Origin of the sequence: Serratia sp. AKBS12 (assembly GCF_024793895.1) — a bacterium.
Lineage (GTDB): Bacteria > Pseudomonadota > Gammaproteobacteria > Enterobacterales > Enterobacteriaceae > Serratia_F.
This window is the reverse complement of the sequence record NZ_JANUSB010000010.1, coordinates 1-200,927: the sequence shown is the minus strand read 5'-3', so window position 1 is coordinate 200,927 and position 200,927 is coordinate 1. Positions and strand designations below refer to the sequence as shown.

Below are 200,927 nucleotides of genomic sequence, written 5' to 3'. Positions count from 1 at the left end.
TCGCCTGTCAGCTGCTCATACGCGCCCACCGCCAGCTCCACTTCCGAACCGGTGGCAATCAGGATCAGCTCCGGCGTGCCGTCACAGTCTTTCAGCACGTAGGCCCCGCGGTACACGTTGGCCAACTGCTCGGCGTCGCGTGGCTGCTGCGCCAGGTTCTGGCGCGAGAAAATCAGCGTGGTCGGGCCGTCGTTACGCTCGATGCCGTACTGCCAGGCAATCGCCGATTCCACCTGGTCACACGGACGCCAGGTGCTCATGTTCGGGGTCCAGGAAGGTCGCCGAGTACGGCAGGAAACCGCCGTGCAGCGCGATGCCGTTGGTGATGGCGGTCATGCCGAACTCGCGCACGCCGTAGTGGATGTAGTTGCCGGCCAGGTCATCGCCGAGCGATGTGGAGCCGGACCACAGGGTCAGGTTGCTGGGCGCCAGGTCGGCAGAGCCGCCGAGGAACTCCGGCAGCAGTTTGCCGAACGCTTCCAGCGCGTTCTGCGACGCCTTGCGGCTGGCGATGTTGGCCGGGTTGGCCTGCAGCTGCTCAACCACTTTCTTCGCTTCTGCCTGCCAGTTGGCCGGCAGTTCACCGCTCATGCGGCGTTTGAACTCGGCCGCCAGTTCAGGGAAGGCCTTGGCGTAGACGGCGAACCTGTCGTTCCAGGCGGCTTCTTTCGCCTGACCGGCTTCTTTGGCATCCCACTGGGCGTAGATATCCTGCGGGATTTCAAAGGCGGGGTATTTCCAGCCCAGCTGTTCGCGGGTGGCGGCCACTTCGGCCTCGCCCAGCGGTGCGCCGTGGGAGTCGTGGGTACCGGCCTTGTTCGGCGAACCGAAGCCAATCACGGTTTTGCACATCAGCAGCGACGGTTTGTCGGTAACGCGGCGGGCTTCTTCAATCGCCGCCTTGATGGCGTCGCTGTCGTGGCCGTCGACGCCGCGCACCACGTGCCAGCCGTAGGCTTCAAAGCGCTTGGCGGTGTCGTCGGTGAACCAGCCCTCGACGTGGCCGTCGATGGAGATGCCGTTGTCATCGTAGAAGGCGGTCAGCTTGCCGAGCTTCATGGTGCCGGCCAGCGAACAGACTTCGTGGGAGATGCCTTCCATCATGCAGCCGTCGCCCATGAAGGCGTAGGTGTGGTGGTCAACGATGTCATGGCCCGGGCGGTTGAACTGCGCCGCCAGGGTGCGTTCGGCGATGGCGAAGCCGACGGCGTTGGCAATGCCCTGACCGAGCGGGCCGGTGGTGGTTTCGACGCCAGGGGTATAGCCGTATTCAGGGTGACCCGGGGTTTTGGAGTGCAGCTGACGGAAGTTTTCCAGCTCGCTCATCGGCAGGTCATAGCCGGTGAGGTGCAGCAGGCTGTAAATCAACATGGAGCCATGGCCGTTGGACAGCACGAAACGGTCGCGGTCAGCCCAGTGCGGGTTGGTCGGGTTGTGGTTGAGGTAGTCACGCCACAGGACTTCGGCGATATCCGCCATTCCCATGGGGGCGCCCGGGTGGCCGGATTTTGCTTTTTGTACGGCGTCCATGCTGAGTGCGCGGATGGCGTTGGCAAGCTCTTTACGAGAGGACATGTTTTACTCCAGGTCGGATTAAAAAAGCAGTCAAGTTTTCTATTTTCTCAGACTCCGTATTAAAACGGCAATCCCTAATGCCAAATGAGAGCGAGTTCACGACTTATTAGTACCAATCGGCCGATTTTCGGAATATCACTATTTCACACCGCGCTGACGTACACTAGGCTCTTGCAACCCGATTGTTTCAGCTAAAATTGCACGATCCCCTTGTTACTATCACAGGAAGATGGCTTCATGAAAATTCGTACTTCTTTGATTGCATTAAGCATTGCCACCTTGGTAAGCGGCTGTCAAAACCTCGATACCAATACCTTGATGCAGTCTGGCGCGCAGGCGTTTCAAGCGGCAACGCTGAGCAATGACGACGTGAAAACGTTAAGTGTAAAATCCTGCGCCGAGATGGACAGCAAGGCACAAATCGCGCCGGCCGACAGCACCTATGCCAAACGTCTGAATAAAATCGCTGCGGCGCTGGGTGACAATATCGACGGTACGCCGGCCAACTATAAGGTTTACCTGACGAAAGACGTCAACGCCTGGGCAATGGCCAACGGCTGTATTCGCGTTTACAGCGGGCTGATGGACATGATGAACGACAACGAAGTGGAAGGCGTACTGGGCCATGAAATGGGCCACGTGGCGCTGGGCCATACCCGCAAGGCAATGCAGGTTGCCTACGGCACCGTTGCACTGCGCACCGCGGCGGCGTCTACCGGCGGCATTATCGGCTCCCTGTCGCAGTCGCAGTTGGCCGATATCGGCGAAAAGCTGGTCAGCGCCCAGTTCTCGCAAAAGCAGGAAAGCGAAGCGGATGACTATTCCTTCGATCTGCTGAAAAAACGCGGCATTGACCCGAACGGTCTGGCGACCAGCTTCGAAAAACTGGCCAAGATGGAAGCCGGCCGTCAAAGCAGCATGTTTGACGACCACCCGTCCTCGGAAGCGCGCGCTCAGCACATCCGCGAGCGCATTGCGGCAGGCAAATAACCCCTGGGGCGAGGCCAGGCCTCGCCCTGTTTCAATACAGGGTTTTCTGCGGCGGGCCGGCAAAGGTCAATGGTCCGACGCGTTTCATCTCGACCTCCACCACCGACGGTCCCGGGTAGTTGATCGCTTCCGCCAGCACGCCGTTGAACTGCGCCGCATCGTCAACCTTCCAGGCCTTGATCCCCATCGCTTCCGCCACCTGCGCGAACGCCGGCGTATGCAGTTCATTGTAATACTGTCGGCCAGCGAAGTACTTGTCCTGAATACCGCGCATCACGCCATATCCGCCGTCGTTCATGATCAGCAACGTGATGTTGGCCTGTTCCTGTGCCATGGTCGCCAGTTCCCCTAGCCCCAGAGCCAGACCGCCGTCGCCCACCAGGCCGACCACCTTGCGCTGCGGATTGGCGACTGCCGTGCCGATCGCCATCGGCAGCCCCAGGCCAATCGCCCCGGCCAGCGAATGGATGTTGCACAACGGCGCCATGGCGCGGAACAGCCGACTGCCCCACACGCTGCCTGAAACGGTGATATCACGCACCAGCAGGCCGTCATCCGGCAGCGCGGCGGCGATGGCATCGTTCAACCTGACGTATTCGCCGGACTGCTGGCGCAATGCCGTCTCCGCTTGCTGCACCGCCGCGGCGATGTCTGCATCCCATGCGCTATCCACCCGGGCATGCGGTGCATAGCGGGCCGCCAAGGCGCTCAGCAAGGCAGCGCAATCACCGTTGATCTGTTCATCGGCCAGGTAGTTGCGGTTGGCCGCCGCCGGGTCGATATCAATCTGCACCAGCGGGCGCGGCAGCGGCAATGTCCAGGTGCGGGTTTCGTTGCTGCGCAACCGCGATCCGGCCACCAGCGTCAAATCACAGCGGTTGAGTATTTGTTCTATGCTCGGCGAATTATGGAAAGCGCGCAGACTGCGCGGATGGCTGTCCGGCAGAATGCCGCGCCCGTGGGTGCTGGAGATTACCACGACCCCGGCGTCCGCCAGTTGTTTCACCGCTGGCGCACAGGATAACGCGCCGCCCCCCAACCACAGCAGCGGACGTTTGGCCGCACGCAGGCGTTGGTAGAGTCGTTCGACCGCGGCGTCATCCGCCGCCGGCAGCGCTGGCGGCAACCGCGCCGGCGTCAGCACCGCGCTCGACACCAGGCTGCTTTGGATATCGATCGGGATTTCTACCGCCACCGGGCCGCACGGCACGGTCTGCGCCTGTTGGATTGCGCGCTGGATCACCGCCACCGCCTGTTCCGGCGAATTGACGCGATAGGCACCTTTCGAACAGGCGCGCAGGAAGCCCAACTGGTCTTTGGTTTCGTGTATAAACCCGGCGTCGGCATCAAGATAGGCTTTTTCCACCTGACCGGTAATATGCAGCAACGGAGTATTGGCATTCAGCGCTTCAATCATTGCCCCGACCGCATTACCGGCACCCGCACCGGTGCTGGTCAGCGCCACGCCCAGGCCAGAAAATCGACCATGCGCGTCTGCCATGGTTACCGCCCCGGCTTCGCCACGTGCCGGCACAAAGCGGATCGCCCCGCGCTGTCCGACGGCGTCGGCAATCGGCAGATTGTGAATCGAGATGATGCCGTATATCGCCGACACCGCGTAGTGCTCCAGAGTTCGGGCTATCGCCTCGCCTACCGTTATTTTATCGCTCATCATCTGCCTTCTTTTATGAGGGTATGCAAAAGTAATCATCTGTGCCAAGGGACGCCTAGTCGCTCCAGCGGTTGATCTGGTGGTTTAACGCCAGATACACGCTCTTCTGCTGCATATACGCCTTGATGCCGTGCAGCCCTTTTTCACGCCCCAGGCCGCTGTGTTTAAAACCGCCAAACGGCGTCGAGATCGAAAATGTCTTATAGGTGTTGATCCATACGGTGCCGGTTTCCAACTGCGACGCCAGCGCCATCGCCCGCGGAAAATCACGACTCCAGATGCCTGCCGCCAGTCCGTAAACCGAATCATTGGCCATTTCAATCAGCTGCGCTTCATCGTCGAACGGCATCGCCACCAGCACCGGGCCAAAAATTTCTTCCTGACACACCCGCGCTTCGTTATTCAACCCATCAATAATTGTCGGCAGGTAATAACTGCCGTTCGCCAGTTGCGGATCCGCCGGTATCTCACCGCCGATCAGCACTCGCCCGCCTTCCTGCTGCGCCAGCGCGACGTAATCGGCCACGCTTTGCCGATGGCGGGCATTGATCAGCGGGCCAAGGTGCACCCCCGGCTGCAACGGATTGCCGACACGCAGCCCGCTCGCCAGTTCGCACAGCCGTGCCAGCAACGGCTGATATAGCGAACGGTGCACGAACAGCCGCGAACCGGCGATGCACGCCTGCCCGGCGGAACTGAAGATGCCGTAGCAGATGCCGCGTGCCGCCTGCTCCAGATCCGCGTCTGCCAATACGATGGTCGGCGACTTGCCTCCCAGCTCCAGTGAGGTCGGGATCAGCTTTTCTGCCGCCACGTGCGCCAAATGGCGACCGGTGCTGGTACCGCCGGTAAACGAAATCTTTTTCACCAAAGGGTGACGCGCCAGCGCTTCGCCAATCACCGAACCTTTGCCCGGCAACACGCTGAGCAAACCGGCCGGCAATCCGGCCTGTTCAAACAGTTCCGCCAGCTTGAGCGCCATCAGCGGCGTCGCTTCAGCGGGCTTGAGGATCACCGCATTGCCCGCCGCCAGCGCCGGAGCCACTTTCTGCATTTCGCTGGCAATCGGTGAATTCCACGGCGTAATGGCGGCGATCACCCCCAGCGGCTGGTACTGGCTGAGCGTCATCACATCGTGGCTGCGCTGGGTGGGCAGTTCGCCCTCCATTACTTCACAGGCGGCGGCAAAATAACGTGCGGTGGCGGCCGCGCTGGCCACCAGCCCACGGGTTTCCGCCAATGGTTTGCCGTTGTCGCGGGTTTGCAATTGAGCCAACGGCTCCAACTGCTCGCCGATCAGCTCACTGACGCGATGCAGGATCGCCGCCCGCTGGTGCGGTAGTTGCTGCCGCCATTCAGGCGCACGCCAGGCGCGTTCCGCTGCCGCAACCGCATCGTTGACGTCGTCGAGGTTGGCCGCATGCAGTTCGGCATTCAGCGAACCGTCGGCCGGGAATCGCGATTGCATCAGTTCGCCGCGCCCTTCACGCCAGCGCCCGGCCAGGAAAATCTTTAACGTTTCCATGCTATGACTCCTACAGTTCGGCAGCTAGCAGCCGCCGTCGACCAAACGGCGGCAGGCTTGCACCGCGCTTAACGCCGCCAGCGTCGAGGTTTTCGGGTTACTGGCCAACGGATTGCCGCTCAGCAACATCTGGAATTCGCCAAAGCTTCCGCTGACCCGCAATTGATGACTGTTGTGCCGGGTATGCGGATCCACTTGCAAACGAACCCGGGTGGCATCCATCCCCACGCCATGCAGGGCAATGGTGGCGGCAACGTTGGCATTGGCCGGGAACAGCCGCGCCGCTTCGCGCGCCGAACCTTCAAAGAACACCCGCGCTTCGCTGACCGCATCCAGATCGAGGAGTTTTTCCGCCAGGCTGCCACGCCAACTGGCCGGGCTTTTGCTGGCCTGATAGGTCACGCTCTCCAGCCCGCCCTCGCGCGCCGATGCCAACCCGTCCATACCGGCGATGGCACCGGACAACACCCACAGCCGCCCATGGTAGCGTTGGCAGGCCTGCTGAATGCGTAGCTGCAGCGCCGCGTCCGCCAGCGCGCCGGTTGAAATCACCGCCAGCGTCCAGCCGCGCTGCACCACCGCTTCGCCAAATTCCGCCACCGCCTGCTGGCTGGCACACTCCAGCACCAGATCTGGTCGGCCGTCACATTGCGCGGGATCGGTCAGCGCCTGCACCCGGTCGCCATAGGCCTCGGCAATCGCCGCATGATGCGCCCCACGCGCCACGATCCACCCCGGCTCTACCCCTTGGGGCAGACGCGCCAGCACTTCCTTTGCCATCGCACCGTAGCCGATCATCATGATCTTTTTCATTGTCGCTCCTGCTTACAGATGTCGGTTGAAGCCGCCGGATACGTCCAGCGCCGCTCCGGTGGTAAAAGAGGCCATGGGCGACGCCAGGAACAGCAACGCCCGCGCCGGCTCCTGCGGTTTACCCAACCGTTTCATCGGGATGCCGCGCCGCTCGGCGATCGCCGCCGTCCACGCCTCCCAGCTTTGCTGCGGGTCGCTGCGCTCGGCAAAGCGGCGACGCCATTGGCCAGACTCCACCATGCCCAGCAGAATCGAATTCACCCGAATACCTTTGTCGACCAGCTGTTTTGACAACGTCAGCGTCATGTTCAGCAAGGCCGCACGCGCCGCCGAAGTGGCAATCATGTGCTCTTCCGGCTGTAACGCCAGCAGTGAGTTGACGCAGGTGACCGAGGCAATGTCCGAGCGCTCCAGCGCCGGCAGGAACGCCTGCAGCGGATTGATGACGCCAAACAGTTTCAGTTCGGCTTCGTGCAGCCAGGCCTCACGCGGCGTTTGCTCAAAATCGGCGACAAAGCCCTGTCCGGCGTTGTTGATAAGCATGTCGACAGCGCCGAAGCGCTGCATGACCGCGGCGGCAAATTGCGTAACCTGCGCAGCGTCCAGCACGTCGCAACGTGCAGCGACGATCTCCGCCTGTGGAAACGCCTCGCGCAGCTGCGCCAGCGCGGCGTCGAGCTTGTCCTGGTTGCGGCCGCAGAACGCCACCCGCGCGCCTTCCGCCAGCAACAGCCGCAGGGTTTCGAAACCAATGCCCGAGGAGCCGCCGGTCACGACCGCTACCCGTCCCTCTATCTGGAAATTCATGGTTGGATTGCCCTCGTAAATTCCTGCATATAACGGTTAAACTCCAACGGTGCGTCAAGGTAGCTGGCGTGTCCGGCACCGGTTATCAACCGCAGTTCGGCGTCCTGCCGTTGTGCCAGTTCGCGTGCCGCTGCCGGTGGTGTAATCCGGTCAACGTCGCCGCACCACACCTGCAACGGGCCGCGATAATGCATCAAATAAGCGCTTATATCGTCATTGGCCAACATCCAGGCGGCGCTGAGAAAACCGGGCGGATTGAGCTGCCGCATAGCGCTCTGCACCCAGGCAATGTCCTGCGGATGGGCATCTTCACGTAACAACGCCGCCGCCCGCCGTGCGCCGTAACCCTGCGGCCCCAGCGTTGCCATCATCTGCTGGCGCTGCTGATAAACCTGCCGACGTTTTTCCGCCGTTGTGCTGCCATAACCCTGAGCCGGATCCGCCAGCACCAGGCCGTTCAGACCATCCGGATAACCCGCCGCATAGGCGCTGCCAATCAGCGCGCCCAGCGAATGGCCGATCACCAGTGGCTGCGCCAGTTGCAGATGGTCGATCAGCGCTGCCAACGCGCGGGCGTAAGCGGCAGCATCTGGCTGACCGTTGGCCAGCGGCGCACTGCCGCCATAACCTGGCGCATCCCAGGCGATCAGCCGGTGCCCGGCAGTCAGGCGCGCATCGGTCAACTGCTTCACCCATGACGCCGAACCGGAGCTGATACCATGCAGCAGCACCACCGGTCGGCCTTGCCCGGTTTCGCGCCAGCTCAGCAGATGGCCGTTACAGTTCGCCTGTCGGCGTTCCGGCAATCCGTTCATCCGTTGCGCTTCACTTTCGACAGGGGATGGTCCGCCGGATAGGTCGGGATCTCCGGCTTGGCGGTGCCGAGCATCACGCACATCAGCGCTTCTTCTTCACCATGGTTAAACAGGCCACGATAAATGCCTGCCGGTACCGAAATCAGATCGCGCTCCTTCAGCACGGTTTCGTAATACTCCTCGCCGTCCTGAATCATCAGCGTGATGCTGCCTTTCAGCATGAAGAACACTTCTTCCACGTCGTCGTGCAAATGCAGCGGCCCTTCGCATTTTGACGGCAACACCATGGTCGAGAAGGTGAAGTTGCCCGCTGGCACGGTGTTGACGTCGCTGGCGACGCCGGTTGCACCGGTGCCGATGTAGCGCATCTGCGCACGGCGGTATTTGGCATCGAAATCAGCCTGGAACTTCAGCGCGTTCCAGTCATATTTACGACCTTCAAAACGGGCGATGCGTGATTCCACCCAGTTCTCCATGGTCATATCCTGCGGCTTTATCGCGGTTTTTTGCTCAATCTGTGACATGGTTTCACTCCTTAATTACGTGGCTCACTCAGTATTTCTTCAGTAACGGCAGCAGAATGATGCAGCCGACAAAGGCCATCACCACCAGGAACAACAGGCCGTTATCCATGTTGCTGGTAGCGGCGATCAACGCCCCCATCAGCACCGGTGCCAACGCGCCGGCAAAATTGCCCAATCCATTGAAAATGCCGCCGGCGGTGGCGCTCACCTTACTGCTGGTCGCCTTTGCCAGCAGGGCAAAAATGTTCGGCGCGCCGGCGCCCCACATGAAGGTGCTGAACGCCATGGCGGCAATCACGCTGTAGGTGCCGTGCAAATGCAGCACCGCCGCCAGCCCCAGCCCTGCGCCACCCAGCGAGAAAAAGCAGGCCAGCGCGCGGCGATCCAGCTTGTCCGACAGCCACGCCCCCAGCACTTCGCCCAGCAGCATGGCGATAAACGGCAGCGAAGACAGATAGCCGGCGTGTTCCAGATGAATGCCTTTGCCCTTGATCAGATAACTCGGCAGCCAGCCGTTCATCCCCCACAGGTAGGTGAGGAAGGCGATATTGAACAGGCAGATCATCCAGAAATGCGGATTGCGCAGCAGTTCACGGCGATGCTGTCGGCGCTCTGCCGGCAGGGTTTGCTGCATTTTTTCCGCCCGTTGCACCTGCAAATGGCGCAGGCCGAACAGCACCAGCAGCATCACCGGCAGCGTCAGAAACGCCATAAAGAAGAAGGTGGCCTGCCAGTTGAAGGTGTTGAGAATAAACAACGTGACCGGGAAGCCAAGCGCCGCACCGAGCGGCGTCCCCAGCAGCCACAGCATGGTGGCACGTGCCTGCAAACGCTGGGGAAAAGCCTGGCGGATGATGGCGTAGGCCATCGGCAGCAACGGCCCTTCGGCAATGCCGAGCAGGATGCGCAGCGTCATCATGGTGTGATAAGAGCGCGTCAGCCCCATCAGTACCATCAGCACGCCCCAGACGATCATCATGCCGACCAGCACCTTGGTCGGGTTCAGCCGATCGCCGATGCCGCTCAACAGCATCGACGAAAAGCCGTAGGAAAACAGGAAGGCGCTCATCAGCAACCCAAGGCGCGTCGGATCAAAACTGATGCCCAACGCCTGCTGGAATGCGCTGTCGGAAAACAGCGCCGCAATGCTGATCTTGTCAAAAAATGCCAGCAATACGCAGGCAAACAGCGCCATCGGCACCGACCAGCGCACCCGCTGCGGCTGATTTTCGACAACGGTTTCCCCCACCCGACCATCGCGGGCGTCAATGTGTTGCGTAGTCATGAAACGCTCCCGGTGTTCCCAGGCCTGCCCGCGATGCCGTAGTGGACGGGCACCTTCCTCATGGCTTAGCCGAGGAGGCGCGTGGCCGTCTGGACGTTACGCGACAGGCAGCGGGGAATTATTTCAACGCCATCAGAGAAAATTCCGCATCCGCCAATTGCTGCGGCTCCAGTACTCGACCGCTGGCTAACCAGCGTTTGCCGAGCTTGATGGCGCGCGCATCGTTGAATGCCACCATTTGCACCAGTTGCCGATCGGCATTCAGGGTAAAAAACAGCTGAGACTGCGGCGTGCGGCGCACCACCTGATGCACCCCACCGGTTGGCACGCCAAGGATCTGAATATTGGCATCGTATTGATCCGACCACAGCCAGGCCACGTCGTCGTATGGCGCGGTAGCGGCATCCAGCATGGCGCAAGCGGTGCTGATCGCCTGGTTTTGTGCATAGGCCCACGACTGCAGACACAGGCCGAGCGTCGGATGGCGCGCCACGTCGCCGGCGGCGAAAATCGCCGGGTGGCTGGTACGCCCCTGTCCGTCCACCACAATGCCGCCCTCAATCTGCAACCCGGCGCTGCGGGCCAGTTCCAGGTTCAGTTCCACACCAATGCCGACAACCACCAAATCAAACGGCCGTGCCGCACTGACGGCGCTGCCCAGCCACGCCGCGCCGTCGCGCTGTGTCAGCGTTATCTCGCCACAGCCGCAGTGCAGGGTAACGCCCTGCCGCTGATGCAGCTCCAACAGCGCCTGCGATACCTCGACGCCGACGCTGCGCATGCACAGGGCCGGCTGGCGTTCGAACACCGTCACTTCCACGCCGAGCTTGCGCGCCGAGGCGGCAATTTCCAGCCCGATCCAGCCACCGCCGACAATCGCCAACCGGCGGCACCGTTGCAGCGCCTGGCGCAGCCGCGCTGCGTCATCCCACGAACGCAGCGTCATCACCTGTGGCTGTGCGGCCCAGCGGGCATCCGGCAGGCGTGGTCGGCCACCGGTGGCGATCAACAGCTGTGTGAAACGCAGCCGTCGGCCGTCGCTGAGCGTTACCGTCTGTGCCGCCGCGTCAATCTGCTCGGCGCGTAGTGGGCGATACCAGTCGATGTTCAGCGCCGCCACCGCCGATTCACTGAACAAACGGCTGAGCGGCGGGTTACCGTCCAATAGCGCCGCCTTGGACAGTGGCGGACGTTCATAGAAGTCATAGGGTTCGTCACTCACCACCGACAGCCGGCCGGTGTAACCGCGATCGCGCAGCGTTTTCGCCGCCCAGCCGCCAGCCTGTCCGCCGCCGACGATCACTATGCCCGCATCAAGCATCTGGCTCATAATGCATTCACCGGTTTGTGCTGGCGGCGGGTATCATGATCGATCCCCCCTTCTACCGCCCATTCGGTAAATGACACCAGCGAATGCTCCAGTTCACGCGGCTGCCAGTTTTCCGTCAGAAAATCGTCGTTGGTGTAATACTCAAACGCACCGCCGGTCGGGCTATTGACATACCAGAAATAGGCGGAAGAAATCGGGTGTCGGCCGGGGCCGATAAAAGTGCTCCATTGCTGTTTGTTCATCGCCAACCCGCCGCCGATCACTTCGTGAATGTCACGCACGGTGAATGCCACATGGTTGAGGCCACGCGGCCGATTGGGCAATTTCAGCAGGAACAGGTTATGGTGGCCGCCACGCGGTTGTGTACGTAGAAAGACTGCGCGATCGATATAGCGGTCAGACACCTGGAAGCCCAGCAAATCGCAGTAGAAACGCTCGGTGGCCACCAGATCCTCGACAAAGAACACCACGTGGCCGATGTTGATCGGCTGCGCCTGCGCATAGACCGGGCTAGGCTCATCAATGCGCCGCACGTCACCCCACTGGTTGATCGGCGACACCGGCAGCGAGACGTCGCGCTGCTGGCTGACGATAATGCGCAACGTCATGCCGTTTGGATCGCGACACTCCAGCGCGTCATCCAGTTGGCGAAAGCCCGGCTGCTGCGCCAATCTTGACGCCAGCGCCGCCAGCTGCGCCGAGTCGGCCACGCCCCAGGTCATGCGGCGCAGCGTAGAGCCGGTCTCGAACGCCGGCGGCAGTTCGCTGCTCGCCAGTGGGTGCAACGCCACGCGGGCGCCGCTCAGCGTGGTGAACTCTGCGCCATTACCGGCGCTGGCCAGGCCGAAGTCTTGCATGAATTTTGCGCACGCGGACGGATCTTCCACGCCAAATTCCAGTTTTTCGATACCGATTACGCTCATTTTTTCTGCCTCACGTTCTCGCTGAATGCGGTTTTCAGGCACGATCGCCCCCCGGCCCCTGTGCATCAGGAACCTCATCCCTACCTGAGTAAATAAGTGTTATCCGGCGTTGGCCTGCGGCGCGGCGCCGAGGAAACCGGAGATCTTTTCCGCCGCGTCACGAACTTCCATCCGCAGCCGTTCGCGATCCGCCGTCGGGATCTGATCGAACGGCACCATGATGCTCACCACCGCTTCCACCCGCTGTTCACGGTTGAAAATCGGATAAACGATCGACGAAATGCCGTGACGGAAAAACGATTCGCCAATTACGTAGCCTCGCGCTTTATCCTGCTGCACCATCTGCCACAGCGCTTCGCGACTGGTCGGCGCTCCCGGCGCGTTGTACGGCAGGGTTTCATCCGGGTACAGCAGGTCAAATTCGGCGCGCGAGGTGCTGGTCAGCAACATGCGGCCCAGCGAGGTCTGATGCACCGGCAGGCGAGTACCGACGCTGACCTGGTTGATCTGCGAACCGGCGGCGCTGACGCGGGCAATGTAGATCACGTCGCGCTCATCGCGGATCGCCAGATGACTGCTGCACTGGCTACGATCGCGCAACTGTTCGATCACCGGCTGTCCGGCCTGCGCCACGTCCAGCGACGCGATGTATTCAAAACCGAGCCGCAATACCTTGATGCCTAACGCGAAGGTGTTGGTACGCGGGTTACGCTCGAGGAAGCCCAGATGCTCCAGCGTTTGCACCACGCGATAGGCGGTAGCCTTGGGCATGTCGACCAGGCGATGTAATTCTGCAAAAGTCATTTCCTTGTGCTGCTCGCCAAAAGCCAGCAACAGCTGCAAACCGCGATCCAGTCCCGGGATCAGATACTTACACGCTTGTTCGTCTGCCATGCTCGGATCCTTATCTTTCGCCTTGACGCGATTAGTTGAATACAAAGCCGCCGTTGACCGGCAACAGTTGTCCGGTGACAAAGTCCGCCAGCGGTGACAGCAGGTACAGCACGCTGCCGGTGACGTCGTCAGGATGCTGTGCGCCAGGTAGCGCACGGCCCTGCTCGTACAGCTGGTGACGTTCGGCTGGCACATATTCGGTGGCTTCAATCCGCGTCAACCCCGGCGCAATGGCGTTGACGCAGATCCCCTGCTCACCCAGCTCACGCGCCATCGAGCGGGTCATGGAAATGATTGCCCCCTTGCTGGCAACGTAGGCCATCAGGCGTGGTGCGCCCCACAGGGCGGTGTCTGAAGCCACGTTGACGATTTTGGCATGCGGCCGCTGCGCCAACAGCGGCACCGCTGCCTGACTGACCAGCCAGGTACCGCGCACGTTGACTTGCATTACTCGATCCCACAGATCGATATCGTATTCCATCATGGTTTTGCCGCCGACCCCGGTCGCCAGCGCGCCGTTGTTCACCAGCCCATCCAGCGCGCCGCCCTTGGCTATGGCGTTGAATGCGCCGCCAATCGAGGCTGGATCGGCCAGATCGAACGCCTGCACTTCTACCTGCGCGCCTTGTTCACGCAGCTTTGCTGCGCCGGCGTGCAGCTCATCTGCCAGGATGTCGCACATCACCACGCTGGCGCCAGCCTTGGCGATGGCCTCGGAAAAACTGCGCCCCAGCCCGCGCGCGGCACCGGTCACCACAATGCGTTTACCGCTCAGCAGGCCATTCACTGCGCGGCCTCCAGCTCATTGAGTTGCACCAGCTGCTTTTGCGCTTCTTTTTGCATCATGCGGCGCAGGCGAGAAAGCCCAACGTCGTGCTGATACAGATACTCACGGCCGCGCGCGTTCGGCGCCATGTTTTCCAGCACGATGCGATCCTGTTCCAGCACGTCCCAATGCAGCTGCTCCAGCCGGTTGCGGTACATGAAACGCCACAGCGAACGCTGCCAGTCCTGTACCTTGCGGATGCGCCAGAAGAATACCCGGCAATGATCCTTGTCTTCCGGCACCACCATGCCGATGATCCAGAAATGCCCACCCGGCCCGAAACGCTTTTTGTAGGGGATCGACAGACGCATCCAGTACGCGCCGCTGTTGCCAAATTCCACCCAGTCAAAATTGACGCCGATCTGGCCGTTTTTCTTGAAAATAAAGCCGCTGTCGGTGGGTTCCAACGCCATATCGGCCTTGCGATCGCCTTCCGCCATCGAATGCGAGGACGAATGCAGGTAAGTGCCGTGCATCGGATCCATGACGTTTTCCAGCGCGTATTGATAATTGCAGTCCCAGCTGGCGGTACACAGGAAGTTGCTGTACGACTCGTCATCGGCCAGTTCCTGCGGGAACACCAGTTCGCAGGGCTGTTGGTCGGCGGTGACGCCGAAATAGAGAAATATCGCACCGTAGGCCTCTTTGGCCGGATAGGAACGCAGGCATTTTTGCCCGACCAGCGGACAGCGATCCACCGCCGGAACATCCTTCACCGTACCGTCGCCGCCAACTTCCACGCCGTGATACCAGCAGGCAATACGATCGCCGAGATTCCAGCCCATCGAAAGCCGTGCGCCACGGTGCGGGCAGCGATCTTCCAGGGCATGGATTGCACCTTCGCCGTCGCGCCACAGCACGATTTGCTGCTCCAGGCGGGTGATGCCCAGCGGATTATTACCCACTTCCCAGCTCGCCAGCACCGGATACCACATGCCGCGTAACCCCTGGTCAAGATAGTCTTGCACGGTCTGCGCGGAGGATGTTGTGTTTGCTGTCATTGTCTTCTCCCTGTGCTGCTCAGAAACCATTAACCTGAAGGAACTCACGGAACCCTGCTTCACTCCAGGGCTGACCGTTACGATCGAACAACCGGCGCTGGTTGAGCGCGCTGACAATCTGATCCAGCTGTTCCGCACCCGCATCAAAGATCTGTTCCAGCGCCGCAACCAGAGCGGTTTCAAAACCGTCCGGTACCCGGGCGCGGGTTTGCCAGATAACGTTCTGATACTGGCCCGGCTGATGGATCTGGCCGTTGCCGCCCTCCCGCGCCGGGATCACCTGTTGGGTGTCCGGCAGCCAGGGATTGAAATCGGTGATGTGCTGCATGGGTTACTCCTCCTCGATAAAGGTGATCTGGATCCGATCGTCGATCACCCGGGTGGGAAAGGTGTGCAGATCGCGGCCGCCGGGTTCGCGCAGGCACTTGCCGGTGCGCACATCGAATAGCGCCTCGTGCAGCGGACATTCGACCTTGCCGTCATCAACAAACCCCTGACTGAGCAAGGCATAGGCGTGTGGGCAGACATCTTCCAGCGCGTAATATTGGCCGTCGATCAGATAAACGCCGATCTCTTTCCCGTCAACCGTCGCCGAGTAAGGGAAATCTTCTTTTACCTGCGATACTTCGCACACGTTCTTCCAGCTCATTGCTTCGTTCCTCTATCTGATTGTTTCATATATGAAACTCAGTTTATTATTTAATACAGCCACTATAGGTCTGGCGAAACTTTCGTCAAGCGAGCAACGCGGTAAAAGTTAATGGTTGGTTATTTAAAAGTTACAAATGAGGTGGCGATCACGAAAAAATGCACCGGTATGAAAAAACTATCAATAGCCTGTGTTTCATGGCAGAAATATGATTAAAAACGCGTTGATTTGCACCGTAACCTACGCGTAAAAGAGCTATCCCAAGGGGTAATCCCCCATCAATTTAACAATAAACTCACATTTAACGGCCAGCATCTGCCTGTTTTCACCCTACGACGGCGACAGGCTGGTTTTTTGCTGTCTGAAGTCGTGATCTTTTTGCTACAGGAGCCTGTATGGAACGCAGGGTGCAACAACGTCAACGCTGGTTCGGGGTGGTCGCCCTGCTGTTGCTGATCGTTATCGCCTACGCCGATCGGGTCAATATCGCCGTGATGCTGGTCAATCCCGACTTCCTGCATCACTTTCAGCTCGACGGCAGCCGTGTGCATCAAGGGATGTTGATGACGGCGTTTCTGCTCGGCTACGGGGCTTCCGCCATGTTGTTGACGCCGTTTCTGGAAACCTTGATGGGCTATCGCCGTGCATTGACGTTGAGCATTCTGCTATGGGCGTTGCTCACCGCCGCCTCGCCGCTGGCCGGTTCGCTGTTGCTGTTGCTGGCGGTACGCGCGCTGCTTGGCGCCAGCGAAGGGCCGCTGTTTTCGCTGAAAACCATGTACGTCGGCGATCGCTTCGCCGCCGATGAACGCGGCAAGCCCAACGCGGTCAGCGCGCTAGGGGTATCACTGGGGTTGGTGATCGGTTTTCCACTGGTGAGTTTTCTGATGGCGCACTTTGGCTGGGCAATGTCGTTCTATCTGCTGGCGGCGCTCAATCTGTTACTGGGGCTGACGCTGGTACGGTTGTTTATCCGCCCGCCCCTGCGGCGGCAGCCTGCTCCTGCGGCCGCAAGACCTGCGGCGTTGGCGCGCGTCTGGCAGACCTTCGTGCTGGCCTGGCGTACGCCGATGCTCGGCTGGATCATGCTGATCGAGATCGCCACCCTCAGCTATCTGTGGGGCTCCAGCTCCTGGCTACCGGCCTATCTGACCGATGAGAAAGGATTTTCCATCAGACAAATGGGATGGCTGGCATCGCTGCCGTTTGTCGTCAGCATCGCCTCAAAATATCTGGGTGGCGTGCTGCTCGATGCTATCCGCCCCTATCAGGCGCCGTTGATTTTTGCCTTTGGCGGCGCGGCAACCGCGCTGTGCATCTATGGCGTCATGCATAGCCAGCAGCTCGGGTGGATCGCGTTTTTTCTGTTGATGGCCAACGCCTGCTGGGGCGTGCAGGGCGCGGCAATCCCCACGCTGCTGCAATACTATGCCCAACCGCAGGCGGTGGGCAGCGCCTATGGTCTGATTAACGGCATCGGCAACCTGTTCTCGGCATTTGTGCCAATGATCATGGGAATGGTGATGGCCAGTCAGGGCAAGGTTTCTTCGGGGTTTACGGTGCTGATCGCGTCGCAATTGCTGACGCTACTGGCGGGGGGAGTGCTGTTCAGCCGCATGCTGCTGACGCGTGCGGCCTCACGGGCCTGATAGCGCGCCCGCCATGATGGCCGAGCGCCTGTTATCACCGTAGACCGGGATTCAACGGCCCTTTTTCTTACGGCCCGGCTGGGTAAAACGCTTGCGCGCAGCCGGACTGCCGCTCGGCTTGTCGGCAGTTCTCTGCACGTTGCCGCTGCTGGCAGGTTTTTTCACCGCCGGTTTGGCTTTTTTAGTCGGTTTGGCTTCCGAACTGGAATCTTCAATTAGCTTGAACAGCTCAACCAGTTCATCGTCGGTCAGGTCACGCCATTCGCCCAACGGCAGACCGGCCAGCCCGACGTTCATGATGCGGGTGCGCTCCAGCTTGGTCACTTCATAACCGAAGTGTTCGCACATGCGGCGGATCTGGCGGTTCAGCCCCTGTACCAACACGATGCGGAAGACAAACGGCGCGACCTTCTTCACCTTGCATTTCTTGGTCACGGTACCCAGCATCGGCACGCCGGCGCCCAAGCCGTGGATGAACTCATCGGTGACCGGCTTGTTGACGGTAACCAGATATTCCTTTTCGTGATCGTTGCCGGCACGCAGGATCTTGTTCACCAGATCGCCGTGGTTGGTGAGGAAGATAAGCCCCTGGGAGTCCTTATCCAACCGCCCGATCGGGAAGATGCGGGTGCTGTGGTTGACGAAATCGACAATGTTGTCTTTCTCGCCATCTTCCGTGGTGCTGACTACCCCCACCGGTTTGTTCAACGCGATAAAGATCAGGTTGTCTTCATTGCGCGGTTCGATCAGTTGGCCGTTAACCTTGACCACGTCACCGGGGAAGACGCGATCGCCAAGCGCCACGCGCTTGCCGTTGATAAAGACGTTGCCTTGCTCGATATAACGATCGGCATCGCGACGCGAGCAGATGCCGCTTTCGCTGATATATTTGTTAAGACGTATAGATGGTTTGCCCAGCATGCTTTCTCCGTACGGCCCTGACCTGACGGCTCAGGGCCTTGAGCTGATACTGTTTTGGTCGCTTACGGCTGCTTTTTCGCTGCCTGCAGATACAGCATCTCCAGCCCCAGCGTCGCCGCCGCCAGCGCAGTGATTTCAGACTGGTCGTAGGCCGGTGCCACTTCTACCACGTCCATGCCGACAATGTTCAGCGACTGCATGCCACGCACCAGCTTCAGCGCACGATCGGAGGTCAGGCCGCCAATAACCGGCGTACCGGTGCCCGGAGCAAATGCCGGATCCAGACAGTCGATGTCGAAGGTCAGATACACCGGCATGTCGCCGACGATCTGTTTGATCTGGGTCAGCAGATCGTCCACGCCGCGATCGTTCACCTGCGCCGCATCCAGCACGGTAAAGCCGTTGTCGTGATCGAATTCGGTACGAATACCGATCTGCACCGAATGGTGCGGGTCGATCAGACCTTCGTTCGGCGCATGGAAGAACATGGTGCCGTGGTCATATTGGCTGCCATTGGCGTAAGTGTCGGTGTGCGCATCGAAATGCACCAGCGCCATTTTGCCGAAATGCTTGGCGTGCGCGCGCAGCAGCGGCAACGTCACGAAATGGTCACCGCCAAAGGACAGCATGCGCTTGCCGGCCTTCAGCAGTTTTTCCGCATGCGCCTGCAATTTGTCGCTCATGTCCTGCGCATCGCCAAAATTGAATACGATGTCACCACAATCGACGACGTTCAGCCGGTCGCGCAGGTCAAAACTCCACGGCCAGCGGTGACCTTCCCATGCCAGATTGGTCGATACCTGACGGATCGCCGCCGGGCCATGACGGCCGCCGGCACGGCCCGAGGTCGCCATATCGAAAGGAATGCCGGTGATAACCCACTCTGCATCGCTGTCATAAGGCATGAAATTCAGCGGAAAGCGCAGGAAACCAAAGGCGTTGGACACTAAAGAATTATCGGGCTGATGGCCTAGAGTACTCATATTAAACCCTCATAGTTCAACGGATTGCCTGTTGTGAAAGCGCACAGGCCGGAGCAAAAAAAAAATCCCTCCCGCGTCGTTAGCCCGACGAGAAAGGGATCTATTCAAAATCTTTTGGCACTGCTGATGGCGCAGATTATCGCCGTATTTTCGCCAGGCTTCAAGCCTGCTGCGCGCTGAGTTTTTACTCGTCGTTAGCCAGTATAGAAGAGGACGATGACAGCGGGTGTTATTGCGCGTAATTACCTGAATGGTGCTGGCCAGAGAACACCCCATGGCATCGGCGGCGTTTAATATCATTCGTCTGTTAGATGATGACATTGCTGATATCGACTGGCTGGTCGTGTAACAGCAGTCGGTGAACGTGCAACAAATTGCGGGAACAGAGTTTTAACGTTGGCGGATACCGCGTTCGCAGATAATGAAAACACTGATGTTGGCCACTAAACGCCCTGCCCGTCACCGTTAACCGTAAATTACAGGTGAAAACTTGCCAAACCCACACCTGGCTTCTATGCTCAGAAATTAATAGGATTTGGAATACTTGGTCCAGCCTATCTGTAAGCGGAATTACCTGTTAGCCTATAGCATAATCAGCGCAACGGCAGTTGTGTTACCTGTCGTACATTCTGTAAATAGTGTATCTGCTACTTTCTTTGCCGTAATTCCATCAGTTTCTTCGGCGGGATAACGTGAGATACGAACGAATATTATTTGAACAATCGCATGATACCAAACGCAGTGCGTCTGCAATAAACCACAGAATCTGACATCAAAAATAGAATTCATACGGTCTCGAAAAATTGAAATATAAAAAAATACCATCACCTCGCATACACGTTATTTTTAACCTGATGACAGGAAAGCTGACGCCTGGAGAAATATGGAAGCAAACAGGCTACCGGATTAAATTTATGATGCGAACCGCGTATTATTATCGTCCTACTCTCAATATGCTAGGGTACCTTTCTCAACGCGCGGATTTTGAACAATTGCTTAATGCACAAGTTACGTTACCCAGTAAACCTCACCGCCAGTATCTAACTTTAGGATTAACAGCAAATCAACGTGCCGCCGCAATAGTTGATCACTATCGGTATATCGACGAGTTACCTGATCCGCAATTCGCCAGAGCGTTTATTTCCACCGAGGAAGTTATTTTGTTGCGCTTGACGGGGAAAGACATGGCGTGTTTCACGCTTTCAGCCTCCTGCGCGCAAAAAGCCGATCGTGAAGGAGAAACGACGCTGTGGCTGCGTGACAATGAGGGTCTGTTGCTGGCCAGCCTGACATTTAATGTCAATCAGGTAAAGGAAGGAAAACGCCTAATAATCGGCGGACTACAGGGGCCAAGACGACACGTACCGCACGAGGTGATCAAGGATGCAACACGCACCTGCCACGGCCTTTTCCCAAAAAGGATCCTGATGGAGTTTATCTGGCTGCTCGCATCCCGCACTTCTATCAACGCTATTTATGGTGTAAGCAATAACGGACATGTTTTCCGTGCGTTGCGTTACCGCTTGAGCAAGGGCCGTCATTTTCATGCTAGCTATGACGAGTTCTGGGAGTCGCTTGGGGGCGTGAGGGTGAATAAACGGCTCTGGCTTTTGCCCCCCCAGCCGGAACGCAAGCCCTTGGAAAGCATACCGAGTAAGAAACGAGCCGAATATCGCCGCCGCTTTCAACTGCTGGACAGTATGGCTGAACAGATGAAGGTATATTGAGGATTGGAGATTGGGTGACTGATCTGCTGATAGACTGGTGAAAGTACAGTTGCTGTTACGCTACCAGCAGTCAACACACGGGACCAGAACGCAGGGGCCATATAAATATAACAGCGAGCTACCAAGTGGCAGCAAGTCGCTGAAATGATGGCCCATTTTAGTTAGCCGCCACAATCTTTATTATTTTTCATATGTGCCATCAAACGGTACGGTGTGTCCGCATGAGGATCGACACCCTGTCGAAGAAACGTCAATGCGAGAGCCGGTAACGTTCATATTTATCGTACATTTCTCATCCTTCCCTGCGACGACAGGAGCAAAGGTATATTTTGCGGAGGTACCTTTCAGTGGCGCAATGAACGAGATCAAGCAAGAATTATAGGTAGGCACGCTTCCGTCGGTAGATATGCTAACGGCTAGTTTTCCCCGGGGAAGCAACACGCTGTCAATAAACCATGACTTTTTGGAAAAGGTCCCCGTAAGATGTTGTTGATCATATCCTGAACTCAACTCGATATAACGGGCCCGATAGCTCTCGAAAAGGCAGCTCGCCACCTGGCCGCCCGAACCGTGGCATTTATTCCTTTTCGCCAGCCAAGCCTGCTGGCTCTTTTTCAATGCAACAGCATCGACGCCAGGTGATTTACTGACGGCCTTATAAAGCTCGGCCATAGTGTTATCTAACTCCTCCATGCCATAGTCGGTGGCATTACACAGCGCCTCTTCAACAGGCGTCGTTGTTTTTGTACAGTCAATCCCCGGATCTATCGGCACGAAGGCATAGGAAGAAACAGACAGTGAAAATAATGCCAAGCCAAAAACAAGGGAATAATTCATGGTATATAATTTCCTTTTGCCGCCTTCTTTTTGGTGAGTCAGAAGACGGATAGCCAAATAATATATCACTGCTATTGAAGACGGATTGGAACCATTTCCTCCGCGCCGCTTCCCCTTAACCAAATTAAGCCTTAGGGAAGCCTGGCGACGATGAAAGCCGTTTCATATTGATGGTTCGGGTATTGCGTATTCACACGCTGAGAAAAGGCCTGTTTTGTTATTCTGTGCCGATAAGTGTCATGTAATAAAAGCAGGAATTCTTTTGATTGCGCCGTTGTATCAATGGGGATCCGTTTGTAAATAGGGTCTTGTTCTGTTTGTCTGACGAGTTTATCGAACCAGATACTAAAGGGTTTATCTTCAACGGCAGCCACCACACGAGGGTCCTCCTGGCTGACGCAGCCTTGAAGCAGCAAAATACTAAATAAAAAGATAACCAAAGCGGTCACGCCATGTCGTTTGCATTCACTTTTCATATCTTCCTCATGATTTGCAACAGCTACTCTCCAACACAAAGCAGCGTCGTCAGCAAGTTAAACATCTTTCTCACCAGAGCCTGAGACTTACGGGCATAACGCTCTGCGCACAGCCATGCGCCTCTGCCGTCACTAGGCTATTCTGACGAATGGCTGTTTGAGTGCGAAATCGCTTCAGGGAACGACCATCATCAGAATCGCCACTGAACCCCCGCCGTCAGCCCATTATCCTGATAGTTTTTTGATAGCAGGCCAGTATAACTGAGTGATACATCCAGCGTTTTTCCCACATTAACTTGCGCGCCTGCCTTCATTACCATGCCGTCGCGTGAGGCTGCGACCGTGGCGGTATTGAAGGTGGCGTCAGTGCCAGCAAAGCGCAAACCGACTTCGCGGTCAGTATCGTTGTACTGATGCTGCCAGCCCAGTTCGCCCCGCAGCGTAACGGCGCTGTCTTTACCGCTGCTCCAGCGTTTGTCAGCTCGCATACCCAGGGTGGATAGCGTTGCGCTGGTGCTCTGGCTGTCTGCTGACAGCGCAGCTGCGCCGCCACTTTCGGCCATATTATCGCTGCGATAATTCACCCATGCCAGGTTGGCAAATGGCTCCAGATTAAACCAGGAATTATCCAAACGGTAAGCCGCTTCCGCGAATATCTGGCCGGTTCCCGCGTTATAACGCGCTTTGGCGTTATCAGACTGGCCGTAATAGCCGATTCCCCGTGAGGTTTCAATCCGGTGCCAGGTATAGGCACTACCGGCACGCAGATTCAGTTTGTCATAGGCTTTGCCAGCATAGACGGCCAAATGATAGTTATCACTGTCGGCAGAGGCACCGTCTGCGTGCAGTGAGGTGCGGGTGTAACCGGTAGCCAGGCCCAGACGCCAGCGATCGGCCAGTTCATTATCTGCACCGAGCAATACCCCAAAGGTTGAGTCGTGGAAGCCCGTGGCATTCTCATTGCCGCTGGCGTGTTGCCAGTTGCCCAACAAACTGACCCAGGCACCGCCCTCGTCTTGTTTTATCTCGCTGCTGTCCGCTGCCCCCTGAGTCTGGCGTAAACGCCCGTTAAGCGTATCGCGAACATAGCGACTGTTATTCACCAGCGCGGAGGCGATGTCCGCGTGGACCTGTCCGGATAATTGACGATACGCCTGTCGCGCCAGCTCCGCAGAAGGGGCCATCAGCAAGCTTTGATACACCGGGTTAGCAGCCGGCAGGCGTTCAATTGCCGTGGCCAGATTACGTTGATTGGCGGTGGTTGCGACATCCGCAAAACGCGTTGCGCTACGTTGTAAACCCAGGGAGACACTATTGACCTGATAGGTCAGATCGGGGGTTAAAAATGGTCCGGTTTCGGCAGGGCCAAACTGTCCGGTGACGCCTTGTGCGGCAGTGAGCACGGTATAACGCTGCGCCAGGATATTGCCTGAGGGGGATGTTGAAGCCAACAGGTTTTGACCCGTTTGCGGCATCACCGCAATTTCGCCACCGTTCAGGGTAGCCTGGCCATTGACCTGCAGCAGATCGCTACGCCCGGCCTCGACTTCCGCCAGATAACGGGAGCCATTTTCCAACGTTAAATCGTTATCAATCGTCAAGGTACCGATGGAATTGCCGGGTGCAACCGCCCCCCCTTTATTTGCCGTCAACGTGCCGATATGCCCACTACCGCTGACCAGACCACCTTCATTTACCCTCGTAGCGCCGGACGCCTTACCGTTGGCAATAAACACCCCGTCAACCGCGACATCACTGGCTAATGCACCGGTGTTAGCCAGTTGTAATGCGGCAGCCTGGGAAATTTGCGTCTGGCCGGTGTAGTCATTTTGTCCACTCAGCGTCTGCTGGCCGCCGGCGATAGTCAGGCCGCCTTTATGATGCTTCCCGTCAGGATTGCCGAGGGCAACGTCGGTGATACGACCAGAAAAGTTATCCCTGGCCTGGCTCAATACCAGCGTTCTGTCCCCCAGCGTGACCACGCCATTGCCGCTTAAGCTACGTATGGTGGCATTGTTCATGCTATTTGGTACGCCCCACGACGAATTGGCATTGCCGTGCTTGGAAATGTCAAACCAACCGTTATTTTCCAGCGATGCCGAGTAGGCGATGCTGCCGGGGCCGGCGAGATATAACACTGCGCCTCTGCTCACCCGGGTGACGCCGGTATAGGTGTTGATGCCGGTCATGTTGACCACCACGTCCGGCATCAGCGTTAGGTCGCCGGCGCCGGAGATGGAACCCGCCAGCCCCAGATAGCCTTTTCTTCCGTTAGGAGCAGCCGAGGGGTCGCCCTTGGGGGGAACCATCTGATTTCCCATTTGGCTGGTCACGCGGTTAAGGTGCAATCCGCTACCGTTGGCATCGGTTGAAAAATTATCAGCGCTGACGAAGAAGGGAGTAAACCCTGTTAGCTGGTTTTGTAAATCGTACATCACTGAATAGTTACGGAAAAAACCAAGCCCCAAGGTAATGTTCCAAGTCTTGTCATCACTGCCATTCTTGTCGACATCCAGGATTTCCTTGTCATTTTTATTGGTGAGGATGACGCTGGGACCCACATTATTACCATTACTATCAAGTGGTTGTAGTGATATCTCTGTAATGTTACTTACTTTATAACCGTCTTTTGTATTAACAATTTGCATCCCTTTTTCCGTTAAAAGTTTCTCTAGCTTTTGGCTATCTATCGTGACATCTGTGGGATTACCCGTGTCGAATAAAATTGCACTACCGAGCCCCTCAGCGGGAAGTTCAACGGTGTGCGGCTTACCGTTGACATTGAGCGTGAAGGTATATTTAAACCTTCCTTCATACTGTGTTGATGCCGGGGCACCAGAATTGGGGAAGTGGGGTACATAGCCTTCACCCCGCGCTGCTTCCCAGGGGGCCAGGGTGTCGAACTGCGCCCGCAGGCTGGGGGTTAGATGGAGGATACTGCACGGCGCACAACCCGGTGAAAGCGTTGTGCCATCGCTGTGCGAATTGTCATTACCCGCAACGATAAAACCTGTTTTAGTAACAGTGGCAAAGGGACTGCCACCATCGGGTTGTTGGTCAGCGTCCTGAAAAAGAAAATCCCCTACGCCAAAGGTGCCGTAGAAATAACCTTCTTCCGGCGGTTTTCCCTTCTTAAGTTTGTCTTCCTCGGCCAGGTTAAGGTAGTAAGGTACTTTATTCAGGATCTTAAATGGTTGTTGATCGGGCTCTGAGGGCTTATTGCTCAAGATATGTTCAATCTGGCCAATCACGTAGCCTTGATTATTGCTATCAGGCGTGACTACCGGCGTGGGTCTGTCATCTGAGGTGTAATAAGTCAGACTGGTTATCTGCTTACGCTGTAGCCAGTATCCCCCCCATGCGTCTTTTTCGCCGCCATAAAGATAATCGTACGGCTGATATACATTCGGCAAGCGAGAAGTATCCTGTTGGGCAAGCGCAGCGTTGAACTGCTCGGATCCGGTATCAAAGATATATTTCTGCGCAGGCCCGCCATTGACCCCGACATTGATGGTGAGGCGATCGCCGAGATGACCAAGGGGGATGCTCAGCGGGCCAGGTGCAGCGAACGAATAAGCATTAATCTGAACCAATACTACGCTAGTATATAGAGCTAACGAACTTATTTTATGCATCATACCCTTACCCCAAAGGTTCTTTATCTATGATTTAGTTACGCAAAAAACTAGCCAATTAAATCTATTTTTATAACCCCGATCTGGTTATTCGAAACTGTAGACCAGGAATGAGGAAAGTCAATTGGCTAAATTAAAAATATAAAAAAACAGCGTTGTTATTACGCAAAAAACCTGTTTTCTAAGTTCAAAAAACCTGCACAATTAGGGCTGACGGTGTTTTACTTTGGTGACAACCGTCATTTTCTGTTCATATATCGAGATTATTCAACGATCTCAATGAAGGGGACAATAAGATAATAATATGCTCTGGATATAATGGCGTTTCGGCGATACCTTTTCGCAGGACATGGCTCATCCGTTGACGGGGGTCTTTTCTCTTTTTGTTATTTAATTGAACATTGACCAACTTGTAACTATTATCAGTATTGGTAACGAGTGAATTTATTATCGAGCTACGTTAAAGCATTATAAATATAATTTTACTAAGTTCTTTATCAGTACATTTAAAAGCGTCGAGGTTAATTTTAATGACCTTGAAATTAAGGAATATACCTACTTTTCATTAACCCTGCTGTCAGTATTAAACAATCGAGTTTATGTCAATAAAATATGAGTTAGAGAAGCTGAGAACGTCGCGAGTTACTCGAGTTTGGCCAACGGTAAATGTACTGTTTATATTTTCAGAGAGAAGATCAAATCCAACCATTAACCGGTAAAAATGCCAGTCAGCGGAGTGACTGGCATGTTCCCCTGGCAAGCCTATGCAGCGCCTGAACGATTATTCATCTTCAAGATAGGTATAACCGTACAGCCCGGCTTCAAACTCTTCCAGGAACTGCGCTTGCAGCCCGTCGTCCAGATCGGTTTCCTTGACCTGATCGCGGAACTTGGCCAGTAGCGCAATAGGATCCAGCTGCACATATTCCAGCATGTCCGCCACCGTATCGCCTTCGTCAGACAACTCGGTTTCAATGGTGCCGTCCGGGAAGACATAGACGTCAACCGATGCCGTATCACCAAACAGGTTATGCATATTGCCCAGGATTTCCTGATAGGCACCGACCATAAAGAAGCCCAGCACCGGCGGGTTTTCCGGATCGTACGGCGGCATCGGCATGGTGGTCGCGACGCCATCGCCGTCGACGTAATGATCGATGGTACCGTCGGAGTCACAGGTAATATCCAGCAGCACCGCTCGGCCTTCCGGCGGCTTGTCCAGCCCTTCCAGCGGCAGTACCGGGAACAGCTGATCGATCCCCCAGGCGTCTGGCATTGACTGGAACAGCGAGAAGTTGACGTAAAACTTGTCCGCCATGCGTTCTTGCAGTTCATCGATGATCGGGCGATGTGCGCGGTTGCTCGGATCGAGCTGCTGCTGGATCTTGTTGCAGATGTTCAGGTACAGCTGTTCCGCCCAGGCACGCTTGGTCAGATCCAGCATGCCGTGCGCGTACTGGGTATGCACATCGTGCAGATCCATCTGGCTGTCGTGCAGCCATTCACGCAGCGAACGGCGGTTTTCCGGCTCGTTCATTTCCAGCCAGGTTTCCCACATGCTTTCCAGCGCACGCGGCGCGTCTTCTGCCGGCGGATGAGGCTCGCCGAATTCGTTGCGTTCCACGCCGATCACGTTGGATACCAGCACCGTGTGGTGGGCGGTGACCGCACGGCCGGATTCGGTGATCACCGTCGGGTGTGGCAAGCCGTGCTCGTTACAGGCGTCGCCGATACCCCAGATGACGTTGTTGGCGTATTCGTTCAGACCGTAGTTCACCGAACAGTCAGACTGGGAGCGCGTGCCTTCATAATCGACCCCCAGACCGCCGCCCACGTCGAAGCACTGGATGTTGACGCCCAGTTTGTGCAGTTCGACGTAGAAACGCGCTGATTCACGCACGCCGGTCGCGATATCGCGAATGTTGGCCAATTGCGACCCCAGGTGGAAGTGCAGCAATTGCAGGCTGTCGAGGCGACCCGCCTCACGCAGCGTTTCCACCAGTTTCAATACCTGCACCGCCGCCAAACCGAACTTGGACTTTTCGCCACCGCTGGACTGCCATTTGCCGGAGCCCTGCGACGCCAGACGCGCACGCACGCCCAGGCGCGGCACCACGTTCAGCCGCTCGGCCTCTTCCAGCACCAGGTTGATTTCCGACATCTTTTCAATCACCAGGTACACTTTGTGCCCCAGCTTTTCACCGATCAGCGCCAGACGAATATATTCACGGTCTTTATAACCGTTACAGACAATCACCGAGCGAGTCATGCCCGCATGTGCCAGCACCGCCATCAGCTCGGCTTTGGAACCGGCCTCCAGCCCCAGCGGCTCGCCGGAGTTAACCAGCGATTCAATCACCCGGCGGTGTTGGTTCACCTTGATCGGATAAACCAGGAAGTAGCCACCCTCGTAGCCAAACGATTCACGCGCGCGTTTGAACGCCGCGTTAATCGAACGCAGACGGTGCTGCAAAATCTGTGGGAAGCAGAACAGTGCCGGCAGGCGCTGCCCCTCTTTCTGCCGCTCCTTCACCAGTTCGGCAAGATCGACGCGCGCCTGCGGGACGTCCGGATCGGGGCACACGCTGATGTGGCCAAGCTCGTTGACGTCATAATAGTTGTTGCCCCAGTAGGCGACATTATAAGTACGCAGCATCTTGCTGGCATTACGATCATTCATGGCAACCTCCTGCATGGAGCGCAAAGAAATAGATTCGTCCGCAACCGGCGGACGGTGTTTCAGCAGATCATCAGACATTACTCGCCTCACTTCCGGTACTGACGATATAGTCAGCCACTATCGCAGCTACATCCCGCGAGAACAACCCGACAAACCGCCTTTGCGGCAGTGAATTACCCTGCCGTTCGCCGGTAGCGATCGGTTTATTACTCATATAATTGTAAGACACCCTGTTCAAACCTCGTGAATCGGGTCAAGAAACATCCCACAGGAAGGCTGTAGGCTACCCTTGTTCAGTTCGTCAGACGACCGTTAGCCGGCCCGAGAATCCTGAGTAGCGCCCAGATGCGTGTAACATCGGGTTGATGGTGTAGAGACAAAACGGAAGATAGCAGAAGAATTGGCGCCAGAACGGCACTGCTGTTGAGAACCAACAACCGGTAGACAACGGATCATTAATCCAACCACCTCCACGCGCGTCGCTCATGATGAACGACCCAGCCTCTATATATAGTGAACGAACGTGACCGTTCGATGAAGCGGCGGCGTCGCAGCGACGCCTACGGTTGGTCAGGTTGCCACAGCCGGCAGACACGGGAACTGACAACCTCTCCCGCCGCGTACTGTGCACCAAATGAACCGCGCGCGCAGTTTATACCGGTAACCGGGGCAAAATGCAAAATGAAAATTGGCCGACAACTGTTTCAAGCGATGAAAATGGCGTCACCTGGCTTGAGTAAAAGAGCGATGCGGCAAAAAAATACTGGCAATCCGGCTAAAGCATAACCTAAAATAGACGTCCAGATGTTAATCCATCTATACTGGTTAACCGACAAGCTGCTTAACGGCTTTGCCAGAGGGGCGTTGCAGGATGCATCTCGCGCCATCCGCGGAGACCCTTCGCCTGGTGCCCGGATCTCCAGCGCTGTGCAGTAATTTCCAACCCGTCTTATGCAAGGTAAAGAATACAATGGCTAAACACCTTTTCACGTCAGAATCCGTTTCTGAAGGTCATCCTGATAAAATCGCCGACCAGATCTCCGATGCGGTTCTTGACGCTATCCTGGAACAGGATCCAAAAGCTCGCGTAGCCTGCGAAACATACGTAAAAACCGGCATGGTACTGGTCGGTGGCGAAATTACCACCAGCGCTTGGGTCGATATCGAAGAGATCACCCGCAAGACCGTACGTGAGATCGGCTATGTTCATTCAGACATGGGTTTTGACGCCAACTCCTGCGCCGTACTGAGCGCTATCGGCAAGCAGTCGCCAGACATCAACCAGGGCGTTGACCGTACCGATCCGCTGGAACAGGGCGCCGGCGATCAGGGCCTGATGTTTGGTTACGCCACCAACGAAACCGACGTGCTGATGCCCGCCCCCGTGACTTACGCGCACCGTTTGGTACAGCGCCAGTCCGAAGTGCGTAAAAACGGTATCCTGCCGTGGCTGCGCCCGGACGCCAAAAGCCAGGTTACCTTCCAGTATGACGACGGCAAGATCGTCGGCATCGATGCGGTGGTGCTGTCTACCCAGCACGCCGAAGACATCGCGCTGAAAGACCTGCAAGAAGCGGTGATGGAAGAAATCATCAAGCCGGTACTGCCAGCAGAGTGGCTGAGCGCCACCACCAAATTCCACATCAACCCAACCGGCCGTTTCGTCATCGGTGGTCCAATGGGCGACTGCGGCCTGACCGGGCGTAAGATCATCGTTGATACCTACGGCGGCATGGCACGCCACGGCGGCGGTGCGTTCTCCGGTAAGGATCCGTCCAAGGTTGACCGTTCAGCCGCCTATGCGGCGCGTTATGTTGCCAAAAACATCGTGGCCGCCGGCCTGGCCGACCGCTGTGAGATCCAGGTTTCCTACGCGATTGGCGTGGCGGAACCGACCTCCATCATGGTGGAAACCTTTGGTACCGAGAAAGTGCCAACCGAGCAGTTGACGCTGCTGGTGCGCGAATTCTTCGATCTGCGCCCATACGGCCTGATTCAGATGATGGATCTGTTGCAGCCGATCTATCGCGAAACCGCCGCCTACGGCCACTTTGGCCGTGAGCACTTCCCATGGGAAGCGACCGACAAAGCCGCACTGCTGCGGGACGCTGCCGGCCTGAAATAAGCCCCGGCATCAACATGAAAACGGCAAGCCTTGGCTTGCCGTTTTTTTTGAACGGAGGGATGCTCATGGAGCAACGCGTCGACAGCCGGCCAACGGAGGCAATCCCCCCGCCGCCGCCGGATTGCCTTACCGCCCGGATTGGTAAGCCAATGGCGGAGAGTACCGCGGGGGCTCGGCTTACGACGTCTGTTTGCGCAGCAGATACACGAAGTACGGCGCGCCAATAAACGTCGCCAGCAACCCGGCCGGGATCTGATTCGGGAACATCACCATGCGGCCGCACCAATCGGCAAACATCATCAGCAGGCCGCCCAACATTGCTGCGATCAGCATCTGCGGCAGCGCGCGGCGGAATCCCAGCATGCGCGCCATATGCGGCGCCATCAGGCCGACAAAGCTCAGCGGCCCCACGGTCAGCGTCGCCATGGCGGTCAGCGTCGCCGCCAGCAGCAGAATGCTCAGCCGCACCGGCGTCAGCGCAATGCCGACCGAACGTGCGGTGGCGCTCCCCAGCGGCAGAATGGTCAACCAACGACGGCACAGCGGTGCCAAGAGCACCAGCAGTGCCGCAATCACCGCCGTGCGCACCGCCTGCGGCGCCGTCACCGAATAGGTCGAACCGGAAATCCAGGTCAACAGGCCGCCCATACGTGGATCGCCGCTGGCAAGCAGCAGGTAGATGGTGGTGGTGAACGCGGTGCTGAGCGCGATACCCGCCAGCAGCATGCGCTCGGTCGAGAAACCACCACGCCCGGCGGCGATCATGATGATAAGCAGCGTGACCGCCGCGCCGAGGCTGCCCGCCGGTAACAGCCAGACAAAGGCATCGCCCGGCACCAGGAACAGCATCACCACCACGCCAAACGCCGCACCGGAACTGATCCCCAGCACTTCCGGGCTGGCCATCGGGTTACCGGTCAGTTTCTGGATCAGCGTGCCTGCTACCGCCAGCATCATGCCGGCCGCCAGCGCCGACAATACCCGTGGCCAACGCCAGGGCAGCAAAGCCTCGAACTCCGCGCCGTGGCTCCAGTGCCAGCCAGCGGCATTCTGGCCAAACATCAGCGCCACCGCCAGCCCGGCCAGCAACAGTACGCTGCCCAGCAGCAACCACAGCAGCAGATGGCGACGCTCGGCCGGAACACGATCGCCGAGATTCATCGGCGGCGGCGTTGCGGCGCTGCGCAGACGAGGCAACAGCCACAGCAGTAACGGTGCACCGATCAGTGCCGTAGCGGCACCGGTAGGAATTTCACGCCACACCTGAGTCAACCATATCATCGCCTGATCGGTCAGCCACAGCAGCATAGCCCCCAGCAGCGGAGCCAGTAACATACGGTGAGCCAGACGCCGCGCGCCGAGCATCTTCGCCATCAGCGGCGCAAACAGACCGATAAAGCCAATCACACCCACCGCGTTGACCAGCATGGCGCTGAAGACAATCGCCAACGCCAGCGCGCAGAAACGCGACAGCGCCAGACCCAGCCCCAGATTGCGCGCTACACCGTCATCCAGCCCCAGCAGCGTCAGCGGCCGGATCAGCAACGCCGCCAGCAACGCAACCATCAGCAGCCGCGGCCAAATGAACTGCACCGCGCTCCAATCCTGCTGATTGAGAGAACCGGTACTCCACATAAACAGCCCTTGCAGCTGTTCATAATTGAACAGTGCCAGCAGGCTGCTGACCGCGCCGCAGTACAGCCCCAGTACCAACCCGGCCAGAATCAGCGTCACCGGAGACATGCGCTTGCCCCAGGCCACGCCGAACACCAGTCCACCGACCACGATGGCGCCCGCCATCGCCGCCAGTTGCCGGGTCAGTTCGCCGCCCGGCAGCATCCACAGCGTCGCGATGGTCAGGCCCAACTGGGCGCCCGCAGACACCCCGAGCGTCGCCGGTTCAGCCAGCGGGTTACGCAATACCTGTTGGAACAGTACTCCCACCAGCCCCAGCCCTGCCCCCGCCAGCAGCGAAACGACAAGACGCGGTAACAGACTATAATGAAACACCATTTGCCGCACATCGTCGATATCCGGTGCGCTCAGCGCCTGTGGCCACAGCGCCGTCGGCAACTGCTGCATCAGGTTGTAGAGGGTCAGGCCGCCTGCCACTGCCAACAGCAGCAATATCAACGTAACCGGCATCAGACGGAGTCGCGCGCTCATCGCTTGCCCCCCTGCGCCTGTTCCAGCAGACGACAAAAGCGCATCGCCGACAGCGTCGCGCCATAAAACCATACCGCCGGCACCTTGCGCAGCTGCCGCTGGCGTACAAACGGCAACGCCTGCCATAACGGCGTCGCACTAACCTGCTCCAACATCGCCTGATTTCCATGATCGAGATAAATCGCCCGCGCGTTTTTCACCGCGGCCAGCCGTTCAATCCCCACCACCGCCGACCCCCAGAAATTGGTTTCGCCCTGCCAGGCGTTGGCGATGCCGAGTTGGTCCATCACTTCCTGAAACAGGCTTTGCTGACCGATGATCAACGCATGACGGGCATCCACCAGCGAAAACAGCAGCAGCGGCTGCGTGGTATACCCCTGCAACCGCCGACGCGCATCGCCGATAAAGGCATCGAACTGCATCAGGTGCCGTTGCGCACGCGTCTCCAACCCTAGCCGTTGCGCCAACTGCCGCAGCGACTGCCGGGCCACCGTCAGTGGTTTGCCGCTGCCGTCGTTGAAATTGAATGCCATGCCTGGCGCGATCGGTGCCAATTGTTGTGGCGAGGGGCCATAACCTTGTGACAGCAGCAACAGCGACGGTTGCAATTGTTGCAGCAGCTCCAGATTCGGTTCGGTGCGCTGACCCACGTCAATCACCGACGCCGGTAACGCCGGCTCATTGACCCACAGGTTGTAATTGTAAATGTCGGCCACCGCCATAGGCGTAACGCCCAGCGCCATCAGCAGTTCGGTGGGCAGCCATTCCAGCGCGACAATGCGCGACAGGTCCGGCAACGCGGCCGCGCGGCCCGGCAGGGAATACAGCAACGGCGCCGCTGCCATCGCCGCCAGCAGGCGGCGTCGGACAGGATCATGAGGAAAATGACGCATCAGTAGACAAAGCTCACCGGCGCGCCGCCGCTTGGGTGCGGCAGCGTGCCCATTGGAATACCGTAGATTTGCTCCAGCACCGGCCCCTGCATCAACTCCAGCGGAGCGCCCTGCGCAATGACCTCGCCGCTACGCAACGCCACCAGGCTATCGCAATAACGCGCGGCCATATTGATGTCGTGCAGTACCGCAATCACCGTCAGGCCACGCTGCCGGCTCAGGCGCTGGATCAACGCCAATACCTCGACCTGATGCGCGATATCCAGTGCGGAGGTCGGTTCATCCAGCAGCAGGCAGCGGCTATCCTGCGCCACCATCATTGCCAGCCAGGCACGTTGCCGCTCGCCGCCGGACAAACTGTCCACCAGCCGCGCAGCAAAGGGCTTCAGCCCCACCAACGCAATGGCTTCTTCGACATGCTGACGATCGGCGGCAGAAAAACGCCCCAGCGCGCCATGCCATGGATAGCGGCCAATCGCTACCAGCTCGCGCACCGTCATCCCTTCCGCGGCCGGCAATTGCTGCGGCAGATAGGCTACCTGGCGCGCAAACGCCTTGCTGTCCCACTGCGGCAGCGGCTTCTGGTTAAGCAACGCCTGGCCGCCGGTTGGCTGATGATGACGACCAAGGATTTTCAGCAAGGTGGATTTACCGGAGCCATTGTGACCGATCAGTCCGCAGACTTTCCCCTGGGGGAAGGACAGCGACAGCGGTTGCAGCAGTATGCGCCCGGGAACGGCAAAGCTCGCGTTGTCCAACGCGAACGTTGCGTCTTGAAGATGTTGTTTATCCTGCATAGGCCCTGTTTTCACCGCAGGGCAGCCTAGGCCCCCCTGCGGTTGTCCGGTTAGAAGCGGAAGGTTGCGGTAGCGACCACCTGACGTTCTGCGCCCCAGTAGCAACCATAGGTGGCAAAGCAGCTGGAGACGTATTCCTTGTCAAACACATTGTTGATGTTAATGGCGATGGAAGAGCCCGGCAGGTTGAAGCGCGTCAGATCGTACTTCACCGCCGCGTCAAACACCGTGTAGTCTTTCACTTTAAAGCTGTTGGCCTCATCGCCGTAGCTGGAACCGACGTAGCGCACCCCGGACCCCAGGGTCAGGCCGCTGAGCGCCGTTTCGTAGAAGGTGTAATCCGCCCACAGCGACGCCATGTGCTTGGGCATGGCTGCCGGGGCATTACCCTGCAGGGTGGTATCTTTGGTGTATTCGGCATCGGTATAGGTATACGAACCCAGCAGGTTGACATTGGCGGTCAGCGCCGCCTTGGCCTCCAGCTCTACGCCGCGCGAGCGGATTTCGCCCCCCTGCTTGGTAAAGCCGGGGTGATCGGTATCGGCCACCTTGTTGTTGGTTTTGGTCAACTGATAAATCGCCATGCTGGCGGTGATCGGACGATCTGCCGGCGCATACTTCACGCCGGCTTCATACTGCCGGCCTTTGGATGCAGAGAACACGTTGCCAGCAATATCGGCACCGGAGGTCGGCTCGAAGGATTCGCTGTAGCTGAGGTAAGGCGCAACGCCGTTATCAAATACATAATTCAGACCGGCACGTCCGGTGAACTGATTATCCTTTTGTCGGGATACCGAATCGCCGTCCAAACGGTTGGTGCTGTTGGTGTCGCTCCAGTCATAACGGCCGCCCATGGTCAGCACCCAGTTATTCCACTCGGCCTGATCCTGAACATACAGGCCGGTCTGCTCCTGCCGATTAAGCTGGCTGGCGCCGCCGTTAATCGTGTAACTCTGGTTACCGTACTGCGGAGCAATGACGTTCAGACTGGACGCGCTGCCATACTGGTAAATCACGTCGTTACGCATGCGCATATAATCTACGCCCAGCAACAGGGTGTGATCGACGGCGCCGGTAGCGAACCTGGCCTGCGCCTGCGTATCCACCGCAAAGCTGGACAGGTGTTCCTTCGAGTTCATCACCCCGCGCGTCAGCTCGGCAGGGTTGCTGGCGCTGATGCCCGATCCATAGATAGAACGGTAATCGATGTCCATTTTGGAATAGCGCAGGTTTTGCCGCACGGTCCATACGTCGTTGAAGCCGTGCTCAAAGGCATAACCCAGCATCTGCTGCTTGCGCGAGATATTGTTGTAACCTGGCTCGCCGTCGTTGAAGCTGGTTGGCAGCTTGCCGTTGATACCGTTTTCAACCGTGCCTTCTTTTGGCAGCCAGCCGTAATAACCCACGCTCGGATCGTCCTGGAAGCTGCTGAGCAGCGTCAGCGAGGTGCGATCGTCCGGTCGCCAGGTAAAGGAAGGCGCAATGGCGTAGCGTTTACTCTTCTCTCCCACCTGCTGCTGATCTTCGTCGCGCGCCAGGCCGGTCAGGCGATACGAATAAACGCCGGCGTCATCCAGCGCACCGCCAAAGTCAAACCCGGTCTGGAACAGATTGTCGGTGCCCATCTTGAACTGGACTTCGCGCAGTTGCTCGGTAGTCGGGCGTTTGCTGACCAACGCCACCACCCCGCCCGGATTGCTTTTGCCGTACAGCACCGAAGACGGCCCGCGCAGCACTTCGGCACGCTCCAGGAAGTAGGGATCGATCTGAAAAATCGAATAGTTGTCATCCTGTAGCTTCAGGCCGTCCAGATACATATTGGTGCCGACCGAACTGAAGCCGCGAATGTTCACCGCATCATAGGCGGTAGAGGCGCCACGGTTGCCGACCATCACACCTGGCGTATAGGCCAGCGCGCTTTTTACCGTGTCCGGCTGGCGCATGTCCATCTCTTCACGTGTTACCACCGATACCGACTGTGGCGTTTTCACCAGCGGCGTATCGGTTTTGGTGCCGGTGGCGCTGTGCTTGGCGGCGTAGGTGCCTACCGGCCCCCAGGCGCTCTCCTGCGGCGCACTGCTGCTGCCCACCACGGTGAGCGTATCTTCCTTGCCGCTGCTGGCCGCGCTGTCGGCGGCCAAAGACGGCAGGCTGAAGGAGCCTAACGCAGCGGCAATGGCGAGCGCCGCACCGCGCACGGGAAATCGGCTGAACACAGCCTGGGATGAAGAAGGACGCTTGGTCGGCATGGTTTTTTCTCTGATGTCGGTGATAACGAATGTAAACGATAATAATTATTATAAGCGTCGCATTTTATGCAGAAGCGTAATTGAACTGCAAGCTGATTTCCGTTAAGGGAAACCAGTAACGATGCGCATTCGGCCCGATTAACCGGCGCTAAATATCCTGATGCCAAAAACAAAAAAGCCCGCAACCGAAAGCTGCGGGCTGAATAACAAAACAAGCGGATTCTTATAGGCTATTTTACATTTCTGCGGCTGAATTATTGGCCGAACATGTCCTTAATCCAGCCGGCAACGCCGTCGGCACCTTTCTGCTCGTTTTGCGGCTGCTGCTGTTCCTGCTGTTGCTGAATAGCTGCCTGGCTGGCCTGACACAGCCCGTCCGGGTTATCGGTCCATACCGGCAGAGTACGCCCACCGCCACCACAGATAAAGTTGCCGTCGCCGTCAATGTTCATCTGACTGATGCCCTCCGGTGGTTGCAGCATCAACGGCAGTGGTGTCTGGTTTTCCAGATAACGGCGGTACAGCGTCAGCGCGCCGTTGGCGCCGGTCAGCTTGGCCGGGCCGTTGTTGTCGCGCCCCACCCAGGCAATCGCCACCTCTTTACCGTCCACGCCGGCGAACCAGCTGTCACGCAGGTCGTTGGTGGTGCCGGTCTTGGCGGCCAGATGGTAATTCGGGAACTTCACCGACAGCGAGCGCGAAGTACCGCGCGCGACGCCCTGTTGCATCGCATACAGCGTCAGATAGGCCGCCTGTGCCGGCACCACGCGTTCCGCCTGCGGGAAACTCTGGTACAGCACGCTGCCATCTTCGGCGATCACCGAGCGCAGGGCAGACAGCGGCGCACGGTTACCGCCACTGGCGATGGTCTGATATTCCTGTGCCACTTCCATCGGCGTCAGGCCTATCGCCCCCAGCAGCATCGACGGCACCGGGTTGATTTCCGCCTTCGGAATGCCCAGACGTTGCAGCGTGGCGCTGATTTGGTCCAGCCCGACCGCCATCCCCAGATTTACCGTCGGTACGTTCAGCGAGTTGGCCAGCGCATCCACCAGCATCACCTTGCCGCGGAACCGGCGATCGTAGTTGTTTGGCTGCCATACGCTGCCGTTCGGCTGCTTGAGCGACAGTGGCGCATCCGCCAGCCAGGTGTTCAAACGGTACTTGTCCGGTTCAGACAGCGCGGTCAGATAGGTTGGCGGCTTGGCCAGAGAACCCACCAGACGGCGCGCCTGGATCGCACGGTTGAAGCCGGCATATTGCGGATCGGAGCCACCGACCATGGCGCGCACTTCGCCACTGAAGCGATCGACGATCACCATCGCCGCTTCCAGATCCTTGACGTTACGCGCGGCACGCAGCGCCGGCACGCCGGTTTCCACCGCTTTTTCCGCCGCATCCTGCGATACCGGATCGAGGGTGGTGAAGATCTTCACGCCCGACAGGTCGTTGACCTTGTCGCCCAGTTTGGCCTGCAATTCTTGACGCACCAATTGCATAAAGGCCGGTTGCGGGGTGATGACGCCGCCTTTCGGCTGCACGCCCAATGGACGCGCGCTGAGCATATTGTACAGCTCGGCATCGATAACTCCCTGGTTCTGCAGCAGTTTCAACACCAGGTTACGGCGTTCGAGCGCCAGTTTCGGGTTACGCCACGGGTTATACAGCGATGCCCCCTTCACCATGCCGACCAGCAACGCCTGCTGATCGAGGCTCAGCTCGTCGACCGGGCGACCGAAGTAATACAGACTGGCCAGCGGGAAACCACGAATCTGATCGCTGCCGCTCTGGCCGAGATATACCTCGTTCAGGTACAGCTCCAGAATGCGATCCTTGCTGTAACGGTAATCGACCAGCAACGCCATGTAGGCTTCGTTGGCCTTACGCCACAGCGAGCGCTCGTTGGTCAGGAACAGGTTTTTTACCAACTGTTGCGTCAGGGTACTGCCGCCCTGCACCGCACGGCCGGCGGTCAGGTTGGCCACCAGCGCCCGGCCAATGGAGTACGGACTGACGCCGCCATGCTCATAGAAGTGGCGGTCTTCGGTAGCGATTAACGTATCCACCAGCAGATCGGGGAAACCGCTGCGCGGCACAAACAGCCGCTGTTCACCGTTAGGTGATTGCAGCATGGTGATCAGCCGTGGATCCAGGCGGAAGAAACCGAAACTGCGCCGGTTTTCCATGTTTTCGATTTTGGCAAGCCGGTTGTTTTGGAAATCGAGACGCGCATGGATCTGGCCCTCCTTGCCATCCGGGAAGTCAAACGGACGACGCAGCATTTCGATGCTGTTGGCCTGTACGGTAAATTCCCCCGGACGCGTCATGCGACTCACCTGGCGGTACTGCATCCCCTCCAGCAGATCGACCATTTCCTTTTTGCTGTACGGCATGCCCGGTTCAAGGTTGACCATGCGGCCATAGACCGCCGCCGGCAGTTGCCAGACCTTGCCGTCAATGCGGCTGCGGATCTGTGAATCAAGGTATACGCCGTAAACCGCCAGCAATACGGCAAGCACCAGAATGATTTTAACCATCAGGCCAAGCCAACGGCGTTTTTTACGCGGTGGGGCAGCTTTTACCTTACGCGGCATGCGTTGCTCCTGGTCATCATAGTCTTCATCGTCATACTCATCCTGATAGTCATCTGCTTCAAAATCATCATAGTCGTCTCTGCGACGACGCTGCGGCTTGCGCGGCGCGCTGCGTTTCGGTTGCTTGCCTTTGCGCCCAATGGGTTCGCGGTCATCCCCAGCCATTGCCGTTGTTCTCCACGCTGAACGGCCCATGGCCGTAAATGAATCGCTTAATCTGTTCCTGCACCGGACGCCTGAACAGAAGAAACATCTGAATTCTATATCCTAAAACCGCGCCACTGCACCACGACTGGCGTCGAGCGCTGGCTGGATCGCCACCGCGACCATCAACCCGCCTATTGGTATTTCTTGGTACGCCGCGTCGGCGCAGCATTGGCCGGGTCGTCAGGCCATAGGTGCTTCGGGTAGCGCCCTTTCATCTCTTTTTGCACTTCGCGATAGGCGCCTTGCCAAAATGCCGCCAGATCGGCGGTAATTTGCAACGGTCGGTGCGCCGGAGAGAGTAACTCAAGCACCACCGCGATACGACCCTCAGCCAACATCGGGCTGCGTTGTTCGCCAAACATTTCCTGTAAACGCACCGGCAACAGCGGCGGCTTGTCGGCATCATAGCGGATCGGCAGGCGGCTGCCGGTCGGCACAGTGTAATGAGTGGGCAGCGCATTATCCAGCCGCTGCTTTTGCTGCCAGTCGAGCAGCCGCCCAAGAGCCTCGGTGAGATTGACCTGCTTTAGCCCGCGTAAATCCCGCACGCCGCCAAGTGAGGGCAGCAGCCAACGCTCAAGTGAATCCAACAGAGCCTCATCATCCACCGCCGGCCAGCCGGCTTCCGGCAGCCAGCGCTGTGCGCATTGCAAACGCATCCGCAGCTGCTCGGCTGCGGTATCCCAACCCAGCACCGCCAGCCCCTGTGTGCGTACCCACTCGATCAGCGCCTGTTGCAGCGCGTCGTCCGCCGGTTTTGCCAACGGTCGGGCTTTCAGCGTCAGGCGGCCAATCTGCTGGCGCTGCCAGGCACGCAGCGTGCCCTTTTCCTCATCCCACTCGACGGCGGTCTGCTGCTGTATCAACGTCGGCAACTGTGCGGCCAACGCCTCGATATCCACCGGCAGCGCCAACAGGATGCGTGCGTCGGGACTGTTGGCCCCCTGCAATAACGCTGGCGCAATCAGCCACGGCGTGCGCGACAAGGCCTCGTCCTGATCCATTGCAGCACCCATGCCGTTCGCCAACAGGTAGCGACCATCCTGTCCACGCCGTTGAGCAATGCGGTCGGCAAAGGCCTGCGCCAGCAAACGCGGCGCCAGCGCGGCATCCACCTGACCGGCGCGCCCCGGCAACCGCTGGGCAAGCTGGCGCGCGCGCCGTTGCCAATGCGGCTGCGGGCGACTCAGCCAGTAATCGATATCCATTGCACCCCCGCGCGGCGGCTCCTCCAACAGCGCCACCAACAGTGCCGCGGTCGCCAGCCCATCGGCACCTGATTGCGCGCCGGCATGCAGCATCGCCGCCAATCGTGGTTCACATCCCATCATCGCCATTTGCCGGCCTGCCGCAGTCAGTCTGCCGCCGTCGTCGGTAGCGCCAAGAGAATGCAGCAGGCGCCGTGCCGCCGCCAGAGAGGTTGCAGGTGGTGCATCAAGCCAGGTCAGTTGCCCGGGATCCACGCAGCCCCATTGCAGCAGTTCCAGCCAAAAGCCGCACAAATCGCTTTGTACGATTTCCGCCTCGGCATGTTCGGCGGCGCGCTCGCCCTGCTCCCTGGCAAACAGATGCCAGCAGATGCCCGGTTCCAGTCGGCCAGCTCGACCGGCTCGCTGAATCATTGACGCCTGACTGATACGCTGCGTCAGTAACCGTGTCAGACCGCTGCGCGGATCGTAACGCGCAACGCGCTCCAACCCGCAGTCGACCACCAGCCGGATACCTTCGATGGTCAGGCTGGTTTCGGCGATATTGGTCGCCAGTACCACCTTGCGTCGCCCGGCAGCGGCCGGCTGGATCGCCCGCTGTTGCTGTGCGAGCGGCAGTGCGCCGTACAGCGGGCAAAGATCGACATCGCTGGCAACGGCACCGCTGAGTCGCTCCTGTACGCGATTGATTTCCGCCACCCCCGGCAGGAACAGCAGCAGCGAGCCAGGCTGTTCAGCCAGCAGGCGCTTGACCGCTCCCGCTACGCCGTCTTCCAGCCGCTGGTGGCTGGCCAGAGAATGGTAATGGCGCTCCACCGGGAAACTGCGCCCTGCCGACACCACCACCGGAGCGTCCGGCAACAGTAGCGACAGGCGCGCATTGTCCAGCGTCGCCGACATCACCAGCAGCTTAAGATCGTCACGTAGCCCCTGTTGCACGTCGAGCAGCAGCGCCAGCGCCAAATCCGCCTGCAGGCTGCGCTCATGGAATTCATCGAGGATCACCAGCGAAACGCCCTGCAATTCGGCATCCTGCTGCAACATGCGGGTCAACACCCCTTCAGTCACCACCATCAGGCGGGTATCTGGCCCGCTGCGCGTTTCGGCACGCATGCTGTAGCCCACCGTAGCGCCCGGCTCTTCGCCCAGTTGCTGCGCCAGTCGGTAAGCGACGTTCTTTGCCGCCAGCCGGCGGGGCTCAAGCAGGACAATGCGCCCCGGCAATCCCGCTCGTGCCAGGATCTGCAACGGCAGCCAGGTCGATTTACCGGCCCCGGTTGGGGCGTGCAGCAGCACCTGCGGTGCGGTTTGCAATGCAGTGAGCAGTTCATCGACTATCGCGCTGACGGGCAATGAAGACACAGTCTCTCCGTGGTGGTTAACATTCAAAACCGGGCATTGTACAGTATGTTGCCTTCAATCAATGAGATCGTTATGTCCAGTAGCCGCCGCCTGTTCTTTGCCCTGAGCTTGCCCGTCGCCTTGCAACAGCCGGTGATTCGCTGGCGCGCCGAGGCGTTTCAGCCTGAAGACGGCCGCCCGGTGGCCGCCGCCAACCTGCATCTGACGCTGGCGTTTCTCGGCGACGTCAGCGCGCAGAAAGAAGCGGCGTTGAAGCAGCTGGCCGGGCGCATCAGTCAGCCGGGGTTCAGCATTACCCTGGACGATCTCGGCCATTGGCCACGACCTGGCGTAGTATGGCTCGGCTGCAAGCGCGCGCCGCGCGGGTTGCTGCAACTGGCCGATATGCTGCGCTCACAGGCGGCACGCAGCGGCTGTTACCAAAGCCCGCTGCCGTTCCATCCACATATTACGCTATTGCGCGCCGCGACGCGGCCGATAGCGCTGCCGCCATCGACCCCGGGCTGGGTGATGCCGGCCACGCAATTTTCCCTGTATCAATCGGTATTTGAACATGGCCGCACGCGCTATCAGCCGCTGGCGCACTGGCCGCTAAAATAAGCAGGAACATCCATGGAATTTACCCCGCCGCTGCAACCCGCCACGCTGATTAAACGTTACAAGCGCTTTCTGGCCGATGTGGTGACGCCGCAAGGCGATACCTTTACCCTGCACTGCGCCAATACCGGCGCCATGACCGGCTGCGCCACGCCCGGCGACACCGTGTGGTACTCCACCTCGACCAATGCCAAACGCAAGTATGCCCACAGCTGGGAGCTGACGCACACCCAACAGGGCGACTGGATCTGCGTCAATACCCTGCGTGCCAACGCGCTGGTACGCGAAGCCATTGAACGCAATTTAATCAGTGAATTATCCGGTTACAGTAACATGCTCGGCGAAGTAAAATACGGCGGTGAAAACAGTCGTATCGATTTGTTATTACAGGCAGAAAACCGCGTTAACTGCTATATTGAAGTCAAGTCGGTCACATTATTGCAACAGAAACGTGGTTACTTCCCTGATGCCGTCACGCTCAGAGGGCAGAAGCATTTACGCGAGTTGCAGAGCGTGGCTGCAAGCGGGCAGCGGGCGGTATTGTTTTTTGCCGTGTTACACAGCGGTATCGACCATGTCGCCCCCGCTCATCATATAGATGCGCATTATGCGTCACTGTTGGCTCAGGTTCGGCTGCAGGGTGTAGAAGTGGTTTGCTATGGGGCTAAATTATCACCTGACGGTATATATCTTGAAGATAAGTTACCGTTTTTTATCGATTAGCGATTCCGGGAACACCTATTTCGACAACCGGATACTGCGTCGCCAAATACGCCTTCCTTCACACGATTGTCAAGCAGGCGACAGGAATAATTGCCAACCTACTTCCCATCTGTTATTTATAGCGGCCTGTTTTTCCCCCGCATTGGGGATTCGATAGTGCGTGTGTATGTAGGAGAAGCAACATGCAAGAAGGGCAAAACCGTAAAACCTCGTCCTTGAGCATTCTCGCCATCGCTGGGGTGGAGCCGTACCAAGAGAAGCCGGGCGAAGAGTATATGAACGACGCCCAGCTGTCGCATTTTAAGCGCATTCTTGAAGCGTGGCGCAACCAGCTCAGGGACGAAGTAGACCGTACTGTATCGCATATGCAAGACGAAGCTGCCAACTTCCCGGACCCGGTCGACCGTGCCGCGCAGGAAGAAGAGTTCAGCCTTGAACTGCGTAACCGTGACCGTGAACGCAAACTGATCAAAAAGATCGAAAAAACGCTGAAGAAAGTAGAAGACGAAGATTTTGGCTTCTGCGAATCATGCGGCGTGGAGATCGGCATTCGACGCCTGGAAGCGCGCCCGACCGCCGATTTGTGCATCGACTGTAAGACACTGGCAGAAATCCGCGAAAAGCAGATGGCCGGTTAATACCGTTGTCAACGCTGGCGGCGCGTTTCACCACGCGCCGTTTTAAGCAACAGGGAACCCAACTTCCCAGGTTATGCAAGAACGTCATTATGTGGGGCGCTTCGCCCCCTCACCTTCCGGAGATTTGCATTTCGGCTCGCTGATTGCCGCTCTGGGAAGTTTTCTTCAGGCTCGCGCCCAACGCGGGCAGTGGCTGGTACGCATCGAAGATATCGATCCGCCGCGCGAAGTCGCGGGTGCCGCCGATCGTATCCTGGCCACGCTGGAACACTATGGTCTCCACTGGGACGGCCAGGTGGTTTATCAATCCCAACGTCACGACGCTTATCGCGCTACTCTGGACTGGCTACAGCAGCAGGGGCTCAGCTATTACTGCACCTGTACCCGCAGCCGCATCCAGCAGATTGGCGGGCTGTATGACGGCCATTGCCGCGACCGCCAGCTCGGCCCGCAAGGTGCCGCCATTCGCCTGCGGCAAAGCGCACCGGTTTACGCGTTTGACGATCGCCTGCAGGGTCACTTGCAGGCTGACCCCGCGCTGGCGCAGGAGGATTTTATCATCCGCCGACGCGACGGCCTGTTCGCCTATAATCTGGCGGTGGTAGTCGACGACCACTTCCAGGGCGTCAACGAAATCGTGCGCGGCGCGGATCTGATCGAACCTACGGTGCGGCAGATTGCGCTGTATCACCAGTTGCAGGCGCCGGTGCCGCGCTATGTACACCTGCCTTTGGCGCTCGGCGAACAGGGCCTCAAACTGTCCAAACAGAATCACGCGCCGGCGTTGCCGACTGGCGATCCGCGCCCGCTGTTGGTCGCTGCACTGAAATTTCTGCACCAGCCGCTGCCGGAAAACTGGCAAGATCTTGATCTGCCACTATTATTACGCTTTGCGATCGCCCATTGGCGCTTGGAAAACGTACCGCGTCGACAGGCAATAACCCTGGACGAAAACACAACGGCATTCTCAAAAGAGCCATGGTGAGCTATGATTAGCCGCTATTTTTTATATGCCCAATAGATTTCAAGGTGCAGCCAGGCAGCGATCGGCTGGCAAATCTGCCGCGAACAGCAGCAGCCGTGGCATGCCGCGCCTCTCGCAAGGGGAAAGCCCCACCGAGACAGGCCAGCGGGTAGCCGATGACGTTGCAGCTTGAAATATGCAGGGCAGCTCCATTTTTATCAGTCACTATCGAGGTGTACCATTTTTACCCGAGTAGCCAATTTCTGCCGTAAGGTACTAATCCGCGATGACAAGGTGGCTCGCGAAGCAGCGCCGGCCAACGATAAAAACGTAGTTCGCGAAGAAAGCGTTGTGGCAAACGAGTCCCCAGCGCCACAGGCCGACGGCGGCAGAGATCGGCCTGCCCGTCGCCCTGCGCGCAGCAAACGTCCACCCGTGCCCGCCAGCGAGGGAACGCGTCCAATGACGGTGATCCCACGTGAACAGCATTCCATTTCGCGCAAAGACATCAGCGAAAACGCGCTGAAGGTGCTCTACCGTCTGAACAAATCCGGTTATGAAGCCTACCTGGTCGGCGGCGGCGTGCGTGATTTGCTGCTCGGCAAAAAGCCGAAGGATTTTGACATCACCACCAGCGCCACACCGGAACAGGTACGCAAGCTGTTCCGCAACTGCCGTCTGGTGGGGCGCCGCTTCCGTCTGGCGCACGTGATGTTCGGGCCGGAAATCATCGAAGTCGCTACCTTCCGCGGCCATCATGAACCTAACCCGGAGCACGACAAGAACTCGTCCCAGCAGGCGCAAAACGGCATGCTGCTGCGCGACAACATTTTCGGTTCGATCGAAGAAGATGCCCAGCGTCGTGATTTCACCATCAACAGCCTGTATTACGGCGTGGCGGATTTCACCCTGCGTGACTACGTTGGCGGCATGCGCGATCTGCAACAGGGCGTGATTCGCCTGATTGGCGATCCGGAAACCCGCTATCGCGAAGACCCGGTACGCATGCTGCGCGCGGTGCGTTTCGCCGCCAAACTGGATATGTCCATCAGCAACGAAACGGCCGAGCCTATTCCGCGCCTGGCGTCGCTGCTGCATGAAATCCCGCCGGCCCGACTGTTTGAAGAATCCCTCAAGCTGCTGCAATCCGGCTACGGTCTCCCAACCTATCTGAAGCTGTGCGAATACCAGTTGTTCCAGCCACTGTTCCCGCTGATTGCGCGCAACTTTACGCCAAATCACGACACGCCAATGGAGCGTATGCTGGTGCAGGTGCTGAAAAACACCGATCACCGTTTGCAGAATGATATGCGCGTCAACCCGGCGTTCCTGTTTGCTGCTATGCTTTGGTATCCGTTGCTGGAACATGCGCAAAAGCTGGCGCAGGAAAGCGGTCTGGCGTATTACGATGCCTTTGCGCTGGCGATGAATGACGTACTGGACGAACAGTGTCGTTCACTGGCGATCCCAAAACGGATCACCACGCTGGTACGTGATATCTGGCAACTGCAACTGCGCCTGTCACGCCGCCAGGGCAAACGGGCGCATAAACTGATGGAACATCCCAAGTTCCGTGCCGCCTACGATCTGCTGGCACTGCGCGCGCAGGTGGAAAACAACCCGGAAATGCTGCGTCTGGCCGAATGGTGGGACGAATTCCAGGACGCCACCCCGGCACGTCAGAAAGCCATGTTAAGCACGCTGGGCGAAGATCCGGCGCCGCGACGCTCCCGTCAGCGCCGGCCACGCCGCAGAGCGCCACGCAAAGAAGGAGCATAATGATCTGCGTTGCTACTCGTCATACTTCACGCTGCGTCGACAGTGGCGCCTCTCGGGCACCTGGTGAATCAGGCGGTCGGGATTTTATCTGGTAACGCTGATGACGCAGCCTGAATTATTCAGAGTTTATATCGCGTTGGGCAGCAACCTGGCGCAGCCGCTGCAACAGGTGAATGCCGCCCTGGAGGCGTTGGCGCATATTCCTCGCACCCAGTTGATCGTTTGTTCCTCGTTTTACCGTACCAAACCACTGGGGCCGCAGAACCAGCCGGACTTCCTCAATGCGGTGGTGGCCGTTGACACCCGCCTGCCCGCCGAACAGTTGCTTGATCACACCCAGGCGATTGAACGCAATCAGGGACGCGTACGCAAGGACGAACGCTGGGGGCCGCGCACGCTCGATCTCGACATGCTGCTGTATGGCGATCGGATCATCAATACCGACCGCCTGACGGTGCCGCATTACGGTCTGAAAGAGCGTGAGTTCATGTTATATCCGCTGGCGGAAATCGCCCCGGACCTGATTCTGCCCGACGGTGAGCCGCTGGCCGACTGCCTGAAGCGCGTGCCGATGAACGGCATGCGGCTGTGGCATTCGGCATGATGCCGCAGACGTAATACGCCCCGGCACGTCACGCTAGAACAGCACCCTGGCGATAAATCCCCCTTCGCGCCGATTGGCGAAACCGATCCGTAGACCATGCAGATCGGCGATGCGCTGCACGATGGAAACCCCCAGTCCGCTGCCGGTCTGTTCCTGCCCCGGAGGTCGATAAAAGCGTTCCCCCAGACGAGCCAGATGCTGCGCCGTAACGCCGGGGCCATCGTCTTCGACCCGCAGTTCGGTAGCGTTCAATGTCACCGTGACTGCGCCGCCCGCCGGCGTGTAACGTAGCGCATTGTCCAGCAAATTTCTCACCAGCAGCGACAGCAACAATGCATCCCCCGAGCGCGGCGACGGCGCGCCCTGTGTCTGGTAGCGCAGCGTCACGCCCGCCTGGTGGGCATGATGTTCCTGTTCTGCCAGCGTCGCCGGCACCAGTTGTCCCCAGTCCACCGGAGCTTGCGCGTCAAGGTTCGGCAGCGCGTCCAACCGCGAGAGGGTCAGCAACTGATCCACCAGCCGCGTGGCCCGATCGATACTGACGGACAGATTTTCCACCGCCCGTTCACGCATCGCGACATCGTCGCCGGCCAACTGCACCACCTCGGTCTGCACGCGCAGTGCCGCCAGCGGACTGCGCAGCTCGTGCGCCGCGTCGGAGGTAAAGCGCCGTTCACGCAGCAGCATGGTATTGATCCGTGCAAACAGCGCGTTCAGCGCATCCACCAGCGGGCGCACTTCGGTCGGCACCCGCTGCGCGGCGATCGGCGTGGCATCGTCCGGGGCGCGCTGGCGTAAACCGGCAGCGACCGTGCGCAATGGCCGCAGCTCGCGGCCGACCATCAGCGCCATCAACAGCATCAAAATCGGCAGCGTTACCAGCCATGGTGTCAATTGCCCAGTTACCAGCGACAGCGCCATATCCTGCCGGTAATCCAGCTCCTGTCCGACCACAATGCGATGCTGGCGGTCGGGGCTGGTCAACCATACCAGCCGCCAGAGGTCGTCATCGTCCTTCAGTCGACCATTGACAAATCCTTGGCGTTGGCCGTCAAACGTCATATCGGCGCCGTTTTCGCCGTCATTGAGCAACATCTTGCCGTCACTGTCGAAAATGGCGAACGCCAGCGCATCATCTTCCTGATCGCCGCGTTTGCCATGGTTAACCAGCTTTTTGGTCTCCGGTAGGCTGCGAGTCGCCTGCTGCGCTGACAAATCGCCCAGATTGGCGGTCGCCAACCGTTTGGCAAACAGCATTTGCTGAGTGTCGAACAACTGGTCAATGTTATGGCGCGTAATGTTCCACGCCACCACGCTGGCGATGCACCAGGTCAGTAACGCCAGCAGGCTGAAGATAACGATCAGGCGTAACCGCAGGCTCAGGCGCTTCACTCGGCGTCTCCCAGCGTATAACCCACGCCATGCACGGTGCGGATCACGCCATTGCCCAACTTGCGTCGCAGGTGATGAATATGCACTTCCACTGCGTTGCTGCTGACCTCGTCGTCCCAGTTGTACAGTTTTTCCTGAATCAATGGGCGCGCCAGTACCCGCCCCTTGTTGTTGAGCAGCAGTTCAAGCACCGCCAGCTCGCGTGGCGTGAGGATCACCGGCGCACCGCCCAGGCTGACGCTGCGCGCCGCAGCGTCAAATACCAGCTTGCCGTGCACCAGTTGCGGCGTCAGTTGACCATGACGCCGCCGGATCAGCGCCTGCAACCGAGCGGCCACTTCCGCCAGCGCAAACGGTTTGCACAGATAATCGTCGGCGCCATTCTGCAAGCCGCTGACCCGCTGTTCCAGCGCATCGCGCGCGGTCAGGATCAGCACCGGTACGTCGTGCCCGGCCTGGCGCCACTCACGCAACAGATCGAGCCCATCGATGCCCGGCAGGCTGAGATCAAGGATCACCGCGTCGTAGGGGGCGCTGGTCAATGCCTGACGACCGGTAACGCCATCGGTGAACCAGTCCAGATTGAAGCCCAGTTTGGTCAACCCAACGTTGATGCCGTCGCCAATAATCTTATCGTCTTCAATCAACAGAATTCTCATGTGCGTCCTTTTCTGGTTTTGTTCGATTACATCACAAGGTTCTTAAGAACATCTTAACCACCGTTATCGTCGCTACCCACCCCCGGTGGGTTACAGTAGAATGACTGCACTTTTTTTGCAGCCAGCGCCGACACAGAACGCCCGGCGCCATTCAGGAGACCCGTGATGAAACCCACCACCGTGACCCATTTGCGCCAATGGAAACAGGAACAGCGCAAATTTGCGACACTGACCGCCTACGATGCCAGTTTTGCCCGGCTGTTTGAAGAACAGGGCATCAAACTGCTGCTGGTCGGCGACTCGCTGGGTATGACGCTGCAAGGACATGATTCTACACTGCCGGTTACCGTAGCCGACATCGCTTACCACACCCGCGCAGTGCGCCGCGGCGCACCAGCCTGCCTGCTGTTGGCCGATCTGCCGTTTATGGCTTACGCCACGCCGGAGCAGACCTTTGCCAACGCCGCCGAAGTGATGCGCGCCGGCGCCAATATGGTGAAAATCGAAGGCGGCAGCTGGCTGTGCGAGACGGTGAAAATGCTGACGGAGCGCGCGGTGCCGGTGTGCGGCCATCTGGGGCTGACGCCGCAGTCGGTTAACCTGTTCGGCGGCTACAAGGTACAAGGTCGTGACGAACTGGCCGCCAAACAGCTGCTAGAAGACGCGAAAAACCTTGAGTTTGCCGGTATTCAGCTACTGGTGCTGGAATGCGTACCAACCGAACTGGCGCGCAAGATCACCGCAGAGCTGAGCATTCCGGTGATCGGCATCGGCGCGGGCAACGGCACCGACGGCCAGATACTGGTGATGCATGACGCCTTTGGCATCACCGGCGGGCATACGCCGAAATTTGCCAAGAATTTCCTGGCGCAAAGCGGCGACTTGCGCAGTGCGGTGCAACACTATATTCAGGAAGTCGAACAGGGTATCTACCCTGCGGCAGAGCACTCTTTCAACTAAAAACAGCGCCTCGGGAGCCATTATGCTGATTATTCAAACCCTGCCATTGTTGCGCCAGCACATTCGGCGCTGGCGTCAGGAAGGCAAACGCATCGCGCTGGTGCCAACCATGGGCAACCTGCACGAAGGTCACATGACGCTGGTCGACGAAGCTCGCGCCCGCGGTGACGTGGTGGTGGTAAGCATTTTCGTCAATCCCATGCAGTTCGATCGGCCGGAAGATCTGACGCGTTACCCGCGCACCCTGCAGGAGGACTGCGAAAAGCTCAACCGCCGCAATGTCGATCTGGTGTTCTCACCGGCGCCGGCCGAAGTATATCCGCAAGGGCTCGAACAACAGACCTACGTTGACGTGCCGGGTATCTCCACCATGCTGGAAGGCGCCAGCCGCCCTGGCCATTTTCGTGGCGTGTCGACCATCGTCAGCAAACTGTTCAATCTGGTGCAACCGGATTTGGCCTGCTTCGGCGAAAAGGACTATCAGCAGTTGGCGCTGATCCGCAAGATGGTCGCCGATATGGGCTACGACATCGATATCGTTGGCGTGCCAACCGTGCGCGCCAAGGACGGTCTGGCGCTCAGTTCGCGTAACGGCTACCTGAGCGCGGAAGAGCGCAAGCTGGCGCCACAGCTCAGCAAGATCATGAACGCGCTGGCCGAGCAACTGGGCAATGGTGAACGTCAGGTTGACGTTCTGCTGGCGCAGGCCGCCGACCAGCTGCGCGCCGCCGGCTTTACGCCGGATGAACTGTTCATTCGCGATGCCGACAGCCTGCAACCGCTGAGCGTCGACAGCCAGCGCGCGGTGGTGCTGATGGCCGCCTGGCTGGGTAAGGCGCGCCTGATTGACAACCAGCAGGTAGATCTGACGCAATAGTTGTTTTTTGTACAATAGTCATCGATTCCCGCTCCAGAAAGTAGACAACCTGCGGGATATCGGTGACGATACCGGCGATCAATATTCAACCCAGCGCCTGCAAAGGCCGATATTCAGTTAGGTAAAGCTATGATACGTACTATGCTGCAAGGCAAGCTGCATCGGGTGAAAGTGACTCAGGCCGACTTGCACTATGAAGGTTCCTGCGCCATCGACCAGGATTTCCTGGAGGCGGCCGGCATTCTGGAATACGAAGCGATTGATATTTACAACGTTGATAACGGACAACGTTTTTCCACCTATGCGATTGCCGCCGAGCGCGGTTCGCGCATTATTTCGGTCAACGGCGCGGCAGCACGTTGCGCCTGCGTTGGCGATAAGCTGATCATTTGTTCTTACGTACAGATGAGCGACGCCGATGCACGCCAGCACCATCCGAAGGTTGCCTACTTCGAAGGTGATAACCAGCTGCAGCGCAAAGCAAAAGCGGTGCCGGTTCAGGTTGCCTGATGCTCAACGGGCGCCTGCCGGCGCCCGTTACCCTCTTATTGCACCACCACCGTTCCCGGCTTGTTGGCTATGCGATCCGCCATGGTCTGGATCGAGTCGGTACGTAGAATATACAGTCGCTTCAGGGTATACAGATTGTCACCGGGTTTGACCTTGCCCTGCACGGTGGTCACCGCCATATGCAAACCGGCGTCCTGCGCCGCCTGAATGGCCCGCTGGTTATAGCCGCCAAACGGGTAGGACAGATACAGCACGTGCGGATTAAACTGTGACAGCGCACGGCGTGAGCGCTCAAAGTCGAATTCGATATTGTGCAGCGAGCGGCTCAGCAATATCGGCTTACGATAGCCGTCAACACGGTGCAGGAAGTGGGTGTGCGATTGAATATCGAACACGTCCTGTATTTCCTTCAGTTCGGAAACGCTCATAAATTGCAGCGAGTCCGGATTCCACTTCTGCGGTTGGCGCTTGATGCGTGACGAGATAATAAATGCCGTCGCGCGGAAACCGTACTGTTTGAGCACCGGATAGGCATAGCGATAAACCGACTTCAGCCCGTCGTCAAAGGTCAGCACCACCGCCTTGCCCGGCAGATTGATGCGATTCTTCAGATAGGCTTCCAACTGGTAGAGCGAAAGGGTGTCATAACCCGCCTGCTTCAGGTAGGTCATCTGATTGCTGAACGCCACGTCCGAGGTGGTGGTCGAGGTATGGCGAAAGCGTTTGTTCTCGTCGTTTTTCAGCAAATGATGGTAGGTCAGCACCGGAATGCCGTTATCGATCTCACAGTCCAGCTCGCTGACAAATCCCAGGCGTTCGCCGACATTAATCTCGTACCAGGTATTGTTAAGCCGGTCTTTCAGCTTGCCGATAATCGGATAGCGCAGGTTCTCTTCCAGAATGCCGAAAATTTCGCTCTTGTTGTCGGCATCGGTATAAATATTGATGGCTTTTTGGGTGATCAGGTTTTGATTGGTCAGCGGCTTGTTCAGCTCGCCCAAATCGTCTTTTACCTTGCGCGCCTTGCCAAGGCTCTCCACGTCGTTCTTGTCGATAAAGCCAATGCCGTGACCAAATTTCAGTTCATAGTATTCCGCGTCGGCCGGAAATACCTGGATCAGCTGTCCTTCCTTCACTTCCCCTGCCGGAATGACCTGTTCACCGATCAATGAATAGACTTCGCTGTCACGTTTGACTTCCATATAGACCGGTTTGACCACGCCGTCTTCCGACAACAGGTTGGCAACGGCCGCCGGTGCCAGCATCGACATGAAAATGCCGGCCAGACCTGCCGCTATCTTGATTTGAAGGCGCATGAGTGTGTTCTGCTTACGAGTACGTAATAACAACATGGAGGATAAATGGAGCGTAAGCTTAGCATGATTCGATCAAGGGGAAGCAAGCAGTTAACGTCGAATCCTTGGGGTAAATCAATAATGTTCCCCGCGCCAGGCCGACGCGGGGAACCGGTTATCAGCTACGCAGACCGCGGCCGCGTTCAATCAGATACCACGCCAGGAGGTAGAACACCACGATAAACGCCACCAGCACCGCCATGGTAAACGCCAGCGGCACATCGCTGATGCCAAGGAAACCGTAGCGGAAGCCGCTGATCATGTAGACGATCGGGTTCAGCTTCGACACCGCCTGCCAGAACGGCGGCAGCAGCGACAGTGAATAAAACACCCCACCCAGGTAGGTCAGCGGCGTCAGGACAAACGTCGGGATCAGGCTGATATCGTCAAAGGTGTTGGCGAACACCGCATTGAGCAAACCACCCAGCGAAAACAGGATCGCGGTCAGCAGCAGCGTGACGGCAATCGCCCACCAGGCATGGATCTGCAGCGGTACAAAGAACAGCGAAATCGCCGTTACCAGTATGCCGACGCAAATCCCGCGCGCCACGCCACCGCCGACATATCCTGCGATCACTACGTGGGTCGGCACTGGCGCCACCAGCAGCTCCTCGATGTTACGCTGGAACTTGGCGCTGAAGAACGAAGCGGCCACATTGGCATAGGAGTTGGTGATGACCGCCATCATGATAAGGCCGGGAACGATAAACTGCATGTAGGTAAAACCATGCATATTGCCGATCTGCGAACCAATCAGATTACCGAAGATAATAAAATACAGCGTCATGGTGATCACCGGTGGCACCAGCGTCTGGATCCAGATACGCGCAAACCGGTTGATTTCTTTGGCCCAAATGCTTTGCAATGCCACCCAATACAAACGTGTCATGCTTTTTCTCCATTACCGTTAACCAGGGTGACGAACAGCTCTTCCAGCCGATTGGCCTTGTTGCGCATGCTCAGCACCTGCACGCCCTGCGCGCTCAACTGGGTAAACAGGCCGTTCAGGCCCTGTTCGCGCATCACCTCCACCTCCAGCGTCGAGGTGTCCACCAACCGGCTGATATACCCATCCAGCGTCGGCAGCGGGCTTTTCGTCGCCAGATCGAGGATGAAGGTCTCAGATTTCAGCTTCGCCAGCAGGCCTTTCATCGAGGTGTTTTCCACCAGTTCGCCGTTTTGAATGATGCCGATGTTGCGGCACAGCATTTCGGCTTCTTCCAGGTAGTGCGTGGTCAGGATAATGGTGGTGCCCTGCGCGTTGAGTTCTTTTAGAAAACCCCACATCGAACGGCGCAGTTCGATATCTACCCCGGCGGTCGGTTCATCGAGGATCAGCAATTTCGGTTGGTGCATCAGCGCACGGGCAATCATCAAACGGCGTTTCATGCCGCCGGACAGCATGCGCGCCCGCTCATTGCGCTTGCCCCACAGATCGAGCTGCGACAGGTATTTTTCCGCCCGCTCCAGCGCTTCACGGCGCGTAACGCCATAGTAGCCAGCCTGATTGACCACGATCTGCATCACGGTTTCAAACGGGTTGAAGTTGAACTCCTGTGGTACCAGCCCCAGTTGGCGCTTCGCGTTGACGATATCCTTGTCAATATCGTAACCAAACACCCGAACCGTGCCGGTAGACTTGTTCACCAGCGAACTGATAATGCCGATAGTGGTGGATTTACCTGCGCCGTTAGGCCCCAGCAAGGCATAAAAATCCCCTGCCTCGACGTTGAGATCGATACCGCGCAATGCCTTGACGCCACCGGCGTAAGTCTTGGTCAACTGCGCTAATTCCAGTGCATAATTCATAAATTAGAGAGTACCTTATGGCGATGAGTATGCTGCTGTCTTTTGTAATGAATGACTGTATCTTATCATTGGCAGCGTTTTCACTGAGTCGAATCCGTGCGGTTAACATCACTGTTCCGATTTCAAAATTGTGATGCTTGCCCTATATTACCCCAACGCAAACTGTTCATTACAGGTCAATAACCTCCATGAAAGAAATCGAAAGACTCATCGCCAACAATCAGGCTTGGTCCGCCAATATCAACCAGGAAGACCCCGGTTTTTTTGAACGTTTGGCTCAGGCGCAAAAACCGCGTTTTTTATGGATTGGTTGCTCGGATAGCCGAGTACCCGCCGAACGTCTGACCGGGCTGGAGCCAGGTGAACTGTTCGTTCACCGTAACGTGGCCAACCTGGTGATCCACACCGATTTGAACTGCCTGTCGGTGGTGCAGTACGCCGTCGACGTGCTCGAAGTTGAACACATCATCATCTGCGGCCATCTGGGCTGCGGCGGCGTGCAGGCCGCGGTAGAAAACCCGGAACTGGGATTGATCAACAACTGGCTGCTGCATATCCGCGACCTGTGGTACAAGCATAGCTCGCTGCTGGGAGAACTCGAACCGGAAGAGCGTCTGGATGTGCTGTGCGAGATCAACGTGATCGAGCAGGTCTACAACCTCGGCCATTCCACCATCATGCAGTCCGCCTGGAAACGCGGGCAAAAAGTGATGATTCACGGTTGGGTATACGGTATTCAAGATGGCCGACTGCGCGATCTGGAAGTGGTGGCCACCAGCCGCGAAAGCCTGGAAATGGGCTATCGCAAGGCGATATCAACGCTGCTGCAAGAGAAAGGTCTGAAAGACGTCTAAAACGTCAGGGCGCGGTCATTCGCGCCCTGAAACGTGGCGATTATTCGTCGAGCAATACCACTTTGCCGACGTACGGCAGATGGCGATAGCGTTGAGCATAATCGATGCCGTAGCCGACCACGAACTCATCGGGAATGGTGAAACCGACATATTCGACCGGCACGTCCACTTCGCGGCGTTCCGGTTTGTCCAGCAGCGTACAGATAGCCAGGGATTTCGGCCCACGCAGCGCCAAAATTTCGCGCACCTTGTTCAGCGTGTTGCCGGAATCGATAATATCTTCCACGATCAGCACGTCTTTGCCGCGAATGTCTTCGTCCAGATCCTTGAGAATTTTCACGTCCCGGGTGGTGGACATGCCGCTGCCGTAGCTGGAGGCGGTCATGAAATCGACTTCATGGGAAACTTCGATGGTACGGCACAAATCGGCCATGAACATGAATGAACCGCGCAGCAGACCGACCAGCACCATTTCACTGCCGCTGTCGCGGTAATGTTCGGTGATCTGGCGGCCGAGTTCGGCGATACGGGTCTTAACTTCCTGCTCGGAAATCATTACATCTACAGTGTGTTTCATAGTTTTCAGGTCAGTTGCCGGAAGAAAGGCGCAGAGTTTAGCATAGCCTGCCGACGCTGGCGACGCGAGTACGCCGCTACTGCCCGTTGACGAACAGTGGAAATCGCACGACCATGCCACCTGTCACGCTGCCGCCGGCGGCGACCACAGCGTGACAGGTGGCAGCCCGCTTAATCTGCGACGGTAAAGCCCAGCATCATGCCGGTATCTTCATGCTCCAACAGATGGCAGTGCGCCATATAGGCCTGTTCGGCGCTGGCGACATGGTTGAACTGCACCAGCACTTCACTGCGCCCACCTTCGACCCGTACGGTGTCTTTCCAACCAGAACGGTGCGCCGCAGGCGGTTTGCCGTTTTCGCTCAAAATACGAAATTGCGTGCCGTGAATATGGAACGGGTGCAGCATCATGTCGCCTTCGCCGGAAATGGTCCATTTTTCGTACTGACCACGTTTGGCAGCAAACATCGGCTTATGCATATCAAAGGCTTTACCGTTGATCTTGTTGGCCTGGCTGAAATCAAACGCCTGCTCGCCATGGTCCATGCCTTTCATCGCGCCATGGTCCATGCCTTTCATTGCGCCATGATCCATGCCCTTCGTCTCGCCATGGTCCATGCCCTTCATCGCGCCGTGATCCATGCTCTTCGTCTCGCCATGATCCATGCCCTTCATCGCGCCGTGATCCATGCTCATATCGGCCATCGCCTGGTGGCCATAACGCTCCATTAGCGCCTGCATGCCCAGCATGTCCAGTTTCGGATCCATCATCAGCTGCAGCCAGCGCTCTTGAATGCCGCCCACCGCCGGCAGTGCCGGTAATTTGACCAGGCTGTCCGGCATGGTCTTGACCCCCTGCCCCAATGACGGCTGAATGCGCAGCACCGGCAATGTCTGGTCGAACGGCGCCAGCGTCATGCCCATCTGTTTCACCGGCAGGGTGACGAGATCAAAAGGCTTGCCGTCGCTGGCATCAACCAACACTTCAAAGCGCTCCCCCATCAACATCGGCAACTCGCTCAGTTTCACCGGCTCGGCCAGAAAACCACCGTCGCTGGCAATCACGTATAAGGGACGGTTGTCGCTGGTTGCCACGTTGAGCGAGCGCGCGTTGCAGCCGTTAAGCAAACGCAAGCGCAGCCAGCCGCGTGGAGCAATATGTTGTGGATACTGCGCACCATTGGTAAACATGCGATCGCCAAACCAGCCAACCGCCGCACTCATCACGTCCAGTTGATAGTCAATCTGCGCATCTTTGCCCAACCGTTTGTCTTGCAGAATCACCGGCACGTCGTCCTTACCCCAGGTTTTCGGCAACGGCAATTTGCTGCTTTCGTCATCCTCCAGCAGCACCAACCCTGCCAATCCCATCATCACCTGATGACCGGTCTTGCCATGGGTATGCGGATGGAACCAGCAGGTGGCCGCGGGTTGATCAACGGTGAAATTCACCGTACGGGTGTTCCCCGGTTGAATCAGCGCCTGTGGGCCACCGTCAACGTTGCCCGGAATTTCCAGGCCATGCCAATGGAGGGTGCTGGCTTCCGGCAGGCGGTTGGTTATGTCTACCGTCACCGGTTTGCCGCGCTGCAAACGCACTGCCGGCCCCAGCAAAGCGCCATTGATGCCCCAGGTTTTGGTGGCAGCATTCGCTAACCATTTTACTTCACCGGTTTGCAGTGCCAGCGTCAGCTTTCCCTGTGCGTTTGGCTCCAGCAGCGGCGGTATTGGCAGCGCCGGCAAATCGGCGGCCCAGACGGTTCGACTCCATAGCGGCAGTGCGCTTGCCGCGCCCAGCGCGGCGGTCAATCGGATAAAATCACGGCGTAACATCGGTATGCTCCCTTTCCTTAGTGACACAATTCTACGATACAGCCTAAACCCTCCCCTTGCCGGAAGGTCAAGCATTAACTGTCGCCAATAATATTTGGTGCCCGCGTGGCCAAGTGTGATAACGTCTGTGGACAACAAACAGGTCTACTTTCATGATTAAAAAAACCAGGTTATTGCTGCTATTGCTGACCATGCTGGGCTTTTCCAATGCCAGCCTGGCGCTGAACGAATCAGAAGCGGAAGATTTGGCCGATCTGACCGCGGTGTTCGTTTTTCTGAAAAACGATTGCGGCTACGGTGACTTACCCAACGCCCAGATCAAACGCGCCATCGTCTACTTTGCCCAGCAGAATCGTTGGGATCTCAGCAACTATAATAGTTTCAATATGAAGGCACTGGGTGAAGACAGCTACCGCGATCTTAGCGGCATCGCCATTCCAACCCCGAAAAAATGCAAGTCACTGGCACGCGACTCGCTCAGCCTTCTGGCTTACGCCAACTAGCTGCGGCCGGCTACTGGCCGCCGCCCTCCTGCCTCTTCCCCGATTGATTGAAATTCAGCCGTGCAACCTCAGTCAGAGTTAGCTATGATGTTGCGCCAATTTTTCATGGCTGTTATTACGGAGTTTCCCGACATGACCCAGAAAGATATTTGGCATGAAACGTTACATGCCAGCTTCGGCCAGTACTTCTCGGTAGAGAAGGTGCTGTACCGTGAGAAAACCGATCATCAGGACCTGGTTATCTTCGAAAACCCGGTGCTGGGCCGCGTCATGGCGCTCGACGGTGTGGTACAGACCACCGAACGCGATGAGTTCATCTATCATGAAATGATGACCCACGTGCCGCTGCTGGCGCATGGGCAAGCCAAAAGCGTGTTGATCATTGGTGGCGGTGACGGCGGCATGCTACGCGAAGTCAGCCGGCATCAGGGCGTTGAGCGCATCACCATGGTCGAAATCGATGCCGGAGTGGTGGAGTTCTGCCGCCAGTACCTGCCCAACCACAATGCCGGTTCGTATGACGATCCGCGCTTCAAGCTGGTGATTGACGACGGCGTTAACTTTGTTAATCAGACCGATGACAAGTTCGATGTGATCATCTCTGACTGCACCGACCCGATCGGTCCCGGTGAAAGCCTGTTTACGTCGGCGTTTTATCAGGGCTGCGCGCGTTGTCTGAACGATGGCGGCGTCTTCGTGGCGCAAAACGGCGTGTGTTTCCTGCAACAGGATGAGGCAGTCAACAGCCACAGCCGCCTGAGTGCGTATTTCCAGGACGTCAGCTTTTATCAGGCAGCGATCCCGACCTATTACGGCGGTATCATGACCTTTGCCTGGGCGAGCCAGGATCCGGCGTTGCGACAATGCGATCTGACCACGCTGCAACAGCGCTTTAACCAAAGCGGTTTACACTGCCGTTATTACAACCCGGCTATTCACACCGGCAGCTTTGCCCTGCCGCAATATCTACTCAATGCCCTATCTCCAGAATGACTGGAGTCGCAGGAGGTGAACCAAATTGCACAAGCTAAAACTGCACGGCTTCAATAACCTGACCAAAAGCCTGAGTTTTTGTATTTACGATATCTGTTACGCCAAAACCGCAGACGATCGCGACGGCTATATCGCCTACATTGACGAACAGTACAACGCCAATCGCCTGACCGAGATCCTCAGCGAGACCTGCTCGATCATTGGCGCCAACATTCTGAACATCGCACGTCAGGACTACGAGCCGCAAGGCGCCAGCGTCACCATCCTGGTCAGCGAAGAGCCGGTCGATCCGAAAGACGTTGATACCTCGGAGCATCCCGGCCCGCTGCCCAATACGGTGGTTGCACATCTGGACAAGAGCCATATTTGCGTGCACACCTACCCGGAAAGCCATCCGGAAGGCGGTCTGTGCACCTTCCGCGCCGACATCGAGGTGTCAACCTGCGGCGTCATTTCACCACTCAAAGCGCTCAACTATCTGATTCACCAGCTGGAATCGGATATCGTCACCATGGATTACCGCGTGCGCGGTTTTACCCGTGACGTCAACGGCGTGAAGCATTACATCGATCATGAGATCAATTCGATCCAGAACTTTATGTCTGAAGATATGAAGTCGCTTTATCACATGATGGATGTGAATGTTTATCAGGAAAATATCTTCCATACCAAGATGTTGCTGAAAGATTTCGATCTGAAGCACTATCTGTTTAACGCCAAGCCGGAAGCGCTGAGCGAGGAAGAACGGCAACGGATTACCGATCTGCTGTGGAAAGAGATGCAGGAGATCTATTACGGGCGGAACATTCCGCATCTGTAACAAAACGGGGCGGCCCCGGCTGCCCCGTTGTTTTAATGCTCGACGAAGCTCGCCGCCTTCGGCCATCGTATGGCATGGTGTCCCACTAAACCAGGCATAATTGACCGGGCAGTTGGTCAAGCTGGCGTTGTGCCTCCTGCCGCAGAGCACGGTCGGTGACGATATCGGTCAGGCTGGAGAGCGGCGCAACGCAAAACAGCGAATAGGCGCCATATTTGCTGCTGTCGGCCAGTAGCACCCGGCGGCGCGCATTGGCCGCCAAATCCTGTTTCAAACCAGACTTTTCCTCCGTTGGCGTGGTAATCCCCTTTTCCAGACTCCATGAGTTACAGCTGATAAAGGCAATATCCGGATAAATCCCACGCAGCAGCTTACGGCCGTGATCGCCAATACAGGATTGGCTGCTGTCATCGATGCGCCCACCGATAATCGTGACTTCGATTTGCTTGAATTCCGACAGGAACAGGGCAATGCGCAGATCGGCGGTGATCACCCTCAACGGCAAATGCGTCAAATTGCGCGCCAGTTCAAGCATGGTGGTACCGGCGTCCAGCACCACCGCATCGCCGGGATTGATCATCGACAAGGCATATTTGGCGATCGCCTGCTTTTCCTGCTGATGCCGCAGTTGCTTTTCGTTGGTGGTTGGCTGCACGGGAATAAAACGGTTGAGCGCCACGCCACCGTGACTACGGTTGATAATGCCCTGCTCATCCAGTTTGATCAGATCGCGCCGGATGGTGGCTGGCGACGCATCGATTGCATGCACTAATTGTTCAACCGTGACCAGATTATGACCCTTCAAATAGTCCAGGATCTGGTCCAGACGATGTTGTGGCTTCATAGACTCTTGATTAAGCAAGCTGACTGGCTAATTGGAATCGAGATCGCCATGCTCTCAGACTTGGCTTTTCCTGTCCAGGCAATATCAAACGGCGTACCGTGGAGCGATGCCCGGCGCAAAGCGGGCCTGTGCAACCTGCCGTATCGGACGCAGTTCTACCGGAGGGGGAATACCCAGACCCAGGGTGCGCTGTAGCGTTTGCAAACGGCCGACCACCACCACGTTGCTACCACTCTGCCAACGCCTTGATAATGATTTCCGGGCCAATGTCCGCCGGATCGCCCATGGTGTCTGCGATTGTATTATTCACCACTGTACATCTCCTCAATAAAATAAAGCGCATCGCGCAGGGTGGATGGACCACCAAACCCGCCGGCCTTGGTGATTACCGGCAAATCGTCGATTTCACTATTGATAAAGGTGCCGCAAGGTACGCAGGGGGCCACCTCTGCACCGATCCGATAACCTTCGGCTCCCAGAACGCGCGCAACGGCAATCGCAATATCGCCGCCGGTCAGGAACAGCCCGCCAATCTGCGCATGGTTGATTATCGCCAGTGCTATCTCCCCCAGCGTCTGACTGATGCGATCGCCCAATTGCTGACGGGACAGCTGCGTGCGCTCACACAGCCGATCGATCAATTGCCGTGCATCGGCATCGCGGCAGGTGCGCAACACGCAATGCTGGCGATCCTGCAACACCGCCACTGCGCGCTTGATCGTCTGCTGTATGATGTGCGTCCCCTCCGCCGTCATTAACGCTTCCACATCGATATCGACAATGCCCAGCGCCTGCTCCCGTTCGGCAAAAATAATCTGTTGCCGGGTAGCGTCGCTCATCGAACCGGCCACCACCAGCACCGGCAAGCGTTGCCGGTGCGCCAGATAACACGCCGGCGGCAGCGCATTGGCCAAACCGGCGGCACCAACCAGCAGCAGCGGCAACTCTAGCCGGTCGAGACTTTGCGCCAATAGAGCCAGATCGCCATCCTGCTCGGCGTCTACCACCACGATGCACCGCTGCCGTTGCCCCAACCGCCGCAGCGTGTCGCTCAGCTCAGCTCAGCGCTGCGCACCAGCGCCAGATCCACTTCGTGCACCGGTATCTCGGTCTGCAAACCGATCAGGGTTTTGATATGGGATGAGACGATCGGGGTTTTCGGATCGCTGGCAAACTCGGTTTGCGCCAGCGGTACATTATGTACCCGACACTCACCGTGCAGCGTGGTTCGCCCGGCGGCCGGGATCACCGCCGCCACGATCGCCAGCCGGGCGCCGCTGGCATGCATCGCCGCATCGATCTCGGCCCCCACGTTGCCACGAAAGGTCGAATCAATCTTTTTGTACACCAACGGCTGCTCGCTGCCGCTGCAATAGGGCTGTAATGCAGCGGTAACCCGGTGGTGCGCGTCGGCCGCCGACAACGCACGGCTTTCGGTGTTGATCACCAGCACGTCGCTGCCACGCGGCGGTTTTTGCTGCGGGTTAAGCAAGACATCGGTGCGCGCGCCTTTTTTCGCCAGCTGCACGCCGGTGTCGTTGGCTCCGGTGAAATCATCAGCAATAACGATCATTTTCATGCCACATTCTCCTCTGCCGCCGTTTTGGCAGCGTTGCGCTTCGCCACCCAGGAACTGAGTATCGGCGTCAGGATCGCGGTGGTGATTACCGAAGCGGCAATCAGCGGTGCCGCTGCCGCAGCAACCTCGGCCAGTGACGGATCGGCCTGCGCGATGGCCAGCGGCGTTGCTACCGCATTGCCGGCGGTGCTCGAGGCCGCCGCACCGGCAATACCCGAGCCACCGACCAGACGGTCGGCGCGGATATTGAAGAACCCCCCGACAAATGTGGTGAGTACGCCTAACAGGATGCCTGCCAGACCGCCCTGCAACAGCATTTCCAGGTTGATGCCTGCGCCGAGCGCAAAGGCGAAGAATGGAATAAGTATCGGCCCGCCCCTGGTGAGAAACTCGCGCATGTTGCGATCGAGATTGCCAAGTACCATCCCCACCAACAGCGGCACCAGCACCGCGACCAGCGCCATCAGCGGAATATTGGCCATACCGGCGGCGCCGAGCGCAATCATGGTAAAGAATGGCCCATCGTTGAGAGAAAGAATGGAAATGGCGCCGACATCGCGTTCATTACCAAATTCGCCCACCAGCGCCGCATACAGTCCGCCGTTGGAGTTGCTCATTGCCGCGATGATCGCCACCCCCGTCAGGCCGAAGATGCCTTCCGCACCAAACAGCTGCTCGGCGCCCAACCCCAGCGCCATTGCGACCAGCAACTTGCTCAGGGTGATGGTGCCGCCTTGCAGCAACGCCTGTGGCGCGGCTTTAAAACCTATCCCCGCCCCCATGCATAGCAAGAACGCGCCGATCAGCGGCGCCGCACCGTTTTTAAACAACGCCGTGGTAAAGCCGCCGATATCCAGCGTTGCCGGTGCAAAGGTATTTAACAGCGCACCGAGCACCAGAGGGATGACCATCATTCCGCCAGGGACTTTTTCTATTGCCGCTTTTAGTTTCATCTCACCCTCTCAATGATTTATTTTAATCACAATGATTTTATTGAATCAATTTTTAAAAAATAGAGAGCTTGATCGCAGTTATAATGGATTAAATGATTATTTTCCGTCACTTTCCGAGCATAGCGTAACGGACATCGGGTGTAGATGGCAGGTTAGTGTGAAACTGTCGCGTCTGGGCGGGTAGCGCACCGGCATCAGCCGGACAAGAAGGGGCACCAGCCCTGACGACCAAGGCTGGTGATTCGGGACATGGGGGGTTAATAGTTCAGCATAAAGTGTCGATAGGCCTTCAATACCTTCAGGAAATCCTCAACGCCGCAGAAAGACAGGCTCTCCTCGTCGTAATAACTCATGCCTTCTTCCATTTCGTCACCTTCAAACGACAGTTGATTGGCCCGGATCATTACTTCTTCGCCATCCATTAACAGCGTATATTCGTGACCGTCGAGCTGCCATTGGCGCTCGCTGCCCTTCACCTCTGCCGCCCCGGCTTCGATGCGGTCCAGCAGATTGAGATCGCCCTTGATCTCTTCATTGATCCAATGGCCGATGGCTTCATGCCCCATTGAAAATCTGACTATGACCTGACCGGTCACATCACGCAGAAATTCGTAATCCATAGCGCGCCCTCCCGAGGCCTTTTTATCAGTGTAAACATTATTTCGGCCCTTATTAGTGAGCGCGCGCAATATAACGACTTACCGCTGGAAAGTGAAGCCACCCTGCTGCGCCAACCGGGACGTGCCGGGCATCGGCGGCCATACGCCAGGCAAAAAAATGCCAGTCAGCGTAGCTGACTGGCATCATGGCTAACCCAGTACCCTGGCGGAAATTACACCGCCGTTTGGAAAATAACGCCGTCGGCCTTTTCCGTATACTGACTCAACTGGTCGAAGTTGAGATAGCGATAGGTATCGGTCGCCGTCTTGTCTACCTGCGCCATATAGATCTGGTATTCATCCGGCGTCGGCAGTCGGCCCAGCAATGAAGCCACCGCTGCCAGCTCCGCCGATGCCAGATAGACATTGGCGCCGGTACCCAGACGGTTCGGGAAGTTGCGGGTCGAGGTGGATACCACCGTCGCGCCGTCGGCTACCCGCGCCTGGTTGCCCATGCACAGTGAACAGCCCGGGATTTCGATACGCGCCCCGCTCTTGCCGAACACGCTGTAGTAGCCCTCTTCGGTCAGTTGAGCAGCATCCATCTTGGTTGGCGGTGCCACCCACAGACGGGTCGGCAACTGGCCTTTGTGCTGATCCAGCAATTTACCCGCCGCGCGGAAGTGGCCGATATTGGTCATGCAGGAACCGATGAACACTTCATCGATTTTGCTGTTGGCCACCTCGGACAGCAGTCGCGCGTCATCCGGATCGTTCGGCGCACACAGAATAGGCTGGGTGATTTCGGCCAGATCGATGTCGATCACCGCCGCATATTCCGCGTCCGCATCGCCTTCCAGCAGTTGCGGATCCGCCAGCCATTTCTCCATGCCCTGGATGCGTCGTTCCAGCGTACGGCGATCGCCGTAGCCCTCAGAGATCATCCACTTCAACAGCACGATGTTGGAGTTCAGGTACTCTTTGATCGGCGCCTGATCCAGCTTGATGGTGCAACCGGCCGCCGAGCGCTCGGCAGAGGCATCAGCCAGTTCGAAGGCCTGTTCCACCTTCAGTTCCGGCAGGCCTTCGATTTCCAGAATGCGGCCGGAGAAGATGTTCTTTTTGCCTTTCTTCTCAACGGTCAGCAGACCCTGTTGAATCGCGTAGTAAGGGATGGCATGTACCAGATCGCGCAGGGTGATGCCAGGCTGCATTTTGCCCTTGAAGCGCACCAGTACCGATTCCGGCATGTCCAGCGGCATCACGCCAGTGGCAGCGGCAAACGCCACCAGCCCAGAGCCGGCCGGGAACGAAATACCAATAGGAAAACGAGTGTGCGAATCACCGCCGGTACCCACGGTGTCCGGCAGCAGCATGCGGTTCAGCCATGAGTGGATGATACCGTCGCCCGGGCGCAGCGAAACGCCGCCACGGTTCATGATAAAGTCAGGCAGCGTATGGTGGGTGGTCACGTCTACCGGCTTCGGATACGCCGCGGTGTGGCAGAAGGACTGCATCACCAGATCGGCCGAGAAGCCCAGACAGGCCAGATCCTTCAGCTCATCGCGGGTCATTGGCCCGGTGGTATCCTGTGAGCCAACCGAAGTCATCTTCGGTTCACAGTATTCGCCCGGCCGCACGCCAGCTACGCCGCAGGCGCGGCCCACCATTTTTTGCGCCAGTGAGAAGCCCTTGTTGCTGGCCGCCACCGGCTTGGCAATCCGGAACACCTCGCTGTGCGGCAAGCCGAGCGCTTCACGCGCCTTGGTGGTCAGACCACGGCCGATGATCAGCGGGATACGGCCACCGGCGCGTACTTCGTCCAGCAGCACGTCGGTTTTCAATGCGAATTCGGCAATCAGAGCGCCGGTTTCGTGGTTACGCACCTCGCCTTTGTACGGGAAGATATCAATGACATCGCCCATGTTCAGGTCGGACACGTCCACTTCGATCGGCAGCGCGCCGGCATCTTCCATGGTATTGAAGAAGATAGGTGCAATCTTGCCGCCCAGTACCACCCCGCCGCCGCGTTTGTTCGGCACGTAAGGGATGTCGTCGCCCATAAACCACAGCACCGAATTGGTGGCGGATTTGCGCGACGAGCCGGTACCGACCACGTCGCCGACGTAGGCCAGCGGGAAGCCTTTCTTGTTCAGTTCTTCGATCTGCTTGATCGGGCCAACGCTGCCCGGCTGATCGGGCACGATGCCGTCACGTTCGTTCTTCAGCATCGCCAGTGCGTGCAACGGGATATCCGGACGCGACCAGGCATCCGGCGCCGGCGACAGATCGTCGGTGTTGGTTTCGCCAGTAACCTTGAACACGGTAACGGTGATTTTCTCTGCCAGCTGCGGGCGGGACAGATACCATTCGGCATCGGCCCATGATTGCATGATCTGCTTGGCGTGCGGGTTGCCGGCTTTGGCTTTTTCTTCCACGTCGTAGAAGTTGTCGAACATCAGCAAGGTATGCGACAGCGCTTTGGCTGCGATCGGTGCCAGGCTTTCGTTATCCAGCGCTTCAATCAGCGGATGAATGTTATAACCGCCCTGCATGGTGCCTAACAGTTCGACGGCTTTTTCTGGGGTAATCAGGGGGGAGGTAGCCTCGCCTTTGGCGACGGCGGCCAAGAAACCTGCTTTGACGTAGGCGGCTTCATCGACGCCCGGTGGTACTCGGTTAATCAGCAGGTCTAACAGGAATTCTTCTTCGCCTTTTGGCGGATTTTTTAATGATTCAACCAGCGCTGCCATTTGTGTTGCATCTAATGGCTTAGGGACGATGCCCTCTGCAGCACGCTCGGCCACGTGCTTACGGTATTCTTCTAGCACGACTTTCTCCTCGCTCTCATTGTCATTTATGGTGCCTGGCGCTCAATATTCAAACCGGGTTTTTAGCGCACGGTGATATTACGAGGCACTGCTGTCGATGTCCTGGACTGTAAGGTACAGTGCCCGGTTCCGCCCAGCCAGCATATCAGGATTTGAATCGGTTGTTAATTCGTTCACATAAAAGCAACATTAAATCTTTGCTGAATCGTTGAGCACAGCGTAATCGGCTGCAAGCCCGCATTGACGGCGCTGCCAGCACGGCGGTTCAGCCCGCTGAGCACACCACGATATCCATAACATTGCAATGGTTAATCGCCAGCAAAGGGAGAGAAGGCACAGCAGCGAGCACAAACGACAGGTAAGCGACTGACCGTTCGCAAAGCGGTCTTTTACCCCGTCCGGCCTAAAAAAACGGCCCCTGCAAAGGAGCCGTCTATCAAACTTTCAAGCCGCAGAAATTACTTCTTTTTAGCTTTCGGGTTTGGCAGGTCAGTGATGCTACCTTCGAAAATCTCGGCCGCCAGGCCTACAGATTCGTGCAGCGTCGGGTGAGCGTGAATGGTCAGCGCGATGTCTTCCGCGTCACAGCCCATTTCGATTGCCAGACCGATTTCACCCAGCAGCTCGCCGCCGTTGGTACCGACAATCGCGCCGCCGATGATACGGTGGGTTTCTTTGTCGAAGATCAGTTTGGTCATGCCATCGGCGCAGTCGGAGGCGATGGCACGGCCAGACGCAGCCCACGGGAAGGTGGACGTTTCGTAGCTGATGCCTTGCTCTTTCGCTTCTTTCTCGGTCAGGCCGACCCAGGCAACTTCCGGCTCGGTGTAAGCAATGGAAGGAATTACTTTCGGATCGAAGTAGTGTTTCTTGCCGGAGATCACTTCCGCGGCCACGTGGCCTTCATGTACGCCTTTGTGCGCCAGCATCGGCTGACCGACGATGTCGCCGATGGCGAAGATGTGCGGCACGTTGGTACGCAGCTGCTTGTCAACGCGGATGAAGCCACGCTCGTCGACTTCCACACCGGCTTTACCGGCATCCAGCAGTTTACCGTTCGGCACACGGCCGATAGCCACCAGCACCGCGTCGTAACGCTGTGGTTCCGCCGGCGCTTTTTTGCCTTCCATCGTCACGTAGATGCCGTCTTCTTTGGCTTCTACCGCAGTGACTTTGGTTTCCAGCATCAGATTGAACTGCTTGCTGATACGTTTGGTGAACACCTTCACCACGTCTTTATCGGCAGCCGGGATAACCTGGTCGAACATTTCAACCACGTCGATCTGGGAGCCCAGCGCGTGATATACGGTGCCCATTTCCAGACCGATAATGCCGCCGCCCATAACCAGCAGACGCTCAGGCACGTTTTTCAGCTCCAGCGCATCGGTGGAATCCCACACGCGCGGATCGTCATGAGGAATGAATGGCAGTTGGATCGGGCGAGAACCTGCAGCGATGATGGCGTTATCGAAGTTGATGGTGGTAGCACCGTTTTCGCCTTCAACAACCAGGGTGTTAGCGCCGGTGAATTTACCCAGGCCGTTAACCACTTTGACTTTACGGCCTTTAGCCATACCAGCCAGACCGCCGGTCAGCTGATTGATGACTTTTTCTTTCCAGGTGCGGATCTTGTCGATATCGGTTTTCGGCTCACCGAAAACGATACCGTGTTCAGCCAGCGCTTTGGCTTCTTCGATCACTTTGGCTACGTGCAGCAGCGCTTTGGAAGGGATACATCCCACGTTCAGGCAAACCCCGCCCAGCGTGGAATAACGTTCAACCAGAACGGTTTCAAGACCTAAGTCAGCGCAACGAAAGGCAGCAGAATAACCTGCCGGGCCCGCCCCAAGTACCACGACCTGAGTTTTTATTTCAGTACTCATCATGACCTCTTAATTTATTGTCCGGCGGGTCAGACGTCATTTATACCCGTCATACCTGAAGCTACATCTGTGTTGGCTGCGTTCGCTCGCCCGAATCACTGACTGGCGTAAGCTCAGCGGGACTCACTCGCTTGCCGCCTTGATGTAACTCCAATTACTTGGGGTATATTATTAATCGAATTCATAACGCCCTTCATCCACCGGGACGCTTACACCGCGAGCAGTTTACAGAATTGTTAATAATCTGCAAAGCGTGTTCGAGTGACCCGTGTCTCAACAATCTTGTCGAGTCATGCAAAAACCGACAAAACTGCTACTGAATCGATAAGGGCGCAGCATGCTGCGCCCCTTTTTCATTACATCACCAGACGGCGAATATCAGCCAGCATATTGTTGATGATGGTGATGAAGCGTGCGCCATCTGCACCGTCAATCACACGGTGGTCGAAGGAGAGCGACATCGGCATCATCAGACGCGGCGTGAACTCTTTACCGTTCCAAACCGGCTCCATGGCAGATTTGGATACGCCCAGGATCGCCACTTCTGGCGCATTGACGATTGGCGCGAAGTGGGTAGTCCCGATCCCGCCCAGGCTGGAAATGGTGAAGCATCCGCCCTGCATTTCGCCCGCGGTCAACTTGCCGTCGCGCGCTTTTTTGGAGATCGCCATCAGTTCACGCGACAGTTCGGTGATGCTCTTCTTGTTCACATCCTTGAACACCGGAACCACCAGACCGTTCGGTGTATCAACCGCCACGCCGATGTTGATGTATTTCTTCAGCGTCAGCTTCTGGCCATCTTCGGACAGCGAGCTGTTGAAGCGCGGCATCTGCTCCAGAGCGGCAGCAACGGCCTTCATGATGAACACTACCGGAGTGAACTTCACGTCCAGCTTGCGCTTGGCCGCTTCTTCGTTCTGCTGTTTGCGGAACGCTTCCAGATCGGTGATATCGGTCTTGTCGAAGTGGGTAACGTGCGGGATCATCACCCAGTTACGGCTCAGGTTGGCACCCGAGATTTTCTGAATGCGCCCCAGTTCCACTTCTTCGATTTCGCCGAACTTGCTGAAGTCCACTTTCGGCCATGGCAGCATGCCTGGCAGTCCACCGCCGGCCGCAGCCGCTGGTGCGGATTCAGCGCGTTTCACCGCGTCCTTCACGTAGCTCTGCACGTCTTCGCGCAGGATACGGCCCTTGCGACCGGTACCTTTGACCTTCGCCAGGTTAACGCCGAACTCGCGCGCCAGACGGCGGATAACCGGGGTCGCGTGCACATAAGCATCGTTCTCGGCAAACTCGCCTTTGCTTTCGGCCTTGGCAGCCGGTGCCGCCGGTTGGCTTTGCTGCTTGGCCGCAGCCGGTGCTGCCTCGGCTTTCTGAGCCGGTGCCGCCGCAGGCGCTGCACCTTCCACTTCGAATACCATGATCGGCGAGCCGGTTTTCACTTTATCGCCGGTGCCAATCTTGATCTCTTTGACCGTGCCGGCGAACGGCGCAGGCACTTCCATTGAGGCCTTGTCGCCTTCAACGGTGATCAGCGATTGTTCCGCTTCAACCTTGTCGCCCACTTTGACCATCACTTCGGTAACTTCAACTTCGTCACCGCCGATGTCAGGCACTTCAACGTTTTTCGCCGCGCTGGCCGCTGGGGCCGCCGCCGGAGCCGATGGCGCTTCAGCCGCTGCCGGTGCGGCAGCTTCGCCACCCGCTACGTCGAACACCATGATCAACGAGCCGGTTTTCACTTTATCGCCGGTGCCAATCTTGATCTCTTTGACCGTGCCGGCGAACGGCGCAGGGACTTCCATCGAGGCCTTGTCGCCTTCAACGGTGATCAGCGATTGTTCCGCTTCAACCTTGTCGCCCACTTTCACCAGGATTTCAGTCACTTCGACTTCATCCGCACCGATATCCGGTACTTCGACGTCTTTGGCCGCCGCAGCCGCCGGAGCAGATGCCGCCGCCGGTTTTTCTTCTGCCTTGGCCGCCGGTGCAGCTTGCGCTGCCTCTTCTGCGTCGAAGATCATGATCAGTTTGCCGGTTTCAGTCTTGTCACCGACCGCTACCTTGATCTCTTTCACCACGCCGGCCTGCGGCGAAGGAACTTCCATCGAAGCCTTGTCGCCTTCAACGGTGATCAGCGATTGTTCCGCTTCAACCTTGTCGCCGACCTTCACCAGAATCTCGGTGATTTCAACTTCGTCTGCACCGATGTCCGGCACTTTAATTTCAATAGACATTGTTCTTTACCTCTTATGCCAGACGCGGGTTGACTTTATCTGCATCGATATTGAATTTGGTGATCGCATCCGCCACCACTTTCTTATCGATTTCACCGCGTTTGGCCAGTTCACCCAGAGCGGCAACCACCACGTAAGACGCGTCCACTTCGAAGTGATGACGCAGGTTCTCGCGGCTGTCGGAACGGCCGAAACCGTCGGTGCCCAGAACGCGGTAATCGCTGGCTGGAATGAAGTTGCGGATTTGCTCGGCAAACAGCTTCATGTAGTCGGTAGACGCTACCGCCGGCGCATCGCTCAGTACCTGGGCAACGTAAGGTACGCGTGGCTCTTCGGTTGGGTGCAGCATGTTCCAGCGTTCACAATCCTGGCCATCGCGCGCCAGTTCGGTGAACGAGGTCACGCTGAACACGTCGGAACCGACGCCGTAATCTTTCGCCAGGATCTGTGCGGCTTCACGTACATGGCGCAGGATCGAGCCGGACCCCATCAGCTGTACCTTGCCTTTGCTGCCTTCCAGGGTTTCCAGCTTGTAGATACCCTTGCGGATACCCTCTTCTGCGCCCTGCGGCATTGCCGGCATGTGGTAGTTTTCGTTCAGCGTAGTGATGTAGTAGTAAACGTTCTCTTGCGCTTCACCGTACATACGCACCAGACCGTCATGCATGATGACCGCCACTTCGTAGGCATAAGCCGGATCGTAAGAGATACAGTTAGGAATGGTCAGCGACTGAATATGGCTGTGGCCATCTTCGTGCTGCAGACCTTCGCCGTTCAGCGTGGTACGTCCAGAGGTGCCGCCGATCAGGAAGCCACGCGCCTGTTGGTCGCCGGCTGCCCAGCACAGGTCGCCGATACGCTGGAAACCGAACATCGAATAGTAGATGTAGAACGGAATCATCGGCAGATCGTTGGTGCTGTAAGAGGTTGCCGCTGCCAGCCAGGAAGATGCTGCACCCAGTTCGTTGATGCCTTCCTGCAGGATCTGGCCTTTCTCGTCTTCTTTGTAGTAAGCAACCTGCTCGCGGTCCTGCGGGGTATACTGCTGGCCGTTCGGGCTGTAAATACCGATCTGACGGAACAGGCCTTCCATACCGAAGGTGCGTGCTTCATCGGCGATGATTGGCACCAGGCGATCCTTGATCGACTTGTTCTTCAGCATGACGTTCAGCGCACGCACGAAGGCGATGGTGGTAGAGATTTCCTTGTTTTGCTCTTCCAGCAGTGAACTGAAATCTTCCAGCGTCGGCAATTCCAGCTTCTGCGTGAAGTTCGGCAGACGGCTTGGCAGGTAGCCTTCCAGCGCCTGACGGCGTTCGTGCAGATACTTGTACTCTTCAGAATCTTTCTCGAAGGTCAGGTACGGCAGTTTTTCGATATCGGCATCGGCAACCGGCACGTTGAAACGATCGCGGAAGTGGTGAACCCCTTCCATGTTCATTTTCTTGACCTGGTGAGCGATGTTTTTGCCTTCCGCGGTGTCACCCATGCCGTAACCTTTGATGGTATGGGCCAGGATTACGGTTGGCTTGCCTTTGGTATCCTGCGCTTTCTTCAGGGCAGCAAATACTTTCTTCGGATCGTGACCACCACGGTTCAGCGCCCAGATCTCGTCGTCGGTCATGTCTTTGACCAGTTCGGCTGTTTCTGGATAACGGCCGAAGAAGTGCTCGCGAACGTAAGCGCCATCACGGGATTTGAAGGTCTGGTAATCGCCGTCCAGGGTTTCGTTCATCAGCTGAATCAGTTTGCCGCTGGTGTCTTTACGCAACAGCTCGTCCCAACGACCACCCCAGATCACTTTGATCACCTGCCAGCCGGCACCGCTGAAGATGCCTTCCAGTTCGTTGATGATCTTACCGTTACCGGTGACCGGGCCGTCCAGACGCTGCAGGTTACAGTTGATAACGAAGACCAGGTTGTCCAGTTTTTCACGGGTTGCGATGGTGATGGCGCCCTTGGATTCCGGCTCATCCATCTCGCCGTCACCCAGGAAGGCGTAAACGGTTTGTTCTGCGGTATTTTTCAGGCCGCGGTGTTCCAGATACTTCAGGAACTTCGCCTGGTAAATGGCGCTGATAGGACCAAGGCCCATGGATACGGTCGGGAACTGCCAGAATTCAGGCATCAACTTAGGATGCGGATAAGATGACAGACCGTTGCCGTGTACTTCCTGACGGAAGTTGTTCATTTGTTCTTCGGTCAGGCGGCCTTCAAGGAAGGCGCGTGCATAAATGCCCGGAGAGATGTGGCCCTGGAAATACACCAGATCGCCGCCATCTTTCTCGTTACGTGCACGGAAGAAGTGGTTAAAGCAGACTTCATAGAAGGTCGCGGAAGACTGGAAGGAAGCCATGTGGCCGCCCAGATCCAGGTCTTTCTTGGAAGCACGCAGAACGGTCATGATGGCGTTCCAGCGGATAGCGCTGCGAATGCGGCGTTCCAGATCCAGGTTACCTGGGTATTCAGGCTCCTCTTCCACCGCGATGGTGTTGACGTAGTTGTTCGCTGCGGCACCTGCCGCTACGCTCACGCCGCCTTTGCGGGCCTGACCCAATACCTGATCAATCAGAAACTGAGCTCGCTCAACACCCTCTTCACGGATGACCGATTCGATCGCCTGCAGCCAGTCGCGGGTTTCGATCGGATCCACGTCATTGTTTAAACGTTCTGACATGGTGGTATTCCTTATCTGTCTAATGGTTTGTTTGGAGCCTGTCTTCCTGCACTCTGCGCCAAAGCACACGAAGACAGGCTCATCAGTTTGGTTGCCGCTTAAGTACTTAACTAAGCACTTCGAGCTTTATGCCCACAGGCTGGTGTTTCCCCTGTAGATAACCGCTCTTAATCCTTGCGTTGCTGGAGCCGCCGTAACGATCTCTCGCGCCGGGTATGCTCCCGGCTGAGATCCAGCAAAATTTCCTCGATAAACGCCAAGTGGCGGTGCGAGGCTTCGCGGGCCTTTTCCGGCTCACGTGCCACTATCGCCTCAAAAATCCCGGCGCGGTGGCTGCTCACTTTTGCCAACATCTCACGGCGCGAGTAGAGCAATTCAAAGTTCTGTCGGACGTTCTGTTCCAGCATTGGCCCCATGCAGCGTAGCAAATGCAGCAACACCACGTTGTGGGCAGCTTCGGTAACGGCGATCTGATATTGCATGACCGCGTCTGCTTCGGCGTCGAGATCGCCGCTGTCCTGGGCCTGTTGAATCACGATATGGCAATCGCGGATGCGCGCCAGATCTTCTTCCGTGCCACGCAGTGCCGCATAGTACGCAGCGATGCCCTCAAGAGCATGACGGGTTTCGAGCAGGTCGAATTGTGATTCAGGGTGATCGGCCAACAGTTCAGCCAACGGATCGCTGAAGCTCTGCCAGAGATTTGTTTGTACGAAAGTACCGCCGCCCTGACGACGCAGCAGCAGCCCTTTCGCTTCCAGGCGCTGGATCGCCTCTCTCAGAGAAGGACGGGAAACATCAAATTGTTTCGCCAGTTCACGCTCCGGAGGCAGTTTTTCGCCTGGGCGCAGCGTACCCTCGAGAATCAGGTATTCGAGCTGTTGCTCGATAACGTCTGACAGCTTGGGCTGGCGGATTTTGCTGTAGGCCATGAGTGATTTCTTCTCTGCGAATGGCGCGGAGTCAATTGGTAATACCAATTTCAAAAACGTGACGGTAAAGTAACAAAGTATTCACCTCCTGTCCATATGGGCTCGGGCCGAATTGCCAATACCCGCACATTTTAACACCCCAGCCGATACCCTGCTGCAAGCCGCTAACCCCGCGGTGGTAATACCATTTACGGTCTAAGCGTGTGATTTAACTTTTGCGAAACGTTTGGTTAGGCAGACTGCATCGTGAATATCGGGCTTTTATTGCACGGCGATGAAACTTTAATGATCCCCGGCCAATGTTCTGTTCTGTGATCTAGATCACGCGAATGGCAGAGAGAGCAATTGGTCAAACCCGAGCTGTTTTTGCGAGTAATGTGACTTGATGCTTATTTCATGCACATAACCCCCCTTACGGTCACACAATCCGCATTTTGTTTCCTAAACTGCTGAAATCTTGGTCACTCACAACACAAAGCAGGTGCAAACTTTCGCGCATATCATTATTCTTTTTCAAACGGTAGCGGTGCCGTCGAATTAATAGATGCAACACCGTAAACAAAACAATACAGACATCGTAATCACTGCCTTACAGCACGTGAGCATTCTGCAACAACAGAGGGTAAATGGATGGATGGTCAACAACAGGGTGACCAGCTGAAACGCGGTCTGAAAAACCGCCATATTCAGCTTATTGCCTTAGGTGGCGCTATCGGTACCGGGTTGTTTCTCGGTATCGCACAAACAATAAAAATGGCCGGCCCGTCGGTGATTTTGGGCTACGCCATCGGCGGATTCATCGCTTTCCTGATTATGCGCCAACTGGGTGAAATGGTGGTGGAAGAGCCGGTTGCCGGCTCATTCAGTCATTTTGCCTATAAATACTGGGGTAACTTCGCCGGTTTCGCCTCCGGCTGGAACTATTGGGTGCTGTATGTGCTGGTAGCGATGGCTGAACTGACCGCGGTCGGTATTTACGTACAGTACTGGTGGCCGGAAATTCCGACCTGGGTTTCGGCGGCGGTGTTCTTCCTGGCGATTAACGCCATTAACCTGGCCAACGTCAAGGTGTATGGCGAAATGGAATTCTGGTTCGCCATTATCAAGGTGGTGGCGATTATCGGCATGATCGTGTTCGGCGCCTACCTACTGTTCAGCGGCATGGGCGGCCCGGAAGCCACGGTGACCAACCTGTGGGCGCAGGGCGGCTTCTTCCCGAACGGCGTGATGGGACTGGTAATGGCCATGGCGGTTATCATGTTTTCCTTCGGCGGTCTGGAGCTGGTAGGCATCACCGCGGCGGAAGCCGACAACCCGCAGGCCAGCATTCCAAAAGCCACCAATCAGGTCATCTACCGTATCCTGATCTTTTATATCGGCTCGTTGACCATTCTGCTTTCTCTCTACCCGTGGGGCAAAGTGGTCGAAGGCGGCAGCCCGTTCGTGCTGATCTTCCACGCGCTGAACAGCAATCTGGTCGCCACGGTGCTAAATATCGTGGTGCTGACCGCCGCGCTGTCGGTCTACAACAGCTGCGTATACTGCAATAGCCGCATGCTGTACGGCCTGGCGAAACAGGGCAATGGACCGAAAAGCCTGCTGAAGGTCGACGGCCGCGGCGTACCGGTGATCGCCATCGGCGTCTCTGCCTTGGCCACGGCGTTCTGCGTATTGATCAACTACCTGATCCCGGGGCGCGCCTTCGAACTGCTGATGGCGCTGGTGGTCTCCGCTCTGGTGATCAACTGGGCGATGATCAGCCTGGCGCACCTGAAATTCCGCGCGGCCAAAAATCGCGACGGCGTAGAGCCTAAGTTCAAGGCCTTCTGGTATCCGTTCAGCAACTATCTGTGCCTGCTGTTTATGGCCGGTATTCTGGTGATTATGTACCTGACGCCGGGCATTCGCATTTCGGTGCTGCTGATCCCGGTATGGGTGGCAATACTGGCAATTGGCTATGCGATAAAACAGCGCAGCCAGCGTACGGTAGGCAGCATAACCCGCTGATCTGAAAAGACTGATATAGCCCGCGCTAGGTCGCGGGCTTTTTTTACCCGGCAATTTTGCCAACTGGCTCACATTTCTATCGCAGCGGCACGTTTGTCCATCTCTATAACCATGATTTCCTGATGACTCGCCGTTAGGCAAGGCAATAATCGTTGCCATTCAGTCAGATCCTGCCATCGCGGAGAGAATGTCCATGAACAGCACTGCCCTTTCGGTAAGAGAAAAGATCGGCTATGGCATGGGAGATGCCGGCTGTAACATGATTGGCGGTGCCATCATGTTATTCCTCAATTACTTCTACACTGACATTTTTGGCCTGACGCCGGCACTGGTCGGTATCTTGCTGCTGTCGGTGCGGGTGCTCGACGCGGTAACCGACCCGATCATGGGAGCCATTGCCGACCGTACCCAAAGCCGCTGGGGGCGTTTTCGCCCGTGGCTACTGTGGATTTCACTCCCCTACGTGCTGTTCAGCGTGCTGATGTTCACCACGCCGGAATGGAGCTATAACAGTAAGGTGGTATACGCCTTTGCCACCTATTTTCTGATGTCGCTGACCTACACTGCCATCAATATTCCCTATTGTTCGCTGGGCGGCGTGATTACCGCCGATCCGCACGAGCGCGTCTCCTGCCAGTCATATCGCTTTATCATGGTCGGCATCGCCACGCTGATCCTGTCCTTGACGCTATTGCCAATGGCCGAATGGTTTGGCGGCGACAACAAGGCGCGCGGCTATCAAATGGCGATGGGCGTGCTGGCGCTGGTAGCGCTGTTCATGTTCCTGTTCTGCTTCGCTACGGTGAAAGAACGCATTCGCCCGGCGGTCCCCACCCATGACGCATTGAAAGCCGATCTGAAAGACGTGTGGAAAAACGATCAATGGGTGCGCATCCTGCTGCTGACCTTCTGTAACGTCTGCCCCGGCTTTATTCGCATGGCGGCCACCATGTATTACGTCACCTACGTCATGCAACAATCGGCCTCGTTCGCCAGCCTGTTCATTAGCCTGGGCGTGGTCGGCATGATGCTGGGCAGCGCTTTGGCCAAGCCGCTCACCGACCGATTCTGCAAGCTGAAAGTGTTCTTCTGGACCAATATCGCGCTGGCGGCATTTTCATGCGGTTTCTATTTCTTTAATCCACAGCTGACGTGGTTTATCGTCGCGGCTTACTTCCTGCTCAATATCCTGCACCAGATCCCGTCGCCGCTGCACTGGTCGCTGATGGCGGACGTCGACGACTACGGTGAATGGAAGACCGGCAAACGTATTACCGGCATCAGCTTCTCCGGCAACCTGTTCTTCCTGAAGGTGGGTCTGGCGGTAGCGGGTGCCATGGTCGGCTTCCTGATGTCGTTTTCCGGCTACCAGGCCGATGCAGCCAGCCAAAGTGCCAGCGCGCTTAATAGCATCGTATTGCTGTTCACCGTGATCCCCGGCATCGGTTATCTGATCACCGCCGGCGTAGTGCGACTGCTGAAGGTCGATCGTGAACTGATGAAGCAGATCCAGACCGATCTGGAAAAGCGCCGCACCAACTATCAGGAGCTGGCCGACTACCGTGAACAACAGCTCGAAGCCAAACATCCGTAAGGAACCAGAGATGAAACAGTACCCCAATCCCCTGATTGAACAGCGTGCCGACCCGCATATTATTCGCCATAGCGACGGCTACTATTACTTTATCGCCTCGGTGCCGGAATACGATCGCCTGGAACTGCGCCGCGCCGCCAGCCTGCGCGAACTGGCGCAGGCAACGCCAACGGTGGTGTGGCGCAAGCCTGCCAGCGGGCCAATGAGCGCGCTGATCTGGGCGCCCGAACTGCATGTTATCGACGGCAAGTGGTATATCTACTTTGCTGCTGCGCACAGTCCGGAGATTGCCGATGGCCTGTTCCAGCACCGCATGTTCGCGTTGGAGTGCCGCGACGCGGATCCACTGAGCGGAGAATGGCAGGAAAAAGGCCGTATTTACAGCCACATCGACAGCTTCTCGCTGGATGCCACCCACTTTACCCATCGCGGTAAACACTACTATTTATGGGCGCAGAAAGATCCGGCCATACGCGGTAATTCCAACCTCTACCTGGCCGAAATGGCCAACCCGTGGACGCTGAAAGGCGAACCGGTAATGCTCAGCAAGCCAGAGCTGCCATGGGAAACCGTCGGCTTTTGGGTTAACGAAGGTCCGGCGGCAATCGTGCATGGTCAACGACTGTTTATCAGCTACTCCGCCAGCGCTACCGACGAAAATTACTGTATCGGCCTGTTATGGGCTGATATCGACAGCGACATCACCGATCCGGCGCAGTGGCACAAATCCTCACAGCCGGTGTTTCGCACCAGCTATGAGCACCGTCAGTTCGGCCCAGGCCACAACAGCTTTACCGTCGATGAGGACGGCAATGATGTGCTGGTGTACCACGCGCGCAATTACACCGAAATCGACGGCGATCCGCTGTATGACCCGAACCGGCATACGCGGATCAAACCGTTAACCTGGGATGAACAGGGCATGCCGGTGTTTGGCGTACCACCGGCAGATAATCACTAGCGTGCTACGGGGCGCCGTTGCTGCGCCCCGCCCCTCAGTGTGCGTCTCGCAATGCCTTCACCTGTTCGGCGGTGATATCCGCCGGCAACCCGCCCCAGGTCACGCGCAGATAATTCACCAGATCCGCCACTTGCGCATCGTCCAGTCGCTCGCCAAAGCCCGGCATGCTCTGCATACTTTCACCGTTGGGGAACTGCTGCGCCGGCAAACCATCCAGTACCGAGACAATCAGGTTTTTGCCATCCGCCTGGCGCAGCGTAGCATTACCGCGCATTGCCACCGCGACGTGCGGCTTGCCCTGTCCCTCGCGGGCGTGGCAGCCGGCGCATTGATCCAGATAGGTGAGCCGGCCGGCATCATTACCCTGACCAATTTTGGCGTCCACCGCCGGCGGCGGCTGGTCACCCATCAGATAGGTCGCCAGCGCCCGCTGGTCTTCCGCCGTCAAATGCTGCGTACTGAGATCCACCACCATGTGCATTTCGCTGAAGGCGGAGCCCTGCGGCGCCAAACCGCTGGCGAGGAAGCGGCTGAGATCCGCCGGCGTCCAGCCACGCTGCGCCAGCCCGCCCGCCGTGATATCCGGCGCGATGAAGCGCCCCAGGGAGCCGCCCTGCATGACTTTGTCCAGCTTCATCTGGCCCAGTGCACCGCGTGGCGTATGGCATTCGCCGCAGTGGCCGAGCACGTCGGCCAGATAACGGCCACGCTGCCACTGCGCCGATTGCCCCTGCGAGCTGGCCGGCAACGGATCGCTATTGCGGAACAGCAGATTCCAGCCAATCAGGGCCATGCGCTGGTTGAACGGGAACGGCATGTCGTTTTTCGGCGTAGCCACATCCACCGCCGGGCGCGTCATCAGATAGGCATAAATGTCATCCGAATCCTGACGCGTCATACCCTTATACGAGGTGTACGGCATCGCCGGGTACAGATGACGGCCGCCCGGCGCCACACCCTGGGTCAACGCCAGGAAGAAGTCGTCTTTGGTCCAGCGGCCAATGCCATGCTCGACCGACGGCGTCAGGTTGCTGCCATAGATGGTGCCGAACGGCGTTGCCAGCGGATAGCCGCCAGCCAGCGGTGCGCCGCCGTCTGCGGTATGGCATGCCGCACAGTCTGCCGCCCGCGTCAGGTAGCGGCCACGTTCAATCTGTTGCGCATCGGCCGTTACATTTTGCGCTACTCCGTCGTAGCGGCGGTTTTCCCGCCACCACAGCACCGCCACCACGATAATCGCCAGCAACACGATCAGCAAAGCGAGACGTTTTTTCATTTTGCCGTCTCCTTCAGCAGCCCGGGCGTGTTCAATACCACCTCGCGCACCGCCTGGTAATAGCGAACATAACCGGTGCAGCGACAGATATGGCTATCAAGCGCCTGTTCAATCGCCCCTTCCAGCGCCTCACGAGCGATAGGCTCTCGCTGCAGCTTTTCCACAAAAAGGGTCGCTGCGTTGACAAAGCCTGGCGTGCAGTAGCCGCACTGGAAGCTGTAATGGTCAAGAAATGCCTGCTGAATCGGGGAAAGCGTCACTTCGCCCTGTTCGTCCACTTTCGCGTGACCCTCAACGGTACGGACTTTTTTGCCGTTGAAGAAATGCGCGCCGGTGATGCAGGTACGTACTTCCTCACTGGTGCCGCTCGGGTGATCGACGATCGCCACGCAGGCATGACAGATACCCTGGCCGCAACCAAGGCGCGAGCCGGTCAGATCGAGATATTCGTGCAGAAAATCGATCATCATCAGCCCTTCCGGCACCTCCAGCGGGCCGTACTGCTTGTCATTGATGGTCAGGGTGATTGGCTGGGTTTTGATGCTCATTGTAATACCTCACGAATATTTTCGGCACGGACGGGCAAATCGCGGAAACGGTGGCCGGTGGCGTCGGCAATGGCGTTGACCAGCGCGGCCACCACCGGGATCATTACCACTTCCGCCATGCCTTTCGGCGGATCGGTTTCCGACAGCGCGGGCAGGATGTCACCGGTCTGTTTCCAGACCGCAACATCGCTGGCGCGCGGCAGGTGGTAACGGTTGAAGTTCCAGCTGCCGTTACCCGGCCCGTCTTCGTACAGCGGTAAATACTCGTGCAGCGCATGGCCAATGCCCATCGCCAGGCCGCCCTGTAACTGGCCGGACACCAGTTCCGGCACGATCAGGTTGCCGCACTCCATGATCGAATGATGATTCAGCAGCTCCACCTTGCCGGTGGCGATATCCACCGCCACCTCTACCAGCGTGCCGACCGCGCTGTAGTAGGTCACGGCGGCGTTATTGCGCTGGGTTGGCGGGTAATAAACCTGCTCGCGCGCCAGCGTGCGGTAATCGCCGCCGGCGTTGCGCAAGGCCAGCCCGTCAATCGGTAACCGTTCGCGCTGATTACCCAGGCTGAACTCGGCCTCGGCCCACTGCCAGCGGTTGAACACATGCACCACCGCACCGGTGACGCCCCCCATCTGAAAAGCTTTTTTCGCCAACGTCTCCAGCGGCAGCACCTGCATGCCGGCTGCGGTCAAACCGCCTTCCACCCAGCGGGCGTCTTCTTTACGCACCACCAGCGGCGCCGCCTGGCCGCCACCAATGCCGGACTGCCAAATGGCCAGTGCCGCCGGCCACAGTCCATGTTCAAACACCAGCCGCGCCGCTTCGCGCGTGCTGTGGGAAAAGTAATACGCCGAGTTGCTGGCGCTGGACGGCGAGCAATAACTTGGCGTCCACTGCGGATTGGCCTGCAACGCGTCCTGTTCCTGCTGCGACATCAGGTAGGGATCGCCACTGGTCACCATCGGCAATAGCGACCAGTCGGTCACCGAAAAATGCGCTTCATCGGCCGGTTTTCCCAGCCATTGAGCGCAGAGCACCGACTGGGAGGTAGACATGCCGGTGCCCATTTCAGCGCCACTATGGTGCAGCGTAATGCGTCCGTCTTCGCTCAGTTCGACCCGGGCGAAAGAGGTTTCCGCACCGGTGCCGAAATCCTTCTGCACGCAGCCAAAGCCAACGCCGTAGCGCTTGCCGGGATGCTGCGCGTCAAATTCTGCTTTGCGTTCGCTGCGCTTGAGCCAGATGGGGTGACGTGCGGCCTTTTCCAGCACTTCATCCGCGCGGATCGCCCCAGCCGGGATCGCCCCCTGGGTATTCTTCATGCCGGACTTCAACACGTTGCGCAGACGGAACTCTATCGGATCGATCTGCAGTTCGGCTGCCAGCTCGTCCACCATCATTTCAGTCGCCGCCATGCTTTGCAGCGTGCCGTAGCCGCGTGCCGAACCGGCATCGATGGCGCGTGACGCCAAGCCGACCGAGGACAGATCGCTTTTAGGGAAGTAATAGATCGACTGCGCAGCGGTTGCCCCCACCATCACCACCGACGGCGTGAAGTTGCTGCGACCACCGCCATCAGCGGTCATTTCACCGTGGAAGGATTGCAGCACGCCGGTTTGCCGGTTCACCGCAATGGTGTAGTGCATATCAAACGCGTGGCGCTTCAGTGAGGTCTGGAATTGTTCAAAACGATCGTTAGCCAGCCGTACCGGATGACCGTCGCCGTACATAGCCGCCACCGCGCCGTAATACGGGAAGTTATAGTGATCTTTCGAACCATACCCCACGGTGTAACATGGGTGCAAAATCAGCTGCTTCACCGGCGGATTGTGCTGCGCCAACATACGCGGCATTTCATCGGCCACTTCCTGCGGCGACTGGGTCGGCACCACCAGATGTAGCGTTTGCGTTGCGCTATCGTACCAACCATTGGCATTGTCCGGTTCCAGCGCGGCGGTATCAATCGACTGCGTGGTGTAGCGGCGCGACATCACAAGCCAATCCTGCGGCGGCGAGCGCAGCTCGTCGGCGATCAGCCCGGCGTAATGCATACCCTCCTGATCCAGCTTGCCGCCGTCGCGCCCTTCCGGCCAGACCGGCAGGTGTTTCCTCATACCGATCGGGAAGATCGGCGTATCCTTCAAACTGGAGAAGCGATCGTCGTCGAACGGCTGCGCACCACCGATCCGTACGTAGCGGAACGAGCCCCACGGATCGCGCGCCAACGGGCCGGTTTGCGCACCGTAACGGATAACCTCGTCACGGAACTTCAGCGCGTCTTTGGCAAAGCGGAAGCGGGCAAAATCGTGATAGATCAGAATAGCGACCGCCTGGCCGAGATAGGCCGGCGTTTTACCACGCGGCAGTAACATGTCGTCACCGTAAAACGCCGGCAACGCCAGTCCGTCGCGAGCCAGATCCTCTGCGGTCACCAGGCGATCCGGCTGCAAATCCTGCCCCAGCAGCGACAGATCGATGCCGTCGAACAGCCGGTCAGCCTTGGTGACGCGCAGCACAAACGCATGCGCCTGCTGTTGTGGCCAGTGCGGCATATCCACTGCGCGAATGTCGCGCGCGAACACTTTGTGGCCCATCACTTTTGCGCGGCCGTCAATACGGAAACGGATACGTTTTTCGTGGGCATCCCATGCGGGAGACTGAAGGATTTTTTGTTCAAACAGTGCGGCGTAAGCGCGGCTGTAAAGCGGCGCGAGGTAAACGGCTACCCCCGCGATCACCGCGCTTTTGATAAAGCGACGCCGTGACGGGTTAAAATTGCTCATAAATATCCCTTGGTTCTTTATAGTATTTTTTCTTAACGATGCTGTTGCGCAAACGCTACTGGCTTTGCCATAGACGTTATAAGCATATGCTTAGCACTAAAATTATGTGATGATTAACATCTTGTTTTCAACAAAAATACATATACAAAACACATACGGTTTGCGTGGCAAATATAATTTGCGCAAATAGAGTAGGCGAAAATGACAATAGGAATTGTGATCGCCGCCGCCGGGCGCAGCATGCGGTTTACTCAGGCTGGCGGCAGCGGTAATAAGCTAAACGCGTTACTTGGCAACGTAACGGTATTTGAACGAACGCTGCGCCAGGCGTTGGCTTCCGGTCTGCCGATTCAGGTGGTTACCCGGCCGGACAATCTGCCGGTGCAGCGGGTTTGCGCCGCGCATCAGATCCCCGTCACGCTGCTGGCCAGCCCCGGCCTGGGCGATACAATCGCTGCCGGCGTAGCGGCCACGCCACGCTGGAGCGGCTGGCTGATCCATCTGGCGGACATGCCCTATGTGACGCCGCAGGTCTTCATCCAGACCGCGGAAGCGCTGCGACAATACGCCATCGCACGTCCTTGCTGCGATCGCCGTCCGGGGCACCCGGTTGGTTTTTCTGCCGCGTTGCGCAAGTCCTTGTGTGCGTTGCGCGGCGACGACGGCGGGCGTAGTCTGCTGCATGGCCAGCAGGTCCATCTGTTTTCTGTTGATTCGGCGGACATCATGCAGGATATTGATTTTCCATCTCAGCTCTCCGCCAGCGAGTGAATACCCGATGCAGCACCTCGATATTACCGTCGTCAGCCAGGCGATAAGCTGGCTTAAACAGCAACCGGTATGGCTGTGTACCGTGTTGAATACCTATGGGTCATCGCCCCGCTCCCCTGGCGCTCTCATGGCCGCGACGCGCGACGGCCATTATTGCGGTTCATTATCCGGCGGCTGCGTGGAAGAGGATTTTCTACGCCGCCTCGGGGAAGGAGCCTATCAGGCCGCCAGCCAGGTGATCCGTTACGGTGAAGGTGGTTTGACGCCCAACGTCGCGCTGCCCTGCGGTGGCGTACTGGATGTGTTGATCGAACACCTGCCGGCCGGTGATGCCAGCATGCGCTATCTGGCGCAAATCGCCACGGCACTGGATGGGCATCATGCACTGGTCAAACGGCTGCGTTTGCCCAACGCCTGCAGCGCGCTGGAGGTCACCGAGTTCACCAGCGCGACGCAGGTGGTGCGACAGGGCCAGGACATTACCTTGCATATCGCCGCCGCGCCACGCTTGCTGATCGCCGGTCTGTCCAGCGTCGCGCTATTTTGCGCCGAATTTGCCCACGCGCTGGGCTTTGAAGTTCTGGTATGCGAAAACCGCCCCGATGCATTGGACAACTTCGCCAACCAGTTACCCGCCAACGTTACGCTGCTACAGCAGTTTCCGGCGCGGTTTATTGAACAGGGTGGCTGCCATGCCAATACCGCCGTGGTCGCGCTGACCCACGATCCGCGCATGGACGACCTGACGCTGATGGAGGCCATTCATACCCCGGCGTTTTACATCGGCGCCATGGGCTCACAGCACAACAGCGCTCGCCGCCGGCAACGGCTGCAACAGATCGCCGAATTCACGCCACAGGATCTCGAGCGTATCCACGCCCCCATCGGCCTGCCGCTGGGCAGTAAAACCCCGGCAGAAATCGCCTTGGCGGTGATGGCCGACATCGTGCAGCAAAAAAACCGCACCGGCGCCTGATCCTACTGACACAGGGCGATTTCCTGTGTCACTTCACGATATCAACCACACGTTTGAAAACGCTTACATCGTTCCTCTCGCTTTTTTATATCTTATAAACCTTATTAGGTGCCGATTATCAATTAATCACCAATTGGAATCATCTCAAAAAATACAATTAATGTAAGCGATTACATTAATGTGATCAGGCGCACTTTTAGCCAGCAAAAGGATCAATAACATAGCGACCAAAGCAGTTTCACAAAGTTTCATTCGGAGGCGTTATGAGTAAAACTTCCGCAGGCAAGGGCCGCACCAATGCCCAATTGACCTTTTTTGTCTGTTTTCTGGCTGCATTGGCCGGCTTGCTGTTTGGACTGGATATCGGTGTTATCGCTGGTGCATTGCCATTTATTACCCATGAATTCCAGATCACCTCTCAGCAGCAAGAATGGGTAGTCAGCTCAATGATGTTCGGCGCGGCGGTTGGTGCCGTGGGCAGCGGCTGGCTGTCCTTCCGTCTGGGTCGCAAATACAGCCTGATGATTGGCGCGGTGCTGTTCGTGGCCGGCTCCTTGTGTTCGGCCTTCGCCCCCAACGTAGAGGTGCTGCTGGTTTCGCGCGTACTGCTCGGCCTGGCGGTAGGTATTGCCTCATTCACCGCACCGCTGTACCTGTCGGAAATTGCCCCGGAACGTATTCGCGGCAGCATGATTTCGATGTACCAATTGATGATCACCATCGGCATTCTGGCGGCATACCTGTCGGATACCGCCTTCAGTTACAGCGGCTCATGGCGCTGGATGCTCGGCATCATCACCATCCCCGCCCTGCTGCTGTTGGTGGGCGTATTCTTCCTGCCGCGCAGCCCGCGCTGGCTGGCGTCGCGCGGCCGCGATGCCGAAGCGCACAAGGTGCTGGAAATGCTGCGTGATACCACTGCACAAGCCAAAGCCGAACTGGATGAAATCCGTGAAAGCCTGAAGATCAAGCAAAGCGGTTGGGCGCTGTTCAAAGATAACAAAAACTTCCGCCGCGCAGTTTACCTCGGCATTCTGCTACAGGTGATGCAACAGTTCACCGGCATGAACGTTATCATGTACTACGCGCCGAAGATTTTTGACCTGGCCGGCTTTGCCAGCACGGCACAACAAATGTGGGGAACGGTGATCGTCGGGTTGGTCAACGTGCTGGCAACCTTTATCGCCATTGGGCTGGTTGACCGCTGGGGCCGCAAACCGACGCTGAAACTGGGCTTCCTGGTGATGGCCATCGGCATGGGCGTGCTCGGCACCATGATGAGCATCGGTATGGCAACGCCGGCGGCACAGTATTTCGCCGTCCTGATGCTACTGATGTTTATCGTCGGCTTCGCCATGAGCGCCGGCCCGCTGATCTGGGTACTGTGCTCGGAAATACAGCCGCTGAAAGGCCGTGACTTCGGCATCACCTGTTCGACAGCCGTCAACTGGATCGCCAACATGATCGTCGGCGCAACCTTCCTGACCATGCTTAACAGTCTGGGCAGCGCGCATACCTTCTGGGTCTACGCTGCGCTTAACCTGATCTTTATCGTCCTGACCATCGTGCTGATCCCGGAAACCAAGAGCATTTCGCTGGAACACATCGAACGTAATCTGATGGCTGGCAAACCGCTGCGCGAGATTGGCTCTCGCTAACGCACGTCAACCGCCGATCCTGCATCTATGCCGCCCGTTGCCGGGCGGCTTTTTTATGCCTTATTTCACACAGCGCGCGCACTGCGCGCTTTGAATCTTCTGGAAGAAGTCATTGCCCTTGTCATCCACCAGAATGAACGCCGGGAAATCCTCCACCTCAATTTTCCAGATCGCTTCCATGCCCAGTTCAGGGTATTCCACGCATTCCAGACTCTTGATGCTTTGCTGCGCCAGTACCGCCGCCGGGCCGCCAATGCTGCCGAGGTAGAAGCCGCCGTGCTTGTGGCAGGCGTCGGTCACCTGCTGGCTGCGGTTACCCTTCGCCAGCATGATCATGCTACCACCATGGGACTGCAGCAGATCGACGTAGGAGTCCATCCGCCCGGCGGTGGTTGGCCCAAGGGAACCGGAGGCGTAACCATCCGGCGTTTTGGCCGGGCCAGCGTAGTAAATCGGGTGATCCTTGACGTACTGCGGCAAACCTTCACCGCGATCCAGGCGCTCTTTCAGCTTGGCGTGGGCAATGTCGCGGCCAACAATAATGGTGCCGCTCAACGACAGACGTGTTGACACCGGGTATTGCGACAACTGCTTGAGGATCTCGGCCATTGGTCGGTTCAGATCTACCTTGATGGCTTCTCCTTCGCCGGCCTGACGCAATTCCTGCGGGATGTATTTGCCCGGGTTATGCTCCAGTTTCTCCAGCCAGATGCCGTCACGGTTGATTTTGCCCTTGATGTTGCGGTCAGCGGAACAGGAAACCCCCATACCGACCGGACATGAGGCGCCGTGGCGCGGCAGACGCACCACGCGGATGTCGTGCGCAAAATATTTACCGCCGAACTGCGCTCCCAGGCCCAGATTTTGCGCTTCCTTCAGCAATTCAGCCTCTAGCGCAACGTCGCGGAACGCCTGACCGTGTTCGTTCCCTTCGGTCGGCAGCCCGTCGTAATACTTGGTTGATGCCAGCTTCACCGTTTTCAGCGTGGCTTCCGCCGAGGTACCGCCGATGACAAACGCCACGTGGTATGGCGGGCATGCTGCGGTACCCAGCGTACGCATCTTGTCGACCAGATAATCCTTCAGTTTGCCCGGTGACAGCAGCGCCTTGGTCTCCTGATACAGGTAGGTTTTATTGGCCGAACCGCCGCCTTTGGCGATGCACAGGAATTTGTATTCATCGCCGTCCACGCTGTACAAATCGATCTGCGCAGGCAGGTTGCTGCCGGTGTTGACCTCCTGATACATGTCGAGCGCAGCGTTTTGAGAATAGCGCAGGTTGTCCTCGATATAGGTGTTGTACACCCCGCGCGACAGCGCCTCTTCATCACCGCCGCCGGTCCACACCCGCTGGCCCTTTTTGCCGACGATAATCGCCGTGCCGGTATCCTGACAGGTTGGCAAAATGCCCTTGGCGGCGATTTCCGAATTGCGCAGGAATTGCAGCGCAACGTAGCGGTCGTTTTCGCTGGCTTCAGGGTCGGCGAGAATATCTGCCACCTGCTGCTGATGCGCCGGGCGCAGCATAAACGAGGCGTCGTGGAAGGCATGCTGGGCGAGGAGGGTCAGAGCTTGCGGATCGACTTTGAGGATTTCCTGCCCTTCGAATTCGGCAACGGTAACGTGGTCGCGGCTCAGCAGGTAGTATTCGGTATCGTCTTTCTTCAGCGGGAACGGATCTTGATAATGGAACGGTTTATTCGACATTTATCTCTCACTTGCAACATCAGCTGCGTTAAATTCACACTTTCAGCGCATAATTCGGGTTCGCTGCGTCAAAAAAACTCACCTTACCTTACGTATTTTCAGCGCGTCGGTTATTGCGCAAAATCGCAAAATAACCCCTTTAATGGTAAGGAATTTACGGGCCAAGTTTTTTCGACCTCATCCATTGAGAACTGCGGGTACAGACTCATCAAGCACGAATTATTATCCCGCAGTTAACACCTTGATTACAATCTGTGGTTATCGATCGGGTTATCATTATTGATGGGATATTGTCTGAAACGCTCGCCTGGCCTATGCTAGCGGCAATGAACAAAGTAAGAATCCCCATAGCGCTGCAACAGGCGGTAATGCGCTGTCTGCGAGAAAAATTGCAGCTGGCGGCCCAGCATTTTGCCGAAGAATTCCCCGAACCCAAGATCGTGTATCAGCAACGCGGCACCAGCGCGGGCACCGCCTGGCTGCAAGCCTGGGAAATCCGCCTCAACCCGGTGCTTCTGCTGGAAAATCAGCACGCCTTTATCGATGAAGTGGTGCCGCATGAACTGGCGCACCTGCTGGTATTTCGGCGTTTTGGCCGCGTCGCGCCGCACGGCAGAGAATGGCGCTGGATGATGGAAAGCGTATTGCGCGTCCCCGCCAGCCGCACCCATGGTTTTGAAACCGCATCGGTGCAGAGCAAAACCTTTCCTTATCAATGCGCTTGCCAACGGCATCAGTTAACGGTGCGCCGCCATAATCGGGTACTGCGCGGTGAAAGCGAATACCGCTGCCGCCGCTGCGGCGATAAACTAAGATTTATCGCTGGCGAAACGCATGAGCTAAATGATTTATAAGTTAAAACAAGCATATTGCGCGATTTGCTCCTGCCGATAACTTCCGTTACCCTGCCTGCTTTGCCAATTTTGAGCTGTTTTGGAATATGCTTCGCAAAATTTTATTCGCAGTCATTTTTGTCTCAGGCGCGGTACAGGCGCACGGTATCAACAACTTTTCCCAAGCCAAAGCAGCGGCAGCCAAAATCAATCAGGACGCCCCCGGCAGCTTTTACTGCGGGTGTAAAATCAATTGGCACGGTAAAAAAGGCATCCCCGATCTCGACGGCTGCGGTTACCTGCCGCGTAAAAACGCCCAGCGTGCCGGGCGCATTGAATGGGAGCACGTCGTGCCGGCCTGGCAGTTCGGCCACCAATTGCAATGCTGGCAGGATGGCGGGCGCAAAAACTGCAATCGGGATCCGGTCTACCGTCAGATAGAAATCGATCTGCATAACCTGCAACCGGCAATTGGCGAGGTCAACGGCGATCGCAACAATTTTATGTACAGCCAATGGCGCGGCGGCGAAGGGCAGTATGGCCAGTGTCCCATGAAGGTCGACTTCAGGCACAAGCAGGCCGAACCGCCGGCGCGCGCGCGCGGTGCCATTGCCCGCACCTATTTCTACATGCGCGATCGTTATCATCTACGCCTGTCACGCCAGCAGACCCAGCTGTTTGACGTCTGGAACCGTCAATATCCGGTGAGCCAGTGGGAATGCCAGCGCGAGGCACGCATCGCTAAGGTACAGGGCAACCACAACCCGTATATTCAACAGGCTTGTCAGCGACAAAAGGGCTGACCTACTATACCCTGCATATTTGAAGCTGCATCGGCGCTGGCGCTATTGTTGCCCGCCGAATCTTTTATCTATGGGTTAGAAAATCTATGCGCATACCTCGCATTCATCACCCGGAGCCGCTGCGTTCCGATATGGAAATCGCCCTGAGCGAAGACGCGGCCAACCACGTCGGTCGCGTACTGCGCATGAGTGCAGGCCAATCGCTGCAACTGTTTGACGGCAGCAACCAGGTGTTCGATGCTGAAATCACGCGGGTGGATAAAAAAAGCGTCCAGGTACGCGTCGGCGCCGGACGGCTGGAAGATCGAGAGTCGCCGCTCAACCTGCACTTGGGGCAGGTGATTTCGCGCGGCGAAAAGATGGAATTCACCATTCAGAAATCCATCGAGCTGGGCGTCAATACCATTACCCCGCTGTTTTCGGAACGTTGCGGCGTGAAGCTGGATGGCGAGCGCCTGGCCAAGAAGTTGCAACAGTGGCAAAAAATCGCGATTGCCGCCTGTGAACAGTGTGGCCGCAACCGCATCCCGGACATTCGCCCGGCGATGCCGTTGGAGACCTGGTGCACCGAGCAGGACGACAGCCTGAAGCTGAACCTGCATCCGCGCGCCAGCCACAGCATCAATACGCTGCCACTGCCGGTAAACCACGTTCGCCTGTTGATTGGACCGGAAGGCGGCCTATCCGCCGACGAAATTGCGATGACCTCAGCGCATGGATTTACTGATATCCTGCTGGGACCACGCGTTCTGCGTACAGAAACCACCGCACTCACCGCGATCACCGCATTGCAGGTGCGTTTTGGCGATCTGGGTTAAGGAGAAGAGAAAGAATGATTAAGCTCGGCATCGTGATGGACCCTATCGCATCCATCAACATCAAGAAAGACACCAGTTTCGCCATGCTGCTGGAAGCCCAGCGCCGCGGTTGGGAACTGCATTACATGGAGATGAACGATCTCTATCTGCACGCCGGCGACGGCCGTGCCCGCACGCGACTGCTGGCGGTCAAGGAAGACAAGGAGAGCTGGTACAGCTTTGGCAGCGAACAGGATCTGGCGTTGCAGGATCTGGACGTGATCCTGATGCGCAAGGATCCGCCGTTCGATACCGAATATATTTACGCCACCTATATTCTTGAGCGCGCGGAAGTCAAAGGCACGCTGGTGGTCAACAAGCCGCAGAGCCTGCGCGACTGCAATGAAAAGCTGTTCACCGCCTGGTTCCCGGAGCTGACGCCGGACACGCTGGTCAGCCGCAGCGCGGCGCATATCCGCAAGTTTCATCAGCAACATGGCGACATCATCCTCAAGCCGCTGGACGGCATGGGCGGCGCCTCGATTTTCCGTGTCAAGCAGGACGACCCCAACCTGTCGGTGATCATCGAAACGCTGACCGAACATGGCAGCCGCTTCTGCATGGCGCAGAACTTCCTGCCGGCGATCAAGGAAGGGGACAAGCGTATTCTGGTGGTGGACGGCGAACCGGTGCCCTACTGCCTGGCTCGCATCCCGGCGCAAGGGGAAACCCGTGGCAATCTGGCGGCCGGCGGCCGTGGTGAAGCACGCCCGCTGAGCGAAAGCGACTGGAAAATCGCCCGCGCGGTGGCACCGACGCTGAAAGAAAAAGGGCTGATTTTCGTTGGCCTGGATATCATTGGCGACCGTCTGACGGAAATCAACGTTACCAGCCCGACCTGCGCGCGCGAGATCGAAGCCGCCTTCCCGGTTTCCATCACCGGTATGCTGATGGACGCCATCGAAAAGCGCCTGGCTGCACGCTAACCTGACGACGATACGGGCGACGGTGTCGCCCGCTGTCGTGACTTCACCGCCTTTTAGCCGCATACTGGCGGCTGTTCAACTGCCAACGGATTGAATCCTTTTATCGCCATGAATTTACAGCACCACTTTCTTATTGCCATGCCAACCATGCAGGATCCCCGCTTCAAGCGTTCGGTGATTTATATCTGCGAGCACAACGAAGAAGGCGCCATGGGTTTGGTGATCAATAAACCCGTGGAACAGTTCACGATAGAAAGCGTGCTGAGCAAATTGCAGATTCTGCCTATCGAACGCGATCCGGCCGTCAACCTCGACAAACCGGTGTTTGCCGGTGGCCCACTGGCAGACGATCGCGGTTTTATCCTGCACACGCCCTGTTCCGGCTTTGGCTCCAGCATTCAGATTTCGCCGGAAACCATGATAACCACCTCCAAAGACGTGCTGGAAACCCTCGGTACGCCGGAGCAGCCGCAAGACGTGCTGGTCGCCCTTGGCTATGCCGGCTGGGAAAAGGGCCAGCTCGAGCAGGAAGTGCTGGAAAACGTCTGGCTGACCATCGAAGCCGACAGCGATATCCTGTTCCACACGCCGATAGCCAGCCGCTGGCGCGAGGCGGCCAACCGTCTGGGCATCGACATCCGCAGCATCGCCAATCACGCAGGACACGCCTGATGAGTAACCGCACCATCATCGCCTTTGATTTTGGCACCAAAAGTATCGGCGCGGCCATCGGCCAGGAAATTACCGGTACCGCGCGCGCGCTGGCGGCCTTCAAGGCGCAGGACGGCACGCCGGACTGGCAAAAAATTGAAAAACTGCTGAAGGAATGGCAGCCGGATCTGGTGGTGGTCGGTCTGCCGCTCAACATGGACGGTAGCGAACAACCGCTGACCGAACGCGCCCGCAAGTTTGCCAACCGCCTGCATGGGCGTTTTGGGGTACAAATCGACCTGCACGACGAGCGCTTGAGTACCGTAGAAGCCCGCTCGCACCTGTTCGATCGCGGCGGCTTTCGCGCCTTGGACAAGGGCAGCATCGACTCGGCGTCGGCGGTGGTGATACTGGAAAGCTGGTTCGAACAGCACCTGGGGTAAGTTGGTGGCAGCACGCTCGCGTTAACGTGGCGTAGCGGCAATAGCGAGTTAACGATAGCCAGCGCGGCCTCAGGATAATATTCCCTGCGCAATACGCTGCCGCAGTCCCTGTTCAAAGGTCTGCATACCGAACTGCGCGCCGGTTTGCAGCACGCTGGCCAACTGATGGATTTTCCCATCGCGGATCAGGCTGCTGACCGCCGGTGTCGCCGTCAGGATCTCAAAAATCGCCGTGCGCCCCCCGCCCGGTTTATTCACCAGTTTTTGGGCGATCACCGCTTGCAGACTGCCGGCCAACTGCGCGCGCACGTAGGGCTTTTCTTCCGCCGGGAACACATCCACCAGCCGCTCCACCGCCTGCGGCGCGTTGCGGGTGTGCAGGGTCGCCAGCACCAGATGGCCGGTTTCCGCCGCCGTCAGCGCCTGACGAATGGTCATCAGGTCACGCAGTTCCCCCAGCAGAATCACGTCGGGATCCTCACGCAGCGCGGCGCGCAGGGCCAGCTCGACGCAGTGGGTATCACGCCCCAGCTCACGCTGGTGGATCAGCGAGCGCTGGCCATGGTGAATAAACTCGATCGGATCCTCCAGCGTCAGGATGTGCCGCCGCTGATGGCGATTGATCTCGTCGATCATCGCCGCCAGCGTGGTGGATTTACCGCTGCCGGTCGCACCGGTCACCAGGATCAGACCGTCCTCGCGCCGGGTCAACGCCGGGATAACCGCCGGCACCTGCAAGGCGGCCAGCCTGGGGATATGCTCGGCAATCATGCGCAACGCCAGCGAAATGCCGCCATGATGCACAAAGACGTTGGCACGCAGCCGCCGACCGTCGCGGGTGGTCAGCGAGCCATCGAGCTGGCCAGTTTGTTGCAAGTCCTGTAGCTGCTGTGGCTCGAGTACCGTAGCGCATAGGGTCTGCACCGCAGCCGGCGTCAGGATTTCCCCCTGCTGCAACGATTGCAATTCGCCATCGATACGCAACATTGGCAGATGTCCGGTACAAAGGTGCAGATCGGAGGCATTATGCTTTACACTAAGGGCCACTAATTCATCGAAATCCATATCAATCTCCTGGGTCAATCATGAGCACTATCCAACAGAACCTGCAGGATGTCAGGGGCCGTATTGATGCCGCAGCCGTAAACTGCGCGCGTGCTCCAGAAGAGGTGTCGCTGCTTGCAGTCAGCAAAACCAAACCTGTCGCGGCGATCGCAGAAGCCATTGCTGCGGGGCAGCGAGCATTTGGTGAAAATTACGTGCAGGAAGGCGTCGACAAGATCCGTCATTTCGCCACATTGCCCGACGGCGCCGGGCTGGAATGGCACTTTATCGGCCCGCTGCAATCCAACAAGAGCCGTTTGGTGGCAGAGCATTTCGACTGGTGCCACACCGTTGACCGGCTGCGGATTGCCCAGCGGCTGAGCGATCAGCGCCCGGCAGAACTGCCACCGCTGAACGTGCTGATCCAGATTAATATCAGCGATGAACAGAGCAAATCCGGCATCGCATTGACACAGTTGCCGCTATTGGCACAGGCAGTGGCGGCCCTGCCAGGGCTGACGCTGCGCGGTGTGATGGCAATACCGGCGCCGGAGAGCGACTTTTCGCGCCAGTTGGCGGTATTTCGCCAAATGGCCGCGGCGTTCCAGCAGTTGCAACTGGACTATCCACAGGTCGACACGCTATCGATGGGTATGACTGACGACATGGTCGCAGCAATCACCGCCGGTAGCACCCTGGTGCGCATCGGCACCGCGATTTTTGGCGCCCGTGATTATTCGCAGGCCTGACAGAACCAACGAGGGACGCAATGCAACATCGTAAGATTACCTTTATCGGCGCCGGCAACATGGCGCGTGCGATTATCGCCGGGTTGGTGAACGGCGGTTACCCGGCACAATTAATCAGCGTTTGCGCGCCGTCGGCTAAAAACCGCGATGCGCTGGCCGCCGATTATGGCGTAATGAGCAGCGACGACAACCTTCTCTGTGCGCAGCAGGCCGAAGTGGTGGTAATGGCGGTAAAACCGCAGCTGATGGAACAGGTATGCCAACCGCTGCGCCAGCAGGTCGATTTTAGCGGCAAACTGGTGCTGTCGATTGCCGCCGGCATCCAGGTCAGCCGTTTTTATCAGTTGCTGGGGGACAGGCTGAATATTGTGCGCATCATGCCAAATACCCCATCGCTGGTTGGCAAAGGCATGAGCGGTCTGTATGCGCCCGCGCAGGTTAGCCGGCAAGACTGCGATTTCACCGGCGAGCTGATGAGTTCGGTCGGCAAGGTGTGTTGGGTAGACGACGAAAACGGCATCAACGGCGTCATCGCCGCTGCCGGTAGCGCGCCGGCCTACTTCTTCCTGTTTATGGAATCAATGCAGCAAGAAGCGGAACGCATGGGCTTTAGCAGCCAGCAGGCGCGCGAGCTGGTGCAACAGGCCGCCAGCGGCGCCGCCGCTCTGGTGGAGGCCAATCCGCAGATAGCGCTGTCGACCCTGCGGGAACAGGTCACTTCAAAAGGCGGCACCACAGCCGAAGCACTGCGCGTACTGAATGAACAACGACTGCCTGACACCGTCGCCAAAGCGATGCAGGCCGCCGTTACCCGTGCACAAGAAATGGAAAAATCATTTTAATAGGAGAAGGGCCACTACATGTTAACGCTGACTTTTCTGGTCAAGACCGTTATTGATCTTTACGTCATGGTGCTGCTGTTGCGCATTTGGATGCAATGGACGCGCACTGACTTCTACAACCCGTTTTCACAGTTTGTGGTGAAAATCACCCAGCCGATTGTCGGCCCGTTGCGCCGCATCATCCCGTCGCTGGGGCCGATCGACAGCGCGTCGTTGCTGCTGGCTTTCCTGCTGATGACCATCAAGTATCCGCTGCTGTTGCTGATCCAGGGCGGTGCCATCTCCCTCAGTCCGTACAACCTGCTGTTTGGCCTGATTTCACTGGTTAAGTCCGCCGGTTATCTGATCTTCTGGGTGATGATTATCCGCGCGCTGATGAGCTGGATCAGCCAGGGGCGCAACGCCATTGACTACGTAATGTATCAGTTGACCGAACCCCTGATGGCGCCGATCCGCCGCGTGATCCCTGCGATGGGCGGCATTGATTTTTCGGCCATGGTGGTGATTCTGATTTTGTATCTGCTCAATTATCTGGGTATGGATCTGTTTGGTGAGATCTGGTTTTTGCTGTGAGTGCCGTCAGCGTTGAAAGAGACGGGCTGGTGGTCAGGCTGTATATTCAGCCGAAAGCCAGCCGAGACCAGATTATTGGCCTGCATGGTGAAGAAATCAAGGTCGCCATCACCGCCCCGCCGGTTGATGGCCAGGCCAATGCCCATCTGCTCAAGTTTATCGCCAAGCAGTTTAAAGTGGCAAAAAGCAATGTGACGATCGAAAAGGGTGAACTGGGCCGGCATAAGCAGTTACGCATTATGCGTCCGCAACAGATACCGCCGCCCATCGCGGCGTTGTATACAGAGTAATTATTCAAGGTTATGACTATGCAAAAAGTGGTTCTTGCCACCGGCAATCCCGGGAAAGTACGCGAACTCGCCGACCTGCTGGCCGACTTCGGCCTCGACGTGGTGGCGCAGACCGAGCTGGGGGTGGATTCGGCCGAAGAAACCGGCCTGACGTTCATTGAAAACGCCATCCTGAAGGCCCGCCACGCGGCAAAAATTACCGGCCTGCCGGCGATTGCCGACGACTCCGGCCTCGCGGTCGACGCACTGGGCGGTGCGCCGGGCATTTACTCCGCACGCTACGCGGGAGAAGACGCCTCGGACCAGCAGAATCTGGATAAACTGCTGGTGGCATTAAAAGACGTGCCGCAGGGCCAACGCGGCGCGCAATTCCATTGCGTGCTGGTGTATCTGCGCCATGCGGAAGACCCGACGCCGCTGGTCTGCCACGGCAGCTGGAGCGGGGAAATTACCTTTGCATCCGCCGGTCAGGGCGGCTTTGGCTACGACCCGATCTTCTACGTACCGGCGCTGTCACGTACCGCCGCAGAACTGTCGCGCGATGAGAAAAGCGCGGTCTCACACCGTGGCCAGGCATTGACGCTGTTGCTGGAAGCGATGCGCAATGCTCAATAATGCCGTACAACTGCCACCGCTCAGTCTCTACATCCATATTCCATGGTGCGTGCAAAAATGCCCTTACTGCGACTTTAATTCGCATGCGCTGAAGGGCGATGTACCGCATCAGGAATATGTCGATCACCTGCTGGCGGATCTGGACGCCGATCTGCCGATGACCAGCGGGCGCAGCATCAGTACCATTTTCATCGGTGGCGGTACGCCGAGCCTGCTGAGCGCCGAAGCGATGCAGTCGCTGCTGGATGGCGTTCGCGCGCGCATTCGGGTGGATGATGACGCCGAGATCACCATGGAAGCCAACCCGGGCACCGTCGAAGCCGATCGCTTCAGCGGCTACCAGCGGGCCGGTGTGAACCGCATTTCGATCGGCGTACAAAGCTTTAGCGCCGAGAAGTTAACCCGCCTGGGGCGCATTCACGGTCCGGAGGAAGCCAAACGGGCGGCACATCTGGCGACCGGTCTGGGGCTACGCAGTTTTAATCTGGATTTGATGCACGGCTTGCCGGATCAGTCGCTGGAGGAAGCGCTGGACGATCTGCGCCAGGCTATCGCCCTCAATCCACCGCACCTGTCGTGGTATCAGCTGACCATCGAGCCCAATACCCTGTTCAGCTCGCGGCCGCCGGTACTGCCGGATGACGACGCGCTGTGGGATATTTTCCAGCAGGGCCACGCGCTGCTGAGCGCCGCCGGGTATCAGCAGTATGAAACCTCGGCCTACGCCAAACCGGGCTATCAGTGCCAACACAATCTCAACTATTGGCGCTTCGGCGACTATCTGGGGATTGGCTGCGGCGCACATGGCAAACTGACCTTCAGCGACGGGCGCATCGTGCGGACGGCCAAAACCAAGCACCCGCGCGGTTTTATGCAGGGTAAATACCTCGACAAACAGCATGAAGTGGCTGCCGAAGATCGGCCGTTCGAATTCTTCATGAACCGTTTCCGCCTGTTGGAGGCCGCGCCGCGTGCAGAGTTCAGCGCCTATACCGGGCTGGATGAAAACACCATCCGCCCGCAGCTGGACGCCGCATTGGCGAAAGGCTATCTGGTCGAAACGGCGCAACACTGGCAAATCACCGAAACAGGCAAACTGTTCCTCAATTCGCTGCTGGAGCTATTTTTAGCGGACGAGTAAAAACCAAAAAGCGCTGGGATTCAGCGCTTTTTTATTGGTTTCAGTCTGGGTAAAACTCTGGCGCAAGTACCTGCTGGCAGATTGCCGCCAGACGGCCAAGCAACCGCCTGACGACTCGCCTGTGCTGTTACTTCAACGCATTAAGCAGATCTTTGCGCTGGGTTTCCAACGCGGTGACGCGGTTGCAGACGTCGTGGCCAAAGTTCTGGAAATCCTGTTCCTGATTGTTCCACTCGTTCTGAATAGCCTTTTGCAAACCGCCCAGGTTGCCCATGATCGCCTGCAACGGGTTACCGCCGCTGTTGGCCGCCTGTTTGACGCCCATTTCGTTCAGGCTGTCTTGCAGCACGCCGCCCATACTTTGCTGCACGATATTGCGGCCATCCTGTTCGACCTGATCGATGGCTTTATGATGGAAAGCCAACCCGTCGTTGCGGTGCTCGATAATGCGGTTCATCTGCTGCTTCAGCTGCTGGTTCAGCGTGGTCAGACGATTGCGTACGTTGCTGTCGCTGCCCAGTTCCTTGACGATCACCTTATCCAGCGCCACACGGGCTTTTTCCAGGTGCTGCTGCGCGCCGTTGTCAATCCACGGCAGTTCCTTGCGCAGGGCGCTCTGGTAGCTGAACGCCTTCTGGCGCTGGGTATCATTGAGGGTCAGCGGTTGCCCGTTACGGGTTACGTCGCCATCCGGTGAAATTTGCAGATTGCCGCTGGTGCCCACCACCTGCACATTCTGTTGGCTGATAATCACGTCATCCTGTGGCTTGACGGCACATTGATAGGCGGCATGCGCCTGCGATGCGGTTAGCAACAGCAAGGCCAACCCGGTTTTCTTCAACATAGTATCTCCTGAGACTCCCTTCCAACCGTAACAGCGGGGGATTAAAAAATCGAACGGCTAATTCGTTGAGACAACAGTTCCAGCGCCGCAGTTCCCGCCAGCGAGTTACCGGACGGATCCAGTTCCGGCGACCAGACCACGATCGCCATTTCGTCCGGTACGATGGCGACAATACCGCCGCCGACGCCCGACTTGCCCGGCATGCCGACCCGATAGGCAAATTCACCGGCACCGTCGTACATGCCGCTGGTCATCATCAGCGCATTGATCTGCCGCGCCTGCAACGGGGTGATCACCTCATTGCCCTGCAGATCGCGGCCGTGGTTCGCCAGATAAACGAAGCCGCGCGCCAGTTCCTGGCAGCTCATGCGCAGCGCGCAATAGTGGAAATAGGTTTGCAGTACGGTGAGCACGTCGTTTTCGAAATTACCGAACGATTTCATCAGATAGGCGATCGCCGCATTGCGATCGGAGTGTTCGAACTCGGAGCGAGCCACGCGGGCGTCGTAGGCCAGGTCATCTTCGCCGGTCAATTGTCGCACTACTTCCAGCATCCGCTGTTTTGGCGCGCTGAGCCGGGTTTGCAACATGTCGCAGACCACCAGCGCGCCGGGATTGATGAACGGGTTGCGCGGCTTGCCCTGCTCCATTTCCAGTTGCAACAGCGAGTTGAACGGCAAACCGGACGGCTCTTTACCGACCCGCTGCCAGATTTCGCTTTCCTGATAGCGTGTCAACGCCAGCGTCAGGCTGAGCACTTTGGATATCGACTGAATGGAAAACCTTTCGGCGGCGTCGCCGGCCTGGAACATGTTGCCGTCAACGGTGCAAACGGCGATACCCAGGCGATTGGCCGGCACCTCTGCCAGCGCGGGGATGTAATCGGCGACTTTACCGCTGCCGATCAGCGGGCGAACCTGTTGCAGGATCTCTTCCAGCAACGCGTTATCCAATGTTATTTCCACCAGGCCATGCTCCAGGCAAAACAAAGGCGCCATTAAGGCACCTTCAAACAACTCTGCTGTATGACGATAACCGGCCAGTCGCAGCTGGCCTCAACGCTGAATCTCGCGGAATCAATCCCACCAGATGTCAAACAGATCGCTGACCTTCACATCGGACAGCTTGCGTGCTTCCAGCCAGTTTTTGACCAGTTCACGGTGTTGGTCGGTGCATTGACCAATCTTCTGCAGGCAAATCAACCCTTCCCATTGCAGGTAGCCGCTGCCGTCAAACGCCAGGCCGTTCGGCTCGATCACTTCGTCAATGAACGCATCCAGCGTGCCGTCGATATCCTCAACCGCGGTGCCTTCGGCGAAACGCCAGGCGACGGAAAAGCCCAGCTCCTGAAACTCATCAATGTGCAACTTCTTACGTAAACGACGACTGCGGTTGTTAGCCATTATGCCTTCCTCTCAAACATCAAATCCCAAACGCCGTGTCCCAGACGCTGGCCGCGTAGTTCAAATTTAGTCAGTGGACGTGAGTCCGGGCGCGGCACGTAATCGTGGTTTTCCGACAGATTACGGTAATTCGCCACGCCGTTCATCACTTCCAACATATGTTCCGCATAGGGTTGCCAATCGGTGGCCATATGGAATACGCCGCCGACCTTCAGCTTGCGCAGCACCAGTTCAACAAACGGTGTCTGTACGATGCGGCGCTTGTTGTGGCGCGCCTTGTGCCACGGATCCGGGAAGAACAGTTGCACCATATCCAGCGAGCCGTCCGGGATCATGTTTTCCAGCACTTCGACCGCATCGTGGCACATCACCCGCAGGTTGCTCAATTGCGCCTCGTGAGCATCGGCCAGGCAGGCACCGACGCCTGGCGAATGAACTTCAATCCCTAAAAAGTTCTGCTGCGGGTTGTTGCCCGCCATGGTCACCAGCGAAGCGCCCATACCAAAGCCGATTTCCAGCACCACCGGTGCATCGCGGCCAAACAGCGCGGTCAGATCGACAGCCTGCGCCTGATACTCCACCCCCATCACCGGCCAATAGTTTTCCAGCGCGTGCTGCTGGCCTTTGGTCAACCGCCCCTGGCGGCGCACAAAGCTGCGGATACGGCGCATCGCGCGGCCGTTCTCATCAAATTCCGGAGAGATGACGTCATTAATCATAGTGCTTTCTGTCTGTTTGGCTGCCAATTAGGGAAACGCGCATTATGCAAAGATAGACTGGTTTAGCAAGTGTTCATATTTTAACGTCGGAAAGTTCCGGTTTACACCACCCGGACTCTATGCTGCAATCGCGCATCAAATATCAGCCTGATACGATACCCGATGATGATGCAAGCACAGCAGTTCTCGCACGTGGTGCTTGACTGGTACCAGCGCTACGGCCGCAAAACCCTGCCGTGGCAGCTCGACAAGACGCCTTATCAAGTTTGGCTTTCTGAAGTCATGTTGCAACAGACTCAGGTTGCCACCGTCATTCCTTATTTTCAGCGATTTATGGCACGTTTTCCAAACGTGCGCCAGTTGGCCGAAGCGCCGCTGGACGAAGTGCTGCACCTGTGGACCGGGCTCGGTTATTACGCCCGCGCCAGAAACCTGCACAAGGCGGCGCAGACCATTGTCGCACAGCACGGCGGCGAGTTCCCGACAACCTTTGAACAAATCGCCGCGCTGCCGGGCATCGGCCGTTCCACCGCCGGTGCCATCCTGTCGCTGTCGCTCGGCCAGCACTACCCGATCCTCGACGGCAACGTCAAACGGGTGCTGGCACGCTGCTATGCGGTGGAGGGCTGGCCGGGTAAAAAAGAGGTCGAAAATCGCCTGTGGCAAATCAGCAGCGACGTGACGCCGGCTAACGGCGTCGGCCAGTTCAATCAGGCGATGATGGATCTGGGCGCCATGGTGTGCACCCGTTCCAAACCCAAATGCGAACTGTGCCCGCTCAACGTCGGCTGTATCGCCTATGCCAATCACAGCTGGGCGAAATACCCCGGCAAAAAACCCAAGCAGACGCTGCCGGAAAAATCGGCCCATTTTCTGTTACTGCAACGCGACCAGAGCGTATGGCTGGAACAGCGACCGGCCGTGGGGCTGTGGGGCGGCCTGTTTTGCTTCCCGCAGTTCAGTGAGCGGCAGGCATTGGAACTCTGGCTGCAACAACGCGGTCTGAAAGACGATCGGTTGCAGCAGTTAACCGCATTTCGCCATACTTTCAGTCACTTCCATTTGGACATCGTGCCAATGTGGCTGCCGGTGCAGCAGGTCGGTAGCGCCATGGATGAAGGCAACGGTCTCTGGTATAACTTAGCGCAGCCGCCGTCGGTCGGGCTGGCCGCACCGGTGGAACGCCTGCTGCTGCAACTGGCCAAGCAGCCCCCGGCTCAGCCATCTTTATACCCGTCTGATTTTTAAATAAAAAAAACAACGGGCTAGCGTTATCAACGAGGAGTTAGCATGAGCAGAACCATTTTTTGTACCTACCTGCAACGCGAGGCCGAAGGCCAGGATTTCCAACTGTATCCGGGCGAGATCGGTAAACGCATCTATAACGAAATCTCGAAAGAAGCCTGGGCAGAATGGATGAAGAAGCAAACCATGCTGATCAACGAAAAAAAGCTCAATATGATGAACCCAGACGATCGCAAGCTGCTGGAAGCGGAAATGGTGCGTTTTCTGTTTGAAGGGCACGACGTCCACATTGAAGGCTATACACCGCCGAGCGAATAATCTGTTTTGGGGCCGGGCGCTGGCCCCTGCATCACCCAAAAATATTACGGCTTAAGATGAAGAAAATTTTAGCTTTGCTAGTGATAGCACCCTTGCTGATTTCCTGTTCCGGTAAAAAAAGCGACGAGTTCAACGAAGCCTGGGTAAAAGACACCAACGGCTTCGACATTCTGATGGGCCAGTTTGCCCATAACATCGAGAACATCTGGGGTCTGAACGAAGTTCTGATCGCCGGGCCGAAAGATTACGTCAAATATACCGATCAATATCTGACGCGCAGCCACATCAACTTTGATGCGGGCACCATCACCTTTGAAACCATTTCCCCGACCGATCCGGCCGACAGCCTGCGCAAGGCGATCGTCACCACCCTGCTGATGGGCGACGACCCAAGTTCGGTGGATCTGTATTCCGACGCCAACGACATCCAGATCAGCAAAGAGCCGTTCCTGTATGGCCAGGTACTGGACAACAATGGCGAAGCGATCCGCTGGGAATGGCGCGCCTCGCACTTTGCCGATTATCTGGTACAGAACAAGCTGCAAAAACGCACCTCCGGCCTGCACGTGATCTACTCGGTCACCGTGCAACTGGTGCCCAACCACCTGGACAAGCGCGCGCACAAATACCTGCCGATGGTGCGTAAGGCGGCCGAAAAATACGGTGTGGAAGAGTCGTTGATTCTGGCCATCATGCAAACCGAATCGAGCTTTAACCCGTATGCGGTCAGCGGCTCCGATGCGCTGGGCCTGATGCAGGTGATGCAGCACACCGCCGGCAAGGACGTGTTCAAGATGCGCGGCAAATGGGGCACGCCAAGCCGCAGCTATCTGTTTGACCCGGCGAACAACATCGATACCGGTACCGCTTATCTGGCGATTTTGCAGAATAACTATCTGGGCGGCATTCAGAACCCGACCTCGCGGCGTTATGCGGTGATTACCGCCTATAACGGCGGCGCGGGTAGCGTGCTACGGGTATTCTCAAGCGACAGGACCAAAGCGGTCAGCATCATCAACGGCATGCAGCCGGGCGATGTATACACCACATTGACCAGCAAGCACCCGGCCGGCGAGTCTCGCCGCTATCTGGTGAAGGTGAACAACGCGCAGAAGAGTTACCGCCGCCGCTAAGCGCAGTTATCTCAAGGCCGGGATCGATATCCCGGCTTTTTTACATTAGCTGTCGGCAACCTGATAACTGCTGCGCCCCTGAGATTTGGCCTGATACAGCGCCCGATCGGCACTGGCGATCAGCCGTTGCTTGTCGACGCCAGGCCGCCACTGGGCAATGCCCTGACTAACGCTGACCCATGGCGACACGCCGGATTGCGCATGCGGAATTTGCAACGCCGCCACCTGCGTCTTGATGCGTTCGGCCACCGCCACGGCTTCATGCAGGTCGGCCTTCGGCAGCAGAATGATAAATTCTTCGCCACCGTAACGTGCAACCAGATCCTGCGAACGCCGCACGCAGCGCAGAAAACATTCCGCCAGCCGCACCAGACACTCATCGCCAGCCTGATGCCCATAGTGGTCGTTATATTTCTTAAAATAGTCAACGTCGATCAGGATCACTGAAAAATGCTCTACCCCTGAGGATTCGCGGACAAATACCGAATCGAAGTAGGCATTGAAGTAGCGGCGGTTGGACAGACCGGTCAATGGATCGCGGTGCGCCAGCTTGCTCAGGCGCTCAATCAGACGCCGGTTTTCCCGCTCACGTTCCATCGCCAGCATAAACCACTTTTCCAGCATCCGTTTGGCGGAGTAGAGCAGTATCAGTATCAGCGCATATGAGGCCAGGTTAACCAGAGAGAATGCGCCGCGAATCACAATGTTTTCGCCAATCACCATACTGAGGATCGGCACCGAAAACAGAAACAGCAGCATTGGAGACAGGTAAAACGGGATCAGCGCCGAGAACATCAACGCGACGGTCAATGGGTAAATCAGGTTAACCGCGTTAAGGTCAATCAGGTGATCGAACACCACGCACCACAATAGCGCCAACAGCGCCACGCAGCCCACCAGCACCCACCAGGCGCCCCGCTTGCTGTGCGGTGTGAGCAGTTTCAGTATCAGATACGCCAGGGCAGACACCAGCGATACCGCGACGATTGCCGGCGCATTCTGCATGAAATCCGCGCTTGAATCGTAATCGGTTGAACGAAAACGATGGAAAAACAGAAACAGGGATACCAGAAGATTGACCAATAAAAACCAGCCGAAACTGTAAAAGATCGCGTCACGCTTTTCGCTTGCCACCCAGGCAGAATAATTTTTATCTTCCATCACCATGCCTATTGCCAGTAGCGCTTCATTCACTGTAGTGGCGCCGGCCTTATTTGTCACATCCGCACTTCGGGCCGGCAGCGCCGGCCCTTGCATCATGCCTGCTTGATCATGTAACCAAATATACGCTTCCAGCCATGATCTTTCTTTTCAATATAGACCCCTTGCAGCTCCGGCGAGAACCCCGGCAGGCGGTTGATGCCCGCTTCCAGCGCCAGGAAGTAGCGCTGAACCGCCCCACCCCACACTTCGCCCGGCACCACGCACAGCACGCCTGGCGGATAAGGCAGCGCGCCTTCGGCGGCAATGCGCCCCTCGGCCTGGGCGATCGGTACCAGTTCGACGTTGTCGCGAATGAACTCCACGTTGGCATCCTGCGGATTCATCATCACCGGCGGGAAATGATCCTGCCGGAACATCTCTTTTTGCAGTTGCTTAACGTCATAGCTGACGTACAGATCGTGCATTTCCTGACACAGCTGGCGCAGGGTATAGCCGCGATAGCGCTGCTCGTTCTTGCGATAAACCGTCGGCAATACCTCACTCAGCGGTGCGTCCTGTTCAACGTAACGTTCGAACTGCACCAGCATATCCACCAGATGCGCCATCTTGGCCGGGTTCTCCGCCGGCGTCAGCAGGAACAGGATCGAGTTCAGATCGCATTTTTCCGGCACGATGCCGTTTTCCCGCAGGAAGTTGGCCAGAATGGTGGCCGGAACGCCGAACGCGCTGTACTGGCCGGTAACCGCATCAATGCCCGGCGTGGTCAGCAGCAGCTTGCAGGGATCGACCAGATACTGATCCTGCGCGTAACCGGCAAAACCGTGCCACGACTCGCCCGGTACAAAGGTAAAGAAGCGCGCATCGCTAGCAATTTCATCGGTGGCAAACGTCTGCCAATCCTGCCCGGCAACCTGCAACGGAATAAACGGCTTCAGCTGCGAGCAACGTTGCAACAGCTGCTTGCGCGTTTCGATCCCCAGCTTCACACAATCCATCCACATGCGGCGCCCTGCCTCGCCGGCGTGCATTTTGGCGTTAACGTCCAGCGCGGCAAACAGCGGGTAAAACGGGCTGGTCGAGGCGTGCAACATAAAGGCATTGTTGAGGTGCTTATGGTTGCAGTGACGCTTCTGCCCTTTGATGTGCTCGTCTTTTTTGTGGATCTGCGAGGTCTGCGAAAAACCGGCCTGCTGCTTGTGCACCGACTGGGTAACGAAAATGCCCGGATCGAGTTCATCCAGTTCCAGCAGCAACGGCGAGCACTCCTTGAGCATCGGAATAAAGCCTTCATAACCCACCCAGGCGGAATCAAACAGGATGTAGTCGCACAGATGACCGATGGTGTCGATAACCTGGCGGGCATTATAAATAGTCCCGTCATAGGTACCGAGCTGGATGATGGCCAAACGGAATGGCCGCGCCTCGCCGGCCTTGTGCGGCGCGACTTCACGGATCTGCGCCCGCAGATAATCTTCATCGAAGCAGTGGGCATCGATGCCGCCAATAAATCCAAACGGATTACGCGCGGTTTCCAGATATATCGGCGTCGCCCCCGCCTGTAGCAATGCGCCATGGTGATTGGATTTATGGTTGTTGCGATCGAACAACACCAGATCGCCACGCGTCAGCAAGGCGTTGGTCACCACCTTGTTCGCCGCCGAGGTGCCGTTCAGCACAAAATAGGTCTTATCGGCGTTAAATACCCGCGCCGCATGTTTTTGCGCATCTTTGGCCGAACCTTCGTGGATCAGCAGATCGCCGAGCTTAACGTCGGCATTGCACATATCGGAACGGAACAGGGTTTCACCGTAAAACTCGAAGAACTTGCGTCCGGCCGGATGCTTGCGAAAAAACTCGCCGCCCTGATGCCCTGGACAGGCAAAGGTCGAGTTTTCCATTTCCACATAGGTCTTCAGCGTTTTGAAAAACGGCGGCAGCAACGCCTGCTCGTAGGCATCCGCCGCCGCTTCCAGCTGCGCCATGTAAAACGCCTTGGTGGCATGGCTCAGGGCGAATACGCCGGTAATAAACGGCAGGTAATCCGGCGAAAGATGCTCTTGCCCCTCAACGGCAACGAAGGTCGGGATGGCAAACCCGGTGGCCTGTAAATGCGTCAGGATGCCGGCGTCAACGTCCTTGACGGACACCACCACCGCCGCCACATCGGTATAATCGGTCTGCTCGATGCGCACCACTTCACGCAGGGTTTCGATGCTGGCGACCAGGCCGGCGCTGGTTGCTATTTTCAATTCTTTCATAGAGCTAACTCTCAAACTGTTAAGGATGAGGGTGTGCCATGGGCACGTGATGAGATAACTGCGGTTATCCCGGCAAATGACGCCCGGCAGCGCTTGAGACAGGCGTAACCGGCTGATGAACGGGCATCAGGCAACTATCGGCAACTGGGATCGGCAGCGTCCGATAGGCATCAGTAAAATCAGAGCGTTGGCTCTATTTTTAATAATGCCTAACAGCGAGCATCGGCTGGCCTTACCGCATACAAAGATGGGAGGATCGGGAGAATGGTGTTCGGTAAAAAGCACGGCGGCGGGAAGGCATCTGTAAATGTCTGGTGCGCGATGGCGCTAGTGCTACAAAACCAGTCATGCCCGTAATCCTCTGCTTAGATCAGCGAGATCGCCGTTATATGATATGGGGTGATAAAATTTGCGCAATGATTGCATGTTTCATTGCGTGGTTCAAGTGACAATTCCTGTGGAGATGACTGCATTTTTTTATGCAAATCGTTGTAATTTATGAGTTTAAAATAAAGCACAGTAAAATCAAAACGGTATAAGGACACGGAGTTACTGCATAATTATCAGGCGATAGCCGCCACCTTCGGTGCCGCGCCGTGGCTAACTGACTGAAAATAGAGCAACTGAACGGCTTTGTGACAGAAACCCGTTGACGGCGGGCGGCCTTTACGGTTTAATGCGCCCCGTTGCCCGGATAGCTCAGTCGGTAGAGCAGGGGATTGAAAATCCCCGTGTCCTTGGTTCGATTCCGAGTCCGGGCACCATATTTAGAAGAACCCGCCTATGGCGGGTTTTTTGCTTTCTGGCATACGGACTCTCCATCGAACTACGTTCGATTATTCGGCCTGATGGCCTCCCCCTGCGGGCCAACGCCAAGCGTTGTTCCATCCGTCGCACACGACGGTGGTCCGAGTCCGGGCACCATATTTAGAAGAACCCGCCTATGGCGGGTTTTTTGCTTTCTGACATACGGACTCTCCATCGAACTACGTTCGATTATTCGGCCTGACGGCCTCACCCTGCGGGCCAACGCCAAGCGTTGTTCCATCCGTCGCACACGACGGTGGTCCGAGTCCGGGCACCATATTTAGAAGAACCCGCCTATGGCGGGTTTTTTGCTTTCTGGCGTACGGACTCTCCATCGAACTGCGTTCGATTATTCGGCCTGACGGCCTCACCCTGCGGGCCAACGCCAAGCGTTGTTCCATCCGTCGCACACGACGGTGGTCCGAGTCCGGGCACCATATTCATATCAACGGATCTCCTCCCTGCTATTAGTCACGTTGTTTTTCCTGCGCCAGCGTAGAGATTTGCGCCCGGAGACGTTGCTCGACCTGCCGGACCTGCTGCTGACGCTGCAGCGCGCCTTCAGGCAACTGATTCAGCAGACGAAACTGTTCTTCCACCGGCACGGTCTGCCTAAAGCTTGTCAGCACGCCAAAGACCTGCGATTTAAGTTCACTGACGGTGATGTATTTTCCCTTCTGACCGTCAAGCGCATTCAGTTTATCGGCAAGTGTCTGAAGCTGTATCATGCCTTCATGCCAGCTATTCATTGCATCAGTTGACAACGCTGAGACGTGAACCTGTTGTTGCCACTGTTGTATCAGTGGCTTAGCCTGCTCCGGCCACAACGCCTGAACCTGTTCGATGAGTTTTCTGCCGTATGCAATATTCCAGTCAGGCGGCAACTTATCCAGTCGGGCAAGCTGCCGCTGTGTCTGGGCAATAAGGTCCTGCGGTAACGGAGTCTGCTGACGCAACATCTCCAGTTGTTCAGGCGTGAGAGTGGCAGGGAACGGAGCCAGTGAGGCTGTAAGCTGAACCTGTAACGGATCAGGCCGGTGAAGATACTGCCAGCTCCATATGGCAACGATGCTTATCAGCAGCATGGTACACATCCCGGCAACGAAGGATTTCCACTTTTTGACCGGAGTCGGCATTGCCGCCAGCACCTCCACGTTAGGTTGATGTCCCGGTTGCGCAACGTAAACCCACTGCACTGCGCTGTCTGGCGCCCGAACATCGTCAGACGGACTACCAGCATGGGAGCCTGTTGATATTTCTGCCCTATTGATTACGCTGGCAGGCAACACGATACCAGTCTGAATGGCTGTGTCTGAGTCAGAACTTTCCAGCCTGGCAGCACTGTTGTGCAGCAGAGTACGCAACGTATCGAGCTGGCTCAGATGCTTAAGCTCCAGACGCTGCAACACCGCCCCCAGACCGGTAAGCAGCTGCTCCGCCCGATACAGCTGGCTGAGGTCGCTGTAATTTAGCGGGAGCGAGCGCATCCGTTGCTGCAGGCGCTGACTCAGACTGCTGAGGATTTCCATGCGGGCATGGACTGGCTGCGGCCACAGCGCCCCCCACTGATGGCTTATCAGGGCATCCATTATCGCCAGCCCTTCATTAAGCCCGAATAAGCCGGCCAGTTGCGTACGCGCAAGCGTGTACCAGGCCGCCGTCTGTAGCTCCACACCGTTCTGCTCAAACAGTGAGAGGCAGAGTTTTTCGACATATCGCCAGTTCACATCCGGGCGAGCCGGATGCGTCAGCTTACTCAGTTCATCACGCAGGGCGGCATAATCCGGTAGCGTGCGCGGGTCACCGCCGGTTTTGATTTTACGATGAGTAATGTCATTCATGGCTGAATATCCATATGAAGGGTGTGGTGCTGTACTTCCTGTTTATGCAGCTTCGCGCGGATCTGCAGGTACTGCCAGGTTAACCGCTATGGCAGAAGCGCTAAAATCAGACCAAAAAAAGTACTTTCATCAAAAGGTTGTCCAGATCGGGATAAAGCACCTGTCGGTGTTACAGACGGGTTGCTGTGTCGAGATACTGCTGTTGCTTCAGATGCCTCAGCATCACTCGTCCCTCGGGCATAAACTCGGTGCCGTAACGCACAAGGCCAATGCCCTTCAGCTCAGCATCAATGGCGTAGCGCAGTTCGCCGGGGACGTTCTGCTCCAATAAAACAACCGTTATTTTTTTCAGGCGCGGCTCATATTTGAGCAGAACAGCAGACAGGGTGCTCATCAGCTCATGGGCAGTCCCCGGCATGCCCTGCAAGATTTTGGTCATGTCGGGCAGCCCGTAGTCCGGCAGATGCGCCAACGTGCCGGCACGGCAGTTAAGGATGCGCTGTATGTTATCCAGCACCGAGAGGATGACCTGATGTTCTTCACTGACATGATACAGAGCAAGCCCTCCGGTAAAATGACCGGTGAGCATTTCATACAGTGAAGGCGTGTTATGTCCCTGGGGCATCAGTTGTCCTTGAGCGGTTGCAGCGCCAGATAATTGTTACCAGCTTCCAGAATGCGCGGCTTATCCGGGTCAAGGTCCTCGCGCCCTATCACCAGCTTCCAGGTGTTGTTGACCATATCCGGTTGGCGGAACAGCCCTGCCACCGCCACAAACTGAGCATCAGCCTCCATCGGCATATTCAGGTTCACATCACCGCCCGGCTTCACCACCACATCACGGCTCGCCAACAAGTCAGTTTTCAGAATGGCCTCTCCGTCTTTCAGCAACTGCTGGTAGACCGTTTTGTCGAAGGCTTCGCGGTCTTTCAGCTGGTAGACACGGACCACCACCGGCTCAGACAGCGAGTTGCTCTCGCGTGAATCGGTGTTCAGCGCTTCGCGAGCGGTGAAATCCAGGTGCAGCACCTTAATCTTTTTGTAGAACACGGTGTTAAATGCCGATTTGGTGCCATCGCTGACGCTCTGGGTCAGGCCGCAGCCGGACAGGCTTATAGCCAGCGGCAGCAGGCCGAAGGTTTTAGTTAAACTTATACGTAACACGTCGGTTTCCTTGTTGTGGTGTTGCAGGCTCCATGCCGGTGTAGCAGCCCAGCGCCGTCGTAAAGGTCGGTGGAATGTCATCCGCCAGCTCCTCACTCTCCGCCCCCAGTACGCCATTCATGCCCAGCCAGAACGGCCCGTCGCCGAGCGGTGGAGCGGCTAGCTGCCGGGTCCGGGTGGTCAGGGTGATTTTTGCCTTAAAGCGCCAGCCGAGATAGACCCGCAGCATCACCAGAAAATCCTGATACAGCAGGCCATCCGGTTTCCAGCCATGCGTCTCCTGTTCGTTATCCGTCGTGAGCGCAATCAGCAGCTGGCTGTTGACGTCCATTGCTTCATCACCCAGCGGTGAATTGCCGTCCAGCAGAAAATCGTCATCACCGTAAAAGCCCAGTGGCCGAGTAACCTCCACCGGCCGCAGACAATACGGGCTCACCTGCACCCTGGTATCAGGCGCCAGCAGGCTCACCAGCGCCTGCATCCCTTCCTGGGTTTTACCGGGCTGCTGCAACACGCCGAGCAGCGACAGAAAGCGGGATAGCGGGGTGGCGATATGCTCTGCGGTGCCCGGTATGCCCAGCCCCACCAGACCTAATAGCGACTGCGAAATGCTGTCGTTCCCGCCGGGTTCAAACGTGGCCGGGTACGAGTATTTTCGCCAGATGCGGTAAAACTGCGTCAGGATGCGGTGGCTGAAGATATCCAGAAAACCCTGCAGCGCTTCGTGCCCTTCCCGACGCTGGGTAATGTCATCGAGATACGCCGTTGGCAGCGGCGAATCCACGCCGTACATGCCCATAAACGTGGCGCGGATGAGCGGTGGCCTGCTGTCATCATCCTCGTCATACTCAACGGCTTTGAGTTCGCTGGCCGGAAAGCCCATCCCCGGATGCGGTGCAAATCGCACCGGGTCATCACCGGGATGGCTGGTTGAGCCCATCAGCGGCCGGTCCGGATTCAGCTTCTCCAGCAACTGGCATAAACGGTAAAAGTTAATGCGGTTAAGGTCAGCCTCTAGCCGCGGGGTCAGCCGGGAATGCGGCGGTTGTGCTTCTCTTCCCATTCCAGGCGTTCTCCGGTCGGTTGCAGGATGATAATCAGGCGGTTAAACAGATAGATATCGGTATACAGCGCGAAGAAGCGGCTCAGCATCTCGCCAAACAGGCAGATGTCGCCGCGTCCGGCAAAGCCGTGACCGTCCAGCGTCACTTCAATCTGCACACCACGCACCAGGTAGCCCTGCTCAAAGCGTTCCGTTTCACTGTGCTTCACGTCGACAATCGCTTCCAGGCGGCGGCGGTTCACCTCGCTGTCGGTCCACTCGTACAGTGCCAGGGTTCCGCGTAGCACTTCAGCGTTGTCCAACATCGACAGGAAGCCGCTGCCAAGATGGCTTAGCACACGCCAGTGAAAACGATCCTGTGCCGGGGGATAACAGGGTTGCGTCGGCGCACACAGGTTACGCACGGCAATACTGGCCGAGGTGGTTTTCATTACCGTATCGAGCACGGTGCTCTGCAACGCCCGGCGAGGTAGCTGTCCGTTGGTGCCGGTGAGCGTCAGCGACAGGCTTTCATCCTCCGGCACCGTGTGGTTATCCAAGGCTTCGCCGCCGAGGATAAGCCAGGTGTTATGCAGCCCGGACGGACCGCGGCGCACGCGGGTGTGATAGTAATACTCCGGAGCCGCATGGCGCATCATTCCCCCCTTGTGGCGGAAGCTGGAGAACGGCACATAGGTATGCTGGCTCGATGACATCACCGAATCGACCGCATAAATCTCGGTATGACCATCCTGCACGCGCATCGGGCGCAGCATGTATTCGGTCTGCAGGGAGTTGAGCGTCAGCGGGTCGGACTCCAGCGGGAACAGGTTAATCACCGGCACACAGTTCAGGCGCAGATGCTTTTCAGTAAAGCTGAAGTCATGCTCCCAGCGCTCCGTCAGCACCACGTCGATTTCAAACCATGGGAGCTCGGCCGCAAAGACCACGGTCTCAAGCCCACGCAGGCTCGTGAACATGAATTTCTCGCGGAAGGTGAAGTACTCCAGCAGCAGCTGATAGCCGCTAAAGCTGCTGCTGCCCTTCGGCCACAGTTCGTCGTCATCGCCAAAGCCCAGCGCGGTGAAATATCCGTCAAGTGGCCTTCTGTCCGTGTCGCCCGGTATGCGCAGCCAGAGGCGGGCAGCGTTCATGGTAAAGGCTTCATGCATGGCGCAGGCTAGCGGTGCGTCTGCATTGAAGTAGAACGGGATCTGGCTGAGATCGACACGGCTCCAGTCGGCGAGATGGCTGCAGTTAAACCGCAGCGTGATGACCGAGCGACCATCCGGATCGGTTGCCAGACGCGCAGTTTCAAGTGACAGAGGCTGAAGGGTGATCTCTTTGGTGGTGGTGTACCGGCAGCGCGTGCCCTTCTCACCGATCGGCCGTGAGTTCACCTCAAAGCCTTTGACAATGCGCATCTGCTCTTTCATCTCACGCCAGTCAGGGGTGAATTCCACCACCGACATTGACGGAATGGTACGCAGGTAATGCGGCCACAGCAGGCTGACCAGCCCTTCGGTCAGTTCAGGCAGGTCGTCATCAAGCTTTTCACGCAGTCGCCCCATCAGGAAGGCAAAGCCCTCGAACAGCCGCTCCACGTACGGGTCGCGCGCGCCCGCTTTATCGAGATTGAGCATCGCCGCCTGCTCGGGGTGAGCACGGGCAAACTCTTCACCGGCTTCCAGCAGGTAGCGCATTTCAGCGTCATAATAACGCAGGGTTAAATCGTCCATAAAAACCTGAATATGTGTGTTTTAAAGGTATGCCAGGCGTTTTACCCGCAAAGCACTGCACTGCTGGCCGGATCGAGCGCAATCAGACCCGCCAGAAGCAGGTCCATCTCTGGCTGTAACCGTGATTTATCGGTTTCACTGCGGGCGGCTTTCATACGCAGCAGTCTGAGGCGACGCGATTTCACTTCAAACAGCAGCGCCGGGGTCCACTGCGTGAGGGTGATTGACTGTGCGGCGCTGTCGAGCTCACCCAGCAGATGCAGGGCCAGTTCATTTTTGCCCTTCTGCTCGGCCACGCGGACCATCAGCAGACGCAGCAGCCATTTGTCTTTTGTAGAGTCTGCACCCGGACGGGTCTGCAGCCAGTGGAGTGTGGCATCCAGACCGTCGGTGTCCGCTTTCTCCAGCGCTTCCGGCTCGAGGACCAGAATATCGTTATCCGTCTCACCGACGGCGCTGACCGGTTCATCCCGCCAGCCGGCCATATCGCCCAGCACGCTCTGATTTATCCAGTTCAGCGTCACTTCATCGGCAAACGGCGTACCGTCGTTAAAGGCCAGGGTTTCAAGCCCGGTAAGGCGGCGCAGTAGCCCTTTCAGGTCCGCGGCGATGATATCAGCCAGTACATCCTGCCCCGACTTCACCAGAGCCTGGTGGATATACCACTGCAAATCCAGCCAGAGGTGATTGGCACCACGCGAGAAGGTGCTGTCTGCCTGCTCCAGTATCTCCAGCCAGCTCTGTTGCAGATACAGGCGTTTGAGCATCGCCCGCTGGTCAGCCCGCGGCGGTTCGATTCGGGTTTTCCCCTGTGCATCCGGAGCAGGAATACTGTGCAGCGTGTCATGACGCAGGCTTTTCATCAGTCGGTGTGCCGCAAACCAACCATCGGGTTGTTCACGCAGATACCCCGTCAGTGTACGGGCCTGAGCCAGTAAATCCTGGCCGGAGGTAATGCGGCTCAGCACTGGCGCATCCTGCTCTGTCGTGTGAGATGGCTGCTGCGCACGTATCTGACTGCTGGCGTTCTGCGGTACCACCGCATCCATACCACCGGCTTTAATCAGGCGGGACTCCAGAGCGCCGTATAGTGCATTGAGCTCCGGCCGTGACGCTTCAGGCTCTGTCTCCAGGCTGTCAGTAATCAGCAGTAGCGCCCCGGCGGTACGCTGTGCATCCTCACGCACTACCTCCGGCCAGAGTGACAGACTGTCCAGAACCCGGGAGCCTGCGAGCCACTCCAGCGCGGGTTTACGGCTCCGCTCGCGCTGTGGATGAAGTTGCGTTCCATAGCGCTGTAGCAATCCCGCCAGCAATTCAAGCCCTTCGGCAAAGCCAGCTTCGCCATCCTGGTGCAGGCGCGCCCAGCAGTAATAGGTGGCAACCCGCATATCTTTGGCCCCGGTGGTCAGTAACTTTTCGGCAAGCGTGCAAATCAACCCGGTATCGATGCCGGAGAGCTTGTTGACCTCTTCCCGGATACGCTGAAAATCATCGTCATATCCCGGGTCTTCCCCTTGGGGACTGGCAACGCTTACCGGAGCAAGCCAGGGCTGCCAGTTTTCCGTGCGTGTCTGCGCCTGTTGCCGCAACTGAGCATCGTCAGCCTGACAGGCGGCAACCAGATTATGCAGTGTGCCCATTATTCGACTCCCTCCCTGTCATTGTTTTCCGTATTAGCCATCAGCGCCTGTGCGGTGGCTGCGCTGTCGACACTGAATATCTGATCCGGCAGCGTGAAACCACGCAGATCCAGCAGCGCCAGCGGACCTTTTCCGAGTTGTGAGCGCAATACCCACTGCAGGGTGCGACCGTCCGGTGCGGTAAAGCTCATCATCCACTGGCTGCGGTCAAGCTGCGCACACTTTCCCTGGTCCAGCCAGCGAATAAAGCCCCAGGTCCCGCTGTAATCCCCGAACAGGCGCGCGCCGGCGTTTACCGTAGTCCAGGTCAGCATCGTCCCCGGCTTGTAAGTGTCTCCCGGCCAGCGGAAGCTTTGCCAGTCGGCCATCTGGTTGAAGTAGTGCAGCTTTTGTCCATCAATGGTTAACTGCGTCTCCACCACCTGCGGCACAGGACGCGCCTGCAACTCAAAGCTGATGCCCTGGCTGCCATCGGTGAACAGAATGTCCGACAGCTGGCTCAGCTGGTTAATGGCCCGCAGGAAGGTCGGGTTAAAGCTCAGCCCCTGGCTGTTGACCTTATCCGGCACCCACTGACTACCCTCTTTGTGCAGCACACCGCTGAGCTCCGTGGTCAGGAAGCGTTCAATACGTCCGCTGTCCTTGCGCACGAACTCGGCCAGCATTGGCAGAGAAGCATCGCTTTTACTGGTCGCAAACGGGAAGCGCCCGTCAAAGGCGGTTTGCCAGTTCGCAACCACCGAGCGGCTCCATTTGTCATTCAGACTGGCTGCCGATGGCTGAAGCACGGTCTCCCAGGCCTGGGTCAGCGGCTGCACAAACATCGTGCTGCCAAAACCGCTCCACTCCTCGCCAAGGCTGGCCGCAATCAGACTGCCGTACTGCTGGGTGTCGGTCAGGTCCACGCTTTTGCCTTGGAACACGGTCTGCGCCAGAGTCTGCATCATCGCCTGCGGGTCAGAAGCGCTGGCCACCTGTTGCAGTCGCAGACGCACGCGGGTGATGCGGGTCAGGTAGGTTTGCAGGCTCAGGGAATTGTCAGCCGACATCACATTGCTGCCTTTGTTTTTACCCAGAAGCTGAAGCAGCGGGCCAAAGGTTTCATCCAGCGGCCCCTGCGGGCCTGACGCAGACTGGTCAATCGCAGGTTTGTCCTGTCCGCCCACCAGATCTTTAGCCGATTTGATGATGGAATCCGAAAGACCTTCGCTTTGCTGGCCGGTCTGCCCCTGCCAGGCGAGGGTATTCATCAGGGCAATCAGCGGTGACTGGCGGGCATCGCTCATCAACGTCAGTTGGTCGGTAACGTCCGCAATGTTGTTTGCAGGATTAAGTCGCAGACTGTTGAGGAAGCTCAGCCAGCTGCCGGCAAAGTCGGTGAAGTAGCGCTGGGTGAGGCGGGCTTTCAGGGCTTCCGGCGACAGGTCTGAAGAGATGGCTTTCCGGCTGTCACTCAGCACCCAGTCGATTTCATCCCGGCGCGATGTTGCGGCCTTTTCGATAGCCTGCTGAATGCCGCCTTTCCAGGCCTGGCGGGTGAACATGCCCGGCACCATCGCCTCAGTGGTAAACAGGCGGCGCGCATCGGTACCGCTGGTCATATCTTCTAGAGAGACATCGGCAAAGTTACGACGCACGGATTTGAGCATGTTCTCATACAGCGTGCTTTCGGCGTTACGCCTTCCAATTTGCTGCAACAGCACCTGGCGACTCTGGCTCACCAGTTGCGCATCCGGCGTGATTTTCCATTGTGGTTGCTCAGGCAGTTCAGAGATATAGAAGGCCCATAAATCTGGCGACAGGCTCTGCCACAGTCCGGTTGAGATGCCCATTCGCATCGGCTGCACGGTTTTCATAGCTTGCGCGTAAAACGCACCATCGGCTTTATCCGGGCGGGCCATCATCAGCCAGGCTTTAAGCTGGTCATAACCCGGTTTCGCCAGCTGTGCTCGCTGGTCACTGTTGGGGGCAGAGTTTGCAAGCGCGGTGAGTTTTTGCGTCAGCGCCTGATTCGCCGGGTCGCGTATCAGGCGGTTGTTCGCCACGCCGTACCAGGGCAGCATCGCGTCGAGCAACTGCTGGTTATGGTCCAGACCGAAGCGCTGGTACCAGGGTGCACCTTCCTGAATACGGTGCTGCAGGCGGCCGGCGTCATTACGTAGCGTATGCAGCGCCGTCAGCTGGTAATCCGCTACGGAAGGATGATCCACCAGAGCATGCGCCTGCTGCGCCACAGAGACAATCTGCATGCGGTTGACCGCGAACGACAACAGTGTACCCGCTCCCCAGATACCAATGATGGCCATCAGCGTCCAGGCAAGGGTCTGTTCCCACGCCATACCGACACGGCGGCCACGTACGCGGGTGCAGTCATCCACGATGCCCTGCCAGGTTACTGGCAGGGTCAGCGCATGGCGTTGTGATTCGGGGATATACTTCTCTGTATCAGCCGGCGTGAAAGCGGCAACCGCCGCCTCAACTGAGCCAGTCGATTTTTTCTCCGGCAGGCTGAACATCAGGCCACGCAGCGGAACGCGCTGCTGTGAGACAGACAGCCATGGCGCCAGTTGCTGCGTCCAGCGGGCGATACCGCCATCTTTGAGGTGCTGGCCCAGGCGCATCAGGAAGTCATAGCCGTTGTTCTCAGCGACCTGACTCACCCCCTGCGCCCGCAATGCTGGCAGCATCAGTTCAAGCTGGCGGCTAATATCGTCAGGCTTAGCACGCAGCGGGAAGCTTGCCCCTACCGCCTGCTCAGTGCGTTTTGCCTGCGACCACTTGCTGTCGCATAGCTGCCACAGCCAGACCGGGGCGGAATAACGCAGCAATTCACTGATTTTTTCCAGTCCACGTAAATCGTTGTCGCTGATTTGGGGCGTAAGATTAAGCGACTCAGGCATGACGCGTACAATACCGTCCAGTGGGCGCCCGCGACGCAGTTTTCGCAGCGTGGTGTATTTTTCCTTATCGGGCTCGGCGGTCAGGCTGCCGCCGTAAAGCAGCACGGTACGGTTGCCTTCAAGCCACTGCCGCTGTTGTAGGCCAGGTATCAGTGGTTTAATCGCAGCTTCGTCACCGGTAATCAGCAACAGGCGAACCTTGTAGCGCCAGAAGAGGCTATAGCGCGATCGGAGGTGTGTCTTCAGCAGTCCGTAAGCCGCTTCGTGCCCCATAACCTTTGCAGGTCTACGCTTGTGGGATGACGGCGGGCTAACCTTATCCTTAATCAATAACCGAAAGGCCATAAAACCCAGTACCAGCATGCTGAGCGCAATTCCCCAGACGATAAAGCCAGAGACGATAAGCGGACGCAGCGTTTCCCATTCCGTTGAACGTTCGGTCGCCCACAGCCACCATGCCACTCCGCCCAGTAGTACCAGTAAAGTGGTCACAGCAATACAGACAGTTGCCGTGGCTGCCACAGAAATGGCAGCAGGCTTATTGACGTTGTCCATCAGGTTTTACTATTCCAGTTGCGAGGGTGTTCATCGGGTCGCGGGCAATCCAGCCGCACGGTTGTTGGTGGTGCGCGGCATAGATTGCCGCCAGGGATAAAACAATCAGAGTTTCCATATCGCCAACCTCCCCCCAGTTGGCGTCCTGCAGATGCTGGCTAACATCCCAGCCACTGCTCACCAGCGCCTCGAGGCCGGGTCGGGAAAACAGCGTACAGGCCTCCGGTGGGTCTTTCAGCTCGCTCTGTTCCAGTGCACGGGCGAACACGGTGAGCAATATGTCGCCTTGATCTGGCGAAAAAGTTTCACCACGCGTCAGTTGTACCGGGCCATTACGTCCGGCCAGCCACAGTGCCGCAGATTCTCCGGCGGGATGCGCTGTACCCGGCTGCGCCGCAATGACCTGACACCCAGCGATCAGCATCGTGTCATCAGGTTTGGCCCCGGCAAGCTCGCTCGCTATTTCAGCCAGACTGGCTTCCCCTTGCCAGGGCTCAGGCCGGGCTGGCAGCGCAATGTCCGGGAAGGCGAGCGCCATCTGTGCGCGAAATGCCTGCCAGGTGATGTCGGCCCCCTGCCAGTAGCAACGCAGCGGTGGAGCGAGTTTTTTTGCACTACGCTGCTTTTGCCACTCAATAACCAGCAGTTCCGCCAGCCGCTTTTCACGAGCGGTGGCATCTATAACCGAAATTTGTGGCAGTCTTAGTGCACTGCCGCCGCCCTCTTTGTTTTCCTCCGGAGGGCGTTGTTCACGGTTAAGCACACGCAGCCAGTCAACTGAACGCGTACCTGCAGGCCCCAGCAACAGGCCTTCTTTTAACCAGAGCGGCTGGCGGTGCGCAGCCCACCACTGCTGCTGTTCATAAGCCACCAGCTGATAGTAGAAAGCGGCGTTATGCACGCTGACGCGATAGTACAGCAGCCGCACAAGCCAGCCAGCGCCCGACAGCAGCAGTGCCACCAGCATAATGGCGGCCACCAGCGAGCTTTTACCCTCGGCAGAGGGCAACAGTCCGCCAGCACCTCCGCCGATCAACACCAGCAGAGCCGTGGCCGACAGCCACCTTGCGGTACCAGGCGGATGCGCCGTTTTGTACTGCGGATAATCAGGAGCTGATCTCACTGGTCAATACCGCAGTCAGGAAACGAGCTGAGCAGCGTACAGCCGCAGGCACAGTGGTGACCATGCAGCGCGACGGGTTGTCCATCAACCGTGGTCAATGTGCTACCTTCCGCGATGGTCGTCATACCGTGTTTGTTACAACGAACCGGATCTCCCTTACAGGCAAATCCCTGACCAAAACACTGGTAGTGCCCTCCTAATACCTTGCCACCATATTCCCGCAGGCTGTCTCCTTTACGGATGACTTTACTCATCGGTTCTCCTTACTCAGTTTTATCCAGTCACCGTCAGTACGTCCTCAAACCAGTTGGCCGGGATCGCAGCCTGCGCCCGCGCCAGCTGTTGTTCAGCCACAAGCGCTTTTCGCTGTGCAACCACCACTCCCGGCTCCCGGGTAAATGCCCGTTGCTGTTCCCCACCCGGCAGTTCCGGCACGGGTTCACGGGTGATCCTGTCCAGTACCTCAACCTGCAGCGATCGTACTGCGCCTGTCGCGGCCAGCCCTGCCAGCTTTCCGGTCAGGCTCTTTTGCCTGAAGCTCAGCGCAACACCCGTGGTCAGGGTGGCAAAGCCGATAAGATCCCCGGCGATCACCAGCGGCGACAGGGACTTATTACATTTGTCGCTGAAATAAATCATCCGGTAGCGGAAGTAGCCGCCCCACATCTCGCGCGTCCCCAGCGTCGCGTGCATAAACCAGGCTCGCGAGTCGTGCACCTGGTCGTCGAATAACGCCCTGAGCAGCCCGGCGGGCTGGTCGGCATTACTGGCCTCACCGGCGGCAGGGAACAGGACTGCCACCCGGGCGTCTCCGCCAGCCTTTATTCGCCGGTATTCCTGCGGTTCATCATCGGTATTGAGCACGAAAATCATCGGTTGCAGCACGGTATCCAGCACCGCCTGCGCCAGGTTCTCCGGAATACGGTAACCGTCGTGGTAATCCTTACCGAACTCCTTCGCCGCTTCAAACAGCTGGGTCTGCGCCATATCCGGGTCAAAATCCTTGACGCCCGGATAAAGCACCAGCTCATCCATCTTGTCGGCAGGCTGTTTTGCTATCTGTTTCTCGCGCTCTTCAAGCACCGTTCTCTGTTTTTCATCCCGTGCTTCTTTTGCCGCCTTGCGCGCGGCGGGCAGCGCTTCGGTATTGGTGGCACGCTGGTAGAAAGGCGTTTTCAGCAACGAACCTCTGGCATAGCGCTCGATACGCCAGGCGGTGATCCACGCAATCTGGTTTTCGACAACGCTTTCCAGACTGCCGCTGGCACGCGGTGGTTCGTATTGGGAGGCCTCTTCAGGGGTGATTTTTTCTGGTGTGGTCAGATTCAGGGTGAGTTCGCGCCAGGCGTTGAAGCGTTTGATAAGAACTTCAGAAACTAAAAATTGAGAAATCACATCAATAGGCATGATTCGCCAATTATCTGTAGATGATTCAGGTAATACATCCTGTGGTACTTTTAAAGGGGCTCCAACTTCGAAAGCAGAGGAATATAGATCCTGTAAAATAATCTGAGATAGTAACAATCCATCATGCTTAGCATTCGCCTTCCCTTGATCCCCCGGCGGATAACCGCCCCCCAGATCCGAGTGCATCCCCGGGTAAACCACCTCGGTGGCATAGGGCGGGTATTTGCCGTTACCGCGGCGCACCGAGTCCAGCGGGAAGCACAGACGCTGCTCATGACCAGAAACCAGATGCACGCATTTTTTTATCAGCCCGCCATAGGTTTTATCGTCCGGCAACTCCATGGTGCCATCCGCCCAGGACATATGCCCCTCGGCAATCGGCACCAGGTGCGCTATCCCAACGGAGGCCACGGTATCAAGCAGCCCGAGAAACTCCACGCTGACGGGCAACTGCATCTCGCCAATCTGCAGGCACTGCGGGGGATTTTCGCCCTCCGCTTTTGGCGGGGGCAGCAGTTCGCTCAGCCAGCGGACAAACGTACGCGCAGCAGCAGCACCGCGGGAAAATCCGTAAACGTACAGTTTGATGCCTAACACCTTAGGCTTCCCCGGCTCCGGCTGCGTGAGCAGTGGTTTCAGTTGCGGGGCTAACGCATTCAGTAAACGGCTGAACTCTTCGTAACGGTTGTGGCTGCCGCCAAACCACAGCCGGTTCCAACTGGTACCCATTTTGTCTATGGATTTACGGCTGGCACCCTCGGACAGTTTTATACTGTTGTTTTCCGGGTCCTTACTTATTCGCATCAGCACATCAATAATGCGCAACAGCGCCCAGTTAATACGCTCTTCACCCTTGGTTGCCCCCACCAGTCCCAGGGTGGAATAGTCCGGATCGTTCACTTCCGGGAACGGGGTGCCCACGCCGGGAATATAAAATTTGAAGTACTTCCCACCGCTATCCCTTGCCGCATCCAGCGGTACCTTGCTCGCATCAGACACGCCACCGGCGGTGCCATCTCCGATGGTGGCACGAAACAGCCGCGCAATATTGGTCGGATACTTCGGGTCAGACAGCAGCAGGTCATTGTTCAGGTTATTGCCCGTACCGTCGAAAAACAGACTGATATGCAGCGTCTTGCAGCACGGCGGCTCCACGCGTCGTCCGGCCGCCAGACACAGTTCCTGGCGGTAGAGCCGCTCGGCGCTGTTCTGCTGATGGCAGCTCTGCCCGACCTGCAGCGCCTGGGTCGGCAGGCGTCCCTGGGTCGGGAACGGCGGCGGCACCCAGGCTAAATCGGTTTCCGTTATCTCGGACATACTTTGGGCTCCTTCATCCTGATGGGCTCTTTTATCGGGTAGGACGGACTGCCGTAGGTGTAGCAACTGGTTGTCACCTTCACGTCATCGCAGGGCAAAAAGTGCACCGTGATGCCGCAGACATCCTGGCCGTTATAATCGGGAAGCGGGACGGTTTTGCTGTGCTGACGATTCTGGGCTTTCATTTTTTTTTCCCAGGCAAGATATTTTTCTGTATCAGCAAACCCGGGAAAGCCTTTTGACCCTCCCTCCCCACTTTCCCAGTCAATGCGCACCGCCATACCCGGCGTCCAGCGGGCGGGTACGCTGTAGCAGCAGCCGCCACCGCCGCCCTGGAACGGGCCAATAATGTCGATACCCGACTGGTTATCGACGCTGAAGTGGTTAATCGCCCATTTGGTGTGGTTGATGGCGTCAATAGTTCCGCCACCACCGCCTCCGGCTTGAGCAGCAGGCTGTGAGCAACCGGTTAACAGCAGCAGGCCCGCCAGCAGCGGACTTAATAATGAATGTTTCATCTGACTTTCCTTGTAGACGCAGGACTAAAGGGGGAACGGCGGCGGTACCCAGGCTAAATCGGTTTCCGTTATCTCGGACATCCTTTGGGCTCCTTCATCCTGATGGGCTCTTTTATCGGGTAGGACGGACTGCCGTAGGTGTAGCAACTGGTCGTGACCTTCACGTCATCACAGGGCAAAAAATGCACCGTGATGCCGCAGACATCCTGGCCGTTATAGTCGGGAAGCGGGACAGTTTTGCTGTGCTGACGATTCTGGGCACTCATCTTTTTCTCCCAAGCTTTATATTTTTCATAATCAGTAAATCCTGGGAAACCATCTGTCGATGCCTCCCCACTTTCCCAGTCAATGCGCACCGTCATACCCGGCGTCCAGCGGGCGGGCACGCTGTAGCAACAGCCACCACCGCCACCCTGGAACGGGCCAATAATGTCGATGCCCGACTGGTTATCGACGCTGAAGTGGTTAATCGCCCATTTGGTATGGTTGATGGCTTTAATAGTGCCGCCACCACCGCCTCCGGCCTGAGCGGCAGGCTGAGAGCAACCGGTTACCAGCAGCAGGCCCGCCAGCAGCGGACTTAATAATGAATGTTTCATCTGACTTTCCTTGTAGACGCAGGACTAAAGGGGGAACGGCGGTGGTACCCAAGCTAAATCGGTTTATTTTCACCATCAGGTACTTATTTATGTGGGAAGCCACTTTTTCATGACCCAGGTCTCGCGTGCCTCATCCAGAATAATGCCCTGGCTGGTTGCCTCCACCATGCCCTGGTAACAATCAGAAAAAAGTGCCTGTTGTGATGCATACCTGCCCGCTGGCGGAGCACAGTGCGAGAGGAGGGTCATGACATCACATACGCACATCAGATGTTCAAGCTGGCGATCGCTTAGGTCGATTTTGTTAGGTTTTTCGTCGCGGGTCTGGGGCGTACCGCTACCTTTTATACCTCTGGCATTACCATCCATATCCTGCCATGCCCAGAACAGTACAGGGCGCAACAAAGGCTTTTGCTGTTCCTCACTGAGAACGTGCGTAAAAAGCACAGGAAAAATCCGCGTATCGTAAAACCGTAAAATCCCACTCCGCCCTTCCTGGAGAATATCCATACACTGTGTGAGCCAACCAGCCAGGGCAGAAAAAGGCCAGTGCGAACACAACAGCAGTAACGGAGCCTGAACGGCAACTTGCTGACTGATGTCCTTCAGCCACTGCAACTGCTGATTCTCATCAAGACCAATGCGTGCAACCAGCGGAGCATCATCGAGAATAAACGCTTCCGGAAGCCCGTGATAAAGTGACTGCCACTCCACCGACAGTGCATTCAGCGCCGGAATAACGCTGAAATCCAGCCCTGCCTGATCAACGATAATATCAAGATAAATAGTTCCTGAAGTCCGGCAGGTAACAGCGACTTCTTCAATCCATTGTGCAGTCATTTATGCCTCCCTGGGTACAAAACCCTGCGCCAGTTCCCGGGCTTTTTTAAGGCACTCTTTACATACCGATGCTGGCAGTTCTGGCAGAGGAAAATCCTCGCTGGCTGGCCCCTGCAAATCGTGCAGGCCTTTAAGACTGATTAATCCCGGCCCGTGAATGTGCACCTCTCCCTGTGGCGTAAGACGAATATAAGCCCCGCCACAGCCCAGAGTGATGCCATTTTTAGCCGTCAACTGCAGGTGTCCCTGGGTTGACTGGACGGTGACATCTTTCAGGGAAGTCAGCGACAGCGCATCACCATGTGACTCAATCTCCAGTGAACCTTTGGCGGATACCAGCCGCATTCCTTCCTGTTGGGCTAGCAGTGAGACCGCCTGACTCGCGTTCACCGAATAGCGCTGTGCTGCGGTGATATTGACTTCCCCCAGGCTCTGCAGGTACAACCCTTTCCCGCTGTGCATCAGGGTCGTTTCCGGCGTAACGGCGGCAATACCTTTAGGTGAGGACAGCAGCAACGCAGGCTCTTTAAGCTCACTGGCACCGGAAACCAACGCTCTTAATGGCTCAGCATCAGGAGTAATGTTGTGGTGAGTCTGCGTAACAGTTCCCCATCCAGTTACCTGATTCAACGCCCCTTTTAGCAGACTGATAGCTGGCTGCATCTCCAGCACCTGGCCCTGTGCCTTTGTCTGGCCATCAGCGCTGATGAACATCCCTTTCTGCGCCCGGATGGCGCCCCAGCTGTCGGTCCTGAGTTCAAAACCCTCGCCACGCTGCTGTTTTTCGCTGTCGACCAGATGTCCGAGATTGAGTTGGCTCTTGCCGCCGTACTCGGTGCTGACCTTGATATGCTCTTTCCCGCGCTCATCGTCGAGGCGGATTTTATTGTTCGCTGGCGTGCGCAGCACGTTGCGTTTGTAGTTGCGGATAGTGACGTGGTCGCCGTGCGCCGAGTCATGCAGCACGCCGGAGATGTACGGCCGGTCTGGGTTACCGTCTTCAAAGCCAATCGCCACTTCGGTGCCCGCCAGCAGTGGCAGGTGCAGACCGTAGGTATCGCCGGCATAGGGGCGGGACTGCCGGACCCACTGGCTTTCGAACCCGGTCTCCCAGTTATCCCGGTCAAACAGCATGTTGACGCGGTAGCGGCCGTCTTTGTCGATGTGCCCGTAGGTGTCGTTTTCCGTGGTACTGGTGATACGGGCCGGTAATGTGCCAGCCATCACCGGACGGTCACCGGGTTCCGGGCGGAAACTAAAATCAGTGCTGTCTGGGATGCCGTTGAAGCTGACGCCAAAATCTTCATCCCGCCGCGCATGGCTGTGCATCGCCGTGATGACCACGCCACGAGCAAACACCTCTGCCACTTCGTACCCGCCGGTGACTTTCAGTACCTGACCCGGAAAGAGAGTTGGGCAACTGGTGATGGCATGGGTCTGCGTCTGGCCATTCAGGTAGCGCTCATGACGAATGCGGGCATAAAACGCCCCGGTCTCCGGGGCAGGATTGCGGTCATGGTGACTTCCCGCTGTCAGATAGTTATCAGCATAGTGATAGGCATCCCCGTAGGTGGTGGCATCCCCGCGGGTTGCGTCCAGCCGGGTATTCATGTCTTCCGTCGCCTGGCGGTAGTTGTAATCACGGGTGCTGACCTGCTTTTGCACCACGTTATGACGACTCTCCATCCCCCATACCGAGTCTACGCCTTCCGAATGCTGTCCTGATGGCGGAACCGACGGCAGCGTCAGGCCTTTTTCATACCCCTGCTGACCGTCGTAGAACTCCACCACGTCGATGTTCAGACGCGTGTCAGTGGTAAAGCGGAACCAGATACCCACTTCACCCAGCAGGCGGGTAATAAAGTGCAGGTCGTCCTCGCCGTACTGCATCACCTGCTCGCGGCGCGGGTACTCTTTTGAGAGCGAGAACAGGAAATCCTGACCGCGCATGTTGTGACGCTCGCGCAGGATTTTTTCCACAATCTGCGGGACCGACATGTCCTGATAAATGGCGTTCTGGTGCGAACGGTCGAGCAGCGCCAGGCGTGGCTGGAGCGTCAGGGCATAATGGGTTTCATCCTTTGAGGTGTTGAGACGTTCAAAGCCGCTCACCACTCCCTGAAGGGTACGCACGGCCTGCTGCATTCTGATGCCGTAACCCGGGTCTTCCGGGGCCTGCAACGTCAGGGAGGCCACTTTCATCAGCATTATTTCTTTGCTGATGGCATGGTCAGAGCTAGTGAATTCAATCCGGTAGCGGAACGGTGTACTCAGGGCTTCATCGCCTTCAAACGCCAGGACATCGAGCTCTGCTTCACATCCCTTCACCGAAAGCCTGTGATGGTTGTGGCTGAATCTGATCGAGAGACTGGTGTTCATGCGTTATCTCCTTCAGTCCGGTCGAAATACAGCCCGATACCCTCTTCCTCACTCCAGCCAAGGCGTAACGACTGTGGTTTCTGCTTCGCCGCCATACGGGCCAGCAGTTGCTGACTCAGCACCGGCAGAATCTGCTGATTGAGCAGGCTGTCGACGTTGCGTGCGCCGGTGTCCGGCAACAGGCAGGCGGCGGTCAGCGCGTCATACAGGCTCTCATCTATCTGCGTGGTCAGGCCGTAGTGACGATGCAGTCGTTTGCTGACCTGTGACAGCTTCATTTCCACGATGGTACGCATGGCCGCTTCCGCCAGCGGGCGATAAATCACGGTCTGGAAGCGTGCCAGCAGTGCCGGCTGGAAGTGGTCGCGCAGTATCGGGCGCAGCAGCTCGTGCATATCGCCTTCGCTGGCCTCCGGCTGTTCTTCGAGCAGCTGCATCAGGTAGTCGCTGCCGAGGTTGGAGGTCATCAGGATAACGGTATTACGGAAGTCGATTTCGCGCCCTTCGCCGTCGCGCATAAAGCCGCGATCGAACACCTGATAGAACAGGTTCATCACGTCGCGATGCGCCTTTTCCACTTCATCCAGCAGCACCACGCTGTACGGGCGCTTGCGCACCGCCTCGGTGAGGATACCGCCCTGACCGTACCCCACGTAACCTGGAGGCGCACCTTTCAACTGGGAAACGGTGTGCGGCTCCTGGTATTCCGACAGGTTGATAGCGATCAGCGATTTTTCACCACCGTACAGCACATCCGCCAGCGCCAGCGCGGTTTCGGTCTTGCCGACGCCACTCGGGCCAACCAGCAGGAACACGCCCTGCGGACCGTTCTCTGACGTAAGCCCGGTCTTCGCCGCGCGCAGACGCTGGGCGATAGCCTCAAGCGCCACATTCTGCCCGACCACGCGTTTGCCGATTTCATTTTCCAGCGTCAGCAGTTCGGTCTGTTCGTCTTTCATCAGGCAGGACAGCGGTACGCCGGTCCAGTCGGCAACCACGTTGGCGACCGTACGGGTATCTACATCCACCTGGACCAGCACATCGCCCTGCTGCACCTGCTCCAGTTGCCGTTGCAGATCGGAAATTTCAGCCTGCTGGCGGCTGGCCATCAGTTGCTGCGCCAGCGCCTTTTCATTGCTGAAACGCGCCTCCTGCTCCGCGATACGCGCTTCCAGCTCAGTCCGCTGCTGCTCAATGGCACCCAGGCGGTCACCATGGCGGTTGCTACCAGTGGCGATATCCTCCAGTAGCGCCTGCTCTTCCAGTTCCAGTGCGGTCTGTTGCGCTTTCAGGCGCACAATTTGTTCAGGTACCGTATCGAGGCTCATACGTACGCGCGCGGCAGCGGTGTCGAGCAGATCAACCGCCTTGTCCGGCAACTGACGACCGGTGAGGTAACGACGCGATAGCGTAACCGCCGCCTTGACCGCCTCATCGGTGATATGCACGCCGTGGTGTTCGGCATAACGGGACTTCAGGCCGCGCAGCATCAGGCAGGCGGTGTCGTCGTCCGGCTCGTCCACTTTCACCATCTGGAAACGGCGTTCCAGCGCGGCGTCGCGCTCAAAGTACCGTTTGTGCTCGCTCCAGGTAGTAGCGGCGATAGTGCGCAGCTCGCCGCGCGCCAGCGCCGGTTTCAGCAGGTTGGCCGCATCCGCCCCGCCCGCCTGGTTACCGGCGCCAATGATGGTGTGGGCTTCGTCGATAAACAGCAAAATCGGCACCGGTGACTGCTGCACGGCGTCGATGACGTTTTTCAGGCGCTGTTCGAACTCGCCTTTCACGCCTGCGCCCGCCTGTAGCAGGCCGAGGTCAAGGGTGCGCAGGGTGACCGGTTTGAGGGATTCCGGCACGTTGCCCTCGGCAATACGCAGCGCCAGACCTTCAACCAGTGCCGTTTTGCCGACACCCGGTTCGCCGACCAGGATCGGGTTGTTCTTGCGACGGCGCGAGAGAATATCCACCATCTGGCGAATTTCCGTATCGCGACCAAATACCGGGTCGATTTTGCCGTCTTTGGCTTTGGATGTGACGTCGAGGGTGAATTTATCCAGCGCGTTCTGTAGCGCCGGGTTCAGTTCGCCCGCTTTCAGTTCTGCACCAACCGGACGGCCAACAAACACCACCTCACTGCCGTGATCCTGAGCCAGTTCAGCTTCCTGTTGCACATCCGGGCGTTCGTCCGACTGCCCATCAAGCAACGGACGCAGACGCTCAAGCTGACCCTGCCCCAGCGTCAGCAGTGGCCACAGGCCATCGCAGCGTGCCAGTTTTGGCATATCGACCAGCGCCATCAGCAGATGCACACTGCGGATGTGCTCTTCGCCATTGAGGGAAGCAATCAGCCAGGCTTTCTGCATCAACGTCTGAAGAGTGTCGGACAACTGCGGACGTTGACGTACCGAACGCGGCTGTTTATCCAGCCAGCCAAGCAAATCCTGCCACAGTGCATCCATATCCCACTGGTAGCGACGGGCCAGCACCGTCAGATCACCTTCCCCCTGCTCAAGCAGTTTCAGCAGCCAGTGCTCCGGCAAAATTTCCGCATGGGCGCGGGTCTGACACAAGGAGGCCGCCCCTTCCATCGCACGGGCGCAGTAAGGGTTGAGACGTCGCAGCAGGATGGCTGGATTTTCCATGAATTTCTCTCTTTGTCGGTTCCTGGACACGCTACCGCCCCTCGCTGTTTATTTACCAAAGCGCATCAGGTCAGGAAGGTGGATTTTGATTTTTACTCAGCGCCCGACATCGCAGGCGCTCAGCAAAAAGCGGGCAGCAGAGACTGCCCGTCGTGACTGTTACCCTAAATAGTTCGTAGTGCAGCAAGGCGGCAACTAAGCGCATCCTCGGGAGCGTACAAAAGTACGTGACCGGGGTAAGCGCAGGCGGCCAACACCGCGGCGATACGAAATATGACGGGTAACTTACGCGGTGGCGCGTTCATTCCATGAATCGAAATGAATGATGTTGCCGTCTTTGTAGGTCCAGGTGATTTTTTCGTAACGCAGCTCGATCTGCTCAAGGTGGTTGTGCTTCTCGTAAGAAGGATCCTTGATGTCGTGCATCACCGGATTCACTTTCACCACTTTCACATTCTCAAGTTTGGTGTTGAAGTACTCCACCTCCTGGCCCGCGTCGTTGATTTTGTACCACTTGAATTCCGCAGACTTGAGGGTCTGACCGGTGGTCACAGCCTTGTACAGGTACGGGCTGGACGAGTCGATTTCCTTGGTGAACAGGAACGGGGTGTGGATACGGGTACCGGTCAGTTTGCCGGTATTGTTGTCGGTCGGGATGTACAGGTTATGTTCCTGAGCGACAACTTCGATGCTGCCTTCACGATCCTGAACGTCCACAGAACCTTTAATGCCAGTGCCGCCGTCGTCCTTCAGCCAGAGATAAACAGGAATTGCCATGGAATTACTCTCCATTGTGTTGTAATGCGCCATCATCCTGCGATGACGCCTGGGTGTGGCCCGGTATCTGGCAGGCATTGGCCTGCGGTACCAGACTGATTTCGACACGGCGGTTGAGCGCACGCCCTGCCGGGGTGTCATTGGTTGCAACAGGACGACTTTCGCCATAGCCCTGCACCGCAAAACAGCTTTCCGGCACGTCCCCGGTGTCACGCATCCAGTCGCGTACCGCTTCGGCGCGCTTCTGAGAGAGCGTCTGGTTCAGTGGCGGATTGCCGGTGTTATCGGTATGGCCGGACACGACAATCAGCCAGCCCGGTTTCGCCTTAACGCCGACCAGCGAGTTCACCAGCATTTTGGTGGATCCGGCTTTCAGCGCCGATTTACCCGAATCGAACAACGACATGCTGTCGAGACGGACAATTTTCGGTACCGGTTTGGGTTTTGGCTGCGGTTCAGGCGGCGGTGGTGGTGGCACATAGGAGCGGAGCGCATCCAGCACCGGCATGCGCAGATGCTTCCCCTGATACAGACCGAGGCCCATCCGCGCCGGTACGCCATTGCGCGCCCAGTCATCCAGCTCTGCCGCATCGTCACGCAGAACGGCAACGGCGTCGGCTTTTGGGCCGAAATCATGCATCGGAATACGGTCATAGCGGGCAATATCGAAGCTCACACGTTGCAGCAACTGGCGATTGTTCCAACCACTGCTGAGCAGCGCTGCAATCGCCGCCAGCGTGAAAAGCCCGAGCGCACAACGGCAGGTACGCCCACACGGCGTCAGGCCTCGCCCTTCCGGCAACAGCGGCAGGATAAAATCCGGGAAGGGAGGTATAACCGTACTGTCCGTTCCCACCGGCTGCCAGCCCGCCACCTGCTGTATTGCAGCGTGACGAGAAAGCCACGCCGTCCAGGCCGATGTGGCCAGACTTCCGGCCAGGATCGGTCCCATTCCCCACAGCACCGCAACAGGTGTAATGACAGGAACATCGGGGTTCTCATCCATAAAGACAGCCTGGACGTGCTGATGGAACCAGCCCATCAGGCTGTTCATCAACACCTGTTGCTGCATCGCAGGCGACCCACCGGTGGTGACCCACGCAGCGATTGAGCTCGGTGCAGAAGACTCACGCCAGACCCTCACCCCTTCCCCCGGGATAGCCACCTGCCAGAGCAAGTCATTCGTCATCGCGCTGCCAATCTGACCATTCAGAACCAGCGGCACAGAATGACCTGTTTCTTTCCGCAGTTGGCTGATTTGCCAGCGCAGAGCCAGCAAGCGGCTGGTAAGGCGCTCGCTGTCGGCGTGTTTCTGCGGACAGACGCTGACCATCACCGACAGCTGACGACCCCAGTCTGGGCGCAGCCACAGTACCTGGCGGGCTACCTGCTCCAGATCCTGATGATCCTCCAGGCGGATCCAGCATCCCTGCGTGACAGTGAGCACCGGTGACTGCTGCATACATGCCAGCGGCAGATCGCCACAGACCAGCACCACGGGCTGACGGTAAGTGGCTTCGGGGAGGCCGTCCAGACACAGGGTGAGGTCATGCCCAGCACGGCGACTGGCGACAGTCCAGAACACCAGGATTAACCCAAGCACCGCCAGTAGAACGAGCACAGAAACCAGGCGAGTGCCCGGTAGGAAACCCAGGCAGACCACTGCACTCAGCAGGGCGGCCCACAGCGCAAGCCCGCGCTGTTGTGCAGGACTCATTTCACTGCTCCCGGTAGCAGGGCCAACAGCGTCTGATCCAACCAGTGATCCAGTCCCCACCAGAGTGCGGCAACCACCACCACGCTCAGGCCGATACGCACGGGCCATGACGCCAGCCAGCCACCCATTCCTCGTCCGGTACGGCTTTCCGCCAGTATCGGATGGGTTTGCGGATAGCTGAATGGCGTGACATGTTTACTGAGTGCGTTGACGAGTTTTTGGCGCTCCGGATCGTTCAGAGAACGGAAACTGCCGAGGAACCCTAGCATCATGACCCGCTGAAAGCAGGTCACAACAGCGTGGTCAGGCGCCGGTTCGCGCAGCACATCACGCATCCGATCGCACAGCGTATCACCGGCGTCCATGGTGCCGAGGAAATGCCCCTGCAGGGGAATGTCATACCACTGCACACAGGCGTCATCCTCCACACCACGACCTTTGACCGCCTCATCAAGCAGCGCACATTGGGCTGTGAGAATATGCTGACAGCTGGCTTCATCGAGTTCGCTCGCCTTCAGCTCACGCTGCACGCGTTCGACATCGGCAATGCAGCATTCCCACAACGTGCGCCCTTCTCCATCCTGAAATGTCGGACCGTGACGCAGGCTGATTATCTGCAGCCAGGTGTCCTGCAGCAGGGCATCAATATCAATGGGCGCGGCCGAGCCGCGTTTACGCTCACTCATGTTCTTAATACCGCAAAGAGTTCAAGTTCAGGCTCGCCGAGCATGCCCGGCACGTAGAACATACAGGTGCCGCCCGTGAGCATTTCGCTGGCCAGAGGATGAGAGGCATCAAGGCTGAAATACTGATTTTCCAGACGCAGTGGAATGGCTGCCGGCACATGACGCAGTGGCATCAGAGGCACGCCCACCCGTGATGAATTGACGATGCTCCTGACATGATCGGGGCTACCGATCTTGCACTGGCGCGGGAACTGCTCCTGCAGTTGCGCCACCGGCATCGGTGAACGTACGGAAAGGTAGTAATCCGCCCCTTCGCGCAGACGTGGGTCATGCAGACGGGCCTGCCAGAAGTGAAGCCGGGCATCATGCTCAAGCTCAATTGCTACTACCCGCGACGGCAGGCTGGCTTCCAGCAGGTCGCCCAGTAAGTCAAACAGCGGCGGGAAGACATTATTCAGTTGCTCATGTTGCCAGACAGGAATAGCACTCACCTGATGCTCAAGCGAGAAGGTCAGCAGACTGCCCGCGAGCCTTGCCAGCTCCGGATACAGACGCTCAGGCGGACTTTGCGGGTATCGCTGAAACTGTCCAAGCATGGGTTCTGCGCTGTTCAGGGCATTGAGCAGCCAGAACAAAGACACATCAGCCACGGCAAAGTCGGCCATGCGTTCGTTACTTTCACGACGCATGTCCATCAGTCGACTCAGACGGGCGCGCAGTTGCGTCATCAGTTGTTCCAGCTGGGCCACCAGCCAGCGACTGCCCTGGATGGTAAGGAGCGGCGGGAGAAACGTCTCATCAAGTTTCCACTCCCCCTGCGAATCCTGTTGCAGGCGGGCGACCGGACAGGTCAGGTAATCGCTATTGTTCTGATGTGCAAACCGCAGCGTCAGCTCCGGGCGCATCACTGCAATCTGGCGGGTATCTTCCCCAAAGGTGTTGCGGACATCCCGCCAGCGCTGGCGATAACGCACAGGACGCTCGGCCACCTCATCGGGTTTGAGACAGTTACCGCCATTCGCCCGCAGCAGCGGAAGCGCCAGAACCACCACTACTTCCTGTGATTCACCCTCAAACGCCAGCACCGGCGGCAGGTCATCGGCATTATCCGTGTCGATAAGCGTGCCGTCGGGGAAGCGGATGTGCAAATGACGGGCCTGCAGGCGGCCCAGTTTCAGTGCATCCGGCTCGAAAACGACATTTATCACGCCCCAGGGATGGGAGAGGCCCATCCGGGCGATGCATTCCGCGGACCAGGCCGCATACGCGACCTGTTGCTGGAAGTGCTGAGGAGAGATCATAACGCCCCTGCCCCATAACGGTTGTTCCGTTTTCATTGGCTTCCTGCCTTAGCTTACGATTTCGCTTTCGGCATCTGGGAAACCAGCGACAGGTTGACATCCATGCCTTCCACCTGAAAGTGCGGCACGGCGTACAGCTTCACGCGGAAGAAGCCCGGGTTATCCTCAATGTCTTCCACTACCACTTTGGCGTCACGCAGCGGGTGAGAGGCCTGCAGCTCGTCGCCCGGGTCGGTCATTTCGGTTACCAGACTGCGAACCCAGGTGTTGAGCTCAAGCTCCAGCAAACGACGGTCTTTCGTCGTACCGATGTTTTCACGCTGAATAAGCTTCAGGTAGTGGGCGATTCGCGACAGCAGGAAGATGTACGGCAGACGGGCATTGATGCGGCTGTTGGCCGTTGCATCGGCGGTGTCATACAGTGCCGGTTTCTGGGTGGAATTAGCCGAGAAGAAACAGCTGTAATCGCGGTTCTTGTAGTAGGACAGGGGAATAAAGCCCAGATTCGCAAATTCAAATTCGCGGGTTTCCGGGATCATCACTTCTGACGGGATCTTCACCTGATTGCCGGTACCCAAATCGTACAGATGAATAGGCAGATCCTGCACGGCACCGCCGGCCTGCGGGCCACGAATTTGTACGCACCAGCCGTTATTGATAAAACTGCGCACCATGTTGGAGGCAAAAGCAAAGGATGCGTTGGTCCACAGGTATTTGTCGTGTTCCGGGCCTTTCACTTCTTCAACATAGTTGAAGCTGCGCACCGGCACGGTGTCCGGACCATACGGCAGACGACCCAGCACGCGCGGCATCACCAGACCGATATAGCGGGCATCGTCCGTCTCGCGGAAGGATTTCCACTTAATATATTCAGCGCGATCAAAGTAGTTACCAATATCCTTGATGGCCGCCACCTCCTCCATGCTGTCTTTCAGGAAGAATTTAGGGCCGGCAGAGCCGATAAACGGCATATGCGCTGCGGCAGACACTTTAGAAATATTGCGCAGCAGGGCAATATCCTGCGCAGACGCATCAAATTCGTAAGCAGAAATCAGCGCGGCAATCGGCTCTCCACCCGGGGTGTCATACTCATCAATATATGTATGTTTATACAACCCACTCTGAATGATTTCCGGGCTGTCTTCGAAGTCCTGACGCAGGTCTTTTTTGGACATGTCCAGCAGCTCGGTTTTCACGTTCTGGCGGAAATCGGTTTTGTCCACCAGGGATTTCACGCCGCGCCACAGACTTTCTACCGCCTGAAATTCTTCGCTGTGCATTACCGCATCCAGCTGACGGCTAATCTGGTAGTCCAGCTCAGCGATATGATGGTCAATCAGGTTTTTGTCGAGTTTTTCAACTTTTGAGCCCGCTTTTGTCAGGCATTCCAGGAATACCTGCATCCCGGCCGTTAATCGTTCATCCGCAGTCGCATCCGACATCGCCTGCGCATCCTGCCAGATGTCCAGCGCACTCAGCTCGGACACCGGGCTCAGATTGATTTTTTCAAACAGGGACGCGTAGACCCCTCCCGCAGCAGGACGTTCAAGCTCCACGCTTTCGCCACCTGTGACATTCTCATTTTTTACTGACATCAGCATCTTCCTTATTAATCCGTTAAATCATCGTGACAGTTATGGCTGCTTAGGTGCCAGGGCTGAGAGTTCGGCTCGGAGTTCTGCGCTTAAGGCCGGGTCGAGCAGAATTTTTTCCAGTTCCTTTCGGAAAGCCTGATTGTCCAGCAGGTTAGCTTTTAAATCGCGAAGCAGGTTGCGCATGGAAAGCATCGCTTTCAGCTGAGGGATCTGCCGGGAAACCTGCTCGGGGGTGAAATCGTTCATGCTCTGGAAGGTCAGACTGATGCTGTCTTCGCTGCCATCATCAGCAAGCGTGTTTTTAACGGTCAGATTTACTTTTGGGGAATATTCGGCAAGAACTGAGTCGAAGTTATTTTTGTTCAAGTTAACTTTTTTGCGCTCAGACAGTGGCGCAGACTCCTGACCATTACTGAAGTCGCCCGCCACCAGTAATTTCAGGGGGAGCTCAGTTTTCTTGCTCGCGCCCCCCGTATGCAGATCAAGTTTTAAATTAATACGTGCCTTTGGCACTTCATTCTGGAAACTATCAGCCATTTCATCATCCCTCGGTTTATCGCTGTGCACACTTTTTAGCCTAAAATGCTTTGCACGCGATAATAGAATAATGATCGGCACAAGATCAAATATACAGATCTTTAATCGGTAAAAATAAAATTAATAAGAATTTTCTGCTAATCGTTAATAGTAAATAGCACTAACATGTCAGTAAAATGAACTGCATTTAGCATGCCAAACGAATATTTATGTCGTAATAGTTAAGATATAAGGAAAATTGTTAATGAAGTGATCTTTAATTGATTTAAGTCAATGTATCAACATTAAAAACATTCATTCATTTTCATATGTATAGTTCAGAACAGCTGGGGAGATAAATAAGGGGTATAGCAGGAAACTGAATTTATAATCTTGCGACCGACGACAATGCCTTCCCATAGTATTTACGCATGAATACCCATGAAGAAGGCACCAAAAACTCGAGTTATATCCGACGGAAAGCCTGATTTGCTATCAGGGCTGTAATGCCATCCGTCCAAGCTCCAGCATGACGGCAGGAAGTGCGTGTGCCTGGAAATCACTGCCGCAGCCATTATAGTGTCAGTCACTCCGGCAGACCAATGGACGAGTATCCGGTACATAACATTTAAGTTGCCGGGTATGACGGGTCTCCTTCAGCTCAGAATTAATATATGGGCAGTGCAGCGCGTCGGGCCTGTGTTCAAACCACGGGCGTTCAGTCCGGTATTCGGGATGGTGCAGTAGTGCGCATCCGCAGAGGTGGCAGGTGTAGCGGTCATAGGGGGCAGTCTGCGCGTTTTAAATTTCCAGTTGTAGTAAGTCGCTTCAGAGATACCAGCCTCGCGGCAAACATCCTTAACAGTTCGTCCGGTTTCAACGGACTTAATCACGGCGATGATCTGATGCTCAGTAAAACGGGCTTTACGCATAGCGATCTCCTTCGTTGGCAGATGGACTATGTCGGAAGCTCTCTAAATGTGAATGGTTCGATTATAAGGGATACTTACACTTTACCTTTGGGTCGTGCCGTCGTCCGAAGCCATCCTACCTGCCGGTGTAGGCCGTCAGCCAGTCAAACTTCAGGGAATGCGGCACATTCTGGAAGACATGGCTTTTGGCCACCGGCCCGTTATCGAGGTACAGCATTTTCGGGCGGATCTGGAAAGGAAAATCAGACCAGGTCTTTGGTGCCATGAGGTTAAAGAGAAAACGCAGCGCTGATTCCACATCCTCACCACACACACCGGTATTCCTAGTAAGTAACGCCGCTCCGGTCATCCACTGACCCTGCCTCAAAATCACATTGGCTGAGAACAAAACCACATTAGCTGGTTCCCCGCCACATTATGGGCATTCTCATGCAGGTTGCGTAAAACTCATCACTGATAAGTGATGTGCTATATTTTATATTCACTATCACCTTCCTGAGGTGTTATATGGCCCTGGAAATCAACCGTCCTCTGAGCTTGCTTGTGTGGGCATTATTTATCTTCACTACCGTTGTTATTGCCCTGACCATCCATAGTCAGGATCTGGATGATTATGGGAATAATCCCCCCGGGACTGATTGATAAATATTAATTTTTTGTATTACCGCAGCTAACGCTTCATGGATGCGATATCCATGCAATTTGCACGCAATCTGTTGCTAAACCTCCGGAAATCCGTCAGTCGATCCGTGGCATATTAAATCCACAACGCGCTAACGAATTGGTCGAGGAAATGCACGTGGTCGGGCTGCCATTGTGATGTGTCTGCCGGACAGCTCGTAGGTGCGCTATTCAGTGCGGATGCGTATAACTTTTTTGAGTTATTCGGAGGTAATTCATGATTTATGGAATAATCTGCTACATATTGTCACTGACACTGGTTCTTACGTTTGCCATGATCTATATATTCCGTTCATCATTTATGCCATACCACCGCGACGCAGTACAATGCCAGTGGCATGAAATAGCCCCTAGAATGCAGAAATTGTTGCTGGCACTAATGAAAGCCCTTGGTATGGCGTGGTTATCCTGGTTTTTTTTCTGCGTATATTTGTTAATTATTTTGCTGTCAGGGCCTGTGATATTATGGCAACTAGCAATCTTCCAGATCATATATTTACTTTCTGCAATAGCTCCCGTGTTTGTGGCCATAAGACTGCGGATGCAGACAGGGGCAAAAACACCATTAGCCGCTGGTGTGATGGCTGCCGTTTTATCTGTTGTTGGTTTTACCTGTATTTTATTGGTTTGAAATCTGAATCAACCGGAGAGATATATGAACCATAATGCCGTATTTTGGCGGGTGGTCAGTGGTGAACTGCCGCTGCCCCCGGCAGCAAAAACGCTCGGGTGGCAGTTTGTTCGTTATGATGAGGGTTCAGGAGAGATTCATGTGACATATACAGTTGAAGCAGCACTGACGAACCCACTTGGAAATGTTCAGGGAGGGATTCTCTCAGCCATGCTGGATGATTGTATGGGTCCGGCGATTTATGCCACTCTTCCTCCAAATAAGATAGCGGTAACCGTGGAAACGAAAACACTTTTCATCCGGCCTGCGTCTCCTGGAAAAATTTTAGGTACAGGAAGAATTGAACATATAAAAGGGAATCTCTGCTTCACCTCGGGACAGCTCAGTGATACTAGCGGTCGAGTGCTGGCGACAGCGACCGCTATTTTCCGTATAGGAAAACTTCGCTGGAATGGCCTCACCATCCCGTCTGCCGTGGCTAATGGCATGATGAAGTGGAAGCTGCGGCAATACAAAAAAAATTAATATTTATCAACCAGCCTTGGAGGAATTATTCCCATAATTATCCAGATCCTGACTATGGATGGTCAGGGCAATAACAACGGTAGTGAAGATAAATGATGCCCATTAATACCATGCGGTGCATTCAATGCGAGCTGAGGAAAAATGTAACAAATTGAAATAAAAAAATAGAAATATTAAAAAAGGCTACCGCACTCTTGATGTCAGGCTCCTTGACGGTTCTCGATAATCGGGAAATTCAGAGCACGTTATCCTGTGGCCACTCTCTGCCACGCGTTAGGAGTTCATCGCAGCAGCTACAAAAACTGGAAAAACCGCCCTGAAAGACCAGACGGCAGACGGGCTGTCTTACGCGGTCAGGAACTTGAGCTGTATAACATCAATGTAGTAACCGTAACCCAATGGCGATAATTATCCCGCCGTACATCAGATAGCAGATGCCCGCCCCTCACCGCAACATTGTTTGATTAAAACCCGATAAATGCGTTACGTTAAGCCCTGCAACTTACACACCGGCAAATATCGATAGGAATAAAGTACTTATGTTTAGCAAAAACTATGACGTTGATCCCGGACATGTCGATTTTCAAGGCGTGGTAGACGGCCTCTATTATCCCTTCTACCTCGAATGGGCGCGCCACGCGTTTATGGCAGAAGCGCTGGGACTGGATATTGAGGAAGAGTTCAAACAGGGGCGCGTTCATATGCTGCTGGAATATTCGCTCAAGTTTAAAAAGAGCCTGAAGGCCGGAGATAGCATGGTGGTCACCTGCAAACCGGTAAAAAGTGAAAAACGCAACCGGGTGAACTTCGAGCAGCAAATTCTGGTGAATAATGTGGTCTACGCCGAAGCGGTGTTTGTCGCCACCTGCCTAGTCAATGGCCGTCCATCGCTACCGGAAAGTCTGGCACCGCTAATCGAATAACGTCGCCCAGAGACATGACTGCGCGCCCTATTATCGTTGCCAGTCACAGCGTGCACCTAACGTCCTGCGCTATCGCCACGCCCCCCCTTCTTGCCATTTATCCAGGTAGTTATACCGTTATCGTGGCGAAAAAAACCGGCCATCAGGCCGGTGGATCTGGGCAGGCGGATGGTGGCGTCCTGGTGGTCCAAGTACAAAACGTTGTGGTGGCCGGTCAGGCCGGTGCTCAGGCCCGCATTGCGCAATACCCGTCACGGCCCCTCTTCACCGCGCTCCGCAACGTTGATTTCACCGCAGCAACAGCAGTTGTCCGTACCGCCGACTATCGCGAATAACCGTAGGTACCACACAGCGTCAGGGTATTTTCAAGGTAGGATTTTTTCCACACCGGCGCTTCTGCGCCGCTAAACACCGCTATCGACAGTTGTTTGGCATCCTGACTGACGGCGGTGACAATAAAGCTGGGTTTGGTTTTTTCGTCACAAAGATAATTACCAGATATCAATTGCGTTGCCTTTGCCCCTTCCACTTTATAAAGCGACAATTTATCTGCACTGTCGAAACCGTCGTCACCCATCGCCCTGGTCTGATCAAGCTGTTTTACCAAGCTCACGTGCAGGGGTTTTGCACCGGCCAGCAGGATACTGGCGTCAGCAAACAGGATATCGCCGGTAATAGAGTACGCCGTTTTCGATTGCGCCTGCCAATAGACCGGGAAGTCATCCACCTTGCCATGCTTTAATTCATCAATCCGCAAACTGTAGAGATCCTGCAAACAACGTTGCGGGTTCTCCGAGATCGGCTGTTTAAATAATCCCTGCCAGCTTTGCGGCGCAATGCAAATGCCGGAACGCGCTTGCAACCACTGCTTTTGCGATGCCTGTATCTTGGTGCGTGAAGCGCGATCGGCAGCGCTGAGTGCCTGCGGGTAAGTATCGGCAAGTGTCTTGTCGAGTTGCGCCAGCGTCGGATCGGAACAAATCAGCCCTTCCACCTTATTGAGTTTTTTCTTACAGTCGAAGCTCGGGGATTCGGCCGACTGCGCAGTTAACGGCAGTAAGGTCATGGCGACGGCGATAAACAACAGGGAAAAACCTGGGGTCAGTTTCATTTATTCTCCTAATGGGCTGACGATGTTTTCAATTAATCATGCCCGGTAACGAGAACCGGTAACTCAACGGTGTTATTAGCATAGTGACTGTTTGCGCTTTAACCAATCCTGGCAATGAACAACGTCGCATATCAGCATTGTTCTTTCGGGGTCGGTCATCGAAGTTTGGCCAGCCGGGCTGGCCACTCAATCATTAAAAGCGCTAGCCTGCGCCAATAACCCAGGTGCCCACTTTGGCGTCATCCAGCTTGGAGTATTTGTAAGACGCTTCAATAATTCAATTTGGCCAAGGATTAACCTGCAAGCCGATCCCATAAGCCACCGAGGTTTTGCTCTCGTCGCCATCGGCTTCATAATAGCGCGAGTAGATGGAAGATTTTATTTTGCCATGAGCCAGCCCCAGCAAACCATAAACAGATACGCCGATGTCACCGAGTAAACCCGGCCTTTGGCGCAGCTTTCGGCTAGGGATCCTTTCAGCAGGCAGCTTCCCCCTGTTCACAGCTGAGGGAAAAACAGAAACATGCCCCGCTGTGCGGCACGTCCAGCAATACAATGTCGCTGTCGTGCAGTTGCAGGATACGTTTCACGATCGTCAACCCCAAACCACCGGCATGGCGACGGGCGCTATACAGCGCCGAAGGGCGCTCAAACAGATCGGCACGCAGCTCTTGTGGTATGCCGGGTCCGCTGTCACTGACCTGCACCATCACCTGCTGCGCCTGCCGCCATAGACGCACGGTAATTTCCCCGGCGTTCGGCGTATGGCGAAGCGCATTGTCCAGCAAGTTGGTCAATACTCGCTCGATCATTGCCAGATCGGCATTGACCAACGGGATCCCCGGTTGAATATGCGCCAGCAGTCGTTGATCGCGCGCCTCCGCCGCCAGTTCGAACTTCTGGAAAATATCCTGGACCAGCTCGCCTAGTGAAAACGGCTCTTTCTGCGGCTTCACCACGCCGTACTCCAGCCTGGCCAATTCGAACAGCTCCTGCGCCAGGCGTCCAACCTTGCGGCTCTGCGCCAGCGCAGTATTCAGATAGCGTGCGCGATCGGCCTGTGTCAGGCCGGCAGACTTGATCGACAACGTTTCCAGATAGCCATGTAACGAGGTGAGCGGCGTACGCAGATCGTGCGAGATATTGGCGATAAATTCACGCCGTTGCCGATCCTGCTGCGACAATGCTTGCCACTGTTCGGTAATGCGCTGTGCCATACGGCTGAACGCCGACTGCAACTGGCTGACTTCATCTCTGCCGGGTGCCGCTACCGGCAGCGCGGCATAGGCCTGTATCGCGCTGAAGCCACCGTTGTCCAGCATACCGATCTGCCGGGTAAGTTGGCGGATCGGCCGCGTCACCCAGCGGAAGGCAAACCAGCCGGCCAGCAGGCAGAACAACACCATCAGCCCCGAGGTCCAGAGCGCCATGCGCACCGCAGAATTGACCTGGGCGTCACCGGTTAGTGCAGCGTAATCCTCGCCCAGCAGAATGACATACAGATAGCCTTCGACAACCCCATTGATTTTTAATGGCGCTGCGCTGAATACCTTGCGTTTGTCCAGGCTGCGCGGGTCATCACCGTAAATAGGCATGTCGGCGCTGGGCGACAGCGCCAACAACGGTGACAGATCAACCCTGCTGCGTTTGATACGCCCAGGCGGTGCGGCATCGCCAATAATATTCCCTTGTTTATCCAGTAGATAAACTTCCACGCTCGGATTTACCGCCATCAGTTGGCTAAACAGCTGTTCTACCGAGGAGGTATTCAGGCCATTGTTGTCCAGCAACGAATTGCCGTCGGCAATATGTTGCGCCAGATTGACGGAAAGCCGCTGGATCACCGCCTGACTGTATTGGGTACTGCTGCGAACTTGTATCCAGCCGAAGATCGCACAGCTGATCATCATCAAGAGCGTAAAGGTCACGCTCAGGCGTTGGAAAAGCGTCAGGTTTTTCATGTTTTACTCTTGCGGCGCGGCCGCGAATTTATAGCCCATTCCCCATACGGTGAGGATACGCTCGGGTTCTGCCGGGTTACGTTCCAGTTTGATGCGCAGCCGATTGATATGGGTATTGACCGTATGCTCGTAGCCCTCGTGTTGATAGCCCCATACCTGGTTCAACAGACTGAGTCGGGAAAATACCTTGCCGGGATGGCGGGCAAAGAAATACAGCAGATCGAACTCGCGCGGCGTCAGGTCCAATGGCCGTTGATTGAGATGTACCTCACGCGAGATAGGATCGATGTCCAAACCATCAATACTCAAGATGCCCGCTTCCAGACGCAGGTTACGACTCATTGCCTCCTGCCGCCGAAACAGCGCCTTGACCCGCGCCACCAGCTCCAGCATCGAGAATGGCTTGGCCAGATAATCGTCGGCGCCCAGTTCCAGACCGAGCACCCGGTGAACTTCGCTGGAGCGCGCGCTGGTGATAATGATCGGCGTGTAACGCGTCATATTGCGTGCCCGGCGGCAAATCTCCAGGCCGTCGATGCCCGGCAGCATCAGATCGAGGATCAAGGCATCCCAACCGCCCTGCTCCAGCATCGCCATGCCCAGATTGCCATCGCCGGCGTGGCTGATATCAAAGCCTTCGTCACGCAGATGCAACTGCAACAGTTCGGCGATATTGCCGTCGTCTTCGACGATCAAAATTCTTTTGGCCTTTTCCATCCTGTCTACCACGTTGCTCAATCCTGTTTGAAGTCTACACAACCGCCAGCAGGGGAGTTATCACATTTTATTTAACTTTGCGTGAGGTCTTGGGGAACAGATCGCAGGAATACTGGACTTATCGAATCACCACCGCCAGGTAACAACATGAACATCACCGTAAGCAAGGATAAAACCGACGTTGTTCATCCGCTATGGCTGCGGCTGACCCACTGGTGCAATGCGCTGGCAATGCTGATTATGGTGACCAGCGGCTGGCGTATCTATAACGCTTCACCGCTGTTCGACTTTCGTTTTATCAACCAGTTGACGCTTGGCGGCTGGCTCGGCGGCGCACTGCAATGGCACTTTGCCGGCATGTGGCTGTTTGGCATCAACGGGCTGTTCTACCTGCTGATCAATCTGTTCAGCGGGCGTTTAAAACGGCGTTTCTGGCCGCTGAGCCCACGACAGCTGGGTAGCGATCTGCTGGCGGCGCTGCGCGGCAGGCTGCAACACGCCGATCCTCGCCAATACAACACGGTGCAGCGGGTCGCCTATCTGTTGGTGATGGCAGCCAGCCTGCTGGCGGTGCTGTCCGGACTGGTGTTATGGAAGTCGGTGCAGTTCCCGCTGTTACGCCAACTGCTGGGCGGTTACGAAACGGCGCGTTATCTGCATTTCTTCGCCATGGCCGGTCTGGTTGGCTTCGTCGCCATCCATCTGCTGATGGTGGCGCTGGTGCCACGCACGCTGCTGGCCATGCTACGCGGACGTTAAGGAGACCAGTGATGGAACGACAAAATAATCCCCTTGGCCTGAGCGACAGTCAGGCATTGCTCAAAGAGGCGCAGCGTCTGTTGACGCAGCGGCTGGCCGGGTCATCGCGCCGCCGCTTTCTGCGTAACGGCCTGACGCTTGGTGGCATCGCCATGCTCACCGGCTGCGACATCAGCAGCAACGGCAACGTGGAACAGGCGTTAAGCCAGATATCGCGCTTTAACGATCGGGTGCAGGGCTGGCTGTTCAATGCCGACCATCTGGCACCGGTTTATGCCGAATCGATGATCACGCGCCCCTTCCCGTTCAACGCGTTTTACGCCGAACAAGAGGCCCCGGAGATCGACGGTGATGACTACCGGCTGGAAGTGGCCGGTCTGGTGCAGAACAGACAACCGTGGACGCTGACGCAGCTGCACAGCATGGCGCATATCAGCCAGGTGACGCGTCATATCTGCGTCGAAGGCTGGAGCGCCATCGGCAAATGGGGCGGTGTACCGTTCGCCGCATTTTTGCAGGCGATTGGCGCCGACCTTGGCGCTCGCTATGTCAGCTTTACCTGCGCCGACGACTATTACACCAGCATCGACATGGCCACCGCACTGCATCCGCAAACTATTTTGGCGCTCAGCTATGACGGCAAAACCCTACCGCGCAAATACGGTTACCCAATGAAGCTGCGGATACCGACCAAGCTCGGCTACAAAAACCCAAAGCATATTCAGGTGATTGAAATTACCAACCGCTTCCCGGGCGGCTACTGGGAAGATCAGGGCTACAACTGGTTTGGCGGCAGTTAACGCCGCCGCAAACTCCCCCGCACCAAGGTGCTTATTCACTGATAGAAGGAAATACCATGAAAAAGTTATTCGCCATGATGATCTGCAGCGCGCTGGCGCTGGGCGTAGTTAGCGCCAACGCCGCCGATAGCATGGGCAAAGATGCGATGAAGAAAGATCAGATGGGCCAGATGTCGCATGACGGCATGGCCAAGGACGGTATGACCAAGGACGGCATGAAGAAAGACGCGATGAAAAAAGACCACATGGGCAAAGATGCCATGAACAAGCAGCAAATGAAAAAGGACGAAATGAAAAAGGACGCCATGAGCCAATAAGCTGCTGTTGATTATCCTCACTGTGTCTACCCTGAAGCCGCTCCTCCCAGAGCGGCTTTTTATTGCAAGCCTAGAGCCATGTGCGTGACGCAGGGCTCTCCGAGCTGTGGCAGACAAGACGTCGTTGAATATCTTTGACTCAGCAGCGACCAGGGCATACCGCTGTCCCAGCAATCAATAAACCGCCGCTCACCTGGTACTTGCTGGCAGAGCCGACGCCACAAACAGACTGGCATCGATACAATGCAAACATCGGGCCCCGGCGGCACCTACCCCCGAGGCGAGCAGAGATATCAATGATGCAAACGCATCAGCCCCTGTTTCAGATCGTTTTTCAAATCATCCATATCTTCCAGACCGATCTGAATACGCAGGGTCATCCCTTGCGGGTTCCAGGTTGTTGCCGTCCGGTATTCGGCGCAGTCAAAAGGAATGATCAGGCTTTCAAAGCCTCCCCAGGAAAAACCCATGGCAAAAACATGCATATTGTCCAACATCTGGTCAACGTTCTGCTGGCCAAAGCGTCGATCAAGCACAATGGAAAACAGCCCGGTGGAACCGGTGAAATATTTTTTCCAGTTTTCGTGACCCGGGCACTCTTCAAAGGCCGGGTGCAGGACTTTGCTGACTTCTGGCTGCTGCTTTAACCAGCGCGCCATATCGAGGCCACGGGATTGCGCCTCCTGGACCCGCAGATGCATGGTGCGCAAACCGCGTAGCGCCAGGAAACAGTCCTCCGCGCCTGGCAGCATGGCCATGGTATCGTAGGTTTCACGCAGTGCCGGCCAGTGGCTGGCATTAGCCGAAACCAGCCCCATCAGCAGATCGGAATGACCGCCAAGGTATTTGGTTCCCGCCTCTACCGATAAATCAATGCCATGCGCATGAGCCTTGAAAAAAATTGGCGTAGCCCAGGTATTATCAATGATGGTGCTGATAGCGTATTTTTTTGCTACCGCGACGATGGCGCCAATATCTTGAATCTCAAAGCTTTGCGAACCAGGACACTCCAACAGGATCGCCCGGGTATTACTCTGCACGAGACGCTCGATATCCCCACCGATTAACGGATCGTAGTAGGTCACCGAAACACCATATTTAACCAGCAGGGCATTACAAAACTTACGCGTAGGACGATAAACGGAATCCGTCACCAGAATATGATCGCCAGCTCGGGTGACGGAAAAAAGCGCCAATGCCAATGCCCCAAGCCCGGAGGGTGAAATCACCGTGCCGGCGGCATCACACAGCGTAGACCAGGCATTTTCCAGGTTTTCAATGGTTGGCGTGCCGGAGGTGCCATAGGAAAAGCGGGCCCTTTTATGCCTGATATCATCACAATTTTTATACACCACCGTCGAACCGCGATATACCGGCGCGTTTACAAACCCGCTTTGTTGTTCGGGATCTCGCCCCAACATCGACAACTGGGTACTCAGCTTGAATTTTTGCAGTTCTGATTTGCTTTTCATTGGATACCTTTACTCAAATAATTTAAAAAAAGGTGACAGGCAGAGCAGGATCCCGGTACCGGAGATAAACAGCACGCGCCAGGAATAATATTGCATAAGCTGCGGTACTTTCAGCACCAGGTAGCAAGGAATAAGGCATGAAACAATACCGTAAACCGGCGCGCCTATTTGTTGTAATAACAAAATGGGGAAATGCGTCAGCACCCAGGCCCATAACAGCAGTACGATAAAGACGGAAACCGCAATGCTGATGGTTTTCTCATTGAGTGACTTCTCGTCGACAAATCGAGAAAAAACATTGACCACAATACCTTTCATTGCCTCCTGGAAACCGAGGAAAATGCCGAAAAAGGCGGTAATGATGGCGAAGGCATTGAGCAGCACCGACATCACCCTGACCAGCTCACCCGGTATCACTTTGGCGACGATCGCCATCGCCGAAATATTATTCTCCGCCGCTTCGACCGCCTGTTGGTGGCTCAGGGAAAAGGTAAATGAAAAGGCAAAGAACAGTACCGAACAGGCCAGTATGCCGTAGGCGATCCGGCTGGCACGCAGCGCTCGGTAGGTAGCGATAAGCGGATCTGCCTCGACTTTACGGAAAGCCACGTTCATCGGACTGAGGATTTGCACGAACAGAATGGAGAATAACGTAAACGGCAGGGTCAAAACGGTGCCAATCAGCAATTCCCCGATCGGTGGAAGATGGCTGATATTGCGCACCTCCCAATGCGGTATCATCACCATGCCAAGCGCAACCACCACGCCCAGCTTGACCAGCACCATCGGGCCGGAAACTTTAAACAGCATTTTTTCACCCTGGGCGGCGACACAAACCAACAGGGATAACACCAACAGCCCGTACCAGCCATTATCCGACAGCTTATCCGTCGTCAGGCCAAAGGTTTGAAAATAGGAGGCGCTGTCAAAAGTGGCGGCCAGCGAATAGGTCAGCATGCCTTTAAGCAGCATGATGAAATAAGCTACTCCAAGGAAAAAACCCCAGTTCCTGCCCAAGTAAAAGGTAATAACCCCCGAGTAGTCTTTACATTCAGGGCTTTGCGATAATGTTTTCAGATAAAGCGACTGCAGCATATACAATGCGGGATAGGCTATCAGTACCGATAAGCTAAATACCCAAATTCCTTTCAAACCAATCTGCACCGGCAGAAAGATAATCCCTCCACCAATTGCCATGCCAATACACAGAATGACCCATCCGGCATCATAGGTAGTAAAGGGTATCTTTTTGTTATTTATTATACTTTGCGTTTCCGAGGCGTTGTTCATAATATTACCATCAGGTTGGTTAAATAAAAAACATCCACGCCATTACCTAATCACAGCCTTTTGGCATTGACCAATAGCAAATGGGTAATCTGTGATCGGCTCTGTATTAAATCCACCATTAATGAATTACAATCAATTCATCCGTGACAAAAAGAGCATAATAGTTTAATCGGCACATAGAATAATATTATGGAATAGCAACAGGAATAATATACCGATAATTGGCCGTAGTAGCAGAGCTGGAGGTAATATGCTTAACTCGGGTACCTTGAGTCAGCTGAGTATTTTTGTCCGCATCATCGAGGCAGGGAATCTGACCAAGGCAGCCAGAGAACTTGGCCTCTCGCCTTCGGCGGTCAGCAAAAGCCTGGCTAAGCTGGAGGAACAGCTGGGGACGCAATTAATCACCAGGACCACCAGAAACATTTTCCTTACGGAACAAGGTGAAGCGGTGTTTAACCGGGCCATCATGCTGATTGAAGAGTACGAAGATATGTTTGCTCAGGTTCAGCGCCCGACGGAACCGGAAGGCCTGCTCAGATTGTCCTGTTCCGTGGCATATGGTTCAAAAATCCTGCCTGACTTCATTAGCACTTACCAACGGCGTTTCCCCAAGGTAAAAATCCATGTTGAGCTGAATGATAATATTATCAATCTGTCAGAAACCCCTTTTGATATGGCACTAAGAATAACCCGGCAGTTAGCCAAGACGGAGAATCATGTATTACTGAACAAGATTAACTGGATTTACTGTTGTTCTCCCAACTATCTGCTAGGTAAACCGCCAATAAAAACGCCGGCGGATTTAACCCGCCACCGCTGTATTACCAATCCGATCATGGCCTACCATGATAACTGGGTGTTTGCAGACCATAACGGTGAAGTCATGGTCCCGGTCGATTCCTGCCTGACCTCGAACTCCAGCCTGACATTATTAAGCATATTACTTAATCACAATGGCGTGTCCTGCCTGCCTGACTATTTGGCAACGATGTATATTAATAAAGGTGATTTGGTACACCTGCTGCCTGAATACCATGCCGGATTTTCTCACTACTTATATGCGATCGATAAAAAATCAAGATATGTCAATCCGCTAACCAGAACGTTCATTGAACATCTGAGCAAACAAATATCCCCAACTAACGAAAAACCGTAATTAAAAACGCCAATATAGCCAGCGTGCCGTCGTCAGGTTGAGCGTGAAAGCCGGCAACCGACCTTCGGCCAGCGGTGCATAATGGCTTTCACCCTGTCGCTTGCCTCCCGATAACCCCGCCGGCTAGCGATGAAACTCGGCCACCGTCATGGTAAATACCAGCGGGCTGTCTCCCGCGTTGGCATAATGATGAGCGCTGTCGGTTCGAGCCACTGCCGAACAGCCTTCGGTGACCAGCAATTTGGTCGCCTCGGTTGCCAGCTCCAGCACGCCTGTTTCAACATGCAGCAGTTCCAGCGTTCCCTGTGGGTGCCCAGGTGAGCTAAACAGCTCGCCTGGCAACATTTCCCAGCGCCAGAGCTCAATCATGTTTGGCCCGCTGGTACCAGCAAGCAAACGCGCCGAGCCGCCTTTCTCTCCGTGCCACAGCGTCGGGATGTCCTGTCTGGCCACCAGCCAGCTATCAGGGGCGTGGGTGACGTTGACAATATCCGCCACCGACAGGCCAAGCGCCGCCGCAATTTTGCATAAAATGGCGATACTGGGGTTAGCCGAGCCTTTCTCGATTTCCACCAGCATGCCCTTGCTGACACCGGCACGTCGCGCAAGCTCGTCAAGCGAGAGTTTTTGCCCCTTGCGATAATCGCTGATGCTTTTGGATACCGCCTCACTGACATGCTGCATGTCAGCGCCCGCCTCGGTCGTTTTATTGACTTTTTTGGTCATTGGTCATTAGTATGAGATAAATTGGTCAATATAGGATTATGGAATGTTCGCTGTTACCCCGTCAATCGCCCCGGAGATCTTCGCTATCGCCCCCGGTTTCAGAGCCTTGAGCCTAGTGGTGCAAGCCGCTCCGTTAACCGCCCCGACGGTAGCCGAGGAATTGCTGGCCGCAGCCTGCCAATCGGTGGTGACCGGGGATATTCCCTGGGCTGAGGCGCATCTTGCGGCCTGGTCCGAGGTCTTTAAAAAATTTGGCGCCAAGCCCAAGCGCACCCCCTGCTCTGCCGAAGCGCTGCATAAGCGGGTATTGCGCGATGGCCAGTTGCCCAGCATCGATCCGCTGGTGGATCTGTATAACGCGGTCAGCATTCGCTACGCCGTGCCGGTCGGTGGGGAAAACATCGCCGCCTATGTCGGCCAGCCACGGCTGACCATCGCCGATGGCAGCGAGCAGTTTGATACCGTCAAGGACGGCCAACCGGCGCTGGAATCACCCGAAGCGGGCGAGGTCGTCTGGCGTGACGATCGGGGTGTTACCTGCCGACGTTGGAACTGGCGACAAGGGGTGAGAACCCGACTGGGTGCCGATGCCACGCAGATGTGGTTTATCCTGGAAAGTCTGCCAAGCATGCCGCTTGATGCGCTGCTGGCGGCGGGCGACGAGCTGACGCGGGGCCTGAGGTTGATGATGCCGGGCGCTACGGTGCACAGCAGCCTGATCGGTGCCGAACAGTCGTAACGCCAGCTCGCGGCGTGCTGCCAACCGCCTTTATCCGGCTTTTTGCCGCGCTCGCTGTGGGTATTAACGCCCCGTGGTACGAAACTCACGCCGATACAGCGACGGCGTCGTGCTGAATTGCTGCTGAAAATGCCGCCGCATTGACAGCGCCGAACTGAAACCAGCCGCCTGAGCCACCTGTTCTACCGGCTGGTCGGTTTTCTCCAAAAATCGCTGCGCCATTGCCAGCCGTTGATTCAGCAACCATTGGGTTACCGTGGTACCGGTGGTTTGCTGGAAATGCCGGGTAAAACTGCGCCGGCTCATCAATGCCTTGTCGGCGATCAGGCCGACCGTCAGCGGATGCTGCAAATTCTCCGTTGCCCAGCTCAGCGCCTGCATAAACCGATCGCCGCCGGCGGTGTTATATACCGGTTGTTCAATAAACTGCGCCTGTCCCCCTTGCCGATGCGGCGGCACCACCAGTTGCCGAGCCACCGTATTGGCCACTTCGGCACCGCATTGCTGGCGCACCAGGTGCAGGCAGCAATCAATACTGGCGGCAGTGCCTGCCGAGGTAACGATATCGCCATCATCGATGTACAACACGTTATGATCGACGGCAATCGATGGATAACGCTGCAAGAAGGCGTTCATCCAGTTCCAGTGCGTGGTGGCCGGCCGGCCGTCGAGCAATCCGCTGGCCGCCAGCACGAAAGCCCCCATGCACAGCCCGACTAGTCTGGCGCCACGCGCGTGCGCACGGTGCAGCGCGGCCACCAGTTCCGGCGACGGCATCAGCGCCGGATCGTTCCAACTGGGGATAATCACCATATCCACCTGTTCCAGCGCCGACAGCGTACGCTCGGCAATGATCGAAAACCCGGCGTTGGTACGCAACGGTCCCGGTTCCGTGGCGCATACCATCAGCTGATACGCCGGCTTGCCCTGCTCGTCGAGCGCATGTTCGAACACCGCACAGGGCACGGAAAGGTGAAAGGGAATGATATCGTGAAAAACAACAATTCCGACTTTGATGACTGGCATTACCCCACCTGTTTAAACCTCGATGCAATTTGGCCTAATAGTATCGTTTTTGGTCACGCCGATAGCTATTGCCGCGATCGGTAAAGCGGCAAAATTGCTCCACACCGCGGGAATCCGTCCCACCGTGCCAAGCCGATAAAGGAATATTTACCATGAAAAATCTGCTCGCTTACAGCGCACTGGCGCTTTCCATGACCGTCGCCAGCCTGACGGCGGAGGCCACGCAGGCGCCCACCATTCGTACCATGAGCGGCGCTCAGCCGACCAAAGCCTTGGCGGCTGACGCTACCGCCTTGTTGGTGATTGATTTTCAAAATGAATATTTTAGCGGGAAAATGCCGATCCCGGACGGCCTCAAGGCGTTGGGTAATACCCAAAAACTGGTGGCGTTCGCCCATCGCCACAACATGCCGGTATTCTTTGTGCGCCATATTGGGCCAGCTGATGGACCGCTGTTTGCCGAAGGCAGTCAATCAGCGCAGTTCCATGCAGATTTGCAGCCGTCAAAAGGTGATGTGGTGATTACCAAAGCCACCCCAAGCTCGTTTGTCGGCACCGATCTTGATCGGCAATTAAAAAGCAAGAACATCAAAACGTTGATTGTCACCGGCCTGATGACCCACATGTGCGTTTCTACCACCGCGCGCGATGCGCTGCCGTTGGGTTATCAGGTGATTATTCCCGAGGATGCCACCGCCACTCGCGATCTGGCCACCTGGGACAACAAGGTGGTCGATCATGTCAGCCTGCAACGCGCCGCTCTGGCCGGCGTGGCAGACGTTTTTGCCGAGATCGCCACCACTCGGCAGGTGTTGGCGTTGCCGGTCGAATAACCCCGCCGGCCCCCCTCGATGGAACCCGCACGGTAATTGCCGTGCGGTTCATCAGGAGACACGATAGGCCGCCGGCAGCGGTTCAATCGCTCCTCTGGCGGATCCCGTTCCGGTTGGTTTATTGCGCTGTCTCAGCGCCGCCTGAACGCCGCCACATCCACCTGCCATTGGCGGAGTTTGTTGTACAGCGCGGTGCGCGAAATACCCAGCAGTTGCGCGGACTGGCGCAGGTTGCCGTTCTGTTCGGCCACCACCTGCAGCACATGCTGGCGCTCATTTTCCTGCAACGAAGGCCGCACCTCTGACGGCGTAAGCGTCGCAGACGCCTGCACCATATCGTCAGGCAGATCGTGGCAATCGATCTCCAGCCCTTCGCACAGGTTCACCGTGCGCTCTACCAGGTTTTCCAGCTCGCGTACGTTGCCCGGCCAATGCCAGTCTTGCAAACAGCGCATTGCCACCGGCGTTACCCGTGGCGGAATACGTTTTAACCGGGTGCAGAGCGCTTGAATGAAGGTATTGACCAACTCGGGAATATCCTCGCGGCGCGCGCGCAGCGGCGGGATGGCCAGTGAAATCACGTTCAGTCGATAGTAGAGATCGCGGCGAAAGGCCCCCTTGGCGACCGCGCTCAGCAAGTCACAGTGGGTGGCGGCGATGATGCGCACGTCTATCTTCAACGGATGCGCTGCGCCGATGCGCACCACCTCGCTTTCCTGCAATACGCGCAGCAGGCTGGTTTGCGCTTCCAGCGGCATTTCACCAATCTCGTCAAGAAACAGCGTGCCGCCATCGGCCAGTTCGAATTTGCCGGCGGAACCGCCGCGCCTCGAACCGGTAAATGCGCCGTCGGCATAGCCAAACAGTTCGCTCTGTACCAGATCGCGCGGCAATGCGCCGCAGTTGAGCGCAATAAAGGGCTCTTGCCGACGCGGGCTGGCATTGTGGATCGCCTGAGCAAACAGTTCCTTGCCGGTGCCGCTTTCACCGCTCAGCAATATGGTGCTGTCGCTGCGACTGCCGGCACGCGCCTGCTGGATCACCTGCTGTACGCACTGTGCATTGCCATGGATCATCTCAAAGGTGTAACGGGCGCTCACCCCCATCACCCGGCGGGTAATGGCGCGGATGCGCTGATTCTCACGCAATGAAAGCACCCGCCCGCCGTCCGGTGCCGGCATCAGTGAAATCAGACAGGAAAGCGGCCGCTCGCCGTCAGGCATGAACTGCAACTCGCGGTCATTGCAAAACGGCAAGGTCAGCAACGATCCTTCCTGCGGTTGCAACAACGCATCGATCGATCCGGCCTCGGGATCGATACCGCTGAAGATCTGCCGTGCGTAACGGTTGAGGGTTTTGATCCGCCCATGACGATCGCAGACGATCACCCCTTCATTGAGCGTTTCGAGGATCGACTGCTGTTCGGCCAGCAGACGCCGCAGCATCAGTTGCTGCCCCACCGCCTCCGCCGCTGCCTGCACCGTTCCCAGGGTATGCGCGTTGAAATTGTCCGGCGTCGCCGTCAGGGTGAGCACGCCAATCAGGCCGCCGCCGGCATCGCGTACCGGTGCGGCGGCGCACTGCCGGTTGCGCTTGCGCAGATCGAACTTCCAGTTTTCACCGCTCAGCACATACACCAGCCGCTGTTCAATCAGGCAACGCGCGGTGCAGTTGGTGCCGAGTACCTCTTCGCGCAGGATACTGCCGACCGGCGTCATATCCGCCCCGCAATAATGCAGCGTCACCCCCTGCGCGTCGGTCAGGTTGATATGACCATCCGGATTATAGGCCAGCAGGTTTTCCATAATGCTGCGCGCTACCTGGATCAACTCGGCATTACGTTCAAGGATCGCCGCCAGTTCGTCAGCGGCTGGCGCGAGATAGACAAACGACACCGGATCGATAGCGCGCTGTTGCGAGCGTTGCCAGGACTGCCAGATGCTGCGCCGTATCCAGTTTGAGGTTTCGCCAGCTAAAAAACGCTGCCAACCCTGCCACAGCAGACTGTCCCATTCAGCCACTTCTGCACCATCCGGCAGGCTGAATATGGGATCACTTTCATCTTTGAACGGTAAACGATCGAGGACTCGCATCTGGCACTCCGGCTTTGCATGGAATGTTCATTTTATTTACATGTAAGGTTGGCATGTAAATTTTGTTGCCAGATTGTGATGTATATCTGTGCAGCACCTCACACATTGCCACGTTTTGAGGTTGGCATTGCCTTTGCAATAACCGTAGCAAATACGCCGAACGCGCCAAAAAGGAAATAAGTGACTATGGGTAAACACAATTTACCGTTGATCTTTTTTATCTGCACCATCGCTTCGCTCAGTGGGGTGATCCTCGGTTACGACGCCTCGGTGATCTCCGGGGTCATCGATCCGCTAACGGAACATCTCCATCTTTCTCCCTGGGAAAGCGGTTGGGCCGTTTCAAACGTCATTCTGGGTTGCGTGATCGGCGCCTGCTGCGTCGGCTACATTTCCGATCGGATTGGCCGAAAATCAACCTTGATCGTTACCGCGCTGATGTTTGTCATTTCCGCCGTCGGATCGGCGCTGGCCACCAGCCTTGGCGAATTCGTTCTCTATCGCCTGCTCGGCGGACTGGCGGTGGGCATGGCATCGGCCATCACGCCGTTATATATCGCCGAAGTGTCACCGAAAGACTGGCGTGGTCGCATGCTGGGGCTGCAACAGATGCTGATGGTCGGCGGACAGCTCACGGTGTATATCGTCAACTATCTGATTGCCCGCGGCATGTCGCATGCGTGGATTGTCAGCGATGGCTGGCGATGGATGCTGGCGTCGGGGATCGTGCCCTGCGTGATGTTCCTGCTGCTGGTGCCGTTTATGCCGGAGTCTCCGCGCTGGCTGGCGCTCAGGGGAAAAACCGAACGGGCTCGGCAGGTATTGACCCGACTGTCAAACGCGCAGCATGCCGACCACCTGCTGGCAGAAATCCTGGCCAGTGCGCACCCTCATCGCGCCCAGCTCGCTCAGCGCGGCATCCTGCGCGATGCACCTACCCGCTATATTCTGCTGATTGGCTGCGCCATCGCCATTTTGCAGCAGGTTTCCGGCATCAACATTCTGCTGTATTACGCGCCGTCGCTGCTGCAAAACGTCACCGGCAGTACCCAGGCATCGTTATTCCAGAGCATTTTCCTCGGCCTGGCGCTGCTGGTGGGCGTCGCTGTCTGCCTCAACGTGGTGGACAGGATCGGCCGTACGCCGCTGCTACGTTGGGGGGCATTAGGCTGCACCCTCAGCCTGATCTTTACCTCCTGGGCTTTTATCGCACATATCGACGGGCTGGTGCCGGTGCTCGGGCTGGTGGCCTTCGTGCTGATCTTCGGCCTGTCATGGAGCCTCGGTGCCTGGCTGCTGATCTCCGAGATCTTCCCCAACCGCATCCGCGCCGTGGCGATGGGCTTCGCCTTTTCTTCGATGTATGTGGCGAATTTTATCGTTACCCAGAGTTTCCCGATGATGAACCGCAGCGCGGTGTTAATGGAACACTTCAACGGCGCATTCCCCCTGATGCTGTGTGCCGCAGGCAGCCTGATCGCGTTCTGGTTTGTGCGGCGCTTCCTGCCGGAAACCCGTGGCGTATCGCTCGAACACATCGAACCGCTGATGTTATCCAAATCCCGTCGTTTCGCTACCGAGGCGCCACGAGCGGTTGAACCTTCTTCCGTGCCTGAATGGGCGAACCACAAATAACAAGGAGTACAGCATGACTTTATCTTCACAACCGGTACGCGTTGGCCTGATTGGTGCCGGTCGCATGGGCAGCTTCCACGCCGAAAATCTGGCCTATCGCGTACCGGGAGCCCGGCTGGACGCGGTGGCCGATCCGCAGCCCGGCGCCGCCGAAAGGCTGGCGCAACGGCTCGGCATTACCAAAGCCTATGGCGATCTGCACGCATTGCTGAACGATCCGGATATCGACGCGGTTGCCATTGCCGCCCCGGCACGCACCCATGCCGAATGGGTGATCGCCGCCGCACAGGCCGGCAAGCATGTGTTCTGTGAAAAACCGATGGCGGTCACGCTGGAGGAAGCAGATAGCGCGATTGCTGCGGCAAAAAAAGCCGGCGTGGTACTACAGGTGGGCTTTAACCGCCGCTTCGATTCGGGCTTTGCCGCAGCGATTGCGGCGGTCAAGGCCGGCGAAAACGGCACCACACAGCTGAGTCGCTCGATTACGCGGGACCCGGCGCTGCGCGATCCGACGCCGATCCCGCAGTGGACTATTTTCCTGGAAACCCTGATCCACGATTTTGACACGCTGCTGCATTTCAACCACGGCGCGAAGCCGGTGGAAGTCTACGCGCTGGCTGACGCGCTGGTGCGCCCGGACTTCAAGCAGCGGGGGCTGCTGGATACCTCGGTAGTCACCCTGCGTTTTGATAACGGCGCAATTGCTACCGCCGAAGCCAGTTTCCAGGCCGTCTACGGCTACGACGTGCGCGGGGAAGTATTTGGCAGCAAGGGCATGTTGCAGGCTGGCCATATCAATGCCACCCACTGCGTACGCTACCATCAGGGCGGCATCGCCATTGACACCGCACGGCTGGATTCCGATCTGCTGCGTGACGCCTATGTGGCTGAAATGACAGAGTTTGCGCACTGCATCCGTAGCGGTGAAACGCCACGCGCCACCGGCGAAGATGCGCGTAACGCGCTGGAAATCGCGCTGGCCTGCATTGAGTCGGTACAGCAGAACCGTCCGATTGCCCTGGGAGGTCGCTGATGGCCGGCTATCAACTCTCGGTTTGTGCCGAAATGGTGTTTCTCGATCTGCCGTTTATTGAACGCGTCGAGCGTATTCATGCGCTCGGGTTCGGCGTCGAAATCTGGGGCTGGGCCAATAAGGATATTGACGCCCTGATCGCCACCGGTGCGCGTTTCACCTCCATGACCGGCTACCTGAGCGGCAACCTGACCGACAGCGACGGTATCGCGCAACTGTTGCAGAGCGCCGAAGCCTCGTTGGCAGTGGCCGAACGGCTGAACTGCCCGGCGCTGAATCTGCACGGCAGCGGACTGGACGAGCGGGGTCTGCCGGTGAAGCCGGTGGAGGTGGTTACCGGGGCAATGTGGCTGCAAGCCGCTGCTACGCTGCGCCGCGTAGCGCAACTGGGCGAACGTGCCGGGCGGGTGTTCACGCTGGAGAATCTCAATCTGCCGGTCGATCATCCCGGCACGCCATTCGCGCTGGCCGCCGATACCCTGGCATTGGTCGAAGCGGTGAACAGCCCGGCGCTAAAGATGAACCTTGATCTGTATCATGCGCAGATTGGCGAAGGCAACCTGATCGCCCTGATCCGCCGTGCCGGCCCGGCCATCGGCGAGATCCAGGTGGCCGACGTGCCGGGGCGCCAGCAGCCGGGCACCGGCGAGATCAACTATCGTGCCATTGCCCGTACGTTACAGCAGATCGGCTATCGGGGCACCGTGGCAATGGAAGGCTGGGCCAGCGGCGACAGCACCGCCGCACTAGAGCAGTTCCGCGACCACTTCACTCTATGAGCGCCACGCCGCCGGGCAGATCCGCAGCCCGGCGGCATCCTTACCCTATGCGGCCGACTGCGCGCCGCTGCCAGGGCGAATCCTGAACCAGATGGCGTACATCGCTGGCAGGAATACCAGCGTCATGATGGTGCCGCCGAACGTCCCGCCAATCAGGGTATAGGCCAGCGTGCCCCAGAACACCGAATGGGTCAGCGGAATAAACGCCAGAATGGCCGCCATCGCCGTCAACAATACCGGTCTGGCACGCTGCACCGTGGCCTCGACCACCGCGTGGAACGGATCGAGTCCTGCCTTTTCGTTGTGATGAATCTGCCCTATCAGAATCAGGGTGTTGCGCATCAGAATACCCGACAGCGCGATCAGCCCCACCAGCGCATTGATGCCAAACGGCTGGTTGAACAACAGCAGCGTTGGCACCACGCCGATCAGCCCCAATGGCGCAGTCAGGAACACCATGACCATCGCCGACATCGAACGAACCTGCAGAATGATGATCAATAGCGTCATGGCAATCATGATCGGGAACAGCGGCAACATCGCCTTGCTGGCCTTGCCCGACTCTTCAATCGATCCCGCCTGTTCGATGCGGTAGCCGTCAGGCAGCGTGTCGATTAACGGTTGTAGCTGCGCCGAGATTGCGCTGGAAACGTCTGGCGGTTGTAGCCCTTCGGCAATATCCCCGCGCACCGTGATGGTTGGCGTACGATCGCGGCGTCGCAGCAGCGGATCCTCCATGCGTACCTCGACGCTGCCCACCTGCGACAGTGGAATTCGCTGCCCGGCCGATCCCACCAGCGTAAAACCGGCGATTTTTGCCGGATCGAGCCGGATCTCTCCCGCCGCCCGGCCAACCACCTGCACGGAACGAATGTCTTCACGCACCGAGGTGATCGGTACGCCGGACAGCAGGAATTGCAACTGCTGCGCCACCGCGTTAGAGCTGAGCCCGACCGATTGCAGACGATCCTGATCCAGAGAAAAATGCAGCGTCGGCATGCGCGCGCCCCAGTCGGTGTTAACGGTGCACATCATCGGACTGGCCTGCATGATGGCCTGAGCCTGCGCGGCGATCTCACGCAGCATGGCCGGTTCCGGCCCCATAATCCGGTAGGCCACCGGATAAGGTGAATACGGGCCGAACACCAGCTGTGTCACCCTGACACGCGCCTCGGGGGCCAAACCGTCTGCCACCGCTTGCCGCAGGCGGAACTTGAGGGCCTCGCGCGCCTCCTGGCTGTCCGTCAGCACCACAACCTTGGCAAACGACGGATCGGGCAGTTCCGGCGCCATCGCCAGATAGAAACGCGGGGCTCCCTGGCCAATATAGGCGGTGACGATCTTCGCTTCATGCTGCTTTCTCAGCCAGGCTTCGACTTTGGCGCTGGTATTGCTGGTCTGCTTGATGGAGGTTCCATACGGCATTTGTATTTCGACCAGGACTTCCGGGCGATCGGAGGTGGGGAAAAACTGCTTCTTGACCAGCCCCATGGCCAGCACAGCCAACACAAAGGCGGCGATAACCGTGCCGGCCACCAGCCATTTGGCAGCGATAACCCGCGTCAGCAGCCGACGAAAACGGTTGTAACGGTGGGTGTTGTAGATGGCAGCATGTCCCCCCTCAACCTGCCCGATCGCCGGCAACAGCTTCACGCCCAGATAGGGGGTAAAGGCGACCGCCACCACCCAGGAGGCAATCAGCGCAATGCCGACAATCCAGAACATATTGCTGGTGTATTCGCCGGCGGTGGACTGCGCGAACCCGTTGGGCATAAAACCGATGGCCGTCACCAGCGTCCCCGACAGCATTGGCGCGGCAGTGTGACTCCAGGCATAGGCCGAAGCCTTGATACGATCAAAGCCCTCCTCCATTTTCACTACCATCATTTCAATGGCGATGATTGCATCGTCCACCAACAGTCCCAGCGCCAGGATCAATGACCCGAGGGTAATACGATCGAAGTTTTTACCGGTGGCAGCCATCACCACAAACACCACCGCCAGCGTCAACGGCACCGCAGCGGCCATCACCACCCCGACTCGCCAGCCCATGCTGACGAAACACACCACCATCACTACCAGCAAGGCGACAAAAAACTTCACCATAAACTCGTCGACGGACGCGCTGATGTTCACCGACTGGTCGGTGACTTTGCTGAGGGTCATACCCAGCGGCATGGCGGCGTTGATGCGGCGGGTTTCCTCGTCCAGCGCCTTGCCCAGATCCAGACCATTCCAGCCTTCGCGCATGACGATGCCCAGCAACAGAGCCTGTTCGCCGTTATTGCGAATGATAAAGGTCGCCGGGTCTTGATAACCGCGTTCGACCTGAGCCACATCCGACAGTTTCAGCGTTCGCCCCTGCACGGCAATCGGCGTCTCGCGGATTTGCTGCAAACTGTCAAAAGCGCCATCCAGCCGGATAAACACCTGCGGTCCGTGGGTGTCGATCGAACCGGCGGGGGTGAGTACGTTCTGGCTATTGAGGGCGGCAAAAATGTCCTGCGGCGACACGCCCAGCGTGGCAAGCCGGTCGTGAGAGAATGAAACGAAGATGCGCTCCGCCTGCTCGCCGATAATATTGACCTTTTTTACCCCTGGCAGGTGCAACAGGCGCTGGCGCAATGACTCGGCGTCGCGCACCAGCAGGCGCTGCGGCTCTCCTTTGGCCTTCAGCGCCAACAGCGCAAAAGTCACATCGGAAAACTCGTCATTGACCATCGGTCCGATTACGCCGGCCGGCAGATTGCCAGCCTCGTCGCCAAGCTTCTTGCGCGCCTGATAAAACTGCTCCTGCACTTCGCCAGGTGGCGTGCTGTCAGCCAGCGACACCATGGTGAATGCCAGACCCGGCCGCGTGTAGGTTTCCGTGCGATCGTACCACTTCAGTTCCTGCATGCGTTTTTCAAGCGGTTCCGCCACCTGATCCTGCATTTCCTGTGCGGTCGCTCCTGGCCAGGCGGTGATTACCGTCAGTTGCTTGACGGTGAACGGCGGATCTTCCGCCCGACCCAGTACGAAGAACGACAGGGTGCCGGCGATGGCGATCAGCAAGATCAAAAACAGCGTGATCGCGCGTTCGCGTACCGCCAGCGCCGAAAGGTTAAAGCGCCCGCCGCTCATGGCTGGCTCCCCTGCGCGTTGTTACGCCCCGCCTGCGCCAACCTGACCGGTTCGCCGTCATGCAGCAGATGAGCTCCCAGCGCCACCACCTGCTCGCCAACGGCAAGGTTACCCGCCACCCGCGCCGCGTCGTCGCTGATACCCAGCACCTGAACCGCGCGCCAGGAGACCTTCGCTGGCGTACCGGCGACGATCCACACGCCCGCGCCTTTGCCAGCATCGTACAGAGCGGCAATCGGTACCTGTAGCGTTGGTGCGTCCGCCTTGCCGTTGGCGATGTTCAGCGTGACGGTCGCGCCCAGCGGTGCGCCGGCCAGCGAGCCGGCGAGCACATAGCGCGCTTCAAAGGTTCGAGTCAGTGGATCGGCGGCATCGGAAAGCAGTCGCAGTTGCACGGGGATCGCGGCCGCGCGGTCACCATACAGGCTGGCCATCGCCATACTGCCGATAGCCGGCCGCAGCGTTTCCGGCAGATGAACGATCGCCTCGCGCTGGCCCGCCCGTGCCAGCCTGACCACCGGTTGGCCGGCAGAGACCACCTGTCCTGGCTCGGCCAGGGTATCCATCACCACACCGTCAGCATCGGCCAGCAACAGCGCGTAGCCGGAAGCGTTAATGGCGACATCTGCCTGCGCTTGTGCTGCGCTGAGCTGCGCCCGCGCGGTTTCAGCCGCGGCCCTGATTTGATCGTAGGCGGAGGCCGACACCGCACCGCTGGCGACCAGGCCACGATAGCGTGCTTCGTCAGCGGCGGTCTGGCGGGCCTGTGCCCTGGCAGCCGCAACCGCCTGTTGCTGCGCCCGGGCTTGCAGCCCCAGATCGGTCGGATCCAGCCGCATCAGCGGCTGGCCTTTCTTGACGTGCTGGCCGGCATCGACCAGACGCTCCAGTATTTTCCCGCCGACGCGGAAACCGAGATCGCTCTGAACGCGCGCCACCACGGTACCGCTAAAGGCACGCGCGGCATCAACCGCATCGTCGACGCGCGCCACCCTGACTAGCGGTGGCTGATTACGCGGATCGTCGGCCGTCGAGGCCTCACCGCACGCCACCAGGGCAAGCGGCAGCAGGCAGGCGGCGATGCTGACAGCGCTGAGACGAAGCATGGAATACCCTTCTTGATAAACAGTGTAGGGCTCGCATTTTCCGACTAGTGACCAAATATGTCAATGGTCACAAATCCTATCACGGCGATAGGCTGCGCAATATCAACGAGGAAAGCAGTACCGCCGCTTCCCCGGCGGTTTCCAGGTTATATTGCAGCTGTACGGGATTGATGTAGGGGCACATCACCAGGTAAATGGCGCTGGCGGCTTCGTCGAGCGGCGTTTTGCGCTCAAATTCGCCGGCCTCGCGGCCTTCACGCAGGATCTGCTCAACCAGCTTGAGCAGTTGGGCCTGGTGCTGCCTGGCCGAAGGCCATTGATCGCGCGCGGCAACGGCAGCGATGTCATACAGCTTGCGGTCATGGAAAAACAGCTCGCTACCGGCCTCTGCCAGGGTGCGGAACAGGCGTCGCAGCTTCTCCGAGGCGCTGGGCGCGTCGGCGATCGCCGCTTCCACCACGGTCATGATCGTCGCCAGCCGGTTCGCGCAGATCACCTCGCCAATCGCCTGTTTGGACTCAAAAAACTTATAGATATACGCCTTGGAAAAACCAATGGATTTTGCCAGATCGGAGACGGTGGTTTTTTCATAGCCGTAATGGCTGAAATAGACGGTAGCGGCGTCCACGATCTGATCGCGTACGCTGTGATCGGAGGGGCCACGGGTAGCAAGTGCGTTCATTTTTTTATTCATTACCATAGCTTAACGCGGCGTGTTTCGATTGACAACGAGTGACTTATATGTAATTTAGTCACAGCTGATTGCGATTTTCCATTGGCGGCGCGGATACCGCCACTTGAGTACCGGCGGCCTGACGCACTTCCCCTCGCTCCCAGCACGCCGACCCAGCAAATTTTTGCACTGTTGAACGAGATACCCGTGCTGACCAGCGGCATTAATGGGATAGAAATCAGCGGGCAGGCCGCGCCATAAACCGGCGCGCGCCTGCGCGCTCCATCAATGCGCCACGGCGTTCGGCGATCTGCCGCGCAAGGCATTGATGGCGATTAACCGTCGGTTGAACGGCTCAGCGCCTCCCAATCATCGATTTCGGCCGCATAGGCTTGCAGCTTTTCGCGCACCAGACTGAGCGCATCGCTGCCCAACAACAGGTGTACCGGTGGCGCATCGCTGTTGATGATGGCCAGTATCGCCTGCGCTGCCTTGGCAGGATCGCCAAGCTGCCTGCCATTTTTTTGCTGCCGCGCATGACGGATCGGGTCAAACAGCGCGTCATAATCCGCAATGGTCCGGGGCGATCTGACCATCGACCTGCCTGCCCAATCGGTGCGGAAAGAACCAGGAGCGACGGCGGTGACCGCAATGCCAAACGGCTTGAGCTCTTTACTCAACGTTTCGGAAATACCTTCCAGCGCAAACTTGCTGCCGCAGTAATAACTGATGCCCGGCAGGGTAATAAATCCGCCCATCGAGGTGATGTTGATGATATGCCCGCGACGACGCTGGCGCAGATAAGGCAACAACGCCTTGATCATCGCTACCGCACCGAACACGTTGACCTCGAACTGCCGCTTCAGCTCGTCCAGCGCTGACTCTTCCATCACCCCTTCGTGGCCATAGCCGGCATTATTCACTAACACATCAATCGGGCCGATATTGGCTTCTATCTCGGCGACAACCCGCTCAATTGACGCAAAATCGGTAACGTCCAGTACTCGTGCCAACGCCTTGCCAGGGCTAAGCGTTTCAAACGCCGCCACTGCCGACCCACTGCGCACCGTGCCGACCACTCGATGCCCGCTGCTCAACGCCGCCTGCGCCAGGGCGCGACCAAATCCGCTACTGACGCCGGTGATAAAAATCGTTTTGGCTAAAGACATATAAAACTCCCGTTGGTTAAGAGACGTGTGCATACTATTCTCTCAGGAGTCGATTTTTTAGCCTGATTCTGCTTTAGTTATTGCCTATTTCTATCGAGTGGTGAGCGTTATGAACAACACATTGACAGGGTTGCTTCCCCAAACCGACGACCGACAGCGCATGGTGGATCTGCTGCTGTCGCTGGCGCCGCAGGAAGGTTACAACCTCACGCCACTGCCCGACGTGCGTTTCCTGCGTTCCAATCGGCCACTGGCAACCACCCCGGTGTTGTACGATCCCGGTATCGTCATCGTCTGTCAGGGCAGTAAAAGGGGCTATTTTGGCGGGCAAATTTATCATTACGACGAACAGCATTATCTTGCCGTTTCGGTACCGGTACCGTTTGTGATGGAAACCGACGCGACGCCAGCACGGCCGTTACTGGCCATTTACCTGCATCTGGATTTCCAGCTCGCAGCCGACCTGATGCTGCAAATAGACAGACAGGGCGCGCACTCCGACACGGTTAACCCCGCCAGCATGATGTCCAGCCCGATGGACGCGGCGATGCGCGGCTCGCTGCTGCGTTTTCTCGAAGCCATGAGCGCCCCGCTTGACGCCGCAATACTCGGCCCTACGCTGATCCGCGAGCTGTATTTTCGTATTCTCACCGGCGCGCAGGGCAATGCCATGCGATCGGCATTGGCGATGCGTGGCCAATTCGGCAAAATTGCCAAAGCGTTACGCCGTATTCATGCCACCTATGCTCAGCCGATTACCTTGCCGCAACTGGCCGCTGAAGCAGCAATGAGCGTCCCTACCTTTCACCGCCATTTCAAGGCAATTACCCATATCGCCCCGATGCAGTACCTGAAGTCGATACGCCTGCATCAGGCGCGGCTGCTGATGGTGCGACAAGGGGTAAGCGCATCGGTCGCCAGCCAGGCGGTTGGCTATGAAAGCCCTTCGCAATTTAATCGCGAATTTAAACGGTTATTTGGGCTTCCGCCGGCAGAGGAGAGCAGACGCATGCGGGAGAATTTCGCCATTCCGCCGGCGCATGCAGCGGCAGAGTTTGTGTCTTCACACTAGGCAAAGCGGCATCTTTGGCAACCGGCGAGGGAAGAATGCGCGGCTATTGATTATTTGTACATGCTACTCGCTGCATCGGCCTGGCAGTGGCGCCTCGATGCTGTTGCAGTCCGCAACCTCAGCCCTGACGGGCAAGATAGAATTCCCTGGTGTTGTCGCTAATGATATTACTCGGTACGCCGCTGTGGCGGCGCGAAGTAGCATTTTATGGTTTTTATTATGATGAGGCGCTTTGACACTCAAGAAGCACTTCAGTATGTTTGACAAACTAGCTTATAAAACATGCTGGCGTCAACGTAAAAGTGCACACAATGATGCCATTTATGTAAACTTGATTAATGCGTCGTGCGATACCTGGCCTGCTGACCACTTGACGATGCCGCCACACCAACCACCACCAGGTGATAAAGTTGATATTAAAATCATTAAGATTCAAATTATTATAAATGTTTTTATTATCTCATTGGCGAGCAACCAAACCTCCTTTATAGTGGAATACGCTGTATATATAAGGGGGGCTAATGAACGTTAGCAATGCTCAGCGCAAAACAAATATCATTAAGAATCTTGAATATTTACTGCGCAGCCGTGGGGAGACCAAAGCCTCTTTTGCCCACCGCGCCGGCGTCACCCGCACTGCGCTGTATAAAATCCTTGAGGGCAGAGTCAACAACGTTCAGCAATCCACCGTCAGCCGGATTTCCGACTTTTTTGGCGTGACCTGTGAAGAAATTGAAAACTACGATCTCGAACAAATCGAACGCATCAACGAGACGATATCGCTTGAAGGTAATAGGAACCCCAGCGCCGTGCCGGTGATACCGCAGCAGCAATTTCTGGCGGCGTATAAACAACGCGTGGGGCAACTGGCGACCCGCTTTCCGTTGACCTATTACTTTGGCGAAGATTCAAATTTGGTGGCACTGCTGGTGCAACACCCGATCGGCAACCTGTTCAGCGCAGGTGACGTGCTGATTATCAAGCGTTATTCATCCAGCTCGGAAAACCCACTGATACTCTACCACTCTGCCCAGCAGGGTTTTTTCGTCAAAGAAAAGGAAGACGCCGTGTTTACTCCGCATCGACTCAAGCACGAAGAACAGCTCATCGGTTCCATCATCGAGGAGAGGTTCTGAATGGACAGCAACAAAAAGTACAAGCTGCTGGGTTTTAATCGCAGCGGCAGCATTTCTGCCAATATCATGATCCTCGCCACCGGCAAACGCATCTCCATGGGGCTGAAAGAGCTGGATGACAGCACCATTTCCGATGACTTCAACCGCAGCGAACTCAAGGCGCTTTACCGCCGGCTGTATGACGGCAGCAACAATCTCACCACCGCCTACGATCTTGGCGACCGGCACGAACGTTCCTGGTACGCCTATCTGATCATTACCGTGGCGCTGAGCGTGATTTATATCTTTTCGACCCTGTGCGGCGTCAAACCGATTCAGATCCCAACGTTGGATATGATTGTTCCGCCGGCCATTTTCGTTTATCCGCTGACCTTCATTCTGGTTGATATCCTTAACGAATTTTATGGGCTGCGTCTGGCCAGGCGCACCATCATCATTTCATTTATCGCCAACCTGATTTTCGTGCTGGGGGTGTGGGCGACAACGCTGGTGCCGAGCATTCCACAGTGGGAGTTCAGCGCCACTTATAACGGTATCGTCCACAGCATCATGGCGGTGCTGCTCGCTTCGTCGGCCGCCTACCTGCTCTCGGAGAATGTAAATGCCTATTTGCTATGTAAGATCAAGGAACTGACCAACTCGCGCTATCTGTTTGTCCGCGTGATTACCAGCACCGTGGTGGCCTCGGCCATCGACAGCGTGGTGTTTTGCACCCTGGCTTTTTATAACGTATTGAGCTGGGACATTATCCAGACCATGATCCTGTCGCAGTTCCTGATCAAAGTCGTGTACGCCTTGCTCGGCGTGGGGCCGATTTACGCAACCCGCCGCCTGTTCAACCGCTACATTAACGTCGACCATGCCAAAGGCAACGAATATGCATATAAAACCGCAAGATAAAATTACCCATCTGGGAACCCATTCCGCCTACCCGGATCGCTACGACCCTACGTTGCTTGAAGCCCTGCCGCGCGCACGTGGCAGGGATTTGGTCGGTCTCGATGCCAATGCCCTGCCGTTCAGCGGCGTGGATATCTGGACTGCGTTCGAGCTTTCCTGGCTCAACGCCAAGGGCAAGCCGGTGGTTGGCATCGGCGAATTCGCCATTCCGTTTTCATCCACCCATCTGATCGAATCCAAATCGTTCAAACTGTACCTGAACAGCTTTAACCAGACGCGCTTTGCCAGCGCTGATGAAGTGCTGGCCGCGCTGGAGCACGATCTGTCAGCCGCCGCAGACGGCCAGGTCGGCGTCAAGTTGTTCCCCGGTCTGGCAGGATATAGCCACCAGATTGACACGCTGCCGGGCGACAACATTGACGATCTGGACATCGAAGTGGCCGATTTCGCCTTTGATCCTCAATATCTTGAGCATGCGGTATCGGCGCAGGCGGAATACGTCAGTGAAACGCTGTCGTCCAATCTGCTCAAATCCAACTGTCTGGTCACCCACCAGCCAGATTGGGGCAGCGTGGTGATACGCTATGCCGGGCGCAAAATCGACCGCGAAGCGCTGCTGCGCTATCTGATTTCCTTCCGCCAGCATAACGAGTTCCACGAGCAGTGCGTCGAACGCATCTTCAACGACATCACGCGCTACTGCCAACCGGAAAAGCTCAGCGTTTTCGCCCGTTATACCCGCCGTGGCGGGTTGGATATCAACCCCTTCCGCAGCAATTTCGAAACGGCACCGACGCTTGGCCGGCTGGTGCGCCAGTAACGCTACCGATGCCCTGCCGCCGCCAGGCACAGGGCATTTCCAGCTACCGTCATCATGCTGTTATCTTTGGCAAATAACCTGTTTGCTTCTATCGCTCATTTAACCCTATAGGACTCACTGTTTCTTGTAGTAACGGGCAAAGAGATACCCGACCCTATTACCAGACAGAGGGAAACCTGAACTTTTTGGTTAACGACCGAGCAAGTTCGTAAAAATAAAATTAATGTAATGGAAAAGTGCTATTTTAATGCATAGTTAATCAACGCAATAATTATGCTCCAAAAAAAACAACAAAATAAAGATAAAAATTTATAAGGGTGGCAAAAAACAAGCCGCACGCAATGCCTTTTTCCAGCTTGAAGGCAATTCAGCCAATAAGATACATATCCATTTAGAGTCCCATACATCATATAGCCCTCTTCTTTACACTTATCGCTCATCGTTTTTCACACATAAGTACCCAGTTGTCGTTAATCATCATCAACCAGGATTTACGGGTCAACGGCTTGAAAATTATCGTCATTGGCTGCCCGGCAGAAGCAAACATTGCATTAGTTTTTCCTAATTGATCGCTGGGGGAAATATCAACGCTGTCAACGCGAGCACGTAAGATGCCATCATATTTTTTGACTTCACCGAGATTTAGGGTTCGCTTGATAATCTTGCCACCACTCCGGTCAGATTTCACACCAAAAAAACTCAACTTATCGTCACGTGGCCACCAGGTAACAACCGAGTTTAAGGTATAATTATTATGTAAGTCATCAATAAATCGCCCATCTTTGATAACACTGTAACAGGGGGTATTGGGCATTATATGTTTTTCTTGCCATATAGTAACCGCAATATAATTAATCCCGCCCCAAGCAAGCATACATATTAATAAGATGAATAATGCTCGTACTGACACTGGCTATCCTCATTTTCTATTTCTTTATTACATTTAGCCATCCATATTTTTGGTCCATTATCCACAACATAAACATAATTGACATCGCCGCCAATTCTCTTGCGGATCGCTACCAGGCTTTCATTCGTCATTTGCTCGGGGTTAAGAACGTGAAATTTCACCCCGTCTATCGTTAACGCTGAAAAATTGGTGACATCTTCGTTCACCCCCCAGATAAATACAGGGACTAAAACGGTGTAAATAAGGATAAATATCAACAAAATTTTTGGTGGTTTTGTTTTTTTTACTTCACTGGCATCTATTCTTTCAACCTCGAAAATCTCAGCCCTCGGTGTGGGCTCCGGTCTCGGTTTTATGCTATCGGTATCATTATCAGAACAAACTGAATCTGAAGATTGACATTCATCAGCTTCAATCTTCCCTGGCTGAAGGCTATCATCCACTTTCATCAGAACTACGCCGTAGCGAGGAATAGTTTTAATTATTGTACAAGGAATATCGGCCGCCGCCAATTTACGCCGCAACATTTTTATTAATTGGTGATAGCTTGATTCACCGACAACTATTCCGTTTTTTCTCCAAATTTCATGGATTATATTTTCTTTACTACCTTCGCCTTCGGCAACAATCTCAAGTAATTTTTTCTCGCTCGGTGTAAGGTAAATCTCCTGCCCGGTAACTTTATTTTTAAGACAAGATAAATCCGGAATAAAAATAACCTGAGCGGTTAAATATACAGTTTTTCTTTCTTCTTTTTGCATACTCCTTACTCACGCCCCATACTGTTTTCACCCTAAATAAACTAAGATAAATCCTATAGTAAGATCACCTGACAAGGCAAGGTGAAAGAAAAACACCGACATGAATAATTCATGATAATGAAAAAATCATTTTATTATCATGCCAGAATCAGTCAATGATGCCACAATCACCAACCAAACGAATAAGACCAGACATCTCGCAATGTAATCCAATTCTTGAAAAAGATAAGAAACATCTCAGCTTATTCTCCTGTAACCAACAGGCCGCCAGGGAGAAGATCGAAACATCATTCACCTCAGACGTGCATTACCATGATGGTGATCGTGACGATAATCAGATAAGGACCAAAAGGAAACGCATCTCCACACCGCTTCCTCAACAGTAACAAAGCAACAAACATCGCCAAAACCGAGGATAACAGCATGATGTTAAATAGATGCTCAGTGCCAAACCATGCACCGATTGCCGCAAATAACTTCATATCCCCCCTCCCCATTGCCGCTCTCTTTTGACGTAGATAATAAAGTTTATCCAGCAACCAAGGAATACCGAAGCCCAGTACGGCAGCGAGCATTGAGTCCAGCAAAGTGACTCGACTATAACCAACCAGAGCGCAGCATAATGCCAATGCTAAAAATGGCAAGGTTAACCGATCCGGCAGTAACGAAACGTCCAAGTCGATAAAAAACAAGGGAATCAACAAACTGAGCATCAATAAATCCAATAGGCTCTGTACATTGATACCATTCAAAGCTACGTGTAATGTGAATAAAACCGCAGTCAATAATTCAACCAGAGGGTATCGCCAATGAATAGTCTGCTTACAGTTCCGGCAACGACCTTTTAACCATAGCCATCCCAATAATGGGATATTATGATAAACCTTTATCTTACATTTACACTTGGGACAATGAGACACTGGCCAAGATAAGGTAATCTTATCCCCCAACAGTATTTTTGGCAGGCGGTAAATAATCACATTGAGAAAGCTCCCCACAACCAGGCCGATTATTGAAACCAATAAAATACTCATTACCACGCCCTCAAAAATCAGCGACACCAATGAAAATAGAGATCTTATAGCCGTGATAATGATTTATATATAATTTAATTATTACATTTAAACTTGTTATCAACGACTCGGACAGGCCGATGGCAGCGGCGCTGCTGCATCAGTGTCAGCTAAAAATACCCACTCACTATAGTCTGTTGCTCGTTTAAACTTATCTACATCGGCATGTGAACCGAACCCTTCTTTACGTAACGGACGCCCATGTCCCAGGCTATGAACACCTATCCAACGCCCTTTTTGATCGTAAACCATTCCCCATTGTTGGCTTCCTGTCAAAGGATCTACAAACCAGCGCCGCAAATGATGGTTTTTTTTACCCCCTCTCGCGTCTACTAACAATGCGTCAAACCCGGGCGGATAACAGCCATTAGCATAGCCAGCCTGCTGATAACGATTAATTGCCTGACGAATTTGCTCACCACGAAATAATAACTCATCTTCTTGCTGCTGTTGATGATGCACTTTTATCATTTCCTGGCTTTTTAAGAGCGCCAACGCCAGCACTGTCAAGGCTAATAATACAAACAGGTAGGTGAATCCGCCCTGCCTACAGTCTGATTGCTCGCCTCGATTACTCATCTGCAACGTCCGTAGTTTCTGCTGAGCCAGACGCAATGATGTCAATTATCTGCCCATCGTCATCTGTGGTTACCTGCCAGCTATCACGCCGATTGGTTAACGGATCCAACGGTAGTTGCCGTAAATATCCCCCCTGTACCAAATCATCCAAATGAGATGGCCCTACCAGACGATCGCGTCGAAAAGCATCTAATGCAGAATGAAGGGCATTCAGATTATGCTCCAGCACGACGCCCTTGGCGCGCTCGGTCTGCTGAAAAAATCTCGGAGCGACTAACGTCATCAAAGTAGCAATGATCGCCATGACGACTAACAGCTCAATCAAGGTAAAACCTTTTTCACCACTGCGCATAAGGTATTCCATTAAGCCCGGTTTTAGCGCTGCGGGAGCTGACATCAAACACGTCTTTACCTCCGGTAAAATCCCCTGGTTCCTGAATTGAGCTTCGCGTGCGCCAGGTTTCCGCATCGGATCTTCCCTCACAGTCGCAAAAGGGATCGCGAGGAATACGTCGCAAAAAATAGATCATTTTTTTATCGGGCGACGTTTTATCAGCGACCCCCTTCACCAATTTATCCAAAGACTCAGGGTACGCCGACTCACCCGCTTCTTGTTCAATCTTTCCTTCCTGACTCGCCTGTGCATAGCGATCTATAGCATCTCGTATCTGGCGCAGCGACTCGCGTAAAGTTTCTTCTTGCTGCTGCTGCTGCTGGCGCTGAACCAGCGGGATTGCAGCAGCGGCCAACGTTGCCAACAAAGCCAATGTCACCATCATCTCTATCAAGGTAAAACCTTGTTGCCCACGCATACTTACCCCTTATACTCCGGCATCGCCTGACTGCTCAGCGGTACCGGCAATGCGCCGCTTTTAGCCGGGAACTGTGCCGGTGGGGCCAATGGCGGTACATCAAACGCCTCAACGGCTTTCGCTTTCTCTACCCCTCGCAACTGGAAGCTACTATCTCCCTGCATCTCTTCCGTGCCCATATCGATGGTGCTGATATGGCGACCAGGAAGATCAATGTTACGCTCAATGGTTGGCGTGATGAGCAGGACAACTTCAGTGCGTTCGCTGTCTTTTTCCTTGCTGCCAAATAAACGGCTTAACCCCGGAATATCGCTCAAATAAGGAATGCCCGACTCTCCATCCTTGTCATTCATCTTGATCAGTCCCGCCAACATCTGCGTTTCACCACTTTGACTGCTTAATACGGTGCTTGCTTCACGATTATTGGTACGATAATAACGTACATCATCTTTTGAGCGCTCCGCCCCACCTTGCGAACTGAGTTTGAATTTCACATCCATGGAAATCGAACCATCAACGCTAATTTCTGGCATGACTTCCAACTTCAAACCCACGTCCTGGTATTCAACTTTTTCCTGGGAAATCCCCTCAGAAACAGAGCTGGTTAATACTGGGATCCGCTCCCCGATATCAATTAGCGCCTTTTTGTTATTTTTGACACGAATCCTTGGATTAGCCAATACTTTGGCATTGGTTCGCACCTTTTGTAGATCCGCACTGATCCCTTGATTTGCGCCAAGATTGACAAACATATTGCTGGCATTAAAGCCATTCATGGCAATATTTTCCATTTTTCCATCAATACCTTTAAAACCAACGCTAACCTGTCCAGGATAGTTAATCCCGAGTTTTTCAATATCTTTCGAATATACTTCCAGAACTTCCACGGCCAACGTCACCTCTGCTTCTGGTCGATCCAGAGTCATTAACAGACGTTCCGCCTTCTCGACGCTCTCTTTGGCGCCCCGTATCGTGACAGAGTTTGTACGCTCATCAATATGGATATCCCGTAGTTTAACCAGATTACGTAAAGCTACATTGGTATCTTTTGCCTTGGCATAACCAAGAAAAACCGTTTTAACCACTACGTCACGATAGACTTTTTCTTTTTGCGCCGTTGCCGGGTAAATTAATAGCGTATTACCATTTAGCACTTTCTTTCTTAACTGATTTGATAACAACAGCAAATTCAGAGCATCCTCTGCCGTGGTATTTCTTGCTGCCAGGCTGGCAGTCATTGATGCAGGAACATCTTTATCATAAATAATATTAACGCCGGTCAACTGGCTGATGGTATCAAATATCGACATCAAGTTATGATGACGGAAGTTTAACGATACCGGCTTACGCAACTCTCGCTTTAACCGGACCTCTGGCTGGTTCTGTACGGCTATTTCACGCAAAAGATGATCGCGTAGCGCTTTTGCCTGTGGCCAGTTTGGATCTTCCTCCAAAATTTGGTTAACTTTATTGAGTGCCTGTTCAGGATCGCTGGCACGTGATGCCGTCGCCTGTTGATATAAACGATCCAGCGCACGCCAGGAATTCATCTTGCTTAATCCCTGACGTGCGCGCTGATTGCCGGGTTGATAAAGCAGCGCGTCTTGCCAAAGCATCGATGCCTTGGTGTAATCATTCTTCGCCATTGCACGGTCAGCCTCTTGCAAATAGCGGCTTACCAACTGCTCAGTTAAATCCTGCTGCCGAGCACGCAACTCGGCATCATAGGGAGACTGGATCCTTGCCTGATCAATATCTTTTAGCGAAGAAATCAATGAATCATTGGTCGTTGGCTGTATTTGCGTTTTTGTTTCGCGGTGCTGTTGGGCGCAACCGCTCAGTAATGAGCACATGAGTGTCAATGTAAGCGTCAATTTTTTCATATTATCGTGTCGGTTTCGATTTCAAGTCATCAAGCTCAATACGCTTGCTTATATGTTCAGGCTGCCATTCCACCATCAAGTGATCATCAGCCAGTGTCATCAATGTCCAGTCTGGCAAAAGTTGCTCTCCCGGCCTGACGTATCCTTTTGTTCGACACGTCTGGCAAAGCAACTTATTCTGTTTGCCATCGCTGAGAATCACGACGCGTTCGCCGCTATCCCACCATGCTCCCAGCACCTGAAGAGGTAATATCGGATCGGGCCTTTTTGCTGCCTCCGTCGGCCTCATAGCGTCTTGCTCGATGACCGGTGTGCGCGGTACCGGAAACAGATCGACCATTGGATCTGCCGCTACCGACGTTTCAGAGCGGCTATGCGTGTGCTTCGCCGGTTTCTCCTGAGCCAGCGTATTCAGCGTTAGCCCTTCCTCCTCGGGTTCAGTCGTAAACTGGCTCCAGATAACCAATAACGCGGTAACTGCCAGCCCCACTATCAAATAACGAGGAAGTTTCATCGTGGCCCCCGATGTAAAGTCAGCTGGAGCGTAATAGACAGTTGTCCGGTGTCCGGCCGAGTTCGGCTGACGCCAATCGATTCCACTTCCACCGGCAGAACGCGTGCAATATCCTGTAACGCCTGCGCCAGTGGTAACCACCTGCCCCGAAGTGGTATAGAGAGCCTTAATGCCTTTTCTTTCTCTTCTTCGGCTGAGGTAAAATGATAATTACCGCTTTCTACCTGCATATGATATTTACTGAGAATATCGAACAGCGTCTTCACCTGTTGATATTCAGTTACGCTTAGCGCTGCCGCCAATTGACTTTCACTGCCAACCTGTAACGGCAAAGGCTCGCTTAACTGCTGCTGCATTGAAGCTATCTTTACCTGCAATTGCGTATTTTGGACCTGGGTAATTAGTCCCCAGAACAAAGCCAGCACGATAGGTAGCAAACAGGAAACCAGCGGCCATACGCCGATTTTTTCTAATAACCATGCACTATGCCAATGTACTTCTCTTATTGCAGGTAGCCGCAGCGTAGTTTTTATTTTCATTGGCTATCCTCTTTGGGAAAATGCAGGGTGACAGCTGCGCGAATTGGCCATTCTGTCCCCTTTTCTTTAACCGAGTGATGGTGTTGCAATTCCACCTGTACCGGAATACGCTGCAAACGTGCGCTGAAATCCAACAAGGCGGGCAATGTCTTCGCTGCCACCTCCAAATTAACTTCCCGTTTCTGGGAATTACTGTTCAGCCGCAACAATGCCACATCATCGGAAAGTGCTGCGCCTATCGGCGTTAAAATCTGCAACGCAGTCGGTGAAATGGACTTTATTTTTTTCTGCTGGCGTAACTTCTCGTTAATAATGCGTGCGGCACGCTGATGCTCCTGTAATTTCTGCTGCATTTGCTCACTGATCGCCATCAATTTCTGTTGTTGTGACCAGGCATGACCTAGAGCAATTAATAAAGGAAAACAGAGTAGTACAACAACCAGTGAGGTACGTAACGCCCAAGAAGGAGACGCTATCAGTGACGATTTCATGATTACCTTCCTCCGTAATTTATAGACATCACCAATTCTCAAAGCCTGGGCTTTAATAGGATAAGTTGTGTGAAATGATGGGATGCAGGATACGGTGGCAGGATGAGCTTCACCATAGTACTAGTCAGAAAGTTGCCTATCGTCGATAACATCAAAACCACACCGGTAAAACAGGCATGGTTTTCTATCGTTTCGTTTCCTCGCGTTACGCTGGTTATCCAGACAGCAAGTTGGCCATGCTCTTAAGATGCCTGAACCGGCTAGTACTTGCTGCCCCTCTTATGCCTGTGTTCAACACTCGGGAAGCGTCCCATTTGTCCATTGGCGCCGTCCCAAAAATAACAAGGCGCAGTACGCATGTTGGCCAGACGTAAAATTAGCGTAAGTTGTTGATCAACAGCTTGATCCGGAAGTGCCATACGGTAAACCTGCTGCCATTCATCGTCCACACGACAGGCAAAGGTACTGCTCTCGGGACCAATTATCGCGAAGATGCCCGTGCTCGGCAGTTGCTCCCTGGAGCGCACCAGTGAACGTAATGGGGTGGTTATCCCCTGCAGGCGCAGTTTCAAACTCCGCGCAACGGCGCGCAAGATTGACCATAGTTCCTCCTCCAAGGCCATCGTTAATGCATTGCAACCATAGCCCATATCTTCAAACCCTATCTTGAGTGGTTTTCCGACCAGGTGGGGGAAATGCTGCTGTACAATAACGTGGCCATAGCCACGCAATTCCGCAGGCGTACTAATGCCGTTCTGCCATGGCGTGACAAAATGGTATGCCATGCTGGCATCCAGCGAAAACTCAATGGCGTCAACCCAGGGCAAGCACCTGCAACACGAACTCAGCAACGCTAACAATGCTTCTTCCAGCGTTTGATCCGCCAGGCGTTCCGTCGTGACCAATACCGTATCCCCCAGACTCGCCCGCAGCTGCCGAGAAGAAATGTCACATCGCCAGGTTTTAGTCATGAGCGATAACACGATTGACCTCCTGCAATGTTGTCTTTCCTTCCAGAACGGCTCTTAAGGCGATGTCTTTTAGAGGAATAAATCCTTCACTATAGGCAACGTCCCGCAAGCGACGAATAGGCGCTCGGGACAATAACGCTTCCTTCATCGCGTCGCTAAAGTACAATACTTCCGCCAATGCCAGGCGCCCGTGATAACCGCTGTGACGGCATTCTTCACAGCCCAGCCCACGACGCCAGCGAGGCTGTAGTTCATGATATGTACTGGCCTGCCAAGCTGCCGTTTCCTCGTCGTTCGGCGCTACATCAACCGCACAGGCAGGGCAGATGCCACGAACCAGACGCTGCGCTACTACGCCGTTCAGCGCCGTGATTAAACTGGCGGGTTCTACCTGCATATAGAGAAAGCGCTCCAGCACGCTAAAGGCATTATTGGCATGCACTGATGAAAGCACTACGTGACCGGTCAATGCTGCCTGTACGGCTATACCCGCAGTTTCACCATCACGGATTTCCCCCACCAGGATGATATCGGGATCGTGACGCAAAATGGCGCGTAAGCCGCGAGCAAAGGTTAGCCCTTTTTTGTCATTGACCGGAATTTGCAACACGTTATTCAATTGATATTCCACCGGGTCTTCAATGGTAATAATTTTACTTTCGCCGGTATTCAATTCGCTGAGTGCAGCATAAAGCGACGTGGATTTGCCGCTGCCGGTCGGGCCGGTCACCAACACCATGCCATGAGGCATATGCGTCAATTGACGAATGGCCGTCAGAGTGTGATCATCAAACCCCAACGATTCCAGACTCAGCGTTTGATCGTGTGATTTATCCAGCACGCGCAGCACCGCATCCTCACCATGAATACTCGGCATCACCGACACACGAAAATCTACCGGGCGCTGATGGATTAACGCCTTAAAACGGCCATCCTGAGGAATGCGTCGCTCGGCAATATCCATACAACTCAAGACTTTCAGGCGCGAAATAACCTGTTCCGCGTGCTGGGAACCGGCGCAATGGCGAATAGCATGCAGCACACCGTCAATCCGATATTTTACCGAGAGTCCGTCCGGCACGGCGGAAAGATGGATATCGCTGGCGCGGCTCTGCAGGGCATCAAACAGGGTGGCATTGACCAGTTTGATAACGGTATTGCTCTCTTGCGCGATGCCAACCGGAGATATTTCCAACAGCACTTCGTCACCGCTACTTTCGCTATGCTGCGGTTCCAACTGATCCAAAGTACGTTGCTGTTTGCCAAGCGTATCCAGTTTCTCGTTAATCCAGGCTGGCGAAGCCAGCGTGGGGCGCATAGGGAAACGCTGTATCCATTGGCGTAATGGCAGCGAAAAAGGATTGGCCACCAATAGCCAGCGTTGTTGTTGATACTGCAAGGGCAATACACGCTGCGCTAACGCATCAGACAGTGAGATGCAACTAAAATCAGGCTCGGCATTAGCCAGCTGCTCTGCCGTCATCGCCGCCAGGCCCAGCAAACTCGCCATTTCTGTCAGCCGTTCAGGCTGATTATCCAGCAACTCGGCCAGCGCCTGGCAGCTTTCTGTACTCGATTGATTCAATAACACATCCAGTATGTCGGTATTATTCTGATCGATTATTGACATCAGGAAAGTCCTCCAGCCAATTCGAAAATTGGCATATAAAGTAAAAACACCACCAGGCCCACAATCCCGCCAACGGCCATCATCAGGATCGGTTCAAAGACCTTGCTAAAGGTCTCGATCGCGCGCTCAAGCGCTTCATCGTAAAAGGCCGCAATGCGTTCACACATTGCAGGCAGCTCACCGCTACGTTCACCAACCTGCAATAAGCGACTGGCAATTGGCGTGGTCAATTGTTGGGTATCCAGCGTGCCTGACAGCGATTGTCCGGCCTGGACGCCCGCCAAAACCTGCTGCAATTGTGCGTGATGGCTCACGGGTAAAACCGTGCGCGTCAGACTGAGTGCCTGCGGCGCCGGCAGCCCGCCCTGTAGCAATAAACCAAGGGTGCGGTAAAAACGGACCAAGATGGTAAGTTGATGCTGATTACGCAGCTGAGGCAATTTCAGCAACTGGCGCATTATCGCCTGCCGTACCGCCGGATTACGCAGTAATATCACCAGTCCGCCCAAGCCCAACGCCATCAACAGCAACAATAACAAGCCGTGACTTTCAACTAGTTTTCCCCACCACAGGATAAAACGTGCGCTGCCGTTCAGATTCTTCATCCCCTCGAACACCAGCGCAAAGCGCGGGATGATAAATCCCAGCAGGAAGCACAGGATCAGCCCACCAACGCCCAAGACAATCGTTGGGTACAGCAACGTGGCTTTAATCCGTTTACGCAAGGTGTCCATCCGTTGCTCATAATGCTGGAAACGCTGTAGCGCAACGGGTAGATGGCCGGTTTGTTCAGATGAAGCAACGGTATTGAGCAGCAGTTCCGGAAATACCGCCGGCAAGGCCGCCATCGCCTGCGAGAGCTGATGTCCCTGATAAAGTTTTTCCAACAGCCGGTCATACACGTTGCGTATATGCGGTTCACGGCTGCTGGCCTGCAACGCCTCGATCGCCTCGGTAATCACCAGCCCGGCCTCCAGCAAGGCCACCAGTTCTTGAATGAACAGATTGAGCGGAAAGCGCTTTTCACGAAAGGCCGTGCGCTGCTTTACCCGCATAACGATGCGCCCCTCCTGCAAATAGCGTCCCTTGATCTCCTCAATTGAATACGCCGTTACCCGCTCGGTTTTCCGTTGCCCTCGATCAAGGTAAACAACTTCATAGTTTTTCATTTCGCGGCGTTATCCATTCATTTTCATCTGTTTCAATTTCAAATATTGCGGAACTACCTTACGTATATATTTTTGCCGCAACGCCTGTCTCTGCGGCGTTTGCGCTGTACCTGCGTTATAAGCGCCAACCGCCTCCCATGAATAACCAAAGCGGCGAATATTGCCGGCCAGGATCCAGGCTCCCGTCATCACGTTCTGGCATGGATCATTAAGCAGATGCTTAGAGGTGATATTAAATTTTTTCAGCGTGGCCAAATGGCTGCTATTGATCTGCATCAAGCCGAAATCGGCCGTACCATTGGTATTGGTGTTGGTCGCTTTCGGGTTCAAGCTGGATTCCACCATCGCAATCGCCTGCAATAATTCCGGCTCAATGCCATAGCGGGCACCGGCCTGCTCCCAACAATCGGCAAAGGATGAAAAAGCCGGTGCCAATAAAGCAAAAGTCAGTAATAAACGTTTCATGACTTAAAAACCGTAGACCAGCGCCTTGCCGTCCTTGCCGGTTGAGGTAATGTCAACCTCATGCAACCCGTCTTTTGCTTGGGTAGGGTTATGCCATTGGTAAGCGTTACCCCAAGGGTCCAGCGGCACTTGCTGACTCAGGTAAGGGCCATTCCAATTACGGACATTAGCCGGTTTTTCTGTCAGCGCCTTCAATCCCTGACTTTCCGTCGGCCATGCGCCAGTATCCAGACGGTACTGACTTAATGCATCCCCTAACGAACGCATCTGCCGCAACGCGGTTTTTTCCTTCGCCTGATCGACATTGGAGAACACCTTCGGGCCAACAAATCCGGCCAACAAGGCGATAATCATCAATACGACCAGCAGTTCCAGCAGGGTAAATCCCCCTTGCTGGCGAGAGTGAGAGAGTATTTTTTTCATTTAGTGAGTAACCTGTTTTTATATTTCATCGGAGGTCGTAAAGTTACCGAAGGCAAGATGAGAAAAAAACGTGATTACTCTTCGCTACATTGAGAAAAGGTGAGGTGGAAATGAGCAATTTCTCATAACCAAAGCAGTGAGATTTTCATGATTTACTTATGGCTTTTCCGTGAGCGCCTGATTTCAGGAGAATAAGTTCCCCATTCATACTAGGCAGTTACAATAAAGTCCGCGTTATTGGACTATTCCAAAGTTGGATAGCCAACTGAGTCAGGGGCAGTTTTTTATTTAACAGGCCGGTCCCATAGTCGCTGATATCACAACAGGAATGCACTGAAGCGCGGGGACAGGCACGACAGGCTAAATAAATGGAGCAACCGAATGACAGGTTATCAGACAAAGTTAAAGGCCGGCGAATGACGCAAAGTCTGTCGCACAAGGTGAACCGTCTGGATAATGTCGCGGTGGAGAACTTGTCGGCACGCTGTAACCGGCGTGTTTTTATCTAGGCCAGCCCAGCAGCATTAACGCATTGAGGAAAACGGTAGCGGTATACTCATTATCAGGATTGGCCTGAGGTTAAAAGGCCTGAGTCCGGTAGACTAACGAACCCAGGCACAGAGGGCATCTTAACATGATCTGTCCAACTTTATGGAGCCCCCCAAGCATGGCCTGGATTTAAGTTGGACATTAGAGCGATCGTTACCGGGCGTCAGTGGGTGCGAACGGACCGGTTATCACCCTTCTGCTCTATGGCTGATAGGCGTAAGCGGTCATTGCCACCGAATATTGGCCAGAACCTACCACGCCGCTCCCCATCTTCTCGATGCTATATTGATAAGAGGTGACACTGGCCTGACCCTTTGGTTTAAGGATCATGTCACCCGAGGTGGTGACAAGTTCGGCATCGGTACTGCTAGAAACAACTTTTACCGGTAAACGAGCATCTGTTGTATTTTCTGCAATAAGAACGCGCTCGTCAGGATTGTCACCGGCCTGCCCAGAAGCCCAATCCAGTCGAACCCCTGGCAAGGCGTCTGTATAGCTGACGACGCCAGTAATAAGCACCGTTTTATCCGGCATGTCAGGTAAAAATTCCTGGGTAGAATCCATGGTATGTGTAACGGTAATAGGTTTTGAATATACCAGATCGATACTTTTGGTATCTGGCTCTCCAACGGCGGAGCCCGCATAAACAAGGCATGGCCATGTGGATAATAAAGCACAGGAAATTATTAGTTTCTTCATAAGGTTTATTTATCTCAGATACTATAAAAGAGTATGACAAGCTCAGCATTCACCGGAGAATCGTCAAAAATACATTACGTTCTCGCACGTGTAAATATCACTCACTGTACATGGATGCAGAGACAACCAGACGATAGGTACCCGGATTAGGATAATAATCACCAAATTTTAAAATGGAATATTTAAAATTCGTTGCTGGCTGGTCTTGGTCAAAATATATAAAATTATTGTTCCAACCAGTAATCGTCCCGGCACCATCTTCCATAATTGCCAATTGCATGTAATCTGGAGAACCAGTATAGGCACCGACCCGATATATTTTCTTACATGCATTCATGACTCCACCATGAGGAGCACCGTCACATCCGGTCGTGAGGGAAGACGTTTCCCCAAATCCCACTAATACCCGGTTCACCGGCGTTGAGGTTACGATCGTACCCGTTGCCAATTTGGCACCATCTGGCTTAGGATCTGCGTTAGTGGCTGTTAAATCATGGGTAAAGGTTAAAGGGATATTAACAGTGAAGTTTTTTGTGGCAGTCACGCCCGGCCCCAGATTACTTTGAGCAATGACACCCGAAGAAATCATCGCCAACGCCAAAATACCTAATTTAATAATTTTCATAGGTTCTACTGTTATCGCTTGAATTAATTTCGCAGTTGTTATTAAAAATTGCTTATAGGGTAACAAAGCATCATTGGCATAATAATAAAAACAAAGCGAATGATTATATAAATAAGGTAGCCATAGTTACTACCTACATTAAAATTCTTGCGAGCCTGAATGACAGGCCCGCAATCTTATTTTTATCACCGTATAATAACAAAACGGCTAATCACGGAGTCCAGGTGGTCGCCTCGGTAGTGATTTGATAATTACCCGCATCCAATGAATTGGCATCACCGTCCGTTAAAATCTTATAGGTCATGCTAGGCTGGGTCCCAGTAGTGACAACACGCAACCAGCCATTCTCAACGACAGTACCAGCATTAGCGCCAGGTTCCATCTTGATACTGATTTTCTTAGTCGTGTCTCCAGTTTTTACCGCAAAGCCTTTAGCTGGCGTTTGCGCTTCTGAATCTTTAATACGCATCGGGAATTGAAAGTCATTAGGGGTAATAGCAATAGTACCGTGAGCAAGCAAGGTCCCCGAAGGGATGTTACCAGAATGGAGATCATTTGCGTCAGGTTCTAATGTATGCTGAAGCCTAGTTTCTTGTGTTACGCTAAACGAAGTACTTCTTTCGACAGGAGCACCAAAAGTACCAGCGGAGGCCGATCCCACCATACCCAGAGAAAGCAATGCTACGGCTACGGTTTTCTTACTAAATTTCATATTCACTTTAACTCACCAGATTAATTTAACAATAAAAGAACTATACGGCTCACACAATGAGCAGAACAAATTCCGTTAACAAATAGCCTTCATATTACGCTAGCCCTATGAAAACCTTGATTGAAAAACACAACCACAGTTATTAATAACCCTTAAATTATCTATTGATAACTTTTATGGGGCGTCATTCTCCTCTAATTAAATCTACGTTAAAAAAGACAGGATAACTGTCCGCTGCTATATATTGGTCACCATCCAGCACAATATTGAATACGGCGCTGTGTTCTCCAGTATGTAAAACAATGCCTTTGCCACCGTCGCTATCCGGTACCCATCCGGCTTGTTCTATGCGGATACGTAACTTATGGTTAGCGTTTCGCTGCCCGGTTAATTCATAACGATTGGGCCGTTGCGCCGAATAACCGACATCACTCCAAACCTGAAAGCCCAGGTGGTTGCCAAAATGCGCAATCCGCCCTTGCCCAATCCGATACCCGTCGTTCATTTGGCCGGCTACCTGCCTGTCGTTCATCCGTATTTCAAACTGTGGCGTTTCCGCCGCCTGTACCGGCGCGCCCCAGAGAGCCCCCAGCAGTACGCCAGCCAGCACCCAGCCAAAGTGTTTCATTCGCATCGTTACCTCTCGTCCGGCCAGTGACGGCCATCACGCTTGACCCTGATCGTAAACCGCTCACTCAGCGGCAGGTGGCACGCAGTACGTACACGCCTGCCGGCCCTTTCTCTTGTGGCAATTGATAGCTCGCATGGCACTGTTGGTGTGGCTCTGGCCCCCAGTTAACCGACAGCCTGCCCTGCTCCATCAAGCCTGTCAGATAGGCCTCGCCACGCTCGCCAACCACTCCTGCCATGGTATTCTGGCCGTCCAGCTTAACCACCGCGCCAAACGCAGCGGGCTTGCCGTCCGGGAAATTCAACGTCATTAACCCCCTGGCTCCAAGGCGCGTAGCAAACGTAGCCGCCACGATTGCCCCCTGCGTCGGTACCACTTTGACGTCCGTCTGGGTTATTTCCGCATCTGCCGGTAGGCTGGCCGGGTTTAGGCTCACCGTATTTTCCTGGTAAGGCGATATCCCCGAGCGGGTGGTATACCCACGATAATCGGTTTTATTACCGGCCCATCCGCCTACATCCACACCAGCGGCGCCCGGTGCTGCAACCAATGCCACGGTATCGCCCAGAGGTTGACCAAAGGTCACGCCATTACGATGAACGACCACCCCACCGGCGACCTCCGCCCCCATTTGACGCATAGAGGGGGTGTAGCTGTAACTGCCGCGAAACTGGCCATAACCGCCGCTCCAGCCCAATTGCAATGCGGAGCCGTTACGGTCACTGCTATCCACACCCGCGCGATACCGCTGGCGGAAATCCCAGGAAAGCTGCCGTTCAAACGCCTGGCCATTAAGGCCCAATTCATGCGACTCACCACTGCGTGATGAATTCACTTGGTAACTGGCGCGGGTATTGCCCCCCAACCAGTGATCCAACGGCATGCTGACCATCGCACTGATTATTTGTTCTGTTCGTCGCTGGCCCCAGGCGCCCCGCTGACTGTTCTGGCTCCAGTTCAAGGACAGACTGCCACTACCGATACCGGTGCTATAGCCAAGACCAAATGCATCACTACTTCCCTCTCGGTGCCAATAACGTTGGCGGCTACCGCTCAGGTTCAGAGATCCCCACCTGCCCAAGGACTGGCTAAGCGACAGGCTGGAGCGCATTTTGCTGCGCCCGATATCGGAACGCGTTTGCCACCCGTTATCAGTTACGCTGCCGTCATAGCTGTTTAATACCTCTGATAACGTGTTATAGCCTGCCGACGCGTACTGAGTGCTTGCCAACGTAAAGTTGGTATTGGTCGCCTCCAGCATTTTGCTGTAACGTACTCGCCAACTGGCACCGGATTCAGCCTCCAGACCCTTGCGTTGACCATGCGCCCAGGTGGAGTCCAGGGAAATACTCCCCCAATTGCCCAACGAGGCGCCCAACCCCAGCGACAGCGCCTGAAAATGCGCACTCCCCTGCACACCGCCATAGGCGGTCAGGCCCCACGGCAGACCATACATCAGCGTGGCCTGGCCAATAGCCGCATGATCCGCCGAACGGTATTGCCCTGCCATCAGGTTGTACCTCAGCGTTCCTTCTCGCAGCGCAATGGCCGGCGTCTGGAAAGGCACGGTAAACACCTGTGGACTTCCATCGGTTTCCCAAACTTTAACGTTCAGTTCACCACCGCTACCCACCGGCGACAGATCGGTAAGCGCAAACGGCCCAGGTGCCACCGTTCCGTTATAAATGGTGTAGCCATTCTGTTTAACTTCTACCCTAGCCTGGGTGCGTGCTATTCCACGCACCACCGGGGCAAATGAACGCTGGCTGTAAGGGAGCATCGCTTCATCGCTCCCCAGCATTACTCCCCGAAAGGCAACGCCATCAAAAATATCGCCTGGGGTATAGCGTTCTCCCAGCGTTAAGCGGCTATTAATTCCATATAGGCCACGCTCGGCATAGGTGTAGGCACTTTGCCAGCGTCCCGGCCGCTGCCCCTGCTTTTGCCAACTGCTGCTGTTGCGCAAACGCCATGCGCCGACATTCAGACCCGGTTGTAATTGCGCATATTGCGCATCAGTGCTTTTGCCCTGGTACTCAATCCGGTTTGTACTCAGCTGATAATTCATCAGTGCCGCAGTAATACCGTCGTTCCATAATACTCTTGGCGCAATCCCGGTTAATTTTGGTAATAACGCTACCTGTGGAATACTCAGCAGCAATTTTTGCTCATAAAATCGGAACTCGGTATTAGCCTGCGGGATTGCAGATAAATTGACGCAAGTTCCTTTTCCATGCTGGTTATTTTCAGGCATTACCCCCGGATAATCAGCAACCTTCACGCCGTAGCGAGTCAATTGTTCTAAACTCAGGCAAGGCTGCAACGAGGGTTTACCCTGTGCATCCTTTTGCAACTGGAAAACCACATCCCCCGTATCTACCAAGTCGCCATTGAGCAATATATCCACCTGATAAACACCCGGTAACTGCCCCCCCTGATTAAACAGGGTCATATCAATGTTATCATCGACGTTTCCAAGCATGGTGGCATCAAAACTGTAGGTTCGCGCTTCCCCAATAACAGGTGAACACGCGAGCCAAACCGCCAGGCTCGCTGGTAAATAACTCTTTGCTCTTAAAGACATGGTTTCGTCTGATTACCTTGGTATTATTATTTCAAGGCAGCCTGATAAACTTTGCTTTCGCCACCAAGGTCGTCGATTGCACGCCATTGAACCTGCCCGGCAGCGCCCGCCGGCAGCGCGAAGCTACGCGAAGAGAAAGGTGGGACATATTCAATGCCCGGGACGGCTTTTCCTCCTACGGTGAGCGAACTCAGATTAATGTAATATGGCGTCGGGTTTTTAGCGTTGAGCTTGCCACCGCTACGCGACCAGACCAAAGCATCTGCCTCGTTCAACGTCGGAGCCTTGATACCTTTGGGCCGCACCAGCAATTTGATGCAGTTCTGTACGCTGACCTGCACATTTACTGCAACCTTTTTTGCTGGCGCCTGTGATTTACCATCTTCGCCAGCCGCCCACTGATCGTCGTTTTTCGGTGGAATACCGGTCACACACAGCCACTGTAAACTTTCTCGATCGTCCGCCAGTTGCCCACCTGTGCGAACAATTCGCAGGCGGCTTTGCTGTTGACCATCAAGTCGAAACAGCGGCGGTGTAACCACAAAAGGAGCCGGCGTTTTTTTATCTTCCGCCAATACCGTAGAACGCACCAGCATCGGGTAATTCTGTTGGTTGATAACGGATAGCGTGGCTCCATTAGAAGCGGCATCGTAGATAACACGAGAGGCGCCTAATTTTAATACGAAGGTATCCGTTGACAACGCCATATTCTGCTCGGTGGCGCTTGATACTACCGGGGTCATGGCAACAGCTAGAGCAATCCCCATAGCCGACAGGACACCCCGTGAGTAATTTATAGATATTTTATTTGCTAATACTGATACTGACATTTTTTCACCGTTAAAAAACAAAACGCTAATAGGTAGAATCACAAGCAAGCAGAATAATTTTCCAGCAAGATAGCAAAAGTTCTGCAAAGGCCTTATGAAATACTCATGATTAAAAACTGATAACCAACTAAAAACAAAAAAAACCATAAACATCAATTAATTAAAAGATAAAATCAGTTCGTGTTCTTATTGTCTTCCTTGCTGACTCAGAAATAATCAAGCATGACTAAGATAAAATTGCGTAGGGAATGTCCCTACGCATATAGGGACAATATATTTCCCCCAAAGGCACTCACTAAAAATTATTAAAATTTGTACCCTATATTAATCCACCCACTTCTGCCCGGTTCAGGGATCCGTTGATTACTGGAAAAACCAAACTGTTTATTTCCAGCACCGTTCAGATGCTCCGAATATTGCTTATTAAGTATGTTGTCGATACCGACACCCAGTTCAAGATTATTGGTAAAGTGATAATTCGCACTCAATGACACGACGCTGAAACCCGGCGAATAGCCGTGATCGCGCCCCGTTACGTTACCCTGATCCTGCGCAACGCGCGTTTGTGCCGCAACAGCTCGCCAGCTTAATGTGGTGTTCCATTTGTCCGTAGCATAGGTCAACTCGACTTTGCCATCCAATGGAGGCAACTGCGGCAGTGGACGATGCTGGCTCAGGTTTTCCCCTCTGGTATAAGCCACGCTGCCGGCAAATTTCCAGTTCGGCGCAAAACGCCACCCAACACCGGCCTCACCACCCAATGTCCAAGCCTCAACGTTTGTTGCCTGGCTTACCGGAGTGGAATAGTCAAACAAAATGTAATCATTGACTTTATTCACCCAGGCAGACAGCCAGTAATCAATACTCTCCGAGCGATATTCCACTCCGGTATCCCACTGCAGGGTTTTCTCATTTTTTAACCGCTGGAAGCTCTGGCTGCCGGCCTTGCCGGAAAATAGCTCCCAATAGTCAGGAAATCGTTCGGTATAGCCGACACCACTCCAGGCCATCACATGCGTATCGGGGAATCTATGTTCGTAACGTGCAAATGTTCCCGGCAGCCAGCTCTGACGGCGACCTTCTCTCGTTGGACGCAGATCGTTGGCGTATATATTGTCGACTCGGCCACCAACAACGATTTTATTATCGTCATCAAGCGATTGTTGCCATTCCGTAAACAGCCCTAATTGGCGCGTTTCTGCATCCGCTTGCCAACCCTGTGGCTGTTTTTTACGATGCTGATTCAGTTGGGCATCAAAGCCGCTGGTCAGCAACGTATTATCCTGCTCCCATTCCATACTGAAGCGAGAGCCGTACACCACACTGCCTACCTGAGATGACATTTTCATCATTGGCGGCTGCCGTAATGAAAAATTATCCATCACATGGTCAGTACTGTTGTAATAACTGCGCCAGCTCAATTTACGGATATGTTCTGAGACATCGTTTTTTTCAATTTTCAGGGCAACGCTCTTGCGCAAAAATTTTGCGCCATCCATACCACGCCCCGCATAGCGGGCTTCTCCATCGCCACCATTGACAGAAAGCTCAACGAGATCGTTATCGGTTGGCGTCCATCCCAACGTTACTCCGGCGTTCCATTTGCGCCATAAGCTGGGTACTACGCTACCATCGCCTGCTTTATAATCTTTTGCCTGCGATCGATTTGCATCAGCCCGCAACCACCCCGCCTGGCTACCTGCTACCAGGGAAATCGCCTGATCGGAACGACCGTAGCTCCCGTGCAACAGCGAAATATCGCCCTTTATCGCGGGCTGGGTAAAATGTTCCGGCAAACGCTCAAACAGTAACGTTCCTGCTGAGGCCATCGGCCCCCATAGCACCGTTTGTGGTCCTTTTACTACCTCAAGGAGATCAAAACTGTTTGGCGAAATATAAGATGTCGGTGCATCCATCCGCGATCCACATCCTCCCTGTAGGTTGCCACCATCGGCCAAGATATTGAGACGCGACCCGAACATGCCGCGCATTACCGGATCGCCATTACTGCCACCATTACGAATTTGGTTAAAACCGGGCAACGTGGTCAATAATCCCGCACCATCGCTGGCGGTTAATGACGGCGCTTTGGTCGCGGTGACAAGCTTCCCCGCGTCCTGTAACGATACCGCTTTTACCGTTATCGTATCTTCCGCATGTAATGGAAACACCGACGCCCCACAAGTCGTAATAAGGCAAGCCAACAGACTTTTCCTTATTGGCAATCTATTTATTGATACAGGGTGCATTTCCTACCTTTAATACTTTTTATTTTGAGTGAGCATCTATGCGGAATTCACTGAAATCATTCCCCACGCCCTAATAAATTTTAATTTACCTAAATTAATCCCAAGAACCCATGGTCTGCGCACAAGAATATTCGTATTTTACCCAAGAAAAATTCCATAAAAATCATTTAAAACTCACGTTTAAATCACATGAAAAAATTCATTAAAACAGGATAATTAAATAGTATCCATATGATCACAATAGAGAAAAAAAGAGGAATCAACGCACACCGATTTCCTCTAACGAAATTCGTCATAGACATACAGTAAAACAATATATGAACTTTACCGTAAAATAGCAGCAGGATTTTTCTGACTAGTATGATAGGAAATTCCCGTTTTTAGGCGTATTTTTCTCGCCATCAACTCACTCGCTTACCACTAATACTCATTATGAGGATGGATGTATGACTGTTAATATCGTTATTGCTGATGAGCACACCATTATCCGTCGCGGCGTACTGTCGATGATCCATAACATGTCCACCACTGAATACAACATGGACAATATCGATTTCAACGTTGTCGGTGATACCGACACCCCGGCAGAACTCTGCAATCTGCTTGCCCAGCAGCGGGTGGACATCCTGTTTCTCGGTTTCTCGCTAAAAACCCAGAAAACTCACAACCCGATCTCTGAACTGGATGGTGTGGCTCTGGTGAAATGGCTGGCGCAGAAATTCCCGGCAACGCGTATCGTGGTGCTGTCACCGTACCGTAACAGCAACATCATACGCATGGTATTGCAGGCCGGTGCCGACGGTTACATCAGCCGCGAAACCTGCGAACGCTCTCTGTGGCGTACCATCATTTCCGTGCTTAACGGAGAAGCCTACATCGAACGTGGCCTGATGGATTCACTCTTTCGCGGTGATTCCCTCGTTGGTCAGGAGCTGTCACCGCGAGAAAATGACGTATTGCGCATGATGTGCCGCGGTCTGTCCCTGACGGCAATCTCCGCTAAAATGAACTTGAGTAATAAAACCGTCAGTGCACATAAACTCAAGGCCATGGAAAAGCTCGGAGTAAAAACCGATTGTCAACTTTATTGCCTGCTGTCACAAACGCGCATGTTTGATATCGCCATTTAAAAAATATTAATTAATAAACTGCCATTTGGTCCAGATTGCTATTTTAATATGACACCCACCCGGAATAAATTTGCATAATACGCTGTCCCCCAATACCACGAAGGATATTGGGGGAAGCATGGGAAAAGAGGCGTTTGGTTAGCGTAACGTCCACGCCTCAGACCATGCCCAGCCGCTACCTGGCTCATAAGCATGATTCAGACCACACCAGCCATTGGCACCATTGGTACTCTTGCACTGGTACAGTTTCCCATCACGCCCACGCACAATTTCGCCCCCTTTATACTGATGGCCCTGTTTCCAGCCAGGATATTCACCTGGAACAGGCAGCTCAACGCCATTGTCGTCGTCAGGATGCGGTGGCGTTACTGCATCATCGTTGTCGCCATCAGGGTTATTTGGTGGGGTATCATTATCATTACCCGCATCGTCGCCAGGATGATTGTGTCCACCGAAATCGACGTCGATAACATTATAAAAAGTGGCATCGGTATCACCCACATCCCAGGTTGCCAAAATAACCTGATAGCCATCACGCTCAGGTACGTTGCATTCATGAGGCTGGCTTTTTCCTAATGGAGGGATCTGGTTTTTCCCGTCAATCACACAAAAAGGTTTGGTATCAAAGGAAGCGCGTGTTAACGGCTTATTCGGGTTCCAATCTGGCTTGGTTATGTAATAACGCCAGTCTTTAGTGCGGTGAGGAGCAGTAAAGGTCCAGGTAAAGGTTTGCTTACCGGCTTTCATTGACTGTTTGTACCAGCGACTTTCGCTCTGCGCATTCAATGGACTCATCGAAGCCAAGCCGGCACCGGCAATCTCACCATCTTTAGGTGCATGAACGATGCCCCCACCGCTGCCTTGAACCTGATAGGCGGGAAAACCATCATGTCCTTCCACGCTTTGCGGCTCATACTGCACCGCACCACATTGTGTATTTAAATTACCCATTGCGGCAGTACAACTATATCCGCGAGATGCAGGTTCACTTACATAACCATGCGACCAGGCGTTCGATGCTGCCAATAATGCCAAGAGACTCAAGCCTAACTTTGTCTTTTTCATAATAACTGCCCATATTGATATTTTGTGAAATAATTTTGAGCGGACAGTATGGCAACGCAGCCTAAATTTAAAATAAGAATTTCCTCCAGGCGCTAAAGAACTGGGTAAATAAAAAACAAAAATGAAAGAATAATCTTAAATTTTAAGGAAGCATTCTCATTTCATAACTTCAGAAAAAACTGAAAAATCCCCCTCTCTCAAAAAACCGAACCACAATTGAAAAATAGATAAATGTCTCAACTAGAACCAACAAGAACGACCTATGACAGGTTTTCAAAGGTGATGCACTGGCTGGTTGCCATCATTATCATATATGCAACGTGCATGGGGTACTTGCTTCATGCATTAGAAGGTACCGCATGGTTCGACTTCTTTTCAGAATTGAACATGTCTTTAGGAACGCTGGCACTCCCGGTTATGCTGGTACGTTTCATCTGGCGTTTTTTCCGCCCTTCGGTTGCAATGCCAGATTACATTTCCCCAAGAAAAAAGCAGATGATTGCCCTCATACATGAAGTGTTTTATTTAGTAATTTTCCTGGTACTGATCAGCGGGTTTCTGATGCTGACCAAGGGGTTCTATTTATTCTGGATTCTGTATATACCTCAACCGGTTACAACGCCAGAAGTAAATGATTTCTTTTTCAAAATCCACCGAATTGGTTGTATAACCCTTGGGATTTTCATGATCGCGCATATCGGCGCCGTATTTAACTATTTACGACAGGGAAAAAAGGAAATTTTAAAAAAAATGACCTGATAACCAAATAATTATCTTCACAAAAATTGAAGAGAGAGTAGAACCCAACAACGGACCAGAGTTAAAAAAGATGTAAACTGCCGGTTCACTTCTCTCTTCAATGATTACGTTGCTCTCATCCCCCAGAAGCTCGCTTAATAGCCAGCGCCCCCCTGCCCTCCGTAAACACCATGCGCCATCAGTATTTTCTGACTAGTATGATAGTAAGCACCCTCTTTATACCGTAACTTACGCGTCATCAAATCATTCGTTATTGCCAACACACTTTCTGAGGATAGATGTATGTCTATTAATATTGCTATTGCTGATGAGCACACCATTATCCGTCGTGGCGTGCTGTCGATGATCCATAACATGTCCACCACTGAATACAGCATGGACAATATCGATTTCAACGTTGTCGGTGATACCGACACCCCGGCAGAACTCTGCAATCTGCTTGCCCAGCAGCGGGTGGACATCCTGTTTCTCGGTTTCTCGCTAAAAACCCAGAAAACTCACAACCCGATCTCTGAACTGGATGGTGTGGCTCTGGTGAAATGGCTGGCGCAGAAATTCCCGGCAACGCGTATCGTGGTGCTGTCACCATACCGTAACAGCAACATCATACGCATGGTATTGCAGGCCGGTGCCGACGGTTACATCAGCCGCGAAACCTGCGAACGCTCTCTGTGGCGTACCATCATTTCCGTGCTTAACGGAGAAGCCTACATCGAACGTGGCCTGATGGATTCACTCTTTCGCGGTGATTCCCTCGTTGGTCAGGAGCTGTCACCGCGAGAAAATGATGTATTGCGCATGATGTGCCGCGGTCTGTCCCTGACGGCAATCTCCGCTAAAATGAACTTGAGTAATAAAACCGTCAGTGCACATAAACTCAAGGCCATGGAAAAGCTCGGAGTAAAAACCGATTGTCAACTTTATTGCCTACTGTCACAAACGCGCATGTTTGATATCGCCATTTGACCTAAAAAAATTTACCTGTATTCGTAATAAAAATTTCAAAGTCAGGTTATTAGGAATTATCTTGATGATATGGGATTTCCCTATACATTTACGCATACATTCTTAATTACATGAAATTTAGCAATGATTAATATTGATAGAAATGCCAGCAGAACTTAAAAACTGGTACGAACAACCGTATTCAATCACTAACAAAACAGAAAACGTTTAAATGAAAAAGCTACTAAAATTAACGACATTGACAACCTGCTTAATGTTGGCAGGAGTATCGGCATTATCTCACGCCTCCGTTCAGGATGCCGCATCTGCCATGCCAGATATCAGCACTAAAAAAATCATGGTCGGTTTTTGGCATAACTGGGCCAGTAAATCCGATGGTTACCAGCGGGGTACTTCCGCAGAGTTCCCCCTTTCTCAAGTACCGGAAGGATATAACGTAGTCACAGTTGCCTTCATGACGGGGGATGGCATTCCCACATTCAAACCTTATAACATGTCAGACGCCGAGTTCCGTGCGGAAGTCGGAAAATTAAATGCGCAAGGCCGAGCGGTTCTGCTTTCACTTGGCGGCGCTGATGCACATATAGCATTGAAAACAGGCGATGCGAAACAATTTGCCAACGAAATTATCAAATTGATAGATATGTATGGCTTTGACGGTTTGGATATTGATCTGGAAGGTTCAGCAATAACCGCTGGTGCCAACGCAACCGAGATCCCTGCGGCATTGAAAATGGTTAAGCAGCAATATCCTAAATTTATCATTAGTATGGCTCCCGAGTTCCCACACCTGCGTAAAAATGCAGGCTATGAAACACTGGTCAAGAGTCTCGAAGGCTATTACGATTTTATTTCACCGCAATATTATAACCAGGCTGGGGACGGCGTTGATGTACCAGGCGTCGGTTATTTGGCACAGAATAATGAAGCACGTAAGGCTGAATTTTTATTCTATCTAACGGACTCGTTTATCCACGGTACTCGGGGTTACATTCAGATTCCGGCGGAAAAATTGGTGATTGGTTTGCCAAGTAACCCAGATGCCGCTGGCAGCGGCTACGTTAAGAAAGAAGCCGATCTACGCAGCGCGCTGGAAAAATTGGCTGCACAAGGCACACCGATCAAGGGATTAATGACCTGGTCAGTCAACTGGGACGCGGGGCGTGATGCTAACGGTAATGCGTATGGCTACGAGTTTGTTAATCGCTATACCGGTCTGGTGCACGACGATATCCCTGCGGCTCCCGATACTGAGGCGCCTTCACGTCCAGGCAAACCCATCGGTTTAGCCATCGATGAGACCATTTCTTTGACCTGGACCGCCTCGCAAGACAACCAAGGGGTGGATCACTACGAGATTTGGCGTGACGGCAGCAAGGTGGCACACGCCATTGTGCCTGAATGGAAAGATAAAAATATCAAGCCGGCAACCACGTATGGTTATTATGTCATTGCCGTAGACAAAGCCGGAAATCATTCAGAGGCGAGTGCGACAACCCTGGTAACCAGCGCAGCTGACAATAACCAGCCAGAACAGGACATCCAGCTACCGAGTACTCCGCAGGGTATCCAGGCTTCCCACATTAGCCAAACCAGTGTAACGCTGAACTGGCAAGCGGCGACCGATAATGTTGGAGTCATACATTATCAGATCTGGCGTAACGGTATCGCTGTCGCAACCAGTAAAGTCACAAATTGGAGTGATAATAATCTGAAAGCAGGTAACCAATACGCCTATCAAATTGTCGCCGTAGACGCCGCCGGCAATAACTCGGCTAAAAGCCAGACATTAATGGTGAAAACGCTGTCGGAGCCCGGCAATGATGGCGATCATGGCCAGGGCACGAACACTTTCATACCAGGAAAGTCGTATGTAAAAGGCGATAAAGTTATCTACAATGGCAAGGTTTATCGCTGCATCAATGCACATACTGCCGCAGCACACTGGGCACCCGATGTCGCGCACAGCCTGTGGTTGCCAGACGGTGAAAACGCACCGGGTGGGGATAGCGATCATAATCCAGGTAACGACGGCGAACAGCTGCCTGATAATGGTGGGGATCAAACACCAGACAATGACGGTGAACATGCTATTACGGAGTTTACAACCGGCAAGAATTATCACAAAGGTGACCGGGTTCATTATAATGGAAAGGTATATCGTTGTATTAACCCACATACCAGTGCAGCCCACTGGGCACCAGACGTCGCATTAAGTTTATGGGCGCAGGAAAAATAATATTTTCATGTAGGATTTACTAAGCCATTAAGCCCTTTTGTGCGGATCAGTCACAAATTTCAACAACGCCGCAATGCCAATCTATGGCATTGCGTTTTAAGTCGCATAATGGCAACGCCTCTGGTTACCAACCAATAATCAGAAAGAGGCAAAAGCTTATTCAATACAAACTTAATAGCCTTGAGTATTATTTTAATGAAAGTTAAAGCAAGAATTTTTTTATCGACTCTTTTTCTTATGATGACGTCTTCGGTACTACATGCTTCACCAGTAGCGCATGATAAAGTTGCCATAACGCCCTCTTCAGAGAAAAATTCAATGCAAATGGCAAAAACTCCTGTGCCATCTCAACAAAATGAAAAGGATATTTGGAAGAAACTTGTCTGGTCACAAAAGAGTGGCGACCTTGTCGTAACAAACACCAGTAACAAGGTTGTACATTTACAACCAGAGATCAATCTTATTCCAGATAACATGCCGGTTACCCTGGGGAAAACAGATATTCAACCAGGTGAACATTTCGTCATACATGGCGTCTGCAAGCATCATCTACCGCTACAAACCCACGTAGTGATTTCTCTAGCCTCCAGCGAAAATGGAAAGATAGAAAAACTTACCGTCCCAATTTTGAAATAATCTAAAAAACAAGAAAAAACCCAGTAAAAAAAAGAAGTTTCCAGTACAAAAATGAGAGCATTAAGATTATTTTAATGCCTCATTTTTACATGTAAAAATAGCCACGCGGAATAAATAAATATGTTTTTTTCTAAAAATAAAGTACTTTCTGTCGTTATAGCCAGTATCGGGGCAACGTCGATCATCGGCCCCGCATTTGGTCATGGGGCTTTAGAGTCACCCAAAGCTCGCCATTATGAATGCAAGTCCCAGGGAAATCATTGGAATCCCGGGGCAATGAAGAGCGCGGCGTGTAAAGCTGCATTGGAAAACAGCCCAGCCAAACAGGCTGCTTTTGATGGCTGGAACGGCTATACCGGTTTTGCCCCTGCACCTCATGGCTTGGCTGAGGCCAAACGGGGCGTGCCTGATGGTATGCTTTGTACGGGGAAGCACCCAGAATATGCTGGTTTCAATCAACCCCGTACTGACTGGACTTCAACCACGCTGACACCTGACAGTAATGGCAACGTAAAAATGACCTATTACTATACGGCCACTCACTCTCCCTCGTTTATTGAGTTTTACATCAATAAAAAAAGCGTCGATCCGACCAAGAAAGCCCTGGGTTGGGATGATGTGGAACTGCTGAAACGGTTTGACATTACGGCAGGTGATTTAAGCGTGCGGCATACCATTAATGTCACAATCCCTGCCGATCGAACAGGTAAAGCCATTATCTTTACCCGTTGGCAACGTATCGATCCTGCTGGAGAAGGTTTCTATGGCTGTAGTGATGTCAATATCAAGCCTCGTACTGGAATCGAAAACCCGGGGGGGGATGAAGGGCATGAAGAAGAGGATGGTGCGCAAATCGGCTGGTTTGACAAGGGTTCATTCATTACGGCTGCACATATCCCTGCAATCGGAGAGCAAGTGCGTTTTCGTTTAATGGGCGGTACTCGTGGCGATAATATCGTTGATGAATCAGTTACAATCAACGCCCAGAATGCTGAAAATAGCGCTTGGGTAGTAGAGTTAGCCGATAAAATCAATCGTACGCACGGTAACCTGGTACAGATTGGACAGCTACAGCCAGATGAAACTATCAGTTTTAACCAACAGCAACCACGACAAAACAATGTGTTTGTTAATGATAAACGACATGGTTACGCCATTGAAATTGTCAAAAACATCACCGTACCGGTTGTCACTCTCGATCGCTATATGATCGATCCTATTTCGACAATTAGTGCTAATTATAGTTATAAGATTACCGGCAGCAGCGATAAAAACGTTGTTAAGTGGCAATGGACACGGGTAGCCGGCGACGAACGCATCTATGCTTCTGTTGTCGATAAGCCAGTGACAAATATCGTAATTCCTGCCGGCGTGGGCGGTGGAGCTAACGCAACCTTTGAATTGACAGGTACTAACCAAAAAGGTGAACACGGCAAGGCAACCCTAAAAGTCAACATATTGGCACCAAGCGTTAGCTTGACCGGGCCAAGCAGTATTTCTGCCGAGCAAAGTGCAAAATACAACGCTAAAGCCAACTTTGATTATAATCAGGGAATCGTTAGTTATGATTGGAAGCTGGCGAAAGATGGCGCTGAAATTTCGAATGGTATTTCTCAAGATGGGGTGGTGAAATCTGGCCTGGCAGCAGGCGACTATCAAATTACCGTTTCAGCAAGACTTAACAACGGTGAACGTAGCGCCAATAACTCACGCATACTAAAAGTGACGGCAAACAATAATAACCCTGGTGATGAAGGTACGTCAGCACATAAACCCTGGATTTCAGGTAATACCTATGTTGCAGGTAATACGGTAACTTGGAAAGGTATTAATTACCAGGCTCGCAACTGGACACAGGCCGAACCGGGGAAAGGTCAAGACTGGAAACTATATGACAATGCCAAGCCAGTTAATTGGCAGTCTACTATGGTTTATGAGTCAGGCAACGCCGTAATCTATGAAGGAAAAGTATACGTAGCCACTCAATGGGCTCCTCAAAATACAGTTCCAGGAAAAAGCTCAATCTGGAAACTTAAATAACAAACGGTATTATACCGGTTTGCCTTTAGCTTGGCGCAAACATACCGGTTAATTTATTAAAACCAGATAACAGGCTGTCTCTCAGCCTGTTATCTTTTTTCTCCATTTATTCAATTTAGCCGCACCTTATAAATAGCGGCCTGTTGATAATATCCTCGCTCAAATAAACCATGCACCTTTAGGGGATCTCCCGGCATTTTGATGTTGTCTCGAGGGGATCGCTAAGCGTGAAGCCCCTTTTATCAAACACCAGATAATTACCGCCTTCAAGATGGCTGAACGATAGAAGACACCTACCGTATTTCGACTTCAAAGACGAGCGGCTTACGGCTATCACTCAGACCTAATTCATGTCAATCCGGTTGTCAGCGCACATTCTGTAGGTTACTTAGCATCGCCCACGCATGGATTCAGTGAACTGTTTCAGACACTACGGCATCTGCCTATCTCGCGGATTACCAACGTACCCAACAATTCTACTGCTTGCTGAAACCGCTCCCGCCGCAGAGGAAATTATCACCTACCGTCGCGTAATCCGCATTACCGATAGCACTAAAACAGAGCACGAGTCAGTAGTTTTCATGAATAGATACGCGAGCCTGTAACTACTCTCTTCAGGTATCCCCTGCGGTTGGTTTAAAAATCTCCGACTGATCATCGAACTCGACATGAATCTGCCCGTACGGCCTGTGGCCAATTGCGAGAATCCATGGCTGTTACCGCTGCACGGCACTGTTGCACGGGTGTGTTTTTTGAAGGATTACCGACCAAAGTGGCAGGCGTTTGTTTATCCATATCGCTAAATAAAGCGTGGAAAATTATCGAGAAATGACTTAGCGAATATAATTGTGAATGACTATATGCATCTCTGAATACTCTGGTACAGGAGCAATTGCGTATAATTAGCCATTCCCTATTTTAACAGGAAACAATGTATGCGTATTTATACTTCCAAGGTAAATAGTGTGCCGCTGATTATTTTTAATAGGTAACTATACACACATTATTACCGGAAGAACACAATGGCCATTCTTATTGTGACAATAAAAAAACGCCCGATGAAACTCATCGAGCGTTTTTAATACCGAAAACATTACCGATAGTAAGGTTAAATATTTCCCCGGCAATCAGGAAATCAATATTCTATTATTTAACCATTTCCCAAACTGAACTGGTCCCGGGTTGTTCACCTTTCGTCCACCATTTCGCTTTCCAGTTTTTACCTTGCCAGATCGCAGTATCACCACCATGGTAAACAGTATCAACATTCCACTCCTGTTGGTCCGCCTTATTCAGGTTTTCCCATACATCACTGCTACCAGGCCGATCGCCTTGCGTCCACCAGCGAGCTTTATATTCTTTACCTTGCCAACTAACTACGTCTCCGCCAACGTATACTTTAGCAGCCTGCCAACTGGCGTGGACCCCATTATCCGGGGTTTCCGGGGTTTCCGGGGTTTCCGGGGTTTCCGGGGTTTCCGGGGTTTCCG

At 55.6% G+C, this 200,927-nt stretch carries 171 protein-coding genes, 1 tRNA gene and 8 pseudogenes; 64 read left to right on the top strand and 116 right to left on the bottom strand.

Annotation, left to right across the window (positions count from 1 at the left end):
- Nucleotides 1-1,575 (bottom strand): annotated as a pseudogene (gene tkt, locus NYE85_RS08600) (transketolase); the annotation flags it as partial.
- Nucleotides 1,576-1,812: 237 nt separating this feature from the next.
- Between tkt and NYE85_RS08595 the strand changes: the two are divergent.
- Nucleotides 1,813-2,565 (top strand): M48 family metallopeptidase, encoded by a 753-nt coding sequence (locus tag NYE85_RS08595; RefSeq protein WP_259004318.1) that lies wholly within the window; start codon nucleotides 1,813-1,815, stop codon nucleotides 2,563-2,565.
- Nucleotides 2,566-2,596: 31 nt separating this feature from the next.
- Here the strand turns inward: NYE85_RS08595 and NYE85_RS08590 are convergent, their stop codons facing one another.
- From NYE85_RS08590 to NYE85_RS08525, 14 genes are all read right to left on the bottom strand, one after another.
- Nucleotides 2,597-4,237 carry a thiamine pyrophosphate-binding protein gene (locus tag NYE85_RS08590; protein WP_259004317.1) on the bottom strand — a complete coding sequence of 547 codons (1,641 nt, stop codon included), beginning with the start codon at nucleotides 4,235-4,237 and terminating at the stop codon, nucleotides 2,597-2,599.
- Nucleotides 4,238-4,292: 55 nt separating this feature from the next.
- A complete protein-coding gene (locus tag NYE85_RS08585; protein WP_259004316.1) occupies nucleotides 4,293-5,762 on the bottom strand; it encodes an aldehyde dehydrogenase in 1,470 nt (489 codons plus the stop codon).
- A 24-nt stretch (nucleotides 5,763-5,786) separates the two neighbouring features.
- Complete coding sequence (locus NYE85_RS08580; protein ID WP_259004315.1) at nucleotides 5,787-6,575, bottom strand: aspartate dehydrogenase; 789 nt, start codon at nucleotides 6,573-6,575, stop codon at nucleotides 5,787-5,789.
- 12 nt (nucleotides 6,576-6,587) lie between these two features.
- Entirely contained in the window at nucleotides 6,588-7,382 is a 795-nt protein-coding gene (locus tag NYE85_RS08575; protein WP_259004314.1) for an SDR family oxidoreductase, read from the bottom strand.
- Nucleotides 7,379-8,197 carry an alpha/beta fold hydrolase gene (locus NYE85_RS08570; protein WP_259004313.1) on the bottom strand — a complete coding sequence of 273 codons (819 nt, stop codon included), beginning with the start codon at nucleotides 8,195-8,197 and terminating at the stop codon, nucleotides 7,379-7,381. Before NYE85_RS08570 ends, NYE85_RS08575 begins: the two co-directional genes overlap by 4 nt.
- Nucleotides 8,194-8,721, bottom strand: a complete 528-nt coding sequence (locus tag NYE85_RS08565) for a cupin domain-containing protein (protein ID WP_259004312.1) — start codon at nucleotides 8,719-8,721, stop codon at nucleotides 8,194-8,196. The genes NYE85_RS08570 and NYE85_RS08565 overlap by 4 nt, the downstream gene beginning before the upstream one ends.
- Before the next feature lie 28 nt (nucleotides 8,722-8,749).
- Nucleotides 8,750-10,006: an MFS transporter gene (locus NYE85_RS08560; protein ID WP_259004311.1), complete on the bottom strand. Its 1,257-nt coding sequence runs from the start codon at nucleotides 10,004-10,006 to the stop codon at nucleotides 8,750-8,752.
- 118 nt (nucleotides 10,007-10,124) lie between these two features.
- Nucleotides 10,125-11,336, bottom strand: coding sequence for an NAD(P)/FAD-dependent oxidoreductase (locus NYE85_RS08555; RefSeq protein ID WP_259004310.1), 1,212 nt, complete (start codon nucleotides 11,334-11,336; stop codon nucleotides 10,125-10,127).
- Nucleotides 11,333-12,259: a VOC family protein gene (locus tag NYE85_RS08550; protein ID WP_259004327.1), complete on the bottom strand. Its 927-nt coding sequence runs from the start codon at nucleotides 12,257-12,259 to the stop codon at nucleotides 11,333-11,335. The genes NYE85_RS08555 and NYE85_RS08550 overlap by 4 nt, the downstream gene beginning before the upstream one ends.
- Nucleotides 12,260-12,358: 99 nt before the next feature.
- Complete coding sequence (locus NYE85_RS08545) at nucleotides 12,359-13,153, bottom strand: IclR family transcriptional regulator (protein ID WP_259004309.1); 795 nt, start codon at nucleotides 13,151-13,153, stop codon at nucleotides 12,359-12,361.
- Nucleotides 13,154-13,184: 31 nt separating this feature from the next.
- Nucleotides 13,185-13,940 carry an SDR family oxidoreductase gene (locus NYE85_RS08540; protein ID WP_259004308.1) on the bottom strand — a complete coding sequence of 252 codons (756 nt, stop codon included), beginning with the start codon at nucleotides 13,938-13,940 and terminating at the stop codon, nucleotides 13,185-13,187.
- Nucleotides 13,937-14,980: an aromatic ring-hydroxylating dioxygenase subunit alpha gene (locus tag NYE85_RS08535; RefSeq protein ID WP_259004307.1), complete on the bottom strand. Its 1,044-nt coding sequence runs from the start codon at nucleotides 14,978-14,980 to the stop codon at nucleotides 13,937-13,939. Before NYE85_RS08535 ends, NYE85_RS08540 begins: the two co-directional genes overlap by 4 nt.
- A 19-nt stretch (nucleotides 14,981-14,999) precedes the next feature.
- Nucleotides 15,000-15,308 (bottom strand): recombinase-like helix-turn-helix domain-containing protein, encoded by a 309-nt coding sequence (locus tag NYE85_RS08530; protein ID WP_004958929.1) that lies wholly within the window; start codon nucleotides 15,306-15,308, stop codon nucleotides 15,000-15,002.
- Between the two features lie 3 nt (nucleotides 15,309-15,311).
- Nucleotides 15,312-15,629: a non-heme iron oxygenase ferredoxin subunit gene (locus tag NYE85_RS08525; RefSeq protein WP_259004306.1), complete on the bottom strand. Its 318-nt coding sequence runs from the start codon at nucleotides 15,627-15,629 to the stop codon at nucleotides 15,312-15,314.
- A gap of 395 nt (nucleotides 15,630-16,024) precedes the next feature.
- Here NYE85_RS08525 and NYE85_RS08520 point away from each other — a divergent pair, with 395 nt between their 5' ends.
- Entirely contained in the window at nucleotides 16,025-17,278 is a 1,254-nt protein-coding gene (locus tag NYE85_RS08520; RefSeq protein WP_259004305.1) for an MFS transporter, read from the top strand.
- A gap of 51 nt (nucleotides 17,279-17,329) precedes the next feature.
- On the opposite strand, the gene rluF is transcribed toward NYE85_RS08520, so the two are convergent.
- Both rluF and speB read right to left on the bottom strand, forming a co-directional pair.
- Nucleotides 17,330-18,199 carry a 23S rRNA pseudouridine(2604) synthase RluF gene (rluF, locus tag NYE85_RS08515; RefSeq protein ID WP_259004304.1) on the bottom strand — a complete coding sequence of 290 codons (870 nt, stop codon included), beginning with the start codon at nucleotides 18,197-18,199 and terminating at the stop codon, nucleotides 17,330-17,332.
- A gap of 62 nt (nucleotides 18,200-18,261) precedes the next feature.
- A complete protein-coding gene (gene speB, locus NYE85_RS08510; protein ID WP_004958917.1) occupies nucleotides 18,262-19,182 on the bottom strand; it encodes an agmatinase in 921 nt (306 codons plus the stop codon).
- A gap of 854 nt (nucleotides 19,183-20,036) precedes the next feature.
- On the opposite strand from speB, the gene NYE85_RS08505 reads away from it, so the two are divergent.
- Nucleotides 20,037-20,909, top strand: coding sequence for a VirK/YbjX family protein (locus tag NYE85_RS08505; RefSeq protein WP_259004326.1), 873 nt, complete (start codon nucleotides 20,037-20,039; stop codon nucleotides 20,907-20,909).
- Between the two features lie 180 nt (nucleotides 20,910-21,089).
- Here the strand turns inward: NYE85_RS08505 and NYE85_RS08500 are convergent, their stop codons facing one another.
- From NYE85_RS08500 to speA, 4 genes are all read right to left on the bottom strand, one after another.
- Nucleotides 21,090-21,746, bottom strand: a complete 657-nt coding sequence (locus NYE85_RS08500; RefSeq protein ID WP_259004303.1) for a lysozyme inhibitor LprI family protein — start codon at nucleotides 21,744-21,746, stop codon at nucleotides 21,090-21,092.
- A gap of 131 nt (nucleotides 21,747-21,877) precedes the next feature.
- On the bottom strand, nucleotides 21,878-22,222 hold the full coding sequence (locus tag NYE85_RS08495) for a hypothetical protein (RefSeq protein ID WP_259004302.1): 345 nt from the start codon (nucleotides 22,220-22,222) through the stop codon (nucleotides 21,878-21,880).
- Nucleotides 22,223-22,413: 191 nt separating this feature from the next.
- Nucleotides 22,414-25,860 carry an autotransporter outer membrane beta-barrel domain-containing protein gene (locus NYE85_RS08490; protein ID WP_259004301.1) on the bottom strand — a complete coding sequence of 1,149 codons (3,447 nt, stop codon included), beginning with the start codon at nucleotides 25,858-25,860 and terminating at the stop codon, nucleotides 22,414-22,416.
- A 778-nt stretch (nucleotides 25,861-26,638) separates the two neighbouring features.
- Nucleotides 26,639-28,615: a biosynthetic arginine decarboxylase gene (gene speA, locus NYE85_RS08485; RefSeq protein WP_259004300.1), complete on the bottom strand. Its 1,977-nt coding sequence runs from the start codon at nucleotides 28,613-28,615 to the stop codon at nucleotides 26,639-26,641.
- An 892-nt stretch (nucleotides 28,616-29,507) separates the two neighbouring features.
- On the opposite strand from speA, the gene metK reads away from it, so the two are divergent.
- On the top strand, nucleotides 29,508-30,662 hold the full coding sequence (metK, locus tag NYE85_RS08480; RefSeq protein ID WP_259004299.1) for a methionine adenosyltransferase: 1,155 nt from the start codon (nucleotides 29,508-29,510) through the stop codon (nucleotides 30,660-30,662).
- A 177-nt stretch (nucleotides 30,663-30,839) separates the two neighbouring features.
- On the opposite strand, the gene fhuB is transcribed toward metK, so the two are convergent.
- The 6 genes from fhuB to hrpB all read right to left on the bottom strand — a co-directional run bounded on the left by fhuB (nucleotide 30,840) and on the right by hrpB (nucleotide 42,138).
- Entirely contained in the window at nucleotides 30,840-32,828 is a 1,989-nt protein-coding gene (gene fhuB / locus NYE85_RS08475; RefSeq protein ID WP_259004298.1) for a Fe(3+)-hydroxamate ABC transporter permease FhuB, read from the bottom strand.
- On the bottom strand, nucleotides 32,825-33,721 hold the full coding sequence (gene fhuD / locus NYE85_RS08470) for a Fe(3+)-hydroxamate ABC transporter substrate-binding protein FhuD (protein ID WP_259004297.1): 897 nt from the start codon (nucleotides 33,719-33,721) through the stop codon (nucleotides 32,825-32,827). The genes fhuB and fhuD overlap by 4 nt, the downstream gene beginning before the upstream one ends.
- On the bottom strand, nucleotides 33,721-34,518 hold the full coding sequence (gene fhuC / locus NYE85_RS08465; RefSeq protein ID WP_259004296.1) for a Fe3+-hydroxamate ABC transporter ATP-binding protein FhuC: 798 nt from the start codon (nucleotides 34,516-34,518) through the stop codon (nucleotides 33,721-33,723). Before fhuC ends, fhuD begins: the two co-directional genes overlap by 1 nt.
- A gap of 50 nt (nucleotides 34,519-34,568) precedes the next feature.
- Nucleotides 34,569-36,767 carry a ferrichrome porin FhuA gene (fhuA, locus tag NYE85_RS08460; RefSeq protein WP_259004295.1) on the bottom strand — a complete coding sequence of 733 codons (2,199 nt, stop codon included), beginning with the start codon at nucleotides 36,765-36,767 and terminating at the stop codon, nucleotides 34,569-34,571.
- 254 nt (nucleotides 36,768-37,021) lie between these two features.
- Nucleotides 37,022-39,526, bottom strand: a complete 2,505-nt coding sequence (gene mrcB / locus NYE85_RS08455; RefSeq protein ID WP_259004294.1) for a bifunctional glycosyl transferase/transpeptidase — start codon at nucleotides 39,524-39,526, stop codon at nucleotides 37,022-37,024.
- 173 nt (nucleotides 39,527-39,699) lie between these two features.
- Complete coding sequence (hrpB, locus tag NYE85_RS08450; protein ID WP_259004293.1) at nucleotides 39,700-42,138, bottom strand: ATP-dependent helicase HrpB; 2,439 nt, start codon at nucleotides 42,136-42,138, stop codon at nucleotides 39,700-39,702.
- A 72-nt stretch (nucleotides 42,139-42,210) separates the two neighbouring features.
- On the opposite strand from hrpB, the gene thpR reads away from it, so the two are divergent.
- From thpR to folK, 6 genes are all read left to right on the top strand, one after another.
- Nucleotides 42,211-42,738, top strand: coding sequence for an RNA 2',3'-cyclic phosphodiesterase (gene thpR / locus NYE85_RS08445; protein WP_259004292.1), 528 nt, complete (start codon nucleotides 42,211-42,213; stop codon nucleotides 42,736-42,738).
- A 12-nt stretch (nucleotides 42,739-42,750) separates the two neighbouring features.
- Nucleotides 42,751-43,458 carry a DNA/RNA nuclease SfsA gene (gene sfsA, locus NYE85_RS08440; protein WP_259004291.1) on the top strand — a complete coding sequence of 236 codons (708 nt, stop codon included), beginning with the start codon at nucleotides 42,751-42,753 and terminating at the stop codon, nucleotides 43,456-43,458.
- 182 nt (nucleotides 43,459-43,640) lie between these two features.
- Nucleotides 43,641-44,096, top strand: coding sequence for an RNA polymerase-binding protein DksA (gene dksA, locus NYE85_RS08435; protein WP_004958885.1), 456 nt, complete (start codon nucleotides 43,641-43,643; stop codon nucleotides 44,094-44,096).
- 73 nt (nucleotides 44,097-44,169) lie between these two features.
- A complete protein-coding gene (gene gluQRS / locus NYE85_RS08430; RefSeq protein WP_259004290.1) occupies nucleotides 44,170-45,081 on the top strand; it encodes a tRNA glutamyl-Q(34) synthetase GluQRS in 912 nt (303 codons plus the stop codon).
- Between the two features lie 441 nt (nucleotides 45,082-45,522).
- A complete protein-coding gene (gene pcnB, locus NYE85_RS08425; RefSeq protein ID WP_259004325.1) occupies nucleotides 45,523-46,839 on the top strand; it encodes a polynucleotide adenylyltransferase PcnB in 1,317 nt (438 codons plus the stop codon).
- Between the two features lie 100 nt (nucleotides 46,840-46,939).
- Complete coding sequence (gene folK / locus NYE85_RS08420) at nucleotides 46,940-47,443, top strand: 2-amino-4-hydroxy-6-hydroxymethyldihydropteridine diphosphokinase (protein ID WP_259004289.1); 504 nt, start codon at nucleotides 46,940-46,942, stop codon at nucleotides 47,441-47,443.
- 33 nt (nucleotides 47,444-47,476) lie between these two features.
- Here folK and qseC read toward each other — a convergent pair whose 3' ends face one another.
- Complete coding sequence (gene qseC / locus NYE85_RS08415) at nucleotides 47,477-48,835, bottom strand: quorum sensing histidine kinase QseC (protein ID WP_259004288.1); 1,359 nt, start codon at nucleotides 48,833-48,835, stop codon at nucleotides 47,477-47,479.
- Nucleotides 48,832-49,494: a quorum sensing response regulator transcription factor QseB gene (gene qseB, locus NYE85_RS08410; RefSeq protein ID WP_259004287.1), complete on the bottom strand. Its 663-nt coding sequence runs from the start codon at nucleotides 49,492-49,494 to the stop codon at nucleotides 48,832-48,834. The genes qseC and qseB overlap by 4 nt, the downstream gene beginning before the upstream one ends.
- A 165-nt stretch (nucleotides 49,495-49,659) precedes the next feature.
- Between qseB and panB the strand changes: the two genes are divergently transcribed.
- From panB to panD, 3 genes are all read left to right on the top strand, one after another.
- Nucleotides 49,660-50,454, top strand: a complete 795-nt coding sequence (panB, locus tag NYE85_RS08405; RefSeq protein ID WP_259004286.1) for a 3-methyl-2-oxobutanoate hydroxymethyltransferase — start codon at nucleotides 49,660-49,662, stop codon at nucleotides 50,452-50,454.
- Nucleotides 50,455-50,476: 22 nt separating this feature from the next.
- Nucleotides 50,477-51,331: a pantoate--beta-alanine ligase gene (gene panC, locus NYE85_RS08400; protein WP_259004285.1), complete on the top strand. Its 855-nt coding sequence runs from the start codon at nucleotides 50,477-50,479 to the stop codon at nucleotides 51,329-51,331.
- A gap of 129 nt (nucleotides 51,332-51,460) precedes the next feature.
- Complete coding sequence (gene panD, locus NYE85_RS08395; protein WP_004958864.1) at nucleotides 51,461-51,841, top strand: aspartate 1-decarboxylase; 381 nt, start codon at nucleotides 51,461-51,463, stop codon at nucleotides 51,839-51,841.
- Between the two features lie 35 nt (nucleotides 51,842-51,876).
- Here panD and NYE85_RS08390 read toward each other — a convergent pair whose 3' ends face one another.
- From NYE85_RS08390 to NYE85_RS08380, 3 genes are all read right to left on the bottom strand, one after another.
- Nucleotides 51,877-53,157, bottom strand: coding sequence for a polysaccharide deacetylase family protein (locus NYE85_RS08390; RefSeq protein ID WP_259004284.1), 1,281 nt, complete (start codon nucleotides 53,155-53,157; stop codon nucleotides 51,877-51,879).
- A 157-nt stretch (nucleotides 53,158-53,314) separates the two neighbouring features.
- Complete coding sequence (locus NYE85_RS08385; RefSeq protein WP_004958857.1) at nucleotides 53,315-54,085, bottom strand: ABC transporter permease; 771 nt, start codon at nucleotides 54,083-54,085, stop codon at nucleotides 53,315-53,317.
- The gene (locus NYE85_RS08380; RefSeq protein ID WP_259004283.1) at nucleotides 54,082-55,005 is read right to left on the bottom strand and encodes an ABC transporter ATP-binding protein; all 924 of its coding nucleotides are present in this window, start codon (nucleotides 55,003-55,005) and stop codon (nucleotides 54,082-54,084) included. The genes NYE85_RS08385 and NYE85_RS08380 overlap by 4 nt, the downstream gene beginning before the upstream one ends.
- 188 nt (nucleotides 55,006-55,193) lie before the next feature.
- Here NYE85_RS08380 and can point away from each other — a divergent pair, with 188 nt between their 5' ends.
- Complete coding sequence (can, locus tag NYE85_RS08375) at nucleotides 55,194-55,859, top strand: carbonate dehydratase (RefSeq protein WP_259004282.1); 666 nt, start codon at nucleotides 55,194-55,196, stop codon at nucleotides 55,857-55,859.
- A 40-nt stretch (nucleotides 55,860-55,899) separates the two neighbouring features.
- On the opposite strand, the gene hpt is transcribed toward can, so the two are convergent.
- Nucleotides 55,900-56,436 carry a hypoxanthine phosphoribosyltransferase gene (gene hpt, locus NYE85_RS08370; protein ID WP_259004281.1) on the bottom strand — a complete coding sequence of 179 codons (537 nt, stop codon included), beginning with the start codon at nucleotides 56,434-56,436 and terminating at the stop codon, nucleotides 55,900-55,902.
- Between the two features lie 170 nt (nucleotides 56,437-56,606).
- Nucleotides 56,607-58,268 (bottom strand): multicopper oxidase CueO, encoded by a 1,662-nt coding sequence (gene cueO / locus NYE85_RS08365; RefSeq protein WP_259004280.1) that lies wholly within the window; start codon nucleotides 58,266-58,268, stop codon nucleotides 56,607-56,609.
- Nucleotides 58,269-58,423: 155 nt separating this feature from the next.
- Here cueO and NYE85_RS08360 point away from each other — a divergent pair, with 155 nt between their 5' ends.
- The 3 genes from NYE85_RS08360 (at nucleotide 58,424) to speD (ending at nucleotide 60,584) form a co-directional block, all read left to right on the top strand.
- A complete protein-coding gene (locus tag NYE85_RS08360) occupies nucleotides 58,424-58,771 on the top strand; it encodes a YacC family pilotin-like protein (protein ID WP_259004324.1) in 348 nt (115 codons plus the stop codon).
- Between the two features lie 132 nt (nucleotides 58,772-58,903).
- Entirely contained in the window at nucleotides 58,904-59,764 is an 861-nt protein-coding gene (gene speE / locus NYE85_RS08355) for a polyamine aminopropyltransferase (RefSeq protein WP_259004279.1), read from the top strand.
- A 25-nt stretch (nucleotides 59,765-59,789) separates the two neighbouring features.
- Entirely contained in the window at nucleotides 59,790-60,584 is a 795-nt protein-coding gene (gene speD / locus NYE85_RS08350; RefSeq protein WP_004958838.1) for an adenosylmethionine decarboxylase, read from the top strand.
- Between the two features lie 85 nt (nucleotides 60,585-60,669).
- Here speD and NYE85_RS08345 read toward each other — a convergent pair whose 3' ends face one another.
- The 10 genes and pseudogenes from NYE85_RS08345 to pdhR all read right to left on the bottom strand — a co-directional run bounded on the left by NYE85_RS08345 (nucleotide 60,670) and on the right by pdhR (nucleotide 75,122).
- The gene (locus NYE85_RS08345; protein WP_259004278.1) at nucleotides 60,670-61,428 is read right to left on the bottom strand and encodes a DeoR/GlpR family DNA-binding transcription regulator; all 759 of its coding nucleotides are present in this window, start codon (nucleotides 61,426-61,428) and stop codon (nucleotides 60,670-60,672) included.
- A gap of 105 nt (nucleotides 61,429-61,533) precedes the next feature.
- Nucleotides 61,534-61,738: pseudogene (locus NYE85_RS08340) on the bottom strand (4-phospho-D-threonate 3-dehydrogenase); the annotation flags it as partial.
- Nucleotides 61,731-63,007: pseudogene (locus NYE85_RS22800) on the bottom strand (four-carbon acid sugar kinase family protein). The pseudogenes NYE85_RS22800 and NYE85_RS08340, both read right to left, overlap by 8 nt.
- Nucleotides 63,004-63,960 carry a 2-keto-3-deoxygluconate permease 1 gene (locus NYE85_RS08330; RefSeq protein ID WP_259004277.1) on the bottom strand — a complete coding sequence of 319 codons (957 nt, stop codon included), beginning with the start codon at nucleotides 63,958-63,960 and terminating at the stop codon, nucleotides 63,004-63,006. The pseudogene NYE85_RS22800 and the gene NYE85_RS08330 overlap by 4 nt, the downstream one beginning before the upstream one ends.
- Nucleotides 63,961-64,217: 257 nt before the next feature.
- Nucleotides 64,218-64,580 carry a protein YacL gene (gene yacL / locus NYE85_RS08325; protein WP_259004276.1) on the bottom strand — a complete coding sequence of 121 codons (363 nt, stop codon included), beginning with the start codon at nucleotides 64,578-64,580 and terminating at the stop codon, nucleotides 64,218-64,220.
- 212 nt (nucleotides 64,581-64,792) lie between these two features.
- Nucleotides 64,793-67,390 (bottom strand): bifunctional aconitate hydratase 2/2-methylisocitrate dehydratase, encoded by a 2,598-nt coding sequence (gene acnB / locus NYE85_RS08320; RefSeq protein WP_259004275.1) that lies wholly within the window; start codon nucleotides 67,388-67,390, stop codon nucleotides 64,793-64,795.
- A 458-nt stretch (nucleotides 67,391-67,848) separates the two neighbouring features.
- Nucleotides 67,849-69,273: a dihydrolipoyl dehydrogenase gene (gene lpdA, locus NYE85_RS08315; RefSeq protein WP_259004274.1), complete on the bottom strand. Its 1,425-nt coding sequence runs from the start codon at nucleotides 69,271-69,273 to the stop codon at nucleotides 67,849-67,851.
- Nucleotides 69,274-69,629: 356 nt separating this feature from the next.
- Nucleotides 69,630-71,513, bottom strand: coding sequence for a pyruvate dehydrogenase complex dihydrolipoyllysine-residue acetyltransferase (gene aceF, locus NYE85_RS08310; RefSeq protein WP_259004273.1), 1,884 nt, complete (start codon nucleotides 71,511-71,513; stop codon nucleotides 69,630-69,632).
- 13 nt (nucleotides 71,514-71,526) lie between these two features.
- Nucleotides 71,527-74,190: a pyruvate dehydrogenase (acetyl-transferring), homodimeric type gene (gene aceE, locus NYE85_RS08305; protein WP_259004272.1), complete on the bottom strand. Its 2,664-nt coding sequence runs from the start codon at nucleotides 74,188-74,190 to the stop codon at nucleotides 71,527-71,529.
- Between the two features lie 167 nt (nucleotides 74,191-74,357).
- Complete coding sequence (gene pdhR, locus NYE85_RS08300) at nucleotides 74,358-75,122, bottom strand: pyruvate dehydrogenase complex transcriptional repressor PdhR (protein ID WP_004958808.1); 765 nt, start codon at nucleotides 75,120-75,122, stop codon at nucleotides 74,358-74,360.
- 630 nt (nucleotides 75,123-75,752) lie between these two features.
- On the opposite strand from pdhR, the gene NYE85_RS08295 reads away from it, so the two are divergent.
- The 3 genes from NYE85_RS08295 (at nucleotide 75,753) to NYE85_RS08285 (ending at nucleotide 79,684) form a co-directional block, all read left to right on the top strand.
- Nucleotides 75,753-77,129 (top strand): amino acid permease, encoded by a 1,377-nt coding sequence (locus NYE85_RS08295; RefSeq protein ID WP_259004271.1) that lies wholly within the window; start codon nucleotides 75,753-75,755, stop codon nucleotides 77,127-77,129.
- A gap of 193 nt (nucleotides 77,130-77,322) precedes the next feature.
- Nucleotides 77,323-78,723: a glycoside-pentoside-hexuronide (GPH):cation symporter gene (locus NYE85_RS08290; RefSeq protein WP_259004270.1), complete on the top strand. Its 1,401-nt coding sequence runs from the start codon at nucleotides 77,323-77,325 to the stop codon at nucleotides 78,721-78,723.
- 10 nt (nucleotides 78,724-78,733) lie between these two features.
- Nucleotides 78,734-79,684 carry a family 43 glycosylhydrolase gene (locus tag NYE85_RS08285; RefSeq protein WP_259004269.1) on the top strand — a complete coding sequence of 317 codons (951 nt, stop codon included), beginning with the start codon at nucleotides 78,734-78,736 and terminating at the stop codon, nucleotides 79,682-79,684.
- A 34-nt stretch (nucleotides 79,685-79,718) separates the two neighbouring features.
- Here the strand turns inward: NYE85_RS08285 and NYE85_RS08280 are convergent, their stop codons facing one another.
- From NYE85_RS08280 to NYE85_RS08270, 3 genes are read right to left on the bottom strand one after another with little or no spacing between them, the layout of a single operon-like run.
- Complete coding sequence (locus NYE85_RS08280; RefSeq protein ID WP_259004268.1) at nucleotides 79,719-80,960, bottom strand: cytochrome c; 1,242 nt, start codon at nucleotides 80,958-80,960, stop codon at nucleotides 79,719-79,721.
- The gene (locus NYE85_RS08275) at nucleotides 80,957-81,508 is read right to left on the bottom strand and encodes a (2Fe-2S)-binding protein (RefSeq protein ID WP_259004267.1); all 552 of its coding nucleotides are present in this window, start codon (nucleotides 81,506-81,508) and stop codon (nucleotides 80,957-80,959) included. The genes NYE85_RS08280 and NYE85_RS08275 overlap by 4 nt, the downstream gene beginning before the upstream one ends.
- Nucleotides 81,505-84,294, bottom strand: a complete 2,790-nt coding sequence (locus NYE85_RS08270) for a xanthine dehydrogenase family protein molybdopterin-binding subunit (RefSeq protein ID WP_259004266.1) — start codon at nucleotides 84,292-84,294, stop codon at nucleotides 81,505-81,507. Before NYE85_RS08270 ends, NYE85_RS08275 begins: the two co-directional genes overlap by 4 nt.
- Before the next feature lie 201 nt (nucleotides 84,295-84,495).
- On the opposite strand from NYE85_RS08270, the gene NYE85_RS08265 reads away from it, so the two are divergent.
- The 3 genes from NYE85_RS08265 (at nucleotide 84,496) to NYE85_RS08255 (ending at nucleotide 87,699) form a co-directional block, all read left to right on the top strand.
- Nucleotides 84,496-85,065, top strand: coding sequence for an NTP transferase domain-containing protein (locus tag NYE85_RS08265; protein ID WP_259004265.1), 570 nt, complete (start codon nucleotides 84,496-84,498; stop codon nucleotides 85,063-85,065).
- Nucleotides 85,066-85,072: 7 nt separating this feature from the next.
- Nucleotides 85,073-86,041 (top strand): XdhC family protein, encoded by a 969-nt coding sequence (locus NYE85_RS08260; RefSeq protein ID WP_259004264.1) that lies wholly within the window; start codon nucleotides 85,073-85,075, stop codon nucleotides 86,039-86,041.
- Between the two features lie 263 nt (nucleotides 86,042-86,304).
- Nucleotides 86,305-87,699: a sugar porter family MFS transporter gene (locus NYE85_RS08255; protein WP_259004263.1), complete on the top strand. Its 1,395-nt coding sequence runs from the start codon at nucleotides 86,305-86,307 to the stop codon at nucleotides 87,697-87,699.
- A gap of 60 nt (nucleotides 87,700-87,759) precedes the next feature.
- On the opposite strand, the gene fumA is transcribed toward NYE85_RS08255, so the two are convergent.
- Nucleotides 87,760-89,406, bottom strand: a complete 1,647-nt coding sequence (fumA, locus tag NYE85_RS08250; protein WP_259004262.1) for a class I fumarate hydratase FumA — start codon at nucleotides 89,404-89,406, stop codon at nucleotides 87,760-87,762.
- 326 nt (nucleotides 89,407-89,732) lie between these two features.
- Here fumA and NYE85_RS08245 point away from each other — a divergent pair, with 326 nt between their 5' ends.
- From NYE85_RS08245 to ruvX, 6 genes are all read left to right on the top strand, one after another.
- Nucleotides 89,733-90,260 (top strand): SprT family zinc-dependent metalloprotease, encoded by a 528-nt coding sequence (locus tag NYE85_RS08245; RefSeq protein WP_259004261.1) that lies wholly within the window; start codon nucleotides 89,733-89,735, stop codon nucleotides 90,258-90,260.
- An 86-nt stretch (nucleotides 90,261-90,346) separates the two neighbouring features.
- Nucleotides 90,347-91,042 carry a deoxyribonuclease I gene (gene endA / locus NYE85_RS08240; protein WP_259004260.1) on the top strand — a complete coding sequence of 232 codons (696 nt, stop codon included), beginning with the start codon at nucleotides 90,347-90,349 and terminating at the stop codon, nucleotides 91,040-91,042.
- A gap of 86 nt (nucleotides 91,043-91,128) precedes the next feature.
- Complete coding sequence (gene rsmE, locus NYE85_RS08235) at nucleotides 91,129-91,860, top strand: 16S rRNA (uracil(1498)-N(3))-methyltransferase (RefSeq protein WP_259004259.1); 732 nt, start codon at nucleotides 91,129-91,131, stop codon at nucleotides 91,858-91,860.
- A 14-nt stretch (nucleotides 91,861-91,874) separates the two neighbouring features.
- Nucleotides 91,875-92,825: a glutathione synthase gene (gshB, locus tag NYE85_RS08230; RefSeq protein WP_259004258.1), complete on the top strand. Its 951-nt coding sequence runs from the start codon at nucleotides 91,875-91,877 to the stop codon at nucleotides 92,823-92,825.
- Nucleotides 92,826-92,933: 108 nt separating this feature from the next.
- On the top strand, nucleotides 92,934-93,497 hold the full coding sequence (locus tag NYE85_RS08225; RefSeq protein ID WP_259004257.1) for a YqgE/AlgH family protein: 564 nt from the start codon (nucleotides 92,934-92,936) through the stop codon (nucleotides 93,495-93,497).
- Nucleotides 93,497-93,919, top strand: a complete 423-nt coding sequence (gene ruvX / locus NYE85_RS08220) for a Holliday junction resolvase RuvX (protein ID WP_259004256.1) — start codon at nucleotides 93,497-93,499, stop codon at nucleotides 93,917-93,919. Before NYE85_RS08225 ends, ruvX begins: the two co-directional genes overlap by 1 nt.
- Nucleotides 93,920-93,988: 69 nt before the next feature.
- Here ruvX and NYE85_RS08215 read toward each other — a convergent pair whose 3' ends face one another.
- Nucleotides 93,989-94,984, bottom strand: a complete 996-nt coding sequence (locus NYE85_RS08215) for a type IV pilus twitching motility protein PilT (protein ID WP_259004255.1) — start codon at nucleotides 94,982-94,984, stop codon at nucleotides 93,989-93,991.
- Between the two features lie 20 nt (nucleotides 94,985-95,004).
- On the opposite strand from NYE85_RS08215, the gene NYE85_RS08210 reads away from it, so the two are divergent.
- The 6 genes from NYE85_RS08210 to hemW are packed head-to-tail and all read left to right on the top strand — an operon-like array spanning nucleotide 95,005 to nucleotide 99,173.
- Complete coding sequence (locus tag NYE85_RS08210) at nucleotides 95,005-95,712, top strand: YggS family pyridoxal phosphate-dependent enzyme (RefSeq protein ID WP_259004254.1); 708 nt, start codon at nucleotides 95,005-95,007, stop codon at nucleotides 95,710-95,712.
- A 20-nt stretch (nucleotides 95,713-95,732) separates the two neighbouring features.
- Nucleotides 95,733-96,554: a pyrroline-5-carboxylate reductase gene (gene proC, locus NYE85_RS08205; RefSeq protein ID WP_259004253.1), complete on the top strand. Its 822-nt coding sequence runs from the start codon at nucleotides 95,733-95,735 to the stop codon at nucleotides 96,552-96,554.
- An 18-nt stretch (nucleotides 96,555-96,572) separates the two neighbouring features.
- Nucleotides 96,573-97,127 (top strand): YggT family protein, encoded by a 555-nt coding sequence (locus NYE85_RS08200; RefSeq protein WP_259004252.1) that lies wholly within the window; start codon nucleotides 96,573-96,575, stop codon nucleotides 97,125-97,127.
- Nucleotides 97,124-97,417 (top strand): DUF167 family protein YggU, encoded by a 294-nt coding sequence (gene yggU / locus NYE85_RS08195; RefSeq protein WP_259004251.1) that lies wholly within the window; start codon nucleotides 97,124-97,126, stop codon nucleotides 97,415-97,417. The genes NYE85_RS08200 and yggU overlap by 4 nt, the downstream gene beginning before the upstream one ends.
- 18 nt (nucleotides 97,418-97,435) lie before the next feature.
- Nucleotides 97,436-98,032 (top strand): XTP/dITP diphosphatase, encoded by a 597-nt coding sequence (locus NYE85_RS08190; protein WP_259004250.1) that lies wholly within the window; start codon nucleotides 97,436-97,438, stop codon nucleotides 98,030-98,032.
- The gene (hemW, locus tag NYE85_RS08185) at nucleotides 98,022-99,173 is read left to right on the top strand and encodes a radical SAM family heme chaperone HemW (protein ID WP_259004249.1); all 1,152 of its coding nucleotides are present in this window, start codon (nucleotides 98,022-98,024) and stop codon (nucleotides 99,171-99,173) included. The genes NYE85_RS08190 and hemW overlap by 11 nt, the downstream gene beginning before the upstream one ends.
- 127 nt (nucleotides 99,174-99,300) lie before the next feature.
- Here the strand turns inward: hemW and NYE85_RS08180 are convergent, their stop codons facing one another.
- The 4 genes from NYE85_RS08180 to trmB all read right to left on the bottom strand — a co-directional run bounded on the left by NYE85_RS08180 (nucleotide 99,301) and on the right by trmB (nucleotide 102,139).
- On the bottom strand, nucleotides 99,301-100,017 hold the full coding sequence (locus tag NYE85_RS08180) for a DUF2884 domain-containing protein (protein WP_259004248.1): 717 nt from the start codon (nucleotides 100,015-100,017) through the stop codon (nucleotides 99,301-99,303).
- A 41-nt stretch (nucleotides 100,018-100,058) separates the two neighbouring features.
- Nucleotides 100,059-100,982, bottom strand: coding sequence for a glutaminase B (gene glsB / locus NYE85_RS08175; protein ID WP_259004323.1), 924 nt, complete (start codon nucleotides 100,980-100,982; stop codon nucleotides 100,059-100,061).
- A gap of 111 nt (nucleotides 100,983-101,093) precedes the next feature.
- Nucleotides 101,094-101,420: a YggL family protein gene (locus NYE85_RS08170; RefSeq protein ID WP_259004247.1), complete on the bottom strand. Its 327-nt coding sequence runs from the start codon at nucleotides 101,418-101,420 to the stop codon at nucleotides 101,094-101,096.
- Nucleotides 101,420-102,139, bottom strand: a complete 720-nt coding sequence (gene trmB, locus NYE85_RS08165; RefSeq protein ID WP_259004246.1) for a tRNA (guanosine(46)-N7)-methyltransferase TrmB — start codon at nucleotides 102,137-102,139, stop codon at nucleotides 101,420-101,422. Before trmB ends, NYE85_RS08170 begins: the two co-directional genes overlap by 1 nt.
- Before the next feature lie 165 nt (nucleotides 102,140-102,304).
- Between trmB and mutY the strand changes: the two genes are divergently transcribed.
- Genes mutY through mltC form a run of 3 tightly spaced genes read left to right on the top strand, consistent with a single transcriptional unit; the run spans nucleotide 102,305 to nucleotide 104,835 of the window.
- Nucleotides 102,305-103,387: an A/G-specific adenine glycosylase gene (mutY, locus tag NYE85_RS08160; protein ID WP_259004322.1), complete on the top strand. Its 1,083-nt coding sequence runs from the start codon at nucleotides 102,305-102,307 to the stop codon at nucleotides 103,385-103,387.
- A 42-nt stretch (nucleotides 103,388-103,429) separates the two neighbouring features.
- Nucleotides 103,430-103,702: an oxidative damage protection protein gene (locus tag NYE85_RS08155; protein WP_004958724.1), complete on the top strand. Its 273-nt coding sequence runs from the start codon at nucleotides 103,430-103,432 to the stop codon at nucleotides 103,700-103,702.
- 56 nt (nucleotides 103,703-103,758) lie between these two features.
- Entirely contained in the window at nucleotides 103,759-104,835 is a 1,077-nt protein-coding gene (gene mltC / locus NYE85_RS08150; protein WP_259004245.1) for a membrane-bound lytic murein transglycosylase MltC, read from the top strand.
- A 45-nt stretch (nucleotides 104,836-104,880) separates the two neighbouring features.
- On the opposite strand, the gene NYE85_RS08145 is transcribed toward mltC, so the two are convergent.
- Both NYE85_RS08145 and speF read right to left on the bottom strand, forming a co-directional pair.
- On the bottom strand, nucleotides 104,881-106,056 hold the full coding sequence (locus tag NYE85_RS08145; RefSeq protein ID WP_259004244.1) for a GGDEF domain-containing protein: 1,176 nt from the start codon (nucleotides 106,054-106,056) through the stop codon (nucleotides 104,881-104,883).
- A 35-nt stretch (nucleotides 106,057-106,091) separates the two neighbouring features.
- Complete coding sequence (gene speF / locus NYE85_RS08140) at nucleotides 106,092-108,257, bottom strand: ornithine decarboxylase SpeF (RefSeq protein ID WP_259004243.1); 2,166 nt, start codon at nucleotides 108,255-108,257, stop codon at nucleotides 106,092-106,094.
- 688 nt (nucleotides 108,258-108,945) lie between these two features.
- Between speF and NYE85_RS08135 the strand changes: the two genes are divergently transcribed.
- Nucleotides 108,946-109,021 (top strand) — tRNA-Phe (locus NYE85_RS08135).
- Between the two features lie 510 nt (nucleotides 109,022-109,531).
- Here NYE85_RS08135 and NYE85_RS08130 read toward each other — a convergent pair.
- From NYE85_RS08130 to NYE85_RS08020, 24 genes and pseudogenes are all read right to left on the bottom strand, one after another.
- Nucleotides 109,532-110,905 carry a VasL domain-containing protein gene (locus tag NYE85_RS08130; protein WP_259004242.1) on the bottom strand — a complete coding sequence of 458 codons (1,374 nt, stop codon included), beginning with the start codon at nucleotides 110,903-110,905 and terminating at the stop codon, nucleotides 109,532-109,534.
- Between the two features lie 169 nt (nucleotides 110,906-111,074).
- Nucleotides 111,075-111,530: a type VI secretion system baseplate subunit TssE gene (gene tssE, locus NYE85_RS08125; protein WP_259004241.1), complete on the bottom strand. Its 456-nt coding sequence runs from the start codon at nucleotides 111,528-111,530 to the stop codon at nucleotides 111,075-111,077.
- Nucleotides 111,530-112,069, bottom strand: coding sequence for a type VI secretion system lipoprotein TssJ (gene tssJ / locus NYE85_RS08120; RefSeq protein ID WP_259004240.1), 540 nt, complete (start codon nucleotides 112,067-112,069; stop codon nucleotides 111,530-111,532). Before tssJ ends, tssE begins: the two co-directional genes overlap by 1 nt.
- Nucleotides 112,047-113,132 (bottom strand): type VI secretion system baseplate subunit TssG, encoded by a 1,086-nt coding sequence (gene tssG, locus NYE85_RS08115; RefSeq protein WP_259004239.1) that lies wholly within the window; start codon nucleotides 113,130-113,132, stop codon nucleotides 112,047-112,049. Before tssG ends, tssJ begins: the two co-directional genes overlap by 23 nt.
- The gene (gene tssF / locus NYE85_RS08110; RefSeq protein WP_259004238.1) at nucleotides 113,096-114,850 is read right to left on the bottom strand and encodes a type VI secretion system baseplate subunit TssF; all 1,755 of its coding nucleotides are present in this window, start codon (nucleotides 114,848-114,850) and stop codon (nucleotides 113,096-113,098) included. The genes tssG and tssF overlap by 37 nt, the downstream gene beginning before the upstream one ends.
- 41 nt (nucleotides 114,851-114,891) lie before the next feature.
- Nucleotides 114,892-116,493, bottom strand: coding sequence for a type VI secretion system protein TssA (gene tssA, locus NYE85_RS08105; RefSeq protein ID WP_259004237.1), 1,602 nt, complete (start codon nucleotides 116,491-116,493; stop codon nucleotides 114,892-114,894).
- Nucleotides 116,493-119,948, bottom strand: coding sequence for an ImcF-related family protein (locus NYE85_RS08100; protein WP_259004236.1), 3,456 nt, complete (start codon nucleotides 119,946-119,948; stop codon nucleotides 116,493-116,495). Before NYE85_RS08100 ends, tssA begins: the two co-directional genes overlap by 1 nt.
- A complete protein-coding gene (locus NYE85_RS08095; RefSeq protein WP_259004235.1) occupies nucleotides 119,932-121,071 on the bottom strand; it encodes a hypothetical protein in 1,140 nt (379 codons plus the stop codon). The genes NYE85_RS08100 and NYE85_RS08095 overlap by 17 nt, the downstream gene beginning before the upstream one ends.
- A complete protein-coding gene (locus tag NYE85_RS08090; protein ID WP_259004234.1) occupies nucleotides 121,068-121,325 on the bottom strand; it encodes a PAAR domain-containing protein in 258 nt (85 codons plus the stop codon). The genes NYE85_RS08095 and NYE85_RS08090 overlap by 4 nt, the downstream gene beginning before the upstream one ends.
- Nucleotides 121,326-121,344: 19 nt before the next feature.
- Nucleotides 121,345-123,795, bottom strand: a complete 2,451-nt coding sequence (locus NYE85_RS08085; RefSeq protein WP_259004233.1) for a DUF2235 domain-containing protein — start codon at nucleotides 123,793-123,795, stop codon at nucleotides 121,345-121,347.
- Nucleotides 123,783-124,313 carry a T6SS immunity phospholipase A1-binding lipoprotein Tli1-KP gene (gene tli1, locus NYE85_RS08080; RefSeq protein WP_259004232.1) on the bottom strand — a complete coding sequence of 177 codons (531 nt, stop codon included), beginning with the start codon at nucleotides 124,311-124,313 and terminating at the stop codon, nucleotides 123,783-123,785. Before tli1 (NYE85_RS08080) ends, NYE85_RS08085 begins: the two co-directional genes overlap by 13 nt.
- A 68-nt stretch (nucleotides 124,314-124,381) precedes the next feature.
- The gene (tli1, locus tag NYE85_RS08075) at nucleotides 124,382-124,912 is read right to left on the bottom strand and encodes a T6SS immunity phospholipase A1-binding lipoprotein Tli1-KP (protein ID WP_259004231.1); all 531 of its coding nucleotides are present in this window, start codon (nucleotides 124,910-124,912) and stop codon (nucleotides 124,382-124,384) included.
- An 87-nt stretch (nucleotides 124,913-124,999) separates the two neighbouring features.
- On the bottom strand, nucleotides 125,000-125,752 hold the full coding sequence (locus NYE85_RS08070; RefSeq protein WP_259004230.1) for a DUF4123 domain-containing protein: 753 nt from the start codon (nucleotides 125,750-125,752) through the stop codon (nucleotides 125,000-125,002).
- Entirely contained in the window at nucleotides 125,753-128,131 is a 2,379-nt protein-coding gene (locus tag NYE85_RS08065) for a type VI secretion system Vgr family protein (protein WP_259004229.1), read from the bottom strand.
- A complete protein-coding gene (gene tssH / locus NYE85_RS08060) occupies nucleotides 128,128-130,770 on the bottom strand; it encodes a type VI secretion system ATPase TssH (RefSeq protein ID WP_259004228.1) in 2,643 nt (880 codons plus the stop codon). The genes NYE85_RS08065 and tssH overlap by 4 nt, the downstream gene beginning before the upstream one ends.
- A gap of 285 nt (nucleotides 130,771-131,055) precedes the next feature.
- Nucleotides 131,056-131,547 (bottom strand): type VI secretion system effector Hcp, encoded by a 492-nt coding sequence (gene hcp, locus NYE85_RS08055; protein WP_259004227.1) that lies wholly within the window; start codon nucleotides 131,545-131,547, stop codon nucleotides 131,056-131,058.
- Between the two features lie 4 nt (nucleotides 131,548-131,551).
- Nucleotides 131,552-133,264 (bottom strand): OmpA family protein, encoded by a 1,713-nt coding sequence (locus NYE85_RS08050; protein ID WP_259004226.1) that lies wholly within the window; start codon nucleotides 133,262-133,264, stop codon nucleotides 131,552-131,554.
- A complete protein-coding gene (tssL, locus tag NYE85_RS08045; protein ID WP_259004225.1) occupies nucleotides 133,261-133,950 on the bottom strand; it encodes a type VI secretion system protein TssL, short form in 690 nt (229 codons plus the stop codon). The genes NYE85_RS08050 and tssL overlap by 4 nt, the downstream gene beginning before the upstream one ends.
- Nucleotides 133,947-135,287: a type VI secretion system baseplate subunit TssK gene (gene tssK / locus NYE85_RS08040; RefSeq protein WP_259004224.1), complete on the bottom strand. Its 1,341-nt coding sequence runs from the start codon at nucleotides 135,285-135,287 to the stop codon at nucleotides 133,947-133,949. The genes tssL and tssK overlap by 4 nt, the downstream gene beginning before the upstream one ends.
- A 17-nt stretch (nucleotides 135,288-135,304) precedes the next feature.
- Nucleotides 135,305-136,852: a type VI secretion system contractile sheath large subunit gene (tssC, locus tag NYE85_RS08035; RefSeq protein WP_259004223.1), complete on the bottom strand. Its 1,548-nt coding sequence runs from the start codon at nucleotides 136,850-136,852 to the stop codon at nucleotides 135,305-135,307.
- Between the two features lie 33 nt (nucleotides 136,853-136,885).
- The gene (tssB, locus tag NYE85_RS08030) at nucleotides 136,886-137,383 is read right to left on the bottom strand and encodes a type VI secretion system contractile sheath small subunit (protein ID WP_259004222.1); all 498 of its coding nucleotides are present in this window, start codon (nucleotides 137,381-137,383) and stop codon (nucleotides 136,886-136,888) included.
- A gap of 576 nt (nucleotides 137,384-137,959) precedes the next feature.
- Nucleotides 137,960-138,160: pseudogene (locus NYE85_RS22795) on the bottom strand (hypothetical protein); the annotation flags it as partial.
- Nucleotides 138,161-138,162: 2 nt separating this feature from the next.
- Nucleotides 138,163-138,294 (bottom strand): annotated as a pseudogene (locus tag NYE85_RS08025) (transposase); the annotation flags it as partial.
- 77 nt (nucleotides 138,295-138,371) lie between these two features.
- A pseudogene (locus tag NYE85_RS08020) lies at nucleotides 138,372-138,647 on the bottom strand (IS481 family transposase); the annotation flags it as partial.
- A gap of 683 nt (nucleotides 138,648-139,330) precedes the next feature.
- On the opposite strand from NYE85_RS08020, the gene NYE85_RS08015 reads away from it, so the two are divergent.
- The 5 genes and pseudogenes from NYE85_RS08015 to NYE85_RS07995 all read left to right on the top strand — a co-directional run bounded on the left by NYE85_RS08015 (nucleotide 139,331) and on the right by NYE85_RS07995 (nucleotide 141,389).
- Complete coding sequence (locus NYE85_RS08015; protein ID WP_259004221.1) at nucleotides 139,331-139,606, top strand: hypothetical protein; 276 nt, start codon at nucleotides 139,331-139,333, stop codon at nucleotides 139,604-139,606.
- A gap of 24 nt (nucleotides 139,607-139,630) precedes the next feature.
- Nucleotides 139,631-140,131, top strand: a complete 501-nt coding sequence (locus tag NYE85_RS08010; RefSeq protein ID WP_259004220.1) for a PaaI family thioesterase — start codon at nucleotides 139,631-139,633, stop codon at nucleotides 140,129-140,131.
- Nucleotides 140,132-140,291: 160 nt separating this feature from the next.
- A pseudogene (locus tag NYE85_RS08005) lies at nucleotides 140,292-140,512 on the top strand (IS3 family transposase); the annotation flags it as partial.
- A gap of 158 nt (nucleotides 140,513-140,670) precedes the next feature.
- Nucleotides 140,671-141,054, top strand: a complete 384-nt coding sequence (locus NYE85_RS08000) for an acyl-CoA thioesterase (RefSeq protein ID WP_259004219.1) — start codon at nucleotides 140,671-140,673, stop codon at nucleotides 141,052-141,054.
- 14 nt (nucleotides 141,055-141,068) lie between these two features.
- A complete protein-coding gene (locus NYE85_RS07995; protein WP_259004218.1) occupies nucleotides 141,069-141,389 on the top strand; it encodes a hypothetical protein in 321 nt (106 codons plus the stop codon).
- Here the strand turns inward: NYE85_RS07995 and NYE85_RS07990 are convergent.
- The 4 genes and pseudogenes from NYE85_RS07990 to NYE85_RS07975 form a co-directional block, all read right to left on the bottom strand.
- Complete coding sequence (locus tag NYE85_RS07990; protein WP_259004217.1) at nucleotides 141,377-142,165, bottom strand: lysozyme inhibitor LprI family protein; 789 nt, start codon at nucleotides 142,163-142,165, stop codon at nucleotides 141,377-141,379. The genes NYE85_RS07995 and NYE85_RS07990 overlap by 13 nt on opposite strands.
- Before the next feature lie 202 nt (nucleotides 142,166-142,367).
- Nucleotides 142,368-142,586, bottom strand: a pseudogene (locus tag NYE85_RS07985) (outer membrane beta-barrel protein); the annotation flags it as partial.
- Nucleotides 142,587-142,641: 55 nt separating this feature from the next.
- Nucleotides 142,642-144,126 (bottom strand): HAMP domain-containing sensor histidine kinase, encoded by a 1,485-nt coding sequence (locus NYE85_RS07980; RefSeq protein WP_259004216.1) that lies wholly within the window; start codon nucleotides 144,124-144,126, stop codon nucleotides 142,642-142,644.
- A gap of 3 nt (nucleotides 144,127-144,129) precedes the next feature.
- Nucleotides 144,130-144,843, bottom strand: coding sequence for a response regulator transcription factor (locus NYE85_RS07975; RefSeq protein ID WP_259004321.1), 714 nt, complete (start codon nucleotides 144,841-144,843; stop codon nucleotides 144,130-144,132).
- A 147-nt stretch (nucleotides 144,844-144,990) separates the two neighbouring features.
- On the opposite strand from NYE85_RS07975, the gene NYE85_RS07970 reads away from it, so the two are divergent.
- From NYE85_RS07970 to NYE85_RS07960, 3 genes are read left to right on the top strand one after another with little or no spacing between them, the layout of a single operon-like run.
- Nucleotides 144,991-145,602, top strand: coding sequence for a cytochrome b/b6 domain-containing protein (locus tag NYE85_RS07970; protein WP_259004215.1), 612 nt, complete (start codon nucleotides 144,991-144,993; stop codon nucleotides 145,600-145,602).
- A gap of 11 nt (nucleotides 145,603-145,613) precedes the next feature.
- Nucleotides 145,614-146,402: a molybdopterin-dependent oxidoreductase gene (locus NYE85_RS07965; protein ID WP_259004214.1), complete on the top strand. Its 789-nt coding sequence runs from the start codon at nucleotides 145,614-145,616 to the stop codon at nucleotides 146,400-146,402.
- Between the two features lie 56 nt (nucleotides 146,403-146,458).
- Nucleotides 146,459-146,719 (top strand): pentapeptide MXKDX repeat protein, encoded by a 261-nt coding sequence (locus NYE85_RS07960; RefSeq protein WP_259004213.1) that lies wholly within the window; start codon nucleotides 146,459-146,461, stop codon nucleotides 146,717-146,719.
- A gap of 293 nt (nucleotides 146,720-147,012) precedes the next feature.
- Here the strand turns inward: NYE85_RS07960 and metC are convergent, their stop codons facing one another.
- Nucleotides 147,013-148,191, bottom strand: coding sequence for a cystathionine beta-lyase (gene metC / locus NYE85_RS07955; RefSeq protein ID WP_259004212.1), 1,179 nt, complete (start codon nucleotides 148,189-148,191; stop codon nucleotides 147,013-147,015).
- 9 nt (nucleotides 148,192-148,200) lie between these two features.
- The gene (locus NYE85_RS07950; RefSeq protein ID WP_259004211.1) at nucleotides 148,201-149,481 is read right to left on the bottom strand and encodes an amino acid permease; all 1,281 of its coding nucleotides are present in this window, start codon (nucleotides 149,479-149,481) and stop codon (nucleotides 148,201-148,203) included.
- 250 nt (nucleotides 149,482-149,731) lie between these two features.
- On the opposite strand from NYE85_RS07950, the gene NYE85_RS07945 reads away from it, so the two are divergent.
- On the top strand, nucleotides 149,732-150,640 hold the full coding sequence (locus NYE85_RS07945; RefSeq protein WP_259004210.1) for a LysR family transcriptional regulator: 909 nt from the start codon (nucleotides 149,732-149,734) through the stop codon (nucleotides 150,638-150,640).
- A 123-nt stretch (nucleotides 150,641-150,763) separates the two neighbouring features.
- Here NYE85_RS07945 and NYE85_RS07940 read toward each other — a convergent pair whose 3' ends face one another.
- Nucleotides 150,764-151,366 (bottom strand): helix-turn-helix domain-containing protein, encoded by a 603-nt coding sequence (locus NYE85_RS07940; RefSeq protein WP_259004209.1) that lies wholly within the window; start codon nucleotides 151,364-151,366, stop codon nucleotides 150,764-150,766.
- A 43-nt stretch (nucleotides 151,367-151,409) separates the two neighbouring features.
- Between NYE85_RS07940 and NYE85_RS07935 the strand changes: the two genes are divergently transcribed.
- A complete protein-coding gene (locus NYE85_RS07935) occupies nucleotides 151,410-152,105 on the top strand; it encodes a B3/4 domain-containing protein (protein WP_259004208.1) in 696 nt (231 codons plus the stop codon).
- A gap of 63 nt (nucleotides 152,106-152,168) precedes the next feature.
- Here NYE85_RS07935 and NYE85_RS07930 read toward each other — a convergent pair whose 3' ends face one another.
- Complete coding sequence (locus NYE85_RS07930) at nucleotides 152,169-153,131, bottom strand: GlxA family transcriptional regulator (protein ID WP_259004207.1); 963 nt, start codon at nucleotides 153,129-153,131, stop codon at nucleotides 152,169-152,171.
- A 152-nt stretch (nucleotides 153,132-153,283) separates the two neighbouring features.
- On the opposite strand from NYE85_RS07930, the gene NYE85_RS07925 reads away from it, so the two are divergent.
- The gene (locus tag NYE85_RS07925) at nucleotides 153,284-153,964 is read left to right on the top strand and encodes a cysteine hydrolase family protein (protein WP_259004206.1); all 681 of its coding nucleotides are present in this window, start codon (nucleotides 153,284-153,286) and stop codon (nucleotides 153,962-153,964) included.
- A gap of 131 nt (nucleotides 153,965-154,095) precedes the next feature.
- Here the strand turns inward: NYE85_RS07925 and NYE85_RS07920 are convergent, their stop codons facing one another.
- Nucleotides 154,096-156,057, bottom strand: coding sequence for a sigma-54-dependent Fis family transcriptional regulator (locus NYE85_RS07920; RefSeq protein WP_259004205.1), 1,962 nt, complete (start codon nucleotides 156,055-156,057; stop codon nucleotides 154,096-154,098).
- Between the two features lie 186 nt (nucleotides 156,058-156,243).
- Between NYE85_RS07920 and NYE85_RS07915 the strand changes: the two genes are divergently transcribed.
- Genes NYE85_RS07915 through NYE85_RS07905 form a run of 3 tightly spaced genes read left to right on the top strand, consistent with a single transcriptional unit; the run spans nucleotide 156,244 to nucleotide 159,504 of the window.
- The gene (locus NYE85_RS07915) at nucleotides 156,244-157,692 is read left to right on the top strand and encodes a sugar porter family MFS transporter (protein WP_259004204.1); all 1,449 of its coding nucleotides are present in this window, start codon (nucleotides 156,244-156,246) and stop codon (nucleotides 157,690-157,692) included.
- 13 nt (nucleotides 157,693-157,705) lie between these two features.
- The gene (locus tag NYE85_RS07910; RefSeq protein WP_259004203.1) at nucleotides 157,706-158,725 is read left to right on the top strand and encodes a Gfo/Idh/MocA family oxidoreductase; all 1,020 of its coding nucleotides are present in this window, start codon (nucleotides 157,706-157,708) and stop codon (nucleotides 158,723-158,725) included.
- A complete protein-coding gene (locus tag NYE85_RS07905; protein WP_259004202.1) occupies nucleotides 158,725-159,504 on the top strand; it encodes a TIM barrel protein in 780 nt (259 codons plus the stop codon). Before NYE85_RS07910 ends, NYE85_RS07905 begins: the two co-directional genes overlap by 1 nt.
- Nucleotides 159,505-159,549: 45 nt before the next feature.
- Here NYE85_RS07905 and NYE85_RS07900 read toward each other — a convergent pair whose 3' ends face one another.
- The 4 genes from NYE85_RS07900 to NYE85_RS07885 form a co-directional block, all read right to left on the bottom strand.
- Nucleotides 159,550-162,627, bottom strand: coding sequence for an efflux RND transporter permease subunit (locus tag NYE85_RS07900; RefSeq protein WP_259004201.1), 3,078 nt, complete (start codon nucleotides 162,625-162,627; stop codon nucleotides 159,550-159,552).
- Nucleotides 162,624-163,733 carry an efflux RND transporter periplasmic adaptor subunit gene (locus NYE85_RS07895; RefSeq protein ID WP_259004200.1) on the bottom strand — a complete coding sequence of 370 codons (1,110 nt, stop codon included), beginning with the start codon at nucleotides 163,731-163,733 and terminating at the stop codon, nucleotides 162,624-162,626. Before NYE85_RS07895 ends, NYE85_RS07900 begins: the two co-directional genes overlap by 4 nt.
- Before the next feature lie 79 nt (nucleotides 163,734-163,812).
- Nucleotides 163,813-164,427, bottom strand: a complete 615-nt coding sequence (locus tag NYE85_RS07890; protein ID WP_259004199.1) for a TetR/AcrR family transcriptional regulator — start codon at nucleotides 164,425-164,427, stop codon at nucleotides 163,813-163,815.
- Nucleotides 164,428-164,741: 314 nt separating this feature from the next.
- Nucleotides 164,742-165,575 carry an oxidoreductase gene (locus tag NYE85_RS07885; protein WP_259004198.1) on the bottom strand — a complete coding sequence of 278 codons (834 nt, stop codon included), beginning with the start codon at nucleotides 165,573-165,575 and terminating at the stop codon, nucleotides 164,742-164,744.
- 160 nt (nucleotides 165,576-165,735) lie between these two features.
- Here NYE85_RS07885 and NYE85_RS07880 point away from each other — a divergent pair, with 160 nt between their 5' ends.
- The 5 genes from NYE85_RS07880 (at nucleotide 165,736) to queF (ending at nucleotide 169,503) form a co-directional block, all read left to right on the top strand.
- Nucleotides 165,736-166,647, top strand: coding sequence for an AraC family transcriptional regulator (locus NYE85_RS07880; RefSeq protein WP_259004320.1), 912 nt, complete (start codon nucleotides 165,736-165,738; stop codon nucleotides 166,645-166,647).
- A 256-nt stretch (nucleotides 166,648-166,903) separates the two neighbouring features.
- Nucleotides 166,904-167,179 carry a hypothetical protein gene (locus NYE85_RS07875; RefSeq protein ID WP_259004197.1) on the top strand — a complete coding sequence of 92 codons (276 nt, stop codon included), beginning with the start codon at nucleotides 166,904-166,906 and terminating at the stop codon, nucleotides 167,177-167,179.
- Entirely contained in the window at nucleotides 167,169-167,783 is a 615-nt protein-coding gene (locus NYE85_RS07870; protein ID WP_259004196.1) for a helix-turn-helix transcriptional regulator, read from the top strand. Before NYE85_RS07875 ends, NYE85_RS07870 begins: the two co-directional genes overlap by 11 nt.
- Entirely contained in the window at nucleotides 167,784-168,683 is a 900-nt protein-coding gene (locus NYE85_RS07865; RefSeq protein WP_259004195.1) for a queuosine precursor transporter, read from the top strand. It begins immediately after the preceding gene.
- Nucleotides 168,661-169,503: an NADPH-dependent 7-cyano-7-deazaguanine reductase QueF gene (gene queF, locus NYE85_RS07860; RefSeq protein WP_259004194.1), complete on the top strand. Its 843-nt coding sequence runs from the start codon at nucleotides 168,661-168,663 to the stop codon at nucleotides 169,501-169,503. Before NYE85_RS07865 ends, queF begins: the two co-directional genes overlap by 23 nt.
- A 436-nt stretch (nucleotides 169,504-169,939) precedes the next feature.
- Here the strand turns inward: queF and NYE85_RS07855 are convergent, their stop codons facing one another.
- From NYE85_RS07855 to NYE85_RS07750, 22 genes are all read right to left on the bottom strand, one after another.
- Entirely contained in the window at nucleotides 169,940-170,413 is a 474-nt protein-coding gene (locus tag NYE85_RS07855) for a hypothetical protein (protein WP_259004193.1), read from the bottom strand.
- Nucleotides 170,383-171,174 (bottom strand): helix-turn-helix domain-containing protein, encoded by a 792-nt coding sequence (locus tag NYE85_RS07850; protein ID WP_259004192.1) that lies wholly within the window; start codon nucleotides 171,172-171,174, stop codon nucleotides 170,383-170,385. Before NYE85_RS07850 ends, NYE85_RS07855 begins: the two co-directional genes overlap by 31 nt.
- A 296-nt stretch (nucleotides 171,175-171,470) precedes the next feature.
- Nucleotides 171,471-172,208 (bottom strand): A24 family peptidase, encoded by a 738-nt coding sequence (locus NYE85_RS07845; protein WP_259004191.1) that lies wholly within the window; start codon nucleotides 172,206-172,208, stop codon nucleotides 171,471-171,473.
- Nucleotides 172,209-172,307: 99 nt separating this feature from the next.
- Nucleotides 172,308-172,826: a hypothetical protein gene (locus tag NYE85_RS07840; protein ID WP_259004190.1), complete on the bottom strand. Its 519-nt coding sequence runs from the start codon at nucleotides 172,824-172,826 to the stop codon at nucleotides 172,308-172,310.
- Nucleotides 172,819-173,178, bottom strand: a complete 360-nt coding sequence (locus NYE85_RS07835) for a type II secretion system protein (RefSeq protein ID WP_259004189.1) — start codon at nucleotides 173,176-173,178, stop codon at nucleotides 172,819-172,821. The genes NYE85_RS07840 and NYE85_RS07835 overlap by 8 nt, the downstream gene beginning before the upstream one ends.
- The gene (locus NYE85_RS07830; protein WP_259004188.1) at nucleotides 173,165-173,638 is read right to left on the bottom strand and encodes a type II secretion system protein; all 474 of its coding nucleotides are present in this window, start codon (nucleotides 173,636-173,638) and stop codon (nucleotides 173,165-173,167) included. The genes NYE85_RS07835 and NYE85_RS07830 overlap by 14 nt, the downstream gene beginning before the upstream one ends.
- Before the next feature lie 2 nt (nucleotides 173,639-173,640).
- Nucleotides 173,641-175,521, bottom strand: a complete 1,881-nt coding sequence (locus NYE85_RS07825; RefSeq protein ID WP_259004187.1) for a secretin and TonB N-terminal domain-containing protein — start codon at nucleotides 175,519-175,521, stop codon at nucleotides 173,641-173,643.
- Nucleotide 175,522: 1 nt separating this feature from the next.
- Nucleotides 175,523-176,035, bottom strand: a complete 513-nt coding sequence (locus tag NYE85_RS07820) for a hypothetical protein (RefSeq protein ID WP_259004186.1) — start codon at nucleotides 176,033-176,035, stop codon at nucleotides 175,523-175,525.
- Complete coding sequence (locus NYE85_RS07815; protein WP_259004185.1) at nucleotides 176,032-176,574, bottom strand: hypothetical protein; 543 nt, start codon at nucleotides 176,572-176,574, stop codon at nucleotides 176,032-176,034. The genes NYE85_RS07820 and NYE85_RS07815 overlap by 4 nt, the downstream gene beginning before the upstream one ends.
- A complete protein-coding gene (locus NYE85_RS07810; protein ID WP_259004184.1) occupies nucleotides 176,571-177,065 on the bottom strand; it encodes a hypothetical protein in 495 nt (164 codons plus the stop codon). The genes NYE85_RS07815 and NYE85_RS07810 overlap by 4 nt, the downstream gene beginning before the upstream one ends.
- A gap of 260 nt (nucleotides 177,066-177,325) precedes the next feature.
- A complete protein-coding gene (locus NYE85_RS07805; protein WP_259004183.1) occupies nucleotides 177,326-178,048 on the bottom strand; it encodes a hypothetical protein in 723 nt (240 codons plus the stop codon).
- Nucleotides 178,029-179,666 (bottom strand): GspE/PulE family protein, encoded by a 1,638-nt coding sequence (locus NYE85_RS07800; protein ID WP_259004182.1) that lies wholly within the window; start codon nucleotides 179,664-179,666, stop codon nucleotides 178,029-178,031. The genes NYE85_RS07805 and NYE85_RS07800 overlap by 20 nt, the downstream gene beginning before the upstream one ends.
- Complete coding sequence (locus NYE85_RS07795) at nucleotides 179,666-180,835, bottom strand: type II secretion system F family protein (RefSeq protein WP_259004181.1); 1,170 nt, start codon at nucleotides 180,833-180,835, stop codon at nucleotides 179,666-179,668. Before NYE85_RS07795 ends, NYE85_RS07800 begins: the two co-directional genes overlap by 1 nt.
- Before the next feature lie 9 nt (nucleotides 180,836-180,844).
- A complete protein-coding gene (locus NYE85_RS07790) occupies nucleotides 180,845-181,300 on the bottom strand; it encodes a lytic transglycosylase domain-containing protein (RefSeq protein ID WP_259004180.1) in 456 nt (151 codons plus the stop codon).
- Between the two features lie 3 nt (nucleotides 181,301-181,303).
- Nucleotides 181,304-181,723 carry a type II secretion system major pseudopilin GspG gene (gene gspG / locus NYE85_RS07785; RefSeq protein ID WP_259004179.1) on the bottom strand — a complete coding sequence of 140 codons (420 nt, stop codon included), beginning with the start codon at nucleotides 181,721-181,723 and terminating at the stop codon, nucleotides 181,304-181,306.
- 750 nt (nucleotides 181,724-182,473) lie between these two features.
- Nucleotides 182,474-182,971, bottom strand: coding sequence for a hypothetical protein (locus NYE85_RS07780; RefSeq protein WP_259004178.1), 498 nt, complete (start codon nucleotides 182,969-182,971; stop codon nucleotides 182,474-182,476).
- Nucleotides 182,972-183,068: 97 nt separating this feature from the next.
- Nucleotides 183,069-183,596 carry a hypothetical protein gene (locus tag NYE85_RS07775; RefSeq protein ID WP_259004177.1) on the bottom strand — a complete coding sequence of 176 codons (528 nt, stop codon included), beginning with the start codon at nucleotides 183,594-183,596 and terminating at the stop codon, nucleotides 183,069-183,071.
- 211 nt (nucleotides 183,597-183,807) lie between these two features.
- A complete protein-coding gene (locus NYE85_RS07770; RefSeq protein ID WP_259004176.1) occupies nucleotides 183,808-184,314 on the bottom strand; it encodes a hypothetical protein in 507 nt (168 codons plus the stop codon).
- Nucleotides 184,315-184,492: 178 nt separating this feature from the next.
- A complete protein-coding gene (gene afaD, locus NYE85_RS07765) occupies nucleotides 184,493-184,936 on the bottom strand; it encodes an AfaD family invasin (protein ID WP_259004175.1) in 444 nt (147 codons plus the stop codon).
- A 67-nt stretch (nucleotides 184,937-185,003) separates the two neighbouring features.
- A complete protein-coding gene (locus NYE85_RS07760; RefSeq protein WP_259004174.1) occupies nucleotides 185,004-187,523 on the bottom strand; it encodes a fimbria/pilus outer membrane usher protein in 2,520 nt (839 codons plus the stop codon).
- A gap of 26 nt (nucleotides 187,524-187,549) precedes the next feature.
- The gene (locus NYE85_RS07755) at nucleotides 187,550-188,500 is read right to left on the bottom strand and encodes a fimbria/pilus periplasmic chaperone (protein WP_309600859.1); all 951 of its coding nucleotides are present in this window, start codon (nucleotides 188,498-188,500) and stop codon (nucleotides 187,550-187,552) included.
- A 158-nt stretch (nucleotides 188,501-188,658) separates the two neighbouring features.
- The gene (locus tag NYE85_RS07750; RefSeq protein ID WP_259004173.1) at nucleotides 188,659-190,524 is read right to left on the bottom strand and encodes a TonB-dependent copper receptor; all 1,866 of its coding nucleotides are present in this window, start codon (nucleotides 190,522-190,524) and stop codon (nucleotides 188,659-188,661) included.
- Nucleotides 190,525-191,048: 524 nt separating this feature from the next.
- Here NYE85_RS07750 and NYE85_RS07745 point away from each other — a divergent pair.
- The gene (locus NYE85_RS07745) at nucleotides 191,049-191,732 is read left to right on the top strand and encodes a response regulator transcription factor (protein WP_259004172.1); all 684 of its coding nucleotides are present in this window, start codon (nucleotides 191,049-191,051) and stop codon (nucleotides 191,730-191,732) included.
- Between the two features lie 138 nt (nucleotides 191,733-191,870).
- Here NYE85_RS07745 and NYE85_RS07740 read toward each other — a convergent pair whose 3' ends face one another.
- Complete coding sequence (locus tag NYE85_RS07740; protein WP_259004171.1) at nucleotides 191,871-192,797, bottom strand: lytic polysaccharide monooxygenase; 927 nt, start codon at nucleotides 192,795-192,797, stop codon at nucleotides 191,871-191,873.
- 231 nt (nucleotides 192,798-193,028) lie between these two features.
- On the opposite strand from NYE85_RS07740, the gene NYE85_RS07735 reads away from it, so the two are divergent.
- The 5 genes from NYE85_RS07735 (at nucleotide 193,029) to NYE85_RS07715 (ending at nucleotide 199,437) form a co-directional block, all read left to right on the top strand.
- On the top strand, nucleotides 193,029-193,556 hold the full coding sequence (locus tag NYE85_RS07735) for a cytochrome b (RefSeq protein ID WP_259004170.1): 528 nt from the start codon (nucleotides 193,029-193,031) through the stop codon (nucleotides 193,554-193,556).
- A 282-nt stretch (nucleotides 193,557-193,838) separates the two neighbouring features.
- Nucleotides 193,839-194,522 carry a response regulator transcription factor gene (locus NYE85_RS07730; RefSeq protein WP_259004169.1) on the top strand — a complete coding sequence of 228 codons (684 nt, stop codon included), beginning with the start codon at nucleotides 193,839-193,841 and terminating at the stop codon, nucleotides 194,520-194,522.
- A 211-nt stretch (nucleotides 194,523-194,733) separates the two neighbouring features.
- The gene (locus NYE85_RS07725) at nucleotides 194,734-196,761 is read left to right on the top strand and encodes a carbohydrate-binding protein (RefSeq protein WP_259004167.1); all 2,028 of its coding nucleotides are present in this window, start codon (nucleotides 194,734-194,736) and stop codon (nucleotides 196,759-196,761) included.
- Nucleotides 196,762-196,956: 195 nt separating this feature from the next.
- Entirely contained in the window at nucleotides 196,957-197,397 is a 441-nt protein-coding gene (locus tag NYE85_RS07720) for a hypothetical protein (RefSeq protein WP_259004165.1), read from the top strand.
- Between the two features lie 120 nt (nucleotides 197,398-197,517).
- On the top strand, nucleotides 197,518-199,437 hold the full coding sequence (locus NYE85_RS07715) for a lytic polysaccharide monooxygenase (protein ID WP_259004163.1): 1,920 nt from the start codon (nucleotides 197,518-197,520) through the stop codon (nucleotides 199,435-199,437).
- Between the two features lie 1,146 nt (nucleotides 199,438-200,583).
- On the opposite strand, the gene NYE85_RS07710 is transcribed toward NYE85_RS07715, so the two are convergent.
- On the bottom strand, nucleotides 200,584-200,927 hold a 344-nt coding region (locus NYE85_RS07710; protein WP_259004162.1), incomplete at its 5' end, for a carbohydrate-binding protein.

Excerpts from the sequence above, each read along its gene's own strand:
- NYE85_RS08065 (WP_259004229.1), bottom strand. The coding sequence starts at position 128,131 with ATGAACACCAGTCTCTCGATCAGATTCAGCCACAACCATCACAGGCTT.
- NYE85_RS08100 (WP_259004236.1), bottom strand. The coding sequence starts at position 119,948 with ATGGACAACGTCAATAAGCCTGCTGCCATTTCTGTGGCAGCCACGGCA.
- yacL (WP_259004276.1), bottom strand. The coding sequence starts at position 64,580 with ATGGATTACGAATTTCTGCGTGATGTGACCGGTCAGGTCATAGTCAGA.
- pcnB (WP_259004325.1), top strand. The coding sequence starts at position 45,523 with ATGACGGTGATCCCACGTGAACAGCATTCCATTTCGCGCAAAGACATC.
- NYE85_RS07840 (WP_259004190.1), bottom strand. The coding sequence starts at position 172,826 with ATGAGTAATCGAGGCGAGCAATCAGACTGTAGGCAGGGCGGATTCACC.
- tssB (WP_259004222.1), bottom strand. The coding sequence starts at position 137,383 with ATGGCTGATAGTTTCCAGAATGAAGTGCCAAAGGCACGTATTAATTTA.
- mrcB (WP_259004294.1), bottom strand. The coding sequence starts at position 39,526 with ATGGCTGGGGATGACCGCGAACCCATTGGGCGCAAAGGCAAGCAACCG.
- NYE85_RS07735 (WP_259004170.1), top strand. The coding sequence starts at position 193,029 with ATGTCTCAACTAGAACCAACAAGAACGACCTATGACAGGTTTTCAAAG.
- NYE85_RS08550 (WP_259004327.1), bottom strand. The coding sequence starts at position 12,259 with ATGAGCGTAATCGGTATCGAAAAACTGGAATTTGGCGTGGAAGATCCG.
- cueO (WP_259004280.1), bottom strand. The coding sequence starts at position 58,268 with ATGTTACGCCGTGATTTTATCCGATTGACCGCCGCGCTGGGCGCGGCA.
- NYE85_RS07900 (WP_259004201.1), bottom strand. The coding sequence starts at position 162,627 with ATGAGCGGCGGGCGCTTTAACCTTTCGGCGCTGGCGGTACGCGAACGC.
- NYE85_RS07915 (WP_259004204.1), top strand. The coding sequence starts at position 156,244 with ATGGGTAAACACAATTTACCGTTGATCTTTTTTATCTGCACCATCGCT.
- NYE85_RS08505 (WP_259004326.1), top strand. The coding sequence starts at position 20,037 with ATGACAGGAAAGCTGACGCCTGGAGAAATATGGAAGCAAACAGGCTAC.
- NYE85_RS08580 (WP_259004315.1), bottom strand. The coding sequence starts at position 6,575 with ATGAAAAAGATCATGATGATCGGCTACGGTGCGATGGCAAAGGAAGTG.
- NYE85_RS07745 (WP_259004172.1), top strand. The coding sequence starts at position 191,049 with ATGACTGTTAATATCGTTATTGCTGATGAGCACACCATTATCCGTCGC.
- NYE85_RS08345 (WP_259004278.1), bottom strand. The coding sequence starts at position 61,428 with ATGAAGCCACAACATCGTCTGGACCAGATCCTGGACTATTTGAAGGGT.
- queF (WP_259004194.1), top strand. The coding sequence starts at position 168,661 with ATGCATATAAAACCGCAAGATAAAATTACCCATCTGGGAACCCATTCC.
- thpR (WP_259004292.1), top strand. The coding sequence starts at position 42,211 with ATGTCCAGTAGCCGCCGCCTGTTCTTTGCCCTGAGCTTGCCCGTCGCC.
- fhuB (WP_259004298.1), bottom strand. The coding sequence starts at position 32,828 with ATGAGCGCGCGACTCCGTCTGATGCCGGTTACGTTGATATTGCTGCTG.
- NYE85_RS07890 (WP_259004199.1), bottom strand. The coding sequence starts at position 164,427 with ATGAATAAAAAAATGAACGCACTTGCTACCCGTGGCCCCTCCGATCAC.
- tli1 (WP_259004232.1), bottom strand. The coding sequence starts at position 124,313 with ATGAAACATTCATTATTAAGTCCGCTGCTGGCGGGCCTGCTGCTGTTA.
- NYE85_RS07775 (WP_259004177.1), bottom strand. The coding sequence starts at position 183,596 with ATGAAAATTATTAAATTAGGTATTTTGGCGTTGGCGATGATTTCTTCG.
- NYE85_RS08210 (WP_259004254.1), top strand. The coding sequence starts at position 95,005 with ATGAGCACTATCCAACAGAACCTGCAGGATGTCAGGGGCCGTATTGAT.
- sfsA (WP_259004291.1), top strand. The coding sequence starts at position 42,751 with ATGGAATTTACCCCGCCGCTGCAACCCGCCACGCTGATTAAACGTTAC.
- speA (WP_259004300.1), bottom strand. The coding sequence starts at position 28,615 with ATGTCTGATGATCTGCTGAAACACCGTCCGCCGGTTGCGGACGAATCT.
- NYE85_RS08535 (WP_259004307.1), bottom strand. The coding sequence starts at position 14,980 with ATGACAGCAAACACAACATCCTCCGCGCAGACCGTGCAAGACTATCTT.
- NYE85_RS07815 (WP_259004185.1), bottom strand. The coding sequence starts at position 176,574 with ATGAAAATAAAAACTACGCTGCGGCTACCTGCAATAAGAGAAGTACAT.
- NYE85_RS07945 (WP_259004210.1), top strand. The coding sequence starts at position 149,732 with ATGCTTAACTCGGGTACCTTGAGTCAGCTGAGTATTTTTGTCCGCATC.
- metC (WP_259004212.1), bottom strand. The coding sequence starts at position 148,191 with ATGAAAAGCAAATCAGAACTGCAAAAATTCAAGCTGAGTACCCAGTTG.
- NYE85_RS07715 (WP_259004163.1), top strand. The coding sequence starts at position 197,518 with ATGTTTTTTTCTAAAAATAAAGTACTTTCTGTCGTTATAGCCAGTATC.
- NYE85_RS07780 (WP_259004178.1), bottom strand. The coding sequence starts at position 182,971 with ATGAAGAAACTAATAATTTCCTGTGCTTTATTATCCACATGGCCATGC.
- NYE85_RS07740 (WP_259004171.1), bottom strand. The coding sequence starts at position 192,797 with ATGAAAAAGACAAAGTTAGGCTTGAGTCTCTTGGCATTATTGGCAGCA.
- NYE85_RS07875 (WP_259004197.1), top strand. The coding sequence starts at position 166,904 with ATGTTTGACAAACTAGCTTATAAAACATGCTGGCGTCAACGTAAAAGT.
- NYE85_RS08585 (WP_259004316.1), bottom strand. The coding sequence starts at position 5,762 with ATGGAAACGTTAAAGATTTTCCTGGCCGGGCGCTGGCGTGAAGGGCGC.
- tssF (WP_259004238.1), bottom strand. The coding sequence starts at position 114,850 with ATGGACGATTTAACCCTGCGTTATTATGACGCTGAAATGCGCTACCTG.
- NYE85_RS07870 (WP_259004196.1), top strand. The coding sequence starts at position 167,169 with ATGAACGTTAGCAATGCTCAGCGCAAAACAAATATCATTAAGAATCTT.
- NYE85_RS08085 (WP_259004233.1), bottom strand. The coding sequence starts at position 123,795 with ATGTCCGAGATAACGGAAACCGATTTAGCCTGGGTGCCGCCGCCGTTC.
- NYE85_RS08330 (WP_259004277.1), bottom strand. The coding sequence starts at position 63,960 with ATGAAACTAAAAGCGGCAATAGAAAAAGTCCCTGGCGGAATGATGGTC.
- tssK (WP_259004224.1), bottom strand. The coding sequence starts at position 135,287 with ATGAAAACGGAACAACCGTTATGGGGCAGGGGCGTTATGATCTCTCCT.
- pdhR (WP_004958808.1), bottom strand. The coding sequence starts at position 75,122 with ATGGCCTACAGCAAAATCCGCCAGCCCAAGCTGTCAGACGTTATCGAG.
- NYE85_RS08130 (WP_259004242.1), bottom strand. The coding sequence starts at position 110,905 with ATGAATGACATTACTCATCGTAAAATCAAAACCGGCGGTGACCCGCGC.
- NYE85_RS07980 (WP_259004216.1), bottom strand. The coding sequence starts at position 144,126 with ATGAAAAACCTGACGCTTTTCCAACGCCTGAGCGTGACCTTTACGCTC.
- NYE85_RS08500 (WP_259004303.1), bottom strand. The coding sequence starts at position 21,746 with ATGAATTATTCCCTTGTTTTTGGCTTGGCATTATTTTCACTGTCTGTT.
- mltC (WP_259004245.1), top strand. The coding sequence starts at position 103,759 with ATGAAGAAAATTTTAGCTTTGCTAGTGATAGCACCCTTGCTGATTTCC.
- folK (WP_259004289.1), top strand. The coding sequence starts at position 46,940 with ATGACGCAGCCTGAATTATTCAGAGTTTATATCGCGTTGGGCAGCAAC.
- NYE85_RS08290 (WP_259004270.1), top strand. The coding sequence starts at position 77,323 with ATGAACAGCACTGCCCTTTCGGTAAGAGAAAAGATCGGCTATGGCATG.
- metK (WP_259004299.1), top strand. The coding sequence starts at position 29,508 with ATGGCTAAACACCTTTTCACGTCAGAATCCGTTTCTGAAGGTCATCCT.
- NYE85_RS08490 (WP_259004301.1), bottom strand. The coding sequence starts at position 25,860 with ATGATGCATAAAATAAGTTCGTTAGCTCTATATACTAGCGTAGTATTG.
- NYE85_RS08180 (WP_259004248.1), bottom strand. The coding sequence starts at position 100,017 with ATGTTGAAGAAAACCGGGTTGGCCTTGCTGTTGCTAACCGCATCGCAG.
- NYE85_RS07720 (WP_259004165.1), top strand. The coding sequence starts at position 196,957 with ATGAAAGTTAAAGCAAGAATTTTTTTATCGACTCTTTTTCTTATGATG.
- tssL (WP_259004225.1), bottom strand. The coding sequence starts at position 133,950 with ATGAGTGAGCGTAAACGCGGCTCGGCCGCGCCCATTGATATTGATGCC.
- fhuA (WP_259004295.1), bottom strand. The coding sequence starts at position 36,767 with ATGCCGACCAAGCGTCCTTCTTCATCCCAGGCTGTGTTCAGCCGATTT.
- NYE85_RS07930 (WP_259004207.1), bottom strand. The coding sequence starts at position 153,131 with ATGCCAGTCATCAAAGTCGGAATTGTTGTTTTTCACGATATCATTCCC.
- NYE85_RS07725 (WP_259004167.1), top strand. The coding sequence starts at position 194,734 with ATGAAAAAGCTACTAAAATTAACGACATTGACAACCTGCTTAATGTTG.
- speE (WP_259004279.1), top strand. The coding sequence starts at position 58,904 with ATGACCCAGAAAGATATTTGGCATGAAACGTTACATGCCAGCTTCGGC.
- NYE85_RS08245 (WP_259004261.1), top strand. The coding sequence starts at position 89,733 with ATGAACAAAGTAAGAATCCCCATAGCGCTGCAACAGGCGGTAATGCGC.
- qseB (WP_259004287.1), bottom strand. The coding sequence starts at position 49,494 with ATGAGAATTCTGTTGATTGAAGACGATAAGATTATTGGCGACGGCATC.
- aceE (WP_259004272.1), bottom strand. The coding sequence starts at position 74,190 with ATGTCAGAACGTTTAAACAATGACGTGGATCCGATCGAAACCCGCGAC.
- NYE85_RS08190 (WP_259004250.1), top strand. The coding sequence starts at position 97,436 with ATGCAAAAAGTGGTTCTTGCCACCGGCAATCCCGGGAAAGTACGCGAA.
- rsmE (WP_259004259.1), top strand. The coding sequence starts at position 91,129 with ATGCGCATACCTCGCATTCATCACCCGGAGCCGCTGCGTTCCGATATG.
- fhuC (WP_259004296.1), bottom strand. The coding sequence starts at position 34,518 with ATGCAGGATAAACAACATCTTCAAGACGCAACGTTCGCGTTGGACAAC.
- ruvX (WP_259004256.1), top strand. The coding sequence starts at position 93,497 with ATGAGTAACCGCACCATCATCGCCTTTGATTTTGGCACCAAAAGTATC.
- NYE85_RS08000 (WP_259004219.1), top strand. The coding sequence starts at position 140,671 with ATGTTTAGCAAAAACTATGACGTTGATCCCGGACATGTCGATTTTCAA.
- NYE85_RS07990 (WP_259004217.1), bottom strand. The coding sequence starts at position 142,165 with ATGAAACTGACCCCAGGTTTTTCCCTGTTGTTTATCGCCGTCGCCATG.
- NYE85_RS08390 (WP_259004284.1), bottom strand. The coding sequence starts at position 53,157 with ATGCGCCTTCAAATCAAGATAGCGGCAGGTCTGGCCGGCATTTTCATG.
- gshB (WP_259004258.1), top strand. The coding sequence starts at position 91,875 with ATGATTAAGCTCGGCATCGTGATGGACCCTATCGCATCCATCAACATC.
- tssH (WP_259004228.1), bottom strand. The coding sequence starts at position 130,770 with ATGGAAAATCCAGCCATCCTGCTGCGACGTCTCAACCCTTACTGCGCC.
- NYE85_RS08565 (WP_259004312.1), bottom strand. The coding sequence starts at position 8,721 with ATGTCACAGATTGAGCAAAAAACCGCGATAAAGCCGCAGGATATGACC.
- NYE85_RS08050 (WP_259004226.1), bottom strand. The coding sequence starts at position 133,264 with ATGAGTCCTGCACAACAGCGCGGGCTTGCGCTGTGGGCCGCCCTGCTG.
- NYE85_RS08530 (WP_004958929.1), bottom strand. The coding sequence starts at position 15,308 with ATGCAGCACATCACCGATTTCAATCCCTGGCTGCCGGACACCCAACAG.
- panC (WP_259004285.1), top strand. The coding sequence starts at position 50,477 with ATGCTGATTATTCAAACCCTGCCATTGTTGCGCCAGCACATTCGGCGC.
- NYE85_RS08255 (WP_259004263.1), top strand. The coding sequence starts at position 86,305 with ATGAGTAAAACTTCCGCAGGCAAGGGCCGCACCAATGCCCAATTGACC.
- can (WP_259004282.1), top strand. The coding sequence starts at position 55,194 with ATGAAAGAAATCGAAAGACTCATCGCCAACAATCAGGCTTGGTCCGCC.
- NYE85_RS07850 (WP_259004192.1), bottom strand. The coding sequence starts at position 171,174 with ATGCAAAAAGAAGAAAGAAAAACTGTATATTTAACCGCTCAGGTTATT.
- NYE85_RS08560 (WP_259004311.1), bottom strand. The coding sequence starts at position 10,006 with ATGACTACGCAACACATTGACGCCCGCGATGGTCGGGTGGGGGAAACC.
- NYE85_RS07950 (WP_259004211.1), bottom strand. The coding sequence starts at position 149,481 with ATGAACAACGCCTCGGAAACGCAAAGTATAATAAATAACAAAAAGATA.
- speF (WP_259004243.1), bottom strand. The coding sequence starts at position 108,257 with ATGAAAGAATTGAAAATAGCAACCAGCGCCGGCCTGGTCGCCAGCATC.
- tssG (WP_259004239.1), bottom strand. The coding sequence starts at position 113,132 with ATGGGAAGAGAAGCACAACCGCCGCATTCCCGGCTGACCCCGCGGCTA.
- NYE85_RS07970 (WP_259004215.1), top strand. The coding sequence starts at position 144,991 with ATGAACATCACCGTAAGCAAGGATAAAACCGACGTTGTTCATCCGCTA.
- tli1 (WP_259004231.1), bottom strand. The coding sequence starts at position 124,912 with ATGAAACATTCATTATTAAGTCCGCTGCTGGCGGGCCTGCTGCTGGTA.
- mutY (WP_259004322.1), top strand. The coding sequence starts at position 102,305 with ATGATGCAAGCACAGCAGTTCTCGCACGTGGTGCTTGACTGGTACCAG.
- NYE85_RS08555 (WP_259004310.1), bottom strand. The coding sequence starts at position 11,336 with ATGAGCCAGATGCTTGATGCGGGCATAGTGATCGTCGGCGGCGGACAG.
- NYE85_RS07995 (WP_259004218.1), top strand. The coding sequence starts at position 141,069 with ATGACTGCGCGCCCTATTATCGTTGCCAGTCACAGCGTGCACCTAACG.
- NYE85_RS07895 (WP_259004200.1), bottom strand. The coding sequence starts at position 163,733 with ATGCTTCGTCTCAGCGCTGTCAGCATCGCCGCCTGCCTGCTGCCGCTT.
- NYE85_RS07925 (WP_259004206.1), top strand. The coding sequence starts at position 153,284 with ATGAAAAATCTGCTCGCTTACAGCGCACTGGCGCTTTCCATGACCGTC.
- NYE85_RS07960 (WP_259004213.1), top strand. The coding sequence starts at position 146,459 with ATGAAAAAGTTATTCGCCATGATGATCTGCAGCGCGCTGGCGCTGGGC.
- NYE85_RS08590 (WP_259004317.1), bottom strand. The coding sequence starts at position 4,237 with ATGAGCGATAAAATAACGGTAGGCGAGGCGATAGCCCGAACTCTGGAG.
- NYE85_RS07920 (WP_259004205.1), bottom strand. The coding sequence starts at position 156,057 with ATGCGAGTCCTCGATCGTTTACCGTTCAAAGATGAAAGTGATCCCATA.
- NYE85_RS08380 (WP_259004283.1), bottom strand. The coding sequence starts at position 55,005 with ATGAATTATGCACTGGAATTAGCGCAGTTGACCAAGACTTACGCCGGT.
- gspG (WP_259004179.1), bottom strand. The coding sequence starts at position 181,723 with ATGAAAAAAATACTCTCTCACTCTCGCCAGCAAGGGGGATTTACCCTG.
- NYE85_RS07885 (WP_259004198.1), bottom strand. The coding sequence starts at position 165,575 with ATGTCTTTAGCCAAAACGATTTTTATCACCGGCGTCAGTAGCGGATTT.
- fumA (WP_259004262.1), bottom strand. The coding sequence starts at position 89,406 with ATGTCGAATAAACCGTTCCATTATCAAGATCCGTTCCCGCTGAAGAAA.
- hpt (WP_259004281.1), bottom strand. The coding sequence starts at position 56,436 with ATGAAACACACTGTAGATGTAATGATTTCCGAGCAGGAAGTTAAGACC.
- NYE85_RS08015 (WP_259004221.1), top strand. The coding sequence starts at position 139,331 with ATGCAGAAATTGTTGCTGGCACTAATGAAAGCCCTTGGTATGGCGTGG.
- NYE85_RS08225 (WP_259004257.1), top strand. The coding sequence starts at position 92,934 with ATGAATTTACAGCACCACTTTCTTATTGCCATGCCAACCATGCAGGAT.
- NYE85_RS08525 (WP_259004306.1), bottom strand. The coding sequence starts at position 15,629 with ATGAGCTGGAAGAACGTGTGCGAAGTATCGCAGGTAAAAGAAGATTTC.
- dksA (WP_004958885.1), top strand. The coding sequence starts at position 43,641 with ATGCAAGAAGGGCAAAACCGTAAAACCTCGTCCTTGAGCATTCTCGCC.
- NYE85_RS08090 (WP_259004234.1), bottom strand. The coding sequence starts at position 121,325 with ATGAGTAAAGTCATCCGTAAAGGAGACAGCCTGCGGGAATATGGTGGC.
- NYE85_RS07845 (WP_259004191.1), bottom strand. The coding sequence starts at position 172,208 with ATGAGTATTTTATTGGTTTCAATAATCGGCCTGGTTGTGGGGAGCTTT.
- speB (WP_004958917.1), bottom strand. The coding sequence starts at position 19,182 with ATGAGTACTCTAGGCCATCAGCCCGATAATTCTTTAGTGTCCAACGCC.
- NYE85_RS08545 (WP_259004309.1), bottom strand. The coding sequence starts at position 13,153 with ATGGCAGACGAACAAGCGTGTAAGTATCTGATCCCGGGACTGGATCGC.
- NYE85_RS08570 (WP_259004313.1), bottom strand. The coding sequence starts at position 8,197 with ATGAACGGATTGCCGGAACGCCGACAGGCGAACTGTAACGGCCATCTG.
- NYE85_RS08295 (WP_259004271.1), top strand. The coding sequence starts at position 75,753 with ATGGATGGTCAACAACAGGGTGACCAGCTGAAACGCGGTCTGAAAAAC.
- NYE85_RS07810 (WP_259004184.1), bottom strand. The coding sequence starts at position 177,065 with ATGAAATCGTCACTGATAGCGTCTCCTTCTTGGGCGTTACGTACCTCA.
- NYE85_RS07975 (WP_259004321.1), bottom strand. The coding sequence starts at position 144,843 with ATGGAAAAGGCCAAAAGAATTTTGATCGTCGAAGACGACGGCAATATC.
- NYE85_RS07830 (WP_259004188.1), bottom strand. The coding sequence starts at position 173,638 with ATGCGTGGGCAACAAGGTTTTACCTTGATAGAGATGATGGTGACATTG.
- trmB (WP_259004246.1), bottom strand. The coding sequence starts at position 102,139 with ATGATTAATGACGTCATCTCTCCGGAATTTGATGAGAACGGCCGCGCG.
- lpdA (WP_259004274.1), bottom strand. The coding sequence starts at position 69,273 with ATGAGTACTGAAATAAAAACTCAGGTCGTGGTACTTGGGGCGGGCCCG.
- NYE85_RS08265 (WP_259004265.1), top strand. The coding sequence starts at position 84,496 with ATGACAATAGGAATTGTGATCGCCGCCGCCGGGCGCAGCATGCGGTTT.
- NYE85_RS08170 (WP_259004247.1), bottom strand. The coding sequence starts at position 101,420 with ATGGCTAACAACCGCAGTCGTCGTTTACGTAAGAAGTTGCACATTGAT.
- tssC (WP_259004223.1), bottom strand. The coding sequence starts at position 136,852 with ATGCTGATGTCAGTAAAAAATGAGAATGTCACAGGTGGCGAAAGCGTG.
- NYE85_RS08275 (WP_259004267.1), bottom strand. The coding sequence starts at position 81,508 with ATGAGCATCAAAACCCAGCCAATCACCCTGACCATCAATGACAAGCAG.
- NYE85_RS08385 (WP_004958857.1), bottom strand. The coding sequence starts at position 54,085 with ATGACACGTTTGTATTGGGTGGCATTGCAAAGCATTTGGGCCAAAGAA.
- NYE85_RS08270 (WP_259004266.1), bottom strand. The coding sequence starts at position 84,294 with ATGAGCAATTTTAACCCGTCACGGCGTCGCTTTATCAAAAGCGCGGTG.
- tssE (WP_259004241.1), bottom strand. The coding sequence starts at position 111,530 with ATGCCCCAGGGACATAACACGCCTTCACTGTATGAAATGCTCACCGGT.
- NYE85_RS08595 (WP_259004318.1), top strand. The coding sequence starts at position 1,813 with ATGAAAATTCGTACTTCTTTGATTGCATTAAGCATTGCCACCTTGGTA.
- hcp (WP_259004227.1), bottom strand. The coding sequence starts at position 131,547 with ATGGCAATTCCTGTTTATCTCTGGCTGAAGGACGACGGCGGCACTGGC.
- NYE85_RS07865 (WP_259004195.1), top strand. The coding sequence starts at position 167,784 with ATGGACAGCAACAAAAAGTACAAGCTGCTGGGTTTTAATCGCAGCGGC.
- NYE85_RS08070 (WP_259004230.1), bottom strand. The coding sequence starts at position 125,752 with ATGACTGCACAATGGATTGAAGAAGTCGCTGTTACCTGCCGGACTTCA.
- fhuD (WP_259004297.1), bottom strand. The coding sequence starts at position 33,721 with ATGCGTCATTTTCCTCATGATCCTGTCCGACGCCGCCTGCTGGCGGCG.
- rluF (WP_259004304.1), bottom strand. The coding sequence starts at position 18,199 with ATGCTGGGCAAACCATCTATACGTCTTAACAAATATATCAGCGAAAGC.
- NYE85_RS08200 (WP_259004252.1), top strand. The coding sequence starts at position 96,573 with ATGTTAACGCTGACTTTTCTGGTCAAGACCGTTATTGATCTTTACGTC.
- NYE85_RS07755 (WP_309600859.1), bottom strand. The coding sequence starts at position 188,500 with ATGGTTTTTTTTGTTTTTAGTTGGTTATCAGTTTTTAATCATGAGTAT.
- NYE85_RS07905 (WP_259004202.1), top strand. The coding sequence starts at position 158,725 with ATGGCCGGCTATCAACTCTCGGTTTGTGCCGAAATGGTGTTTCTCGAT.
- NYE85_RS08155 (WP_004958724.1), top strand. The coding sequence starts at position 103,430 with ATGAGCAGAACCATTTTTTGTACCTACCTGCAACGCGAGGCCGAAGGC.
- NYE85_RS08575 (WP_259004314.1), bottom strand. The coding sequence starts at position 7,382 with ATGAATTTCCAGATAGAGGGACGGGTAGCGGTCGTGACCGGCGGCTCC.
- NYE85_RS07825 (WP_259004187.1), bottom strand. The coding sequence starts at position 175,521 with ATGAAAAAATTGACGCTTACATTGACACTCATGTGCTCATTACTGAGC.
- NYE85_RS08285 (WP_259004269.1), top strand. The coding sequence starts at position 78,734 with ATGAAACAGTACCCCAATCCCCTGATTGAACAGCGTGCCGACCCGCAT.
- NYE85_RS07800 (WP_259004182.1), bottom strand. The coding sequence starts at position 179,666 with ATGTCAATAATCGATCAGAATAATACCGACATACTGGATGTGTTATTG.
- afaD (WP_259004175.1), bottom strand. The coding sequence starts at position 184,936 with ATGAAACACTTTGGCTGGGTGCTGGCTGGCGTACTGCTGGGGGCTCTC.
- NYE85_RS08260 (WP_259004264.1), top strand. The coding sequence starts at position 85,073 with ATGCAGCACCTCGATATTACCGTCGTCAGCCAGGCGATAAGCTGGCTT.
- NYE85_RS07760 (WP_259004174.1), bottom strand. The coding sequence starts at position 187,523 with ATGTCTTTAAGAGCAAAGAGTTATTTACCAGCGAGCCTGGCGGTTTGG.
- endA (WP_259004260.1), top strand. The coding sequence starts at position 90,347 with ATGCTTCGCAAAATTTTATTCGCAGTCATTTTTGTCTCAGGCGCGGTA.
- NYE85_RS08215 (WP_259004255.1), bottom strand. The coding sequence starts at position 94,984 with ATGGATTTCGATGAATTAGTGGCCCTTAGTGTAAAGCATAATGCCTCC.
- gluQRS (WP_259004290.1), top strand. The coding sequence starts at position 44,170 with ATGCAAGAACGTCATTATGTGGGGCGCTTCGCCCCCTCACCTTCCGGA.
- NYE85_RS07835 (WP_259004189.1), bottom strand. The coding sequence starts at position 173,178 with ATGCGCAGTGGTGAAAAAGGTTTTACCTTGATTGAGCTGTTAGTCGTC.
- NYE85_RS08280 (WP_259004268.1), bottom strand. The coding sequence starts at position 80,960 with ATGAAAAAACGTCTCGCTTTGCTGATCGTGTTGCTGGCGATTATCGTG.
- NYE85_RS07820 (WP_259004186.1), bottom strand. The coding sequence starts at position 176,035 with ATGAAACTTCCTCGTTATTTGATAGTGGGGCTGGCAGTTACCGCGTTA.
- aceF (WP_259004273.1), bottom strand. The coding sequence starts at position 71,513 with ATGTCTATTGAAATTAAAGTGCCGGACATCGGTGCAGACGAAGTTGAA.
- hemW (WP_259004249.1), top strand. The coding sequence starts at position 98,022 with ATGCTCAATAATGCCGTACAACTGCCACCGCTCAGTCTCTACATCCAT.
- tssA (WP_259004237.1), bottom strand. The coding sequence starts at position 116,493 with ATGGGCACACTGCATAATCTGGTTGCCGCCTGTCAGGCTGACGATGCT.
- proC (WP_259004253.1), top strand. The coding sequence starts at position 95,733 with ATGCAACATCGTAAGATTACCTTTATCGGCGCCGGCAACATGGCGCGT.
- NYE85_RS08495 (WP_259004302.1), bottom strand. The coding sequence starts at position 22,222 with ATGAAAAGTGAATGCAAACGACATGGCGTGACCGCTTTGGTTATCTTT.
- NYE85_RS08520 (WP_259004305.1), top strand. The coding sequence starts at position 16,025 with ATGGAACGCAGGGTGCAACAACGTCAACGCTGGTTCGGGGTGGTCGCC.
- panB (WP_259004286.1), top strand. The coding sequence starts at position 49,660 with ATGAAACCCACCACCGTGACCCATTTGCGCCAATGGAAACAGGAACAG.
- panD (WP_004958864.1), top strand. The coding sequence starts at position 51,461 with ATGATACGTACTATGCTGCAAGGCAAGCTGCATCGGGTGAAAGTGACT.
- NYE85_RS07795 (WP_259004181.1), bottom strand. The coding sequence starts at position 180,835 with ATGAAAAACTATGAAGTTGTTTACCTTGATCGAGGGCAACGGAAAACC.
- NYE85_RS08010 (WP_259004220.1), top strand. The coding sequence starts at position 139,631 with ATGAACCATAATGCCGTATTTTGGCGGGTGGTCAGTGGTGAACTGCCG.
- NYE85_RS07730 (WP_259004169.1), top strand. The coding sequence starts at position 193,839 with ATGTCTATTAATATTGCTATTGCTGATGAGCACACCATTATCCGTCGT.
- NYE85_RS07935 (WP_259004208.1), top strand. The coding sequence starts at position 151,410 with ATGTTCGCTGTTACCCCGTCAATCGCCCCGGAGATCTTCGCTATCGCC.
- NYE85_RS07880 (WP_259004320.1), top strand. The coding sequence starts at position 165,736 with ATGGTGGATCTGCTGCTGTCGCTGGCGCCGCAGGAAGGTTACAACCTC.
- NYE85_RS07940 (WP_259004209.1), bottom strand. The coding sequence starts at position 151,366 with ATGACCAAAAAAGTCAATAAAACGACCGAGGCGGGCGCTGACATGCAG.
- NYE85_RS07790 (WP_259004180.1), bottom strand. The coding sequence starts at position 181,300 with ATGAAACGTTTATTACTGACTTTTGCTTTATTGGCACCGGCTTTTTCA.
- NYE85_RS07910 (WP_259004203.1), top strand. The coding sequence starts at position 157,706 with ATGACTTTATCTTCACAACCGGTACGCGTTGGCCTGATTGGTGCCGGT.
- NYE85_RS07965 (WP_259004214.1), top strand. The coding sequence starts at position 145,614 with ATGGAACGACAAAATAATCCCCTTGGCCTGAGCGACAGTCAGGCATTG.